This is a genomic window from Bifidobacterium sp. ESL0790 (assembly GCF_029395435.1).
Lineage (GTDB): Bacteria > Actinomycetota > Actinomycetes > Actinomycetales > Bifidobacteriaceae > Bifidobacterium.
This window is the reverse complement of record NZ_CP113915.1, coordinates 288,357-519,042: the sequence shown is the minus strand read 5'-3', so window position 1 is coordinate 519,042 and position 230,686 is coordinate 288,357. Positions and strand designations below refer to the sequence as shown.

Here is a 230,686-nt window from a genome sequence, read left to right as displayed (position 1 = left end):
CAGCAGGCGGGAGAAGCCAAGCAGCATGCCGGTGCCGAACAACGAGGCGAGGATGGAGACGGCCGAGGCCACCATCCACCGGGCGCTGACCGCCGGAAGCATGGAGAGCCACGCGAGACCGGCGAAAACCACCGTGGAGGCCAAGGCGAGCCAGGCGGCACGGCGGCGGGTCAGTGCCAGCAGCACCTTTCGGCACGCGAAGCCGAGCGCGACGTAGGCCGTGGAGCCGAGCACCTGGTTGAGCGAGAACGGCAACGGGCGCGTGAGCACATGCCGGAGCGCGGCGTCGGCCACCAGCAGCGCCAGCGCGATTGGGATCAGGAACCGCTCGCCGCACACCCGCACGATGCACCACAAGAGCAGTGAGGCGGTGAACAGCGACCACAGGAACCACAGGCCATCGGTGGTGTTGAGGATGATCGCCACGACGTCCTGGCCCAGGGTGCCCTCGCGCCCGGGACGGCCCGCGTAGAAGGCCGGGACCACATTCTTGCCGAGCGTCTGGCCGAGCAGCAGCAGGGAGAACGCATAATACGGCACGAGCAGCTGCCAGGCGCGATGCTTGACCAGGCGCACAAAGCTGCCGCCGGGGCGGAAGAAGATGCCGCTGAGCACGAAGAACGCGGGCATGTGGAACAGGAAGATGACGCCGATCGTCGAGGCGAGCGCGGGGAACCATGTGGCGTTGAGATGGCCGAAGAACACCAGGAACATGGTGATGCCCTTGGCCGTGTCGACCCAGGCCACCCGCTGGCGAGGGCCGTGCGCGGGCGAGAGCGACGACGCTTCGGAGGTCGCGGCGGCTCCGGCCATCTGCGGCGCGGGTGAAGCGGCAACGGGTCCTTCAGTGTTGGCGGGCCGTTGGGTGTCGGAGGTCGGCAAGCGCGACTCCTAGAGGTCGAGGAAGGAATCAAGGCCGACGGTGAGGCCGGGGTGGGAGCCCGAGGCGATGTTGCGCACCGCGAGCAGCACGCCGGGCATGAAGGAGGCGCGGTCGAAGCTGTCGGCGCGAATGACCAGCTGCTCGCCGGTGTTGCCCAGCAGCACCTCCTCGTGGGCGTTCAGGCCCTGCAGGCGCACCGCGTGGACGTGCACGCCGTCGACGACCTGGCCACGCGAGGCGGCCTCGCCCTGGGTGCCGTCGGGCATCGGGGCGCTGCCGGCGTCGGCGCGGGCCTTGGCGATGGCCTGGGCGGTGTGGATGGCGGTGCCGGAGGGGGCGTCGACCTTGTCGGGATGATGCAGCTCGATGACCTCGGCGGAGGTGAAGTATTTGGCCGCCTGCGCCGCGAACTTGTCGGCGAGCACGGCGGAGATGGCGAAGTTCGGGGCGATGAAGACGGACTGGCCTGCCTTCGGGGCCTTGGCGAGCGCCGCCTTGACCTGCGCCATCTTCTCGTCGGTCCAGCCGGTGGTGCCCACCACCACGTTGACGCCTTGGGCGACGAGCTTGAGCACGTTGGCAAGCGAGGCCGTGGGCACGGTGAACTCGACGGCCACGTCTGTGTTGCCAGGGGTGACGGCGGCGATGTCGTCGTCCATGCCGATCTTCTTGGCCAGTTCCATGTCGTCGGCCGCCTCGACGGCCCCGACCACGCTCGCGCCCATGCGCCCCTGCGCGCCAATCACCGAAACACGAATCATCGCAACCTCACTCTCGATACCGTTGCCGGCACATGTTGCCGACATATCTGGTATATCCGATATCTCTAATCGGCATATACGTCCGTCTCAAGGATACGGCTGATATAGGAACAATAATGTACACACAAGCCACAGGCGACGAACAGCGGGTGACAGGCACGGCGAGCAGCGAGCACAGCTACATTTCGCGTTTACGCTTTACAATGCTCCCTGCGCTCTGGCACTCCGGCACTCCCCTGCGGACCTGCCTAGCTGGCGTGCCTGCGCGCGAGGAACCAGCCCAGCACCGCCAGCGGCACGGCGGCGAACGTGGTGGCGATCGGCAGCAACAGGCCGATATGCGGGTTCGAGACGTCGAGGACCATGCCGGCCAGCGAGGAACCGAACGAGGTGCCCACCGAACCGGCCGTGGTGACCCACGAGAGGCCTTCGGTCAGGGAGCCGGCGGGCACGATGTCTTTGACGATGAGGTTGCCCGTGGCGAACAGCGGCGAGACGAAGAGGCCCGAGATCACCGAGCAGATGCCGAGCAGGATCAGGTTGTCCATCACCACATGGCACATCACATAGCCGATGGTGAGCAGCACCAAATAGACGACCATGTGGCGCCAGTTGGAGCCCTTCGGTTTCTTGGAGCCGAAGATGAACGCGCCGACGCAGGAGCCGAGGGCGAACATCGCCAGCTGCAGGCCGAGGAACTGCTCACGGCCCATGGCCTTCATCATCGCGGTGACCGAGACGTCGAACTCGTTGAAGCTCATGTTGAAGACGACGAAGACGACCAGAAGCGGGATGACGCCGGCGTAGAGCAGCACGCTCTTGGGCTTGGCGGCGTGGGTGTGCAGCACCTTGAGGCTCACGCCGTCCTCCTGCAGCTGCGCGCCCTCGGTGCCGCCGCGGTTGGCCAGGGCCTCGCGCACGTCCTCGTCGGTGACGGGAGCCGCACCCACCATCACGTTCTCGACGATGGGAGGCTGGGTATCCTTGAGCGAGAAGAAGATGACGCCGCCCACGCCGCACGCCAGCGCCGGCACGAAAAGCTGGGAGACGGGGCTCACCGAGGTGGCGAGGAACGCGGCGAGGATCGGGCCCAGGATGAAGACCATCTCGTCGATGCCCGACTCGAGCGCGTAGGCGGTGTCGAGCAGGTCCTCGTCGCCGGGGCGGCGCAGCGCGTAGGCCCAGCGGGTGCGCACGAGGGCGCCGAAGGAGAACTGGGTGCAGCCCATCACGATGGCCAGGGCGAAGAGCACCGGAATCGGCACGCGGGCCCAGGCGGCGAAGGCGAAGACCAGCATCGCCACCACCGAGGCCACCAGCGCGGGCCAGCCCACCTTGCGCTGGCCGAAGCGGTCGAAGAGGCGGGCGTAGAGCGGGGTGACGGCGGCGACGGCGAGGATGTAGACCGCGCTCATCGTGCCGGCGATGGTCCAGTTGTTGTACATATGGTTGAGCGCGAGCACGATGCCCAGGCTCATCATTGAAATCGGCAGACGGGCCACCGCGCCCGACAGGCAGAACGACTTGACGCCGGGGATGGCGAAGAGGCGGGCGTAGGGCGAGACATGTTTCGCCTGCGACCCACCAACACGAACAGCACCCATGACTCTCCCCTCCTTTTGCCTTGGCGCGGCGCCCAATGCGGCCGCGAATCGTTTCGCAATGGTAAAGACTGCATGCAACGGTGATGGCGACGGCCGGCGGGACGATGCGGAAGGCCGCTTGGCCGTGCTCGACACGATAGTCGTCGCGCCCCACGTCACGATAACCGGATATTCACCTCACGCTTGCGTATATAACCAGTCTATTAGCCAGTCTATATGGCGAGCTTGGACCGTTACCAGCCGTGAGCATAATGCATGAATATCAATGCCATATACGGCATAGCGGCGCTGGCGGGAGAATTGGGCCGCGGTGGGCGCGACGACCGAAACCTCGGCGGAACGAGTAATGAAAAACCTCCCCAACCCTTGAAACGCAAGGGGTGTGGGGAGGCTTTGAAGCAAAGGCGACGGGCGCCTGGCAAAGCTTATTTCTTGGCTGAAAGAACCTTCGAGGGAATACCCGCATAAATATACATGTCGCTTCTGTCTTGCTTACTACGGCCATCACCAGGATGGTCCTTGGCGAGCCGCTCGGAGACACGCCTCATGCCTTGGTGGTCGTAGAAGGCCATGTCGCATCCCGAATCGGTGTGCAGGTAGAACATCGGGGCCTCGAAACGCTCGAAGGACTCCACCGCGCGCTCCCAGAGCTTGCCGCCGACGCCATGGCCGCGCGCCTGTGGGGCCACCAGGAAAAGCTCGACCTCCGCCGGGGCCTTCTCGCCGATATGGATCTGGCGCTCCATGGCCTGTTCGATGCGCCCGGTCATCTGGCTGCTGCTCAGCGCCTTGTGGCCGAGCGGCGTGGAGTTGAGGCGCTCGTCAATCTTCGCCAGCTGCTGCGGGACGCTGGAGAAGAGGCGGGGCTGGCCGGCGACGCGCGAGAGGATGACGCCCATGAACTTGCCGTTCTTGCGCGCCACCTCGCCCTGGGTTGCGGTGAGCAGGAAGTTGAGCACGAAATGGTAGGAACGCAGTTGGGAGAGTTTGCGGTCACCCTTGAGCTCGTCGAGATGACTCCACGTCTGGTCGAACGCCCGCACGATATCGTCGACGTCACTGAAGATTATTGGTGAATAGATAACGTCCATCTCAATGCCACCCGCGCTGTTCCGTCGCATCCGTCTACCTTTCGCAGCCTGCCGTCTGAAAGCCGGCGGGCCCCTCGCCTCGCCGAACTTTTGCATTACATTATACTTACGCAAATATTGTCGCGTTGTCTAATAACGCATTTGAAATACAAAGTGCCAATGTAATAAACGGCCCGGATTGTTCCACTCACGGCGGAAAGGCGGGTGGGCGTAATCGTTAGTATTCGGGCGAACACGCCGCAATCGGCGCATGACGTCAGTCGTTATCAGAACAGGTGGGAACGCCCAGGCGCAGCTCGGAGAGAATCGATTGCTCATCCTTGGGCCGCGCGTGAATCTCGCGGTCGCGCTCATCCCTCTCACTGACGTAATAGAGCGTGGCGTCGATGGATTCCAGGGGCGCGCCGGTGATCTTCGCGAGCAGCAGGCGGTACATGTCGAGCTGGGCGAGCTTCTGGTCGATCTCGTCGGGCTTTTTGGGGCGGCGGCCCGTTTTCCAATCCACGACGGTGAAGCGCTTGGAGGCGTCACTCTCGTCAAGGCCGCCATAGAAGACGGCGTCGAGCTTGCCATTGACGATGCCGCCGTCGAGCTCCGGCAACGAGACGACGATCTGCTGCTCGGCCGAATACGGGCGGCGCCCAGCCCAGCGGCCGTCGGCCAAACGGCGCTGCCAGACGAGGATCTTGCGATCTTCGGCGGTCTCGACCTCGGCTTTATGCTGCTCCCGTTCGACGAGGTCGGCGAGCAACGAGACTCGGGTCTCGGGCTGCGGGCCGGCGGCGAGCGCGTCGGCGGCATCGCCTTGGATCGACTGCACTTCGTCGGGCTGCTGCCCCGCGCCGAGGCCAGCCTGGCTTTCGTCGCCATCGAAGGCGTTGACGAACCGCTCGGCCCAGGCGTGGAAGCGCGTGCCGGCCTGCGCCGCGGGCGAGGCGACGTGCGGAATCGGGCGCACCAAGCCGCGCCAATACTGCTGCGACTCACGCTCGCTCATCCTTCCGGCGCCGGCCTGCAGCGAGGTGACGTTCTGGCGGCGGCCCTGAAGCACCTGGCGGCCACGACGGCGGACCTGCTCGTCGAGGGCCTTAGTTTCATTGCGCTCAGACTTGCCCGGACCAGCCAATTCGCCTGCGGACCACTCGATGGCACCAGATTCGTTTCTGGGCACTAGATCCTCATCGGCCAGCAGCATTCTGGTCCGCTCGGCCAGGGATTGGCGCGATGGCAGGCCCTCGGGGCTTTCACCGACGACTTCACCTTGACCATGCTTCAGGCTTTGGGAGGCCAAACGAACCTGCTGCGCCGACCAATCCAAACGGGCACCCAAATCCTGGCTCAACGAGGCGGGCCAGGCCATCGGCTCGCCCTCGTCCTGCTCGCGCACGGGCTCGGCCCATGCCTCGTCGACGATCATGCGCTTGTATTCACCCGCCCGCTCGCCGACGAATATGCCGTCGGGGCGTGGGGCCTCGAGCTCATCAAGGCTTTGGGGCTTTTCGGAGGCAAGGTCGGCGTCGGTATCCACGTCGCCATCGGTTTGCGTATTGGCGGTATCGATATTGGAGTCAACGGCTCTCTCAGCATCGCCAGCCGCACCGGCCAGCACCTTGTCGTCATGGTTGGCGAGCGCGTCACACACCTCGCTCCAGAAATTCGACGGCGCCTTCTGCCCCTTGGCCTCGGGGTCGGGAATCCTGCTCACGGAAGCGTTGCGGCAGTAAGTGAGCAGCACGTCCTCGCGGGCGCGTGTCAAGGCCACGTAGGCCAGGCGGCGCTCGTCAGCGTGCAGCCTGCGCCCATATTCCTCGCTTTGCGAAAGATAATCGGGCTCGTCGCCGAATTCGCCACCATTCTCCGCCATAGCGACGGCGTCGGCGAACGGACGCATGATATCGCCATCGGCCTCGTCAACCAGTGATTCGGCGGTGTCAAAGGCGTCAAAGGCGTCAAACTGATTCAAGGGATCACCATCAACCTGCGCATCGTGCGGGAACCGGGGCAATATGGCGGCGTCGGCGCGCACGGGAACGGGCACGCTCGAGGGGTCGTCGAGCCAGGTCCTCGCCGTCTCCTTATATTGCGGCGCATGCCACGAGCCGTTGGCGAACCCGCCGATATGGTCCTCGTCGGCCGTCACCTTGAGCCCCTCGCCCTGGTTGGAGGGGAAGCTGCCGCTCTGCATGTCGACGATGGCCACCGCGTCCCATTCCAGACCCTTGGCCTGGTGGATGGTCATGAGCACCACATCCGCCGGCTCGTTGGGCACCGAGGCGCCGCTGTCGTCGATGGAATCGAGGGAATCCACCCAGCTGACGAAGCCGCGCAGGGTGGGCGCGGAGCCTTCGGCGATCTCGTGGATATAGGTGTCGCACAGGTCGACCAGCGAGTCCATCGGCGAGCGCGCCAGCGAGGGCGAGAGCGGCTGGCCGTCACCGCTCATGGCCTGGGCCACCACGGTGTCGACGTCCAGGCCGAGCGCCCGCACGGCCGTCTGCACGATCTCGGAAAGCGGGCGGTTCATGGTCGCGCCAACCTGGCGGAGCACGGCTCCGGCCGCACGGATCGCCTTGAGCCCGGGCTCGGTGAACCCACGCGCGACCCCGGGCCTGGCAAGCATGCCATCCAGGTCCTCGTCGCAGAGCAGATCGGCCAGGAAGACCATGTTGGGCACCTTGTCGCGATGCTCGCGCACCAGCGCGGCTCGGTCCTCGGGCTTGGCGTCGGCGGGCACCACCCCGGCCTCGGCTAGGGCGCGGAACCGGTAATCGTCGTTGCGCCGCTGCACGAGTCTCGCCAGGGCGTTGAGATCAGGGCTTTTGAGCGCGAAACGCGGCGTGGCCAAAAGCCTCATCAGCGCGTTGGAATCGGTGTGGTCGGCGGCCACGTGCAGCAGGGCGAGCACGTCGCGCACCTCGGGGCGCTCGAGCAGGGCCGAATAGCCGACGGCCAGGGTGGAGAGCCCGGCCTTCTCGAGCCCTTCGACGTACTCGTTCATCCTGGTCTTGCCACGGAAAAGGACGGCCACATGCGGCCGCACATCCTTCACGTCCGGATCCTTGGGGGTGTGGCGGGCGATGGCGGCCTTGGCGAAACGGGCCACGGCGTCCACCTCCTGGCCGAAGGTGTCGAGGCCAAGGACGCCGAGCGTGCCGTCTTTCGCGTCGGGCAAGGTCTCGAGCGGGGGCACCTGAACCTCGCGCATCAGCGAGCTGGACGCACGCTCCTCGCGGCGGCGCAGCGGCTCGGTGAGGTCGTTGGCGGCCTCGAGCACGACGCGGGCGTTGCGGCGGGTGACGCTCAGCGCGTAGGGCCGCGCGGTCTCCCCCATGCCGAAGTCGCGTTCGAACATGCGGAAGGCGCCCGGGCTCGCCCCACGCCAGGCATAGATGGACTGGAAGGGGTCGCCCACGGCGTTGACGGCCGAGCGGCGGGGGCCCTGCGGTTGGGCGGCGACGCTGGCATTGGCAGCGCCGTCACCAGATTCGCCGGGATGGAAGAGCGCGGTGAGCAGCGCGGCCTGCGTGGTGGACGTGTCCTGGTATTCGTCGAGCAGAACATGCGTATAGCGACGACGGAACCGCTCGCCGATGGAGGGGAACCGCGTCACCAAAGCGTAGGCGGCGACGGTGAAATCGTTGAATTCGGCCATGTTGAGCTCACGCTTGCGCTGGTCGTAGTAGTCGACCAAAGTCAACAGGATGTCACGTTGTCGGGCCACGTCGCGCAAGGCGGCGCAATGGTAGATGGCAAGGTCGCGATAGGCGGATTTGGCCTCGGCCATACGATCCCGGTATTGCTCGTCCGTCTCGCGCTTCTTGCGCCTCATGCCCTTGGCGGTAGGTACCTTGGGCTTGTCGTCGGGAACCGCAGCGTCGCCGATGATCGCATCGACGCGATCGATGAACGCCTGGTCCCATTGACGCACGCGCTCCACGCCCTGCGCGACACTCACGCATCCCTCGCCCATCATCGACCCGCCGATGGCGCTGGAGAGCGCGAGCACCTGGTCGACCACCGTGGAGAACCCGCCGAACCCCTGGCCTCGCAGCAGGTCCATATGCTCGTCGATGACGCTGATGGCCAACTGGCGCGCGCCCGCCTGGCTCAACGGCTGGGTGTTCTGGTCGAAGCCGACCAAGAGGCCGTATTGGCGCACGATGGACTGGAAGAAGGCGTCGTAGGTGGAGACCTCGGGCTTGAGGAACGGGTTGGCGCCGGCGCGGCCGGGGCGTTCGGCGACGGCTGTGGAGACGCGGGAGAGCAGCTCGGAGGCGGCCTTGCGGGTGAAGGTGAGGCCCAGGATCTTCTCGGGGGGCACACCACGGCCGATGAGCGTGATGATGCGACGGGTCATCGTGTAGGTCTTGCCCGACCCCGCGCCGGCGACCACCAGCACATCGTCGTCGTTGGCGGCGTTGACGACGGCCGCCTGCTCGGGGCTGTCGGTGGGCTGGGGCCGCGGCTTGGAGTCGGCTTGACGAGCGGGGTTCATATCGCGGTTCTGCGAGGCCATCATTGCCCCTTCCTTACTTCGTAGACGGTGTCGACCTCGCCGGCGCACGCGGGGCACACCTGCCTCATGCGGCAATAGGCGAGGTGGTCGGCCTGCGGACGCGCGACGATCGATTCGGAGCGCGAGGCCGCCGCCGTGTAGAAGATGCGCGAGATCATGGTCAGCGCCCACACCGCCTGGGTGCCGCGCAGGCCCACAAACTGGCTCCATGCGCGCTCCCCCACGCCTTGCGGCGCTTGGGTTGGCAGGTCGGGGATATCGAGCAGCCTGGAGGGGTTGGGGTAATAGCTGCGGGGCGTGAACGCAGTGTCGTTGAGATGGCCGCCTTGGAAAAGCGGCGGCTGGAAGGTGCTCTCGTCGCCGCTGCTTTGCGCGGGAGCCGTCGCCTCGTCCACGTCGAACAGGGCGCTTTGGGCGATGTCGGGCATGGTCTCCAACGCCTGGACGCCACGCAATCCGGCGCGTTCCTGGGTGCCGCGCACGCTTTCGGGTTGGTCTTCGGCATTATCACCATGTTGGCGTTCGACCTCGGGGAAGGCGACGCCGAGCTGGTAACAGACCAATTGCAGGTCGTTGAAGACCTGCCTGGGCCCGTGCTTGTGGCCGGTCTTCCAATCGATGAGCCGCAGGTGCTCCTCGCCGTCGGCGGTCTCGCGCCATTCCGCGCGGTCGATGCGGCCGGTCAGGCGGATGCGCATGTCGTCGCGCATGCCCTCGGGCCAGCCGCCGTTGAGCACGCCCATGATGGCGGCGAGCTCGTCGCGGCCGATGGCGTCCACGCCGTCGATGGCGTTGTAGGCCTCGAGGATGTCGTCAAGGCCAAAGCTGGAGACGAAGGCGCTTTCGCATTGCGCTTGCCGGAGCTTGCCCACGCTGAAGTTCTTGGTGTTTTTGCCCGGGTAGTCCTCATCGTTGGAACGCACGAAATACGTGGCGATGTTATGGAGCGTCTGGCTGGTGGCATCGTCCTTTTTCTCGGCCTGGTAGCGCTGGGCGGGGTCGATGTTGTCGGCCGGGTCGCCCGCCAGTTCGTGGTAGATGTCCATCATACGCGAGCGGATGGCCTCGATTCGCTGCTCCTCCTCGGCACCCTGCATGAAGTCGAGCGCGTCCAGGCCCTCCTCGCTGGCGCGGCAGGCCACCTCGTGGATGACGGAGCCGAAACTGGTCGCGGCGCTGGAGGGGCGCGGGCCGGCGAACTCGCTTTCGAGCATCCAGCAGACCGGGCAGGCCCAGATGCGGTCGACCTGCGAGGGCGAGAGCGTGACCGTCGGGGCCTCCGGTGTCGGCTTCTCGGCTTGGGAAGCGATGTGGGAGCTGCTCTGCGAACTTGTGTGGGAACGGCTGCGGGGCACGGCGGCCATATAGGGCCATTGGTCGGGATCGGCGGCGACCAGGCCGGAATCGTCGAGCAACGCCAACGAGGTGGCGGCGTCGCGCACGCTCGCCTGGTCGACATGGGGCGAAACGGAGGAATCGTGGGCTTCCACCGACATGCCATCTGCCACCTGCGAGCCGCGCATGAGCTCCACGCGGGCGGCGGTGACGATGCCGCGGGGGTCGGCGTCGAGGCCGGAGAAACGGTTCGCGTCGGCGAGCACCGTGTACCGCCGCGTCTCGAGGTTGGCGTCGCGGTCGCGGTCAAAAAGCTCGGGCATATAGATATAGAGAAAATCGGACGGCACGGCGTCGTCGCTCAGCACGGCGCTGACGGTGACCTGCGAGCCGGCGCGGGTCAAGGCCACCAGGAAGCTCTTCTGCTCGGCGCCCAACACGCGGGCGAGCTCCGGGTCGCGGCCGGTGACCGTGCGCTCCCAGTCGTCGTCGAGGCCGCCGGAGAGGGTCATATCGGCCAAGTCCTCACCGCCGAAGAGCGTGTTGCGGGGCGCGAGGTTGGGCCAGACGCCCTGCTGCATGCGCACGATGGCGACCATGGGCCAGTGCCGTCCCGCAGCGCCCGCGGGGGTAGTGAGCGTGACGGCCTGGTCAATAGGAGCGACCTTGGCCAGCGAATCGGCCTCGATGCGCATCGCGCGCACGCTGGCGATAAAGTCCGTGACGCTTTGCTTGGCGCCCGAGCCCTCGGCATAGGCGAAGAGCCGCATCATCACGTCGAGCCGGTCGTTGGCGGCCCGGCCCTCGGCGGTGTTGGCGAGCGCCTTGACCTGCCAGTCGCGCGCCACATCGCAGGCGTCCCAGGCCAGTCCGAGCACGTATTGCGGCTCGTCGACGGGCAGGGAGCCGAGCTTGGCCGCCACCTTGCCGACCAAGTCCCAGACGTGGGCGAAGGCCTTGACCGATGGGTTGCCGCCGCCCACCTTGCCAATCATCGCCAGAATCCGCGCGGCCGGGTTGGTGGAGCTTTCGGCGTCATTGGTAGCAGTAGCTGCGACAGCATCGATATCAGTACTAGTATCACCGTCAGCGTGCTTGATATCAGACTTCGCCTTTTCATTGCCATCCGGCGCGGAATCGCCAAAGGCGAGCATCACATACATCGCCTCAACGCCGAATCGCATGTCACGCCCATCCCCCGAAGCCGGGTCGATGAGGCTGTCGTCCACCACCACATCCGAGGCGACTTCGGCCTTGCCGATGAACCTATCGCGCAAATCCTGCCATTGCTCGCGCAATTTGGGAAGCGAGGCGGTGACGTCGATTTCGGTAGTCTCGGAATCATCAAATGAATCGGAGCCATTGGCGTCATCAGGCCGCCCGCCTTGTGTCTCGTCCATGACGCGCGAAAGCGAGGCGATGGCCTTCATGATCGAATCGATCGGATCGAGCCTGGCCGGAGTCTCGCCGCCGCGCCGCGACCGGGCCGTGACCAACGGGCTCTCCATCAGCTCGCGCACACGGGCACGCACGAAACGCGACAGCTCCGCAAGGCCCATGCGCTGACCATCAAGTCCCTGCCAACGCAACCGTGCGAGCTCCACCAGCGCGAAAAGCCCCTGCACGCTCGGATCGTCCTTCAGCGGCTTGGTGACGGCCGAATAGCGCACCGGCACACCGTCAGCGCGCAGCCGCTCACCGAAGGCGCGCACCACGTCGTTGTCGTGGGCGATGACGGCCATGCTGTTCCACGGTGTCCCCTGCGTCAAGTGCGAGCGCTTGAGCCGCCAGACCATGTCGTCCAGCTCCTCGCGCTCGGTGCGGTAGAGGGCCGCGTGCACGCTGCCATCACTCGTAGCAACGTCGTCGAGCCGCGTGATGGGCAGTGCGCCGTCGAACACGGGGAGCTTGCCGGCACGTTGGGCCAGCGACACATCGGTGTCACGCTCGCTGGCGATCGACAGGGAGACGCGCGAGGCGACCAAATCGAGATACGACGGATGGGAGCCGTCGGCTTGCGGTGACTTGTCACCCTCTCCATCGTCCTTATTATCGCGATGATCACGAATCGCCCTGGCCTCAAGCGTGGTCGCGACGGCGTTGATGGGCGTCTGTTGCGCCCTGGAGAAGAGGTATTCCGGGTAGGAGCCACGGAAGGTCTGCACGGCCTCGTCGGGATTGCCGACCAAGACCAGCCCCACCCCGCGCACGGCCAGCGCCTCCAGGAAGGCGAGCCCCGCGAGCGTGAGATCCTGGAAATCATCGACCACCAAGAGCTGCGGCAGCGCCTCAGCGTCCACGTTCCCCACGGCTTGCGCGCCTTCGACCAGAAGCCTGGAGGAGTCAAGGCGGAACTCGTCGGGATAACTGCGCGCGACCATGGCCGCGTACTCACTGCGCAGCGCGAAGGCCAGCCTCCACTGGATGCCCAGACGCTCGGTGCGGGCGGTGTGGTGCTCGACCTCGCCGAGGGCTGCCAAGGCCTCCGATTCACGGCTGGGGTCGAGGCCCAGCTCGTCCATGCGCGCGAGCATGTCGCGCAGCTGCATCACGAACGTGTCGTCGACGCCACGGGCGAAGAGCACATCGCTGCCGCCGGCACCCTGCGAGGTCGTTTTGGGCGCGTCGGCCTCGGCCTGCCCGATGCTTTCGACCCCGTGTTCGCCCTTCTCACCGTAGACGGTCTGCGCCCAGTCGGATGAGGCGAAATAGCGGCGCAGCAGCTCGCAGGTCTCACACAGCTCGCCGGCCTGCGCATGCCCGACATGCACGCCCACCACGGCCCGCAGCAACGCATCCTGCTCGGCGCCGTTCAAAAGTTTCGGAAGAGGTTGGTCCTGGGCCTGCCGGTCCGCGCCGACCACGCGGAAGGCGATGGCCGAAAGCGTGGTGACCGGACGCGCGCTCGAGCTCGCCCCACGCGCCTGAATCACACGGTCGGAGAGCTTGTCGGCCGCCTGACGCCCAGAGACCACCATCGAGACCTTGGCATCACCGAAACGCTCGATGCCCCTGAGCATGGCCTGCAGGGCGAACTCGGTCTTACCGCTATCGGGAGGGCCGGCCACGAGGATGGCGCGAGGCCCTTGCGTCGGGGCCCCCTCGCCCTGCGCGGCACCCGCAGAATCCACGGAATCCACCCCGGCGAACGATGACGAGCACGCCTCAAGCAGCCGCCCCACGGCGTCCATCGCCGCGCAGCCCTCGAAACCTCGTGCCTCATCCGTGTTTGTGGTCATTGTTCCAGTCTATGGTCCGCCGTGACCTTACGAAATACGTGACGGCCCATCCCCGCCACAACGCCATAATCATCAATCCCACAAGACCGCGAACAATATGGAAGGTAATAAGGCAGAAAAACAGCAGACAATATAACAGCCGACAATATATAGGTATAAAAAACACCGGACCACCCAGGGATCAGGGCGGGCCGGTGAATGTGAGAAGAAAGAAATGTATAACCTAAAGTGTGACGGGCCGGACGTGGTTTGGTCGCGTCCGGCCCAGTGGAATTCACACACCGCCGGCCGCCAGGCGAACCCGGCGGTCAACGGTGGGGCTGAAGGCAGCTATAGGCTCACGCCTGCTGCTCGGCAAGCTGCTCCTGCATGTACTTGCCCTTCGCGCCGGTCTCCGGAAGGAGGACGAGCGGGACGAAGCTCAGCAGGAAGAGGATGCTCTCGATGGTGAGGTTGAGGCCCCAGTTGTCGCCCGCGACCTTGCCGACGATCAGCGGCAGGAAGTAGGAGAGCAACAGGCCAACGGTGCCGATCACGCCACCGGCGCTGCCGGCGTACTTCGTGCCGATCTCCTTGATGGCCGGGGTCATCGCCTGGATGATCGGGCCGGAGAGGGCGGTGAAGAAGCCGTTGAGCACGAGCATGATCCACATGCCGGCGCCCATGGGCACGAACCAGTTGGCGATCATGATCACGCCGCCGATGACGGTGCTGATCAGCAGGAAGGCCTTGTTCTTGCCCACCTTGGTGACGTAAGCCGGGCCCACGATGCAGGCGAAGAAGCTGCCGACGGTGATCACGGCCGCGAGGCTGCCGGCCAGCTGGGGGCTCGCGCCCTTGCTGATCTGCAGAGCGCTCGGCAGGATGGTGGCATAGCCGGTGGTGGAGGCCAGGGTGAGGCCGTAGGCCAGGGCGATGAACCAGACGTTCTTGCTCTTCATGGCGGTGCCGAGGTAGGTCATCACGGGCTCGGGCTCAGGCAGCTCGGCGCCTTCCGGCGCGTCCTTGGCCAGCAGGAGCCAGAGCACGAAGGCGACGGCCATGGCGATGGCGCCGACCATGTAGGAGATGAACAGGCTGCCCATCAGCGTCGCGCCGGCCTGCGCCACCACGATGGCCACGCAGGAGACGGCGTAGAAGACGCCCATGGCGAAGCCGGTCTGCTCGCCGAACCAGGTGCCGAGGATCTTGGCGAGGTTGGCGTTGAGGCAGGCGATGCCGAAGCCGATCAGGAACATGGTGATCAGCTGCATGGGCATGGAGCCCAGGGTGAAGCAACGCAGGAACGCGCCGATCACGGAGACGATGGCACCGATGCTCACGATCTTTTTGACACCGTAGCGGTCGGCCAGGGTGCCGGAGGGGATCGAGAGGAACACGGCGGTGAGCATCGGCATGAGCATCATGCTGGAGAGGCCGGCCGCATCGGAGTGCAGCATCTTCATGACGTCAGGGCCCCAGGCGGAGACCTGGTACTGCAGGAAGTTCGCCACGAAGCAGATCAGGCAGACGACGAACAGCACGGCCCAGCGTTTTGCGGGAAGTTTGTTTTCTTTCATTGGTTGTCCTTTTTTGGTTTCTTGGACTGCTTAGAGGATCGACTCTTCGTACATCGGCGTGAAGGCCTTGATGTTGTCGTCGTTGATGTTCTGGCGAACTTCCCACTTCTTGTCGTTCATCACCATGTAGTTGCGGTTCGCGTCGTCGAAGGCGGGCCACTCCGGCATGCCGTAGAGCTCCGGGCGCGGCTTGCCGTACTTGGCGAAGCTGTACCAGACGTTGTTCATCTCGTCGCTCAGGTGCTCAGGCGGGTTCGGGCCGGTGAACTCAAGGCCGTCGGAGGTGTCGAGGTTGCGCATGACGAACGGGACCTCGATGGCGTGGCAGGAGCCCATGCCCTCCTTGGTGGACTTGTAGGTGAACAGGTAGGTGTAGGTCGGACGGTACTGGCTCTGCTCCAGGGCCATCAGGTCGGTGCCCACGCGGAAGCCGGTCTGGTTCATGAACTCGACGTAGTCGTTGTCGAGCTCGTCCTGGCCGTGGACCTGGGCGAAGACCTTCTCCCACTTCTCCACAGGGGTCTTCGAATCGAAGTGGAACGGGAACTGGCCGTGCCAGAAGGGCTTGAGGTCCTCGAAGTAGAACTTGAAGTAGTTCATCTCGTTCTCGCAGCAGCCGGTCATGATGTCGATGTCCTTGGCGGCGCCATCGGCCCAGGCCTTCATCGGGTCCTTCGGCAGCAGCGTGCCGTCGCAGACCGGCGAGTAGGTCAGCGAGACGACGTTGCGGTCGCGCTCGCACATGATGTCCATGCCGGCGATGAGCTCGTCGGAGCTCTTCTGCTGCAGCTCGTCGACGCTCTTGCAGCCCATGATCTCGGCGAACTCAAGCGCGAACGGCTTGGCCATCTCCGGGGTCTTGTAGAGCTGGATCGGGCCGGACTCGCAGATGGCGCGGTTGAACAGGCCCTTGGCGGCCGGGCAGATCGCGAGCAGCGCCGCGGAGGAGGAGCCCGCCGACTCACCGAAGAGGGTGATCGAATCGGGGTCGCCGCCGAACTGGGCGATGTTCTTCTTGATCCACTTCAGCGCGAGGATCTGGTCGAGCATCTCGAGGTAGCCGGCCTCCTGGTAGTCCTCGCCACCGGGCAGGGCGGAGAGGAGCATGGAGCCGAAGACGTTGATGCGGTAGTTGATGGAGACCAGCACGACGTCCTGCTTGGCGGCGAAGTTCTCGCCGAAGTAGAGCGGGTCGGCCGAGCCACCGGAGAAGTAGGCGCCACCGTGGACGTAGACCATCACCGGCTGGTTCTTCTTGGACTTGTCCTTCACCCAGACGTTGAGGTAGAGGCAGTCCTCGCTCTGCGGGTTCAGGCTCGAGGGCTCGTACTTGTCCTTGTCCTGCATGGCGGAGTAGCCCAGGCGACGGCAGGAGATCAGCTCATCGCTCGGCTCCAGCGGCTGCGGCGCCTTCCAGCGCAGCTCACCGATCGGCGGCTTGGCGTAGGGAATGCCGAGGTAGGTCTCGACGTTCTTCTCCGACATGAAACCATCGAGCACACCGGTGGTCGTTTTCACTCTCTGCAATGTCATCTCATTGCCTCCTTTATCTTCCGGCCGAAATACCAAATCGTTGAGATTCAGCGGTTTTCGGCCTTTATCTCTGAAAACGCCCTCAGGCTATACCCCCGTCCGACACCAAGGTCAAATGCTTTTGTGCGATACATGATTCATGTATAAAATAGACAATAAAGGCCGAAAAGTCCACAATTTTGCGATAATTGATTGAGAAAGCCTCGATGTAAACCCTTGTGCAAGACCAAGGATGACGAAAGGCAAGGCGACATGAAATTCACGTATCCACTCGGCGAAGGCAAATCCGTCAAAGAGACCGCACGCATCTACGACATCAGCGTCGACACACTGTATTACTACGAGCGGCAAGGCATCCTCGTGCCCAAACGCAACCCCTACAACTCCTACCGCGTCTACGGCTCCGAGGACTTCTTCAAACTCAACATCATCACCGAGCTGCGATCGCTGGGCTTCAGCATCGAGAAGATCGCGCGGTATTTGAAACACCAGGACTTCAAATCGACGTTGGAGTTGACGGACGAGGAACTCAAATCGATCGACCAGCAGATCGACGAGCTCTCGAAGCGCCGCGCCGAGATCCACGAGGAGCTTTCGATGTTCCTCTCCTCGCTTTCGGAGGCGCAGACCTCGCTGACCACCATCAAGCACTACGACGACCGGCCCTTCGAGCTGGTCTCCAACGATTTGGTCTACGACAAGGACCTGCCCTACACCTTCGCCAAATACAGCTCCATCAGCAAGCACGAGAAGCTCAAGGCGCTACGCAGCACCACGGCCTACGTGGTGGACGTCACGCTCATCGACGACGGCTGCTTCCCCTCCAAGAAGACGCTGCTCTACACCGGCGAGGACAACCCCAAGACCCCCTATATCCTGCCGGCGGGCATGTATGCCGGGCGTACCTTCAAGGGCTCATTCCCCAAATGCCCGAAGGTCTATGGGCAGATGGGCAAGAAGATCGCCGCGGAAGGCTATGAGATCTGCGGCGACCCCATCGAGTACTGCCTGATCGGCGACTACGAGTCGGCGGACCCGACCGAGCACGTCACGCGTATGGAGATTCCGGTGAGGAAGGCGGGGCAATAAATAGGCTTGCCTCCGTTTTTCGATTTAGAAAGCCCTTATATAAATAGAACATCAGATGGATGTACCCTGCTACCGCTGGTGTGAGATGGCCCAGCCCAGCAGAGCCAGCACCAGCGTGCACACCGTGGTGAGGCAGGGGACGGCGAGGCCGACGCGGAAGCCCGCGGCGTCGAGGACGACACCGGCGAGCGTGGAACCCAGGGAGCTGCCGACCTGACCGGCGGTGCTCACCCAGGAGAGCCCTTCGGTGAGCTGGCCGACCGGCACCATGCCCTGCACGATGAGGTTGCCGATGGCGTAGACCGGCGAGACGCAGAGCCCCGAGACCATCGAGAGCAGCGCGAAGAGCGCGAGATGGCCGATGCTCAGCCAGATGAGCAGATAGCCCAGCGCAAGCAGCGCGAGGAATGTGACCATATGCCGCCAATTCGAGCCCTTGGGGGCGTGGGCGCCGAAGACGAGGCCGCCGACGCACGAGCCGATGGCGAACATGGAGAGCTGCACACCGAGCAGGCTTTGGCGGCCGATGGCCTGCATCATGCTGGTCACGGAGACATCGAAGGCGCTGAAACTCAGGTTGTAGACCACGAAGATGATGAGCAGCGGCACCACGCCACGGCACAGAAGCACGGATTTCGGCTTGGCATGGCCCGCGCCGCGAATCTCGAGCAGATGCGAGGTGGAGCGGGCGGGGCGAGACTGGCTCACCGGGGTGCCTTCGGCGCTGTTGGCCCCGGCCACGTCGGCGTCGTCGGCGGCCGCCATCCGCACCTCGACCACGCTGACCACCGGCGGCTGTGTGCTTTTGAGCGAGAAGAACACCGACCCACCGAGCGCGCAGGCCACGGCCGGCACGAAAAGCTGCGAGACCGGATGCACCGAAGTCGCCAAAAAGGCGGCGAGGATGGGCCCGACGATGAACATGACCTCGTCGATGGCGGCCTCCATGGCGTAGGCCGTGTTGAGCAGGTCGGCGTCGTCCGGCCCGCGCAGGGCGTAAGCCCAACGGGTGCGCACCAGGGCGCCGAACGAGAATTGGGTGAGCCCGGTCAATATGGCGCAGACGAACAGCACCAGCACCGGCAGGCCCGCCATCGTGGCCACGGCGAACAGCAGCATGGCCACCACCTGCACCGCGAGCGCCGCGCCGCCGATGCGATGCTGGCCGAACCGGTCGAAGAGCTTGGCGTAAATGGGAGCCGCCACGGCCACGGCGAGGATATAGACCGCGCTCATCGACCCGGCGATGGTCCAATTGCCGTAGAGCGCGTTGAAGGCGAGCGTGATTCCGAGGCCCATCATGGCCATCGGCAGCCTCGCCACCGCCCCGGAAAGGCAGAACGCCTTGGCGCCCGGTATCGAGAACAGCTCCTTATATGGATTGGATTCGCGCCGCGGGCCCTTTCCACCACCTTGTGGCTTGCACGCGATCTCATGCGACATCTGGCTGGTCGAAATCGCCGCCGATTGCGCCGTGCTCATACACACCTCCCTCTATCCCTTTTACAAGCAGAAAGGGAATTATGCAAAACAGGTGCCGCTTGTCGCGTTTCCTGGGAGGGTAGGACAAGGGCACCTATATATTCAAGAGTTGCTCAGGAGATGTTCAAGGCTTCGTGTGGGAAGTCCCTACTTTTATCGCGCGGCGGACACGTTCGCGGCGTAGATATAGAGGTCGTCGAGCGCGGTGCCGATGGCGCGCTTGTCCTCGGGATGGTCGGCGCTGGTGCGGGAGGCCGCCCGCTCGAGGCCGTGCGCCACATAGTAGCTGACGTCGCTGGCGCTGTCGGTGTGCAGGAAGTAGCGCCTGACGCCGCGCTCGGCCAGATGGTGTATGGCCTCGCCCCACAAGTGGCCGCCGATGCCCGCTCCCCTCGCGTCGGAGGAGACCAGGAAAAGCTCCAGCTCGGCCTGCGCGCTCTCATCGATTCCCGAGGAACGCTCCAAGTCCACCTCCACGCGGCGCCAATACCTCGCGTAGCGCAGCCCGTTGGACCCGGTGTCGCTGGCCTTGAGCTGGCGGGCGGCGCACTCACGTTCCTTGTCGGCCTGGGGAAAGGCCACCGGGTCGCCGATCACGCGGGTGAGCAGCACGCCCATGAACCGCCCGTCGCGCTCGGCCACCTCGCAATGGGTGGACGGGGCGAGATAGTGCAACACATAATAACGCGACATGAGCAGCGAGACGGGGCTGTTGGCCGTGGGCACGTCGTCGCCCCACATATCGTCGAACTGCGCGACCATATCCTCGAGGTCGCTCCATCGCATGGAACGATATACGATTGCCGATGACTCACCCATTCCTGCCAAGCCTCCCTAGTTTCGCAGACCCTCCCATCTTAGAGGCAGCGGGACATAAGCGGTAATCCTTGAGTCCAAATGCATCATGGCTTTTAGGTTTGTCTGGATATGAGACGGGAAAGGGATCGGATAGTCGAAAGTGTGATGAAGTAGTCAAAAAATAATCCCGGTTTTCGGCCATCTCAAAACCTTTGACACGATATACTTTAGAAACCGACCTATTACTGCAAGGAGGCAATAATGAAGGCTGTCCAATATTACGGCAAGGAACACATCCAGATCGATGACATCCCCGAACCACAACTGAAGCCAGGCACCATCAAGGTGCGCCCGGCCTACACCGGCATCTGCGGCTCCGACCTACATATGTACTACAACGGGCCCGAGTCGGTGAGCGGCAACGTGCCCGGCCATCCCCACCCGATCTCGGGCGAGAGCATCCCGGTGGTGCTGGGCCACGAGTTCTCCGGCACCGTCGAGGAGATCGCCGACGACGTCGACACCGACCTCAAAGTCGGCGACCACGTCTGCATCGAGTCGATGATGGCCTGCGGCGAGTGTCCCTCGTGCAAGGCCGGGCACTACAACACCTGCGACAAGGTGGGCGGCATCGGCATCAACGGCCGCGGCGGCGGCATGAGCGAGCATGTGGTGGTCGAGGCGCGCTTCGTGCACGGCGTCGGCGACATCCCGCTGGACCAGGCGGCGCTGCTGGAGCCCTTCACCGTGGCCTACCACGCGGTGCGCCGCAGCGGGGCCAAGGCCGGCCAGACCGCGGTCGTCGGCGGCGCGGGCCCCGTCGGGCTCATGCTCGGCGCGGTGCTCAAGGCCAAGGGCCTGAAGGTCATCATGTCGGAGCTCTCCGAGGTGCGCAAGAAGACCGCCAAGGAGACCGGCGTGGCCGACATCGTGGTCGATCCGAGCAAGGAGGACCTGGCCGCGCGCGTCAAGGCCGAGACCGACGGGGCCGGCGCCGATGTCGGCTTCGACGCCTCGGGCGCGGGCGTGGTGGTCCACCAGCTGATCGCCGCGGTGCGCGAGAGCGCCAACGTGATGATCGTCGCCATCCACGTGCGTCCGCTCGAGCTCAATGTGGCCAAGGAACTGACCCGCACCGAGAAGAACATCATGACCTCGCTGGCCTACTGCAACGACCACCCGGATTCGATCAAGCTCGTGCAGGACAAGCACATCGACCTCTCCCCGTTCATCACCGACAAGATCAAGGCCGAGGACCTCGTGGAAAAAGGTTTGAAGCAGCTGCGTGACGACGGCGAGCACCACGTGAAGATCCTGGTCGAGCTCTAAGCACTCCGTCCGTCCGAAAGGACCGGACTCCCTGCAATTACCAACAACCGAACGGAGGACCGCGGCGTGCGTCACGGTCCTCCGTTTTTCCATGCCCTTACAAAATGTCTTACAAATCCTTGGAAATCAGGGGATGAACGAAATGGACACCGCCGTCCGTCTCGATGGTGAAGACAATCCCGAAAAGATGCATCATCTGTGTAAATATATGGATATGGGCGACATTGGTTAAGGGTAACAATTAGCATTATTGATGTTCTTCGTTTCCGCGACCCGGTGTCGCCCAAGTTTGGATAGGCAGTGGGGTCAAACGTTTGAAAAGGGGCAATGGCATGGATAGCGGGCAACACAACGCGCCAGCGATAGACGGTTGCGACCTCATCCGCACGCTCGGCTCCGGCTCGACGGCGGACGTCTACCTCTTCCACCAGCGCAACCCCGCGCGAGACGTGGCGGTGAAGGTCGGCAAATCCAAACAAGGCAAGGATTTCAACGCCACATTCGCCCGTGAGGCCGACATCATGGCCTCGCTCTCCACCCACCCTTACATCCTTTCGATCTACGGCTCAGGCCTAACCGCCGAGGGCCTGCCCTACCTGATGCTCGAATACGCGCCGAACGGCTCCTACAAGGAGATCATGCGCCAGGGCGGCATCGGCGTGCGGGCCATGCTCGACCTCGGGGTCAAGCTCGCCGGCGCGCTGCAGACCGCGCACACCCACGGCGTCATCCACCGCGACATCAAGCCGGCCAACATTCTGGTGACGGCCCACGGCCTGCCCGCGCTCTCCGATTTCGGCATCTCCACCAGCGTCTACGAGTCGCATTCGCGCACCGGATTCTCCGTGCCATGGGCCCCGCCCGAGGTGCTGACCGGCACCGGCGGGGGCGACGAGGCCAGTGACATCTATTCCCTGGCGGCCACGCTCTACGGGCTGCTGGTGGGCAAGTCGCCCTTCGAATACTGGTTCCATCCACGAACCCAGCACCAGCTGGCGCAGCATATCGTCGACGACGAGCTGCCCAAGCACTCCCTGGCCAATGTGCCGGACCAGGTGGAGAAGGCGCTGCGCAAGGGCATGGCCAAGGACCCGGGGGCCCGCTACGCCTCGGCGCTGCAATTCGCGCGCGCCCTGCAGGAGGCGCAGAAGGAGTGCTTCGGGGCCATGACCCCGCTGGTCGCCGAGAACGAGCGGCCATACCCCAGCGACCACAAACTGGCCGTCGGGGGCGAGGGCGACGAGGGGCGGGCGGCCAATCCGGCCATACCCAAGCCCAAACGCTCCAAGAAGCCGCTGATCATCGGCGCGGCGATCCTGGCGGTGGTGGTGGTCGTCGCGGCCATCTTCGCCTTCGTGGTGGTGCCGCATATGGACAGCGGCAGAAGCGACAAACGCACCAGCGTCGGCGACGACACCCCGACCAGCCAGCAGGGCAAGACCCACCAGCGCGACGACGTGGCAAGCACCGACAAGGACGAAGCGATTGCCGCCCCGGCCAATCTCAAAGGCACGTCGAACGGTAGCTCCATCACCTTCACCTGGACCAACCCCGACCCGCAGCCGGGCGACAGCTACGCCTGGGCCATCGTGGAGAACGGCACGTCGACGCCGGGCACACACACCAAGATCACCCACAACACCAGCCTGACCATCAGCGACCCGGACAAGTCGCAGACCTGCGTGCAAGTCAGCATCGTGCGAAGCGACGGAAGGATGTCGCCGACGCCGTCCATCGCATGCACCGTGAAATGATAAAAACCCATACCCTGCACTAAAGTGATAGCGGGAACGAGGAACAAGGGCGAGAATATGAGCAAGACTTCAAGCACACGTGCCAGAAGGCATCGTATCCGCCTGTCGTTCAAACGATTGAATTCGCAGACCAACCGCCGGTGGCTCACCCCGGTGCTCGTCCTGCTGCTCCTCCTGGGCGTCGTGGCCGGCGCCATCATCATCAACACCCTCACCCGCGCCCACGTGCACCTCGACGACGGCACGGTGTGGGTCACCTCCCTCAAGGACCGCAAGGCCGCCCGGTTCAACGTCAAGCTCAAGCAGGTCAACGGCGCGATCTCGCCGACCACCCCCTCCTTCGACGTCGCCCAGCACGACGACGACACCGTGCTGAGCGACGGCACCAAGGCCCAGGGCATCCAGGCCTCCACCCTCGGCATCCACGGCAAAAGCGACATGAAAAGCTCCACCGTCACGTTCATCGGCGGGCAGACCGCGGCCTTCCTCAACACCAAGACCGGCAATGTGTGGACCGGCCAGTCCAACAACCTCGACTCCATCTCGCCGACCACCGCCGCCCCGCAGATGCGGCTGGGAACCAACGGCAAGGTAGCCGTCACCCACGACGGCGCGGTTTACGGCTACCGGCCCGCCGACGGCATGGTGATCAAGATGGACGACGCGCACTCCGGGACCAAGGAGCTCAAATCGCTGACCGACGGCAAGCAGGTCAACGCCGAAAGCTTCACCGTGGTGGGCGACCGGCCGGTCATCGCCACCGGCGACTCCCTGATCTTCCAGGGTGGCCAGGTCAATCTGACGGCCAAGGGCAAGATCAGGCTGCAGGCGCCCGCCACCGACGGCGAGCAGGGCGACTGGGTGGCGGCCGCCTCGAGCGACGCCGTGTTCACCGTCGATTTCAAGCACGGCAACAAGGCCGCGAGCTACCCCAACGGCGGCAAGGCCGAGGCCGCGCAACCCGTCTCGTCCAACGGCTGCGTCTACGCCGCATGGTCGCAGGAGGCGCACAACTATATACGCGTATGCTCGCCAGACGGCGCGGCCGACACCGGGACGGGAGCGGCCAAGGCCACGTTCAAGACCCTCGAATCCGTCTCCCCCACCTCGCAGCTCGTCTTCCGCACCAACCACCGGCTCGTCGTCCTCAACGACGTGACCAACGGCAACGTGTGGAACCCCGACCAATCCACCAAGGTCATCAAGATCCAGTGGAGGCAGGTGGAGACCAAGAAGGCCACCAACCAGCAGCAGAACAGCGATTCGGCCAACAACCAGAAGGAGTTCAAGCCCACCTGCTCGGCCAAGTCCGGCAGCATCAAGGCCCAGGACGACGAGTTCGGCGCGCGCGTGGGCGGCCAGCAGATCCTCGACGTGCTGCGCAACGACGAGCAGACCGACTGCTCGGTGCTCCACATCTCCAAGGTGGGCCCGGTGCAGGGCTCGGGCGTCACCGTGGCCCCGGTCTACGCCGGCCGATACCTCCAGCTCGACGCCACCAACGCGAAGCCGGGCAAGACCTCCTTCACCTATGAGATCAACGACGGGCGCGGCCAGACCAGCGAGGCCACCGTCTCCCTGACCATCTCGGCGGGCATGGCCAACCAGCCGCCCGCGCAAAGCGACACGCCCCCCGAATACGAGGTGGAGCAGGGCGGCACGATCACCGTCAACGCCCTGGGCTCGTTCACCGACCCGGAGGGCGATCCACTCACCCTCACCTCGGCGGTGGCGCAGAACAACAGCCAGGTGGCCATATCGACGCGAGCCGACGGCCAATTGGTCTTCAACACCGGTTCCCTGACGGGTGGCCGCGTGGCCGTGGAGGTCACCGCCTCCGACGGACGCGCCACCGGCACCGGGCTCGTCTACTTCTCGGTGCGCCCGGACAACACGCTGCCCGCGCTGATCGACGCGGTGAGCAAGACCACTACACCCGACACGACCACCACGGTGGCGCTCAAACAATACGTGCATGGCACCAGCGCCCAGCCGCCGCTGCTCACCTCCGTCAACGCGCCGGCGGGCACCACGACCTCGGCCAATTCCGCCGACCTCTCCTTCACGTTCAGGGCCAGCAATCCCGGCACCTATTACGTGCCCTACACCATCACCCAGGGCAGCGTCGAGGCGCAGGGCCTGGCGCGCGTGGAGGTGCAGCCGGTCACCGACCAGTCGGCCAAGCCGATTGCGGCCAATGACGTGGCGCTTTTGGGCGCCGACCGCACGGCCATCGTGGAGCCGCTGACCAACGACACCGACCCGATGGGCGGCGTGCTCTCCGTCACCTCCGTCAACGTCGATCCGAAACTCGGCATCAAGACGGGCCTCGTGGCCCACAACCGCGTCTATCTCACCGCCCGCCAGATCCCCACCAAACCGGTGCAGCTGAGCTACACCGTGGCCAACGAGGCCGGCTCCACGCGCGGCACGATAGTCCTGCAGCCCCCTGCCCTGACCACTTCCAGCGCCGCGCCCAAGGCGGCCAACATCGACGCGAACGTGCGCACCGGCGGCGTGGTCTCCATCGACGCCATCGACCACGTCTCGCACGCCGACGGCACGACGGTGAAACTGCAGAACACGCTGCAATACAACAAGAAGACCTTCAAGGGCCTGGTCTTCGTCTCCGGCGACAACGTGCGTTACGAGGCCAGCGGCACCCCGGGCGTCTACCCGGTGACCTACACGGTCAAAGACAACATCGGCAACGCGGCCTCCGGCACCATCACCATCACCGTGCACGCCAAGGACGCGAGCAACAAGGCCGCCCCCACCCCACACGACGCCCAGGCGCAGGTGGCCGCCGGGCAGAAGGTGCGCATCCCCATCACCTTGACCGGCATCGACAACGACGGCGACGATGACACCCTGCTCGGCCTGGGCAACAAGGCACCGAAGTACGGGCGCATCGACGAGGTGGGCGCCAACTACATGATCTACGAGGCCTACGCCGACTCCTCCGGCACCGACACCTTCTCCTACGCCGTGGAGGATTGGACCGGCCAGCGCGCCCAGGCCCAGATCCGCGTGGGCGTCTTCAAGGGCACCTCCGACTCGGGCGTCTACGCGCGCGACGACCAGGTCACCCTGCGCCCGAACACCGCGGCGACCGTGCCCGTGGCCCAGAACGACATCTCCGGCGACAACACGGACCTCAAGATCTCCCCCGACCTGCAGATGCAGGGCATCACCGGGGCCAGCGTGGTCGACAACATGATCAGCCTCAAGACCCCGCCCCAGGCCGGAACGTCGTACATCATCTACACCGTGCACGACAAGGCCGGGCTCTCCGACACCGGCACCCTGACGATCACCACCGACCCCAACGCCCCCATCGAGCCGCCGACGGCCTATGACTACCGCGTGCCCTCGGCCGCCACGCTCGACAAGAAGTCGGTGGACGTCGACCTCTCGCAGTGGATCGCGAACCCCTCGGGCACCGCCGACGAGCTGCGCGTGGGCATCGACCCCTCGGCCCAAGACCACGCCCACGTCAAGGGCGGCGACAAATCGACCACGGTGACCATCGACCTGACCGACGAGGCGCGCAGCGTGCCCTACACCGTGACCAACGCGACCTACCACATCACCTCCACGGCCTTTGTGCAGGTGCCCGCCTACGGTGTATTCCCGCCGACCCTGCGCCCCAAGGCCCCCAAGATCAAGGTGAACGCCAAGCAGAGCGTGACCATCAACATCGCCGACTACGTGCGTGTGGGGCCCGGCAAGACCGCCTACGTCGACAAGGACTCCATCAGCGCCACCAAGAGCGCGAACTCCGACTATTACGTCAACGACCAGACGCTCAAGTTCACCGCGCCGCGCGACTACGCCGGCCCGGCCTCCATCACCTTCACCGCCACGGACGGCAAGCGGGACGACCATGCGGTGGGCAAGGTCAACAAGAACGGCGTCAAGCAGGCGAAGATCGTCAACTCCGCGGTGCTCACGCTGCCGATCACCGTCATCGGCCGCAACGTGCCGCCGCCCACCTTCTCGTCCTCCACCATCAGCGTGGCCGCCGGCGAGGACGCCAAGACCGTCGACCTGAAGGCTCTGACGCACGCGCCCAGCGGGCTGGACGACGACGAGACCGACTACACCTATTCCGGCGGCGAGACCGGCGGACAGGTGACCACCCATCTGACCGCCTCGGGCAAGCTGAGCATCCGGGCCGACGAGGACGCCACCGTCGGATCGATCACCAGCATCCCGATCACGATCAAATACTCCAACGGCACCGTGCAGGCCGGCCTGACCGCGCAGGTCACCCAATCCACGCGGCCGCTGGCGCAGATACCCAGCGTGCACCGGCAAATCAAGGCCGGCGACAGCGAGACCGTCAATATCCTCAATGGCGCGTTCAACCCGTTCCCGAACAAGCCCCTGACCGTCACCGACTGCCAGGCCGACGACACGGCCAAGCTCAAGGTGGACTGCGGCACGAACGGCTCGATCACCATCCACGCCGCCGAGAACATCGGCGCCTCCTCCAACACGGTGGTCGTGGGCGTGCAGGACGCCACCCACTCCAAGGAGCGCCAGGTCAGCGGCACCATTACCCTCTCGGTGATCGACAAGCCCGACGCGCCGCTGCTCTCGCCCATCGCGGGCCAGCCGGCCGACAGCATGGTCAGCCTCTCGTGGACGCCGGGCAGCGCCAACGGCAGCCCCATCACCGACTACCAGGTGGACTGGGGCTCGGGCAACAAGTCGTGCGGGGCGGTGACCACCTGCCAGATCACGGGCCTGACCAATGGCAAATCGTATTCCTTCACCGTGCGCGCCAAGAACGAGGCCGGATGGTCGAAGCCCTCGGTGGCCGTGGACGGCATGCCCGACAAGGTGCCCGACGCGCCCGGATCGATCAGCGTGACCGGCGGCTACCACAAGGTGGTGGTCAGCTGGGCCGACGCCACCTACACCGGCAGCAAGCCCGACGACTATCTGGTCACCCTGAGCAACGGGCAGAGCGCCCATACCAGCGGGCTGAGCCAGACCTTCGAGCTCGACAACGGGGCCATCAGCGACGGCTCGACCTTTAAGGCCACCGTGCAGGGCCACAACCGCGCCGGCAACGGCACGCCCGGCACCTCCTCCGACAGCGCCACGCCATGGGGAGACCCGGACGCCCCATCGCTGAGCCTGACCCAACCCGACGACTCCACCATGACGGTGAGCGCGAGCGCCGGCAACACCCGCAACGCCGGATGCTCCAGCATCTCGGTCACCGGCGACACCGAGGCAACGATCGATTGCGGAGGCGGTACCAGCACCATCGCCATCGGCGACCCCCAGTATGGCCAGAACATCACCGTGCATGCCCAGGTGAACGCCACCAAGGCGGGCGCCTCCCCCGCCGTCGCCACCGCCAGCAAGCAGGCGACCTATAACCTCGCCCCGCCCGACAACGTGCGCCTGCGCCGCGAGGGCGAATCGTGCGTGCTGCGTTGGTCCGGCCACGGCAAGCACAACGGCTTCCAAGTCGATGGCGCCGAGGTGGGCAATATCAACCAGCTGACCACCTCGGGGGCAGTGCCGTGGGGCACCTGCGGCACCCACAGCGTCGCCCAGACGCTCAACGGCATGCCCGGACCGGCGGCCTCCGACACCGATGGAACCGTCTACAACAAGAAGGCCGACATCAGCGGCGTGGACGTCTCGTGGGCCGACCACAGCCACCTCAACGTGCAAGGCACCGTCCAGACTTGGGACCACGGCACCGCCACGCTGCACATCAAGGCCGATGGCGTCGAGAAAAGCGTGCCATGGACGACCGGTGTCGTCGACCTGCCGGCCGGAATCTCCGACAACGCAAGCAATTACAAGTGGTGGATCGAGGTGCAAGGCGACCCAGGCATCGCCAACCACACCTCGCAGACCGATATCACCGGGCCCCACCCGATGACGCTGGACCTCGAGCCCAGCCCCTTGGAGCCCCCGACCACACTTTCGAGCAGGATGGCCGCGCGCAACGCCTCCGCCACCTCAAGCAACAGCAAACACACGAACCAACACCGCAGCGAACGGCCAATCACAAAGGAGAACCGATGACCGAGCAGAACCTAAATCCAGTCAGCGACGAGACGCAGCTTTCCGACGCCACGCACCTCTCGCGCTACGGCAGGCCCGACGACAGCACCGGCACGGACGGCACGGTCTACCCCTCGCTGCCCAATCGCGGGCGGACGGCGCGGCCACAGGGCGGGGCGGCCGATAACGGCAATCCGGCCAATCCCTCTAATCCGGCTTTCGTCAACCCGGCCACCCCAGTGGACGACGGCACGGCCGCGACGGACGTCACCGGCCCCGCCTCCCGCATCGACTTCGATGAATCCGTCGACGGGGAGACCCTGCTGAGCTCGTCGATGCCGAACATCACCCCGTCCACGGAATCACCCACGGGCTTCCCCGCATACGCCGACGCGACGGGCTCGGCATCCGGCGTCGTCTATCCCTCTCCCCTGACCAACTCGGCCGATGGGCAAGCGGCATCGGTCAACGAACCTGAAGATTACGCGGCTCAGGCCACCTCCGCTCCCGCTTATGAGTCCCAGGCCCAGCCGGTTCAGGCGACAGGCCAGACGGCAAGCCAGGCCGCTGCGCAAAGCTCATCCGCGAGCGCAACCAGCGAAAGCGCCTCCACGCCATCCTCCACCATCATGAGCGCGGCGAGCCCCGAGATCCTCGACTTCCAGCGCGATTTCAAGAAGCTGACCGACAACATCTCCGAGGTGGTGGTCGGCAAGCCGCTGCCGATCAAGCTGTGCGTCACGGCGCTGATGGTCGGCGGCCATGTGCTGCTCGAAGACAACCCGGGCACCGGCAAGACCCAGCTGGCGCGAGGCCTGGCCAACTCCATCAAGACCTCGTTCAAGCGCATCCAGTTCACTCCGGACCTGCTGCCGAGCGACGTGGCGGGCGTGACCTTCTACGACCAGAAGTCCGGCGAGTTCGAGTTCCGCCCGGGCCCCGTCTTCGCCTCCATCGTGCTGGCCGACGAGATCAACCGCGCCTCGCCCAAGACCCAGGCCGCGCTCCTGGAGGTGATGGAGGAGCAGAAGGTCACCGTGGACGGCAAGACCTACGACATGCCCCAGCCCTTCATCGTCATCGCCACGCAGAACCCGCTCGAGCAGCTGGGCACCTACAAGCTGCCCGAGGCGCAGATGGACCGATTCCTCATCAAGACCTCGCTCGGCGCGCCCAGCCGTGAGGTCTCCATCAACATCCTCAAGCAGATCGACGTCACCGACCGCGCCAACGCCATCTCCCCGGTGCTGACCGGCGACGACATCCTGCGCATGCGCAAGGTGGCCAGCGACGTGCACGTCGACGAGCATATCCTCGAATACATCGAGCGCCTCGTGGAGGCCACCAGGCTGAGCGAGAAGACCAAGGTGGGCTCCTCCATGCGTGGCGCCCTGGCGCTGACCCGTTGCGCCCGCATCTGGGCGGCCGCCGACGGACGTGGTTATGTGATCCCCGACGACGTGCGCGACCTCGCCGTGGCCGTCTTGGCCCACCGCATCAACCTGACCGCCGAAACCGATTTCAAGGGCGAGACGCCCGAGCAGATCATCGGCGAGATCCTCGAGACCGTGCCTGTGCCGACCATCGGGGCGTGAGGAACCGGAAGCATGCAGCAACAACGACAATCTTCCCTTGGCGCCATCGCCAGGGCTCCCCGCACCACGCCGAGGCCCGTGCGCAAGATGCGGCGCGCCTTGGCCAAAGCGCGCAAGGTGGCCCCCGGATGGCTGACCTCGTACGTCTCGCCCCTGGGCTGGTGCGTGTTGGCGCTGGGCGTGGCGAGTCTGGCGGCGTTCCCGGCGCTGGGCTGGCATGAGCTCATCGTCATCGCGGTCATCACGCTGGTGATGGAGGCGGCGGGCCTGATCATGTCGTTGGGCAACACCGCCTTCAAGGCCACCCTCAAGCTCTCCGAGCGCCGCATCACCGTGGGCGACACGGTGGATGTGGACGTGGAGGTCGCCAACCCCGGCAAGACCCCGACGGTGAGCGCCGAGGGCGAGCTGCCCATGGGCGAGGCCCACGAGAGCTTCCGCATCCCAGCCCTGGCCCCGGGCCACACCAAGAGCCAGCGGGTGCAGTTCCGCGCCGCCACGCGAGCCGTGCTGCCCGTCGGCCCGCTTTCGATCCGCAAGGGTGACCCCTTCGGCCTGATCCGCCATGAGCAATCGCTTTCCGAGGCCATCAACGTCTACATCCACCCGCGCACGGTGCGCCTGAACACCCTGAGCTCCGGGCTGGCCCGCGACCTCGAGGGCGGTCCCACCGAGCAGGTGGTCGACGACGACCTCGATTTCTACGGCCTGCGCGAGTACCGTCCCGGCGACGACATGCGCAACGTCCACTGGCTGAGCTCGGCCAAGACGGGCACGCTGATGATCCGCCAATACGACGCCACCAAGCGCACCGACACCTCGCTGACCTTGGCCAGCAACCCCGGCGACTATCTCGACGAGCAGGAGTTCGAGACGGCGGTGAGCGTGGCCGCCTCCATCGGCGCGCAATGCCTCATGGATTCGCGCCCGTTGGTCTCCCACGTCTCCACCCACGACTGCCAGGCCCACAACCCCACGCAATTCCTCGATTGGTGCAGCGGCATCACCCCCGACATGGACGAGAACCCGAACCTCGCGGCCAACACCCTCAAGACGAGCCCCGACGCCTCGTTCTATTTCTTCGTCATCGGCTCGCTGGGCGAGCTTGAGCGGCTGCGTCGCATCGCCGCGGCGGTGCCCAGCGAATCAGTGTGCGTCATCTTCAGCGTCGACCGCTCCCAGGCCAGCTCCATCCGCCAATACGACGGCTTCACGCTGGCCACCCTAGGCAAGCTCGATGAGCTGCCCCTAGTGATGGAGGCGCTGCGATGAGGCTTGGCACACCACTTTCCGACATCACCGGCACCCACGGCACGCTGGGCGCCACAGACACCGGCACCGGCACCTTCGTCCGCTCCGACGGCTCGTGGGCCTCCGCGACCCGCGCCCCCATCGTGCTCACCGGCGGCGACAACGGCCGCCGCCACGCCTTCGTCACCCCACACCGCTCCTGGAGCGCCTATCTCGTAAGCCTCGCGGCCATCCTCGTCATCATCTGCCTCGACTCGGCCAACCTCATCGACGCCTATGGCTCGGCCCTGATGTGGGCGGGCGTGGCAATCCCCGCGGCGCTGCTCGGCTGCCTGATAGCGCTTGCTGGCGCCGTGCCGGCCATGCGCCTGTGGTGGCAGCTGGTCTTTCTGGTCGTCGCGCAATTCATCATCGGTCCTATCGTCACCTTGAACGACACCACGATCGCCCATGTCGTCCCCACGCTCGACACCCTCACCCAAGGCGCGACCGACACCTTCGGATCGTTCAAATACGTCATCTCCGTGGCCGCCCCCATCGGCGGCGCGGACGGCGGACTTATGGCCCTATGGACGCTGAACCTCTTCACCGCCCTGCTCGCGGGCGTCCTCGCCGTCAACGAGGCGCACGATCTCTCGCTGGTGAGCATCGTGCCGCTTATGGCCAACCTGGTCGTCAGCGCCCTGCTGGGCACATCCTCCGGCACCGCCCGCGTCATCTGCCCAATCGCCGCGATGCTGGTCATGGTCATCTGGCTGGCCTGGCGCCGGCATTCCCTGAACCTCAACAGGATGGCGAGCGCCGCCGTCATCATCGTTGTGGCCGCGGCCCTGGCGTTCGGCGCGTGCCTGGTGGTGCCGCAGCACCGCCTCACCCTGCGCGACCGCTACAATCCCCCGCTCGACCCGCACCAATACACGAGCCCGTTGAGCAGCATGCGCGCCTATGTGAAGGACCATAAGAAAGACACGCTCATCACCGCGCGCGACCTGCCCGCCGGCACCCCCATCCGCCTGGCGGTGATGGACCGCTTCGACGGCAACGTGTGGAACCTCTCCGATTCCTCCGACGCCTCGGATTCCTCGGACTACCGCAAGGTCGGCAGCGCCATGGAGGCCAGCGACCAGGGCCGCCGCTTCAAGGCGACGCTCACGGTGCATGACGGCTTCTCGGAGCAATGGCTGCCGCTGGCCGGCGACGCCACGGGCATCACGTTCTCCTCCAAGCACGCGAAGGACGAAGACACCTTCTATTACAACCTCGGCACCCATTCGGCGATCATCCCCGACGGCACCCAGGCCGGCCAGACCTACACCGAGACCGGCGTCATCCCCGACGTGCCCTCCCAGCAGGAAATCGCCCAGGCGAGTGCCCAACAAGTCACGCAACCGGCGGCCAAGGACGTGCCCGACAGCGTCGGCAAGCTCGCCCCCTCGCTGGTCGGCAAGCAGTCCACCGACGGCAAGACCGCCGACGCGTTGGCCACGGCGCTCAAGACCAAAGGCTGGTTCTCCCACGGGCTTTCCGGCGACTACCCCTCGTTGCCCGGCCACGGCAACTACCGCATCGACCAGATGCTCGGCGGCTCGGCGATGGTGGGCGACAGCGAGCAGTACGCCTCCGCGATGGCGCTGATGGCCCGCGAGCTGGGGCTGCCCGCCCGCGTGGTGCTCGGCTTTTTGCCCAAGGACAAGGACGGCGGCATCTCCAAGGCCCGCACCCATCAGACCAAGAACGGCCCGGTCACCGACTACACGGGCAACGACATCGAGGCCTGGGTCGAGATCAACCTCAAGGGTTACGGCTGGGTCGCCTTCTACCCCACCCCCAAGGAGACGAAGGTCCCCAACAAGAACCAAGACCTCACCCCGCCCAAGCCCAAGACGCTGGTGCGTCAGCCTCCGGTGCCGCTGACCGACCCGCTGCGCGACCAGAACCAGGCCCGCGACCGCTCGTCCTTGAACGGCGACGAGGTCAACAACTCGAAGCTCGGCATGATCCTTTCCAAGGTCTTCCACGTGGTGGGCGTCGTGGCCGTCTATGGCAGCCCGCTGTGGATCATATTGGCTATATGCGGGCTCATATTGCTTATCAAGGCCATCCAACTGGCCCTGATGCGAAAGCGTGGCTCACCGGGAGAACGCATCGCCTCGGGCTGGCGGGCGCTTGACATGCTGGCCCTGCAGAGCGGCATCCGCACCTCCGGCACGCGCCGCGACCAGTCCCGGCAGATCGCCGAGGCGCTGCGAAGCGATGGGCAATCGATCGACGCGAAGCTCGGCGATGAGCTCGACAAGCTGTGCCGCGAGGCGGACTGGGCCTCGTTCTCCGGCGTCGCGCCAAAGGAAGGCGCCCCGGAGAGCTATTGGAACGAGGTCGACAAGTCCAGCAAACGCATCCTCTCCAGCCAGACCCGTTGGCGCAAGCTGCGCACGAGGCTGTCGCTGCGCGGTGTGGTCAGCAAGGCGACCCTCGCCGATCTGACGGCCAAAGTGACGGGCCTGCTCGCCTCCATCTGGCAGGCGATATTGCGCACGGCGAAGTCTATACTGGCTCATAAAGGCAAGAGGGAAACCGAGAGGAAAGGCCGCAGATGAAGGTTTCGCGCATCCATACCGCCATCGGCAGCGACATAGGCAACAAACGACGCAACAACCAAGACAACGGGTTGGCGGCACTTGGGGTCTATGTGGTGTGCGACGGCATGGGCGGCGGCGTCGGAGGCGAACGGGCCAGCGGGCTCGCCGTCAAGCATCTGGCCGCGCTGGCCAGCAAGCCCGCCCGCGACCGAGCCGACATCGAGGCCACATTGCAGGCGGCCCAGGACGACACCCTCGAGCTCGGCGATGAGCTGGGAGGCGTGGCCGGCACCACCGCCACCGGGCTCGTCTCGCCCCGCATTCCCAGCGACGACGCCGAAGCGGACGGCCGGCTCGACCCCGCACTTTGGTACGTCATCAACGTGGGCGACTCGCGCACCTACCATCTCGACCGGCGGCCCGACGGCATCAGCGTGGCCGATTCCATCTGCCAGGTGACCACCGACCATTCCCAGCGCCAGGAGGCCATCGACTCCGGGCTGATGCTGCCCGAAGTGGCCAACGCCACCATCCCCCGCAACATCATCACCCAGTGCGTCGGCTCCCCCGACGGCATCGACCCCGATTTCTTCGCCGTCGACCCGGTGGGCAGGTTCGTGGTCTGCTCCGACGGTCTGCACTCGCTGGTCGAGGAGCATGAGATCGGCGAGATATGCGAGGCCAACCCCGACCCGCAGGACACGGTGACCGCGCTCATCACGGCGGCGCTCGACGCGGGCGGCGACGACAACGTCACCGTCATCGTCGTGGACATCGACGCCGACGAGGCGCAGGCCGGGCAATCCGCCGAAACCGCCAATCCTGCTATGGGCTCCCCAAAGGAGCCGTGGCACGCCTCGAAGCTCGACCGTGGAGAGGACCTCGGTACCATCAGCGACATCACCCTCGACGGGCTGAGGACCTGAGGGCCCAGCGCTCCGGACGTTCCTGGTATTTCGGGCGTCAACAAACGTAAGTAATAACAACAGCAACAACCAAGAAGAAAGCAAGAGAAATGGTCGATTACGATACCGCCGCAGCTGTCGTGCAAGATCAGCAGGCAGACCCCATCATGCTGGCCAAGATAGCCTACGAAAACCCCGAGTTCGGAGCAAATGTGGCCGCCAACCCGCGTTGCTACCCAGGCCTCAAACGCTGGATCGCCGAGTTCGGTGACGAGCGGGCCCGCCAGACCCTGCAGGCCATGGGATTCGCGGCACCCGAGGGCGGCCCGAGCAGCCCTGTGGCGCAACGCTCGCAGGAGGGCGAGGCCGATGGCGGCTCACAGGCCCCGCACAGCACCACGGCCGATTCGATCGGCACCCTGCAGGAGGACTATTATGGCAGCGGCCAGCAGGGCTATGCGGGACAGCAAGGTCAACAAGGCCAGAACGGGGGCGCGCAACAACCGGCCACCAACCCTTATGGCTTCACCGCCGAGCAGGCCCTCGATCCGAACACCGACCAGATGACCATCGCCCGCATCGCTCAGTACGCGCCCGAACTGCGCGCGTGCCTGGCCCGCAACCCCAACACCTACCCCGAGCTGCTCAACTGGCTCGCCCAGCTCAACGACCCGTCCATCAACGCGGCCCTGGCCACACGGCGGTAGAGACAGACAATATCTCGCGCATACTAAACGGACGCGGATGGCATGGCGATTAGCCTGCGCCATCCGCGTCCGTTTGTGTTCCCGTGCTTCCATCATGCCTTTACGCGTTCGCGCATCCGCGCCGGTAGACCAGGAAACCCAAGTATATTTTAAGTCGTGGCTCTGCGAACAGTACTCGGTACAACGACGGCAAGGTATTCACGATGCCCCCCATGTGGTCGTCCACTTCCACAAAGCTGGAATGCAGGCCTCAAGCCTTCCCGCAACTAGTCAAATCCGTTAAGTGGGTGTTTTAAAGGTTAAGTGGGTGCCCATTTGACCGAAATAATAAGAAAAATACCTTATTTTGGGAGTTTTGAGCTCGGTCAGGCACCCACTTAACGCGTCAGGCACCCACTTAACATCCCTCACTCGCCTCAAGCAGACATTTCGGAAGCGGACACTGTTCACCGGGTTCATCGATATAGATACTCGTGCCCTTGGTCCTATGAATCCAACGATTCCATAAGCCCAAGGGCACGAGTATCGCCGGCCGAAAACCGACTTGATGAAAACCTATTCGGTGAGCTTGAAGAACTGGTCGCCGATGCGCAACGTCGAAGGCACCGACAGCTGCATAGGCTTGCCCTTGATCTGCTTCTCATGGTCGCCCTCGATGACGTAGGTGCCGTTGAGCGAACCGTAGTCCTCGATCCACAGCGTGCCGTCCTTGTCGAAACTGATTGCCGCGTGGTTGCGCGAGACGGTGCGCGTCGGGTCGGTGAGCTTGACCGAGACGGCCCCCTCGGGAACCGTCGCGGAGACGTGGCGCCCCAGCAGCGTGCTGCGGTCGAGCAGGATGTCTTGCCCGGTGGCGTCGTTGTGTAGGTGATAGCCCTTGTTGGGCGACTTGCCCATGAACGAGGAGGAGAGCACGGTACCGTCCCAATCCTCGATGTCGCCGGCCGCGTTGACCGCGGGGCCAGCGGACGCACCGCCTTCGTTGCCGTTATTGGCCTTGTTACTGGCCTTCGAGGAGACCTGCGACTCGGCCGTCACCGGCGCCGGCTTTTCGACAGGGGTGGCGGCAACGGCTTCTTGCACAATGCCGACGCCTGCCTGTGCGGCGGTCTGGCCAGCAGACGCGGAGGTTTGCACGATACCGGCATCTGCCAGCGTGGCTGCCTGGCCAGCAGTCGCAGAGGCTTGCCCGGCATTGCCGACGGCCTCTCCAGCGGTTGCGGAGGCGTTGGCCCCATCGTTCAATTCCGAAAGGACAGTGACATCATCGTCATACCAACCAGGCTCGGGTGGCGGCGGAAAAGGCGTATTGCTCATGAATCCATTCTATCGTCCCAACACAACATTTGCCGCAAACGGCAAACCTTATACCATTCACTCACCAACCCGCCCAAATAATACGTAAGCGCCCCGCCATGCACGTTGGCACAGCGGGGCGCTCCGTCACATTGGACTAGATGAAGACTAGAACCCTAGCCTTCTCGCGCGACCTCAGGCGTTGGTGTCGCCGTCGGGCAGCCCGCCGAGATCGGCCTGGCCTCCCTGGTCGTCGAGGAAATCGTCGGGGTTGAAGTCGTCGCCGAGCTTCAGGTCGCCAAAGTCGATGTTGGAGAAGTCCACATCGTCCAGGCCGCCCTCGCCAAGCTCGCCGTTCTCGTCATCACCCAGGCCGAAGTTCGGGTAGATGGTGTCGCGGATGGCCTTGTCGGGCTCCACCGTCGCGTTGCGATAGCGGGCCAGACCGGTGCCGGCGGGGATGAGCTTGCCGATGATGACGTTCTCCTTCAAGCCCTTGAGCTCGTCGGACTTCTGCTCCAAGGCGGCCTCCGTCAAGACACGGGTGGTCTCCTGGAACGAAGCGGCGGAGAGCCAGGAATCGGTGGCCAGCGAGGCCTTGGTGATGCCCAGGAGCTCCGGACGGCCCGCGGCGGGCTTGCCACCGGCCTTCACGGCCTCCATGTTGGCGTCCTTGAACTTCGTCTGGTCGACGAGCTCGCCGGGCAGCAGCTTGGTGTCGCCGGAATCGATCACCGTGATGCGGCGAAGCATCTGGTGGACGATGACCTCGAGGTGCTTGTCGTGGATATCCACGCCCTGCGAGCGGTACACGTCGTGCACGCCCTCGACGATGTTGACCTGTGCGGCACGCGGTCCGAGGATGCGCAGCACCTTCTTCGGGTCGACGGAGCCCTCGATGAGTTGGGTGCCGGTCTCGATGTGCTCGCCGTCCTTGACCATCAGCGGCGCGCGACGGGTCACCGGGTAGGTGATCGGCTCGACGTTCTGGTCGTCGGGGGTCAGCGTGACCTGGCGGCCGTGGTCGGTGTCCTCCACCTTGACGGTGCCCGGATACTCCGCGATCGGCGCCTCGCCCTTAGGCGTACGGGCCTCGAAAAGCTCGGTGACACGGGGAAGACCCTGGGTGATATCGGAAGCCGAAGCCACACCGCCGGAGTGGAAGGAACGGAGCGTCAGCTGCGTGCCAGGCTCGCCGATGGACTGGGCGGCGACCACACCGATAGCCTCGCCGACGTCGACCAGGCGATTGGTGGCCAGCGACCAGCCGTAGCACTTGGCGCACACGCCGCGCTTGGACTCGCAGGTCAGCACGGAGCGGGCCTTGACCTCCTCGACGCCGTGGGCGACCATGTCGCGCAGCACGTCCATCGAGAGGGCCTCGTCGCGCTTGTAGAGCACGGTCTTGCCGTCCTTCGGGTCGATGACGTCGGCCGCGAGCAGACGGGAGTAAGGACCACCGTCGGCGTCCTTGACGAGCACCAGGTTGCCGTCCTCGTCGTGGTCGGCGATCTTGATGGGCAGACCACGCTTGGTGCCGCAATCCTCCTCGCGGACGATGACCTCCTGGGCCACGTCGACGAGACGACGGGTGAGGTAGCCGGATTCCGCGGTACGAAGCGCGGTGTCGGCCAGGCCCTTGCGGGCGCCGTGCTGCGAGATGAAGTACTCCAGCACGGAGAGGCCCTCACGGTAGTTCGACTTGACCGGTCGGGGGATGATCTCGCCCTTCGGGTTGGCCACCAGGCCTCGCATGCCGGAAATCTGGCGAATCTGCATCCAGTTGCCTCGGGCGCCGGACTGCACCATGATGTTGACGTTGTTGTCGTCCTTGAAGTTGTCGCGCATGGCGTCCGCGACCTTGTCGGTGCATTCGGTCCAGAGGTTGATGAGCTCCTGGCGACGCTCCTCCTCGGTCAACAGACCCATCTCGTACTGGTCGTTGACCTTGTCGGCCTGGCCCTCGTAGTCGTGGATGATGTCGAGACGCTCGGGAGGCTCAACGATGTCGGAGAACGACATGGTGACGCCCGACCAAGGAGCGCGGGTGAAGCCGAGGTCCTTCAGGGCGTCCAGCGTGGCGGCCACCTGGGCGGTGGAGTAACGCGTGGCGATGTCGTCGACGATCGTGGAGAGCTTGCCCTTGGCGACCTGCTCGTTGATGTACGGGTAGTCGGTGGGCAGGGTCTTGTTGAACTGCAGGCGGCCGTAGGAGGTGGCGAAGAGCACGGAGCCGTCCTTGAACCGCTCCTCCTTGACCACGTCCGGGCTGCCGGGCTCGGGGTCGACGACCTTGAGTTCGGCGGGCTCCCAATCGGTGGGCAGCACGAAGTCCTTGGGCAGGCGCACCAGCACCTTGGCCTGCACGTCCACATCGTGGCGGTCGACGGCCATGCGCAGCTCCTCGATGGAGCCGAGCACGCGGCCCTGGCCCTTCGCGCCCTCGATGACGCTCGAGAGGTAGTAGAGGCCCAGGATCATATCCTGCGAAGGCATGGTGACGGTGTGGCCGTCAGCGGGCTTCAGGATGTTGTCGGATGCCATCATCAGGCTTCGGGCCTCGGCCTGCGCCTCGACGCTCAGCGGCAGGTGGACGGCCATCTGGTCGCCATCGAAGTCCGCGTTGAATGCGGCGCAAGCGAGCGGCGGCAGGTGGATGGCCTTGCCCTCGACCAGAATCGGCTCGAAGGCCTGGATGCCCAGCCTGTGCAGCGTAGGCGCACGGTTGAGGAGCACGGGGTGCTCGCTGATGACGTCCTCGAGCACGTCCCAGACGGACGCGTCCTGGCGATCGACGAGGCGCTTGGCGCTCTTCATGTTCTGCGCGTAGTTCTGCTCCACGAGCTTCTTGATGACGAAGGGTTTGAAGAGCTCCAGGGCCATCGGCTTGGGCAGGCCGCACTGGTGCATGCGGAGCGACGGGCCGACCACGATCACGGAACGGCCGGAATAATCCACACGCTTGCCCAAGAGGTTCTGGCGGAAACGGCCCTGCTTACCCTTGAGCATGTCGCTCAGGGACTTCAGCGGGCGGTTCGAGGCGCCGGTGACCGGGCGGCCACGACGGCCGTTGTCGAACAGCGAGTCGACGGCCTCCTGGAGCATGCGCTTCTCGTTGTTGAGCATGATCTCGGGGGCGCCGAGCTCGATGAGCCTCTTCAAACGGTTGTTGCGATTGATCACACGACGGTAGAGGTCGTTCAGATCGGAGGTGGCGAAACGGCCGCCGTCCAGCTGCACCATCGGGCGCAGGTCCGGAGGGATGACCGGGATGGCGTCGAGCACCATGGCCTCCGGCTTGTTGTCGGTCGTGAGGAAGGCGTTGACGACCTTCAGACGCTTGAGGGCGCGGGCCTTGCGCTGGCCAGAGCCGGTGTCGATCTCCTCGCGCAGCTGCTTGGCCGCGGCCTCGAGGTCGAAGTCCTGCAGGCGCTTCTTGATCGCCTCGGCGCCCATGCAGCCCTCGAAGTAATCGCCGTAGCGGTCGCACATCTCCTGCCACAGGTCGACGTCGCCCTCCATGTCGCCGGGCTCAAGGGTCTTGAACCGGTCGAACACGGCGGTCAGGCGCTGCACCTGGTCGTCGTAGCGCTGGCGGATGGCCGCCATCTCACGCTCGGCGGAGTTGCGCAGCTTGGTCTTGGCGCTGCCCTTGGCCTCGCCGCTGGCCTCGAGTTCGGCCAGGTCGGTCTCGACCTTCTTGGCGCGCTCCTCGATCTCGGAATCGCGGCGCTTCTGGATGCGCGCGATCTCGGTCTCGAATTCCTCGGTGAGGTCGGGCAGGTCCTGGTGACGCTGCTCGTCGTCCACCTTGGTGACCATGTAGGCCGCGAAGTAGATGACCTTCTCCAAATCCTTCGGCGCGATGTCGAGCAGGTAGCCCAAGCGGCTCGGCACACCCTTGAAGAACCAGATGTGGGTGACCGGGGCGGCCAGCTCGATGTGGCCCATGCGCTCACGGCGCACGCGGGACTTGGTGACCTCCACCCCGCAGCGCTCGCAGACGATGCCCTTGAAACGCACGCGCTTGTATTTGCCGCAGGCGCACTCCCAGTCGCGGGTGGGTCCGAAGATCTGCTCGCCGAAGAGGCCGTCCTTCTCGGGCTTCAGTGTTCTATAGTTGATGGTTTCCGGCTTCTTGACCTCGCCGTAGCTCCAGTTGTGGATATCCTCGGTGGTGGCCAGGCCGATCCTCAATTTGTCAAATGCGTTGACGTCCAGCACTCTTTTGTCCTGTCTTCCAATTGATGTCAATTACGAATATGGGGCTTTCGGGCTTCCGGCCGGCGGCTCGAAGGTGGTTCACAACCTGCCTTGGGACCGCCGGCGGCTATCGAAGCCGTGAAAGCGCTTGGCTCAGCGATACTCCGGCTGAGGCGCGGCCTGATCGTCCTTCGCGGCGGCGTCCGGGCGGGCGCCGATGTTGAAGCCGAGATCATGCGAGGATGAGGTGGGGTCGTCCTCGGCGTCGTTGAGGTCGATCGCCACACCATCGGCGTTCAGCACCTCGACGTTCAGGGAGAGCGACTGCATCTCCTTGAGCAACACCTTGAAGGACTCCGGGATGCCTGCCGGCGGCAGGTTCTCGCCCTTGACGATGGCACCGTAGGCGCGCACGCGGCCGTCGACGTCATCGGACTTGGTGGTCATCATCTCATGCAGCGTGTAGGCGGCGCCGTAGGCCTCGAGGGCCCACACCTCCATCTCGCCGAAGCGCTGGCCACCGAACTGTGCCTTGCCGCCCAGCGGCTGCTGGGTGATCATGGAGTACGGGCCGGTGGAACGCGCGTGGATCTTGTCGTCCACGAGGTGGTGCAGCTTGAGCATGTACATGTAGCCCACCGAGATCGGCTTCGGGAACGGCTCGCCGGTGCGGCCGTCGTAGAGCGTCGCCTTGCCGTCCTCGCCGACGAGCTTGTTGCCGTCGCGGTCGGGCAGGGTGCTGCGCAGCAGGCCCTGGATGACATCGGGGCGCACGCCGTCGAAGACGGGGGTGGCCACCGGGGTGCCCGGGTCGCCATGCTCGGCGCCCTGCGGCACGTACTTCTTCCATTCGGCCTCGAGATCCGGGTCGAGCTTGATGTCCCAGCCGGCGTGGGCGATCCAGCCCAAGTGCAGCTCGAGGACCTGGCCCAGGTTCATTCGGCTAGGCACACCCAGAGGGTTGAGCATGATGTCGATCGGGGTGCCATCGGGCAGGAACGGCATATCCTCTTCCGGAAGGATGCGGGAGATGCAGCCCTTGTTGCCGTGGCGGCCGGACATCTTGTCGCCCACCGTGATCTTGCGGTGCTGGGCGATGTAGACGCGGATCATCGAGTTGACGCCGTTGGGCAGCTCGTCGCCGTCGTCCTCGGCCTCGTCGCGGGTGATCTCCTTGATGGAGATGACCGTGCCGGTCTCGCCGTGGGGCACGCGCAGGGAGGTGTCGCGCACCTCACGGCTCTTCTCGCCGAAGATGGCGCGAAGCAGGCGCTCCTCGGGGGTCAGCTCGGTCTCGCCCTTCGGGGTGACCTTGCCGACCAGGATGTCGCCGGCCTCGACCTCGGCGCCGATGCGGATGATGCCGCGCTCGTCCAAGTTGGCCACCGCGTCCTCGCCGACGTTCGGCAGGTCGCGGGTGATCTCCTCGGCACCGAGCTTGGTGTCGCGGGCGTCGATTTCGTATTCCTCGATGTGGATGGAGGAATAGGTGTCGTCCTTCACCAGGCGCTGCGAGATGATGACGGCGTCCTCGTAGTTATAGCCGTTCCAAGGCATGAACGCGACCAGCACGTTCTTGCCCAGGGCCAGGTCGCCCTTCTGGGTGGCGGGGCCGTCGGCCAGCACGCTGCCGCGCTCGACGCGCTCGCCGTCCTTGATTAGCGGCCTCTGGTTGTAGTTGGTGGTCTGGTTGGAACGCTGGAACTTGGCGAGCTTGTAGCTCGACTGGGTGCCATCGTCATTGGCCACGCGGATGATATCGGCGGAGACGTAGCTGACCACGCCGGGCTTCTCGGCCAGGATGGTGTCGCCGGAATCGTAGGCTGTGCGCCATTCGGAGCCGGTGCCCACCAGCGGGCGCTCGCTCTGCACGAGCGGGACGGCCTGACGCTGCATGTTGGTGCCCATCAGTGCTCGGTGGCCCTCGTCGTGCTCGAGGAACGGAATCAGCGAGGCGCCGACGGAGACCATCTGGCGCGGGGAGACGTCCATGTAGTCCACCTGGCTGACCGGCACATCCTCGGCCTCGCCCGCGGCGGAACGGACCAGCGCGGTCTTGGAGACGAAGTCGCCATTGTCGTCAAGCTCCTGGTTGGCCTGGGCGATGACGTGGTCGGTGTCCTGGTCGGCGGTCATGTACTCGATGTCGTTGGTCACATGACCATCGACGACCTTGCGGTACGGGGTCTCGATGAAGCCGAACGGGTTGACGCGCCCGAAGGTCGCCAGCGAGCCGATGAGGCCGATGTTCGGGCCCTCAGGGGACTCAATCGGGCACATACGTCCGAAGTGGGACGGGTGGACGTCGCGGACCTCCATGGAGGCGCGGTCACGCGAGAGGCCGCCGGGGCCCAGCGCGGAGAGACGACGCTTGTTGGTCACGCCGGAAAGCGGGTTGTTCTGGTCCATGAACTGCGAGAGCTGGGAGGTTCCGAAGAACTCCTTGATCGTCGCGTTCACGGGGCGGATGTTGATCAGGGACTGCGGGGTGATGGCCTCGGCGTCCTGGGTGGTCATGCGCTCACGAACCACGCGCTCCATACGGCTCAGGCCGGTGCGCAGCTGGTTCTGGATGAGCTCGCCGACCTGGCGTATACGACGGTTGCCGAAGTGGTCGATATCGTCGACGTCCACGCGAAGGTCAACGTCCTTGCCGTCACGCTTGCCTGGGAAGGTCTTGTCGCCGGCGTGCAGGGCCACCAGGTACTTGATGGTGGCGATGATGTCCTCGCGGCTCAGGCTGCGGTCGGTCGGCTCGGCCTCGAGGCCCAGCTTGCGGTTAATCTTGTAGCGGCCCACGCGGGCGAGGTCGTAGCGGTGGGTGTTGAAGTAGAAGGACTCGAGCAGGTTCTTGCCGGCCTCGGGGGTCGGGGTGTCCGCCGGGCGGATCTTGCGGTAGAGGTCGGTGAGGGCCTCGTCCTGCGTCTCGATGGTCTCCTTGTTGAGCGCATCGATGACGAGCGGGTAATCCTTGAACGACTTGGCGATCTCCTGCTTGGTCATGCCGATGGCCATGAGGAAGACGATGGCGGACTGCTTGCGCTTGCGGTCCACGCGCACGCCCAGCACGTCACGCTTGTCGATCTCGAACTCGAGCCATGCGCCGCGCGACGGGATGATCTTCGCGCCGAAGATCTCCTTGTCGCTGGTGCGGTCGGGGGTGCGGTCGAAGTAGACGCCCGGGGAACGCACGAGCTGCGAGACGATGACGCGCTCGGTGCCGCCGATGATGAAGGTGCCGTGCGGGGTCTGCAGCGGGAAGTCGCCCATGAAGACGGTCTGGCTCTTGATCTCGCCGGTGTCGCCGTTCTCGAACTCGGCGTTGACGTAGAGCGGCGCGGAGTAGGTGTAGTCCTTCTCCTTGCACTCCTGCACCGTGTGGCGCGGCTCCTCGAAGTAGGGGTCGGAGAAGGTCAGGCTCATGGTCTGCGCGAAGTTCTCGATCGGGGAGATCTCGTTGAAGACCTCCTCCAGGCCGGAGGTGTGGGCCACCTCGTTGGTGCCCGCCTTGATGTCGGCCTCGGCCCGCTTCTTCCAGCGCTCGTTGCCGATGAGCCAATCAAAGCTGTCGGTCTGCACACCCAGAAGGTAGGGCACATCAATGGGTTCCCTGATGGAACCGAAATTCACACGGTCGCTCGCCTTATGCACCTTGATGTCGTGCTCGTCGGCGCGTGCGATGACTTGTGTGGTGTTCGTCTTGAGCTTGTTTTCAGCCAATGGACGTTCCTTATCGCTCGCTTATCTTTTCGATATCAATTCTTTAAGGAAACGCGCCGTGAAAAACCTATGCTTCGCGGGCGCTTCGTCGTTAGAGCATGCCCGCAATATGACACACCTTATGCAAATACAATATTTTACCATACCGCTGGACATTGCTTCGTGGGCGGCAAGCCCTTTGAATTGTCCAAATTCGGAGAACGGCGGCAAGGTATATGTAAGGAATAAACGAGGCCTACATATAAAGATCTATATATAGGTATCTCGTTCAAAACATCCGGCTAAAGCGACGCAGACGTCAATCGACGACGAACGGAAGCTTGCGGCTCTTGACCTGCGGATGGTCCTTGAGGCTCAGCTGCGCCTGGTAGGTGCCCGGGTCGACCTTGGGCAGGAGGTCGTCGCTGACGCATTTGCTTCCGGTCTGGTTGGCGTTCCACGCAATCTTCTGGGTGTCCTTGTCGCCCTGGGCCATCAGCAGCATGCGGCTGTCGGCTGGGCAGGTGTCGGAGCGCCAGATCGTGTCGTCGCCCGAGGTGATGGTGAGCACGCGCGAGGTGTTCGACCCGTCGATGAGGCACTGGCCGCGGCCCTCGTGCGCGATGGTCGCGCTGAACTCAAGCGAGCCGCCGACCTCGACGCTCTGGGCGCCCGATGTCAGGTCCAGCTTCACATCATCCGCGCCGCATTTCGGGGTTTTCTTCGCTTTTTTGGTTTCGGCTTGCTGGCGCGAGACCGTCTGCTCCTCGTAATGGCCGATGCTTTTGCTGACCATGCCGATGCCACGGCCGATGCTATACAGGCCAAAAATCACCAACGCGAGCACCAGCAGCAACACGATGCCCACCACGATGCGACGACGCATATAGATGCGCCGCTGTCGTTTGCTAAGCTTGCGCTTCGTGCCACGCTTGCGTTGCTGCTGAGAGGTCATACCTACCAGTGTAGACGAATGAAGTGAACGGTGGTCGAACCGTTAGGCGAACGACATATGCCTTTCACAGCCGCGCCGTCAGACAGCCCGCCTAGGGCTGTCCATATTATTCGTGACGGACTCATCCGTGCATGTTCAAAAGGACCAACTATTTCTAGCCGACTCACCTACCTTGGATGAATACGGTATTGCCTCGGATTCATCGGGGGTAGACGCAGGGAGCCATCAGTGCCTATTTCGATGAGACCGTCGTCGTCGAGGCTGGCGATGCAGGCGTCGAGTTGGATGTGGTCGGGCCAGGCTTTTCGACCTCCGGGCGAGACAAGGACGCGCCGGCAGATGAAGCCGCCTTTGCAGAGGACTTTGCGGGTGACGACGAACCTTTTCGCGGCCGGACCCAATCAGCGCGAGCAACGCCCATACAACCACGCCCACGACGATGCGGCAGCGAAGATAGTGATGCATCTCCTCATTAGATTTGGCTGTTCCTGACGCTTCTGCAGTTACTGAGAGGTCAAAATCCTCAGTATAAGCATCGAAGATAAATTTGACGCTTAAAAGGCTAAAAACTCATTCCACACTTTTCAATTCGTTCGAATGCGAATTTCTTTAACTTGAATTGTCTCAACCTCAGAACATTTCCAATCATCTGGATCAAAAAAGCAATAATTCATGTGAGAAGGATACATGGTACTTTCGAAACAAACTCCATCGATCTGTTGCGTTTGCGTATCATTCAAAGATTTGACAAACTCAGCAATATATTGCGTTGGGAGATAGTCGAGTTCAGCATTCGGATTAGAACTGACAGGTTTCGCAACCTCCTGAGCGAAATCATGCAATAAAGGTTTGTTAACAGCAAGCAATCTTAAAGCATGCAGATTAGTAAAATCCGGAACAATCTGATCAATTTTGGAGAGATTAAGCACCCTTCTCTTCTTTTCGCACCTAAATGTTCCCACACTCACATAATCGGGAACCGTAGCTCTGACCTCATAAGGCACCGTCTCCCTATCATGGCAGAGATACAATTCTCTTATCCCCGACGGATTAACTCTTCCTGCAGCTGCCAACAAATTTTTAGGAGGAGCTCCCATCTCTTCTTTTTTGAAACCGGTTTTGCTGTTGGTAATCCTGCCACGGTAAAAGAGATCATTCGAATCAGCATCGGGAATATCCTCTACAAGACCTAGCAACAACTCCTGTATCGAATTTAGATGTATGAACGGGATATGGAAACGATTTTTGTATTTGATATGTTCTGCGAAGGAGCTCCAGCTGCCATTTTCTACAAACGGTTTCTCTGCTGAACGCCTTAGCCTAAATTTTCGCGTAGAAAAACCTTTCGAAACCATTCCGTTTTCGAATAACGAAGCGAACAAAGAAAGAAGAAGCCGGGACGGAGTTTCCACCTTTTCGCTGACAATATTCCAATCCTTTTGCAAAATCATTGACATGGGTTCTCCAGCCTTTGAACCCGACTCATAAAGACTAATCACATTGTAAAGTGCGTTTTGCAGTTCATCATGTTTCCCAAGCTCGTACAACCGAACATTCGATGAACCACAGTATGGACAATTCCCCAACGGACTCTTCGCGTCATAGGCACTTTCAACAATATCTTTCAAGCCTTTTTCGAAACAGTTGCTGCAACAAAATTTCGTTTTATCATTCATGATTTCGCTCTCCCGATTAGCTCAGGTAATTGCTCATCAGTTCCAGATGGTGCATAATGGAAAGTCGCTTGACCATAGCCAGCCCTGGAAACAGCTCATTGTCAAAGAAATAACGGAACCTGCGTGCTGCAAATGTTGTCATTGCTCTATCATCATTTATCAATTTAGCTACTGCCTGGTTGAACTTAGTACCGGGATCACGAATGGTGTCATTGCTGTCGGAAACATAATGATGAATCCACAAAATATCGTCCCGATCAAAATAAACCCAATGAATGGCCACAGCGTAAGCAGCAAAACCTGTTGTAGGACGTTGAGAGCCAATTACCGAATAATCACCGAAGCCATCATCGTCAAACCTTGAATAGAATAGATGATCTCTTGAAAATATCTCATCCGGATGTTCCGCATAATCAGCATTTCTCGAAAGTTTATGGAAATGATCAACCAAAGCGGCACTCGAAAAATTCTTGAGCCCTTTTAAAATGTCTTTTGAAGCAAGCACATCCTGTTTGACCGCGTTGCCGCCCTCATAAACGACTTCGGAAAAATCAATACCATCTAACCCCTGTATCTGCGGTTCCGCCCCGCCACCAAGGGCATACCGGCCTTCTCTGGCTACCACAATATAGGGATTTGCAAACGCATATCTTTGGGCGATATCCCAATCCTCATAAGCCTCTTCAGTGAGAAGAATTACGGGGACGACAGCCCTATTGCCCCTAAGACCAACTGAGCTAAGCAACGCTGTGGTGGAAATGCCCTCAACAGGATTAATGACCACACCAATACGAAGGTGATGCTGACGAAACGCCTGAATAACACTTCTTAGCAGATGAATTGAGACCTTTGAATTACTAACCGGTTCGATAATTGGCAGTACGTTGTTACTGATTCTGTCCTCTTCTGCCAGATTTCGCAGAGCATAAAGCTCCGACTGTCTGCCATAAAGGTAGGGATAGTAGCACCCGCTCACGTTTATCTCCTTCGATAGTCACTCCTCAGTAATGCATTCAATCTCTTCTCATCATAACGCCAATCGGAAAAATAAACCAAGGATTGCAACTCATCTTGGACGTTTCCAGATATTTGGAAATTCGCCAACTTACGCTGTTTCAAGGTTCTCATAACGAATTCCTGTTGTTTCAAAACCGGCAAAATAGAAAACCATTCCATGCAAGTACTGAAATACTGTACAGGTGTGACCTGAGGTAATTTTCCGAAAGCCTCAAGCAAAACCTTCTCATATTCCGGTTTACGCAACATATAAAACAATGATTTCGAATCAAGAAAATCAGTACAACGCTGTGCCCGACGAACATGTTTCGCGCTAATCGCATTGCGCCGCGTGACTGCATACACCCCGATAAAACTTCCATATCCGGTGAACGTGTCAAGAAGATTCAGCACCTCCTGAAACCTTGCTTCAGGAACTACCACATAGACATAGGAAAAGACCGTTAGATAATGCTGTAATTGCTGCTCCAGCCTATCGAAAGTGTCCAAATCGGACTTGATCTCGTACGCTCTTCCACAACCATTAATCATCACGAAATCCGCGATGGAATCCCCCACAGGAAGCTGACGAAAAGCAACTGTCGTACGAGGACTGTGTTTTTTCAAAAGCTTACGAAACAATACATCTTGATAAACGAACTCATTACGTTGATTACGATAAAGGTAGCGATAAATCTTAGTAAATATCTGACCATAAGTCATAGAATCAAACCCACTGACACTTTTATCCGCCGCAGTTTGAAACGTCTTACTGAAGCCAGAATCCAACAAATCTTGAAGAACATGAGTGCTGAACACATGATTAAGTGCTCGAACAGCATCTGCCATGGTTCCTCCTCTGTTCATGATGTTTACTCGATGAAACTATATTGTTTTTCTATGCTTAATTCATTCTAGCTATTCTAATTGATTCACCCCCCCAGAAACCGCGAACAAATCACCTGCCCAGTTTCATTGTGGCAAACTCAATGAACCATTTGGACTGATTTCTATGAGGCCGTCGTCGTCGAGGCTGGCGATGCAGGCGTCGAGTTGGATGTGGTCGGGCCAGAGCTGTTCGACCTCCTCGCGAGACAACGAGGCGCCGGCGGATGAAGCCGCCTTTGCAGAGGACTTTACGGATGCCTTTTCGGATGACGGCGAACCTTTTCCAGTGGCCGGTTCCGAATCGGCGAGAGCGCGCAAAGCGTTGAGGACGATGCCGCGCACCTGGCGGTTCGTACCTTTGAAGCTCTGGCGCGGGCGAGTGCGCTTCTCCCCCATCCCCGGGCAGCCGGCGGCGTAGAAGCGGTTGTGGCCGACCCATGGGTCCTCGTCGATCTTCGGGTTCTTTGCGGTGCAGACCAGCGCGCCCAGCTCAATCAGCGCCTCGTTCCAGATGACGCTTTCCTCGGCGTCCTTCGGCAACACGGCGTTCGCCAGCTTGCGTTCCTCAGGCCTGGCCGAGCCACCCAGCGACTCCTCGCCCTTGAACGTGCGCCAGAGCACGCGGCGGACATTGGTGTCGATGACCGCGATGCGCTCGCCGAACGCGAAGCTTATCACGGCGCTGGCGGTGTAGTCGCCGATGCCGGGCAGCGCAACCAATTCGTCATACGTTTTTGGAAGCTCGTTGTCATATTGCTCAGCGACCACTTTCGCACATTCCTGAAGCCGCAACGCGCGACGGGGATAGCCAAGCCTGCCCCACGCGGTGATGACTTCGGCCGTGCTTGCCTTGGCGAGGCTTGCGGCGTCGGGCCAGACATCCATCCAGTTGGTCCAATACTGAACGACGCGGCTCATCTGCGTCTGCTGGCTCATCACCTCGGAAATGAGGATGCCCCACGGTGTCGTGCGGCCGAATCGCCACGGCAGGTCGCGCGCGTTCTCGTCCCACCACGAGAACAACTCGCTTTTCATCGCCTCGAGTTCGTCGGCGCTAAAGCCCTCGACCACCTCGCGCGCGCCTTGTGCAGCTTGCGTCATATCCATATCCTTCTGAACCATCCGAACCATTGTGCCCTAAAGCCGCTACAGCGGCACGGAAGGCGTAATCCGCATGGTTCAATCGTCAGTGCTGCGGAAATAATGCGCTTCGGTCTCACTCACAGCACGGAACGAAATAATCAAGGATTTCACGTATCGATGCTGTGAACACGTAGCGCTGAACGTCTTTATCGCCATATTTCCGCCTCCCTGCTGAGTTCCGCGCAATACCGAAATATAAGAATGGCGAAATTCCAACGTTTTCCATATTCTTATTTGCTATTACACAGCACGGAAACCCTAAAACAACGCAATGTGACCTCCATACTAGGCAATGACGGATTGAACGTATTTTATTACGCGCAAACGCAATTGAGAACAATCGAAACCCAACACAATCGGCCGTGTCGGTTCGCGGGGATAGTTTTGAACCATGACAGACGCAGCGAAAACCAGCAACGACCAGCAGAACTCCGGTAGCTCCAGCAATCCCGGCAACGCCGGCAACCCCGAGAACAAAGTCACCGACATGTACGAATACGGCTACCGCAAATCCAACTACGGGCCGGACGAGCTCGTCACGGACGCTCACGGCAACCCGATCAGCGTAGTCGACGCGATGATGAGCGCCAAGGACGCCAGCGAGGCCAAGACGGTGACGCCGCACCTGTGCTACTACTCCCCGCGCATCCCCGGCAACACCGGTTCCGCCATCCGCCTGTGCGCCGTGACCGGGACGATTCTGCATTTGATCGAACCGCTCGGCTTCAACCTGAAAGACACCAAGCTGCGCCGCGCCGGCCTCGATTATCACGACATGGCCCACGTCGTGCTGCACCCCGATTTCGACGACCTCGTGAAATCCATGCCCAACTCGCGTATCATCGCCTTCACCGCGCACGCCACCAAGCTTTACACCGACGTGCAATATCGCCCGGACGACATCCTGCTTTTCGGCCCGGAGCCGGGCAACATCCCCGACCCGATAGACATCATGGCCGGCCCGCACGTCGCTGAGCAAGTGCGCCTGCCGATGCGGCCGAGCCTGCGTTCGTTGAACCTCACCAACTGCGCCTCCATCGCCATCTACGAGGCTTGGCGTCAGTTGGGCTTCGCCGGCGGGGAATAATTCCATTTTGCGCCATAAACAAGCCACTAACAGATGACCAGCGACTCATTTATGGCGAAATTTTAATTTTGTGCCATAAACAAGCCATTGACAACCCTTCAGTGTCCGAAATATGGCGCAACTCCAATCTTGCGACATAAATGGGCCGTTAATGGGGGGGTGCGGCCTAATTATGTCGCAACCACAATTTCGCGCCATAAACAAGCCACCCACCAACGCTCAGCGGCCCGTTTATGGCGCAAATCAGTTTTGAGCTACCTGTCAGTTCTTGAAACTGTGGATTGGGGCGGGGATGCGGCCGCCGCGGGTGACGAAGGCCTCGCACGAGGTCTGGTTGACCGGGATGATCGGCGCATAGCCCATCAGGCCACCGAAATTCGCCACCTCGCCGACACCTTTGCCGTAGACCGGGATGACGCGCACGGCGGTGGTCTTCTGGTTGACCATGCCGATGGCGGCCTCGTCGGCGATCATGCCGGAAATCGTCGCGGCCGAGGTCTCGCCGGGAATGGCGATCATGTCGAGGCCGACCGAGCAGACGCAGGTCATCGCCTCGAGCTTCTCGATTTTGAGGCAGCCGGATTTGGCCGCCTCGATCATGTTCTTATCCTCCGAAACGGGGATGAACGCGCCAGAGAGCCCGCCGACGTAGGAGGAGGCCATGATGCCGCCCTTCTTCACCTGGTCGTTCAACATCGCGAGCGCCGCGGTGGTGCCGGGAGCGCCGACCTGTTCCAACCCGATCTTCTCCAGCACTTCGCCGACCGAATCGCCTACGGCCGCCGTGGGTGCCAGCGACAGGTCGATGATGCCGAAGGGCACGCCGAGCCGCTTCGAGGCCTCCTGCGCGACCAGCTGGCCGACGCGGGTAATCTTGAAGGCGGTGCGTTTGATGGTCTCGCACAGGAATTCGAAATCCTTGCCTTTCGCGGCATCGAGCGCGCGGGAGACCACGCCGGGCCCGGAGACGCCAACGTTGACGACCACGTCGCCTTCGGTGACGCCGTGGAAGCCGCCGGCCATGAAGGGGTTGTCGTCGGGTGCGTTGCAGAACGCCACGAATTTCACGCAGCCGTAGCTGTCGTTGTCGCGCGTGGCGTAGGCGGTGTCTTTGACCATGCGGCCGAGCAGCTCGACGGCGTCCATGTCGATGCCGGTTTTGGTGGAGCCGACGTTGACCGACGAACAGACGATGTCGGTCTCGGAAAGCGCCTTCGGCAGCGATTCGATAAGCATGCGTTCGGCCGGGGTCATGGATTTGGAGACCAGAGCCGTGTAGCCGCCGATGAGGTCGACTCCGACTTCCTTGGCAGCGCGATCCAAGGCATGGGCGATTTTGACGAAATCGGACGGCGACTTGCAGGAGCTCGCCCCGACCAGCGAGATGGGAGTGACGGTGATGCGCTTGTTGACGATCGGGATGCCGAAATCGCGCTCGATGCCCCGGCCGGTTTTCACCAGGTCACGGGCCTTCTCGGTAATCTTGCGGTAGACGTTCTCGCAGACCACGTCGACGTCGGCGGCGGCGCAATCGAGCAGGGAGATGCCCATGGTGATGGTGCGCACGTCGAGCTTCTCCTGCTCGATCATCTCGTTGGTCTCGCGGACCTCAGTTATGTTCAACACGATGGCTTCCCCTCCCCCTCAGACCCGGTGCATCTTCGTGAAGATCTCCTCGCGCTGGCAGCGGATGCGCACGCCGATCTCGTCGCCAAGGGATTCCAGGCCGTCGACCATGTCGGAGAATTGCTCGTCGAGGTCGTCGCAATCCACGATCATCATCATGTTGAAGAAGCCGTCGATGATGGTCTGCGAGATGTCGAGCACGTTGACCTGGTGCTGCGAAAGGTAGGTGCAGACACGCGCGATGATGCCGACCGTGTCTTGCCCGACGACTGTGATAACCGCTTTGTCCATGAGAGTCCCTCCGATAGGTGGCCGGACGTCGCGGCCGTTGGCGGAAGGCCGGTTCACGCCGACCTCTGTTCCCAAATCCTTAGTATATGGCAGTTTGGTCGGTCCATGCCATCACGTCCAGATAGGGGAAGAACGCAGGGCGAAAGTATGGAGCATGACGGATGAATATACGGATGGATATTTGAATATATATAAATGTAAATGGTATATAAATCAGCACAATTGAATACGAAAACGACCTTGGACGCGCGGAAACCAACACACATCCAAGGCCGAAACGCCACGAAATATCAACGATACTGCCGCTCGTGCTCCTTGATGCCCGCGAGATAGTGCGGGGCGGCGGGGTCGGTTTGCGTCAAGGTCTGCGTCGAACCGTCGGTGGCCAGTTGCCCCTCGAACATGCTTTCGTATTGCTCCATGGTCAGCTGCTGGCGTGCGTCCAGCGCACTCTGGTGACGCCGCGGATCGAGACGATCACGATAACCCGGCTGCAAGCGACCGAAGTAGAGCTCCCCCACCGAGCCGGAGCCATAGCTGAACAGGCCGATGCGGTCGCCCTCGCGCAGGGTGTCGTCGTTCTCGAGCAGCGAGAGCAGGGCCAGGTAGATCGAGCCTGTGTAGATGTTGCCGACCTGTTTGCCGTAGACGATGCTGGATTCGAAGCGCTGCGTGAGCCGCTCGTAATCAGGCCCGTCGATTCGGCTTTCGAGCGAACGCAACCCCTTGCGCCCCATCTTGGAGAAGGGGATGTGGAAAAGCAGCGCCTGAAGGTCCTCGGGGCGGGCCATTCCCTTACCCTGCGCCTCGTCCCAGAGCTCGTCGAACATGCCGACGTAGACCTGTTCGGAGAACTTGCCGCGCGCGAACGCCTCGGTGGAATAGTTCGGACGCCAGAAGTCACCGGTGCTGCGGCTCAGGTAAAGGGATTCGGGCTCGATGACGAGAATGGACGGGTCGCGGCTGATGAGCATGGCGACCGAGCCGGCCCCTTGGGTCACCTCACCGGCGGTGCGCAGGCCGTAGCGGGCGATGTCGGAGGCGATGACCAGCGCCTTGCGGCCCGGATGACTGCGCACGTAATCGCACGCCAGCTGCACCCCGGCGGTGGCGCCGTAGCAGGCCTCCTTGATCTCAATGGCACGCAGATGCTCGTCGAGGCCAAGCAGATTCTCCACGAAGAGCGCCGAGGCCTTGGACTGGTCGATGCCGCTTTCGGTGGCGACGATCAGCAGGCCGATATTGGCTTTGTCTTCCGCATTGAGCATGGGTTCGGCGGCGTTGGCGGCCATGGCCACGATGTCCTGGTCGAGCGCGGCGACGGCCATCTTGCTCTGGCCGATGCCGATGAGGTATTTGTTGGGGTCCTCGCCGCGGGCGTGCGCCAAATCGACCAGATCAAGATAGTGGTTCGGAGTATAGCAGTCGATCCTGTCGATGCCGACCACCGGAGCGTCCGACGAAACCGCCGTCATTCCAACGTTTCCGGCACTGCTGTCGTTCTGAATGCCAACCTGACCCATATCCATACATCCCATCTTGTTATTGGCGCGGCCGAAACCACGCCCATACCTGTTATGCTACGAAAACCCGGCCTCCGAAAGCGGATTCAGAGCCTCGTGACGATGTCGACGGCCAGGCGTGCGGCGGTGTCGGCGTACTCGGAGATGTCGAACTCCTTGAACTCCTCGTAATCCGTGTCGGCGTTATCCGAAAGAGCGCGGATGACGAGCGCGGGGACGTCGTTGCGGCCGGCGACATGCGCCACCGCGGCGCCTTCCATCTCCACCGCGTCGGCGTGCGTGGTCTCGGCGACCTCCGCCACCTTCTGCGGCGAGTCGACGAAATAGTTGCCCGAGGCGATGGTGCCGACGATGTGCTTGATGCCCATGTCGTCGAGCGCCTGGCCCGCCACGTCGAGCAGGTGACGGTCGCTGTGGAACTCCTCGGCCTCCGGCTTCCACTGCGCGATCAGGCGCATGTCGCTGTCGAGGTAGCGCAGGGTGCCGCCGAGCACCACGTCGTTGATGTGCAGGCTCTTGTTGAGCGAGCCGGCGATGCCGGAGAAGATCACGGCGTCGGGCTGGTAGCCGTCGATCAGGCACTGGGTGGTCGCCGCGGCGTTGACCAGGCCCATGCCGCCGACCGTCGCGGCCACGCGGATGCGCTCGCCCGACTTGGTGGCCAGCGTGCCCACGTTGATGTCGAGGCTGGCGGTCTTGTTGTGCTCCACGTCGTCGAGTGATTTGGCGATGAGGGCGACTTCCTCATCCATGGCGCCGATGATGGCGATGGTCTTCATAATGCTCCTTGGTTAGCGTATGTCTGTTGTATGTGTTTTGTATATACGTTGTTTATTGATTGAATACGTTGAATTATCTGGGTTATCCATAGTACGTGGACAGCCCCACCGCAACAATCACTTCCAGCGACGGGCGCTCACCGCCTGCGCCAACTCGCGCAGCAGCTTCTCCGTCTCCGGCCACGAGATGCACTTGTCGGTGATGGACTTGCCGTATTCCAACTGGGCGAGCGGCGCGGCGGGCTGGTTGCCGCCCTTGATGAAGCTCTCCATCATCAAACCGACGATATCCTGCTCGCCGTCGGCCAGGCGCGAGGCGAGATCGCGGACGACCTGGGCCTGGCGCACCTCGTCCTTGCCAGAATTGCCGTGCGAGCAGTCGATGACGAGCCCGTGCGCGGCAGCCGATTCGGCGGGCATTTCGCCACGCACCGCGTCCATCGCCACCTGCACGGATTCCGTGTCGTAGTTCGGGCCGTGCGAGGAACCACGCAGCACCACGTGGCAATCCGGATTGCCCAGCGTCTCCACGGCGCTGGCGCGGGCGAGATGGTCGATGCCGAAGAACGTGTGCTGTTGGCCAGCCGTATAGCAGCCGTCGATGGCGGCCTTGACGGAACCATCCGTGGCGTTCTTGAAGCCGACGGGCATCGAAAGCCCACTGGCCAGCTGGCGGTGAATCTGCGACTCGGTGTTGCGCGCGCCGATCGCGCCCCAGCTCACCGCGTCCGAGATATATTGCGGGCTGGTCGGCTCGAGGAACTCGGTGGCCGCGGCGAGGCCCGCGTCGAGCACGCCCAGCAGCGTCTTGCGCGCGAGCAGCAGTCCCTTGTTGATGTTGTGGCTGCCGTCGATGTCGGGGTCGTTGATCAGGCCCTTCCAACCGACGGTGGTGCGGGGCTTTTCGAAATAGACGCGCATGACGATGAGCAGCTGGTCGTCCAGCTCGTCCTTCAGCGCGGCGAGGCGATGCGCGTAATCGAGCGCGGCCTTGGGGTCGTGCACCGAGCAGGGACCGACGATGACCAGCAGGCGGTCGTCCTGGCCGTAGAGGCAGGCGCGAATCTCGTCACGCGAACGCTCCACCAAATCCTGGTTATGCTCGCTCAGCGGCATGTCCGTGAGCACATCGGCGGGCGTGGGCAGCGGCGCGAGCTCGAAGACGCGACGGTTGACGATGCGGCTGACGCCCACCTGGTCCTCCCAGCGCGGCACATCCGTGGTTTTCAGCGGGTTCTCACCGTTCTTGATGGCCTTCTCGAAGGCGGCGCGGTCCTTGGCCTCGTTGACGCTTTGGTCACTTTGGCTATCTTTGTTGCCTTCGATATCGCCATTCGGCTTGTTTTCCGCGTTCCCCATGCCAAGTCCCCCTCCATAGTCATAGCCCGCTCGCCGGCCTGTTGCCAGCATACCGATCATAGCGCCGACGAGGCATAACCGGCCGCGCCTACAGCCGTCCCGTCACTACGGAGAAAAGCACCAAAATGTGCCCACAATGGTGCTTTTCTTCGTAGTTTGGGCGGGGTTTTACTCGCCGTCGAGCTTGCGACGGGTGGCGATAGCGTCCGACAGGGTGTGCAGCAGCTCGTTGGTGCGGTCCCACGGGATGCATGAATCGGTGATCGAACGGCCGTAGACCAGCTGATCGAGCGGGGCCGGCGACTGGTGGCCGCCCTTGATGAAGCTCTCCATCATCACCCCGAAGATGCCGGGCTCGCCCTTGGCCAGACGGCCTGCGATGTTCTCGATGACCTCGGCCTCACGCACCTCGTCCTTGCCGCAGTTGCCGTGCGCGGCGTCGATGACCAGGCCGTGCTCGCTCGGGCCGGTGACCTTCGACTGCTTCAAGGTCTCGAGCGCCTCGGCGACGGACTTGGCGTCGTAGTTCGGGCCGTCGTTGGAGCCACGGAGCACCAGATGGCAGTCCGGATTGCCCTTGGTTTCGGCGGAAATCACGCGGCCGTCGAGGTTGATGGACAGGAAATGATGCTCGTTGGCCACCGCGTAGCAGGAATCCGCCGCGACCTTCACGGAGCCGTCGGTGGAGTTCTTGAAACCGATGGGCATCGACATGCCGCTGGCCAGCTCGCGGTGGACCTGGCTTTCGGTGTTGCGCGCGCCGATCGCGCCCCAGCTCACCAGGTCGCACAAGTACTGCGGGGTGATGGGGTCGAGCCACTCGGTGGCGGTGGGCAGGCCGAGCGAAAGCACGTCGGTCAGGGTCTTGCGGGCCAGGAACATGCCCTTGCGGATGTTGAACTCGCCGTCGAGGTCAGGGTCGTTGATCAGGCCCTTCCAACCGATGGTGGTGCGGGGCTTCTCGAAATAGACGCGCATGACCACGAGCAGCTGGTCCTTGAGCTCCTCGCTGACCTTCGCCAGACGGCCGGCGTAATCGAGCGCGGCCTTCGGGTCGTGGATCGAGCAAGGGCCGACGATGACCAGAAGCCTGTCGTCGCGGCCGTGCAGGATGTTGCGGATCTCCTGGCGTGAACGCAACACCAGGTCGCTCATCGGCTTGGTGATCGGCAGCTCCTTCAGAAAGACTCGGGGCGCGGGAATCGGGTCAAGCTGGCGGATGTTGACATCCACGGTCTCGGGGTAGACGGCCTCGTCATCAAATCGTTGGGCATCCTCTGAGCTTCCAGGTCCACGCATCACAACCATCATTCCCTCCTCTTCCTTAAGTCGGCACTGCCGTAGCGCCGTAGTTGGCAATAGGCTGTTCATTATAATCGATTTATCTCGGCGACAAGCGCAGTGGGTCGATTCCCGTTGCACCGCAGCTAAACACCCATCCTGCGTTTAACGAGTCAATCCTGCTGGAAAACGTACATATTGAGGTATGAAAACGTACGTTTTCCAGCAGGATTGACTTGTTAGCAGCAGTAAGGACACTCAAATCTGCGTTGGCTCGCTGTAAAGCGAGCCAACGGGCACTTGCAAGAAAAGTCCACAGGACTTTTCTCTTATGCAAGTGCCCCTAATTAATCAATGTCTACAATCTGATTCAACAAGCCAACTCATGTGGCCGAGGCCTCGCACCGGCAGCGGCCGGTGCGAGGCGCGTGTTGGCCAGAAACAGCCCACAGGGCTGTTTCTCTCAGGCCAACGCGCCCATTGGGTCCCAAGCAGGCAACATGGTGGCGGGCTCGGTGAGTGCGGCCTGGTATTCGGCGGGGAGCATGGACTTGGGGACGGCCACCTCGTAGACGTATTCAGTGAACCAGTCGTCGCTCATGGTGAAGTAGCCCTTGTCGGCCACCTTGCAGCCCCACGAGTTCTCCACGCGCCAGCGGTTCGTGGTCTCGCCGTCGTCGGCCACATCCACCCCGACGAACGCCATCGCATGGTTCATCGCGGAGTCGCCGTAGCGCACGCGCTGCTCCTTATCCATGTCGAAATCGACGTCATAGACCTTGCCGTACTCGAAGAGATCGGTGGCCCAGGCCCCGCCGTCGCGGTCCATCATCGGATGACAGTCCGCCCCGAACCACACCGGGATGCCCTGCTCGGAGAGGATGCGGCGCACGCAGTCCTTCATGAACTGGTTGGGCACGTTGAGGTATTCGGTCGGGTCTCCCCCGGCCACGTTGCCCAAGTGCTCGATGCCGATCTTCTTGCCCTTGGCATGCTCGGCGCGCGGGTCGTCGACCAGGCAGACATAGTCCTCGAGCCCGGCCCCGCCGACGTACTTCTTCCAGAACTCGACCGGCGTGATCTCGCCGTCACGATGGAATTCGCCGTCCTTGTCGGTCCACTCCCAATCGAAGCTCTTCGGCGGCTCACCCAGGTGGATGGTCAGCATGCGATGCCCGGCCTCGACGCCCTGCGCCACGATCTCGTCGATCTTGGCCGGCTCGGCATACATGTGCGCCACGGCGGTGTGCAGCATGCGGCGAAGCTGGGTGTTCATCTCGCCGGTCGATTTCGAAGATACGGTCTCAGGATAGAAGTCCTTGGGCACCGCGCCGTACTTCTTGTAGACGTTCATGGCCATGGTCCACTGGCCGCCATCGCCCATCACGTCGGCGAGCAGATGGAGCATGAGCTGCGAATCGGCGGGCTCCCCGGCGCGCACGAGGGCGGCGACGTCACGCAGGAAGTAGTTGATGCGCTCGAGCTTGTCGAAGTACATCGCGTAGTTCTGCGAGAACTCGAACTGGTCGAGGTTCAGGCTCTTCTTGGCCACGAAGCGCGCCACGTTCAGCGAGCTGAACAGCCAGCAGCGGCCGGAACGGTTCTGGTTGGTCACCTCGCCGTTGTCGACGGTCACAGAGAACCGGCGCTGCAGGGTGCGGGCGCGGTCGTAGTTGTGGGCCACCGGGTTGATGCCGGAGGTCGTCACGGCGTTCATCGCCATGCGGTTGGCACCCGAGGCGTCGAATCCCTCACGTAGCTGGTCGAGTCTTTCGCCGTTCAACGGTGTGATCTCAGTCATCAGAAAACTCCTTCAATAACTCTGATTACTTTTCATGGTCGGCGACACGGCCCAAGGCCTCATGCCCCGACGCAACGCGCGACGGCAGCACGCCGCCGACCCAACGGCAGGCCATCAGACCCGCCACAACAGAACATCCGCCTTATAGCCCAAAAGAGCATAAGACGGATGTCACGTCAATATATCCTTATGATTCCCAATCAGCGGGCGCCGCCGGCGGGCTCGCCGCCACGGTCGAAATCATAGTCCTCGTAGTCGCTGGCCATACGCCTCTTCTGGCGGACGCCATCAATCTCTTCCTCAGCAGGTTCGACGGCAGACGCCACAGGCTTGGCGGGAGCGGCGGCCGGCTCCTGAGCCTCGGCCTTCGCCGGAGCGGGAGTCTTGTCCTCGGGCTTGGCCGCCGAAGAGACGGCGCGCGCCTGGGCGGAGGCATTGGCCTGAGCCTGCGACTGCTGCGCAGAAGTCGGAGCCTCCTTGGCGGCGGGCTTCACGTCATTGGACGCGACGCGGGCGGGCGCGGGCTTGAACTTGGCGTCATGCGCGTCGTTGGCGGAATCGCCTTGCGCGGCGGCCTGGTCGAGGTCGTCGGCCACGGCGTTCATCACGGGCACATCCACGCCGTCCTTCTTCTTGTCGTCGGCGAAGCCGAATCCGGAGAAGGCGTTGGAGAAGAGCGAACGAAGCTCGGTGACGCGCTGGGTGATGGTCGCCTCACGCTCCTGCAAGTCGGTGATGCGCTTCTCGAGGCCATCGATCTCGCTCTTGGCGGCCTGGCGACGCTCCTCGATGCGGGCGGCGGCGTCACGGGTGGCCTTCTCCATGGCCTCCTCGGCCTGCTTGTCGGCCTCCTGGCGCTTGGCGAGCGCGTACGAATCGGCCTCCTCGCGCACATCCTTGGCCTTGGAGACCAGCGAGTCCGCCTCTTTCTTCGCCGAAGTGCGGCTCTGCTCGAGGGTCTTGAGCAAATCGTTGACCTTGGCGGTGGCCTCGTCCTGCTGCTTGCTGATGTCCTGGCGAATCTGCTCCACCTCGGCGTTGAGCTCGCTCATCGTCTTGGTGCGCTTGACCTCCACCTCATCGGTGATGGCCTGGGCCTTCGACTCGGCGGCGTCGGTGATCTCGGTGGCCTTGCGCTGCGCCTCGGTGGTCATGCGGGAGACCTGCTCACGCACGTTGGCGAGCTTCTTGTTGGCCTCGGAAAGCGCCGTCTCGATCTGGTCGCTGGCGTCGCTCTTCATCTTGGTGATCTCTTCGTTGGCGGCCTTGCGCTGGTCGGCGACCTGCTGGGTGGCCTTCGCCTTCATCTCGGAGATCTCGCGGTCCTGCTTGGCCTTCTCGCTGGCGAGGCGCTTGTTGTGCTCCTCGCGGTTGTTGCTCAGCTCGATCTCGACGGTGTCGCGCTGCTCGGTGACCGTCTTGGCGGTCTCCTCGCGCAGACGCGTGGCGTCCTGCTTGGCGGAGGTGGTGATGGACTCGGACTCCGTCTGAGCCTTGGCGAGGATGGTGGCGGCCTTGGCGTTGGCCTCGTCACGGATGTGCTGGGCGTCGAGCTTGGCGTTGTTGAGCAGGGTCTCCACCTTGGAGGAGGCGGAGGCGCGGGTGCTGGAGGCGTCCTGCTTGGCGCGGTTGATCAGCTCCTTGCTGGTCTGCTCGGCGCTGGCGAGCATCTGCTGGGCGTTGGCGCCCAACGACGCGAACGAATTGCCCGAACCCGCCTTCGCGGCCTTCTTTTTCTCTTCCTGCAGCTGCGCCTGCAACTGAAGGATGGCATCGTCGCTCGAGCTGACCTGCGCACGCATGCGGTCGAGCGTCTCCTGCATCTCGGTGAACGACTCGTCCACCTTTTCCTTGTTGTATCCGCGCAGCTCCGTCGGGAAGCGGTCCACCATGGTTGTTCCTTTCGCCCTGCGACCAAAGCCGCAAATTTCAAAACCTTTAAATTACTTTAGTATATTGCCTGTCACAACCGTGGAGAAAACGCCCAATCCACACAGAGACGACGCGAAACGTGCCGTATGGGCGCGTCAACGCACAATGCACTACAAAATCGGCGCGTAACGAGTGTATACAAACGGCCCCTGATCACACGTGACCAGGCCAAGCCCACCACACTCAGCAGACCTCTCGCGAGACTCAGGCGATGAGGATGTCCGAGGACGACGGATCGAGATAGTACCTGGCCGTCTCGCGCACCACCAGACGGCAGGCCTCAACCTGCTGGTCGAAGGAGAGCCCGTGGCGCGGGTGCGGCTCGCTGGTGATGACCGGGAAGCTGACGAAGCCGGAGAGCACGCGCTCCTGGCATGCCGACCAGTGCATGAGGTTGTAGAAGACGGAATTGCTCAGGAACGTGCCGGCGTCGGAGCTCAGCGCCGAGGGGATGCCGTGCGAGCCGAAGTCGTCGAGGATGGCGCGCAGGGGCAGGCGTGTCCAGAACCCGGCCGGACCCTGCGGGTCGACGGGCTTGCGCTGCGGCTCCTCCGCCACCTCCGCGCAGGAGCCGGGGATGTCGCCCTGGGCCTCACGGCGCGAGGTGTCGATGACGTTGGTGGCGCAACGCTCCAGCAAGATGCCGCGCGCCGCGGCCTTGAGCCCTGTGGCGATGACGATGTCGGGGTGCGTGGCATCGAGCGTCTCCTTGAGTTTCGGCCAAGCCTCCTCGAAGCTCACCGGCAGGTCAACGGTGTTGACGCTCAGGTCCACATCCTCGAGCACGTCGTCCGGCTCGTCGCCCAGCCCCTGTTCGGCGAAGGCCTTGGGCACCTCTTGCGAAGGGTTGCGCTCCACGTCCGGATAGGAGGCGAAACCGGAGATCACGACACGTAGTTGTTTCATAGCTCCAGTCTAGCGCCGTTTAGTCCTCGCGGACGATAAGCGCCAAAAAGCGCCCCTCGTGTTCCTTCTTCGCCAGCGACGCGCGCCGGTGCGAATACCAGAGCGGATTCTCGAGCGTGCACATCGGGTGGCGGAGCTGGGCCAGCCGGTCGGCCAGATCGCTTTCGCCCTCGCCGTCGTTGGCGCATAGGTCGGCGAGCTCGGCGTCATGGTCGAGATATTGCGTGGCTGCGGCCACACGCGGGGCGGAGTCAATGACGTTGTCGCGCGGTATGCCGGCCTTCTCCAGCTCCTGGCGGGCGGCCTTGGCGATGTCGATGCCGGGGCCGCCGAAACGGGTGAGGGTGAAGGTGCCCGGGAACCGGGCGTCGAAGGCGTCGGCGATCTCGTCACCCACCTCGTAGCAATCCCCGCAGATGCACGGGCCCAGAGTGGCGACGATGCGCTCCGGGCGCGCGCCTTTGGCCAACATCAGCTCGACGGTGGAGCCGATGACACCGCGCTCCAGGCCCCTTCGGCCGCAGTGGCAGGCTCCGATGACGCCGGCGGTGGCGTCGGCCAGCAGCACGGGCAGGCAATCGGCGGCGAACATGCCGAGTGCCATACCGGTTTGCGTGGTCACCTGGCCGTCGGCTTCCAGCTTGGGGAAATGGCCGGGTTCGGCGGGAACGGAATCGTGGAGGTCTTCGCTCGTGCCGAGTTGGCCGCCATCTGTTCCCGCATCGTCCGCAACCTGTTTGATTACCGTCGAGTCCTCACGAACGACGACGCCTTCATCGGAGATAATCTCCTTGGTCTCCTCGACCTTTTCGGTCACGACGGGAGTTTGCAGCGCCTCGCTTTGCGTCTGGTCCATGACCGTGCCAGACAGATCCGAGCCATAGGAAGCATTGCGTCGCAAGCACTCATCCACATCAATCGCACGGCCTGAATGCACCTGGCCGACCAGCGAAAGCGGCGCGTCAATGGCCTTGGCCAACGCCTCGCGATTCGCGCGGACGTGGACGGGATTGTCGCCGGACTTGCCGCCAAAGTTGCAATCGGCCCAATCGCCTTCGCTCACGCCACCGAGCCTCGTGGTGTAGACCACCTTGACACCCGGCGCCAGGTCGATGGGGATGGTCACCGGAATCGGGTTGCCCTGAGCGTCGTTCGGGGCGATGGCGTTGCTGTCGAGAATCGCGTCGTCGTAGGCGTCGCGACGCTGGTCGTTGCTCTTGGATTCGTTCATACGCGCCATCCTACGCGAACGCCATGCCCGCGCCCGCGGTCTCGCGAAAGCCACGCTCGTAGCCAAACCACCGCGATATCACTCCGCCTTGAGCGTGCGGTTCCTGGCGTGCGAGCGCATCATCGAACCCACGGGAATCGGCTCGGGGCAAGGCATCGAGAAGACGTGCGCCGGGTTGTTGATGGCCTCCACCGGGTTGCCATCGGCGTCCTGGAACCCGCCGCCGGGCACCGTATAATCCACGGGTTTGCGCCCCGGAATGAGGAACTCGACCAGCTGCCCGGCCTCGATCTTGTTGCGGCTCATCAGCGTGATCCGCTTGGTCTCGGCGTCGTAGCCTTGCACCTCGCCGACGACGAGCCAGTCGCGGAAATAGCCGCCACGGTCGGTGTTCTGACCGGCTTTGTGCTCGGGATAATAGAAGCCGGTGCAGTAATCGCGGTGCGAGACCTTGTATGGCTCGTCCTTCAACCATTGCGGCAAGGCGACGTGCTCCGGCCTCGCGGCTTCGTCGGCCATGTTCGCCTCCTCACCCACCAACGCGCCCGCGTGTGGGGCGAGCATGGTGCGCGCCGCCGCCTTCGAGCCGGAAAGGCTGGAGGAATGGAAACCGATGCTGTCGTCGGAGACCACGGCCGCGTTCGTCACCGCGCGGTTGCGGATGACCTGGTCACGGAATGGCTTAAGCACGCGTCCGTCTTCGTCCTCGAAACCACGCTGCACCATATATTCATCGACCGCGCACTTGTAGGCGTTGGCCATCGCGGCAACGTAATAAGCGCTTTTGGCGCGGCCCTCGATCTTGAGACTGGTGGCGCCGGCGTCGATCACATCGTCAAGGTGGTCAAGCATGCACATGTCCTGCGAGTTGAAGAGGAATGTGCCCTCGTCGTTCTCCTCGACCGGGAAGAACTGGCCGGGGCGCTTCTCCTCGACGACGTGGTATTTCCAGCGGCAGGGCTGCGAGCATTCGCCGTGGTTGGCGTCGCGCCCGTTCATGTAGTTGGAGATGAGGCAGCGGCCGGAAAACGCCATGCACATCGACCCATGCACGAAGCACTCGATGTCCATGTCCTCGGGGATGTTGGCGCGGATGTCGCGCAGTGCCTGCAGGCTGAGCTCGCGGGCCAGCACCACACGTTTCGCGCCCAGTTCGTAGAGCGCGTTGGCGGCGAGGTAGTTGGTGACGCCGGCCTGGGTGGAGACGTGCAGCTCGAGTTTCGGGGCGATGCGGTGGGCGGCCACCATCACGCCGATGTCGGTGACGATCAGCGCGTCGATGCCCGTCTCGGCCAGCTTGCCGATGTAGTCCTTCATGTCCTCGACCTCGTCGTTGTGGGGCAGGACGTTGCAGGTCACATAGACGCGGGCACCGCGCTTGTGGGCGTATTGCGCGCCGGCCGCCAGGTCCTCGTATGAGAGGTTCTTCGGGGCCGAGCGCATGCCGAATTCCTTGCCGCCGCAGTAGACGGCGTCCGCGCCGAAATCGATGGCCGTCTCCAAGCTGCGCAGGTTGCCGGCCGGGGCGAGCACCTCGGGCTTGCGCCGCCGCGTCATGGTTAATTTCTCATCATCATTGTCAAGCACCACTCCAGTCTAAGACCGACGAAGCCCTGCCCACGCCACAATCACAATGGAAATACGACTGAATTGGGCGGAAACCGTTCCGAATCAAGATGCAAAACGCGCGTGGAAAAGGATGAACCGTTCCACGCGCGTCTATTAATTTGGCTGCTCAACCAAAACACGACTAAAAGCTCAGGCGTTGAGCTTGGCAAGCTCCTCGGCGGTGAGCTCGAGATCACCGGCCTTGAGGCTGTCGAGAATCGTCTCCGGGCGGTGGGCGCCGGGGATAACGAAGACGTGCTTGCCCAAGCTCAGCTCCCAGGCAAGCACGACCTGCTGGTGGCTCACCCCATGGGAGCGGCCGACCTCGCGGAACGGGTCGTACTTGGTCTCGTCCTTGGCCTTGCGGTAGCCGCCGAGCGGGCTCCAGCAGACGAACGCCAAGCCCAGCTTCTCGCAATAATCAAGCGTATCCTGTGTGGAACGGTAGGTCGGCGAGAACTGGTTCTGCACCGCGATGAGCTTATCGCCCAGAATGCCGCGGGCGATGTCAATCTGCTCGACCGAAGTGTTGGAAATGCCGGCCTCCTTGACCACACCTTCATCCAAAAGTTGCTTGATGGCCTCGATGGACTCGTTATAAGGAACGGACGGGTCGGGGCGGTGGAAATACAGCAAGTCGATGGTGTCGACGCCGAGCGCGAGCGCCGACTGCTTGCCGGCCTCGATCAGGTGCTCGGGCTGGCCGTTGACGCCCCAGGTCGGGGTCTTGCCGTCGTCGGCGAAGTTGCGGAAATGGCCGACCTTGGTGGCGATGGTCACTTCGTCCTTTGGACCATCCCAGCTCTCCATGGCGCGACGGACCAGCTTCTCGCCGGTTTGCTCCTCGCCGCCGGAGCAGTAATAGGACCACGCGGTGTCGATGTGGCGGCATCCGGCGTCGAGCGCGGCGTGGATGGTCTCGATGCCCTTGGCCTCGCCCAGATTGTTCTCGATGGTCAGCGGCATCTCGCCCAAGCCGATGGCGGTGGTGTCGAAGGGACCCAGATCACGATGCAATACCATGTTGCTCCTTTGACGTTTCGGTTTCATCAGATACCACAAGAGTAAAAGGAAGAGAGGATTTCGCGCCCGCGGCCGTGCGGATAAAGTGAAACCTTCACGCACCCGACAGAGGCCACTTACCCTTGCTGCATTCCTGCCCTGGGGGATTTGGGTGACATAACGCCACGTGAAGGCTTAACCAGTATACCCCACCCCACGATATAGGCGGGTTGCCGGCGGGCGGCACGGCGGCTGGGCGCGGCGACGGGTAGCATGAAAGCGGCAAGACCTGGTTCACGGCGGGATTGGCGCCCGGAACCCAAGGAACAATCAGTCGAATCTGGAAAGTGGCAATGGCAGACAAGGAACGCACAATGACCAGCAACACGAACCTGCCCGACCTGGTCGTGGTCGGCGCGGGACTCTTCGGACTCACCGTGGCGCAGCAGGCGGCGGAGAACGGGTACACCGTCGAGATCATCGACATCCGGCCGCATATCGGCGGCAACGCTTACTCCTATATGGACAAGGAAACCGGCGCGGAAATCCACCAGTACGGCGCGCACCTCTTCCATACCTCCAACAAACGCGTGTGGGACTACGTCAACCGCTTCACCGAATTCACCGACTACCAGCACCGCGTCTACGCCACGCATGACGGCGAGGTCTACCCCATGCCGATCAACCTGGGGACCATCAACCAGTTCTTCCACGCTCATTACACCCCGGCTCAAGCGCAGGAACTGATCAAGGAGCAGGCAGGTGAACTGGCCGGCACCGACCCAAGCAATTTGAACGACAAAGGCATTCAGCTCATCGGCCGGCCGCTGTACGAGGCGTTCATCAAGAACTACACGGGCAAGCAGTGGCAGACCGACCCGGCCGAGCTGCCGGCCTCGATCATCAAGCGGCTTCCGGTGCGTTTCACCTACGACAACCACTATTTCAAGGACACGTGGGAGGGCCTGCCCAAGGACGGCTACACCGCGTGGATGCAGCGCATGATCGACGACCCGAAGATTCACGTCACGCTCAGCACCGACTTCTTCGACGAAAATCAGCCTCTGAACAAGAAAGCGCTGCTCGGCCGCGTGCCGATCGTCTACACAGGCCCGGTTGACAAGTACTTCGACTATTCGCTGGGCGACCTCAAGTGGCGCACCGTCGATTTCAAGGAGCAGCGCTACGACGAGGGCGACCACTTCGGCTGCCCGGTGATGAACTTCGTGGATGCTGACGTGCCTTACACCCGCGCCATCGAGTTCAAGAACTTCAACCCCGAACGTCGCGAGCAGCAGAACCCAGACAAGACCGTGGTCTGGGAGGAATACAGCCGCTCGGCCGGACGCGACGACGAGCCCTACTACCCCATCAACACCGTCGCCGACCAGAAGCTCTACCAGCAGTACAAGAATCTGGCGGCGCAAGAGCCGCAGGTCGTTTTCGGCGGACGCCTCGGCACCTATGCCTACTACGACATGCATCAGGTCATCAACAGCGCCCTCATCGCCTACGAAAAGCAGGTCGGTCCGCTGCTGAGCAAGTAGCAGTCAACTTGGCCACAACGCTGTAGCCAAGTCAGAAAAGCAACTGGCCTCCCTTATTTCGGGGAGGCCAATGAGATTCGGGATGGGACTCACCCCATCACCCGAATTTCAGAATATCAATTACATCTGTATAAAGCAATCGCGGGCCCTAGCCTTTAAAAGCTGTGGGCCCGCGATTCTAAAATCGCTCAGTTCGTCAACGTAGAGGCGACTCAGGCGTGCCAGACGTCCTTGCCGTTGTCCTTGGCGGACTTCACGTCGGCGTCGAGCTGGGCCTCATCGGCCTCGACCTCGCCGGCGATGAACTTCTCCACCAGCTGGCGGGCCTCGGTGTCCTCGTGCTGCACGGCCGGGGACTTCATGAAGTAGGAGCTGGGCGCGAGAATCGGGCCGGAGAGGTGACGGTCGAGCGCGATCTTGGCGGCGCGCACGGCGTCGATGACGATGCCGGCGGAGTTCGGCGAATCCCACACCTCGAGGCGGTACTCGAGGTTCAGCGGCACGTCACCGAAGGTGGTGCCTTCCAAACGCACGAACGCGAGCTTGCGGTCGTCGAGCCACGCCACGTAGTCGGACGGGCCGATGTGGACGTTGCGGTCTTCCATCTCGTGCGGCACGATCGAGGTGACGGCGCGGGTCTTGGAGACCTTCTTGGACTCGAGGCGCGAGCGCTGCAGCATGTTCATGAAGTCCATGTTGCCGCCGACGTTGAGCTGGTAGGTGCGGTCGAGGCGCACGCCGCGGTCCTCGAAGAGGCGGGCCATCACGCGGTGGGTGATGGTGGCGCCGACCTGGCTCTTGATGTCGTCGCCGATGATCGGCACGCCGGCGTCGCGGAACTTCTGCGCCCACTCCGGGTCGGAGGCGATGAAGACGGGCAGGCAGTTGACGAAGGCGCAACCGGCATCCATCGCGGCCTGGGCGTAGGCCTTGTCCGCCTCTTCCGAGCCAACGGGCATGTAGCTGACCAGAACGTCGACCTTCTTGTCCTTCAGGACCTGGGCCACGTCGACGGGCTCTGCGTCGGACTCGGTGATCATCTGACGGTAGTACTCCCCCAGGCCGTCATAGGTCGGGCCGCGCAGCACCTCGACGCCCATGTTCGGTACGTCGCAGAACTTGTAGGTGTTGTTCTGGGAGGCGCCGATGGCCTCGGAGATGTCCTTGCCGACCTTGAGCGCGTCGACGTCGAACGCCGTGACGAACTCGATGTCGCGAACGCGATAGCCACCAAAGTTGTTATGCATCAGGCCAGGGATCTTCTCATCGTCCTTGGCGTCCTTGTAGTACTCCACCCCTTGAATCAATGACGAGGCACAATTGCCAATGCCCGCGACTGCCACGCGAATGCTCATATCTACTCCTTTATTCAACGTGCGAATTCCACTCCACCACTGTAGCCCCCAATAACGAAAAGGGCACTCCCAAAACCCGTTTGCGTGCCAATCGCGAGTAGGTGGTGATATTTTCCGCTACGAACGAATCATCCGAGCGCGAAACCGGGGTTTCGCAAACGCTCACAATCCCTCTAAATAAGGCCCAAGAACTCGTCAAAAGGCATTGATATGACATGTTTCGTCCTAGGGATTTCTCAGGGGCAACGGTTACGGTTGTTGCCATGGCCTCTAGGAAAAGCAAGGGTTCGGCACGCTCTGTGAGCTCCGTCTCACACGGCCCACGCCGTTCCGCCAGACACACCGCGACCTCCCACAAACGTGGCGGCCGGGGCAATCCTCCCATGCCCCCGAACACCCGCGGGCCGCGCAGGAAGGCGCTGAAGCCCAAGAAGCGCCACCGCGTGCTCAAGTGGATCATCGGCATCTTTTTGACCTGCCTTGTGGCGGGCATCGCCGCGTTCGCGTACCTTTATATAACCACCGATGTGCCGCAGCCCGAGAAGATCGCCATGGCCGAGAAGACGACGGTCTATTACGCCGACGGCACCACCGAGATGGGGCATTTCGCCACGCAGAACCGCGAGATCATCAGCTGCGACGTGCTGCCGAAATATGTGGGCCAGTCCATCGTCGCCTCCGAGAACCAGACGTTCTATAAGGACAAGGGCGTGGACCTCAAGGGCATCGCCCGCGCGTTCCTCAACAACGTGACCGGCGGAGCGCGGCAGGGCGGCTCGACCATCACCCAGCAGTACGCCGAGCGCTACTACATGGGCGACACCCACACCTACTCCGGCAAGCTGCGCGAAGCGATCCTGGCCGTCAAAATCACGCAGACGCAGAGCAAGGACCAGGTGCTCTGCAACTACATGAACACCATTTATCTCGGACGTGGGGCCTACGGCATCCAGGCGGCCTCGAAGGCCTACTACAACAAGGACGCCAAGGATCTCACCATGCCCGAGGCGGCGATGTTGGCGGGCATCATCCCGGCGCCGTCGACCTGGGACCCGGCGGTGAGCCCCAAACGCGCCGACCAGCGCTTCACCCGCGTGATCAGCAGGATGAGGGACCAGGGCTTCATCAGCGGGGCCGACGCCAAGGCCGCGCAACCTCCGCAGACCATATCGCCGCAAGCCCAGGAGAACTCGTACGCCGGGCCGAACGGATACCTGCTGGAGATGGTGCGCGCCGAGCTCACGCGAGACCAGACGTTCAGCAGGGACGACCTCGACACCGGCGGCTACAAGATCATCACGACCATCGACAAGAACAAGCAGGACCTGATGTTCAAGGTGGCGAGCCCCTCGCAGGATGGCGCGGGCATCGTGCCCGACGGCGTGCAGATCGGCGGGATGAGCGTCAATCCGAAGGACGGGTCCATCCAATCCGTCTACGCCGGCGACGACTACCTCACCAAGCAGCTCAACAACGCCACGCAGGCCACCTACGAGCCGGGCTCGACCATGAAGCCCTTCGCGCTGCTGGCCACCGTGCAGGCGGGCGTGAGCCTCAACACGACGTTCAACGGCAATTCGCCGCGCACCTACACCAACATCACGCAGCCGGTGCAGAACTTCGGCAACCAGAGTTTCGGCAACACGAACCTCTACAATGCCACAGCCAATTCGGTCAACACCGTCTACATGGACCTGCAGCAGCATTTGGGAGCCAAGAAGGTGGCGCTGACCGCGCAGGCGGCGGGCATGGACCCGAAGCTCGTCACCGGCGACAACCCCTTCACGGTGCTGGGCAACGACGGCGTGCACGTCGAAGACATCGCCCAGGCCTATTCCACCATCGCCAACCAGGGCAACAAGCCGACGCTGCACATCGTCTCCGCGGTCAAGGACCCGAAGGGCACGGACATGTACCGCGCGCCCACCGACACCTCTCGTGTTTTCAACGCCAACGACACCGCGCTGGTGACCAAGGCGATGACCGGCACCGTGCAGTATGGCACCGCCACCGAGGCGCTGAGGATCGGCAAGACCGTGGCCGGCAAGTCCGGCACCGCCAACGACGGGACAGCTGGCAGCTTCGCCGGCTTCTCACCCAGCGAGGTGACCGTCTTCGCGATGTGGGATCCGGACGCGAACGGCGCGCCGCAGGAGGTGCCGGCGATTGGACGCTATGGCACAGGCAGCAACTACCCGGTGCACCTCTTCACCCAATACATGAAGCAGTCGCTGGCCGACACGCCCAACGAGGCGTTCCCCACGGCCAAAGACAACGGCAAGGTCGGCGGGCCCGATGGCACGTGGGGCACCGGCGGTGGCTCCAGCAGCACCGGCGGATCACATTCCTACAACTACACGCGCCAGGACTATGAATCCACCAACGAGTCGAACGGCGGCTCCAGCAGCAACTCGAGCGGCGGCGCGGGCACCGGTGGCGGAACGACCACTCCCAGCACGCCCGAAGCTCCTTCCAGCGGTGGCGGCGGCGAGTCGTCAGGTGGCGGGTCGAGCAGCGGCGGAGGCGGCGGCACGCAGCAGTAGGCGGGTTGTCCTGGGGAGGCTGTCGGTAAAGCGTTAAGCCGGGCAAAAGGCCCAGCGTAACAAACCGATAAGCCGTACAAAGGCCTAACAGGTAAGCAAGCCGACACAAGCACACAAACAAAGTGGTGGGCACCAACCTTTCAAGGGTTGGTGCCCACCACTTTATGTATCTGAATTATCTTTGGATTATCGACAGGACGAATCCTTTCCGCCACCAGCCAATCAAGGCCTCAACGACGGAAAGGGAATCCCCTCCTGAAAGCTCAGCGCTCCGAACGGTTGATGGCCGAGATAATCGCCTTGAGCGAGCTGGTGGTGATCGACGAGTCGATGCCCACGCCCCAGATGATGCGCGCGTTGGCCTCGCCGCCGATCTGGCACTCGATGTAGGAGGCGGCCATGGCGTCGGTGCCCGCGGTCATCGCATGCTCGGCGTAGTCCATCACGCTCACCACGAGGCCCATCGAGGCCAGCGCGTTGAGGAAGGCGTCGAGCGGGCCGTTGCCGGCACCGGAGACCTCGCGCTCGATCGGGTCTGCACCAGGCTCGGCGCCACGGTCGAGCAGCTTGGCCTTGAGCACGGTGTCGGAACCGTCGGCGCCCGAAGAGACGGAGACGTTGAGCAGCCTCAGGCGGCCCCACGAATCCAGGCTCTCGTCGCCCTCGTCGCCCACGGCCTCGCTGGCCGCGAACGCGCCGTTCTCCTCCACCGGGAGGTACTCGTCCTTGAAGAGGCGCCAGATCTCGTCGTCGGTGACCTCCTTGTCGGTCTTGTCGGCGTAGCTCTGCACGACCTTCTCGAACTCGATCTGCAGGCGCTTCGGGAGGTCGAGGTTGTGGTTGGTCTTCAAGAGGTAGGCCATGCCGCCCTTGCCGGACTGCGAGTTGACGCGGATGATGGCCTTGTAGCTGCGTCCGATGTCCTTCGGGTCGATGGGCAGGTAAGGCACGAGCCACACGAAGTCGTCGAGATTGGCCCCGGCACGCTCGGCCGCGGCCTGACGGGCCTCGAGTCCCTTCTTGATGGCGTCCTGATGCGAGCCGGAGAAGGCGGTGAACACGAAGTTGCCGGCGTAGGGATGGCGCTCGGAGATGGCGATCTGGTTGCAGTACTCGACGGTCTTGCGAATCTCGGGGACGTTGGAGTAATCGATCTGCGGGTCGACGCCCTGGGTCAGGAGGTTCAGGCCGAGGGTGACGAGGTCTACGTTGCCGGTGCGTTCGCCGTTGCCGAGCAGGCAGCCCTCGACGCGGTCGGCGCCGGCCAGCACGGCCAGCTCGGTAGCGGCCACGCCCATGCCCTCGTCGTTGTGCGGATGCAGCGAGAGGACGATCGAATCGCGGTCCTTCAGGTTGTTGGAGACGTACTCGACCTCGTCGGCGAAGACGTTCGGCGTGGTCATCTCGACGGTGGCCGGCAGGTTGATGATCATCTTGTGGTCGGGCGTCGGCTTGATGACGTCGATGACCGCGTTGCACACCTCGACGGCGTAATCCGGCTCGGTGCCCGTGAAGGACTCCGGGGAATACTCGTAGTAGAGGTCGGTGTCGCCGGCGTCGCCTTCAAGGTCCTTACAAAGCTCGGCCGCATCCGTCGCCAGTTTCTTGATGCCCGCTTTGTCTTTGCGGAAGACGACCTCGCGCTGCAGCACGGAGACCGAATTGTAGAAGTGCACGATGGCGCGCTTGGCGCCGCGCAGGCACTCGTAGGTCTTGCGAATCAGGTGCTCGCGGGCCTGGGTCAGCACGACGATGGTGACGTCGTCGGGGATGAGCTCGCGCTCGATCAACATGCGCACGAAATCATAATCGGTGTCGGAGGCGGACGGGAAGCCGACCTCGACCTCCTTGAAGCCCATGGCCATCAACAGGTTCCAGAAGCGCAGCTTGCGCTCGGAATCCATGGGGTTGACCAGCGCCTGGTTGCCGTCACGCAGGTCGACCGAGCACCAGCGCGGGGCGCGACGCAGCCGCTTGCTTGGCCAGGTGCGCTCGGGGTAATCGAACGGAATCTGCTTGTCATAGGCGACGTACTTGTTGTAGGGCATCTTGCTTGGCTTTTGCGGATCGCCGATGAAACGAGCGGGAGGCAGCAGCAGGTCGTTGTTACCCCCATTGGATTGTGCGGCGACCGCCGCGAGATCAAATACCGAAGATTGATCCTGACCCATCACTCCTCCTTTTCCTGTTCCATTCGCCGCGGTTTACGGCGTAATTTCAATGCTTATCCGCGCCTTTGGCGGAATCGTCGAAGAAGCGCGGATAACCTTCAATCATAACCAGTGAAGGGTGAAAGGGACGAGAGGAGTCCGCGATTCGACTACGTGTTTGCGAAAAAATACGACGTACGCGAAATCGGTGATGCTTGCGTGGCGAGGCCCGTACTAACTCGACTTTTGAAAATGGAGGGTTGGAATTCCCATGGTTCCTTTCGGAAAACCACAAGTTAGTGTATGCGAGCCAGCCTTATTCGACTACTGAAACAGCGAGACGCCGCAGCGCGAGCGGCAGTAGGCGTTGCCGAGCCAGGTGTGGCGGGATGTGGGCCACACGGAACCGAGGCGCGGGGCGTTCTGGCTCATCCAGATGCTGGGGAATCGACCGTCGGCCGAGCGCGAGCCGAGCAGGTTGAAGCCGTTCTTGCGCACCAGCCAGTCAGGGTGCTGCGTGGCGATGGCCAGGCCCTCCTCAAGGGTCAGGGGCATGCGCTCGTCGGATTCGATGAGCTTGCGGGCCACGTCGGGCTCGCGGTTGACGTAGGCGGTGCCGGTGTGGGGACAGATCACCAGGTAGAACGGGCCTTCCGGCGGCTCGAAACCATCCTGCGGCAGGAAGCTGGCGACGTCACGCGGGGGCATGGTGGTGAAGCCGGCCATGCGGTTGATGCTGGTTCGGGCGATCAGCGACTCGGGGCTCACCAGCTCGTGGGTGGGCACCAGGAGGATGTCGGTGCCCAGATCGCTGTCCTCAAGCGCGTCGATCAGCGGCCGGGCGAGGGCGCGGAACACCGCCTCGCTCATATCGGCCACGTCGGGATAGCCCAACGCGACGATGCGGTCCAATTGCCTTTGCGCTTCTTTAGATGCCTGCGACATGCCTCCAGTATCGCACGCGGTCATGTCACCTCACGCGGATGCGGGTGCGGGCGGCTGGGGAATCACTAGAAGAACGACAGGAGGGAAGCCTGAGGAGGATTCTTGTATTCGCTCCGTTTGGTTTTGTTGACAGGCTTTCGACCATTGGTTTGCCATCGGTTTTGTCGCTAGGTTTCAATCGTCGGTTTCGCCATTGATATTGCCATCAGTTTGCGCCATCCCCGATGGCTGTGAATCAATGACCGTGAATCGAAGTTCGGCATACGAAAAGACGCCCGACGATATGAATCATCGGACGTCCCTGAAAACGAGATTGGCATCAGCGTCGTTATCGGAATTACCGCCAACGCCGTTACCGAATCGACCCGGAGCTGTAACCTAACCGGCCCAGCGTGATTACCAAACCAATTATCTCTACAGTTTGTCGGCGAAATGCTTGCGGGCCACGATCTCGGCCAGCTCGACGGCGTTGAGCGCGGCACCCTTGCGCAGGTTGTCGTTGGTGATGAAGAAGGCGAGGCCCTTCTTGCCGTCGACGGCCTGGTCCTGACGGATGCGGCCCACATAGCTCGGGTCGCGGCCGGCGGCGAGCTGCGGGGTGGGGATGTCGGCGAGCTCGACGCCCGGCGCGTCTTTCAAGGCCTCGCGGGCCATGTCGGGGGTGACGTCGCGCTCGAACTCGGCGTTGACGCTCATCCCATGGGCGGTGAAGACGCCGACGCGCACACAGGTGCAGGAGGCCTGCAGATCGGGCAGGTGGAGAATCTTGCGGCTCTCGTTGCGCAGCTTCTGCTCCTCGTCGGTCTCCTCGCTGCCGTCGTCCACCACGTCGCCGATGAAGGGGACGACGTTGAAGGCGATGGTGCGCACCACCTTGGTGGGCTTGGGGAAATCGATGGCGGAACCGTCGAAGACGAGCTTGTCGGCGCCTTGGTCGACGGCGGCCTTGGCCTCGTTCATCAGCTGCTCGACTCCGGCGCGACCGGCCCCGGAGACCGCCTGGTAGGAGCTGACGATCAGGCGCTTCAGGCCGAATTTGTCGGAAAGGGCCTTGAGCACGGGGATGCAGGCCATGGTGGTGCAGTTGGGGTTGGCCACGATGCGGCGCGGGATGACGTCGAGGTCGTCGGGGTTGGCCTCGGAGACCACCAGCGGCACGTCATCGTGCATGCGCCATTGCGAGGAATTATCGACCACATAGGCGCCCGCCTCGGCGAATTTCGGCGCCCAGACCTTGGAGGTGCCACCGCCGGCGGAGAAGATGGCGATGTCGATGCCGTTGAGATCGGCCTTGGCGACGTCCTCGACGACGATGTCGTGGCCGCGCCAGTTGAGCACGGTGCCGGCGGAATGGGCCGAGGCCATGAACCGCAGGTCCGCTATCGGGAAGTCACGCTCGTCGAGCACACGGCGCATGACCATGCCGACCTGACCGGTCGCCCCCAGCACCGCGACATTGACTCCGCGCTCGTTGATCCGAACCATTTTCGTCCCCTTTGCGTTTTGCTTTTTGAGCGTTTTCACACCAACCGGCGACCACCGCCCCACCGCAATCTCACGTCGCGACGGCGAAGCCGCGGCACGGGAGGCGATCGCTCTTGTTATATGACTATAACGACACAAGCGGCCAGCGTGCCGACGATGTCCGAAGAGCGCGCATCGACGCGGGGATAAGGGCTATCTTCGCCTTTGGCCGTTACTCGAACGGGCTCATTAAGACTTCGGCTGGTTCAGTGAAATCAACGATTGCAGCGAATCCAACAGCCTCAGCGACCGGTGCCGCCGTAGACGACGGCCTCCACCTGGCTGGCGTCGAGGCCATAGGCGGTGTGCAGGGCGCGCACAGCGTCGTCGAGCTGGTCAAGCGGCACGAGCGCGGCGATGCGGATCTCGGAGGTCGAGATCATGAGCACGTTGATGCCCTTCTCGCTCAACGCCTCGAAGAACTTGGCCGCGAGCCCGGAATGGGTCTTCATGCCCACGCCGACCACGGCGACCTTGCCGACCTCGGAGTTGATGTCGTAGCTGGCATAGCCGAGCTCCTGCTGCTTGGCGGTGAGCACGGAATCGACCTTCTTGACCGTGTTTTCGGGCACGGTGAAGGAGATTTCGGCGGTGCCGGTGGAGGCACCGGCCTGCACGATCATGTCGACGTTGACGCCCGCGAGCGCCAGCTGGGTGAAGACCTTGGCGGCCATGCCCGGCTCGTTCTTCACGCCGCGCACGGTGCACAGCGCCTCGGTGCGGTCGTGCGCCACCCCGGAGATGACCGGGGCCTCGGGGCCGAGGTCGGGGAACAGGTCGCCCATGGACTCGTTCGCTTTGCCGCCTTTGCCGCCATTCTTGTTCGTGGCCTTCGTAGCTTCTGTGTGGCTCATCGCTCCACCTCGTTGGTTGTTGTGATTTACATGCTGTCTGATTTGTAGTTCTGTTCGTGCCTTATCCGCTGAACCGAGCGGATTGCCCGCGTCTTAACCGAGGTTGGGCAGGGTGCGCGCGTCAACCCCGTCGGGCACCACCAACGTGCCCATGCGGTGCGAGAACGAGCTGCGCACATGCAACGGCATCTTGAAGCGCTGGGCGTATTCGACGCAGCGCAGGGCGAGCACCTTCGAGCCGCAGGAGGCCATCTCGAGGATCGCCTCATAACTGATGATGGGGATGCGCCGGGCCGTGGGCACGATGCGCGGGTCGGCGGTGAAGATGCCGTCGACGTCGGTGTAGATCTCGCAGATATCGGCTCCCAGCGCCACCGCGAGCGCCACCGCCGAGGTGTCGGAGCCGCCGCGGCCGAGGGTGGTGTAGTCGCCGTCGACGTTGATGCCTTGAAACCCTGCGACGATCGCCACGCTGCCCTGCGAGAGGGCGTGGCTGACGCGCTTGGGCTTGACGGAGCGGATGTGCGCGGCGCCGAATTGGGCGTCGGTCATGAAACCGGCCTGGGAGCCGGTGAAGGAATAAGCATGCTCGCCTTCGGCGTGGATGGCCATGGCCAGAAGGCTCATCGAGATGCGCTCACCGGCGGTCATGAGCATGTCCATCTCGCGGGCGGGAGGGTTGGAGTCGATGCTCTGGGCCTGGTCGATGAGGTCGTCGGTGGTGTCGCCCATCGCCGAGACCACCACGGCCACGTCGTTGCCGGCGCGCTTGGTCTCCACGATGCGCCTGGCCACGCGTTTGAGCGATTCCGCGTCGGCGACGGAGGAACCGCCATACTTCTGCACGATAAGAGCCACAACCATTCCCATCTTCTCGGGTCATTAACCGTTCAACATCGCCCGCGCCCGTGGTCACGCTCGTGCATGCGTTTGAGAGGCCGGCACGACAAAAGGCCGACGCCTGACACACGCCACCGCACACATTTCGCCGCGCACATGCACGTGGGCCTAGCACAGCCGAACGCACTGGGGACGAACGAGGTTGTTCGTAGGAATCTCATTATAGGAACGATGGCGTACGGGCCGCCCCGATCCTTCACCATACGGGCAAAACCGTTGTCTGATAAGGCTTGAGGAACCTCCGCTCCTAAAACGCTGCTTGCGAAACCACGCTTTGCGGAACGGAGATTGGTGGATTCCGGCCTTACGCCTCGCGACGGCCGGCGAGCGCGCGGCCCAGCGTGATCTCGTCGGCGTATTCCAGGTCGCTTCCCACCGGCAGGCCGCTGGCCAGGCGGGTGACCTTGAGGCCCAGCGGGGAGAGCAGACGGCTCAGGTAGGTCACGGTGGCCTCGCCCTCGATGTTGGGGTCGAGCGCCAGGATGATCTCCTTGACCTCGTCGGTTTTGAGCCTGTCGAGCAGCTTGGGGATGGCAAGATCGCCCGGACCGATGTTGGCCATGGGGTTGATCGCCCCGCCGAGCACATGGTAGACACCGTGGAACTCGCGCGTGCGCTCGATGCTCATCACGTCCTTGGGCTCCTCCACCACGCAGATCGTGGTGTGGTCTCGACGCGGGTCGGCGCACACCGGGCACGGGCTCGTCTCGCAGACGTTGCCACAGATGTCGCAGAAACGCACCTTCTCCTTGACCTCACGGATGGCGTCGGCGAGTTCCTGCGCCTCCTCGTCGTTGGCGGAAAGCAGGTAGAAGGCGATGCGCTGCGCCCCTTTGGGCCCGATGCCCGGCAGATGCGCGAACGCGTCGATGAGACGCTGGATCGCGCCGTCATAGGCCAATGCCATGAATCCTCCTAGTGTTGCTCGTTGTCATGCCTGCTGGCCGGTTTGATGTTCTTGGGATTGTGCGGGTCGTCGGCGGCGAACTGCTCGACCTTCTTCACCTCGAAGAGTTTCTTGAGCTCGTCGAGCCCGAGAGCGGTGGCTTGGCCCAGCGATTCGTCGTTGAGCGAGTACTCGTCCTCCTCGGCCGCGACCTCCGGGCGGTTGGCGCCGCTTTCGACGTCAGGCCTCTTGAAACGCTCCCTCAAATCGGAGTTGTCGTTCGCGGCGTCTGGCGAAGGCTTGCCTTGACCAGCTCCGCCCATATTCGAAGACGCGTTGCCAGCCGCTGCGGCGGATTGCGGGGATATCGCCTGGCCAGGTGCCGCCGGTTGCGGACCAGTACCTTGCGAGGAACCGGAATCGGTCATCCCACTAGCATTTCCAGCCGTTTGTTTGGCATTCGTACCTGTATCAGAAGCAGCAGAGCCGATGCTATTGGCCGAGTCATTAGCCATGTCGCTATTCCCTGCGGCGTTGTCGACACCATCAGCACTCGGCGATGTGGAGATCGCCCACGGGTCGATCCCATCGCTGGTATCAGGAACGGCGACATACTTCTTATGGTGGGTATCGGATTCGGCCGCAGCGTCCAGCGCCTGTTCGGTCTTCGTCTCCCCACTTGCCTCGCCAGACTCATCCTCAACGTTGCCCAGCGGATGCAGCCAAGGATCGTAATCATCGTCATCCTCAGGCCGCGACCCGCCGGCGTTCGTCACCGCGTCGGAGTCAGTTTCCGTTTCGGCGTCAGCCTTGCCATCAGTTCTGACGTTCGCGCCAGTACCGGCAGCCGAATCATCATCCGCCTGTTTGGCCGTCGAAACGTTCGCGGCGGCCGCGCGCGGCTGTGCTTCTACCGGCTTCGGCTGGCCCGCTCGGTGGGACGAATCGTCGCTTTCGTCGGCGCCTTTCTCATCTTTGGCTTGGGTCTTGGGTTCGGAGGCCCCGTGCTGCGTGGAGCCGATGGATGCGCCGTCCACGAGGCCGGCCTTCGAAAGGGCTATCTTACGCTTGACCTGGGCGAGCTCGTCCGGCTTCATCCGCTTGGTCGACACGACTTTCTCACCGTTGGCCGCCACGCCGGTCGGCGCGATCATCGTCTGCTGGCCGAAGACGGAACGGACCGTGTCGAGCACCACGTTGGCGGCCTTCTCACCGTTGTGCGCGGCGTCGGAGGCCAGTGCCAGCGCGAAGGCGTGCTGGCTCAGCGCGCAGTCGAAGGTCATGGCCAGGCGTGACTTCCCGGCCGCGTTGGTCATGAACGCGATCTGCGGCACCTTGTCACGCGTGACATATTCCTTGACGCCTTCCGGCAACGCCGAGAGCACGACATCCCACTTCTCGTCGGGAGTGGCGTTCGGATCGACATGCGGTGCCGCCGATGCGGGAGCAGGAGCGCCCGCTCCCTTGGGCGACGCGGCGGCAGAAGCGTTTTGCGCACTGGACTGACCAGCAGTCTGCGAGGACGGACCGTTGCCTTGCGGTGTTGCGGGCGCGTTGGTCGGTCGGGAACCTGGCTGACGCGCGGCGGCCGAAGCTTGGGTATTCGCAGCGCCGGCGAAACCGCTTTGCGTATTCTGCGGATTCTGGCCATGCTGCCCATTGAGACGATCGGCACCTGCCATCGCAGCATTCCCATTGGCAGCGGGACCGTTGGCCCCGGCACCCATCCCACCATTGCCTCGCGGCGCGGCGTTGCGGTTCGAACCAATGAAGCCCCCGCCTTGGGCAGCAGGGCCGGAAGGATTGGCTCGTCCACCGTTCGGAGCCTGACCGGGCCGCCCTGCGTTCGCGCCGTTCTGCGCGGTAGGCTGCGTCAATCCGAAGCCGTTCTCACGGCCGGAGAGCAGGCGCGCGGCCAGAAGTTCCAGCCGCATGCGCGGCGATGTGGCGCCGGTCATGCCTCCAAGGGCGGTGTTGATGATCTCGGCCATCGCGGTCAGCGTGGAAAGCCCCAGCGCCGAAGCCTGACGATGAAGGTCACCCATGTCCTGCGCGGCGGAATCGTCGTTAAGCACACCCTCGGCCTTCTCGCCACCCAAGGTGAGCACGAGCAAGTCACGGACGCGAGAAAGCAAGTCCTCCACGAACCGCCGTGGCTCGAAGCCGCCGACCACCACTTTCTGGACCACACCGTAAAGCTTCTCACCGTCGGCGTCGATCACCGCGTCAATGGCCTCGCCGATGAGGGCGTCGGGGGTGAAGCCCAGCAGGGCCACCGCCGAATCGTATGAAATCTCGCCGTCGACCGCGCCGACCATCAGCTGGTCGAGCACGGAAAGCGTGTCGCGCACCGAGCCGCCGCCGGCACGCATGGCCAGCTTGAGCACCCCAGGTTCCGGGTCGATCTCCTCCTGGTCGCAGATCTGCTCGAGATAGGGGCCCATGACCTCCGGGGAGACCAGACGGAAGGGATAGTGGTGGGTGCGCGAGCGAATCGTGGAGATGACCTTGTCGGGCTCAGTCGTCGCGAAAATGAACATGACATGCTCGGGCGGCTCCTCCACAATCTTCAGCAAGGCGTTGAACCCCTGCTGGGTGACCATGTGGGCCTCGTCGAGGATGAAGATCTTGTAGCGGTCGCGGGCCGGGGCGAAGGCGGCGCGCTCACGCAGCTCACGGGCGTCCTCCACGCCGTTATGGCTGGCGGCGTCGATCTCCACCACGTCGATCGACCCGGGGCCGCCGGTCTCCAAGTCCTTGCAGCTGTCGCACACACCGCAGGGATGGGAGGTGGGGCCCTTGGCGCAGTTGATGCACCGGGCGAGGATGCGCGCGGAGCTGGTCTTGCCGCATCCACGCGGGCCGGAGAACAGGTAGGCATGCGTCAGCTTGCCCTCGTCCAAGGCCCTGGAGAGGGGGACGGTGACCTGGTTCTGGCCGATGATTCCATCAAAAGTGTCTGGCCGATATCGCCGATACAATGCAAGTGCCATACCCTCTAACCTACCTTCACCCGACTATCTTCACGCCTGCCCAATGAACAAGCGCATCTCCCATATACATCATGCTCCATCACACACGCCTCACGTGCCGCAAGGGACGGGGCCGGCGCGGGCCTCGCGCACGACTTGCGGGGCCACGGGCACGGATGTGGCGTACGAGACCTTCACGTTCACATCGTCGTCCTTCACCGTGCAGGAGATGAGCACGCCTCCGTTGGCGCTGGCGGCCAAGCCCGCGCGAATGCACGGATCACCCTCGCCCTTCCATTCCGAGATCGCCCCGGCGATTGCCGCCTGGTCGGCGACGCTGCGCGCGTGGGCGATGCAGATGAGCAAGCGGCCACCCATGGCTATCACCACGAGCAGGATGGCGGTGACGGCCACCAACATCACGCCGGTGACGGTCCCCGAGCCCTCGTCGTCGCCCCGCCAGAACGCACGTCGGCGCAGCATCCGCGCCAGCTTCTTGCGACGCGGCGGCTTCACGGCGGCCGAAACCACACCCGACGAATCGGTATTTGGTGAATCAGCGTCCATCACACTCCTCCTTTCCCGGCAACCTGTATTGCCGATGGTCATGTATCCCCAGCTTCCCCACGACATGCTCGGATTCCCACTTGCTATGGTTGCCCAGCGCAATCGGCGGCCCATTGCATCAGGTACTCAGAAAGGCCTCCAACGGCTGCTCCTCGATACCACCAACCAGCCCAACTTCTGCGTCAGCTCAGCGCTATTGCAACAGACCAGTCGCCTTGCCCTCGACCGCATGGGGCAGCACGTGCAGCGGATCGGGCATAACCGGGCAGCTGACCACCACATCGACCTTGGTGACGCCACGGCTGATCGAAACCTGCGCCCCATGGTCGGCGGCCTCAAGAGCCGCCGTACGCGCACGGCCGTCATCCTTGGTGGTGACGGCCACACGAGCTCCCACCGAGGCCGCGTCCTGGCAGTTCATCTCCACGGTCACCGCCCTCGCCAGCAACAGCAGCAGCGCGGCGATGACCACCACCGCCGGCAGCACCGTGGCGAACTCGGCGGTCACCACGCCACGGTCCACGCCCCTGACGGCGTCACGCGCCTTGCGGAACAGCCGACGCCCACCATCAACCAAGCGTTGCATCCCTCACCTCCTGAGACTCCTCGATAATCCGAAACTCCGATATGGAGGCATCCACTCATTCATCGGTCGAATGGATGCCGATACTGCACATGCGTCCGAAGCCCGTCGTTTCGCATCGCCCACTAGCTGGCGAGACCTCACGCGGCGACCTTCAGGGCCTTCTTGATGATGTTGAGCAGGAGCGTCTTGACTTCCCCCGATTTGAGCAGCGCGATCAGCACGGCCGCGAAGGCTGTGGCGGCCACCAGCACGACGGCGTATTCCGCCGTGACCGCGCCTTCGTCGTCACGCTCCAACCACGCGCGCACCTTCGCGTCGGCCATGCACATCTTGGTCATCGCTCGCTGCGGAATCGTCGCCAGGCCGCGGTCCGCACCGCTCTCAAGCGTCATCAATCCGTTTCCGGTTGCCATATTCATATTCATGTCTCCTCCTTTGTTGGTTGCCGCAACCACGTTGATTGCGATATGACCATTCTGGAGGAAAACGCAAGTCGAGCGAAGGAATTTCAGGTACTGTGGTCGAACGGTTTGGGTTATCCACATTTTCGGCGTGTCGCGCACAAGTTATCCACAGTGACCAAAGTTATACACATTGCAAATCGCGGATATATTCAGAAACGATGCCCGTATAGCAAAGCCCCCACCATCGCCATGGCGGAGGCAAGACACCATACCCATACAGGACTGAAGGCACGCTTAAACTCAAACGTGCCGGACGACATCGTCTGCGATTCACGACATGAAGGAGCCTATCGACGGGAGGACACCGATAAGCACAAACGCCGGCAGAAAGCACAGCGCGGTCGGCATCAGCAGACGCACCGAAAGCTTCGACGATCCACGTTCGATGAGCGCCCGCTCCCTGGCATCAAGCTGCTCGATGGTGCTTTCCAAGCGGGATATGGGTGAGATTCCGTATAGCCACGAGTCCTCAAGGGCGCCCTCGAAGATCTTGAGCATCTCGGCCGAAGTGCGTTTGTCCGAACCGTTATTCGGCAGTTCCGCGGCCTTATGCCGCGCGCTCGCGTCGCCGGCTTTTTCACCATCACCTTGCCCAGCTGCCGCGGAGGCCAGCAGCCATGCGTCCTGCCACTGCAATCCGCTCGAAAGCGCCTTGGCCGCGCAAGTCAGCCCATCGCCCAATTCGCCATGGATCAGCGAACCGACCAAATCCAAGGCATGCGGAATGGAGGCGCCCTGACGGATGGCGACGACCATCATCTCAAGCACCAGGTTGAGCGATACGGCCACATCGTCATGATGTGCCAGCGCGACAAGCCTGGCATCGGCGCTCTGGCCCACCCGCCGGCAGATCAGATAGCAGCAGGCTCCCGCCCAACAACCCGCCAGGCACGCCATCGCAATCCACATCCTCCGGTCCTTTCCCACAGTTCCATTCATCGCAATATCGTTCCGGTCACGTCATCGCTCCGGTCACATCATTCGTTCGCAGCTAATCGTTCAATTCAAAATGAATTCCGGCGGCATACGAATCACCCCGACGGCACGGGCACCGTGAAGGCCTTGGCCACGTCCTCCATCTCGCGCATCATCGCCCGCATCCACATCAGCCCGATGCCGTAGACGCATGAGCCAAGCAGAAAGCAGATACGCCCCACGCCCGTGCCGACCAGGAACGCCAGTGAATTCGCGCCCATGAACTCGCCGAGCACCAAGGTGGCGAACGGCAGGGCGGAGAGCAGCTTGACGGTCGACTTCGGCATGGCGAAGGCGTTGCCACGCAGCGTGCGCATCATCCGGTTGCGTTTGTACGAGGCGCTCACGGCGTCCAGGCAACGCAGCGCGCCGTATCCCAGTTCATGGCTCACCTTGCACGCCAAGTCCAGCTCGGCGGCGGCCTGGTCGGCCTGGTCCACCGTCTCGTCGCCATCCAAACTACGGACCAACAGGGTACGCAGCTGGCCTCGGCTGGGCAGCGCCGCTCCAGTGACCATCACGCCATCGCCCGAGGCCTCGCGGAACGCCTGCTCAAGCGACGAGCCGGTGCGAATGCGCGCCTTCGCGTTCTCCATAACCGAAAGGATGCCCTGATGCTCCTCATCCTCCATCTCATCGACGTCGCCGTTCGCCGCTTCGAAGGAAGACAGCCGCGAATCGACGTGACGACGGCGGACAAACAAAAGCAACGCCACCAAGGCCAGCGCGACCAACAGCAAGCGCCAACCCTCCACCAATCCACCCATCGGTTTCCTCCTTCATCCATCTCAAACACCATCCCGAACCCGATAGCTCGGACGCCGAACTCCTTGACCCCAAACGGTGAGGCACCATGCGCCAAGCACCAATCACGCCACTCCCCCGCGCCGCATCATCTCGGGCCAACGCCGACCACAGCTAGGTCCATTGCCGAACAAACTGCCCCCACATCGGCCCGGGCACCGCGCCCTCCCTGCCGTTCCATGTGGCTATGGGCACACCCACGAACTCGTCGTGGGCGACCACCAGCCTGCCAATCTGGACGATATGGCGCTTGCCCTCAATCCGCTCCAAGTGCAGCACGACGTCGAAGGCGTTGGCGGCCAGCATCATCAGCGCCTGCCGGTCGAGCCCGGCCAAAAGCCCCAGCGCCACAAGCCTCGATGGCACACGAGCCACGTTGTCGGCGTGCAGGGTGACCATGCCGCCGTGATGGCCGGAATTGAAGGCCCTCAGCAAATCAGCGATCTCCTCGCCACGGCACTCGCCCAGCACGATGCGGTCGGGCCGCATGCGCAACGTCGCCTTCACCAGCTCGGGCAAGCCAACTGCGCCGGCCCCTTCCACATTGGCCTCGCGAGCCACCAGCGAGACGTAATCGCCACGTTTCAGATCTCCGAGCTCGCGCACCTCCTCGACGCTGACGATGCGCTCATTCGGATCACATTGATCCAAAAGCGCCTTCATCAACGTGGTCTTGCCCGATCCGGTGCCCCCGGTGATCAGTATGGTGGCACGTTTGCGCACCAGCCCGCACAGCACCGAGAACCACGACGTCGGGAACAGCCCTTCGGCTCCCAAACCGCTCAGCCTGGGGACGAAACGACTGGGGAAACGAATCGAGATCGCCGCGCCCTCAGGCACCAACGGCGCGATGACCGCGTGCACACGAATACCCTCGGAGCTTGAGGCATCGGCGATGGGGCACGCCTCGTCGAGCCTCCTGCCCAGCTGCGAGCACAATTGCGAGGCGTACTGGCGCACCACCTGCGGCGAGCGGAAGGGGATGGCCGGATGGTATTCGCGCATCCCCTCTCCCCGATCGACCCACACCCTGCCCTCACATGTCACCGCGATGTCGGTCAGCTTCGAGTCGCTGACCAGCGGTTGCAACGGACCGAACATCATGGCCGCCCACCTCCTTTGCGTCCCTTGCTAAGACACGCGCACAGCTTCTTGAGCACGGGACGCTCGGCCCTGCCGACGCCACGCACCCCCATTCCTTCCAGGATGTCGCTGGCGCGATGGGCGTCGGGCGCGAGCGGGCCGAGCACCTCGCGACCCAGGAACGAGGCCGCCTCGCCCACGTTGACCACGCCCCGGCCGTGTGAGGTGCCGCGTGGCTGGACGCCCAAAACGGCCAGCACGCCGGATCCGTCGTCGCGCTCCTTGGCCGACGAATAATGCGAGAGCAGCGACTTGGCGCGTATTAACCCCAACACCGAAAGCTCGGTGACGATCACCTTGTCCATGCCCTGCGAGCCCGGCAGCTGGGTGAGCAGGTGGCCTCGCCCCGCGTCGAGGATGACGATGTCATTGACCTCGGCGAGCCCGGTCAACGCGGCCGACGTCTCCCACCATTCCGGCCTTGTGCCGTTCCACGGGTCGCTCGCCAGCACGGGTATGCCCCGCCAACGCGGCAATCTGGCGGAAATCGCATGGCCGTCCACCCGCCCCAGCGGCGCGTTCAACGTGCTGAACCGCAACCCCTTGTCGTTCTCCAGCCCGAGCAGGACGTCGAGGCCACCGCCGTCGAAATCGCCATCGACCAGCGCGCAATCCCAACCTTCATCGACGCATTGCAAGGCAACGAGCGATGATATGACGCTTACGCCCACGCCGCCGCTGGCACCCACGAAAGCCACGGTGTTGCCCGCGAAACCGGTGACGCCCTCATCCTCATGCGGGGCGGTAAACCCGGTTTCCGGCTGCGGCGCCACCACTCGCGAACCCGTGGCGACCAGCTCACGCGGCGCGAATCCGGGACGGGAGACCTTCACCATCTGCGTGGCCGGCCCGTCACGTCCCACGTGCCGCCTCTGCCCCACCTCAAGGCCTATCGGGTTGCGTGACATGGCCGAAGGAGGCCTGGCCACAGGCATGGTTGCCCCACGCCGCACCACCGCGGTCCCGGCGGCGGGCACAGGCACCACGCACGCCTGCCTGCCACCACGCGGCATATAGGTCTGTTGGGGCACGGCGCGCTGGTCCGCGCTCCCATACCAGCGCTGGCTGGGGTTGGCCGAACCGGCGAATCCGCTCCCACTTTCGTTCATGAAATCGCTCATGCGTCCATTGAAGCGCCCGGAACATCCTCAAGTAAAGCTCAACGGGCCTATGTGGTCGAACGGTTGGGGTTATCCACATTTGAGGCGTGTCGCGGTCTTTGGACGCAATTTATCCCCAAGGTTGTCCCCATTTCGGGTTATCCACAGTCTCGTTTCCATGCGCGATTTATCCACAGCATCTGAAAACCTCCGGAATTATCCACAATTCCGTGTTTCTATTCAAATTTATCCACACTGACCGCCACGAAGCACACAACTAAAAATATCGAAGAAACGGGAAACGAAAACCAAAACGCAAGCAACCCGCATCGAAGCACCAAATAACAAGGAACAAGCAAGCAGCAAAAAGGCAAACAAAAAAGGCCTTGCGAACCAAGCTGATATCTCAGCCGGCTCACAAGGCCTTGTTGAATCAGACGCACCGTTCAGCGATTTTCCGGCGCCCAACGCCTAGGCATTGAGTCGCAAAATCGCGGCGCATCCCGTTAGATCACTCGTCGAACGGATCGAAATCGCGGCGGATGCGGCGGCGCGGACGCTCGCTGCGCTCCTCGCGGTCCTCGCGATACTCGTCATAATGGTCGTCGGTGGCGTAGCGCGGGTTGCGGTCGTTGCGACGGCCGCCACGGTAGCCGCCGGAACGGTGGGAATCACGGCGTCCGGAACGGCGGTCATCGTAGCGGTCTCCACGATCGCCACGGTCATCACGGTCCTCACGGCGACGACGCGGACGATCCTCAAAATCACGATCATCGCGATCACGACGCTCGGAGCGACGGTCGTCGTAACGTCCACCACGGTCCTCGCGGTCATCACGATCCTCACGACGACGACGCGGACGATCCTCAAAATCACGATCGCCACGGTCATCACGGTCACGGCGATCGTCACGGCGGTCATCATGACGATGGCCACGATAGCCGCGATCATCACGACGTCCGTGCCCACCACGGCGATCATCGCGATCACCATGGCCACGGCCACCACGAGCGCCGGATTCCTGGTCCTCGAAGCCGGGGATGGCCAGCGAGATCTTGCCACGGTCGTCGACGCCCTGCACGATCACCTCAACGGTGTCGCCTTCCTTGAGCACGTCCTCGACCGCGTCGATACGCTCGCCGTTGGTGAGGTTGCGGATCTGGGAGATGTGCAGCAGGCCGTCGGTGCCGGGAGTCAGGTTGACGAACGCGCCGAAGCTCGTGGTCTTCACGACCTTGCCGTTGAACGTCTCGCCGGCCTCGGGGATGTGCGGGTTGGCGATCGCGTCGATGGTGGCCTTGGCCTTCTCGGCGCCGTCGCCGCCCTCGGAGGCGATGTAGACGGTGCCGTCGTCCTCGACGCTCACGTCGGCGCCGGTGTCTTCCTGAATCTGGTTGATCATCTTGCCCTTGGGCCCGATGACCTCGCCGATCTTGTCGACCGGGACGTGGGTGGTGAGGATACGCGGAGCGTACGGGCTCATCTCGGCCGGGGCGTCGATGCACTCGTTGATGACCTCGAGGATCGTGGTGCGCGCTTCCTTGGCCTGCTGGAGCGCGGCGGCGAGCACGTCGGCGGGAATGCCGTCGAGCTTGGTGTCAAGCTGGAGCGCGGTGATGAACTCGGAGGTGCCGGCGACCTTGAAGTCCATGTCGCCGAAGGCGTCCTCGACGCCCAGGATGTCGGTCAGGGTCTTGTAGATGTGCTTGCCATCCACGTCACCGGAGACCAGGCCCATCGCGATGCCCGCGACGGGGGCCTTCAGCGGTACACCGGCGGCGAGCAGCGAAAGCGTGGAGGCGCACACGGAGCCCATCGAGGTGGAGCCGTTGGAGCCAAGGGCCTCGGAGACCTGGCGGATGGCGTAGGGGAAATCGTCCTTGCTGGGCAGCACGGGCACGAGGGCCTTGCGGGCCAGCGCGCCATGGCCGACCTCGCGGCGCTTGGGCGAGCCCATGCGGCCGGTCTCGCCAGTGGAGAACGGCGGCATCTCGTAATCATGCATGTAGCGGCGGGTGTTGGGCCCGGAGATGGCGTCGATGGTCTGCTCCATCTTGAGCATGTTGAGGGTGGTGACGCCCAGGATCTGGGTCTCGCCACGCTGGAAGAGCGCGGAACCGTGCACGCGCGGCACCACGTCGACCTCGGCGGAGAGCGTGCGGATATCACGCAGGCCGCGGCCGTCGATGCGGAAGTCCTCGGTCAGGATGCGCTTGCGGACGATCTGGCGCTGCAGCTCCTTGAAGGCGTTGCCGAGCTCCTTGTCCTTCTCCATCTCATCCATGTCGGTGAATTCGTCGGCGAGCTTGGCGCGGACGTCTTCCTTGATCTCGTGGATGCGCTCCTGGCGCGGCAGCTTGGCCGCGATGGAAAGGGCCTCATTGAGGTCGGCGTGCGCGATCTCGTCGATGCGGCTGAAGATCTCGTCGGTGTACTCCGGGAAGAGCTTGAACTCCTTGTCGTTGGCCTTGCCGGCCTTCTCCTTGAGCTCGCTCTGCGCCTCGCACAGCGTCTTGATGAACGGCTTGGCGGCCTCGAGGCCACCGGCCACGACCTCCTCGTCCGGCTTGATCTGGCCCTCGTCGTAGATAAGGTTCCAGGCGTTCTTGCCGGCGCCGGCCTCGATCATGGCGATGGCCACGTCGCCGTTCTCGACCACACGGCCGGCCACGACGATCTCGAAGACCGCGCGCTCACGCTCGCTCCAACGCGGGAAGGCGACCCACTGGCCGTCCACCAGCGCCAGGCGCACACCGGAGACCGGGCCCTCGAAGGGTAGGCCGGAGATCATGGTGGAGGCCGAGGCGGCGTTCAGGGCGATCATGTCGTAGGCGTCGTCGGGGTTGCAGGCGAGCACCGTCTCCACAACCTGCACCTCGTTGCGCAGGGTGTGGGGGAAGAGCGGGCGCAGCGGCCGGTCGATGATGCGGCAGGCCAGGATCGCGTCGTTCGAGGGACGGCCTTCGCGGCGGAAGAACGAGCCGGGGATCTTGCCCGCGGCGAACATCTTCTCCTCCACGTCGACGGTCAGCGGGAAGAAGTCGTAGTTCTCCTTCGGGCTGCTGCCGGCGGTCGTGGTGGAAAGCACCATCGAATCGTCGTCCAGGTAGGCGGCCACAGCGCCGTCGGCCTGCTGGGCCAGGCGGCCCGTCTCGAAGCGCAATGTGCGCTTGCCAAATGTTCCATTGTCTATTACGGCCTCAACGGCCTTGATTTCGGGACCCTCCAAGGGTTCCTCCTTTGTTTGTTCCTATTTTCTATCTACCACTTCAAAATGCTCTATTGGCCGCGGGCCTCACTGCTCTTCTTTGCGGCAAACCTGGCCGCATCGCATCCCGCATGTCATTCTTCACTTTTCAGCTTCGTTTTTCATTATCGGCCTTCACCTTAAGGCCGTCCTGCGTTTCTTCACTCGCGAACACCGTTGGCGGTCATTCACCGCCGTTTTGCTTACTTCACTCAACATCCAGCACACGGTTCTCTACCTATTAAAACGCCCGAGCATAGATGCCCGGGCATTATAAGAGCTATCGGCGCAGACCAAGACGCTCGATGAGGGAACGGTAACGGTTGATGTCGACCTTCTTGAGGTAATCAAGCAGACGACGACGGTCACCGACCATCAGAAGCAGGCCACGACGGGAGTGGTGGTCATGCTGGTGGGTCTTGAGGTGCTCGGTCAGATCGGAGATACGCTTGCTCAGCAGCGCAACCTGGACTTCGGGAGAACCCGTATCGCCTTCGTGCGTCGCGTACTTCGTGATGATCTCGTGCTTCTGTTCAGCCGTAAGTGCCACGGCATCCTCCTTGTAGTTGCTGCGCGGTGCCACCGGCTCGATGCCGGAGCGCTCTCTATCCGCGGGCGAATTCACGCCAAGTTTTAAGTATACGGACTGGTGTGGATGAACGCGGCCCCACCGTTGGAGAACCCACCTTTCAGTGGAAAAAGCACCAAAAACGCCCCTAAAAAGTGCTTTCCCCACTGAAGGTGCCGTTTACTGAGGAGAAAAGCATCATTTTGAGTGTATTTTGGTGCTTTTCTCACTGAGCACCGCGCCATACGCACTGGGTGCTACGTTGCACATTGGGCAGCAGCGTCACACCGCGTATAGCAGCCCGCTGAACAGCACGATCAGCAGAGCGATGGCCTCGATGACGAAGAAGAGGATGAACGAGGCCCAGCTGTGGGTGAGCACGTTGAGCGGCGAATCCTTGCTGACGCCGATGAGCAGGCCGACGAAGACGATCGCGTAGACCGCCACGGCGAACAGCGCGGCGATGATGCCGAGGTTGGCCGCGTTGGCGAGCACCGACGAGGGGCCGTAGACCACGTAGGTGGAATACCAGAACTTGAAGCGCAGCAGCGAGACCCCGCCGATCAACTGTTCGGCGGAGAGCGTGACCAGGAAGAGGATGCGCCAGAACCAGCCGTGCTCCTCGACCATCGACAGGCCGATGCACGCCAGGGCCACCACGGTCACCGTCCACGAGACCAGCGCGATGCCCTGCGGCGCGAAGTGGCTCAGCATCCTGACCACACGGGCCGTATGGTCCATCGCCATCGTGCGGCCAAACCAGTAGGGCACGATGATCGCGGCGAGTAGGATGACGATGAAGACGGCCCAACGCACCGGATGCGAGCGCCTGCGCTGGATGTCGGCCAGGGAGAGCTCGGTTTCGGGAATCGAGGCCTCGGGATGCTTGGAGACGTTGACCGTCTCGACCTTGCCCTCGACGATCTCGACGGCCTTGTTGTCGTTGTCTTCGATGTCGCCGATATCACCGGCACCGTCTTGGGTGCTTTCGCGGGCTCCGGTTGAGACGCCGGCCTGGCTCGCCTTGTTGTTGGCGCCTTGAGTGTCTTTGGTCTTTTCGGTATCTTCGCTATGGTCGTTTCCCGACGATCTGCTCGCCATAGAACATCCGCCTCGCTCGTGCCATTTGAAATTCAGGACCACGGTGAAACCACCGCGGAGAGCGGATGACGGGAATCGAACCCGCGTAATCAGTTTGGAAGACTGAGGCTCTACCATTGAGCTACATCCGCGCATCATCCTCGCGCCATTCACCAATCACCATCGGCGACTCGCGAACCACGCGAAAAACGACAAACGCCAGTATACACGAGCCGTGGAATCAGCGGGAAGCGAGCGTGAGCCGACCGGCCACAACGCCGGTTCTGCGTTCTGCCGCCGCCAAACCAGTGAGAAAAGCGCCAAAATGCCCCAGAAAAAGATGCTTTTCTCCTTAGGCAAGACATCTTTCAGTGGGAAAAGCACTTTTATGACCACTTTTTAGTGCTTTTCTCACTGGTTTCGCGCGACCTTCATACGCTACCACAGCAGAATGGACACCCATCTTGACGATGGGTGCCCATTTCAGCGGTTAGTTGCAGCTAGGCTGCAACCAGCAACGTTGCCGCGCGATTACTTACGATGCGCGCGGTAGAAACGAATGAGGCTCTGCGTGGACGCATCCTGCTGCGCCAATGCCTCGTCGTCCTGCGAAATCGCCGGGGTGATCTGGCGGGCGAGCTGCTTGCCGAGTTCGACGCCCCACTGGTCGAAGGAGTCGATGCCCCAGACGGTGCCCTCGGTGAAGGTGATGTGCTCGTAAAGCGCAATGAGCTCACCGAGCGAGAACGGGGTGAGCGCATCGCCGAAGATCGAAGTGGTCGGACGGTTGCCGGAGAAGACACGGGCCGGGACGATAGCTTCAGGTGTGCCCTCGGCGCGAACCTCGTCGGCGGTCTTGCCGAACGCGAGCGCCTTGGTCTGCGCCAGGTAGTTGCCGAGGAAGAGCTCGTGCACGTCCTGGTCGCCGTCCTTGGCCGGATTCGGGGTGTTCGCGAAGGCGATGAAGTCGGCGGGAATCATCTGCGTGCCCTGGTGGATCAGCTGGTAGAACGCGTGCTGGCCATTGGTGCCGGGCTCGCCCCAGAAGACCTCGCCGGTCTCGGTGACCACCGGGCTGCCGTCCCAACGCACGGACTTGCCGTTGGACTCCATGGTGAGCTGCTGCAGGTAAGCCGGGAAGCGGTGCAGGTACTGGTCGTAGGGCAGCACGGCGTGTGTGGCGGCCTTGAAGAAGTTGCGGTACCAGACGTTGAGCATGCCCATCAGCACCACGACGTTCTTCTCGAACGGGGTGTTGGCGAAATACTCGTCGATCTCGTGGAAGCCGGCGAGGAACTCCTCGAAGCGCTTGGGGCCGCAGACGATGGCGATGGAGGTGCCGACCGCAGAATCGACGGAATAGCGGCCGCCAACCCAGTTCCAGAAGCCGAAGGCGTTCTGCGGATCGATGCCGAATTCCTCGACGCCCTTGAGGTTGGTGGAGACGGCGATGAAGTGCTTCTTGATGGCCTCGGCGCGCTTGGCGTCACTGCCGTCGATGGCGCCGGACGCCTTGAGACCGTTCAAGAGCCAGGTGCGTGCCTCACGCGCGTTGGTCAGGGTCTCAAGGGTGGTGAAGGTCTTGGAGACGACGATGAACATCGTGGCCTCGGGGTCGAGATCCTTGGTCTTCTCGGAGATGTCGTTCGGGTCGATGTTGGAGACGTAACGGGCGGAGATGCCGGCGTCCGCGTAGGGCTTCAGGGCCTCGTAGACCATGACCGGGCCCAAGTCGGAGCCACCGATGCCGATGTTGACGACGGTCTTGATCTTCTTGCCGGTCACGCCACGCCATTCGCCGCTGCGAACCTTGTCGGCGAACGCGTAGATCTTGTCGAGCGTAGTGTGCACGTCCTTGACCACGTCCTGGCCGTCGACGATGAGCTTGCCCTCGTCACTGGCCGGGCGACGCAGCGCGGTGTGCAGCACGGCGCGATCCTCGGTGGAGTTGATGTGCACGCCGGAATACATCTGCTTGATGCGCTCGTCGAGCTTCACGGCCTTGGCGAGGTTCGCGAACAGCTTCAGCGTTTCGGGCTGGATGAGGTCTTTAGAGAGGTCGAAGTGCAGGTCGCCGGCCTCGAAGCTCAGCTCCTCGACGCGGTCGGGCTCCTCGGCGAACCACTTCTTGAGGTCGATGCCCTCGCTCTTCAGCTCGTCGAAATGCTGTTGCAGCGCCGCCCATTCGGGGGTTTTGGTGGCGTCGATAGGAGGATTGATGGCCATGGTTAAGGTCCTTTCATCACTTGCCGCGGCGGTGGTCTCGCGGCCTCGTCATATCTTCTCACATGTTGCGAAGGCGCGCTCCCAGCCGCTTGCTACGCCTCTCAATTTACTCACAAAAGCAGACACAACAGCACAAAAAACGTCGCGTCCGTCAACTTTGACATAACGCGATATTCCAAGTCGGCAAAGCGAAAGCCGAACGATTCTAAAACCTGCAGCCCACCATCAAAAAACAGGCACACTCATACTCAATATATTGCGGCACACAAGTTCAGCGCGCAACGACGGCTTCGGCTTCCCTTGCCTCAGTATCAGCCTTCGCGGCGGCCGCTTCCTCGGCCTTGACAATGGCGTCCATCTTGGTCTCGGCCTCGGCCTCGCTCATCCCCGTGGCCTCTTTGAGCGCGTCGATACGATCACGCAGCACAATGGCGCGATCCAATGCCTTCTGCTCTTCTGGAGTCAAATCGCGAACCGTGATGGTCGGCCCCCACTTACCATCATCGATACCTTCCTCAGCCTCGTACGTCCACCTGTCAAGTGTTTCCCGAGTGATGCCAAGACTCTCGCAGAGTTCCTTGTCTTCCATTTCCGCACGTTCCTTATCGTCCATTTCCATATCGCCCTCCTTTCAATAGACCCAGCTCTTTCAGTATAGCTTTCGTCGGTGGTGTATTCGCATGGAAAATCTCCCAACAGCCATGAGAATTTCCCCGGAAAACCAATTCCACAAAACGTCCTTTGCCGTCAACTCCGATAGCGGACCATCGCCCCGAGCCGTCATCCCTCCGCTTGAATTTCATCAACGCACGCCAAGCCGCCCGGACGTCCTCATCATTGAGCTGAGGATGCCGACGATGGATACGCGGATGGACTATCGGTTCTTCGTTCATATATTCATTGAACAGGAAATCGCCCAATTACCGAGGCAAAACAGGGCACTGTGGTCGAACGGTTGGGGTTATCCACATTTGAGGCGTGTCGCGCGTATTACGCGAAAGTTATCCACAGTCCCGAAGCACAATTGCCTAATCACCCCTCCCTTTTACCGCATACCCCTATAATGAGGCACCATGAGCCTCGCTTTCACGGATTCCCTCGCCACGTCGACCAAGTCGGCCAAGTCGGCCAAGTTAGCCAACGGCAGCACCGACGTCTCCACCGACGTGGCTAAAGGCACCGGCTCAACCAGGCTTTCGAGCTCTGACTCGCCAACCCCCGCAACCACGCAAGCTCCTTCGCACCAGCGCCGCCCCTGGTACATCCTCCTGCCGCTGATCGTCAACCTGATCGCCTACATCGTCATGTTCCCCGGCGTCGACTCCCCCGACGCCGTCGACCAGCGCAAGCAATACGCCACCTGGACCTTCAACAAGCAGCACTCCATCCTCGACACGTTCTTCCTCGGCTTCGTCGCCCGCAACCAGCTCTGGCTGAGCAACCTGTTGCAAATGCTCATCTTCTCCGGCTGCATCATCGTCGCCCTGGCCGTTCTGGCCCGCCGCGTGAGCCGCCGCGCCCTGCTGGTCGCCACCCTGCTCTTCAGCTTCTACCCGCTTTTCCCGGCCTATTCAATCTCCTGCACCAAAGACGTGCTGTGCGCCGGATTCACGCTGCTGCTGTGCGTGGAGGTCTTCGAGGCGATCGATACGAAAGGCAAGATTCTGCGCCGCCCGTGGTTCCTCGCCGGCCTGGCCGTCACGCTTTTTCTGACCAACGAGTTCCGCAAGAACAATTTCATCTTCGTCTTCGCGATCATCATCTACCTGCTCATCCATTTCCGCCGCTACTGGAGGCAGCTGGTCGCCTCGCTGGTCGCCTTCGCGGCCCTGAGCGCGGCCTGGGGCACCTACTGCGACTATGGTTTGAAGGCCAAGCCTTCCCCCACTACCGAGATGCTGGGCGTGCCGCTCATGCAGGTGAGCTACATCTATTATCAGGATCTCCACGGCTCCCCGCAGCACCTGAGCCCGCAGGCCAACGCCTATTTCACCTCCATCCGCCCCGAAAGCGAATGGGCCCGCAACTACGATATCGAGCGCCTGTTCGTAATGACCAACAAGGTGCCCTCGCTCACCGGCAAGGACCTGCGCCCGTTCCTCAAGAACTGGAGCGACCTGTGCTTCTCCAACCTCGGTACCTGCGTGGCGGGGTACGCGAAATTCGAGGGCTCGCTGGTCAACCCGCTCCAGGTGACCGACGACCAATACAGCATCCTTGCCGCCATGCTGCACACCGACAAGGGCCACGCCGTGTATTCCAAACTGGCGCCCATACCTCACGTGATCTTCAATCTGGCCATATTGGATTGGGTCATGATCGCGCTTGCCGTTTTCGCGTGGCGACGCGGCATGCACGAGCTGCTGCCGTTGTTCCTCATACCGCTGGGCATCGGCGTCTCGCTGATGCTTTCGGCGCTGGCGGTGCAGATACGCCTGATGCTCGGCTCGATCATCCTGATTCCGTTCCTCGCGGCGCTGGTTTTCGGGCGCGAGAAGAGGGATGGGACAGCAAAGATAGCAAAGGCGGACTGAGCGGGGGCTGGAAGCAGGCTAAAAGATAGGAATTCCAAACAAATGAATCGTTGAAGAACGTTACCGTATCCGTAAATCCTTAACCCTTAACCCTTACAGGATGTCGTCGCGGCCCTCGCGGTCGAGATAAGTCACCATATCCTTGACTTCCTGGCTGCGGGCGCGCGGGGCGATGAGCAGGGCGTCGGGGGTGTCGGCCACCACCATGTCGTTGACGCCAAGCAGCGCGATGGTACGTTCGGAAAGCGGCATCACCACGTCACCGGCGCTGTCGATGCTCACCACGCGGTCGGTGTCACCCAGGATCTTGATGTTGCGCTCCCCGGTACTCGGCAGCAGCGCCGCCACGGAATTGAAGTCGCCGATATCGTCCCAGCCAAAATCGCCAGGAACCATCGCGACTCCGCCGGCCACGCTCAGGGGTTCGGCCACCGCGTAGTCGAAGGCGACTTTCTCAATGCCCGGCCAGTATTTGGCCATGGCCTCATCGACCGCGTCGAGATTGATGTCTGAGCCAGATTCGGCATCGGCGCTGGTGTCGCTGTCACCATCACCATGACCGTCACCGTTCGTGTCCTTATAATCCAAGGGCAACGCGGCCAACCCTTCGGCCCCACCTTGCTTGCCATTACCGCCATTCTCAGCATCCTTGGCTTCGGCCTCGTCCTCGGCCGCGTAGGCGTCGGCGATATGCAAGATGGCGTCGAACAGCTGGGGCTTGTATTCGCGCAGATGGTCGAGCAACACGTCGGCCCGCATGATGAACATGCCTGCGTTCCAGCGATACTCGCCGGTGGAAAGGTAGGCCTGCGCGGTGGCGGAATCCGGCTTCTCCACGAAACGCTCCACCAGGCGCGCGCTCGGCGCCCCGGCCACCTCGCCGGCCAGCGAACGGCCTTGGTGAATGTAGCCAAACGCGGTGGATGGGCGGGAGGCCGCGATGCCGATGGTCGTCACGTAGCCGGCGCGCGCCACGGCCACGGCCTGACGCACGGACTCGGCAAACGTTTCCTTGCCGCGGATCACATGGTCGGCGGCGAAGGAACCGACCACGATGTGGTCGCCGTGGCGACGCGCGAGGATGGCGGTGGCCAAGGCGATGGCGGCGGTGGAGTCGCGCGGCACCGGCTCGGCGAAGATGTTGGATTCGGCGAGATCGGGCAGCTGGGCCTCCACCTCGGCGACGTGCCGCCAGCCCGTGCTCACCACGATGTGGTCGGGGCCGGTCAGTCGGGCGAGGCGGGCGAACGTGGACTGGATGAGCGTGCTGCCGCTGCCCATCAGATCGAAGAGGAACTTGGGCCTGGCTCCGCGGCTCAGCGGCCACAGGCGCGAACCCGTGCCGCCCGCGGGGATGATGGCGTAGAAGTCCTCGAAATCCCCATGTTCCGCGTGTTCCGCCCCGGCGCGCCTGGCTTCACCCATTGTCTCGTTCATGCACTCATTGTCCCTCGGGCCGTTGTCATTGGTATTCGGGAAGTCACACTCACGCTTTTACTTGGATACGAATCCTAATCTGTTGCAATCCCGCCATTCTCTCATTTCCATTTGCGTTTAAGTGTGAGCTCCTTTTCTTAAGACACGTCCGAACGCGGCGTTCGTAGACAAAATCCACGTCAACCAGTATCATTATTGTTTTGTGCGCGGGTGGCGTATGCCGCTCGGGCCTTGCCGCTTTAGCTCAGTTGGTAGAGCGTCTCACTCGTAATGAGAAGGTCGACAGTTCGATTCTGTCAAGCGGCTCCCGTTTTATCTTTCTTTGTTTTCGACACATTGATATATCTTGATTCCCTCAAATAAAAACGTTGACGTCACGCTCATGCCATGACGCCAACATTGATGAATCACCGGTTTAAAAATACCGAAATATAGTGGATATCCCGTCTGTCCCGTCTCGTCAAAACGACGGAGACCTCAGGGCAAGGACCTACTCGTCCGCCCAAATCTTCTTCGCGCGGTTGAACGCCGACCAAGCTTTCGGCCAGCCGACGTAAAAGGCGAGATGCGTGATTTCGGCGGCGATCTCGTCCTTGGTGATGCCGTTGGCCTTGCCGATGTTGAAATGCGCGTCCATCTGTTCGGTGGCGCCCATCGCGATGATGGCTGCGATGGTGATCATCGAGCGGTCGTGCGCAGAAAGCTCGTCCTCGCGGCTCCACACCTCGCCGAAAAGCACGTCGTCGTTCAGATGCGCGAACTGCGGCGCGAACTCTCCAAGCTGCTCGTGCCCCGCCGTCTGTTTCTTGGCCATGACTGGTTCCTTTCGCAAATTACCCATTACGATATCGTCGTCGCCATCAAGCCTAGAAACTTCAAGCACTCGAAGTCAACACGGCGCCCCGACTCACCGCCACCAAGTCAGGAACCAGTGAGAAAAGCACCAAAAAGCCCCGGGAAAGGTGCTTTTCACCGCAGGGCAATCATCAATCAGGAAGAAAAGCATTATTCTAGAGCGCTTTTAGTGCTTTTCTTCCTGATTGCCGTGACCACTGGGTTCGCGCTTACTCGCTCTCGGCGGCGATGAGTTTGCGCTCGGTGGTGGCGTTCGGAAGGAAGAAGGAGGCGACGAGACCGATGACGGCGAAGATGACCATGAGGATGAAGCCCCAGTTGTAGCCGATGGCCTGAGCTGTGGCCTTGCCGGCGGAGGCCTGCGAAGTCGCGGCCAGGGAGATGACGAGCATCGCGAGCGCCGTGCCCAGCGAGCCGCCGACCTGTCGGACCGTGGACGAAGCGGCGTTGGCGTGCGCGGTGAGGCGGGCGGAGCTCAGGTTGATGCCGGCGGTGAACGTGGTCATCATCGTGAAGGAGATGCCGCCCATGCGCAGCGCATAGCACAGGCCGATCACGAAGAGGCTTGTTTTCGCGCTGAACCAGAGCATCGGAACGGAGCCGATCAGGAGCATCAGGAAGCCGAAGAGCGAGAGTTTCTTGATACCGAGCTTGTCGTAGAGCGTGCCGGAAATCGGGTTGCAGATCACCATAACAAGCGCGCCCGGCATCATCACCAGACCGCTGGTGAGCGCTGATTCGGCGCGCGTGGTCTGCAGATAAAGCGGCAGCACCAGTTCGATGCCGACCATGGCGATGTTGCTGATGGTGCTCAGCAGCGTGCAGAGGTTGAAGCGGGCGTTGCCGAAGACATGGATGTCGAGCAGGGGGTTGGAGAGCTTGAGCTGGCGGACACAGAAGAGCGCCATGATGACCACGCCAACAATGAACAGTACCGCGAGCATCACCGTGATACGACCGGTGTTGCCGACTTCGGAAAGCGCATAAAGGATGAGGCCGAAGCCGAAAATGGACTCTGCGAAGGAGATGACGTCAGTCGTGCTGTGGTGCGGCGAGGTGAGGTTGCGCACCAGCGGCACGGCGAGAATCGCAGTGATGGCGCTCGCAATGGCGAGAATGATGAAGAGCATCTTCCAGCTGGAAACCTTGAGAATAAGGCCGGAAATGGTGGGGCCGACCGCCGGCCCGAAGCCGATGACCAGGCCGGTGATGCCCATGGCCATACCTCGCTTTTCTGGCGGGAACATCATCAGGATAACGTTCTGGATGAACGGCATCAACCCGCCGGCGGCGATGGCCTCGATGATGCGGCCCGCGAGCAGCACCCAGAAGTTTGGCGCGAAAATGCAGACGATTGAACCGATAAAGAAGACAGCCATCAGCGTGACGAACGTGGTGCGTAGATTAAAGGACTCGAACACCCACGCGGACATCGGGATCATCAAACCGACCACCAACAGATAGGCAGTGGTGAGCCATTGTGCAGTCGCCTGGCTCATGGAAAACGCATCCATAATCGTCGGCAGCGCATTGTTCAGGAATGTCTCGGCCATCAGCGCTGTGAACGAACCAAGCAACAGCACCGCCATCATCAGCCCGCGCTGACGTGGGGTAATCGACGAGGTGAAGCCGCCGCTTTCCTGCCCCGACTCAAGCTTCAAGTCTTGAGCGTTCCGCTGCCCGTCTTTCCGTATTTCCGATTCTTGATCTGCCATTGGTAACCTTTCCTAATTTATAGCAAGCTACAGTTTTGATAAAAATAAAACTAACTGGGTGAACGAAATCACGATTATTCAGAGAAGTTCGTGACGATGCGTTTGAGCGCGGCAACCAGTTTCTTCTGCTCGGCAACTCCAAAGCCATCAGTGATCCTCGCGTTAATCCGCTCCATCGCGGCGTGGATGTCCTCGATATGCGCGTCCATCAAACGCAGCCCCTCGGCGGTGAGCTCAAGCAGAATCTGCCGGCGATCGCTTTCCAGCTGCGAAGTCTCGATAAGCCCCGCGCTTTCCAACCGTTTGACGATGCCACGAATCGTAGGATGGCTCAGCACGAACCGATCTGCGATCTCGCGCTGAGTGACGGCGTGCCCGTGCGCATCGTGCAGATACACCATCAACGTAATCTGCGGACCGGTGAGGCTGTATCCCTCGAACATCGAAGCAACACGGTTGTTGAGTTCCTTCTCGATCAAGGTATTCGCCACCTTGATCAGCGGCCCCAGACTATCGGCCCCAGTCGCATCGAACTTCGCATCACTCTTATCCATAGCTTGCTACACTAATTCCCGCTCACGACTTATCTTTTGAGTCATCCATCACTACGACTTATCTCTATATGACGATTAACATTGCAACACTTTTTGACAAGTTGTATCTTGTAAGATACAGTTAAGTATGGAAATACTTAAATCAGCTACTTTCGACGATTGGTTGGCCCATCTGCGAGATAAGCCTGCACAACGAAAAATCCTTGCCTGGCTAACACGACTTGGGCTCTCAGATAAATTGATTGGAGACTGCAAATCAATCAAAGATGGCATCTATGAGCAACGCTTTAATACCGGACCCGGATACCGAGTTTATTTTGCCCGCAACGGTAATCAGCTCGTTTTACTTCTGGTAGGCGGGGACAAAAGCTCTCAAACCAGAGACATCGACAAGGCAAAGACCATGTGGAAAGAATGGAAACAGCAATGAAAAAGCCGGCACCTACAAATGAAACCTTTAGCGAATTCAATGTATCCGATTACTTGAACACGAAAGAAGATGCGGAAAACTATCTGAAAGAAGTCATTGCCGAGGCGGACGGCATCGAGGATGAAGATGAAGCTACGTCAATGATTGTGGCCGCTTTGGGCGAAGTTGCGAAAGCTCAAAAAAAGATGACTTCCATTGCCGATCGAGCCAATGTAGGAAGGTCAAGCCTGTACAAATCTTTGAAAAAAGGTGCCAATCCTTCATTCCGTACGGTTTACAGCGCACTGCGGGAATTGTTTGGTGGCGCAAGCCCGTTACTTCCTCGGCAAGTTGCCTGATAAAACCAATAAATAACACGATTCCCTAGAAGGCAGATTCGCGTTATTTTCGTTAAGCGATACCGCCCAACCCTTCGTTTTGACTTAAAGTGCTTGAAGTCAATAGAGTGAGGGGCATGAACACTCAGGCTTGGCATTCCATCGGCGAGGCGTCGCTTTACTGCGGTCTGCCCGAGAGCACGCTGCGCTATTACGAAGACGTCGGCATCATCGCGCCCATCGCCCGCGACCCGGAAAGCGGACATCGCACCTACTCCGACGACGATTTGCAGGCGTTGCTGATCATCTCGTGCCTTTCGGCGACCGGCATGCCGCTGGCCAAGATGAAGGAGTACATGGCCAACCGCAAGCGTGGCCGCGAGGGCGCGTCCACCGAGATCGAGCTGCTGCGCGACCAGAAGCGTCGGCTGGTCGAGGAGCGCCGGTTCCTCAAGGCCCGCGAGGAATACGTCAACCTCAAAATCAAGTATTGGGGCGCGGTGGCGGCCGGCGACGAGGCCGAGGCCGGGCGACTCGGGGCGCTGGCCGAGGAGAAGGTCAACCAGCTGAGTCATTGGAAAGACAACCACGACAATGACAACGACGAATCAAAAACCGCTATAAAACTGGCCAAATCAAACTGACCAAACCTCATCCAACCGACAATATCAACTCGCCACAAACCACAGAAAGAAGCCCATCATGGAACGCATCAACCTAGGAGATTCGGGCGTCAAAATCTCGCCGATGTTCATCGGAGGCATGTCATTCGGCAAGCCCGACCCGGAACAACACGTCTGGACCATCGACCAGGAGGGCACGCAGGCCGTCATCGCCCGCGCGCTCGAGCTTGGCGTCAACGCCATCGACACCGCCAACTGCTACGCACGTGGCACCAGCGAGGAGTACATCGGCCAGGCGCTGAAGAACCTCAACGTTCCGCGCGACCAGGTCGTGCTCGCCAGTAAGGTCTATTTCAACGAGGGCCATTCTTCAGCGAAAGCCATCAAGCGCGAAATCGAAGGCAGCCTCAAACGCCTGCAGACCGACTATCTCGACCTTTATATCCTGCACCGTTTCGACTACGGCACTCCCATGGAGGAGACGATGCAGGCGCTCGACGAGCTGGTGCGCGAAGGCAAGGTGCGGGCGCTCGGCGCCAGCGAGATGTACGGCTACCAGTACCACAACCTGCAAATCGTGGCCGACCGCAACGGCTGGACGCGGCTGTCGAGCCTGCAGTGCCATTACAACCTCATCTACCGCGAGGACGAGCGCGAGCTGATTCCCGTCGCCCGCCAATATGGCGCCGTGCCCACGCCTTACAGCCCGCTGGCTTCCGGCCATCTCGCGCGCAAGACCTGGAATTCGGAAACGCTTCGCGGCAGGACCGACAAGGTGGAGCACAGCAAGTACGACCGCGACCGCGCCATCGACCAGCCCATCGTCGACCGCGTCGCCGAGCTGGCCGAAAAGCGCAGGGTGAGCATGGCGCAGATCGCGCTGGCCTGGCACTGGACGCACAGGCCAAGCGCGCCGATTGTGGGCTGCAGCTCCCCCAAGCGCGTCGACCAGGCCGTCGCCGCCCTCGACGTCAAGCTCAGCCCCGAGGAAGTGGACTATCTCGAGGCACCCTACATCGCCCACGAGCTGGTCGGCCCGTTGGCCCGCCCGGGCGACAAGCCGCTCGCCGGCACCACCGTGCCGCCCGAGACCAAGTAAAGGCAACCGACTTTGAGCCACCCACATTGGCCCACGCCGGAAACGATCGGCCAATGGACCCGTAAAGGCTTGGGTTCTATGCGCCGGTTCGTGCTGAAAACAAGCCATCAACGGTTCGTCAACGGCCTATTCTGGGTGCCCAACCTGATTCTTGATTCGAACAGGACACCAGGAAATCGCCAGCGGCCTATTCTGACACCCACGCCACCTTATTACCCAAAACAAGGCCGGATCGTTGCTCTCTCAAGTAGCGATCCGGCCCGTTTGCGTTGATACTCCGCCTTTCAAACGGCTGATCAGTTCCCAGGATCGCCCGGAACTCCCTGGAACTGGTTGGAGCCGCCTCCCCCATCATCGTCATCACCCTCGTCCATCTTGGGCGGCACGCAGGCGTGAAGGCTGCCGCGGAGTTTGCTGTCTTCGCACTCGCGTATGGATTCGATGAGCTGGCCATGATGGTTGTCATGGACGCAAAGCGGCTCACCATCATGCGGACTCGAGAAATCATCATCAAGGCAATCGCCGTAATGCTTTTGCAGCGCTTTCATGAGTTTTGGCGAGTCCTCCGCGACCGCCCTACAGCTCATCTCATCGCCACCCCCACCTGCCGCGCCGCCATCCAGCGAAATCGTCAGAAACATGTCGGAGTCACCATTGAGGTTGAGGCGAAAACTGGTGCTGGCGGGGGTGAGCTCGATATTCTGTTGGGAAGTATCGATGGTATACGACTGAATCACCGGTTTGCCGTGCCCGTCCACAGCCTTGCCGGAGAACGCCCCGGGCTCCACGTCCGTCCGCACGCAATCGGTATACATGGCCACCGCGGTCTTGGACCTCGCCAGCATCGGGGTCTCCGCCTCCCTGCGCAAATCGTCCAGGCCGAACATGATAGGTACGCTCAAAAACAGCAGAATTGGCACGAGAACTATCGCCACCACAATCAGCACGACGATGAGGATGACCGTCCTGGTCCTGTGTTTTTTCGGCTTGCGCGGCGGCTGATAGGGGTAGCCCGGTTGCGCCGGTGGCATGACCTGTTGGGGGTAAGCGGGCTGCGGCAAGTAATCCTGTTGCGGATAGCCCGACTCCGGACCGAAATCCTGCTGGGGCGGGTTGAGGTAACGATAGTCGTCCATACCTTTACATGATAACGATAAACGTCAATCACTTTGACGAATTCACGCGAATCGTAAGAATACTTACAATCCTTTGACTATGCGCACTCAGCAATCCGCACGAACGGACATGACCAAAACGAACACGGCCAACGAACGGGACGCGACATCTCCGCGCTTCGGATGTTTTAAAATGACATCGGAGGAACCATGACCGAACTCGATGACGGAAACAACGCTTATTACAAACGGCGCCTGGATCAATTTGGCATTCAGTACCGGACGATTCGCCACGCCCCGGTGACCACCATGGAGCACAGCTCCGAATTCGACTGCATGATCGTGAAAAACCTGCTGATCCGGAACAAGAGGGACTACAGCTACATTCTCGTCATGGCGGCCCCGCAACAACGCGTCGATTTCAAACGACTCGCGCAGATACTCGATACGAGCCGAAGCAGCCTGAATTTCGCGACGGACGACGAACTGGCCAAAGAACTGGGCACCACCAGCGGGTTGGTGTCACCGTTGGCGGTGCCCGAAAAGCATATCGAAAACCTACGTTTTCTGATCGATGCGGACTTCTGCGACCAACCCCGCCTCGGCTTCCACGCCGGCAAAAGCACCGAGACGTTGGTCGTCTCCTATTCGGACTTGGAGCGATTCAGCAGAATGGCCGGCTACACGCTGACACCAATCCAGATGTGAAACATCGAAATCAGAGCCTAATAATTCCGCCTCGAACCTCGCCCTGACAAGTGCGCGCAAAGGGACTCGAACCCTCACGACAAAGTCACAGGAACCTAAATCCTGCGCGTCTACCAATTCCGCCATGCGCGCGTAACCTCACCAAATTTACCAGACGTCCCGCACAACCCTGACGTGTGGCAGCGTCGGGTTCGCAGGTATCCACGCCGCGCCACGCAGACGCTCCGACACCTCACACCGCAAGCGCCAAAGCGTTCATCCGCCGACCAAATGACGACATACCATTCCCCGATGGCGACGCTCGTCCTATGATTGGCAGCGTAGAGAACACGCGAGGCGGGCCATGCGCGACGGCGCCGCCAAGCACCGAGAAAGCGGGAGAGACAAGCCCATGTCAGCACTCATCCAACCGGCGACGCTGCTGCTCATCATCCTGCTCGGCTACCTCTTCAAACGCACCGGCATCCTCGGGCCGAAGGATTACCGCGTGGTGCAGGTGCTCGAATTCGATATCGTGCTGCCCGGCGCGATCATCTATTCGTTCGCCACGAATCCGCACGAGCTCAACCTTCTGCTGCTCTCCGGCTTCTCACTGCTGGCCGCACTCACACCGCCGCTGCTCATCTTCGTCGCCAGCCGCCACCGCCCCGTCGCCGACCGCGCCTTCCTCATGCTCAACGGCGGTGGATTCAACGTGGGCTGCTTCTGCTTCCCCATGGTGCAAGCGTTCCTGGGCCCGGCCGCACTCATCCCCGCGGCGATGTTCGACATCGGCAACGACATCATGGTGGCCGCCGGCACGAACGTGATGACCCAGACCCTGCTGCACATCGCGCCGGGCAAGACGCTGGCCGAGCAGAACGCGGGCGACGAGCCGACGCTGCCGCGCATCAAGGCCACGGACCGCGACGCCAAACGACTGCAGCGCCGCGCACTCCTTCGCAACGTGATCAAGGGATTCGTCACCTCGCCGGCCTTCGACACCTACATCCTCATGGTGCTGCTCATGCTCGTCAACTTCCGCTTCCCACACTGGATCGCGCAGGTCTCGCAGCCGTTCTCGGCGGCCAACGCCTTCTGCTCGATGGTCATGGTCGGCATGCTCACCGACCTGCCCGGCTCGAAAAGCGACCTCAGGTTCGTCGGTGAGGTGATGGCCTGGCGTATTCCATGCGGCATCATCGCTGCGCTGGCCGCCTGGTTCCTGCTGCCGTTCGGCCCGCTGGTGCGCGAGACGGCCGTGATGTGCTGCCTGGCGCCGACCGCCATCTTCTCGACGATGTTCACCGACAAGGTGCTCGGCAACGCGAAGCTCGCCGGCTTCATCCTCTGCATCACCGCCGTGGTGGGCACCCTGATGATGGCCGCCGCCCACTTCATCATCCACATGTGAGCCGCGGTGCGATCGTCAGCTCACTCGGCAGCCTAACCCATCTCAGCACCAATCAGTGGGAAAAGCGCCAAAACAGCACGGAAAAGGTGCTTTTCATCGCAGTAAGCTCCATCCCAGTGGGAAAAGCACCAAATTCGGCCCGTTTTGATGCTTTTTCCACTGGTTGGCTGCTGCAGAGTCAGGCATTCGGCGACGGGGACTGCGGTTGGGGTGGCACATGTGGGGACGTCGTTCACGGGGAAGATGGGTTTATAGGTAAAGTGCGCTCACACTTTAAGGCGGATAGACGGCGAGAATTGGCGGAATTCTGCCAATCTGACTCGGCTATCTGCCCTAAAGTGTGAGCGCACATTCATTACTTCCTCAGCCGATAAGCTCCTTGATGGCCGGAGCGAGGGCCACAAAGGCCTTGTGGCGGTGGGAGATGGCGTTCTTCTCATCGGCGCTCATCTCGGCACTGGTGAGTTTCTCGCCGTCGTCATTGAGGCGGCCGGGCTGGTCGTTGGGCACGAAAATGGAATCATAGCCGAAACCGTTCTCGCCGCGCGGCTCGCGGACAATCACGCCGCGCATCTCGCCCAGCTCAACGGTTTCCCGGGCCTTCGGCGTGGAGCCATCGGGGCGCTCCTCGCCACAATGCTTCGGCACCACCAAGGCGGCCGCGCAGTTGAAGTGGGCGTTGCGTTTGCCGTCGGGAATGTCCTCGATCTGCGCGAGAAGCAGCGCGTTGTTGGCTTTGTCGTGGCCGTGGGCACCGGCCCAGCGCGCCGACAGGATTCCGGGAGCCGCGCCGAGCACGTCGACGATGAGTCCGCTGTCGTCGGCGAGCGCCGGCAGACCGGTACGTTTGGCCACGTCCCGCGCCTTGATCAGCGCGTTCTCCTCGAAGGTGACGCCGTCCTCCACGGGATCGGGCAGGTTCATCGACCCGGCCGACACCAGCTCGACGTGACGGGCGGCCTCACCCAGTTCCGCCTCGATGATATTGCGGATCTCAGGCAATTTGCCCTCATTATGTGTCGCGACGACGATTTTCATGTTTCCATCCCTTCGTTGGTTGCATTTGCGACGGCAATCAGCCTTTTACCGTCCCATTCGCAATCCAATAAGTGCTTGACCTCACATTTGTGACGCTACGCAACCGTTTACCGTCACGTTTGCAACCTATCCGCACAGTCATATTGCGTTTGCGACGGCAATCAGCTGGTTTGCGTCACCAATGCGACCAAACCCAATGTCAGTCCGACGCGAGCGCCTCGTTCTGCGCGCGCTGGAGCTCCTTGTTGCCCTTCTCGGCCAGCTCGAGCAGCACGTTGAGCTCGTCGCGGGTGAAGGGACGGTGCTCGGCGGTGCCCTGGATCTCGATGAACTTGCCGGAGCCGGTCATCGCGACGTTCATGTCGGTCATGGCCTGGCTGTCCTCGATATAGGGCAGGTCGAGCATCGGGGTGCCGTTGATGATGCCTACGGAAACCGCGGAAATCTGGTCCTTGATGGCCTTCTCGGCGGAACGGATGTGCTTGTGCTTCTCGGCCCAGTGCAACGCGTCGACCAGCGCGACGTATGCGCCGGTCACCGACGCGGTGCGGGTGCCACCGTCGGCCTGCAGCACGTCGCAGTCCAGCTGCACCTGGTTCTCGCCGAGAGCCTTCATGTCGATGACACCGCGCAGGCAGCGGCCGACCAAACGGCTGATCTCCTGCGTGCGCCCGCCGACCTTGCCACGCACCGATTCGCGCGGCGTGCGCTCGGAGGTGGCGCGTGGCAGCATCGCGTATTCGGCGGTGACCCAGCCGAGCCCGGAATCCTTGCGCCAGCGCGGCACACCGGGCGCGAAAGTGGCGGTGCACATCACGCGGGTGTTGCCGCACTCGATGAGCACGGAGCCTTCGGGGGCGTCGGTGAAATTACGGGTGATCTTGACGGGTCGCAGCTCGTCGACAGCACGTCCGTCGGGGCGCACCACGGTGTTTTCGTTGAGTAAATCCTTGATTTGAGCCATACCGCCAACCTACCATCAGCCGGTCACGTCGGCTCCGCGCTTCAGCGCAGGAAATCGGCTATTTGCAACACATATCGATGTCACGGCCAGCGGCAAATGCCTTTGATACCGACGAACACGCATCGCTAACCCACATCCTCGTCTCCTCAGAGCGCGCCAACCCGCAAAACGCTGGCAAACAGGCAGACAGATCAGAAGCTCAACGCCCAAGCAGAGCCTCAGCCGCGCGCCGCTCCGATGAGCGGCTTCTTCGGCAGCGCCCGGTCGATCAGGAAGAGAACGAGTCCGAGCACCGCGAAGATGATGATGTATTCGACGATGTTGATGCCCAGCTGTCCCCAGGTGATCTTGGTCAAATCGATAAACCCATAGGGATAGGGATTGCCGTGCGCCTCAGGCCCCGAGTGCGGCCAAAGGTGGGCTCGGATGAGCACGAACGCCAGATAGAACGGGAAATAGAGCAGCCACGAGAAGATGTAGTGCCACTTGAAGCGGCGGTGGGCGTCGAAGAGCACGAAATCGATGACGGCCATGATCGGCACGGCCTTGTGCAGGATGACGTTGGTCATCACGCCGAAGACGTATTTCGCGGTGGCCGGGTTGGCGGGCGGCAGCACGAAGAAGGCAACGAGGCCGGTGATGAGGATGTACAACGTGAGGATGCCCTTGAGCCATGCCGGAGGCTGCTTGCCGTCGATGAGGCTCGCCGCGCCGGCCCAGAGCATCACCAGCCCGAGCAGGAAATTGGTCTCGTAGGTGAAGTAGACCCAGTAGCTCGGCGTGGTCCAGGCCACGCTCGTCCACGCCAGGCACAGGAAGGCGATGACGAGGCGATAGATCCCGACAAAATATTTCATGCTGTCAGTCTAAAGGCCATGCGCGAAAAGCCGGGGCGCGAACGGCGTAAACGCCACGGAAATGTCTACTTATAGTCATTTCAACTACAAATCAGGATTTGACGGTAGGCTTGAGGTAACGAGAACGCGACGACCGCAATGGCGTCGCACGCGGCGTCCGCAACGCAACGACAATCCACGACGCCGCTTTCAGGGAGGCATACGATGATTGACTATTCACCAGCCCTTATGACCGATATGTATGAGTACACGATGCTCGACGCGGCGCTCAAGGACGGCACCGCGAACCGCAAGTGCGTCTTCGAGGTCTTCACCCGCCATCTGCCCGTCGGCCGCCGATATGGCGTGCTCGCCGGCACCGGGCGCATCCTCGACGCGCTCGAACGCTTCCACTTAAGCGACGAGGACCTGAAGTTCCTTTCCGACCGCAAGATCGTGAGCCCCGAGACCATCAAATGGCTCGAGAACTTCAAGTTCACCGGCTCGATCAAGGGCTACCGCGAAGGCGAGATGTTCTTCCCGAACTCCCCGATCCTCGAGGTGGAGGGCACCTTCGGCGAGTGTACACTGCTGGAGACGCTGCTGCTCTCGATCCTCAACTATGATTCCGCCGTCGCTTCGGCCGCCTCGCGCATGGCCAGCGCCGCCGGGAACCGCCCCTGCATGGACATGGGCGGACGCCGCGCCAACGAGTGGGCCGCCGTCGCCGCCGCCCGCGCAGCCGTGGTCGGCGGGTTCCAGGGCACCTCGAACCTGCTCGCGGCCCAGCTCTACGGTCTCAAGGCCATCGGCACCTCGGCCCACTGCTTCACCCTCGTGCACGATTCCGAGCGCGACGCCTTCGCCTCGCAGGTCAATGCGATGAGCGCGAACACGACGCTTCTGGTCGACACCTACGACATCGAGGAGGCCATCAAGACCGCCGTCGAGGTGGCCGGCCCGAAGCTCGGCTGCGTGCGTATCGACTCCGGCGACCTCGCCGCCCTAGCCCAGCGCGTGCGCAACCAGCTCGATTCGCTGGGTGCCAAAGACACCAAGATCACGGTGACCAACGACCTTGACGAGTATGCGTTGGCCGCCCTGCAGTCCGCCCCGGTCGATTCCTACGGCGTGGGCACGATGCTGGTCACCGGCTCCGGCGCGCCCACCTGCGCGATGGTCTACAAGCTCACCGAGCGCGAGGGCAACAAGGGCGAGATGGTGCCAGTCGCCAAGAAGTCCGAGGACAAGGCCACCGTGCCGGGCCGCAAGCTGGCCTTCCGCTCCTACGAATACAACCTGGCCGACTGCGAGCACGTCATCTCCGGCTCCGAGGAGCAGCTGGCCAAGTTCCAGCCCGAGGACGGTTGGAAGGATTTGATGGTCAGCTATATGGACCACGGCGAGGCCAACAGCCAGTACCAGGGCCACGACGCCATCACCGCCGCGCACGATTACCGCGCCAAGGCGTTGGCTGAGCTGCCGATCACCGCGCAGTCGCTGATGAAGGGCGACCCGTCCATCCCCACGCAAATCGACGTGCTGTGAAGCGCGTTGGTTGCGAACCTATTAGATCCCTATAAGGTTTAATAGGTCAATAGGTCTCGCGACCAGAAATCATATGGCCACTACAGATATATAAGCATGTGGCTGGTGGGAATCGAGATCAAACGCCGATTCCCACCAGCCACAAGTTTATGAGATAGCTATAAAACTACAAAGCCAATCAGAACGACGGCTCGTTCATCATCTCCTCGTGGATGCGCTTGCAATCCGGGCACACCGGGTACTTTTTCCCATCGTGCTTGGGCACCCAGACCTTACCGCACAGCGCGACCACCGGCCTGCCGGTCATCTGCGATTCCAGCTTCTTGCGCTTCGAGACGTAATGCGCGAAACGGTCCGCGTCACCGCCATCGTCACGCTTGGCCTCCTCCTTGGTCTCGGGGCGCTCGAGCATCGCCGTGCCCGCCCCGGAGTCCGGGCTTTGCGCGGGGTTCTCGAAACCGGCCTGGTCGCGCCAACCCAAAGTCTCGCCGGCCTCGCCACGTTGGGTCATATCGTCTTGTTCGCCATGCTCTTGCCTCATCATGATCTCCTTGCCATACACATCCGTAGTCACCAATGATTCTAACAATCCACGTGGCCCGAACGTTTCCGTGAAGCTGAATCGCAAAACTGAACGAACGGCGGCCACGAATCCACCGGCACGCCAGACGCCGCCGAACGCCGCTCTCCCCTACGAAAATCAGTGTCAGGCGCTAACCTTGAGGCATGACTATTGCAGTATGTCCAGGTTCCTATGACCCCGTCACCGCGGGCCATCTGGACGTGATCGAACGCAGCGCGCGCATCTTCACCGAGGTGCATGTGGTGGTGGCGGTCAACGCCGCGAAAACGCCGATGTTTTCGGAGGAGACCCGAGTCGATGTCATCCGCAGGGCGCTCGTCAAGGACGGGTGCTCCAACGTGAAGGTCGCCTCCACCGACGGGCTCATCACGGACTACTGCACCAAGGTCGGCGCGACGGTCATCGTCAAGGGGCTGCGTCAGAACGGCGATTACGAGGCCGAGCTCGGCATGGCGCTCGTCAACCGCAGGCTTTCCGGCGTCGAGACGCTCTTCCTGCCCGCCGATCCCGTTCTGGAACACGTCTCCAGCACCGTCGTCAAGGATGTGGCGCGCCATGGCGGCGACGTCACCGGAATGGTGCCGGATTGCGTGGTCTCCATGCTCGATGAAGCGCTCAAGAAAGAAAAGAGTCACCATGACTGACATGACCGATCAGACGAACCTCACCGACGAGGAAGAGAACGACGACGACAGCACCAACTCGACCATCATCCCCGTCGACGCGCTTTCCGCCGCACCCCACGGCGAAAGCGGCGACAAAGGCAAGGACAACAGCGATGGCGGCGACGCACAACCGCAGGACGCCGACGACGAGACCGGGCCGATGAAGGCCGCCAGCAAGACACAAAGCGCCAAGGATGCCAAGGCCAGCAAGGATTCCGGCGCTCCCGCCCAAGACGTCCCCACCCCCAAGGTCCATTTCACGAGCGACAACCTGCCGGATCTGCAGGAGCACAAGCATCCGCTGGGCCCGAACGACGCCGATGACGAGGCCTCGGACGACGAGATGGATGATTACGCGACCAGCAAAAGCCGCGACGAGTTCACCACGGTCTATGACATCATCGACCAGTTGAGCGAAACGCTGGAGGACGCCAAATCGAGCATCTTCGCGCCGAACACGGTGCGTCTCGACCGCGATGAGCTCACCGAGCAACTTGACCAACTCAAGACGATGCTGCCGGTCCAGCTGGAACGCGCCTCGTCGTTGATGAGGGAGTCGGAACGCAGGCTTGAGAACGCGCAGGCCGAGGCCGACGCCATCACCGCCGACGCCAAGAACCAGGCCACACAGATCGTGCAGAACGCGCAGGAACAGGCCGAATTCCTGGCCGACCACGAGCGCGTCACCGACCTGGCCCGCCAGAAGGCCGCCGATATCATCGAGGATGCGCAGACGAAGGCCACCAAGCTCACGCAGGGCGCGAACGCCTACTGCGCGGACGTGATGAAAGCCCTCAAAGACCAGCTTTCCACCTACAGCCAAGATGTCGACAACGGCATCAAGGTCATCGACGAGCGCCAGCGCGCGGCGGCCAAGAAACTCGTCGAGAACCAGCAGGAGACCCTGCAACCAAGCACCAACGATTCGGAGCAATAGGCAATAATGACAAGACCAGAAGATTCGCAATGGGCCATCCCGGTGAGCCAGGTTTCCTCCCGGCCCGGCCTGAGCAAGGCCATCGACCAAGATTTCCCAGCGCCCAGCGGCGTGGGTGATGAGGTCGTGGGCGTGCGCGAGGGCGAGCCTGTGCGCGTGCGCGGATCATTCGATTCCATAGCCGACGGCCTCGTGTTCATGGGGCGCTTCACCGCGCCGATGCACGCTGAGTGCACCCGCTGCCTCACGCCGATCAACAAGGACTGGGAGCTCGACGTCACCGCGTTCTTCCCCTACGATCCCGCGCTGGCGAACGTCTCCATGCCCGAGAACGACAAGGGACACGGAAAGGGCGGCAAAGGCGGCAAGAACAATAACGACGTGGATCTCGCCGACGCCGAAGACGAGTCGGAGGACGCCTACCCCCTGAGCCACGACGGCGGTTTCGCCGACATCGAGGCCCTGCTGCGCGACACACTCGTGGAGAACCTGCCGCTGCAACCGCTGTGCAAGCCGGATTGCAAGGGCCTGTGCCCACAGTGTGGCGTCAACCTGAACGACAATCCCGGCCACCATCACGACGTGGTCGACAACCGTTTCGCCTCGCTGGCCGGGCTCAAAGCCCAACTCGAAAAGGAAGAGGAAGCGGGCAAGTAGAGCTTGTACCGAGATTGCGTTAGACTTGTCAACGCTTAAGCTCAATCTGTTCGAACGAAATAGAGGAATACCATGGCACTGCCAAAGTACAAGACTTCGCGAGCCAACACGCATTCGCGCCGCTCCAACTGGAAGGCCAGCGCGGCCAAGACCGTCGCCTGCCCCAATTGTGGCGCGCCGACCCTGCCTCACATGGCTTGCCCGAGCTGCGGCTCGTTCCGTGGCCGCGTCTATCGCGAGGCCATTGACTCAAACCTGAGCAAGTGAAACGCTAGGTAACAGAAGCCCTGCCATCGACGGGTGGCGGGGCTTTTTCATCTTTGCTTGCGATTCGGCTTGTTTTCTTGCTTAGATTCGTAATCAACCTAGCCAATAACCTTAAATAATCTCATTCGCATTATCCGTTACACGCCACGCAGATGTGTTACAGGAACCAATCCGTTTTGACTTCGTTTGTCAAAGTCCAATACCTCGGCAAACATCCACAAACGGCTTGGTGCCCGCAATATGTTCGTCGGGGCCATATCCATATAAAAGGACCATCGTGACCGATTCACAACATAACGAAGCTATCGAATCCGCGACCCACAATTCCGGTTCCCGGCCGACTTCGATTCCACAAGCCAAAACCGCTCAAATCACCAAGTCCAACTCTCCGCAGCAGGAGCTACTCGACCGGCTCGGCACCACGCTTTCGCCGGACCTGCTGGTGCAGGCGCTCACCCATCGCTCGTTCTCGCACGAGCACGAGGGCGCCCCGAACTACGAGCGCCTTGAGTTCCTCGGGGACGCCGTGCTCGAACTCGTCTCCACGGAGACCCTGTACCGCGACCACCCCGACATGAGCGAGGGACAGCTGGCGAAGATGCGGGCGATGGCCGTCTCGGAGAAGGCGCTTTCGCAGATCGCGCGCGAGAAGTTGCAGGTCGGGCCTTATATCTTGCTCGGCCACGGCGAGGCTGACTCCGGCGGGGCCAACAAGAGCTCGATCCTCTGCGACATCGTCGAATCGCTGATCGGCGCGACGTTCGTGGAGCACGGCATCGACAAGGCGCGCAAGGTGGTGCACCACTTGGTCGATGATGAGCTCAAGAAAGTGGCGACCGAAGGCCCGGCGCTCGATTGGAAGACCTCACTGACCGTCAAGGCGCACGGCATGGGGCTTGAGGATCCACGCTACCGCATGTCGGTGGGTGGCCCGGAATACGCGCAGGTCTTCACCGCCCGCGCCGTCGTGGGCGAGAATGACGAGGTGCTTGGCGTCGGCACGGGTTCCAGCAAGCGCAAGGCCCAGCTCGCCGCAGCCCGCGAGGCTTGGCACGAGCTTGACAGCAATCCGGGCAAGCACCAGGCCAAAAAGCATCATCACAAGGCATAAGAGCCTGGGCGGATTGCGACATTAAGTGGGTGCTTCAGAGGTTAAGTGGGTGCCTGATTCGCCAGAATATGGGTAAAAAGGCCTGTTTTTCAGGTTTTCAAATCGGACAGGCACCCACTTAACCCTCAAGGCACCCACTTAACAGCTTTTGGAGAAATATCGCGGCGACTGGTTCCGCCAGCTATGCGCCCGGATATTGGGCTGGTGGCCAATCCGGCGGCCATCCTTCCACTGGCCCAGCCTCACTTTTGGCGGCGGCACGCCGCTTTATACGCTTGACGATCATCATCACGCAGCCGACCACCGCGGCCAAAACGCCCACAATCGCAAATATGCAAACCGCAAGCAGCCCATATCCGGCAGCCTTGTCAAGCCAAGAATCGTACTCATGCTCATGAAGATGAAGATGGACCATCACATATTCGTCCTCATCGGCGGGACCGTCAGAAAATGGCCCTTGGTGCCGCACCTGCTGCCTATGCTCAGTTGAGTCAATGGCGTTGCCCGATGACTCATCCCATGTGCCCTCCAACCTCATGTCCTTGGTGACCGGCCGGTTAAAAGCCTCGGGCTTCCTATAGCCATCGTCCTCCCCTTCATGCACCCGCCATTGCCCGAATCCAATGCCATCGCAGGTCATCGGAACGTCGGGAAGGTTCGCCGCATCGCCGTCGCGCACCTGCTGGTCGGGAACATCAAGACTGCATCGGCTGACGTCGAAGGTGACGTTGTGCATCTGTTTCGGCGGCACTCCCTGGATATGTCGCACAACGGTGCCTGCGAAACCGCCACTGGGGCCGTCATCCCACGTCAGGGATATGTGGTCGGCGTCCCCCGCCGATTGCCATGTCACCACACCGGTCGTCGGGTCGTATTGGCCGGATTCCGGATACATCTTCGGTTTGATATACCTGCCATCAAGGCCTTTCGCCGTCTGCAGCGTCAACTGGTCGGGGGCAGCGTCGTCAAGCAACGTGTACTGATAACCCAAGCCCGGGATATCCCTCGCCTTGGCGGGCAAGGTGGCGTCGCGCACCGAGTTGCCCCCGAGATGCGCCTCATAAAGCACGCGCATCTTCGCCAGCACCGAGATATCACTGATATGGTTGTCTTCCGCATCGAGTTCTGCGATATGGTCACAATCCGCCAGCGGGGAGATATCCGATATCCGGTTGTTGGAAATGTCAAGCGTGCCCTCCAGTTTGGTGAGGCCTGCGAGCGGTGAAATGTCGGAAATCTCGTTGTTACGCAGGTCGAGCTTGCTCAACTGCGTAAGACCGCGCAACGCCTCCACGCTTTGAATCTGGTTGTAATCGATCGACAGCAACGTCAGCGACTGCATCCCCGCGAGCGGGCCGATGTCGGAGATATGGTTGCATCCGATCCACAGCTCACGCATGTTGGTCATGCCACGCAACGGCGAGATATCCTCTATCGCGCTGCCTTCCAAGTCGAGCTTCCGCATATCGGTGAGCGTCTCAAGCGCCGAGATATCACTGATCCGCGAGGAGCCACGGGAGTATCGCTCGACTGCGTAGAGCTCACGTAGATGCGGCATGCCACGCACGGCGTCAATCGAGTTCAAAGTGTTTCCGCTGACGTTGAGCCACGTGAGATTCGCCATTCCGGCCAGGGGCGTGATATCGGCAATCTCATCCTCGCTGATATCAAGTTCTTGCAGATTGACCAAGCCGGCAAGCGGGGCGATGCTTTTGAACTTGCCTTGGTTGAGATGAAGGGTGGTGAGCCCGGTGAGCCCTTTCAGCGGGGTGAGATCGGTGTCCTTGCGGCCACGGCTATGCTGATCATAGGATTCACTCTGGTTGTTTAGGGAAAGTAGACGCAACGAGGTGAGTTTGGAAAGCGGCGAAAAATCAAAGACTTCGTTCTCATTGCAATATAGCGTCTCCAGTTTGGTGAGCTTGGTCAATTCCTTGAGACTTTGGAGGGCATTGCGGTCGATATTGAGATAGGTGAGGTTCGTCAATCTCCCGATGCCCTCGAGACGCTCGATTCTGCCGTGCAAGTCGCCGAACGCGTTGAGTTTCTTGGTGTCGCTGATCATTTTCTGGGTCAGGGCATCGCCCGTATCAGCGTGCACGGCCTCTGCGACGTCCGCGGCGAGCGCCTTGTCGGGAAAACAACGGGCGATGGAGCTCTTGCCGACCACACATTCGTCGAACGCGGCCGCCGAGGCGAGGCTTGGGGCCAGCACGATCGACAACGCCATCAGCGCAGCCAATGTCACTGTCGCGGCTTTCACCGCGCGCCACCACATCTGGCGGGCACCACCACCGTCGACCATCGTTCCTCCATCCTTGGATACATTCCCGGATGCCGGCGGTCGCAGGGCCATCCGCTCGGCCAGTCTCTCGCTCGCTTGCTCGCTTATCGCAAGGCCGCCAGACACGACCACCATCAGTCATCCGTATGCGCGTATGCGTCAACCGTAACCGCGAAACCCTCGTGTATCACGGATTATGAAAACCATTGACACAAAAAAGGAACAATCACGGCATCTTGGTATTCCAAACGCGATTCGGATTCATGCAAGCCATACCAAACCCATGCCCCCCCCCTATGCCAAACCTATTTCGAATCCCTCGCGAACCGTGTATGCAATGGCGTATGCGATAACCGAATATCGCCGACACGCCGCCAATATCTGAGCAACAAGCGCTGCCGACGCCAACAAGGCGTTATGATGTCTATCACATCGGCACAACGCCCGGGACCGCCACAAACAGCCCGACGCACGCCAAACGTCACCGCCATGTGTGCGTACACCAATACGCCGCTGGTCACCGACAATCCTTACAAACCCGAGCAGAGATAAGAGGAACGATGGTGTCACCAACGCCTTTACAAGCATTCAGCGGGGTGCAGAAGTCACCCGCAAACGCAACCAAGCAGACCCTCGTCGAGGGCGAGAAGATGACCGGCGCGCAGGCGCTGATCCGCTCGCTTGAGGACCTGGGGGTCCAGGATGTATTCGGCATTCCGGGCGGCGCGATCCTGCCGGTCTATCACCAGATTCACGACGACACCAAGTTCCGCTTCGTGCTGATGCGCCATGAGCAGGGCGCGGGGCACGCGGCCGAGGGATACGCCGTGGCGACCGGGCGCGTGGGCGTGTGCATCGTCACCTCGGGGCCCGGGGCCACCAACATGGTCACTCCCATCGCCGACGCGAACATGGATTCGGTGCCGCTGGTGGTCATCTCGGGGCAGGTCGGCGTGGATTCCATCGGCACCGACGCCTTCCAAGAGGCCGACACCGTGGGCATCACCTACCCGGTCGTCAAGCATTCGTACCTGGTCACCGACGCCCAGGACATCCCGCGCGTCATCGAGGAGGCGCACTATATCGCGCGCAGCGGCAGGCCCGGCCCCGTCGTCGTCGACATCACGAAGACCGCGCAGGTGGGCACCATGTATTATTCATGGCCGCAACGCATGATTCTGCCAGGCTACAACCCCACGACCAAGCCCCACGGCCATATGCTGCACGAGGCGGTCAAGCTCTTCGAGCAGTCCTACCGACCGGTGCTCTATGTGGGCGGCGGCGCGATGCGCTCCAACGCCGGGGCTCAGGTCAAGGAGCTCGCCGACCTCACCGACGCGCCCATCGTCACCACGCTTCCCGCCCGTGGCATCGTGCCCGATTCAGATCCGAAGGTGCTCGGCATGCTCGGCATGCACGGCACGATCCCAGCCACCGCGGCCGCGCAGAAATGCGACCTGCTGGTCGCCATCGGCGCGCGCTTCGACGACCGCGTCACCGGCGACATGGCCACCTTCGCCCCCTCGGCCCGCGTCATCCATATCGACATCGACCCGGCCGAAATCGGCAAGCGACGCGAGACCGACGTCCCAATCGTCGGCGATGTGGCGCAGGTGCTCGACGCCTTGAACGCCGAGATCAAGCGCGGCCAGGCCATCCACGGCAAGCCGAACCTGGAGTCCTGGTGGAGGCTCATCAACTCGTGGCGCGAGCGCTATCCGCTCCCCTACGACGACAAGACCCCCGATGGCACGCTCTCCCCGCAGTGGGTCGTCAAGGAGCTTTCGCGGCAGGCCGCTCCCTCGACCATCTGGGTCGCCGGCGTGGGCCAGCACCAGATGTGGGCCTCGCAGATCGTGGACTTCGAGAACCCCCATTCCTGGATCTCCTCGGGAGGCCTCGGCACGATGGGCTTCGGCCTGCCCGCGGCCATCGGCGCCAGCGTCGGTTCCGCGCGCGATTTCGGCGGCAAGAAGCCGGTCTGGCTCATCGACGGCGACGGCAGCTTCCAGATGACCTCCGAGGAGCTGGCGGCGGCGTTCATCGACAACGCGCCGGTGAAGATCGCCATCCTCAACAACTCCGTCTACGGCATGGTGCGCCAGTGGCAGACGCTGTTCTACGACAAGCATTATTCGCAGACCACTCTGCTCGACGGCGAGAACACGCCCGACATCATGGACGTGCCCGATTTCGTCAAGCTCGCCGAGGCCTATGGCTGCGTCGGCATCCGCGCCACGACCGAGGACGAGGCCCGCGCGGCGATCAAGCGCGCCAACGAGATCAACGACCGGCCGGTGCTCATCGATTTCCGCGTCTACAAGGACGCCATGGTCTGGCCGATGGTGGCGGCGGGCAAGCCCAACGACACCGTGACCTACAAGCCCGGCGTGCAGCCACTGATGAAGAAGGCGGCTCCCAGGGACCCCGATGACGACACCGACGGGGCCGGTGACGCCGATGGCACTGCTGGCAATGGCAGCGGCACCGGAAACGCCGGCGGGCAAACCAGCACGGCTCCGGCCGCCACGAAATCGGAAAAGTAAGGGCAAGGCGAAAGGAACATCATGGCAAACTATCCTGCAACACAACCCAGCAGCACCCTGCACACCCTGTCCGTGCTCGTGGAGAACCGCCCCGGCGTGCTGGCGCGCATCGCGGGCCTTTTCGCCCGCCGCGCCTTCAACATCAACTCGCTTTCGGTCTCCCCCACCGAGCGCCCCGACATCTCGCGCGTCACCGTCACGGCCGACGTCGAGGAGGTACCGCTCGAGCAGATCATCAAGCAGCTCAACAAACTGCTCCACGTCCTGAAAATCGTCGACCTCGACAAGGCGACCACCGTCGAGCGTGAGCTGGTGCTCATCAAGGTCTCGGCCAACGAGACCAACCGCTCCGACGTGCTCGAGATCGTGCGCCTCTTCCGTGTGCGCGTGGTGGACGTGCACCCCGAGTCGCTGACCATCGAGGCCACGGGCGCCGAAGGCAAGATCGACGCGTTGCTCGGGCTGCTTGAGCCCTTCGGCATCATCGAGCTGGTGCGTTCCGGCGCCGTCGCCGTGACGCGCGGCCCCCACGCTTTGAGCGAGAAGGTCGTCGGCAGCGAGATCACCGGAAGATGACGCAGCAACTTATCGATAATTGAACTAAGGCGAGTATGGCAATAAGTCCATACTCGCCTTTTTGGTTGTTCGCTTATTTCATTAAACCAATTTGACATTATGCTAGCATTTTGCTAGCATTTTTTATTAACGATAAAAGCAAGGAGGCCAAAGTGAAGACGCTAACTATTCATAATATTCCAACAGATCAATTGGAGATACTGAAATCTGAGGCAGAAGCTCATCACCTGTCTCTTGAAGCACAAGCAAAAGCAATCATAGAAAAAGCGGTGGCATTGAAAACCCACCCTAAAACTTCTGCAGAATTATTTGCCGACTGTCGCGCTCTACTGGGAGATAGTGGACTTGAAACCGATGAGGAATTAGTTCCACCACGGGAAAAGGACGATTTACGTCCAGTCAATTTCGATTGACGATCAAATCAGTATCGTCCCGTTGTCATATACCTTCCAAGCAGAAAAATTCCAATAAAGGAGAACTCATGGCTACACTCACTGTCAGAAAAGTCGCTGACGAAACCGTCAACAAATTGAAGACCATCGCAAAAGAGAACAACCGCTCAACAGAAGCTGAAGTGCGCTCCATTGTGGAAGATTTCACAGCAGGTCTGTTGGTGCGTAAAGAAGTCGAAGAGACCAACTTTTACGAGGACCTGCGAAATTACATGAAGCAAGAAGGCATTAAAGGAATTGACGATTTCCAGTTGCCTTCTCGTGACCAGACCGCCGAGCCTATGACATTCGAGTAATCATGATTATCCTAGACACGAATGTCGTAAGCGAAATGTTCAAGGAAGAGCCTGATAGTCATGTGGCCCAATGGTTCAAAGACCAGCAGCAGAATTCCTTGCGGCTTTGTTCAATAACCGTCGGAGAATTGCTATATGGACTTCGCCTTATGCCTGAGGGACACAAAAAACATGATTTGTCAGATTTGATTACTCGGACGTTGCTGAAATATAACGGCCGAATACTCTCTCTCGATGCAACTTCCGCCGATAGGTATGCGGCAATAGCTTCAAGGCGTAAACAAGCCGGACATAACGTCGGCATATTCGACACTCAAATCGCCGGTATTGCAGAGGCGAACCATTGTTCCATCGCTACCAGAAACACCAAAGACTTCGAGGATTCAGGCATAGACATCATTAATCCTTGGGAATACGAAGGATAGTAAATCGCTCTATTCAACCTGCTCGGAGAGGGCCATCCATTCGGTTTCGAGAGATTCGGACTCGTCGGAGTTGGCGGAGAGCTGCTCGTTGAGTTTGCCTAGGCCCACGTAGTCGGAGGGATCATGCTCGGCCATTTGCTGCTCGATATCCGCCTTTTCGTCCTCGAGCTTGGAGAGCTTGCGTTCGATGGCCGAAAGCCTGCGGGTAGCGTCGTGGAATCCCTTGCCCGTCAGTTTGGGCTTGCCGGAATCGGATTCGTCGGCCCCATTGGTTTCGTTCGCATCGCCAGCGTCCGCACCAAGTTTGGCAACTGAATCCCCAGCGTATGAAGAAGCGTTCCTATCCGCGCCCTTGCCGGCGGTTTTGCCACCGCGATTGCCACCATCGATGGCATCGAGGGGCTCACCATTCTCAATCTTGCGCACCATCTCGAGGTAATCATCCACGCCGCCGGGCAGATGGCGCACCTTGCCGCCGATCAGGGCGAACTGCTCGTCGGTGACGCGCTCCAGCAGGTAGCGGTCGTGGGAGACGACGATCAGCGTGCCCGGCCATGAATCCAGCAGGTCCTCCATCACGGCGAGCATGTCAGTGTCCAGATCGTTGCCCGGCTCGTCGAGGATGAGTACGTTGGGCTCGTCAAGCAGAATCAGGAGCAACTGCATACGGCGCTTCTGGCCGCCGGAAAGGTCGGCGATCGGCGTCATCAGCTGCGCGGCGGAGAACCCGAGCCGTTCCATCAGTTGGCCGGTCGAGATCTCCTTACCGTCGACCTCGTAGGTCGGCTTGTAGCGGCTGAGCACTTCCTTGATCTTGTACTTGCCAAGCTTCTCGAGCTCGTCGAGCCGCTGCGAAAGCACCGCGAACTTCACGGTCTTGCCGATCTTCACATGGCCGGCGGTCGGGGTGAGCGTGCCGTCAATAATCCTGAGCAGCGTCGACTTGCCCGCGCCATTCGCGCCGACGATGCCGAACCGGTCGCCCGGGCCGATGAGCCATGTCACATCGTCAAGAATCTTCCTGCCGCTGACCGTCACCTTTTGCGCGGCCGTGGTCACGGAAGAAACGGAGGGATCATCATCCTCATTCTGAGGATCGTCATTCAAGACATCATCGCTACCGTTCACGCCAGAATCAATACCGTTTGCGCCGTCACTGGCATCGGAACCGGCTTCATCCCGTCCAGCTTTACCAGCCTGAGAAGCTGATCTTGCGCCATCGTCCGCCAACGCGCTGTCGGCGTCCACCAAACGATCGTCGGCCATGTCATCCACAGCAAGCTCCACGGAGCCCATGACCTTCGGCTCCTCATAGAGCGCCGGCACCACATCGACGCGCGAGGCCGAATCATTGCCGCTTTCGCTGTCCGCAGCATCCGGCGCGGCCCCTTGCGGGTGCTCGAAAATCTGCGTCACATCGTTCAGGTCGACCACTTGCTTGCCCAACCGGGAAGTCGCCATCGCGCGCAGCTGCAAAGTGTTGCGCATCGGTGGCACGTCGGCAATCAGCGCGTTGGCCTGTTTCACGTGAAACTTCTGCTTGGTGGCGCGGGCGCGGGCCCCACGGGTGAGCCACGCCAGCTCCTTGCGAGCCAGGTTGCGACGACGCTCCTCACGGATGTCGGCCTGACGGTCGCGCTCGACGCGCTGGAGCATGTAGGCGCTATAGCCGCCCTCGAAGGGGTCGATCACCCCGTCGTGTACCTCCCACATCGATTCGCAGACCTCGTCGAGGAACCAGCGGTCGTGGGTGACCAGCAGCAGCGCGCCCTGTCCCTTGGCCCAACGATTTTTCAGGTGCTCGGCCAGCCAATGGATGGTGACAATATCCAAATGGTTCGTGGGCTCGTCAAGCGCCAGGATATCCCAATCCTTGAGCAGCAAACGGGTCAGATCGGCTCGACGCCGCTGCCCGCCGGAAAGCGAACCGATCTTGGCGTCAAGGCTCAGGCCACCAAGCAGCGCCTCCACGATCTCGCGCGAACGGGTGTCGGAGGCCCATTCGTAATCCTCACGCCCCTCGAGCGCGGCCTGGCGCACCGTGGCGTTGTCGTCAAGCGGATCGCGCTGGTCAAGCATGCCGAACGTCAATCCGTTGCGCATCGTCACGCGTCCGGAATCAGGCTGCTGGCTGCCCGCGAACAAATGCAACAGCGTCGATTTGCCATCGCCGTTCTTGCCGACGATGCCGATGCGGTCGCCTTCGAAAATCCCCTGCGTCACATCGGTGAAAATGGTTTTGGTGGCGAAATCAAGCGAAACGTGTTCAAGTCCCAAGTCATAAGTCGGCATAATGCAATCGACTCTACAGCCCGCCGTGGGCATGTTCCCGCCCCGCGAACGACACCGTCGCAGCCACACAACAACTCGCATGACCAGCCAACCGTCACCGGGCGTCGACCCCGGTTGCATATGCGACGCAAACCAACCAATACGCGTCACAAACGCAACCGGACAACCCACCAACATTGCACATGCGACGCTATCCACCCCCATTTGCGTCACAAACGCAACCAAACCCGCCATCACATTGCGTTTACGACGCAAACCAACCCGTATACGTCACAAACGCAACCGGACAACCCACCAACACTGCACATGCGACGCTAACCACTCCATTTGTGTCACAAACGCAACTGGACGCACCACCACATTGCACATGCGACGCAAACCAACCCGTATGCGTCACAAACGCAAACCGGACAACCCACCAACACTGCACATGCGACGCTATCGGCCCCATTTGCGTCACAAACGCAACCAAACCCGCCACCACATTGCGTTTACGACGCAAATCAACCCGTTTGCGTCACAAATGCAAGACCGCAAAGAAAAACACCATTCCGAGCTGGAAATGGTGCTTTTCTCCGCGAGTTTGCGTTGGGAGGGTGAGAGTCAGCTTGCCTGGGACTCGAGGAGGGCGCGGGCGGAGGTCTCGCAACGCACGGCGAACCCGGAGAACACCTGCTCGGCCAACGGCTGCAGCTCGACGTCGTAGCGCTGGAAATCATCACGGATCTTCGCCAACTCGCCCTTCTTCATCCCCTCGACCATCGAGGGCTCGGCGAGCCATTCGTCGAGCAGCGTGGGCGTGACCTCCAGATGGAACTGCAGACCGAGCGCGGACTTGTAGCGGAAGGCCTGGTTCCGCGTGTATTTCGATGAGGCCAGAAGCTGCCCGCCCTCGGGCACCGAGACCACGTCGTTGTGCCAGTTGAGCACGTTCATCTGCGAGCTCCACATATGGAAATAATCATCCTTGGCCACCCGCTTGATCGGCGCGAAACCAATCTCCGAGCACTTGCCGCTTTCGAGCTTGGCACCCAGCGCGGTGGCGATGATCTGGTGGCCCAGGCAGATCCCCAGCACCGGCTTGTTGGCCTTCACGGCCTTGCGCACGAGCTTCGCCTCGGTCTTCAAGCCCGGGTACTTCTTGAAATCCTGCGCGCCCATCGGCCCGCCCATCACCACCAGACCGGCGATCTCGTCGCTTTTCGGCAGTTCCGGATCCGCCTTGCGCGCGATGGACACGGTCTGCGTCGGCATGCCGAGGTCATCGAGGCTATCGAGGATTCTTCCGGGTTTCTCACAGGAGACGTGTTGCACAATAAGCACTTTGGGCGTTGTCATACCCCCATTGTGACATTCCGTCACCCCAAATGCGAGCCGGAGACTGTCATACGTCAGCCAGGCGCGATTTGTCGGCGAAAGCCAATACTCTTGGAGACTATGGAGAACGCTGAAAAACCGCAGAATTCCAACAGCCACGAGTCCCAAACCGTGCCAAGCACCGTCGCCGGCAAGCCGATGGCCGAGGCCTCGAGCGCCCTGAAGCTTTATAACACCGCCACGCACGAGATTTCGACATTCACGCCCATTGTGCCTGGAAAAGTCGGGATCTACGTGTGCGGGGCCACCGTGCAGAGCTCGCCGCATATCGGCCACATCCGCGCGGCCGTCGCCTTCGACATCGTGCGTCGTTGGTTCAACCGGCTCGGTTTCGACGTCACCTTCATCCGCAACGTGACGGATATCGACGACAAGATCCTCGACAAGGCGGCCGCGGCGGGCCAGCAGTGGTGGGCGCGCGCCTACCACTACGAGCGTGAGTTCACCCAGGCCTACGACGCGCTTGGCGTGCTGCCGCCGACCTACGAGCCCCGCGCCACCGGCCATATCGGCGAGATGGTCGAGCTCATCCAGCGCATCATCGACAACGGCCATGCCTACGTCATCAAGGACGCCAACGGCGAACCCACCGGCAACGTGTTCTTCGACGTGGCGAGCTGGCCGCATTATGGCGAGCTGACCCACCAGAAGCAGGGCGCGGGCGCCGGCGAGGATTCCGCCGCCGCGATCGCCGACAAGATGGGCCCGAGCGTCGACCAGGCGGGCGACGACAAATACAATCCCGCCGACCCGGCGGACTATTCCCCCGACAAGCGCGACCCCCGCGATTTCGCGCTGTGGAAGGCCTCGAAGCCCAGCGACCCGGAGACGGCGCGCTGGAAGACCCCGTTCGGCGTCGGGCGCCCGGGCTGGCATATCGAATGCTCGGCGATGAGCCACCGCTACCTTGGCGACATGTTCGACATCCACGGCGGCGGGCTCGACCTGCGTTTCCCCCACCACGAGAACGAGATGGCCCAGACGCGCGCCGCGGGCTGGAAGTCCGCCAACACCTGGATGCATTCGGCGTGGGTGACGGCAAAGGGCGAGAAGATGTCGAAGTCGCTCGGCAACGGGCTTTCCGTGCCGAGCGTGCTCGCCCACAATTCGGCTTGGGTGGTGCGTTACGCCCTGGGCGGCGTGCAATACCGCTCGATGCTCGAGTGGAGCGACCAGACATTGGCCGAGGCCGAGGCCGCGCACACCCGCATCACCAATTTCATCGAGCGCGCCAGCCAGTTCCTGGGCGACGACAATGTGCCGAGCCGGGCCGAGGTGGAGGCCTTGGGAGCCGACCAGCTGCCGAAGGCTTTCGTCGACGCCATGAACGACGACATCAACGTCTCGGGCGCCACGGCGGCCATCTTCACCGCGATCCGCCAGGGCAATTCGCTGATCGCCGAGCTTGAGGCCGAGCAGACCTACAATTCCGGCTTCAGCGCCGAAGACCTTCAGGCGGCCATCGGCGAATATCGCGAGACGCTGGCCTGCGTGCAGGAGAAGTTCCCCGATATTCCGCAGGAGACGCTGCTGCAGGACGCCAAGGCGCGGTTCGCGTTGACGCACGGCAATCTGCCCACGGAGTTCATCGACATCCTCCCCCGGCGCGTCGGCCTTCGCAACACCCTGCTTGCGGTGCGCGCGATGCTCGACACCCTGGGTCTCGACCCGCTGGCCGAGCCGTGGAGCAACGACGGCGCCAACGCGGCGAACGGCAATGGCGGCGACACCGACGCGAAGGCCGAGCACGACCTGCTCGACGCGATGGTGCAACACCAGCTCGAGGCCAGGGCCGAGGCCCGCAAGGCCAAGGACTTCGCCACCGCCGACAAGATCCGCGATGATTTGGGCTCGTTGGGCATCATCATCGAGGACAAGCCTTCCGGCTCGACGTGGAAGCTCAAGAAATAAGGGCTTCGGGAACAAGCTGGTCTAAACATTTCGAGGGCGCGGGATATCAACATCTCGCGCCTTCTTTTATACCCGTCCGCATTCTTTATCTGCCCGTCGCCTGAGCCCGCGCTTCAAACTTTGACGGCAGAAAGCGGCCTACATCCGCAGGATGTTGTCGCGTCCGTAATAGATCACGCCGGCGCGCGGGTATTCGCCCGTGAGCTCGGGCACGGTAACGAAACGATAGCCCTTGGAACCGAGGTCTCTGAGGATGCGCGGCACTGCGTCCACGGTGTGTTGGTAGACGTCGTGCATGAGGACGATCGAGCCGGGCTGCACCTCGGACTCCACCTTCGACTTGACCGACGACACGGTCGCGCCGTTCGCCCAATCGAAGGAATCGACGCCGTAAACCACCACGGAGGAACCGAGATGCTGGCCGATATAGGTGCGGCTCGCCTCGTCGACGGCCCCGTGCGGCGGACGCACCTGGTTGGGCACGTGACCGGTCGCGTCGAGAATCGCCTTGTTGGTCGCGTCGAGCTGCTGGGCCTCGTCGTTCTGTTTCATGATCTTCGGCAGGTCCTCGTGGCTCCATGTGTGGCTGCCGATGGGGGTGTCGAGGCGGTGCGCCGAGCTGGCGATGGACGACTTGTCGGGCATGGCGTTGCCGCCCATGATGAAAAACGTGGCATGGGCGCCGCGCGAGCGCAGCAGGGACGAGAGCTCGGGGGTGGTCTTCGGGTTGGGCCCGTCGTCGAAGGTCAGCGCCACGCAACGCTGGTGGCCGCAATCGATGCCCTCTTTCTTGTTGCGCGAGGCGACCACGGCGTCGGCGGCCTTGTAAAGCGCGTCCTGGTCCTTCACATATTGCGAATACCGGATCGCCATGTCGTTGACATCACCACGCACCCGCGCGATCTCGCTGGCCAGTTTGCCCCTGAGCCCCTCATCGGCCACCAATCCCTTGGATTCGTCGTACAACCCGTTGACCCCGGCAACGACGGCCACCACCTGCGTCCGCATCAGCGCGGTCTCGTTGAGGTCGTCGTCGAAAAGCACCATCCGGAACGGCTTGAACTCGTCATCGAGTTTCGAAATCGTCCCCTGCGCCTCGCGGGTATCGACCTTGAAATTGCCACCTTCCTGACGCAACTGGGTGGGCAGGCGGTCTGACGAGCAGTTGGCCTGCGCCCGCTGATGAGTCGACGGGGAGCCGATCAGACCTTCGGAATTCATCTCGTCGAGCATACGTTCGGCGTCCGAAATGGTGCTTGTGGGCAAGGCATCCATGTATTTGGGGAAAGAGGCATCGGCACGGCTGATCAGATCGGCGTCGGCCTTCAGCTCCGCTTCGAAATGGTCCTCCTCGATTCGGAAGGAATTGCCCCATTCGATGCATTGCGAGACGGCCTGGCGATAATACCTATAGGCCGGTCGGTAGGCGATGGCGAACCCAAGCACCAGCGCGACCACAACCACCACGGCCACCATCACGGCGTTGCGATGCCGATGCTGAGCGCTTTTCATATTTGCCCGACCTTGCGTGAACGCGACCTTCGCCGCCCCGTTGCTAAACAACAACTGAACGACAGCATACTAGATGTGGGGAATTACACAAACGACCACGACCACAGGCCAGACACCATGCGGCGAACGCGGCGTTTCTCCCTACGAACCGCTAGGATTGAGGCATTATGGCAGCATTCAGTTCTTTGACAGACAGGCTCTCCAACGCGTTCAAGCATCTGAAGAGCAAAGGCAAGCTCACCGAGGCGGATATCGACGGCACCATCCGCGAGATTCGCCGCGCCCTGCTCGACGCCGATGTGGCGCTCGACGTGGTGCGCTCCTTCACCTCGCGCATCCGCGAGCGCGCCTTGGGCGAGGAGGTCTCACAGGCGCTGAACCCGGCCCAGCAAGTGGTGAAGATCGTCAACGAGGAGCTCACCAACATCCTCGGCGCGGGCGTCGATAGGCCGCTGAACTTCGCCAAGAACCCGCCGACCGTCATCATGCTGGCGGGCCTGCAAGGCGCCGGCAAGACCACGCTGGCTGGCAAGCTCGGCTATTGGCTCAAGGACGCCGGCCACACCCCGCTGCTGGTCGCGGCGGATTTGCAGCGTCCGAACGCCGTCACCCAGCTGCAGGTGGTCGGCGAGCGCGCGGACGTGCCGGTCTACGCCCCTGAGAAGGGCGTGCAGTCCGAGGGCGGCGAGGCCGTGGCGGCACCCGGCCAGACGAGCGGCGACCCGGTGCAGGTGGCCCGCGACTCCATCGAGTACGCGAAGAACAAGCTTTACGACACGGTCATCATCGATACCGCAGGCCGCTTGGGCGTCGACGAGGATCTGATGCAGCAGGCCCGTGACATCCGCGACGCCGTGCATCCCGATGAGATCCTCTTCGTCATCGACGCGATGATCGGTCAGGACGCGGTGCAGACCGCCAAGGCGTTCGATGAGGGCGTGGACTTCACCGGCGTGGTGCTCTCCAAGCTCGATGGCGACGCACGAGGCGGCGCGGCGCTTTCGGTGGCGAGCGTGACCGGCAAGCCGATTCTCTTCGCCTCCAACGGCGAGGGCCTGAAGGACTTCGAGGTCTTCCACCCCGACCGCATGGCCTCCCGCATCCTCGACATGGGCGACATCCTCACCTTGATCGAGCAGGCGCAGAAGGAGTTCGACGAGCAGGAGGCGATGGAGTCCGCCAAGAAGATGGCGACGGGCACCTACGGCCTCGACGACTTCATGTCTCAGCTGGAGCAGGTGCGCAAACTCGGATCCATGAAGAGCCTGCTGCGCATGATTCCCGGCATGGCCAGCCACAGCAAGGAGCTGGAGCAGCTCGACGAGCACGAGATCGACCGCACCGAAGCCATCATCAACTCGATGACCCCGGCCGAGCGCCGCGACCCCTCCATCATCGACGGCTCCCGCCGCGCGCGCATCGCCTACGGCTCGGGCAACACCGTCTCCGCCGTCAACGGGCTGCTGCAACGCTTCGAGCAGGCGGCGAAGATGATGAAGCGCATGACCAACAAGGGCATGGGCGGCATGCCCGGCTTCGGCGGCCCATCGATGGGCGGCGGCTCGGGCCGCAAGGGCAAGAAAGGCAAGAAGAAGGGCAAGTCCAGGTCGGGCAACCCGATGAAGCGTGAGGCCGAGGAGAAGGCGTTGCGCGACAAGCTTTCGGGCAAGTCCAAGAAGTCCGGCGGCTCCGCCTTCGCCAAGAAACCGCAGAACCCCGCGCTTCCGGCCGGTTTGCAGGAGGCCATGGGCGCCGCGGGCGAAAACGGCATGCCCGACCTCCCGCCGAATCTGGGCGGTGGGCTCTCCGGCCTCTTCGGCTGACGGGTCTTCCGCAACTACATCTCCGTTTCTTCACCGGCACCTTCCATGAGGCGTTTCAGTGAAGAAACGGCACTTGATTAAACCAGAAACTGTTTCATAACAGGAAAATTGAGTCCCGGCGAAGAAACAGCACCTCATCAAACGTAACAGTCCGTTTCACAGCAATGTCCCAACACCCCTGTTAAGAAACGGCACCTTACTCGACACAATATTCCGTTTCATAACAGGAGTCATGAGTTCCAGCGAAGAAACGACGCCTGCCTGATCATAAGAGTCCGTTTCATAACAGGGATGTTGAGTCCAGTAACGAAACAGCACTTTACAACGCGTAAGGGTCCGTTTCGTCACAACCTTTCACTGTTTCGGCAACACTGCTTCAAGCCACTTCAGCCGCTCACGTTACCATGGGTCTCATTCGACGTATTCCGATGAATGGCGGTTCCTCATGACCTTGGCTTTGACCATCGCACTCATCGTCTTGCTCTGCCTCGTCACGTTGTGGTGGGCGTTGCGGTTCCTGCCCGCCGGCGCCGACGGCCACGGCCCACTGCCCTATCTCATCGCGTTCGTGCGCTTCCTTTGGATCCCCTCGCTGATTATCCTGCTTGTGGCGCTTGCCTCGCGTCATTGGGCAATCGCCGTAGCTGCAGCGATATTGGCCGGACTTATCGGCTTGTTCGCCTCGCCGTGGTACCGGAAATGGTGTAATAATAAGGGGACCAAACACGACGAACGACCTAGCACCACGACAGCCGACACCACAACGGTCGAGGCGACAGACATCACCGTCATGACACTCAACTGCCGTTACGGGCACGCGAGCGCCGACGCCATAGTCGAGGCCGTGCGGGCGCACAACGTCTCGGTCTTGGCGCTCCAGGAACTTACCACAGGCCTGGTCGAAAGACTTGAGGCGGCGGGCTTGGCGACGCTGCTCCCCAACCGCCAGCTTGGCGTCAGCCGCAAAGGCGACAACGGCGGATTCAATGGCGTCTGGTCACGTGAAGCCTTCGCCGCCCAAACGAGCTCGGCCATCGACATCCAGGCGGCGGACGTGCCGGGCGTCGTCGTGCGAGACATCGCCTTTTACAGCGCACACCCCAAGTCCCCGATGCGTGGATGCCGCGAATGGTCGCATGGCATCAGAAAACTGGGCGAGCTCGCCAACCAAAACGGCCTCGCTGCCGAACCAGTATCTTCCATGACATCCAACACCAAAACCGAGCGCGATCGTGACGCCAGCATGTCGATGCAGGAGCGAACGGGGACTGCAACCATCGAACCGAACGTCCCGACCGCAGCCGTAGCCAAAGCAATGCCATCATCCGTTCCCACCCGCGCGACCGTCATCATGGGCGACCTGAACTCGAACGCCGACCATCCCAGTTTCCGCAGCCTGCTCAAATCCGGCCTGAACGACGCCGGACTGGCCGTATCGCACGAATCGGCCTCGAGCTTCCCCACATGGCTTCGCTGGCCTCGCCTCGAGCTCGACCACGTGCTCACGACCCCGGCAATCACGGCCACACAGGCCCGGATCCTAGCTATCCCGGGCAGTGATCACTTTGCTTTGCTCGCCAATCTGAAAGTTCGCTAACTCCACAACAGCGTTTCCCGTCCCGCTTCCCATCCTGAAATAGTCACTTAGTCGCCCAACCAAAAAGGACGGAGCTTCCAGACAAGAGCGACGCTACCTGCCTGAATAAACGGTCAACGACGAAATATGCTTTTGGAAAAATCACTAATCTGTCATACACTGTAATACGGAAAATAAATAAATACCAACAGCATATAAAGCTAAGGGATCAAAACCAGTAGTCGCCGGCACGACGGTCGACGGCAGGAAGCGTGGAACAGAAGTATGGGTAGGAGACGGCGCAAAGCCACTCTCGCAATTCTCTTATGTCTTACCCTCGCCGCCACCATCGTTCCCCAAGCCGCCACTGCCAGCCAATCCACACCAGAAACGGCCGTCTCAGCGGACGCAGGCACCGATCAAGACAGCACCGCAACGGATCATCATGAAAGCAACCCCGCACCCGGGAACGGCGCGACGGCACAAGGCGACGGCACGGGCACAGGACCAGCGATCTGGGAGAAAAGCCAAGCACCCGCCCCGGCTCTCCCCTCCACACAAGGCACCTGCACCCCACAGGCTTCGACCCCTTGGGGCACAAGCAACTGGTCGGTCACCAGCGACCCGAACGGCGAATGCACCCTGCACCTGAGCGCCGGCACGTCCCCCGACATCCGGCCCAATGCCACGACCGCGAACATCCCTTGGACCACCGACCCGACATATCGCGACAACATCACCCAGATCAGCATCGAGGGTGCACTGGCCATCGACGCCACCGCGCCGCAACTCGGTAATAACGGCCTGTTCTCCAGCATGGGTGCCCTTAAATCACTGAGCATGGCCGCCGGCTCGAGCCTAACCCTCCAGCGGGCCGCCCCAAGTGGCATGTTCTCCGGGGACGGCCAGCTCACCACAGTGGACACAGCCAACTGGAACACCGGCAACGCCACCGACATGAGCAGCATGTTCGACACCGCCACCAACTACACCAACGCCAGCAGCCTCACCACAGTGGACACAGCCAACTGGAACACCCACAGCGTCACCAACATGAACAGGATGTTCTACGGTGCCAACAAACTCACCACACTCGCCACAGCCAACTGGAACACCGGCAACGTCACCGACATGAGCTACATGTTCAACAACACCGGCAATCTCGCCACACTCGAAATCTCCGACTGGGACACGCATAGCGTCACCAATATGACCGGCATGTTCAACGGCGCCAGCGGCCTCACCACACTCAACCTCACCCACCACGACACCCACTGGAACACCAGTAGCGTCACCAATATGAGCAACATGTTCAACGGCGCCTACAGACTCACCACACTCAACCTCTCCGGCTGGCCCACCAGCAACGTCACCAACATGAGCAACATGTTCGCCAACACCAGCAACCTCGCCACACTCCAAATCTCCGGCTGGGACACCCACAGCGTAACCGACATGAGCAAAATGTTCTACGGCGCCGGCAGCCTCACCACAGTGGACACAGCCGGTTGGGACACTGGCAACGTCACCGACATGAGCAACATGTTCTACTATGCCAGCCATCTCACCACGCTCAACACCACCAACTGGGACACCCACAACGTCACCAACATGAAAAGCATGTTCTACGAAGCCAACAGACTCACCGAGCTCGAAACAGCCGGATGGAACACCGGCAACGTCACCGACATGAGCAACATGTTCTACTATGCCAGCAGCCTCGCCACACCCGAAATCTCCAACTGGGACACACACAGCGTCACCGACATGAGCAACATGTTCGACGGCGCCTATGGCCTCACCACACTCAACCTCACCCACCACGGCACCCACTGGGACACCAGCCACGTCATCAACATGTATAGAATGTTCCACAGCGCCGGCAACCTCACCACACTCAACCTCTCCGGCTGGGACACCCACAGCGTCACCAACATGGGCGGCATGTTCAGCAACACCAACAAACTCGCCACACTCAACACCACCGGCTGGGACACCGGCCACGTCACCGACATGAGCTGGATGTTCTACCAGGCCAGCGGCTTCACCACGCTCGACCTCTCCGGCTGGGACACCCACAGCGTCACCGACATGAGCGCCATGTTCTACTATGCCCAAAAACTCACGACGCTCAACACCACCGGTTGGAACACCAGCAACGTCACCGACATGAGCAGTATGTTCTGCGACACGGGCAAGCTCGCCACACTCGACCTCTCCGGCTGGGACACCCACAAGGCGAACAGCCCTGCAACTATGATGTCCATGCTGCCGACGCATCTGAACAATCTCACCATCGGCAACAACACCAAACTGGCAGATAGCGCTTTTAACGGGGTTACCACCGGAACCTGGGTAAGGAAGAACACGCCGATTACCGCGCCCTCGCAGACGGCTTCCTCGGAAACCACAATCGGGACAGGCGCAGCGCTCGCGGCCGACACCAGACAGGAAGGCGGCGCCGCGGGCATATACATCATGCAAGTGCCCAACACGCTCAAACTCGACGCCAACGGAGGCGAGGGCTCGGTCGACGACGTCACCGGGTTCACCGACGAGAAGACCACCGCGCCCCAGTTCACAGGGCTCACCCGCGACGGCTACGCGCCTGACGCTTGGAACACCAAGAACGACGGCACCGGCCAGAGCTTCCAACCCGGAGACACGTTCTACATGCCCGCCGGCGACACCACCCTCTATGTGCGTTGGACGCTCCTGCCCGTCGCCAAGTTCACGCACCCCACCTACATCGCGGGCCAGGCAGTGGGTGGCACCGTCACCGCAGGCCCAGGCGGATCGCCTTCCCCCGCGGGCACCAAGATCACCGTCACCTGGCCCGACAGACGCACCAGCACCACGACCAGCGACGCCGACGGCAACTGGACCCTGCCCGCTTCCGAGTCGAAGGGCCACGGCGACGGCGAAGTCAGCGCGATCGCTACGACTCACTCCGGCTACGACGGCCCCGCGGACACCACCAAACTCAGCCTGCCGCTGACCGCGCTCCCACTGACCGGCGGCACCCACGCCTCCATGCTCCGCCTTGGCGCCCTCATAGCCTTCGCCACCCTCACAGCCCTGCTCACCGCCATCCCCTTGCGCCGTTTCACTGCCCACCACAACCGTTGAGACGCAGGCCCTTTACACCTGCAAAATTGATTCCGGGGTCATAGACGGCAAATAGGAGATTCTAAAAGCATTCCCGCGGCACCTCTATTCCCGTGCTCAAAGGAGCCTTGTCGCCGTCGACCTCCAGCACGCTGTCCTGATATAGAGGCCGCATATACAGCTTGCCATCCTTCCATGAGACCGCATACGAGTCCGTAATGCCTTTGCCCTCGCTCAGCGCGGAATCCGATTTCCACCGTGCCTTGACGGGATTGGTGGTTGTGGAATAAGGCCGCTGTATATCCAGATTGTCGAATTCGTCCGCCCATCCAGATCTCGTCACCACCGCATGGCAGCCACGCGGACTCGCCGTCGCGAACCGGCCGCCCTCACCCAGAAGCAAAGTCAGGAACACAGGCTCCACAGCCAAGATCACCACCAACACCGCCTCGCCGAACGACGCCAACGACGACCAGTCCCAGCGCCTCGCCTCCGGGCTGTCATCAGCATCCGGATAGACGACCAGCAACGCGCTGGCGAGCAACGACACCACCGCCACCGCGAACAACGCGAAAACCACCTGTTCGGGCATGGCCACCCAACCCAGAATCACGACTTCATAATCGGCGGTCATGCTTACCACCAACTTGCAAAACGCAAGCACGCACGCCGCCACCGCGATCCACCGCAATATCGAGCGCAAACGCTTTCTCTTATGCATTTTCGCTGCCATTCGCGGATTGGCCGGTTTCGCCGCACCATTGCTTGTCTGCGTCGAATATCCAGCAGACACGGCAACCTGACCGGCCTGCACCATCTCGGCATCATTCACGCCAACACGACCAGAAGCGCCGCTCGGCACCAAACCATCCCCGCTCATCGTCTTCCCCATTTTCTCGTCCTCCTCGCTGCCTGAATCATCCCGGCAATGTCACCGACCGGTCTCACGAACTCAGCAATACCGGAATGCCAATGAAAAACAGGATGATAAGCATATAGAGGAGCGCCAACGCGATGTTATTGCCCCAATCCCCGGCACGTGGCCACATAGGCACCTGCTCAAGATGCAACGCGGGGGTCGAGAAACACAGCAAACCCGAAAGAGCCACAAGCGCCAAGGTCAAGATCAGAAGCGGCACGCAGATCGGCACGCCCCAACCGTCGGTGTCCGCCCAAAACTGCGGGGAGGCAACATTGAGCTGGCAGGAGACGATCGTCGCCACCAGACTCAGCACCCACATCCAAGGCATAATGAACCTGATCCACTGAAGCGCCGTCGGCCTGCCACTGAGGTTCGGCGAGCCGTCGCGTCGCCATATCTCCTCTTGGGTGTCGCCGCGCTGAAGATAGCCCATATCCGCGCCCGGCGTCTGATTTCCCATGGTCATTGCGATGAACCTCCTTTCATTGACCGACACGAAGCCAACCAACCATTCCAACCGACCCAACTACTCAATTCAGCCTCACACAAGACAAAGCCGTCACTTTACGTCGCGTCGCAGGTGATGGCCGGCGGGCGATAATCCTTGTTGTTCTCGAAAGTCGAAGTCTCGGTCAGCATCGAGTCATCAGGCGACTTGATATGGCTTTCCCCGTCGCGCCAGACGATTCGAAACGTGTCCCGCGCCTTGAAACCCGACCAACGGATATGGGTGTCGCGCAGAAGCACCGACCCCGGCTCACCCACATATGCGCGATAGCCATAGGTGCTGCCATGCATGATGTCCTCATCGGCGACTCCCGTATAGGCGACCACCACACGGCAGCCCGGCCCGTCGGCGGAATCGAGAATCTGATAGCGGGGAACCCGAACCGCGAAGAGCGACCCGAGCAACCACACCGCGCCCATCGCCCACACCAATATCCACGCGATCACTCGGCCCCAGTGGGGCAATCGAGAGAACGGTTTTGCGTTCTTTTGCGGCGCCACGCTGGCCACAACGAAGGCGACAACCACCAAAACAACCGCCACGCCGCACAGGTTGAAGGCGATGATCCCCAAATTCAGGCAGGCATGCGCCAACAGAAGAACCGGGAAGAAATGACCAAACGCGAACAGGCAAAGAGCGACGAGCACGCAAGCTGTGGCGACGAGCTCAAGAGCTTCCTTCAAGCTCCGTGGCTTCCAGCCGCGAAGGGCCACACCGTCACCTGGACGATTCTCGGTATGCGCGGCGCCGTCGGGCCCATACGCGCCTTGCGGGGCTGGCTGACCCGCCGACGGATAGCCAGCACCCGTCGCTTGGCGGCCATAGCGCTCATCCATCGGGCGACTCCCCTCACTGCCCATCGTCGGGCCTCGCCAGCCGAGCATGAGGCACGTCACCCGGCAACGACCAAATCGACATTGTTTGATAAATTCCACTGTGCGTCATCAAATGTAAAGATTCGTGGCATCGGCGAAGCCCACACCCGATATCCACGTTTTCATCGTTCCTTCACTTGGCGTTCCGCACCGGTCTATGCCGACCTGCGCCCATCTCGCGGCACTTCAGTAATTAGACAGACCCGGCCCCATCCATCAACAATTCCGAGCGCCAACACACCCGCCCAAAACACTCCGCCAGGCCTGTCCTGTCACCACGCGCGACCACCTTTCACAGGCCGCAAAACCGTTCGCTCTCCATGAAGAAAATAGACAAAACAAGCCCTGATATTGACAAGCTCTCGCGATGTCCATATTGTGTCCTGTTGGTTGCCATGTAGACGGCTTGAAACGATACTAAAAGTACGGATTCAATGTCGAATGCAAAGAAGGAAATTATGAACGAAACACAAAATGCAGACATTCAATTCACCATTCCTCTCACCCACACTCAGCTCACCCTCGTGAAACGGGCCGCGGCCCTCGAGGAGATGCCCGTCAAGGACTGGGCGACGCAGAAATTGCTCGACGCCGCCAGCGAAGGGGTGGAGCAGGAGGTCACCTTGCAGGAGGTCAACGAGGAGTTCGACAAGATCCTCGCGAGCTTCGAGACGTCCTCCGCCTGCGCCTAGTGCGGGTTGCTCGCCTAGAGCTTCAATAAAGACTTTTCAAAAGGGTCACGGGTTCGCGCCCGTGGCCCTTTTCGCTGCCACGACCGGAATTCACCAAGCCTCGGTCCGGGCACGGCCAAACGCTCGCGATCTAAAACCCATCAACCATATTTCGCCCTAAGCGGAGTCATTTTAATTGACGCTTGCATAACCCTTTGTCTAATTATCAAGACAAAAATATTCTAAATCGTTTGATGCCCAATAACTTTTACATCGTAGCGAGTTTAGTGCAACGATAGTTTTATACTGGAATAACGAACGAAAAACAAAGATGCACATCCAAGTTTTCGTGTCCCAGTGAAAGAGCACAGGCGATGAAACAGATCCTTATCCTCGGCGCGGGCTATGCCGGGCTGCGGGCGGCCAAGGTGTTGGCGCACGCCAATCTAGACGCGCGCATCACCCTGGTCAACAAGTACCCGTACCACTATCACGCCGCTTTGCTGCATCAAGTCGCCTGCGGCACCAAGGACGCCAAGGAGATCTCCTTCGCCCTGCAGGAGGTCGTCAGCCCGAGGGTGCATCTGATCATCGACGAGGTGGTGCGGGTCGACCAGGAGGCCCAGACCGTCCATTTCGCCAACGTTCCGCCGAGACATTACGACTACCTGGTCAACGCGCTGGGCTTCGAGGCCGAGACCTTCGGCATCCCCGGCGTCAAGGAGAACGCGCTGACCTGCGTCGACATCCAAACCGCTCGCCAGGCCCGAAAGCATATCGAGCGGGCCCTGGGCAACTATCGTTTCAGCGGCAACCCCGACGACCTGAGTTTCGTGGTGTGCGGGGCGGGCTTCACCGGCGTCGTCTTCATCGCCGAACTCTTGGGCCAGCTGCCCGCGCTCTCCAAGCGCTTCGACTTCCCGGCCAAGAAGGTGCATGTCGACTGCATCAACCCCGAGCCGGTCATCCTGCCGGACTTCGACGCCCAGCTGGTGCGTTGGGTGGTCAAATACCTCGAGAACCAAGGCGTCGCCTTCCACAACAACAACCGCGTCGTCGAGATGGCCCCGGGGCTTGTGGTCACCGACAAGGCCTCGTTCCGCGGCAGCACGCTCGTCTGGACCGGCGGGGTGTCGGGCAGCCACGTCATCAAGGATTCGGGCTACGACCAGAAGCGCAACAGGGTGGTCGTCGAGGACGACACATCCGTCTACCAGCATCCCGAGGAGTTCGTGATCGGCGACGTCTCCGCGATCCCCAACCCGGAGACCGGCCACCTCTACCCGGCCAGCGCGCAGATCGCCATCGCCGAGGGCGAGGTCGCCGCCAAGAACATCATCGCCCGCATCAACGGCACCGAGCCCGTCAACCTTGATTTCAAGCCGTTCGGTACGCTGTTCCCGCTCGGCCCGCACCATGGGGTGGCCCTGCTCGGCGACGACAACAACCACCGGCTCAAGGGCCAGAAGGTCATGCTTATCAAGCACCACATCGACGCGCAGTTCGAGCACGCGATATTCGAGGATCGGTAAAAGCGCGGGCACAGACGCCATGCTGACGGAGGTCGCGCGGGACCCGCAAATCAAAGATCACGCAGACAAAGTCGCGCGTTTGGAGCGCTTTTCTTGAGGCCGTTCACTCCCTTCAAACGCCATACCAGCCCTATCCAGCCGACGCGCTATAGTTGAAAAGTTATTCATGGGTGCGGGGCCCTCTCAAACCCGTAGGCCATGAGGAACGCGCAGACCGACGTTCGTGTGCCCCACACACGGGTGGAGGCCGGCAACTCAAGTAACAAGGAGAGCCACAATGGCTACCAAGATTCGTTTGAAGCGCATGGGTAAGAAGTTCTACGCCTTTTACCGTGTGGTCGTGATGGACTCGCGCAAGAAGCGCGACGGCAAGTCGATCGAAGAGGTCGGCCTGTACGATCCGAACCAGCAGCCTTCAATGATCAAGATCGATTCCGAGCGCGTGCAGTACTGGCTGGGCGTCGGCGCACAGCCGAGCGACCCGGTCCGCAAGCTCCTCGAGATCACCGGCGACTGGCAGAAGTTCAAGGGTCTGCCTGGCGCCGAAGGCACGCTCAAGACCGCCGAAGACGGTCCTGACGCCGCCGCCCGCGTCGAGGCCGTTGAGGCCGACGCCCAGAAGCGCAAGGCCAAGCAGTCCGAAGCCAAGGCCAAGGCCGAGGCCGAGAAGGCCGCTGAGGCCGCCGCCGCTGACGAGGCCAAGGCTGACGAGGCCGGCGCCGAGGAAGCGAAGGCCGAAGATGCCGAGACCGCCGAAACCGAGAAAGCTGAGTAATCATGCTCGCGCAAGCTGTGGAACATCTCATCTCCAACATCGTCGATTTCCCCGATGACGTTTCGGTGAAATCTCACGAGAACGCCCGTGGCGAACTGCTGCGGGTGCGCGTCAACCCCGAGGACATCGGGCGTGTGATTGGCCGCTCCGGCCGCACCGCCAACGCGATCCGCACCGTGGTGCAGGCCCTGGCCGACCACAAGGTCCGCGTCGACATCATGGATGTCCGCAAGTGAACGGTGAGGTTGGCTCACAGCAGCGTTCAGACCCTCAGCAGCTCGAACTGTTGAGGGTCTGCCGTATCGGACGCGCGCAGGGGCTCAAGGGCGAGGTCACCATACGCACGTTCACCGACGAGCCCGAGCGTCGTTTCGCTCCGGGTTCGGTTCTCTATTCCAAAGACGGTTCCGCCACATACACCGTGACGCATTCACGCACGTTCAAGGACCGCTGGATTCTCCATCTGCAGGGCGTCGGGAGCCGCGAGGCCGCCGAGGCGCTCAATGGCACCGAGCTTTACGCCGAGGCCGACGACCGCGACGAGATGGCGGAGGAAGACGCCTGGTACCCCAAGGACCTGATTGGCCTCAGGGCGCGCCTGGTCGAGCAGCCGACGCGTGGGGCCAGCGAGGCGATGGCCGGGAAAGCCGTCGGCAAGGTCGTGGACGTGATCGACAGCGGGGCCCAGTCACTGCTGAAGATTCGCCTGGCCACGCCCGTCATCGAACGCAAGGACGGGTCGTACGCGCCTGCGGACGATGCGGCATCGTCGGCGTTCGGGTCCGCCACGGCGAGCGATACCGGCAATAAAAAAGACCCCAAACAAGGCGAGGGCGCGAACGTCATCAAGACGGCGCTGGTGCCTTTCGTCGACGAGCTGGTGCCCGACATCGATCTGGACGGCCGCTACCTCACACTCGACCCTCCCGGAGGCCTGATTCCCGGGGTATAAAGTATCCTCATCCGAGCGCTCCACAAGACCGACGAACGCTCGGATTCAAGGTATTCACGCTTATAAAAAAGACCATTCCAAAACAGCACTTTTTGAGGACGTCGAAAAGTGCACGACCACCACTTACGATAGAACCATGAGAATCGACATCATCTCCGTTTTCCCCGAATATTTCCAAGCGCTCAACGTCGGCCTCTTCGGCAAAGCCATCGAGCACGGGCTGCTCGACATGCGCGCCCACGACCTGCGCGACTGGACCCACGACGTGCACCATTCCGTCGACGACACGCCCGTGGGCGGCGGGGCCGGCATGGTGATGAAGCCCGAGGTCTGGGCCGAATGCCTCGACGATCTGCTTGGGCTTCAACCGCAGGAAATCGATGAGGTCGAGGGCGTCGAGACAGACGCGAGCGATGATGATTCGAATATGCGGAGGCACTCGCTGGCACCAAAGCCAGAACCAGAATCGGAAACTCAGGGTGCCAATGAAACCGACAACCCACTTGACGCTGGTTCTGAGCCTTCGCCGAAACCTGTATTGATTTTCCCCAACCCTTCCGCGCCGCTGTTCACCCAGCGTGACGCCACTGAACTCTCACAAGCGGACCATCTGCTCTTCGGATGCGGCCGCTACGAGGGCTATGACGCCCGCGTGCCGCGCTATTACCGCGCCCAGGGCGTGGATGTGCGCGAATACTCGATCGGCGACTACGTGCTCAACGGCGGCGAGGTGGCCGTCTCGGTGATACTCGAGGCCATCACGCGCCTTATCCCCGGCTTCATGGGCAACCCCGACTCCATCGTGGAGGAATCCTATACGGGCGCGAACGCGCTGCTGGAGCACCACCAATACACCAAACCGGCGGTGTGGCGCGGCATGGCGGTGCCCGAGGTGCTCACCAGCGGCGACCACGGCAAGGTCGACCGGTTCCGCCGCGACGAGGCGCTGGCCCACACCAGCCGCCTGCGCCCCGACCTCATCGCCAAGCTCGATTGCAAGGCGCTCGACAAGACCGACCGCAAGACCCTGATGTCGTTGGGCTGGGAGGTCTCCGGCCCCCATCCGCGCTGAGTGGCCGAGTAGCACACGTCACTCTCATCGAGCCACTCACACCCAGCGAATCCTAACTATCACGGCCAAATCCACCCGAAAACGTTATTTATAAATAACGTAAGCCCCCAATTCAACCCAGAATGTTATTTATAAATAACATAAATGCTGATTTAGGGGTATTATGTTATTTATAAATAACATAATCTTCTGAAGCCAAGCGTCGAGAGGTAACCGATATGACCGTTTCCAAGGCACAGCACTACGTGGCGCGCCCCGACCTGCTCAAGAAGCTTGAGGAGTTCCGCAACACCCCGGCCATCAAGGTCCTCATCGGGGTCAGGCGATGTGGGAAATCCACGGTGCTGCAGATGTTTTCGGATTCCCTGCGAGCCAAGGGCGTGCCGGAAAGCAACCTCTTCTATCGTCGTTTCGACAGCTTCGACACCCCGATTGATTACGACGCGGCGGCGCTCTACGACGACCTCAAAAAGGCGATGGACAATGCGAGCGGCGACTACCCGATGACGGTGATGCTCGATGAGATCCAGGACATCGACGGGTGGGAGAAAATCGTGCGTCGACTGCACACGCGCGACAACACCGACGTGTATATCACCGGCTCGAACGCCAACCTGCTCTCCAGCGATCTTGCCACCTACCTGACGGGAAGGTATGTGGAGATTCCCGTTTATCCGCTTTCCTTCAAGGAATATTGCGCGTTCTCGAAAGCCGACGAACCAAACCTGAAAACGGCTTCGACCTCCTTGGATTCCATGGATTCCACAGACTCCAATGACTCGGTTGCCCGAAGCACCACAACCGAACGTCTGTTCAACGAATTCCTGCGCTTCGGCGGCATGCCCGGCCTCTTCGCCCTGAAAACGAGAACCACCACGACCGTCGGCACCGAGCTGCAATCCATCTACGACTCAATTGTGTTCAAGGACGTCGCGCAACACAACAACATACGCAACCTGGGAGTGCTCGAGAAGGTCAGCCGATTCCTCTTCGCCACCTCCGGTTCACTCTTCTCCACCAGAAAAGTTGTCAATACCCTCAAAAGCGCGGGCGAGAGCATCAGCACCACCTCACTTAACAGCTACGTGGAAGGCCTGGAGAAGGCTTTTCTCGTCTACCGTGCCGAGCAGACGGACATCCAGGGCAAGGCCATGCTGCGTCCGTTGAGCAAGTTCTACCCCGTGGATGTCGGGTTCAGAAACCTGACCGCTGATTTTTCGAGCCGCGACTTGGGCGCGCGGCTGGAATGCGTGGTGTATATGGAATTGCGGCGGCGGGGCTATAGCGTTTCGATAGGCACTGGCGACAACACGGAAATCGATTTCATCGCCACCAAGAACGATATGGCCGCGTCCAAAAAAATGTATATCCAGGTGACCGCCAGCATGCTTGAGGAGACGACCAGCCAACGCGAGCTCGCACCGCTGCTTAAGCTCACCGACGCGTTCCCAAGAATCGTGATCACGCTGGATTCCTATTCCGCCGGCACCACACCCGAGGGCATCACCATCGTGAATGCGCTGGATTGGCTTTTGCGGTAGGCGCGCGACACGAACGCGCTAAAGAACAGGGGCGAATAACAATCCGCAAATAACATAAACGAGGCTCCGAACGGTTGGATCAACCTGTCGGAGCCTCGTTTATTTGCAGTAGATTCGGGCCGTGTTTCGTATCGTCCAAGCGGCCCGGGCACGCATGTATCTCCGCCTAAGCGGGCGTGCCCTCAGCGGCCGTTCAGCGGCCGAAGACCTTCACACGGTCGGTGGCGGCCATGCGCTCGAGCGTGCCGGTGGGGTGCTCGATGTCGAAATCGCCGAAGGGCATCTGGGCGCTGAGCCTCCAGTTCGGGGAGAGCTTGAACTCCTTGCGCACCGCGTCGTCGATCAGCGGGTTGTAGTGCTGCAGCGAGGCGCCCAGCCCACGCTCGGAAAGCGCGGCCCACATGGCCATCTGCAGCATGCCCAGCGACTGCTCGGCGTAGATCGGGAAGGTGTCGGCGTAAAGCGGGAACTGCTGGGAAAGCTGCTGGGTGCCGGCCATGTCGTCGAAGAAGAGGATGGTGCCGTGCGCGGCGGCGAAGGTGTCGATCTTGGCGGAGGTCTTGGCGAACGCCTCCTCGCTGGCGGCCACCTTGTGCAGGGCGTCCTTGACGATGCCGTTCCACAGCTTCTTGTGCTCGTCGCCGAAGATGACGGCCACGCGCTGGGACTGGATGTTGAAGGCGCTCGGCACGGCGACAGTGACGCGGTTGATCAGATCGACGAGCTCGTCGTCGGAAATCTGGGAGGTGCCCTGCAGCACGTATTGGGAATGGCGCGCTTCCAGCGTGGTAATCAGGTCGGTCATGTGTTCTCCTTATGGGATTTGTCAGTAAAAGTCACGTCTGTGCGGATTCCGCGGTTGGCCGCGGCCTCGTTCTCGTCCGAAGAGGCGTAAAGCATCGGCGGAAATCCTGCGCACAGGCAAGGCTATTGATTCTAACTTGCCGTGAGCTGAAGGGAACAGCGGAATTCACTCAAAGGTGCTGTGAAATACCGCACAGTGATGGCCCTCATATTATTTATGCAAATTGACTCATATCGTCGAAATATGGGCATATGAGCGTTTTCGACGCATCACTTGCGGCGAACACGGCGCAACCAGACATTTAGACCACTAACCCGGCAGGCTCACGCCACCGCGAACTTATTCGTGGTCGATGTAGTAGACCGCGGTCTCGCCATAATCGCGCTGGTCGGCCACGCGCCAGCCCTCGGGCAATGCCAGCGGTTCGGAACGGGTGGAGCGCTCGAAGACCATCACGGTGCGCTCGTCCATCGCCGGCGATTGGGCCAGACTGGCTATCAGCTCATTGCATTCCTCGGTCGAGAGCGCGTAAGGAGGATCAGCGAAGACGACATCGAAGGCCGGGCCCTGATAGCCCGGGGCGATTCTCTCGGCGCGCTTGCGCATCACCCGCGCCCTCATCGTCGCCGAATCCCAGCCGCGCTGGCGTTTCAACGATTCCAAGGCCTTGGCGATCAACGCGGAAGCCTGGCCGGCCGACTCCACGGCCACCAGCTCGTTGGCGCCGCGTGAAAGCGCCTCGATGCCCAAGGCTCCGGTGCCCGCGAACAGGTCGAGCACGCGGGTGTCATCGAGCACGCCCCACGAATCGAGCTTGGAGAAGATGGCCTCTTTGGTCCGGTCGGTGGTCGGCCGGGTGCCCGGCTTCGCCTTGGCCAGCTCGAAGCCCTTGAATCGCCCTGAAATCACACGCATACGCGACACTTTAGCCCGCGAGGCTGATAGGCGGAGTCGACGCACAAATCAATCCAGTGCCGCAACAAACATTGGCATGTGGTTACTGCGGCTATTGCGGCTCAGTTGCTGAGAATCTGCGACTCACCACCGCGCGTGAAATCGAGGACGGCCCCGGCGAGCTCCACCTGCCCCTTGAGCGTGGGGTCGTCCTCGAGCAACGCCTCGGCGCGCTTGCGGGCATCGGCGATCATCTTCTCGTCCTTGACCACACGAAGCAGCTTGAGCCCCGACTTGCCGCCGGATTGCGCGTCGCCCAGCACGTCGCCCGCGCCACGCAGCTCGAGGTCGGCCTTGGCGATTTCGGCGCCGTCGAGCGTGCCCGCGATGACCTGCAGACGTTGTTCGGCGATGCTGCCCGACTCGGCCCGCGAGACCAAGAACGCCCAGGAATCCGTGCCGCCACGGCCCACACGACCACGCAGCTGGTGCAACTGCGAGAGTCCGTATCGGTCGGCGTCGAAAATCGTGATGCAGCTGGCCTGGCGAACGTCAACACCAACCTCGATAACGGTGGTGGCCGCGAGCACAGGCGTCTTGCCGGATTCGAAATCGGCCATCACATGGCGTTTGGTCTCGTCGTCGTCACGACCGGTCAGCGTGGCGAATCGAATGCCTTGGAACTGCGGCAGGGCCGAAAGCCGGTGGGCGATCTCGTCGACCGCGTGCAGCGGCGGCTTGGGTTCGGCTTGCGTGCCGTCGTCGTCCGCCATGGCCAGACCCGTCACCTCAACGAAATCATCCTCGGTCTCTCCATCACGGCGTTTGCGAGCTTGCGCCTTGCCGTCAGCCTCGGCATCCTCGTCCTGGTCGATGCGCGGGCAGACGATGTAGGCGCGCTCCCCCGCGTCGATGCGCCGCCTGATATGCACGAACATCTGGCTCATCATGGTGCCGTCGGCCTCGGGCACGATGAACGTGCGGATCGGCTTGCGCCCGCCGGGCAGCTCGGTGAGCCAGGAGATGTCGAGGTCGCCGAACCACGTCATCGCGGCGCTGCGCGGAATCGGCGTGGCCGTCATCACCAGCAGATGCGGCGTTTTCTCGCCCTTCTCGCGCAGGATCTCGCGTTGCTCGACGCCGAAGCGGTGCTGCTCGTCGATGACCACGAGGGCCAGGTTTGGTGCTTGGAAGGTCTTGGAGAAAGCGGCGTGGGTGGCGATGATGATGCCCGGCGTGCCACTGGCGGCCTGGGCGAGCGCGCGGCGACGGGCCGCGAGTTTCATGCCTCCGGTCAGGAGCGTCACCGGTACAGGGGTGTTGTTCGCCGTATCGTCATCTTTGGGATCGGCGTTATTATCGTCGGTTTTAGCGGCCTTACCGCCTTCGCCTTTGCCGACTTTGCTATCCTCGCCGTCATCTGAGCCGGCTCCCAGCTTCGCCATCATGCCGGAGATCGTCTGGTAATGCTGCTCGGCAAGCACCTGCGTAGGCGCCACCAGCACGGCCTGATAGCCGGCCCCGACGGCCTGGAGCATGGCCGCGAGCGCCACCACGGTCTTGCCGGAGCCCACCTCGCCCTGCAGCAGTCGTTGCATGGGGTAGGCACGCCCCATGTCCTTGCAGATGTCGCCGATGACGTCGCGCTGGCCGTCCGTCAGCTCAAACGACAGCGAGTCGATGAACCGGTCGCGCAGCGGGGAATCGCGGCACACCAGGGCGTCGGCCTCGCGCGAGGTCTCGCGGGCCTGGAGCACCGAAATCTGCGAGACGAACGCCTCTTCGTAGCGCAGCGTCTCGATGGCGTGGCGGAACTCCTTGGTCGATTGCGGCTCATGGATCGCGGCGAACGCGTCGGCGCGGTGCAGCAGCCCCTTGGCCTCGATGACGTCTTGCGGCAGGATGTCGGGAATCACCGCACGCAGTGCGAGCGTGGGATCAGTGTCGCCGGAGGCGGCCTGACCGCTCGTGCGCAAGGCCTCGAGCATGGCATCGATGGATTCATGGATGTGCTCGCTGGAGATGCGCGAGCTGGCATGGTAGACCGGGCGCGGCCTGCACACGTGCTGCAGGGCCTCGTAGGCGGTGTCGGCGTCATATCTCAGGGCGTTGGCGGCGGGTTGGGCCAGCTGGGAATGCGAAGCTGGAGCACCAACGGTGGTTGACACGCTAGCCGACGAAGACGGTTGCGCGGTGGTTTGGTTGGAAATATCTCCTAACGAACCTTCGCCAGCACTTGCGGAACCCGGCGCTGAAGCCGCCGCCGGATCGCCGAACACGCCCGCCCCTTCAGGCAACACCGTTAGCACCTCGGGATGGGTGAACTGCAACTGCCCGTTGAACTCGCTGGGCGCGCCGGCGAGCACCACGTCCGCGCCCTGCCGCAGCCTGCCGCTCATCCAGTCCATATACGGCTTCTTGTGCGAGAAAAAGACCAGCCGACACGTGGACCCGCCGACCTGGCGCGAGGCCGCGAAGGCCGAATCGTCGACGACGGCCTCCAGGCGGTACCCACGTCGGCCGCCCATCGGCACCACCCGCAGGTAGCGGACCACCGCCGCGAACGCCATCGGCACGCCCGGCCTCGCCTCGCGGATGGCCCGCAACGGCACGGGTTCGGTGACGTGGAAAGGATAATAGGTCAACGCGTCGCCCACGCTCACCACGCCGAGCGATTTGAGCGCGCTCACCCGCCGCTTATTGGGTATCAGCGAGGAGACGGGTGTGGTCAGGGAAACGGATGCGCTCATAGGGCTCATTCTAGTGGAGGGACGGCAGGGAAAGTCGGCGAAGGGTCGGTCAAAGGGCCGCAAGACGGCCTCGATAAAACACAAGTCGGTAGATAGGTTTTTGAGATTGGCTTAAAATGGCCATTCCTGAAAACCTATCTACCGACTTGTGCGGCGACTCTCCCTAAATCGTCATCGCTTCGACGCGTCCTCCGTCTTGGTCTGCTTGGTCAGGCCGAACGAGATGAGGAACGCGATGACCGCGAGCGCCAGCGCGAAGGTGAAGCCCCAGCGCGACCCGGTGACGAAGGCCATGGCCTTGCCGCCCGAGTGCGAGGCCGCCTGGCCCGCGCCGAGCAGGATTGTGGCGACGGCGGTGATGACCGCGCCGACGACCTGCTGCATGGTGTTGAGGATGGTGGAGCCGTCGGTCGAAAGATGCTGCGGCAGCGAGGCGAGGGCCGAGGACTGGGCCGGGCTCATGGCCATCGGAATGCCGATCATCAGGATGACATGCGCGAAGATGACGAACGCCACGGAAGTCGACGGGCCTGCCAGCATCAGCAGGACGACGCCGATCATGGAGAGCACCAATCCACCGCGCACGAGCCACTTGGGTCCGACGATGTCGAAGAGACGGCCGGCGAACATGGAGACCACCGCGTTGACCACGCCGCCGGGCAGCATCACCAGGCCGGTGAGCGCCACCTTCACGCCGAGGCCGTTCTGCAGCTCCTGGGGCATGAGGTACATGGTGGCCAGCGTAATGCCGAAGTTCATCATGACGATCAGGGCGCCGACGGTGAACTGCTGGATGCCCAGCGCGTGCAGGTCGATGACCGGGTTATCCATATGCAGCTGGCGGTAGCTGTAGCAGGCGATGGCCAGGACGCCGACGACGAGGATCGCGATGACCGGCAGCGAGAAGCCGAAGTCGCTGATGAGGCTCACGCCGAGCACGAAGCCGCCGAAACCGAGGATGGAGGTGATGCACGAAAGCGCGTCGATATGCGGCTTGGTGAGCTTATAGGCGTTGACCATCCAGATCGAGGCGCACACAAGAGCGACCAACGCGATGACGGCGAAGAAGAAGAAAATCGCGCGCCACGAGAACGCTCCGATGAGCGCGCCGGCGAGGGTCGGGCCGATGGCCGGGGCGAACATCACCACGAGGCCGGCGGTACCCATGGCCGCGCCAATCTTGTTGAGTGGGAAGACCTCGAGAATGACCGAGAACATCATCGGCAGCACCAGGCCGGTCGAGATGCCCTGAATCATGCGGCCAGCGAGCAGCACGGCGAAGGAGGTGCCCGGCGCGAAGCCGGAGACCAGCGAGCCGACGAAGAACATCGCCAGCGCGAAGATGAGCAGCGGCTTCGAGGGAATCCACTTCAGCAGCAGGCTGGTGAACGGCAGCACGATGCCGATGACGAGCATGTAGCCCACCACCATCCACTGCGCGGTGCCGGAGCCGATGTGGAAGCTCGTCATCAGGTCGGGTAGCGCGATGTTCATCGCGGTCTCGCTGAGCATGCCCAGGAACGCGCCGAGGTAAAGCCCCAGCATCGTCAGGTTCGGATGCTTGACGTCCACGCGCGCCTTCATCGCGGGCTGCGCGGCCGAGCTCTTGCGTTCCTCGGCTTTCGCGCTCTCATCAGGTGTCGTATTCCCGTTTTCGGGCGCAGTCGATTGTGACATGGCAGATCCCATGTTGTTTCTCTCCATTTCATTCCCACGTCTTATCGCCGTTCACGGTCGCGTGGGACATTCGTGCATCGCGCCTTCGAGCGCGCTTCCTTTTGCAAGGGTGGCGCTTGCCGCGCCCACTTCATATTGGCGGGAACCCCTTATTTCCCGAAGCGAACACTTATTATTAGCAGTTCGCTGGACAAATCCGCTTGTGGAAACGAACAACGGCAACCGTTCGAATTCAGACACCACTTTATCTTCGTCCACGCGCCGACGTCCAGGCATGAAAAAACCTCCGACGTCTGACGACGTGCGGAGGTTTGGAAATTGCTACTCGCGATTCACGCGACCACGCGCTGAACCTTGCCAGCCTTGATGCACTTGGCGCACACACGAACGCGAACGTTCTGGCCGTCGATAGTGGTGCGAACCTGCTGGAGGTTCGGGCGGAAGGTGCGCTTATTGCGGATATGTGAATGCGAAACGCTGTAACCGGTCTGCGGTCCCTTGCCGCACACTGCGCAACGAGCTGCCATAATGGACTCCCTATACTGTTTTGACTTGCAAGTCTTGATGCCCTTGAGCTGCGCCGAAGCGCGCCCAGAACACACAACTTCTCAATTATACAACTTCGCCCGACATTATGAAAACGCGCGGACTCTTCGAGTTCGACGCACACCCAAACCGGGGCATTTAAAAAGAGACCCCAGAAATTGCAAGGCTCCGTTTTTAAATACCCCCGTTTGGGTGTGCGGGAATCCCGCTATTCGCGACGCTCGTTGGCCACCTGCACCATGTGCACCACACCGCCGGCGATGGCGCACAGGATCCCGCCGACGGGCCAGGCCAGCCAGAAGGGAAAGCCGAAGAAGCCCGGGCCCATGCTCGTGGGCGTGCCGAGGAACAGCATCAGGAAACCGATCAGGGTGGCCACCATCATGATGACGCCGCTGACGGCCCCGGTGAAGCGGCGGTAGAACATGGTCTCGCCACGATTGGGATCCAGCCCGTCGGGACCACCAGGGCCATTGGAGCCATTGGGGCCGACCCCATTGACGCCATCAGTCCCGTCGCCGAAGGAAGCCTTGCGATAAAGGCCGCCAACCCGCTCACGTTCCTCGTTGCGGCGGTTGTATCGGTCGATTTTCAGCGCCGAACGCCGCATGTCTCCATAGACGAAAAGCGCCACACCGAGCGCGAAAAGTATCAGCATGCCCGAGACCGACCAGCCGCCGTCGTCGCTCGCGCCCACGTATTCGCCAAAGAGGTTCAGGCAGAGGCCCGCGCCGATGGCCACGAAACCGGCGACGACGCAAATGGTGAACACGGTCGAGACGTGGTGGCGCTGCTGCAGGGTGTAGAAATCCTCCACGTATGGGTGCAGCCCGCGGAACTCCTTGCGCCCCTGATGGGCCCACATGAGCAGAGGCAGACCGATGACGAAGCCGATGAGGATCGGGATGAGGGTGAGCATGTCGTTGAGGCTGGAGGATTTGGCGGAGAATTGCGTGCCGACCGCGACGCCGGCAATCATGAAGAAGACGCCGAGGGCGAGACGCCAGGCGTACGCGCGGGCCTGGGCGTCGTAACCGGTGACGTCCTTCGCGCCGGCAGATGCGGCGGAAGAGGAGGCGGAGGTGGCTTGGGGCGCAGCGGTTGCGCTAGTTGCGGTTACCGGGTTTGTGGTCGCTCCGGCGGCAGCACCGGCGGAACCGGCAGGTGCGGAATCAGCCGTCGTGGGGCCGACAGAGGCGCTGGCTCGTCCGGAGTCGGCAGCGGTTGTATCCCCGTTCATGACGGCTGGGGACTCCTTTGTTTTATATGTGTTCGCGGAACCGGCGTTCGTCGTGTCCGTGACAGATGGAGTGGCACCAGAAATCGCCTTCGACCTGTCGCCGCCAGAGCGCCCAGCGCCATCCCGCGCATCATCCCGAACGTCACTGGCGTGGAAGCCGGCGGGGCCACCATGGACGCCGTTCACCGACGAAACAGAACCATGAATAGGAGAAGAAGCCGAGAAAGAAGTCTCGCCGAAAGACGTCATAGAGGAAGAGGTCATGGCCGTGCCATCGACCGGGGCCTTGCTTCCTGAGGCCGCGACGCCACCTCCAGTGGCCACAGCACCTTTCACGCCCGTGCCTGCGCCACTGCCCACACCCGTGCCACTGCCCGCACTCGTACTGTTGCTCGCACCCGTGCCGCCGCTCGCGTCCACGCTCCCGGCCACCGCCTTGCCGGGCTGTCGCACATCGCCCAACACGAGATCGTCGAGCGTGCATCCGAAGAGGTCGCAGACCATCAGCAGCTTGTCCATCTCCGGATAGGCCTTCTCCGACTCCCATTTGGAGATTGCCTGGCGCGTGACGCCGAGCAGCATCGCCAGCTGCTCCTGGGTCATGTTGCGCTGCGAGCGCAGGTATTGGAGATTGTCCCGAAAACTCATCAGGATTCCTTTCTCGTCTCGACTTTCGAACGATGCCCCCAGTATGCGGCCGAACCTCGGTTTCACGCTACCAGCTTGCGGTTGCATCGGCGAAAAGCAACCGAAAACCCACGTCAACTTCTGGTTGCATCGTTGATATTTCAGCGGTTCCGCCACTTTCTACGCAAGACCCACGCCACTAAAATCCAAGTCCGCCGTGTACGCAAATCCCACTATCTATGGAGGTCTGTTTTCACAGGCACACCGCACACACCTACCTATAGGCCTGCAAAACGTACCACATGGATTCCAACGCCCGCCCGTTTTATCCAAATGCCTGATCGCCTTACCCAAGCACCCGCTTGCTCAATTCCGGACTCCGCGCAACAAAGGAATCCATGCAACCAGGAGCCAAAGCGAAAAGGAGCCGTCACAGGTGCCTCACACCGCCCCCTCCCTCGCCACCAACGCCGAGTCGCGACACATCCGCTTTCACACGTCGCGTAGTGAGCGTATTGTTAAGCGTTACGCATAAAATAGGCCGATGAATTACGCTATTAGCATTAATTTGCAGTATATATCGTTCGACACCTTGACAAAGTTTCTGGCCAAAACCGCAAAACCGCTTATTAACAACTGAAATTGCCGAGTTTCTGTCATACATTTCTCATTTTTCCTCAAAAAATAATAATTACGTATACAATACGTGAATTTTTGACCACGATTCGACTAAACATATCGACTACTATTTATAATTAATTAGTCATACTATAAGGTGAGTATCTAATAATTAATTAGCTACACCACTATTATATTTTGATTCCGTGTTTTCTTTACGCAATATTTGGCGCACAAGAATAAATAAAACCTTTATCCTTTAAAATCAATATAGGTTTGCTACGTGAAGTACTCGTTTTATTAAGGGAGAACATCCAATGTCAAGACCTCGACAGGATTCGGATCAATTGCCAGCGACAGTACGCATGGAGAATGCGTTCTGGCAGCTGTTGGGCGAACGCGACTACGCGAAGGTGACGGTCACTGACATCGTGGAATTGGCAGGTGTCAACCGCAACTCTTTCTACTACCATTACTGCAAGCTCGACAACCTCGCGGAGTCGGCCATCAAGCACACCGTGGAGAGCATCAACAACGCGCTGCCGGAGTTCACCACCAACCCCTCGCGGGCCTGGAACGGCATCGTCATGCAGCTCATCGGCGTGCCCGCCAACCGCGCCCACATCGACCGCCTAGCGCTCACCGTGGGCAAGCACACCTCCCCCCATCTCATCTACACGACGCATGACGCCATACGCGCGGGATTCGTGCAATGGCAGCATTTGGACGCCAACATGTCGATCACCCAGGACGTGCTTCTGGAGTTCTCGATTGGCGGCCTGCTCTCGGTTCTGGGCATGTGGCCACGCCTCTCCAAGGAGACCACGCTCGACCAGTGGAGCAATCTCGACGCCGCCGTGGTGGCGCGCACGCTTTACCTCGCCGTCTCCAGCGACAGCATGCCCAGCTTCTGGGTGCAGATGTTCCGCAACACCCTCGAGCGCGGCGACAACTCGCTGCTCAAGGGCATCGCCGCGGCCGAGACCAAGGACTTCGATTTCAAGAAACAGGTCGACCAGCTGCTCACCGAACTGCAGACCATGCAGCACGACCACCCAGAAGGCTTCGGCGCTCAGTCGCAGCAGCATGGAGCCAACGGGGAGAAGTCCTCGCTGCCCTTCAATCCGATCGGCTCGAGCGACATCACGCGATAGTCATACGTCCATCGTTTGCCCTGTTTACATTACAGGTGCCGTTTGCCGTCTATTTACTGTCATACGGCCGCATCAGGGAACGCGCGGACCAAACATCCGACGCCAATCGCCCCATATTCTTACATTTCGATAATTTAATTCGGCGCAAGGCCATAACTCGGCGCGAAACCAAAGCCCGAACGGTATGAAAAACGTCGCCAAACGCCTATGCTGGGTGCACGAAGTAGACTCGGAACCATGGAAATCGTCTGGAACTGGCTCAAGGCCAACCAGGGGCGCATCGCCCTACTGGTCATCGTGCTCGTCTGCGCGATCGTGGCCGCCAAGCTCGTCTCGCGCGGCCTGAGGCGTCTGCTCGACCATTCGAACATCCCCAACGCCTCCATCTTCATCAACCTCACGCTCGTGGCCATCTGGACCATCGCCGCGGCCATGGTGCTCCAGCCGGTCTTCGGCATCAACCCCACCACCATCGTCACCGCCCTCGGCATCGGCGGCGTGGCGATCTCGCTGGGCCTCAAAGACACGATCTCCAACATCGTCTCGGGCTTCGGCCTCATGCTCGGCCACGTCATCCACCCCGGAGACCAGGTGGTCGTCTCGGGCGTCACCGGCACCGTGGAGGACATCACCTGGCGGCAGACCATGGTGCGCGAGCGCAACGGCAACCAGCTCATCATCCCCAACTCGGTGCTCAACACCTCGGCCCTGGAGCGCATCACCCCGGCCGGCGAGGCCTGCGTGAGCGTCGCGTTCACCGTCAAGCCCGGCAGCGACCTCAACACGGTGACCAAACGCGTGCTGGAGCAGGTAGGGCGCGCCACCACGGGGCTGACGACGCACAAGAACCAGGCGCACGTCAATTTCACCGGCTTCTCGGCCACCGGCATCGAGGGCGAGGTGATGCTTTTCGCCAAGCCCGGCATCAACCCCGACCAGATCCGCGACAAGGCCGTGCGCGTGCTGGCCAAGGAGGATTTCATCGCCTGAGGATGACGGCGAGCGGCGGGCGGCGCGGGAATTGCCGTCTCACCTCTGAATCCTCTACAGGCGAGACGGAATTGGCAATCTGGTTGAGTTTTGCCTCATCAACGATGAAACAGACCTCTTCACTATTGTCCGAATCAGTTGAGTGGGTGCCTTTGAAGTTAAGTGGGTGCCGCTTTTGCCGAATCCTCAGGAAAATAGCTAATCATTGAGGTTTTTACCTTGAATTGGCACCTAGTTAACGCACAAGCCACCCACTTAACGCTCCATTGCCTTCCGATGCCCACCCAGACACAGCAAAAACCGTGGAAAAAGCACCTTTGCAGGTATATTTTGGTGCTTTCCCACGGCTTTCAGCAACGCTCGGATTCGCTGGCGAGCAGCTAGCGAACGGATAGCGCCAGTATCATCTCCAAGGCGCACAGCACGATGAAGATGCAGATGCCGACGTTGCCGACGGCGGTCTTGGCGCGCAGGCCCTTCGGCAGCTCCTCGGGAGCCTTGTAGAAGACGAGTTTCTTGCGGTTGACGATGGCCACGATCACACCGGTGATGATCATCACCCACTGGAAGACCGAATAGAGCAGCAACGGAGCGAGATCGCCGAAGTGGCCCGTGGTGATCAGCTTCGCGATGGCCTGCGAGGAACCGCTGGCGATGGCCTTGTAGGCGTCCGAACTGGTGGCCATAAGCGCCATCTGCGGCAGGAAACCGCCACAGAAGTTGTAGGTCATGTGCATCGCGATCGTATAGCGCAACTTGCCCGTGCGCACGTAGACATACCCCTCCAGCAGACCGAAGAAGAACACATAGAAGAACTGGAAGAGGTTGCCGTGGAAGAGCGCGAAAGCCCCCGCGGAGACCACGATGGCCGTCACCTCGCCATATTGCTGGATGTGGTCGATGATGAGCCGGCGGAAGAGCCACTCCTCGAAGATCGGACCGATGATGACGGTGGTCAGCAGGATGGTGAGCGGATCCATGCTGCCAATCATCTCGCTGATGCTGCTGCGCGCCTGGCCATGCGAGAGCATGCTGGAGAGGAGGGTGCCGATCTGGCTGCCGAGGTAGGAGAGCGGGAAGGTGATGGCCATGACGGTCAGGAACATGCTAAAGCTCATGTTGCTCGTCTTGCGCTTGACCACCGGCAATCTGCGGAATATGAGCAGCGACAACGGTATCGCGACCAGGTAGAGCGGGCCATTACCGACGAGGAACGATGCCCACATCGGCAGCTTCGCGCCATTGGTCACCACACGCACCAGGAAGGTGAGCCCGAAGGCGAGAAGGTTCCAGACCACCATCACCATGGCCAACGCCAGGCCGACCGTGGAGAACCGCTTGCGCACCATGCCGAGCCAGCTCGAGAGCTGGGGCCACCAAGGCTGGGTCTGGTAGATGTAGCGCAGCCGGCGGCCAGAGAGACCGGAAGTGACCGGTTGGGCGTAAGCGTAGCTGGGCGTGGCCAATGTCACCCCTAGCTGCTGTGGCGTATATGCCTGGTAGACGGGCTGTTGCGGCTGGGCTGGCTGTTGGTAGCCATATTGGGGGTATGCGGGCTGCTGGGGGCCATATTGTGGCGTATACGGCTGCTGCGGCGCGACGTACTGTTGCGGAGCCGGCTGCTGATACATCGGCTGCTGATATCCATATGGCTGAGCGACCGGCTGCTGGGGCGCATACTGCTGAGCCTGTTGAGTTTGCTGGGCACCATACTGCGGGTACGCGGCCGGAGCCTGCTGAGGATTCGCCTGAGGAGATAGCTGCTGGGGCGCTGCCTGCACGGGAGCATACTGCTGCGAGCCATATTGCATGTATGCGGCTTGCTGAACGGGTTGCTGAACCGCCGGCTGCTGATAGACAGGCTGCTGCGAGGCTGGTTGCTGCGGCATGGTCTGCGGCCGAGCTACGGGCTGCTGCGACACCGTCTGCTGAGCGTACGGAGATTGCTGGCTATATTGCTGCGAGCCAGACTGCTGCGGGGGTTGTTGCTGGGGCACCGTCTGTTGCGGCACCGTCTGCTGCTGACCGGGCTGCTGCGCCATCACCCGCTGCGCCGCCGGCTGCTGATAACCGGATTGCGGGGCAGCGGGCGTCTGATAGCCAGGCTGCTGGAATGCGCCCTGCTGCGCTCCCTGCTGATAGCCGTTTTGAGGGTTGGCGGGCTGCTGGAAGCTGGTTTGGTTCGGGTTATATTGGGCCTCCTGCTCGTGCCGCGCGAACGGCCGGAAGACGGTCTGCTGCTGACCCAGCTGCCCCGAAATGGACGACATCGGAGCGTTTGCCAAAGTCGTTTCGTAAGGCGACGACGTCTCCTTGCCAAACGCCGAGCCGGTATTCTTGCGCTGCTTGGACGCATGCTCTTGCGCAGGCTTCTGGGCCTGTGCGGATGATGGCGATTGCGCGGGGCTCTGCGTCGAGCCGACCGCAGGATTCGAAGCGGCAAACGCTGAAGTACCAGTCTCGGGCTTTATGCCGGCCTGGGTCTGGGTTGCTCCATCCTCAGCAGGATTAGCCTCATGCTTGATATCATGCTGGGCCGAAGATTCGACCTTTGAACGCGTATCAGAGGAACCCCAAGCCGGCTGGCCTTGCGTCTGGGTCATAGAGGACGTCGGCGAACTAGAGGACGTCGAAGACACAGACGACACAGGGGAAGCAGACGATACGGGTGATACAGACGACGCAGGTGACGTCGAGGATTGCACGGACTTCGGCGAGACCACAGGCTCGCGGGATTCGTACATTCGATTCGGCAGAACCGGAATCTCGGGAATCTGCAGTCCGAAGAGCTCTTTTCCCCCAACGACATGCGACAGTGACGAACCACCCGAACCCGATGAATCAGTGGACCCTGACGAATCCGACAAACCTAGCGAATCAACCGACCCCAGCGAATCAGCCGACGCCAGCGAATCAGCCGAACCCGACGCGCCAGCCTCACCAGCCGCATCAGCCGTATGCGCAACATGCTTGGCCACGTGCTCACCCAAGGCCTGCCGCCTCGCGTCCCCAGCGTCCATCTGCGACGAACGTCCGTCGTTGCGCATCTGGCCATCGGGCCCCGAAAGGTCTCGCGCCTCGTCGTCGCGTTTCGCCGCCTGGTTCTCCTCGTTCATTTTGAGCACTTGACCTTTCATGTCGGTTGCATCAGGCTAATCCCAACAACTTCCCGACGATCGCGGCACCAACATCTCAGGGGTCTCCGCGCCATCGGGACTACCACACAAATCTAGCGAGCCACACCATCGATGAGCTTGCCTATCAGATCAGCATACCCGATTCCGCTGGCCTCCCAAGCCTTGGGATACATGGAAATCGGCGTGAAACCAGGCATGGTGTTGATCTCGTTGACCATGATCTCGCCCTTCGGCGTCACGAACGTGTCGACGCGCGAGAGCCCGGTTCCATCGACGGCCTTGAACGCCTTCACCGCGATCCGCCGCAACGCCTCAAGGGTCTCCTGGGGCAGATGCGCGGGAGCCTCGACATGCGAGGCCTCGGCGTCGGTGTATTTGCTGTCGAAATCATAGAATTGGTCGCCGCCCTCGGCGCGGTGGTCGAGCACGATCTCGCCGGGCTGGGCGGACTGCGGCTCCTCGTCGGCGGACGGACCAAGTACCGCGCACTCGATCTCGCGGCCCTCGACGCCCTGCTCCACCAGCACCTTCCAATCGTGGCGCGACGCCTCGTAAAGCGCGGCGGCGAGCTCATCCACGTCGCCCTTGCGCTCCAGCTTGGTGACCCCGAAGCTCGAGCCCGCGCGCGACGGCTTGGCGAAGAGCGGATAGGTGAGCTTCTTGCGCTTGATCTCGTCCATCACGGCCTTGGCGTCCTCGACGAACTTGTCGACCTCGTTGAAATCACGCGTGTCGACGGTGACGTCGGGGGTGACGGGAATGCCCTCGGCGCGCAGTAGCACCTTGGTGAAGACCTTGTCCATGCAGGCGGCCGAGGCGAAGACGCCGCAGCCCACGTAGGGCACGCCCATCATCTCGAGCAGCCCTTGCACCGTGCCGTCCTCGCCGAACGGGCCATGCAGCACAGGGAAGACCACATCGATGAAGCCGAGCGAGGTCAGGGAACCGTCGGCCTCACGCACGAAGAAACCATTGTTGCCACGGGCCATGTCGAGCACGACCGGCTTCGCGTCCTCACCGGCGTCGACGGTGGGCATAGCACCATTGGCGACGTTGAAATCACGCGGATCGGTGCCGCCCATCACCCATTCGCCCGCCTTAGTGATGCCAATCGGCACGGGCTCGAAACGCTCCGTATCCATCGCGGAAAGCACACCGTTGGCGGAAAGGCAGGAAATCGAATGCTCATCGGCTTTCCCGCCATACAACACCGCCACACGTTTTCTGCGCATCATTCCTCACTCCGCTCTATATAAAAATCGATTTAGAACCTAATGAGAAAGCCTACACGGGCAATCGGGACACGCCCGGCGATTGTCCCGCTCATTCACAAAGCCAATGCACAACCCGACAGGCGCGTGACGTGTGTCTGGCACAAGGGCCAAGCCGGGTCTTCCCTACTCCTCAGCCTTACTCCTCGGTAATCTGTCCGCCGAGGAATTCGGCGAGCATCTGCTCGCAGGTCAGGCCGTGTTTGAGCACGTCGTTCATCGCCCCGGCCAGCGGCGTGGGCACACCGTATTGGCGGCCCATGCGCACCACGGCGTCGGTGGTCGACACACCCTCGGCCACGCCGTTGCTCACGCGCGTCGCCTCGTCCACGCTCATGCCGCGTCCGAGGTTCGCGCCGAAGGTGTAGTTGCGGCTCAGGGGCGAGCCGCACGTGGCGATCAGGTCGCCGACCCCCGCCAGCCCGGAGAACGTCTTGGCCTTCGCTCCCGCGGCCTCGCCCAAGGCCTGCAGCTCCACCAGCCCTCTGGTCTCGATCATGGCGGCCGTGTTCTCGCCGTAGCCGGCGCCCCGGGCCATGCCGACGGCGAGCGCCACCACGTTCTTGAGCGACCCGCACATCTCCACGCCGATGACGTCGGTGGTGACGAATGCCTTGAAATACTTGGTCGTGCAGGCCCTGGCCACCAGGCGGGCGTTGTCGATGTCGGAGCACGCCACCACCGTGGCGCTTGGCTGGCGGTCGGCCACTTCGCGGCTCAGGTTCGGCCCGGAAATCGCGGCGAAACGCTCCTGTGGCAGGGCCAGCGCCTCGCGCACCACCTCGTCCATGCGCCTGCCGGTCGACCGTTCGATGCCCTTCATCAGAGAGACGACCACGGCGTCCTTGGGAATAAGCGACTCGAAGGGCCCCAGCGCCTCGCCGGCGTGCTGGGCGGCGATGGCCACCACCACGATCCGCGCGTCCTTCACGGCCTCGGCGCGGTCGCCGCTGGCCGTCATGGCGTCAGGCAAACGCTTGACGCTGGGCAGCCTGACCGCGTTGCGATGGTCGTCGCGGATGCCCGCCACGATCTCGGGCTCGCGCGCCCACATGGTCACCTGGTTGCCGGCGTCCGCGAGCACCTGGCCGAACGCCGTGCCCCACGCTCCTGCTCCAAGCACTGTAATATTCATTGGTTCCGCTCCCTCGCATTCGTATCCCTTAACGGTAGCGCTTGGGGTCCCGACGCCAAAATCGCGGCCCTTCCAGGTAGTCGGCAGAACCTTTTAGGCATACCTACCATTCCGCGCCCACCTGGTACCATCCGTTGCATTCACGACCGTCCGAATCGTATCCGAACATCATAGCCCACCACGGAATTGGCACTAGCTGCTCTGCATCACCGCGCAACCCGAATCGTAGACGTCATGGCGATATCACTCACAATCATCCAAAATCACTGGCATCTAGGACCTAATCGCAATCCCAATTTCGCAGCCTGTCACCTACAAGCGATTCCACGGCAACGAAATCAGCCTTTCGTGATCTCCTGACTACGCGGCTTGCGGCTCATCGTCGCATAGTCCCAATATCCCTCGGCCGGCGGCTCCTCACCACGGATCTCGGCCATCACGACCTCCATCCTGTCGCGGATGCGCGCGGCCAGCGCGTCGGCCAGCGCCTTCGGCGGCTCCACGCCCCACTCGTCCTGGGTCTCGAGCAGATCGGCGTAATCCAGCCGCTCGTCGAAGCACATCACCACGTTCTTGCGCGGGTACGGCAGCCAGTGGTTGATGCTCGCCGCGCCCCACGTGATCGAAGGATAAAGCGGCACCTGGTAGCCAAGCCGGCGCGACGACTCGAGGGCGATGACGCCCACGCCGTTCTTGAGGCTCATCGGCCACTTGAGCGGGTCGCGCGAGAGCGTCCCCTCCGGCCAGACAGTCAGCGGGCGGCCGGAAGTGATGATGTCGATGGATTCCTTCTCGATCTCCACGGCCTTGCCCTTGCGGCGCGGCACCGGCTGCATGCCCACCAGCTGGAACCACTTGCCAATCAGCGGCCAGTGCGCCATCTCGGCCTTGGCCATATAGCGCGGGCGGCGGCCCATGTGGAAGAGCGCGTCCATCGGCACGAAGACGTCGTACATCGTCACGTGCGTGGCGGCGGTGATGAACGGCCCGGTCTCGGGCACACGTTCCAAGCCCCAGGCGCGCACCTTGCTGTGCTGGCGCAGCACCATGGAGACGGCGTCGAGCAGGCGCTTGGTGGCCTTCGGGTTCTGGGCCTCGATCTCGGCGGTGTTGGGCTTGCGCGGGCCGGTCGGGTAATAATACGTCGGATCGACGAGGTGGTGGCGCTCTCCGAGCAGCCTCACCTGCTCGTCACTCAGCGGCTTGACGGCCGAACGCGGCGATGGTTTTCCCTTGGAAGTCATGCCTCCATTGTGCCGCAAGCCCGCAACGTCGTGGATTATCGCCCCGCGTGGCATACTCGAAAACCGAGCAATCGGCACCCCAAAAGCATCAAATCGAGTTAAGTGGGTGCTTTGGGCGTTAAGTGGGTGCCTCCTCGTCTGGAAATACTTAAAAAGCAGCCATTCCCATGGGTATTTCAGCAAAATAGGCACCCACTTAACATCTAAAGCACCCACTTAACTACCCCAACGACTCGATCCACTTCGACACACCCATTTATTTATACCGACCGTCGGTATGTATACTTGTCAGCAGGAAATGAGATTTGATTTCGCCCCAAAGGAGGCCGCAGATGGCACGCAACGCACACCCGGAAATCACGGAGCGCCGCATCCTCGACGCCGCGCAGAAGCTGTTCCTCACGAAAGGTTACGAGAAGACCTCCATCCAAGACATCCTGAACGAGCTCGGCGACCTCTCGAAAGGCGCCATCTACCACCATTTTGATTCCAAAAAGGCCATCTTGGACGCCATTGGCAAGCGAGATGACACCAAGACCATGGCGCGCTTCGACGAAATCGACAAGCGCGACGACCTGAGCGGCCTGCAAAAGATCTACGAATACATGTGGACCAGCGACGAGGACATGGGGCATATGAAAATCACCGGCCTATTCACCCCCAACCTCACCGATCCACAGATTTTGCGCGACAGCATCCTCTTCTGGGCGCGACAACTACCCTCGCAATGGCGTCGGTTCATCGACGAGGGCATCGACGACGGCTCAATCGTCACCAACCACCCGCAGCAGGTCGCCGAACTGCTGGCGATGCTCACCAACCTGTGGCTCATCCCATCCATCTACCCGGCCACCCCCTCGCAGCTGCGCGAGCGCATCGAGTGCATCGGCATCATGCTCGACGCCCTCGGTCTGCGCCTCTTCGATGCCGCGCTCATCGCCAATGTCACCGAAGCCGTCACCGCTATGATTACGGCGAGCGGAACGGAGACGGCAGACAAGACCGGACCGAGAAAAGGCAAAGCAAAACCGAAAGAATCGAGCGCAAGTGGCAGCGAAAAAATCGATGCTTAGGAACTCGTTCTTTGCACCGTCAGAAAGCCAACAGCACAAGGCGCGGCACGTTCGGCTCGTCGTGCACTTCCTCAAGAAAGGGCCGGCCCACCTGAACTCGCACGAGATCACGCCTGTTCTCACGGGTGCCCTGCGTAATTCGCCAGTCTCACTTGAGCCGGCACGCGACACCCAGCTAAACAGGCTGTCCTAACACGCCAAGTAACACTAACCCGATAGAGCTTCACCCCTGTATTGAGTACCGCATTGTTCATCCATTTACATACCGCCGGTCGGTATTATAAAGAAAGCGTGACACCATGAGAAACCACCACTTAGCATCCTCGCCAAAGCGTTCCCCTCTGCTGAAACCGAACTTCGTCCTGCTTGTCGCAGGCCAGGGGCTCTCGCTTTTCGGCAATATGACGTTGCGCTTCGCGATGTCGATGTGGGTGCTTGACGAGACCGGTTCGGCGACGATCTTCGCCACGCTGCTCGCCGTCTCCGTCGTGCCGACCATCATCTGCTCACCGTTCGGCGGCATCATGGCCGACCGCGTCAACCGCCGCACGGTCATGGTCGGGCTCGACACGCTCTCAGGATTGGTAACTTTGGCGGCGACCTTCTATTTCGCGGCCGCATCAGCGTTCAACATCGTGGCGGTCGGAGCGCTGATGGTCACACTCGCGGTATTCGACTCATTCGAAACACCGACCGTGCAGGCCGCGCTGCCTCAAATCGTGGGGACGGCCGACGAAACCCTGCTGCGCCGCGGTATGGCAGTGGTCAATCAAATGCAGCAACTGGCCTCGCTGCTGCCCTCGTTCCTTGGCGGCATCCTCTATGCGGCAGTTGGCATTCGACCGACGCTGGTCATCACCATCGCGTGCTTCTCCACCGCCGCCATCGCCGAATGTTTCCTGAAACTCAGCAACCCAAGGAATATACAAGACCAGCAAATCAGTGCCCTCGAAGCCAACAAAGAGCAATGTCGGAACCTCGAGCATCTCGATTCATCAACGCCAGAACTTCCAGCGAATCCGCCACTCCCCACGCCGCTCGACGACGCCAAGGCCGCCTGGCGATTCCTCACCCACGATCGCCCCAGCGTCCTCAAACTCATGGCCACGGCGACCCTGCTGAACTTCTTCACCATCGGCTACTCCGGGGTCGGCTTCCCCTATATGGTGCGCAACAACCTCGGGTTCAACGCCGCCGTCTACGGGACTTGCGACGGGCTGGTCGGCGTGGCCGGACTGTTGGGCGCCATCGTCGCGGGAGCGTTCGCCGCCCATCTTTCCATCAAGCGGTTCCCCGTCACCTGCCTCGCCTTGGCGGCGACCATCATCCCCTGTGGCATCGCTTTCATATTGCCGATTTCGAACGGCGCAAGACTCGCCATCATCGTTGGCACGATGTGCTGCAGCACCATCGCCGCCGCCTTCACCAACCTCACCAGCATCCCCGCCATCCAGCTGGCCACACCGCCGGAACTGACCGGGAAGGTGCTCGCCCTGCTCTCCAGCTTCGTCACGGCGGGCCAGCCCCTAGGCCAACTGGCGTATGGACTCGCCTACGACCGCCTGGCGCCCCAATGGCCCGCACGGCTGAGCGCCGCCGGCATCGCCATCATGGTCGTCCTCTCGGCACGGGTCTTCATTCACTTCGTCGAGAAATAAATTACGCACGCACCAACCCACGGTTCCCAAAAGAAACCGCATGAATCGCAAGGGTTCGCTTGTCGATTCTTGAGTTAGTGCGTGCGTAGAAATTTAGTCGATGTCGGCGCCGAGGGCGGTGAGCTTGCCGCGGAAGTCGGCGTAGCCGCGGTCGATGAGGCTGATGCCCTGCACGTTCGACGGGCCCTTGGCCGCGAGCGCCGCGATGAGGTGGCTGAAGCCGCCGCGCAGATCCGGCACGTCGATGTCTTGGCCAGTCAGCGGGGTGGGCCCGAAGATGACGGCGGAATGCTTGTAGTTGCGCTGCTGGAAGCGGCACGGCAGGCTGCCCAGGCACTCGCGATAGAGCTGGATGGTCGCGCCCATCTGCACCAGCGGCTTGGTGAAGCCGAAGCGGTTCTCGTAGACGGTCTCGTGCACGATCGAGAGGCCGTTGGCTTGGGTGAGCGCCACGACGAGCGGCTGCTGCCAGTCGGTCATGAAGCCGGGGTGCACGTCGGTCTCGATGGCGACGGGTTTGAGATCCCCGCCCGGGTGCCAGAAACGGATGCCCTCGTCCGTGACGTCGAACTCGCCGCCGATCTTGCGGAAGACGTTCAGGAAAGTCATCATCTCGGGCTGCGTGGCACCCTTGACGAAAATGTCACCATGCGTGGCGAGCGCGGCCGAGGCCCATGATGCGGCCTCAATGCGGTCGGTCAGCGAGGTGTGGGTGAAGCCCTTGAGCTCCTTGACGCCCTCGATGCGGAAGGTGCGGTCGACGTCGACGGAGATGATCGCGCCCATCTTCTGCAGCACGGCCACGAGGTCCATGATCTCGGGCTCGGTGGCCGCGCCAGAGAGCTCGGTCTTACCCTCGGCCTGAACGGCGGCGAGCAGGGTCTGCTCGGTGGCGCCGACGGACGGATACGGCAGGTGGATCTTCGCGCCATGCAGGCCGTCGGGCGCGGTGATGTGGATGCCGTCGCTGTGCTCCTTGTCGACGTTGGCGCCCAACTTGCGCAGCGTGTCGAGGTGGAAGTCGATAGGCCGGCCGCCGATGTTGCAGCCGCCGAGCGCGGGAATGAAGGCCTCGCCCAAACGGTGCAGCAGCGGGCCGGAGAAGAGAATCGGGATGCGCGACGAGCCGGAAAGCGTGTCGACATCGGCCACGTCGGCCAGGCGCACGTTGGTGGCGTCGATCTTGAGCTCACCGGTCTTGCCATTGAAGTCAACGCTTGCGCCGTGCAGCCGCAGCAGGTCGGAGACCACGTGAACGTCGCGGATCTCCGGCACGTTGCGCAACACGGAGACGCCCGGTGCCAGCAGCGCCGCCACCATCGCCTTGCTTACGAAATTCTTCGCTCCACGCACCTTGATCGTGCCGTGCAGGGGCTTGCCACCCTCGACATGCAATACGTCTTGCGTTCCTTCGGCCATAAGATTTCCTCTTTCATCGTCTTCACCATGCTACCAAGCGCGTCAATATATTCCATATCCGGCTGCCGGCGGCGGGTCGATACCAAACAGTGTGCCATAGAGGTTGTGGTGGGTCGGTGAAGCAACGCCGAAATGCGCCGCAAGCAAATAACGCGACACTTTCACCGAAATGCCCATCACGAAAAGCGATACCGCAATAGCCTGATATTCGGCGCGATACAGTGATATCCGACCCACGTGAAACCTTGCGTTTAAGCCATTTTCCAGACATTCATCCGTCCGAAGATTTTTCACCAATCACCCTTGTTGTTGGTGATATCAGGAAACGCCGAGAATGTAGGATAAACGTAAGACCCGGAACCACTTAGGCCTTAGATATCCAATCTTTCGATTTCCTCGGCTATTCGGACACCCGAACCTCCGCGCAACCAAACTCCGGCAACGGCCTCAGTCCATGCCAAGGTCGAAGGCGGCGGCGTCCTCCTGCGCGGAATACTGGCGGAAGGCCATGAGGGTCTGCGTGGTGGCCACGCCCTCGACGGCGGCGATTTTGCCGGGGATGACCTCGGCGAGCTGGTCGAACTCGGCGGTGTGCACCAGGGCGACCAGGTCGACGTCGCCGGCCACGGAGTAGACGCGCGTGACGCCCTTGATCTCGACGATCTTCTGCGCGACCTGAGAGACCTTGTCGGACTCGGTATTGATCAAAACCACTGCGTCAGCCATAACAGCTCCTTCACCATTTTCTAAGCACATTGTCGGTTCTGCTCCATTATAGGTTATTCGCCCGCGATGCGGCGGCCCCATCCCACTATCGGCGCGGTCTGTGCACGAATCGTTTCGGCCAGGGAGATGTGGGATTGGTGGGATAATATATCCATCAGTGATTGGCCCGGTTTCAGACCGCAATACGCAGTCCGGATAAGACAGGAAACAACAGACCAAACCCCTGCGAACATCCTCGAATATTGTCAGCCCCCAACGAAAGGACATCCCATGAAAGGCATCGTATACAAGGATTTCGGCGCTCCGAAAGACTCACTCGCCGTTGAGGAGACCGCACGTCCCACTCCGGCCGACAACCAGATTCTGGTGCGGGTGAAGGCCTCATCGCTCAACCTCGCCGACTACATGCGCTTCATCGAGCCGGTGATGGGCAAGGAGATGAGCCCGATGATGCGCAACATGGACGAGAACGTCATCCACGCGCTGGGCAAGGTGCTGGGCGTCGATGTCGCCGGCGTGGTCGAAGAGGTCGGCAGCGACGTCACCGATGTGAAGCCTGGGGACGAGGTCTTCGGCGCCACCCCGATGCTCATCGGCGCGTGGGCGGAATACGCGGTCATCAACGACGGCGACCTCTACCTGAAGCCGGAAAACCTGACCTTCGAGGAGGCGGCCACGTTGCCCGCCGCGGCGCAGGTCGCGCTGAGCGAAGTGCGTCTTGGGGACGTGAAGCCGGGGCAAAGCGTGCTCATCAACGGCGCCACCGGTGGTGTAGGCCTTTTCACTTTGCAGGTCGCGAAGGCGTTCGGCGCCAAGGTGACCGCGGTGTGCAGCACCCACAACATCGAACTGGTGAAGAAGTTCGGCGCGGACAAGGTCATCGATTACACCAAGGAAGACTTCACCAAGTCAAGCGACCGCTACGATTGCATCCTCGCCGTGAATGGTTACGCGACGCTCGAGCAGTACCGCGACCTGCTCGCCGACGGTGGCGTCTACATTCCGGTCGGCGGCATGCAGCAGTCGGGCGAGGCCAGGCAGCGCGGCAAGGAGTGTTTCGAAGGCACCGGCAAATCGCTGCGCAGCATTGGGTTCGCGCAGATGAAGAAGGAATATCCCTATATCAAGGAACTCGCCGAAAGCAAGGCCATCACGCCGGTGATCGACAAGACCTTCGCCATCACCGATATCGCCGAGGCCATCGAATTCGCCGTGCGCAACCACCCGCAGGGCAAGATCGCGCTCAGCATGAACTTCTGAGTACGATTCAGCTGCACTGAGAAACATTCGGGCCTCCATCCTGTCGATTCAACAGGAAGGAGGCCCGACATATTGTCCGAACTCAAAAATCAGCTATGCCTTTATCGGTCCTGTCCTGCAATTAGAGACCGCCCCATTCGGGACGGACTCAATTCCTAGTTCGCGATTCCGCTCACGCAGGGCCGAGGCATAGCCCACTGGGCTATGCCTTTATCGGTCCTGCCCAGCTCGAATCGTCCACTTCAGGCGCGGAGCTGACCGGCTCCTCGGGGGCGTGCTTGGCCGGCAGCGTCTTGGGCTTGAACGGGAAGCGCTGGGCGCGCATCTTCTCGTAGGCGGCGATGTCGTCCTCGTGCTGCAGCGTCAGGTCGATGTCGTCGTAGCCGTTCATCAGGCGCCAACGCGTGTAATCGTTGACCTCGAAAGGCAGCGTCACGTCGCCGCAGGTCACCGTGCGCTCCTTCAAGTCGACGGTCATCGAACGGCCGGGCTCCTCCTCAAGCAGCTTCCAGAGCAGCTCGACGCTCTCCTGCGGCATGATCGCGGCCAGCACGCCGTTCTTGGCGGTGTTGCCATAGAAGATGTCGGCGAAGCGCGGGCTGATGACCACTTTGAAACCATAATCCTTGAGCGCCCACACGGCGTGCTCACGCGAGGAGCCGATGCCGAAATCGGGCCCGGCCACGAGAATCTGCCCCTTGGCATACTCGGGCTTGTTGAGCACGAAATCAGGGTCGCGGCGCCACGCGTAGAACAGCGCGTCCTCGAAACCGGTCTTGGTCACGCGCTTCAAAAAGACGGCCGGGATGATCTGGTCGGTATCGACGTTCGATCGGCGAAGCGGCACGCCCACGCCGGTCACCACAGTAAGTTTCTCCATAACAATTTCCTTCTTAAACACGTACATTCACTGGCTTCACTGGAGTCCCTGCACATTTTCCATCACCGAATCGCTTTCGGCAATGGAAAACGTGCAGAGATGCATCACAGATCGGCGGGACTCGAGATCGTGCCGCGGATGGCTGTAGCGGCGGCGACCAGCGGCGAGGCCAGATGGGTGCGGCCTCCTTTGCCCTGGCGGCCTTCGAAGTTGCGGTTCGAGGTCGAGATCGAGCGCTCGCCCGGCACCAGCTTGTCCGGGTTCATCCCCAGGCACATCGAGCAGCCGGCGTTGCGCCATTCCGCCCCGAAGTCCGCGAAGACCTTGTCGAGCCCCTCTTTTTCGGCCTGCAGGCGGGCGCGCGACGACGCGGGCACCACCAGCACGCGGTGGATGGACTTGGCCTTGTGATGGCCCTTCATCACCGACGCTGCGGCGCGCAGGTCCTCGATGCGGCCGTTGGTGCAGGAGCCGATGAACACGGTGTCCACCGGAATCGATTTGATCGGCGTGCCGGGCTTCAAGCCCATGTAATCGAGCGCGGATTCGACCGACTGGCGGTCCTCGGCGTCGGCGATGGCGGCCGGGTCGGGCACGTCGGCGGTGATCGGCGAGCCCTGCCCGGGGTTGGTGCCCCAGGTGACGTAGGGCGCGAGGTCGGCCGCGTTGATGGTGACCTCCTTGTCGAAGGTCGCGTCGTCGTCGGTCTTAAGCGTCTTCCAATAGGCCACGGCCTGGTCCCACATCTCGCCGGTCGGCGCGTGAGGGCGGCCCTTCAAGTACTCGAAGGTGGTCTCGTCGGGCGCGATCATGCCCGCACGGGCACCGGCCTCGATCGACATGTTGCAGATGGTCATGCGCGCGTCCATCGAAAGCGAGCGGATGGCCTCGCCACGGTATTCGATGACGTGGCCCTGCCCGCCGCCGATGCCGATCTTGGCGATGATCGCGAGAATGATGTCCTTGGCCGTGACGCCCTTGGGCAGTTTGCCCTCGACGTTGACCGCCATGGTCTTGAACGGCTTGAGCGAGAGGGTCTGCGTGGCCATCACGTGCTCGACCTCGCTCGTGCCGATGCCGAAGGCCAGCGCCCCGAACGCGCCGTGCGTGGAGGTGTGGGAATCGCCGCAGACGATGGTCATGCCCGGCTGGGTGAGCCCCAGGTTGGGCGCGAAGGCGTGGACGATGCCCTGGTCGGCGTCGCCCAGCGGATGCAACCGCACGCCGAACTCCTTGCAGTTCTTCTCCAAGGTGTTGAGCTGGATGGCGGAGACCTTGTCGGGGTTGGGCTGGTCGATGTTGAAGGTCGGGGTGTTGTGGTCCTCGGTGGCGATCAGCAGGTCGGTGTGGCGCGGTTTGCGCCCGGCCAGTCGCAGGCCCTCGAACGCCTGCGGGCTGGTGACCTCGTGCATGAGCATGAGATCGATGTAGATGAGGTCGGGGGCGCCGTTCTCCCCCTGCCGTACGAGGTGATCGGCCCATACTTTTTCGGCCAATGTGCTTGCCATACACTCTCCTACGAAAGAACCCCGGGCCGTCTCCCGGGAGATGACGCCACGCGGATTTCGTGGCCTTACATAATTCCGAGTATCGGTGTTGTTCAACAATGTGGACACAAATGGTTCGAAATATGAGACGATGCGGCATTTACGTCCATCAAAACGGCTTAGGAACTGGGTTTTATCGGCGTTTCGCTATGTGAGACGAACCAAGCATCTGTATAATAATTGCGTATGAACTCAGCATCGAAGGATTCCAGGCCGGCACGGCAACCCCATGCCGCGCAAAAGCAACGCAGCACCCCCATCACCGGCGACATCGCGCCTGATGAGGAGATTCATTCCGGCGTCGGCGTCCTCGATAAGACCGTCAAGATTCTCGAGGCCCTGGAAAGCGGGCCTTCCACGCTCGGCCAGCTCGTGGCCGCCACGGGGCTCGCGCGTCCGACCGCGCACCGCCTGGCCATCGCCTTGGAGCGTCATCGTTTCGTCTTGCGCGACCAGCATGGCCGCTTCGTGCTTGGCTCCAGATTCGCCGAACTCGCGGCTGCGGCTGGAGAAGACCGCTTGTTGACCGCCGCCGGCCCAATCCTGCAGACCTTGCTCGACCGCACCGGCGAATCCGCCCAGATCTATCGCAGGCAGGGCGAGCAGCGCGTCTGCATCGCCGCCGTGGAGCGGGCCAGCGGGCTGCACGACTCCATCCCCGTGGGCGCCATGCTCTCCATGCACGCGGGCAGCGCCGCGCAGATCCTCGTGGCCTGGGAAGACCCGGAACGCCTGCACCAAGGCCTGCGCCACTCGAAATTCACGACTTCGACATTGGCCTCCGTGCGCCGTCGCGGCTGGGCCGATTCGGTCAACGAGCGCGAGGAGGGCGTCTGCTCGGTCTCCGCACCGATTCGCAACGCCTCCGGCCAAGTCATCGCGGCCATCTCCATCTCCGGCCCCTCCGGGCGCATGGGCCCCACCCCGGGCCGTCGTTACGCGCCGTTCGTGATGGCCGGCGGCAAATACCTCACCAACGCGCTGCTCAAGGCCAGCGCCGGACGGTAGATGTCACGGAGCCCAAGGTTCGGCTGTCGTCGCCTTGGGCTCCAACTGTAACTGAATCCCCGCAGTTTCAGGTTAAGTGGGTGCCTGCACGGTTAAGTGGGTGCCTCTCATCAGAAAACATTCAAAAATAGCCCATTTTTATAGGCATTTCAGCGAAACCGGCACCCACTTAACCGCCAAAGTACCCACTTATCGGTCGGAAGTGTCCCACGAAAAGATTGGGCTGCGAAATAACCTATTGATTCTCGCGCGGAACGAAGATGAAGCAAATGGCACAATGCCCCGTGTCATGGAAATATATTTTCGGAATCCTGACCGGCTTTAATTTTTACCATAATCACTAAGTAGAAAATACCATAATCCTAAAGTAGCGAATACCATAATCACTAAGTAGGCGTTGCCATAATCATGAAATGGGATTGGGTCAACACCATTCAGGCATGTAAAGGCACCACGCCCGGAAAGCGCGGAATGTCAACGAAGCCAGGCCTTTATAGCCGCTATGGCCATGGCCACTATTTCTTAAGGTGCATCTTGCGCAGCAGCTGGGCGATGAGCTTGGGGCGGCGCAGCAGGTTCGTGCCCTCCTCGGCGGCGTCGGGGGCGCCGTTGAGCGCGTAGGTGTAGGCCTTGTGGGAGCCGGGCTTGCCCACCAGCTCGCCGTATTCCAGAAGCTGGGTGCGGGGGTTGTAGGGGTGCCTGATGTCGAACTCCACGAGCCTGGTGGCGCGCTGGGCCGGGGCCGGACCGTAGGAGCCGAAACCGCAGGTGGGCGTGGCGAGGAGCGTCAGGCCGTCGTGCGTGCCGACGAAGCGGTTGCGGTGGTCATGGGCGGCGAGCAGCGCGAAATAGCCGTCAGAGGCCTTGAGGATGCCGAATTCGCCGGTGTCGGTGTCGGGGCAGCTCACGCCCTCCCCCAGGAAGCTGCCGGGCAGGGTCTTGGATTCGTCGATCACGTAATTGTGGCCGGCGAACGTGCGATAGCCCTCGACGGCGTGGGCCGCGGTGGCCGGCACCTCCTTGAGCAGATCATAGTATTGCGGCACCGGGATGTGCTGGAAGACCATGGATTTCGCGCCGATGGTCTTCGGCATCGTCTTGAGGAACTCGAGCGCGGCGGGCGTGGGGGCGCCGTAGCCGCCGAGCTTGCCGTAATCGCCGGAATTGCAGATGACCAGGCCGAGCACCGTGTGGCTGCGCTCCACGTCGCAGACCGTCAGCGCGAAGGTGCCAGGCTCGCAATCGTAGATGGGCTGGTCGGGCAGGCCGCTGCCGGGCTGCTTGCGCGGGGCGTTGGAGTGGGCGACGGCGGGTTCGGGGTTGAGGCAGCCGGGGAACTCGCGGTAGATCGCGTCGAGCTCAGCGTTGCTCAGGCCGCACTGGAAGTCGTGGTTGCCGTAGGTCACTGCCCACGGGATGTTGCGCTCGTTGAGCGGGGCGACGAACTGGCCGATGGACTGGCGCACCAGATCACGGGTGTGCTCCAGACGCTCGTCGCGGCGGCTGGTGGCCTGCGAGCCAATGGACCACTTCTGCGGGGTCCAGGTGCGCTTGCGGAAGGTCTGGTCGTAGGCCTTGTCATAGCCGGCGATCTGGTTGCCGGTGAAGATGACGAGGTCGGGGCGCACGGCGTCGAGCGAGGCGGCGAGGAGCTTGATGGTGTCGCCGTTGATCTTCGGGCCGTCCTGGATGTCGGCGGCGACGAGCACACGGAACTTGCCGGAATCATGGAATTGCAGACGGCCCAGACGCGCGGAGACGGAGACCGGGCGCGTGTCCCAGGATTGCGCCGGCTGGATGCGTGGACGCGAGGAGTTCTTGCTTACGCGTGAATGATCAGTCATTGCCTAGCCTCTCGCCAATAGCTTGCGTTGTTCCACTCTGAAACAAGAAAACCCCGCAACCCGAAGGCTGCGAGGCTCTGCATCTTTGCTGGGGTACCTGGACTCGAACCAAGAACAACTGAACCAGAATCAGCCGTGTTGCCAATTACACCATACCCCAATTGGCTTGGTGCCGTAGCCGGTAAACCACTATAGCACTTCGTACCTCCAACCGGATTTGAACCGGTGTTGGCGCCGTGAGAGGGCGTAGTCCTAGACCGCTAGACGATGGAGGCTTACTCACTTGCTGCCCGCGAGGGCAACAAGGTAGTAGTCTATAGGAGCGAGGGGCCAAACGCAACTCGGCGTGTTGCCCTCCGCGAAATCCGGCGACAGCCATGTCAGCCTGCTGCCGGCCACCTTGATATCAATTGCGCCACAAACAAGCCATCCGCAGACTCACAGCGGCCCAAATATGGTGGAATCACAAGTTTGCGCCATAAACAAGCCACTGACACCAGCCAAGCAGCCCAAATATGGCGACACTAACAATTTGCGACATAAATAAGCCACCCACGACTCCTCAGTGGCCCAAATATGGCGGAATCACAAGTTTGCGCCATAAACAAGCCACTGACACCAGCCAAGCAGCCCAATTATGGCGCAAATTATAGGTTTCGCTAGGAATAAGCCACACACAAAATGTCAATGGCCTATTCTCGGTGTCATCGTAAGCACGTCACAGGTGCTCGCGCAGACCCTTGAGACGGGCGAGGGTCAGCGGCTTGCCGACGATCTCCATGGACTCGAAGAGCGGCGGAGAGACGCGGCGGCCGGACATGGCCACGCGCACCGGGCCGAACGCCAGACGCGGCTTGAAACCGCCGTCCTCGACCAACGCCTTGTTGAGCGTCTCGTGGAGGTTGTCGGTCTTCCAATCGGCCTCGGCGACGTCGCTGAGCGCGGTGATGGCCTTGTCGAGCACCTCGGGCGCGGAGTCCTTGAGCGTCTTGCGGGCGTCGTCGGCGGGCTCGATGTACTCGTCCTCGCTCAGCAGGCTTCCGGCCATGCCAGCGACCTCGCCAAGCAGGCGTACACGCGGCTGGACCAGCGGTGCGGCGGCGGTGAGAATCGTGCGTTCGCGGTCGGTGAGCTCGTCCCACGAATCGGCGGAAACGACGCCGTCGTGGTGCAGATACGGCACGGAGCGGTTGAGGAAGTCCTGCGGCTCGAGCATGCGGATGTGCTCGGCGTTGATGGAGATGGCCTTGTCGATGTCGAAGTGGGCCGGGTTGGCCTTCACGTCGCGAATGTCGAATTTCTCGACCATCTCGTCCATGCTGAACACGTCGCGGTCGGGTGCAATCGACCAGCCGAGCAGCGCCAGATAGTTCAAAAGACCTTCGGGAATGAAGCCGTTCTCGCGGTGCAGGAAGAGGTTGGACTCCGGATCACGCTTGGAGAGCTTCTTCTTGCCCTTGCCCATGACGTAGGGCATGTGGCCGAAGAGCGGCATTTCCTTGGCAATGCCGAGCTTCATCAGGTAACGGTAGAGCACGACCTGGCGGGGCGTGGAACTCAGCAGATCCTCGCCGCGCAGCACGACGTTGATGCGCATGAGCGCGTCGTCGACCGGGTTGGTGAGCGTGTAAAGCGGGTCGCCGTTCGGTCGCACGATGACGTAATCAGGAACCGAACCAGCTTTGAACTCGATGTGGCCGCGAATAAGGTCGTCGAAGGCGATATCCTCGTCGGGCATCTTGATGCGCAGCGCGGGCTTGCGGCCCTCGGCCTTGAACGCGGCCTTCTGTTCGTCGGTCAGGTTGCGGTCGTAGCCGTCGTAACCGAACGCCTTCGGGCGGCCTGCGGCGACGTTACGCGCCTCGATCTCCTCGGAGGTGGAGTAGGACTCATAGGCATAGCCGGCCTCAAGTAATTTCGCCGCGACGTCGCGATAAATATCGCCGCGCTCGGACTGACGGTACGGGCCGTCGGGGCCGCCGACGTTGATGCCCTCGTCCCAGTCGAGGTGAAGCCAGTTCAGGGCGTCGAGAATCTGGTTGTAGCTCTCCTCGGTGTCTCGCACGTTGTCGGTGTCTTCGATACGGAAGACGAAGGTGCCGTGCGTGTGCCGCGCCTCGGCCCAGTTGAACAGGGCGGTGCGCACCATGCCGACGTGCGGGGTTCCGGTGGGCGACGGGCAGAAGCGAACACGGACGTCTTTGGGCAGTTCAGATCTTGAATCAGTTGCGTTTTCAGTCATAAGACTATTGTGCCGCGCGAACCCGACGTGGGGTCGGCCAAATGGCAACGTTGCAGGGCGACGAGACAATACCCCTCCCGTTCCGGCATTGCCCAAGACAACATATCAACAGAGGACACATCGTCCCACATGATTGCCACTCAGCGCGACTTCCAGCCAAGGTGACATGGACCACGAGGATGAACGACGACAAAGCGGGCCACCCACCGTATCCGATGGATGGCCCGCTTCGGGGGGAAAGGAGGAATGGAAGCCAAACCTACGAGGGCCTGGCCGCCACTCCTTCGTCTTGATATCGATCGCGGATCACGAAGCCGCGAAGGCCTCGAGACCTGCGATGTCTCTTACTTCACCGACTTGATCGAGAGCACAAAGACGACCGAGAGGGCCGCCATCACGATGGCGATCGGGAAGATGTAGGTGTAGGTTCCAGTGGCGCTGACGATGGCCGAGGTGAGGGCCATGCCGGCGGACTGGCCGGCGGTGGTCGCCGCGTTGATGAAGCCGAGGTCCTTGCCCGCGTTCTCCTTGCTGGGCAGCACGTCGACGTTGAGCGCTTGGTCGATGGCCATGAAGATGCCTTGGCCGAGCGAGACGAAGAGCGCCGCGACATACATGCCCTGCACGCTGCGCATGACCATCGGGGCGATGAAACCGATGATGGCCAGGCCGGCGGAGAGCACGACCATGGGCTTGCGGCGGTGGATCTTGTCGGAGATCGGGCCGACGAACATGGCGACGATCGAGGCGATCATCTGCAGGATGGCGAGGGTGGAGACCACCTTGGCCGCGGTGACCTTGGGCAGGCCGATGTAATCCTGGCAGATGTAGAGCCAGTAGCCGGCGAGCATCTGGATGGCGAGGAGCAGCAGGGTCCTGCAGCAGAACGCCTTCCAGAAATCAGGGGCGTGCAGCGGAGGCGTGAAGGAGTAGACGAGGTGGTGCCAGACGCTCTCGCCCTTGTCGGCGATGGGCTCGTCCTTGTTGCTCTTGTCGCGCGGGATGATGACGAGGAAGAGCATGGCGGAGACGAACATCAGGATGGCCGAGATGGTGAAGCCAAGCTTGACGCTAGTGACGAACTTCGCGCCGACCCAGGCGCCGATGGCCAGGCCGAAGGTGTTGCCGAAGCCGATGGCCGAGGATATGGTGCCACGGTATTTCTCGGGCACTCGATCAGAGACCGTCGAGTAGATTGGCGAGTTCATCATGTTGAAGCTCAGTTTCGAGAGCCACAAGGTGATGGTCAGGCCCACCAGCACGCCGATATAGCCCATCAGCAGGTAGAAGGCCAGGGTGAACCAGGCGCCCCAGAAGAGCCAGGGAGCGCGCTTGCCGAACTTCGACTTGGTCAAGTCGGAGAGGGCACCGACGATGATGTTGGCCACCAGGGCGATAATCGAGCCGACGGCCGTCATGGTGCCCAGGGCCGCCGTCGGATTGGCGGTGCCGAGGTCCTTGATCTTCTGCGGGAGGAGGATCTGGCTGACCATGGCGAAACCGATCGACATGATGATCCAGAAGGCCAGATAGCCCGCAAGCCACCGTGGCAGGTTGAAGTTCTTGACTTCCTCGGATTCCTCCTTCTGGAGGTCCTCGGAGGTCGCGCCGGTTGCGGGCGCCTCGTTGTTGCTCATTTCTTTTTTCTTCTTTCTCTTATAGGGAACAGTTTGCGGTTCGCACGGGGCTCAGATCGAGATCAGGTCCTTGACGCCGAAGCCGAGCTCCACGCGGTAATCCTTCTGCGAGGGGTTGCGGTACTTGACGATGGCCTGGTGATCCTGGCCGTTGTAGAACCAGCCCGCGCCCGCCTGCTTGAACTTCTCGGAATCGAGGAAGCGGGGCAGCGTCTCGCCGTCGATGGTGACGTCGAGCGGGGCGACGGTGCTGCACAGCACCGAGAGCTTCATGTTCTTCACCTGCGTCTCGTAATCGCCGGAGCGCTTGAAATCGACGGTGACGCCCTTGCGGGTCTTGGCAATCGAGATCTTGGTCTCCAGATACTTGCCGGACTCGTAGTCGCGGGAGACGCCGTCGTCCTCGTAGAGGGTGAAGGTGGCGTCGGCGTCGGGCTCGATCAGCAGGTCGAGGTGGTCGATGACGTCGTTGTGCAGGTTCATCAGGCCCGGGCAGCGCGGAATCACGGAGCCGTCACGCAGGAACATCGGGATCGAGCCCATGTCCACCGGAATGGTGATGGTGGTGCCGCCGTCGATCCACACGTTGCGCTTGAGGTCATACCAGCGGGTGCCCGCCGGCAGATAGACGTCGAGGCTGGTCGCGCCCTTGTCGAGCACGTTGGCGACCAGAAGCGAGGGGCCGAGCATGAATTCGAAGCTCTCGTCCCAGGCCTTCGGGTCGTCTTGGAACTCGTAGACCAACGCGCGCATGATTGGGGCGCCGGTGGTGGCGGCCTCGTGCAGCAGCGAGTAGAAGTAGGGCACCAGGCTGTAGCGCAGCTGGATGGCGGCGGCGATGTACTTGGTGTAGGCCGGGTAGCTCCAGGGCTCGGTCACCGTGTTGTCGGTGTTGCACGAGTGGATCGAGAAACGCGGCTGGAAGATGCCGTTCTGCACCCAGCGCACCAGCAGTTCCGGCTCGGGGGCCGGGCCGTCGAACCCGCCGATGTCGCAGCCCTGGTTGGCCACGCCCGAAAGGCCCATGCCGAGGATGGTGGGCACGTTGTATTTGAGGTTGGTCCAGTTGGTGCCGTTGTCGCCGGCCCACGTCTGGGCATAACGCTGGATGCCCGCGAAACCGGCGCGGTTGATGACGTAGGGGCGCACCTTCGGGTCCTTCTTGGCGAAGGCCATGTGGGCGGTCTTGGCCATCAGCGTGCTCATCAAGGGCTTCATCTCGCCGATGGTCCGCTTCTGACCCTCGGCGTCGACGATCGCGTCGTTGTCGTTAATCTCGTACTCGTTGTTGTCGTTCCAGATGGAATCGATGCCGAGGTCGAGCAGCGCGCGGGTCATGTTCTTGGCCCACAGCTCACGGCCCTTGGGGTTGGTGAAGTCGGGGAAATGCGCCGGGCCGCCCCAGTAGCGGTCGACCTGGGAGGCCGAATCGTCGGAGGTGCGCACGAAGGCGTTGGCGTCGTCGAACTCCTCGGTGCAGTCGTTCTCGAAGAGCATGCCGGGCTTGACGTTGGGGGCCAGCAGCGCGCCCTTGCCCTTGAGGTCCGTGACGAAGGCCTGCGGGTCGGGGAAGCGCTTGTGGTTCCAGTTGAAGACGCAGCGCTTGCCGTCGGGCTTGGAGGTGTAGCCCGAGGAGAGGAAGAAGCCGTCGCAGGGCACGCCCTCGCGCTTGCAGGTGTCGACGAAGTCCTCGATGGCCTTGTCGCAATCCTCGTCAAGCTCGGAGTAGAACATGGTCGAACCCATGTAGCCCAGGGAGGCCAGCGGCATCATCGCGGTCTTGCCGGTCAGGTCGGTGTAGTGCTCGATGACGTCCTTGACGGTGGGGCCGCCGATGAAGAAGACGTCGACGTCGCCCTCCTCGGCCTTGAAGTAGCTGTAGCGCAGCCAGTAGTTGGAGTGCTCGGAGTCCATGTCGAAGGTGGAGTCGGCCGAGCAGTTGTAGAAGAGGCCGCTGGCCAGGTTGCGCTTCGAATCGAAATCGATGTAGAAGGGGATCATCTTGTAGAGCGGATCGGACTTGGAGGCGTCCCAGCCCAGGGAATCCGTGTTGTGCATGCGCATGCGGCGGCGGATCTTGTTGAGCTCGCCGGATTTCTCGCCAAAGCCGTAGAAGTGGTCGTTGTCGCCCATCTTCGAATAGTGGTAGGTGTGGCCGAACTTGTCGCGCACGAAGGAGCGGCCGGGCAGGTCGGCGTGCACCTCGTTGCCGTCCTCGTCGACGACGCGGAAGGCGAACGGGTCGGGCTCGATGATGAGCTTGTATTTGCCGGTGCTCACCGATTTGGCGCCATCGTCCTCGTCCTTCACGTCGATGGCGATGGGGGTGACGCGCTGACGTTCGTCGGCCATCAGCTCGTCGGTGGCGTCGCTCCACGCGGTCTTGACCAGCGCGTAATTGAGTTCGGGGGCGAAATCCTCGTCGAAGGTGGAACGGATGCGGATGATGTTCTCATCGATGAGATAGACGCGGAATTTCGCGCCATTGGTGTCGACATCCAGATAGTCACCGCAATTGGTGAGTCCGGACAGCTTTGTGCTTGTCTTCGTCAAGTCAACTCCTTTGTTTGAGATAAGCCTATTGTGCACCTCTTGTATACGTCGCGTTGTATTTTTCCATCGTTTGCCATGACTTTCTATCGCTTCGACAAGCAAATTCCTTGTGTACAACAAAATGGGATTCTTGCCTTGGCTGTACTTTTCAATCGCCATTTACCAAGCCACACAACGCCTGCCGAGCCTCGACGCAAATTCTTAAGGATAACGAAAACAGATAGAGAGGAACCATTGGCACTCACCTGAGCCGGCAAGCCACGGTTGCCATGTTTGAATCCAAAAACGGACTATGCCATACTGAATATGCGGCGCAGGCCATCGAAGACCACGCACGCGGCCGGCACGATGATCCGGCGGCACGAGAGACAAGACGAGAACAGCAGGTTGATATAGCAATGGAACAGACCGGCACGGACGCCACCGCCACCGCCTCAGGCAAAACGCTCAAAAACGGCTACGACCGCACGCTTGTGGCCTGCTTCAACGGCTACATCGCGCAAGCCGTCGTCAACAACTTCATGCCGCTGCTCTTCGTCACCTTCGCCTCGACGCTCGGCATCGACATGCTGCGCATCTCCAACCTCATCACCATCAACTTCGCCACGCAGCTCGTCGTCGACATCCTGGCCGGCAAATACGTGGACCGCATCGGCTACAAGCGCTGCATCATCGCCGCGCACGTCTTCGCCGCCATCGGCCTGCTCGTCCTCGGCCTGGTGCCCACGCACGTGGCCGACCCCTACCCCGCCATCCTGTTGGCGCTCGTCTTCTACGCGCTGGGCGGCGGGCTCATCGAGGTGATGGTCTCGCCGATCGTGGAGGCCTGCCCCACCAAGCACAAGGCCAAGGCTATGAGTCTGCTGCACTCCTTCTATTGCTGGGGGCAGCTGGGCACGGTCATCATCTCCACGCTTTTCCTCTGGGTCTTCGGCATGCATTCCTGGCCGATCCTGGCCTGCCTGTGGTCCATCGTGCCGATCATCGGCATCGTCCTGTTCGCCACCGCGCCCATGCCCTCCATCGTGCCCGAAGGCGTGGCGACGATGAAGCTCAAGGACCTCTTGGCCAAACCGATGTTCTACATCTTCTTCATGATGATGCTCTGCGCCGGGGCCTCCGAGCAGGGCATGAGCCAGTGGGCGAGCGCCTTCGCCGAATCGGGGCTGGGCGTCAAGAAGATCATCGGCGACCTGGCCGGGCCCGCCGCTTTCGCGCTGATGATGGCGCTGAGCCGCACGATCTACGGTCTTTTCGGCGACCGCATCAATTTAATCGTCTTCATCATCTCCAGCTCCATACTGTGCATCGCGGCCTACCTGCTCGCCGCGCTCTCCCCCTCGCCGGTGCTCGCGCTCATCGGCTGCGGACTCACCGGGTTCTCGGTGGGCATCATGTGGCCCGGCACGTTCTCCTTGGCGGCCTCCGAGATGCCGGGAGGCGGCACGCTCATGTTCGCCATTTTCGCGGTGGCGGGCGATCTCGGCTGCGCCGGCGGGCCGACGTTGGTCGGTATGGTGTCGGCGGCCAACGGCGACAACTTGAAGGCCGGACTGCTGCTCGGCACCGTGTTCGCCATCATCCTGCTGGTCTGCGTCATGGTGGTGAAGCGGGAGAAGGCAAAGAAGACGACGCGAGATCTCATTTAATTGAGTCGAACTGGAGCAAAGACGAGTATCGGAGCTTAGCCTCGCCACAGCTGCCAACCAAAATGGTTGTCTGGGACGGATTGGGCGTTAAGTGGGTGCCTCGGAGGTTAAGTGGGTGTCTGTTTTGCGGAAACATCGGTTGAAATGTCTTATTTTTGCTGTTTCCGCTCCCGGTAGGCACCCACTTAATCCCTAAAACACCTACTTAACGGCTTCTCTGAGGAAAATAGGGGATATAGAAGCTCAAACATGGTTCCAGAACTCTTGGAGATCCTTACGGCAGCGCGACGCTACGCACCACATGACGCCCCGCCTCGAGTCCACCCACGGCCAGAGAGCCCATCGGGCAACGCACGCCCGCGATATTCATAGGCTGCGTGACCGGCACAGTCGAGCTGGGATGGCCGTCGACCAGCACCATATCCACTGCGCCTTGGGCCTGCGGTGCAAGCACGACCTCGGCGATGCAATTCGCGGGCACATCAATAGTGATCTGCATACACCCGCTCGAAGTTAATTCAGGAGAATCGGTGTGGCCATCGGCCAACGAGACCGCACCACTGCCCACACGCTCGCAACGCACGCCGATGACGCCCGTACGGACTGGGACTTTTACCTCAGCCTCCCGCACATCGCCGAGCTGGGGCATGACCATGAACTGGCTGTAGCCCGGCTCCAGCGGACGGATGCCCAGCATCCCTTCCGGCAGTAGATACGCCGGCGACGCGGCCCACGGATGCGAATAGGTGAGGTTGGGTTTGAGGCTCGGATCCCAAGCCTCCATGGTGCCACCGCCCTGCCAGCGCACCATGTTGCCCCAGGTCCGCAAGCCCGCCGGAGCGGCGATGAGCGCGTCGGCGTCCGCCCCGAAACCGTTGCGGTAGAGGCCTTCGAGATAGACGGCCGCCACGTAGACGCTGCACGCCATGCCACGGGAGCGCAGGTAGTCGGCCACGCTCGAGATCCGGTCGTCGGGGACGTCCGCGAACGCCAAGGCGAAGGCGGAGGCGTGCAGCGAGTGGTGCGTGATGCGCACGGTGTCCATCAGGCTTGCATCATCGTCACCCGGCTCCCCTTCGCCGGTCATATCATCATCGTCGCGAGCGACCGCAAACGAATCATTTCGCTCGGTGTCCCGGCGCCCTGGCACATCCACCAAGCCATCGCAGTACACGGCACATTCCTCGTCATAGAGCCACGTGTTGATGCCGTCACGGATGCGTTGAGCATGTTGCGAGAACAGGTCGGCGTCCTCGTTCTGTTCCAGAATCCGCGCCAAATCGGCCATATCGCTGTATGTTTGAGCCGCCAAGGCGTTGATGACCGTGTTCACGCGGCCGAAGACAAAACCGTCGCGCTCGCTCTGCGGCCAATCGACCAGGTCGCCGTCGGTGTGGCTGGATTCGCCCGGATCCTTGACGATAAGCCCGTATTCCTCGTTCCAGAACCGTTCGGGCAGCAAGGTTTTGAGGCGTTCGTATTGGTTGGCGACCTGCGAATCATCGCCGGTATGCATCCACCAATCGTGCACCGCGAGGATGAGGTACATCGGCCATTCGGTGGGCCAGGTGCGGTTGGCGATCAGGTAGTCGATCGTGTAGCGACCCAGCGATGGGGCGTCGTCGAGCGCGAGGTGGCATTGCTGTTGAATCCATGCGTCGGCCTCGTAGGGAGCGCGCTCGCGGGTCCAAGAATCGGCGTAGATATTGCCGTTGCACGCCTCAATCGTCCGCGCGCACAGCGACCAGACCTCGTTGAGCGTCGGATCCGAGGACGAGAACATGGCGGCATCGGTCGTTTTCGGGTAGACGAGCGCGGAGGACGTGACGTCGAGTTGGCCGGAAGCGAGCAATTCCGCAACGTTCAGATCATCGACGGATGTTGTCGACGCATCCATCGCCGAGGTTTCAGGCACGGCGTGAATCTCCACATAACGGAACACCCTCATGCCCCATGTTTCCAAGGCCTGCGCACCATCGGAACCATTGTCGTCACGAGCTTCGCCATCTTCACCATCACCATGGCGCTGACCACCCGCCATCGCGCCACCAAGATGCCAGCAATCCTCATAGACGTTGCCAGTGTTGAGATGGAACCTCACCGTCCCGTCGTCGTTCTTCACCTCGCCGTACCGTATCGTCAGCCTCGTTGGATTGGCGAGGCAGGGCCGCACACGCAACCCTCCGATCTGGGTGCCGCCGAAGTCGAGCATCACACCGCCGTCCGGCAGTTTTGAAACCAATCGGGCAGGATTGTGTCGCAACAGCATCTTGTCAGTGGGAGTTGGCTCAAGGCGCGTGAACGCTGGTCGTTCAACGGCCGACGGCCATGCGGAATCGTCAAATCCGGGTTGCGTGAATCCAAAGGGATAATAGGCGGATTCTATATTCTCAGCCGGGGCCTCAAAATATTGAGTCCCAATCGACGCGCTATCGGGATACACGAGATTGCCCGGCATCGCCTTCCAATCGCGTGACGTGGCGTAATGGCGGACCTCGCCGTCCACGAAGGCGACATCGAGCTGGGCCGCGAAACGCTGGGCATCAAGCGCATAGGCCAACGCGCCCAAGGCATTGGCGCCCGGATGAAGTAGCGCGGTGACATCGTAGCCATCCACACGCGCCTCGTCACCAATCGGGAACACCGGGCCACAGCCCACAAACGAGCCATTGACCCACAGGCGATAGACGAACTGCCGGGCCGGACGCGTGGAGTCGCCGGTGGCATAGAGCGTGGCCCACGCCACGGGCTTCGAGGGCAACACAAACTCGGAGCGCATAAAGGCCCAGCCACGCGAGTTTCCAGCGTCTTGAGGAACGGAAGCGGCATCGGCCCAAATCGGCGTCGCGCGCCACTGCTCGGAGGGCCAGGTGCCGAAGGTCGCGGGGGCGTTCCAGCCCTCATCCACAATCTTTTCATTCTCGTCGCACGAACCAGCGTCCCGATGGTCCGATACCCGAACGTCTGACGCGGCTCCCCGGTCATCGGTGGTCTCAATATCGCGCCTCCACAAACGCACGGCGACCCAGTACCGTCTCGACGGCTCGGCGGGCACGCCGCTCAACACCACGCCTTCGAATCCATCGCCTCGGATCTCGCCGCTGTCCCACACGTCACCAAGCCCTGCGGCCGCCTTCTCGCGGCTGCTGGCCACGACGACCCGGTAGGCCACCACGTCTCCGCCCGATTCCACGCCATCATCGCGCCAGCGCAGCACCGGCGGCTCGTCGGCCCGCAAATCCACCGGGTTCACCCTGTCATTGATCAGCAGCTCAATCATTGCGCCAACGCCACCTCGCGTCCAATCCGTCAATCATCAAATCCAAAATCACAAAACCATAAACCGACGGAATCCCAGCCACGCCAAAGGCCAAGGCCCACCGCCCAAGGCCAACCGCTCACTGCTGGTAGTCGCTCATGGCCGAGAACAGCCCGGACATGCCGCTGCCACCGCCCCGGCCGCCCCGGTGCTTCTCGCTGTCGCCGGTATAAAGCTCGACCAATTTCTCGTCGCCGCTCTGCCTGGCCAGCGCCTCGAACAACACGTCGGCCTGCCAACGCGCCGAGGCCCAGATGATGTACCAGATGATGCCGGTGAACATCAGCCCGGTGAGGATCGGATAGCTCGCCATCCCCCAGAAATAGCCGATGACGGCCACGGCGTCCACCACGATCATGTAGAGCCTGCGCACCGAAAGCAGCACGCCGTTCTTGACGACCGCATACCATTTCGCGTACGGATATTCCACGATGAGAATCAGCGAGACCAGCAGCGCCTGGATGAGGAAGAGGATGCACACCGAGAGAATCGGCACCATCATCGCCCCGAGGTTGATCTGCATCATGATCTGCATCGAATACGAGAACGAGAAGATGAAGAATCCGTAAATCGCGCCCTGCAGGATGGCTCGCGGGAACAGGCGCACGTAGGCCCTGAAATAGGGGCGTATGCAGGCGGCGGTCTGGTCGCTGCCGACGTAGGGCCCGGCGATCCAGTCGGGGAGCTTGTAGCCGTGGTCGACCATCTGCACCTTGCGCTTGCCGGCGCGGCCGAACAAGGTCGGCTGGTCGCGGAAGAGAGCGAAGGCGGCGGCGATGCCCGGCGAGCTCAGCGCCAGAGCCAGGGTGAGCGACGGGTAATAGCTGATGTCGTGCACCACAAGCCACATGACGATCAGCGGGCTGATGCCGATGAAAATGCACCATCCCGCCATGAGCAGGACGTAGACATTGTTGCCGACCACGCCAAACGCCTGGCCGATGCTGTGCCGCTTTCCATCCCCGGATGCCGCCATGAGCATACCTTCCCGTCCGCTCGTCACCACGATGCCACGAACACGCCAAAATCCCAAGACTCCACCAAGTCTATCGTCGTGGTGGCGAAAACATGTCGAACACGCAAGAATCCGATGCGCACCGGCGGCAACACCTCGCCGCGCCGGGCGCGCATCGGATTCTCGCTTTCCAGTTATATTGCCAGGCCATCCCCCGCTGGGAGAAAAGCCATCCTCACCTTCATCAGCCCTTCATACCGGAGGTCGCGATGCCTTGGATGAACTGCTTCTGGCCGATGAGGAAGACGATGATGATAGGCAGCACCGAGATGACGGAGCCGGTCATGATCATCGCGTAATCCGCGTTGTACTGCGAGATGAAGAGCTTCAGACCAAGCTGGATGGTGTAGAGGTTCTGGCTGCGCAAGTAGATCAACGGACCCATGTAGTCGTTCCACGTGTTGGTGAACGTGATGATGGCCAACGCCGCGATGGAGGGGCCGGAGAGCGGGAGGACGATCTTCCAGTAGATGCCGAACTCGCTCAGCCCGTCGATTCTCGCCGCTTCCGACAAGTCCTCGGGTATCGTGTCGTAGAACTGTTTCATCATGAACACGCCGAACGCGCCGAACGCCTGCAAGAGGATGATCGACCAACGGGTGTCGGAGAGGCCGACGGCGGAGATCATCTTGAACTGCGGGATCATGTAGGCCTGCCACGGCACGGCCATGGTGGCGATGTAGATGAGGAAGAGGGTGCTGCGGCCGCGGAACGGAATCTTCGAGAAGCCGTAGGCGGCGAAGGAGCCGGTGAACACCTGCAGGGCGGTGACGATGACCGCGAAGAAGATGGTGTTCAGGATCCACACCTTCATATCGGACTTGGTCCAGATATTGATGTAGTTCTGCCATTGCCAGGAGGACGGGAACCACTTGATCGGGACCGCGTAGACCTCGTTGTTGGGCTTGACCGACGAGAGGAACATCCAGACGAAGGGCAGCAGGGTGAACGCCGCCACGGCGAGCATCGCGACATAGCCGATGACGATACCCACGACCTTCAGCGGGGAACGCCTCTGCTTGTTGAACGGGATGTCGTCGGTGACTTCAGCGACCTGAGGAGAGACTGCTTGTGCGGACATCGTATTAGTCCTCCTTCGAGTTGTTGTACCAGAACTGGATCAAGGTCACGACCATGCAGATGAACAGCAACACCAGCGAGACCGCCGATGCGTAGCCGTAATCGCCACGGTCGAACGCCACGCTGTAGACGTACTGCGCGAGCACCATGGTGGTCGTGCCAGGACCGCCGTTGGTCATGATCAAGGTGAGGTCAAGGATCTTGAACGAGCCGATGGTCAGCGTGACCATCACGAAGAAGAGCGTCGGGCGCATCATCGGCACGGTGACGTGCCAGAATCGCTGCCACCCGTTCGTGCCGTCAAGTTCGGCGGCCTCGTATAGTTCCGTAGGTATGGTCTGCAAGCCAGCCAGAAGCAGAATCATGTAGTAGCCGACCTCGCGCCAGGTACCCACGATGATGACGGCAGGCATGGCCCATGAGGTGGAGCCGAGCCACCCGGGGGTGTTGCCGGCGCCCACGAACAGCTTCAGGAACTGGTTGATCGGGCCGGACTTAGGGTCGAAGAGCATGGCCCAGACCTGCGCCGCAGCCACCATGGAGGTGACGTAGGGCAGGAAGGCGACCGTGCGGAAGAACGAGCGGCCACGGAGCTTGGAGTTCAGCAGCACCGCCAGACCGAAGGCGATCGCCAGGGTCAGCGGGATGTGGACGAGCGAATAGTAGAACGTGTGCCACACGGACTGCCAGAAGATCTTATCTCCCCACAGACGTGTCCAGTTCTTCAGGCCGTTGAACACCGGCAGGCCGAACGCCGACCATTTGGTGAACGCGATATAGAACAGCGAAAGCACCGGGAACAGCGTCAGCAGGATGAAGCCGATGAAGTTCGGTGCGATGAAGATCAGGCCATTGCGAAGGTTGCGGTGCGAAATCGCCCTGCTATCGATCCTTCCTCTCGCGCCCCCTCTCGGTGGTTTGGCGGGGGCCACCACGGCATGCTTCTTCGCTATGGCAGAGCCCGCAGCATTTGCATCTGACATCGCTGCTTCCTCCTTTTCCTCGCGGGAGCAACGCTCAATGGCTTCTTTGCCAAGCTCCCGGGTTTCTCTCTAAAAAGACTACATATAAAAAGACCGCATATATACGTATGTGTCGGTACATGGAACCGGCAGCCCAAGCCGACCGTTCGCGAACGAACCAGCCTGGGCCGCCGATCCAGTCACCCATCCGCCAGATTTCAGAGCCTGACGGACACCGAGGGTGACTTATGACTCAATCATTGGTCGAGAACACCTTGGTTCTTGATGTTGTCCTCGGCCTCCTTAATGCCGGCCGCGGGCTTCTGCGAACCGGTCATGATGGAGGAGTGGGTCTTGTCGAGGATGTCCTCGATGGTGTCGGTGGCGGAGCTCACCGGCTGCTCGAGCTTCATGTCGAACTTGCCCCAGGCGTCCTTCGACATCTGGTCGGTGGCCATGCCCTCGGCGGAGAAGAAGTCGTTGGTGATCTTGCTGTTGATGTAGGCGGGGGTGGTGGTCAGCTTGGCGAGCGTATCGGCGCCGCCCTGGCCCACGGCCCATTCGACGAACTTCTTGGCGGCGGCGGCCTTCTGGCCACTGATCTTGGAGGAGACGGCGAGGCCGGTCGGGCTGCCGAAGGTGATCGGCGTGCTCGGCAGCTTCTTGCTCGGGTTCTGCGGAACCGGAGCCATGCCCCAATCGAACTTCTGGGCGTCACCGGTCTTCTGCTGGCTCAGGAACGCCGCGGCGTACCAGGTGCCCATCGGCATCATGGCGGCCTTCTGTGTGCCGAACTGGGCCTGGTACTGCACCTTGTTGGTGAAGGAGGTGTTCCAGTTGATCGTCAGGCCCTCGTCCTGCCACTTCAGCGCGCGCTGATAATAAGGAAGCGTGTAGCTGAAGTTGTCCTTGAGGTAGGTCTTTTCGGCGGGCTGGCCGTTCTGCGCCAGGGCGAAGGAGATGACCACGGAGCGCCAGTTGTGCTGGTACATCGGGTAGACGGAATTGGCGTCATAGCCGGCGGCCGGGAGCTTCTTCTTCAGCTCCTCGGCGGTCTTGGTGTAGTCGTTCCAGGTCCAGGTGCCGTCGGGCTCCTTGACGCCGGTCTTCTTGAACATGTCCTTGTTGTAGAACATGACCCAGTGGTCGGCACGGTAGGGCAGGCCATAATACTTGCCATCCTGGGCCTTGTACATCGACACGTCGATGTTCTTGTCGTTGGTGTACTGCTTGGCGACGTCGCTCAGGTCGGCCAGGCCCTTCGACTGGGCGTAGGTGGTGTACTTCTGCATGTTCTTGAGCGGGAAGACATCGGGCTGCGCGTTCGCCGAGATGTCGGCGGTCAGCTGCTTGTCGTAGTCATCGGCGCTGTACTCCTTGAGCTTCACCGTGACGTTGGGGTATGCCTTGTGGAAGGCGTCCGCCAGCTTCTGGAATTCCGGGGTCATCTTCAGAGACCAACCGGCCATGGTGATTTCGGTTTTCGCGTTCTTGTCGAACTGATCGCTGCCGGCGTTGCTATTGCCACCGCCACCGCAACCCGACAGAAGCATGGCGAGCGCGGAAGCGACCGCGATGACGCCTGCTGGACGAGAGAGTTTCATGTTCAATCCTTTCCCTTAAGGCTTCCTTGCCTTTCCCATAAAGACATTGGACCTGCCGCGAACTTTGCGACAAATCTGGTGTCCTTATCTTCGAGCCTACACATTCAGATATGGAGAAAATGTTTGTTGCCATTATTTGCCTAGCGGATTTGTTTTATTTGTCACACGAAATCCCCGCCATGACCTCGCTATCGGACGGCAAGCCCGAACCGGCCTCCAGACGTACTGATTTAACCGCTGGGTGGACGTGCGCCGGGACTGCTAGGCTCGTGTACGGGATGTCGATAAAGCAATAAAGATGTGACACCTGGAAGTGACACCTGGCCGATCTGGTGCTATGGCGGCACGAGCGCGACCGTTTCGCGGCCGACGCACGCGACCACGCGACAGTGCCGGCCAGACAAAAAGGAGTACCCGCCCATGACAACACCGGCAACGCACCAGAACGAACCCCGCAACGAATGGTGGACGGTGACCAGCGGCGACCTGCGGCTCCGCCGGTCGCACCTCGAGACCCCGGCCACACAGTCCGACCCGGGCGAGGCGGTGCCCGTCGTCATCGACCCGAGCAGGCAATACCAGCTTTGGGAGGGCGCCGGCGCGGCGATCACCGATTCCAGCGCCTCGCTGCTCATGCACAGCATGGACGCCGGGCAGCGCCACGCAATCCTCGAGGAGATGTTCAGCCCGGAGCAGGGCGGATTCTCATCGGTGCGCATCTCCATCGGCTCCTGCGATTTCTCGAGCCAGAAATACTACAGCTACGACGACCTGCCCGAGGGCGTCGACACCGACGGAGGCCTGCAATACTTCTCGATCGGCGAGGGCGAGCCCGGTGCGGCGGACGCCACCAAGGACCTCAAGAACGTCATTCCCGTGCTGCAGGAGATCATGGCGATCAACCCGGCGGTCAAGGTGATGGCCTCGCCATGGAGCCCGCCGGCCTGGATGAAGACGAACCGCAAGTTCGAGGGCGACGGCAGGCTGCGCCTCGGCGAATACTGCGGCAACGGCTATCGCCGGCAAGACACCATCGACTTCGTCTACGCCAAATACATCGTGAAGTTCATCGCCGCCTACGCCAGCTATGGCATTCCGATCACCTCGGTGACCATGCAGAACGAACCCAGCAACTCGCCGAAGTGGCCCATGGCCATCTGGACGCCCGAGGAGCTGGCGAAATGGGGCAGCGAATACCTGCGGCCCTGCCTCGATGCCACGTTCCCGGACGTGGAGATCTACTTCGGCGACGACGGGCTGCGCTTCTTCCAGCGGCCGGTGAGCGACTACATGACGTTGGCCCAGGCCCAGGCGTTCGCGGGCGTGGCGTTCCACACCTACTCCGGGCTGCCGAAATCGGTGTTCAACGGCACGCGGCAGTTCCCCGGCTGGAAGGCCGCGATGAGCGAGCGCCGCTGCATGCTCGACGAGACGGTGGACGAGGCCAGCCACGTGATGTTCGGCGAGATCGGCACCGGCCTGGTGCGCAACAACGTCGGCCTCATCAATCTGTGGAACATCGCGCTGGACGAACAGGGCTTCCCGAGCTACGCCAAGACGAGCGGCCGCCGCGGTGTCATCACCATCGATTCCAAGACCGGCAAGGTCAAGCGCAACCTCGAGTACTTCATGCTGCGCAACTTCGGCCAGGACGTGCGCCCCGGGTCGCGCCGCGTGGCCTCCACCAGCCACACCCCCGACGGGCGGCACGGCGGGCTCGGCTCCGTCGCGTTCATCGAGCCGGACGGACGCGGTTACGCCGGATTCCTCTACAACCCGACCGACACCGACATCGCCGCCGCGGTGACCGTCGCCGGAGAGGGCGCGGCATGGCGCCACGTCACCGTCCCCGCCTACGGCACCGTGACCTTCCATTTGTCCGATTCGCCAATCAACACCAGCTCGGTGCCCGCAGACGACGATTTCAAGATCACCTACACCCCGCACCCCGCCGATGACCACGACGAGCGCATTTTCTAGCTGGTAGCTAACGCGAAGCGCCGTTTTCCCATCACAAGGAAAACGGCGCTTCATTGTATTCTGGTTAAGCTATTTATATTTTGGTCATTGACTCAATATATAAAGTATTTATACTTTATATATATAAACATTATCTGTCAAGTTACTGGCGTGTTTACAAGGAAATCATGTTAAATATTTATTATGTATTTGATTGATAAAGTATTTATACTTTATCAATCAAATAATAGTTTGTCAAATTACAGCGTGTGGGCTAGTATTAAAGAATGGTTGCGCAATACATTTTCTATAAAAAGAAAAGCCGTAAGGAAATATCCGATGCGGTGAGGGAAGAAAGCGCCGTTTTCAATAATGTCTTAAGCGTATCCGCAATCAGAACAATCTACAATAACCTTCAAAAGCGGGGATTTCTTCTGCAAAAGGTATCTTTTGCGAACTTTAGGGATTATCTGGTCTCCCCTGAAGCAAATCGGTTCAAGGAATTACGAATATCCAAGAAAGACAAAGAAACAAATATCATCAGATTGATTCCTAAAAACGAACCGGTTTCTCCGTACGCCATAGCACTCTCGCTTTCCGGACGCACGTATATCTCCCACTATTCGGCTCTGTATCTCAATGATCTGACTTTGAATGTCCCTAAACCTATCTATGTCAAAAAGAAGAGAACGAAAGCCAAAACGTTAGAGCGGAACACGGAATTATCACAGGATCAAATAGATAAGGCCTTTTCAACACCGGCAAGAATGACCAACAACATATACACATTCGAATATGATGGCAGACCATATGAAGTCTACTTGCTGGATCAATCCGCAACCGTAGATAGAGGTATTACCGAAATGCAAGTGCCGAACGCCCCTTCAGGAATTTCCGTAAGCGGCGTGGAAAAGACACTTATCGAATGCACCGTGAAACCGGACTATTCAGGCGGCGCGCAAGAGGTACTGGAAGCTTTTGCAAGAGCCAAGGGCGAGCTAAAAGTACTCAGGATGATGCAATTGCTCGACAACGGCCAATACCTGTTCCCGTATGGAAAGAACATACTTTTTTACATGGATAGAGCAGGCTATTCGGAACAGCAGAAAAATCTTGTTGCTGAAAGACTCGACCCAGACAAACAAAAATTCAACATGTATCTGCAAAAAAATATGCGCGACAAGCTGTTCGACTCCGACATTGGGGTCTATTATCCGAAAGGACTAGGTGCCATATGACGACTGAGGAATTGACCAATCAGGAAATCATCGCGAAGGCCTTGTCCGCCTTGTTCTCGATAGACGAGTTTGCCGGCAGAATCGCCTTGCACGGCGGGCAGGCGCTGATTGCGCACAATATCAGCCATCGTGCGTCTCAGGACATCGATCTTTACGTTGAAGAAAATTCGATTACTGAACAGGAAAGAGCACTCATAGAAGAGGCGCTGAAGGAACAATTCAATGATTCCAGTATGGAGGTCAGAAACACCAAACTGGACCATCTACCCAGTAAAACGGAACCGAAACGACTCGCAAGAATCGTCGTCAGAGTCGCCGATAAGACCAACTCAACCAACAAGAACCGGCGAGCACCCGTCCGTCATTTCGGAGACACAAGAAGTCTCAAGATAGAAATTTCCCTCAACAATAGAATGTTTTGCTTAGACAAAATCAACTCCGACGGCGTTGAAATAGCGGTCTCGTCTCTGGTCAGAATCATTTACGAAAAAATGCTGTCATTGTGCCAGAACGCGCCAAGTTATCTGAAAACGAATTCTCGCGAATCCGACACCGGAAAAGGGCTAAGGGCCAAGGACCTGTTCGACATGTCTTCGATTCTTCGTTCAAGGCCAGAAACAGGAACCGAAATAATCCAAGCCAATCAAATCATCTTCTTGAAAACAATGATGCAAGATATTGATGTGACTAAGGATGATTTTCTAACGTTAAGGCAAGATCTCGATGATTACAGCGACCGATACATCGAAGAATACGACAATATGAGCAGAGACCAGGTCCCGCTTGACGAGCGCATCGACTTTGCAGATGCAAAAGATAGTGTTATGGATGCGCTCAATGCGATATTGGGAGTAATTTAGCCACTACTAGTTAAAGCGAAGTGCCACCTTCCTATCCAGGGGAAGGCGGCACTTCGTCATATTCGCTCTAAAAAAGCTCGCTTAGTCAGAGCGATGGAGCGGGATATGTGTTGTTCTGGCGTAGGCTTGGCCGAACGGCCTTGAGTGTCCAGAACAACACATATCCCGCTCCATCGCGGCAGTAACTAAGAAAAATCACTCACCACTCGTGCATGGTGCCGTCGAGGAGACGGTCGACGGGCAGCGGGGCGGGCTGGTACGGGTACTTCGCGGCGAGCTTCTCGTCGAAGTCGACGCCGAGGCCCGGCTTGTTGCCCGGGTGCAGGTAGCCGTCCTTGAACGTGTAGGAGGTATGGAACACCTCGAGGGTCTCGTCGCTGTGCTTCATGTACTCCTGAATGCCGAAGTTCGGAATCGCGAGGTCAAGGTGCAGGTTCGCGGCCATGCCGACCGGTGAGACGTCGGTGGGGCCATGGAATCCGGACTTGACGCCGAAGAGCTCGGCGAAGGCCATGAGCTTCTTCATGTGGGTCAGTCCACCGGTGTGGGTGACGGCCGAACGCACGTAGTCGATGAGCTGCTCCTCGATCAGGGTGATGTAGTCGGTCCAGGAGTTGATGATCTCACCGATGGCGATCGGGGTGGTGGTGTGTTCGCGCACCAAGCGCAGGAACTGCTGGTTGTCCTCAGCAGGCGTGGTGTCTTCCATCCAGAAGAGGTCGTAAGGCTCGAGCGCCTTGCCGAAGCGGGCGGCCTCGATCGGGCGCAGACGATGGTGGGAGTCGTGCAACAGAATCAGGTCCTTGCCATACTTGTTGCGCACTTCCTCGAACACACCGGGGATGGTGTTGAGATAGGTGCGGGCATCCCAGACCTCCTCGACCGGAACGCTGGTGCGGCGAGCGGGCTCGTAATCGTAACGCATGCCCTTCTCGCCCTTGCCAGCCTGGGCGTTGGCCGAAGCCGCAACGCCGTAGGTCGAGGGGATGCCGGGCAGCGCGTACTGGATACGCGTGGCCTTGAAGCCCATGTCACGGTACATGTCAATCGAGTCGAACAGGCTCGGCAGGTCGGTGCCGGAGGCGTGCGCGTAGGTCAGGATGCCCTTGCGGGAGGCACCGCCAAGCAGGTCGTAGACCGGGACGCCGAGCTTCTTGCCCTTGATGTCCCACAGTGCCACATCGACGGCGGAGATGGCGGCCATCGTCACCGGTCCGCGCTTCCAATAGGCACCCTTGTAGAGGTACTGCCACATATCTTCGATGTTGTCCTCGTTCTTGCCGATGAGGGCAGGGGCGATGGTCTTCAGGTATTCGGCGGCGACCAGCTCACGTCCGTTGAGTGTCGCATCGCCCAGACCGACGATGCCGTCCGTAGTCGTGAGCTTGAGGACGACGAAATTGCGCCCCGGGCTCGTGACGAAAACCTCGGCCTTTTCGATAGCCATATCGATTCCTTTCTATTGCAAAACCTATATTCCGCAAGCCTTCACACCTGTGCCAACAACCAGCGTCGGCGCTTGGCCCTGTGGTGGTGCGCCACGAACCCGACAACCAGGCGCGCGACCCACCCGACATTCACATGTTCAATTGTTCACGACGCATGGCGCGCGGCCATGTCACCGACCTCGCCGATCTGGCGAATCACCTCGTCGACGAACGCCGACGAATCGGCCAGACCTTGATCGACATAAGCGACCACGCGTTTGACCGCGTCACGATCGGCACCCGCGCCACCCACCGCGCAGGCCTTGGCCAACGGCACGACCTCATCCTTGTTGACGTCGGCGAGCTTGCCCTCGAAACGCTGCAGAAAGAGAATCCAGGCGGCGATGGCGCGCGCGGCCGGCACGGCCACGACCCCGTCCTTCAAGGCCCGAAGCGCCGCCGGGACGATACGCACCGGCAGCTTCTGCGATCCGTCGGAGGCGATCTGCAGGAGCAGATGGTGGATGTTGGGGTTGGCGAAGCGCTCGAGCAGCTGGGCGCGGTATTCGTCGGTCGGAACGCTCACGTAGCGGCCGGCCAAGTCCCACCACTCGTTGATCCACGCACGCAGCGTGGGGTCGCCGACGGCCTCGGCCACGGATTCATAGCCGAACAGCGAACCGCAATAGGCCAGGGTGGAGTGCGAGCCGTTGAGCATCCACAGCTTGCGCTGTTCATACGGGGTGACGTCATCGGTTATCACCGCACCCGCGGCGTCCCATGCCGGGCGTCCGGAGGGGAATTCGCCGGCGACGACCCACTCGTGGAAGGGCTCGGTGCGCACCGGGGCGTTGTCGTGCCAGCCCTTGGCCTGCTCGACGATGTCGATATCGTCCTGGGTGGTGGCCGGCGTGATGCGGTCGACCATGGAGGTGGCCCAAGCCACGTTGTCGCGCGTCCAGGCCAGAAGCGAGGGATCGACCTCCGCGATCGCCTGCTCGACGACCTTGCGGAAGGCCCTGCCATTGCCCGCGAGGTTGTCGCACGGCAGAATCGTAATCGGCCCGGCCTGGGCGCCGCGGCGGGCCAGCAGTCCGGCCACCACGCGCACCGGCGTCGTGTCGAGCTCGGGGGTCTTCGGATCGTCCTTGAGCTTGCCCAGATCGGCGACGACCGCGGGATTGGCCACGTCCAGATCGCCGTTGTGGTCGCGCACATAGCCCGCCTCGGTGACGGTGGAGGTGACGATGGAGACGGCGGGATTGGCGAACAGCGAGCGCAGCGCGTCCATATCGACGCCGGGGTGCACGGATGAGACCGAGGAGATGACCTCGAACTCGTCGCCTTGGGCCCCGGAGGTGATCAGCGTATAGACGTCGTCTTGCGGGTCGAGAGCGCGCTTCATGCGGGGACCGTGGCCGCTGAAGCCCGCGATTCCCCACGAATCGCCGTCGGGAGCATGCTGGGTGTACCACGCCTGGTGGGCACGGGTGAAATTGCCCAGCCCGAGGTGGATGATCCTCTCGGGCGCCTTCGGGCGACCTTGCGCCCCACGGCTCAGCATCGGTACGGTTTCGTTGCCTTCTGATGACATCATGCTCTCCTTACCGCTTCGCTACTCGGCGACGCCATCGAGTTTGAAGACCCGCTTGGGCTGGTCGGTGACCTCGAAACGCATGATCTCCAGGCCCTCGTCCATCGAGATCGTGTGGTTGCACACCAATCCCGAAACGTAGTTCGCGGTGATCCTGCGGTTCATGTCGTGGCGCGAGGGGATGGAACAGATCGCGCGGGTGTCGTCGATGAAGCCCGAAAGCTTGGTGAACCCGGCGTAGGAGACGCTGTCGTGGAAATAGCGCAGGATCGAGTCGGGCGCGTCGATGAACCACCATGGGGCGCCGATGTAGAACGAGGGATAGAAGCCGGCCAGGGGCGCGAGCTCACGGGAGTAGACTGTCTCGTCCATCGTGAAGGCGACCAGGTGGAAGTCGGGGTTGTTGCCGTATTCGTTGAGGATGGGCCGCAGCGCGTCGACGAACTCGGCGGGCTCGGGAATGTCGGCACCGGCGTCGGCACCGTAGCGGGCGTAGGTCATGGCGTCGTAGTTGCGGGCGACCGCCGGATGCAGGGTCATCACCAAGCCGTCCTCCTGGGCGAGCCGGGCCTGGTCGTTGAGCAGGTGGCGGCGCAGGCGCGCGGCGTCGGCCTGGTCGATTCGCCCGGCGAACGCCTCGGCGAAGAGCCTCTGGACCTCGTCGTCGGAGAGCCTGGCGGACTGCACGTCGGCGTGGGAGTGGTCGCTCAGCACCGCGCCGTGGGCCTTGAAATAGCGTCGACGCCGCCGCATGGCCTCGGTGAAGCCGTCGTAGGTGGAGGCGTCCACACCGGCGCTGCGCCCAAGGCTCTCCACCAGTTGCGGCCAGTCGGCGCGGCCGGGCTCAAGGTATTTGTCGGGGCGGAACGCGGGGGCCACGCGAGGATGGAAAGCCGAATCGGCGTTGACCTCATCGTGCAGGCGAAGGTCGCTGATCGGGTCATCAGTGGTGGAGACGAAATCCATGTTGAACCGGTTGGCCAACGAGCGCGTGCTGAATTCCGGGGCCTTGAGCATCTCATCGAGCTCGTCGTAGATCTCGCCGGCGGTGTCGGGCCCGAACGGCTTGTTGATGCCGAAGACGCGCACCAGCGAATCCTCGAACCAATAACGCATCGGGGTGCCCGTGAAGGCGAACCAATGGCGGCCGAGCGTCAGGAACGCCTCGCGCGCCTGGGTTTGTGTGAAGTGCGCCTGGTTGACGCCCAGATCGTCGAGGCTGACGCCCTGGGCGTGCAGGATGCGGGTGACGTAGTGGTCCGGGGTGATGAACAGCTCGGTCGGATTGGCGAAATGCTTGTCGGAGGCGAACCATTCCACAGGGATGTGGCCGTGGGGGGAAATGATGGGGGCGTCGGCAATCGAGGCATACAGCTCCCGTGCCACGTTCAGGGGTTTGCCCTCGACCGGCAGGAGTCGATCCTCGTCCAATCCGGGTTTCGACTGTCCACTCATATTAAGCACCATCCTCATGTATACAATAGGCCGACACAGCGTCGTGCCCTTGCCCTGGTCCTGAACAATTGTTTCCCACTCTATGCGTACCACCATAAGCTGGTTTATAGTTGCCATAATTTGCCAAGAAGCCCAAGAGCGCACTTATACTGAAGTTCTGCATACACTGGTGTGAAAGCGAAGGAGCGTGACGAATGGCACAGAACAATCGCCGGAAAAGCGTCACCATCAGAGACGTGGCCAAGGCGGCGGGCGTGGCGACCTCCACCGTCTCCCGCGCCTTCGCGCGCCCCGGGCGGGTGAGCGCCGAGACCGCGCAGCGCATCTACGAGATCGCCGACAGCATCGGCTACCGCACCACCTCAATCTCCTCGCGGCCCGACTCCGACCACCTGCACGGCATGCTCGGCATCGTGGTGGCCGACCTGAGCAACCCCGTCTTCTCCGAATACACACGCAGCGCCCAGCACGAATGCCTCTCGAACGGCTTCGGCCTGCTCGTGCTCGATTCCGAGGAGAACATGGTCATCGAGCGCACCTCGATCAACATGGCCATGCCCAACATCGACGGCATCGTGCTCGCCTCCTCCAGGCTTTCGGACACGGGTATACGCAAGCTCGCGCAGACCAAGCCGCTGGTCACGCTCAACCGCTCCATCCGAGGCATACAATCGGTGATCGCCGAGGTGAAAACCGGCCTGTCGCAGGCGGTGCAACACCTGGTCTCCCTGGGACACCACAGCTTCACCTACCTGAGCGGGCCCGAGTCATCGTGGCAGGACGGCGTACGCTGGCGCACCCTCTCGTCCATCTGCTCGCGCCAGCATCTCAAACTGCGCCGCGTGCCTTCCAACGCCCCTACCTTCAGCGGCGGATTCTGCGCCGGAGACCCGTTTTTGGCCAACCCGAGCGAGGCCGTGATCGCCTACAACGACATCATGGCAATCGGCTTCATCGCGGCCATGCACGCCCGTGGAGTGGCGGTGCCCGAGCAGGTCTCGGTGGTGGGCATCGACGATGTGCAGTTCAGCTCGCTGGTCTCCCCCGCGCTTTCCACGATCCGCCTGCCGCGCAAGGAGCTGGGCTCCACCTGCGTCGACGAGCTCGTGGAGCAGATCCGTCACACCAAGCCCACCAATACCAAGGCTCCGATCGTGCTCAAGTCCTCGTATATCGTGCGCGCGAGCACCGGGCGAGCCAACCCCGCCGCCATGGCCAGAATCCGGGGCTGAACGACCTCGGGAAGGGTCTGGCAAAGCCGATCTAAGGAAGCTCCATGCCTTGCCAAATTATCATGTTCCGAAATGCCTTCACACTAATTTTTTGGATTGCGGAAAAGCCGGTAAACCTTTCATAAAAAATGTTAATTTCTCATCGAAATAGAATATTTATCATTATATATGTTTTTACGATACGTTTTGTTGCCATAACTTGCCTTGAAACCTGAAATCTCGTTAGCGTGCCCATAATCGACATGGAAAGCGCCGGGAAGACGATGCCGGCACCACTCCCGCGGACGTATGCACTGGATATAGTGGAGGCGAATGTCGACAACCAACGGATGGCGGACGAACGCCGGATGTGGCCATGCCGACCGCGAAGGAGCACCCATGCAGACACAGCCTTTCAACGAATCCGTGGCGCGAAACCCGCTGCGCACCAAGGCGGATTGCGAGCGCGCGCTGGTCGACATCCTGCGCCCGGCCATGCGGCTGGTGATGGAAGGCGGGCGGTACGGCAGGTTCCGTATGTCCGACAGCGGCGCGGTCTACAGCCAGGACCGCACCTCCATCGAGGGGTTCTGCCGGCTGCTATGGGGCCTCGGACCGCTCTTCTACAACCGCGACAACATCCGCCGCTTCCCGGATTGGTGGCAGGCGACCTGCGCGGGGCTCGTGCACGGCACCACGCCCGGCGACCCGGATTATTGGGGCAGCGAACTCGACGACTACGACCAGCTGTTCGTGGAGATGGGCGCGGTGACCGCGTTCCTCTTCGAGACGCGCAGGGATTTCTGGAACCACCTGAGCGCCACGCAACAGCGGAACATGCTCGACTGGCTCGACCAGATCAACCATCACGAGATACCTCAGACCAACTGGCTGTGGTTCCGGCAGATGGTCAACACCTGGTTTGCGCACACCGGCCACACCGACCACGAGGCGCTCGTGCAGGCTGATTTCGACGTTACCTCGTCGCATTATCTCGGGCACGGATGGTCGTACGACGGCTATAAGGACCAGATCGACAACTACATCCCCTTCGCCTACCAGTTCTTCACGCTGCTGACCATCGGACTGGCGGAGCACGACGACGAACGGGCTGCGAAAGACGCCAATAATAAAGGCGACAAAGGCAGCGAAACCACCAACGCCAACGGCACCGCGAACGCCGAGGCCAAGCGCTATGAGCTGTTACGTCAACGGGCGAGCGCCTTCGTGCCGAGCTATGCGAACTGGTTCGCCAGCGACGGGGCCTGCCTGCCGTTCGGCCGCAGCCTCGACTACCGCTTCGCCCAAGCCGCGTTCTGGGCCGCTGCCGCCTACGCCGGCATCCCAATGCCGGAAGGCTGGAACCTCAGTGACGTGAAGCACCTGCTGCTGGGCAACCTGCGCTGGTGGTTCAGCCAGAACATCTTCCAATCAGACGGCCTCATCCCCATCGGCTACGCCTACCCCAACATGAACATGGCCGAGGGCTACAACGGTCCGGCCTCCGCCTACTGGGCGCTCAAAGGCTTCATCTTTTTGTGCATCCCGGAAACCGACGAGTTCTGGACCTGCCACGAAAGCGAGGCACTCAAGTTCGAACCGCTGAAACTTCAGCCTGAACCGCGCATGCTGGTGGCCCACAGCGCCACGGGCCGCGAGGTGCAGGCGTTCACCGCCGGCCAGCACGCGCCCGAGCACAACCACACCGACGCGAAATACGAGAAATACGTCTATTCCACGACCTTCGGCTTCTCCACGCCCAAAGCCGCCACGGTGCTCAAGCAGATGGCCTGCGACAGCACACTGGCCGTCTCAGAATCGCAATACCACTGGCGCACGGCGTTTGGCTACGAGGACTATGCGATCCACGACGACTACGTGTATTCACTCTGGCAGCCATGGAACGATGTCGAGATTCGCAACTTCATCGTGCCGCTGATGCCCTGGCATATCCGCGTCCACGCCATCGGCACTGGGCGGGCGCTACATCTGGCCGAGGGCGGGTTCTCGATGCCCGACGGCGGCGATGAGTTTGATGGGCCCGATACTGGTGTCGCACGCAATGGTGTGCATGGCGACAGGCATGCGGCGGATGGGTCGTTCTCCGATGGATGGAACGATGACGCTGTTGGGGCTGTCGCTGGTTCGTCGGCTTCGGCAGACGGCAAGGATTCCGGCCACACGACGCCGGACTCATATACTTTCGGCGAGCCATTCACCTCCGTGTTCTACCGCACGGACCGCGGCCTGACCGGTCTCGTCGGCGCCCAGGGATTCCAGGTGGAGCTCGCCGCGCCGGAGCCCAACACCAACCTGCTCTACCCCAAAACGCGCTTCCCGATGCAGACAAGGACCATCGAGCCCGGCAGCCACGTGTTCGTCTCCGCCTACCTCGGCGACCGCGAGCTCGAAAGCCTCGAACCCGACGGCACCATCGCCGTGCCTGAAGCGCAATTGGAAGGCGACGAGCTCCACCTCGAATATCGCGGCACCACCCAGACCGTGCACCTTGGAGAACTCAAGCCGCGTCCGACGCAACAACACTAGGGAGAACAAGCGCCGAGGCCGAAACATATTCGCCGGGAGCACAGCTCATATGATTGTGGACACCATCTTTTACAATGTCTATTGTTCGCGCGGTTGGTGGCAGCAGCTGCGCCAGAGACGATATCCATAGTTTGCTTGGGCGACGGCGGATTCACCGATGGTTTTGACCGACCAGACGGCGGGAATCGAAGACCGCGACCCGTGGCACAAAAGCCGGGCAAACACATCGGTTCGATTCGTCGCGCGGACTCCTCACCTTTCCGCATGCGCCGTTTCGGGCCTTATCGACAGGCAAGGTGATTCATGGTGGGCAACATCGGCGAACGGCTTTCGGGCTTCGTGCGCGGCCGTATATACAAGAACGATATGCATGGCACGCGCCTTCGGATCCGCGGCCGCCACATCGCTCAGGACTTCGCAAGCGACAATCAGCACACGCAAATGGCATCGGGAAAATCCGATACGACCAAACTGTTCCAACGTGCCAAGCATCACGACGGCACACGGCGCAAAGTCGCCGGCACGTTCGTGGCCCTCGCCCTGGGGCTGACCATGGGCGGTTGCGGCGCCACGGGCGATACCACCGCCAGCAATGAGGCGAACGGCGACCCGACGCTGACCTTCATGCTCGACTGGACACCCAACACCAACCACGTGGGTCTCTATGTGGCGCAGAAACTCGGCTATTTCAAGGACGCCGGCGTCAATGTGAAGATCCTGCCGACCGCCCAGGCCGGGGCGGAGACCAGCGTGGAGAACGGCGTGGCCAATATCGGCTTCTCGAAGCTCACCGACCTGGCCAACGCCGACGCGCGCGGCGCGCACCTCAAGCTCGTCTTCGACCTGACGCAGAAGCCCATCGCCCGCTGGTGCGCCCTGAAAAGCCGCACCGACATCCAGACCCCCAAGGATCTGGCGGGCAAGACCTTCGTCACCTTCGGCTCGGCCGAGCAGAGCGCCTCGGTGCGCCAGATGATCCGCGACGCGGGTGGCTCGGGTGGTTTCAAAACCGCGACCGCCGGCACCAACACCTTCCGCACGCTGACCAGTGGCAAGGGTGATTTCGCCGGTTTCTACGCCAACTGGGAGGAAGTGGAGTCGCAGCTCAACGGTCCGGCGCTCAACTGCTTTGCCGCCGACCAGTGGGGCGTGCCCGGCAACCCCGACCAACTCGGCTTCGCGGTGAAGGACTCGTGGGTGGCAAAACCGCAAAACGCCGCCAATCTCAAGAAGTTCATCAAGGCCGCCAAGCGTGGATACGACTACGCCCTGACCAACCCCGACAAAGCCGCCGACATCCTGGTCGACCAAACCAAATCCTCACATCTCGACCCCAAGCTCGCGCGGGCCTCGATGGAGAAAATCGTCAAGGAGAACTATTGGACCGACGGCGACCCGAAGTCGCTGCCCGGCACCGTCAACGTCGCCGAGGGCCAGAAATACCTGGACTTCCAGTACGACGCAGGCACCTACAAGGATTCGCACAACAAGAAGCTCGCCAAGGCACCACAGGCCAGCGAGCTGTCGACCAACAAGTATGTGGAGTAAACGCGGCTGAGGGACGATGGCCGACGCGCGCGACGCGGGAATATCGCGTTCGTCGGCAATTCTTCAGCGCGACGCGCGTAGCGGCAAAGCAAACCAGGCGAGACATGAGTCAACAGCAAGGCACGGCCAGAAAAGGCGGTGGGGAAACAATGACATCCGAAAACAAGCGAAAGCCGGGGCAGTCGGCCCGACGCTGGTGGGGCAAGGCGCTGCCGCCGGCCATCACCATCGGGTTGGTGCTGCTCGTCTGGCAGCTCGCGGCGAACGCCCACCTCGTCTCGGCGACCACGCTGGCCTCCCCCGCCGAAATCGTCTCGTCGATGGCCGCCACCTGGCCCGACCTCATGGCCGAGGCGTCGGTGACCACCGGCGAGGCGCTTTCGGGCTTCGCGATCTCCATTGTGGTGGGCGTGGCGATCGGCATGGGCCTCTACTTGTCGAAAACCGTCAACCGGGCGCTTTACCCGCTGCTGGTGGCCGCGCAGACCATCCCGATCATCACCATCGCGCCGCTGTTCATGATCTGGTTCGGCTTCAACGCCATCGGCAAGATCATCCTGGTGGCCGTCTTCAGCGTCTTCTCCATCGCCGTGGAGACCTCGCGCGGGCTGGCCGCGGTGCCGCGTTTCTATGAGGATGTGGCGTTGACCTGCGGGGCGACCAGGATGTGGACACTGTTTCACGTGAAACTTCGCGTGGCGGCCCGGCAGGTCTTCTCGGGCATCCACATCAGCGCGGCCTACGTCTTCGGCACGGCCGTCACGGCGGAATACCTCGGCGCCACCAACGGCATCGGCGTGTGGCTGCAGGGGGCGTTCAACTCCTTCCAGACGCCGATGATCTTCTCCGCGGCCATCGTGGTAGTGGCGGAGACCGGAATCCTGCTCGCGGTGGTATCGCTGGTCGAGCGGCTTTTGCTCGGGCCAGCGCAGGAGGACGACGCCACTTTTTTGGACGAGAGCGAGCTGTAAAACACGGCGCCACGCCTGAAGTCACAAGGCTGGCACCCATCCCGATTATCCGAAGTCAACGACAACAACGCCGCTGATGCCATAGCCCCCGATCATACTTCAAACGTCACGATAGATAAAATCGTTTTAAGTAATAGTGATTGGCGATTTTCCAAGGCTGGAAGACTGCAACATATCGTTGATTCATCATTCGACGCCATTTTACGCGAGCTTGCCATAACATCAATCCGAGCAAAAATAATCATTCTTGATAGAACCGAAGCCCACTCAAATCACCCCAACGAATGTGATGGTTATTTGAATTATCACATTATAAAACACATAATATGGCACCTCGCGCGTCATCTTTCAGCACATCGGACTATGATGGGACTACGGTTAAGCCATTCCGCCGTCGTCAAACGATGCGATAGCGGAGACCCAGGAAACATTCCGAAGGCAATACCCTCGACGAAAGGAAGCCGATGAGCGACACCAATCCGAGCTTCGGCCCATACAACAACGCGCCGGCATCGCAAGGTGGCCAGAACAACACCCCGAGCACCAACCCCACAGGCGGGTACGGCAACGCGCGGCCGAATGGCGCCAACGCATATCCCGCATACAACGGACAGGCAAAGCAGCCCACACAGCCGGCGCAACCCGCGCAGAACGGCACCCCCGGCAACGCCAACAACAATTGGCAGCGCCCGGCGACTCCCGCCTATCAGCAGGCCCCGCAAAGCCAGGGCCAGCAGCAGCGGCCGCAAGGCTACACCCCCGCTCCGGCCTCGGCGCCCACGCAGCCGATGGGTGGCCAGCGCCCCTATCAGGCCCCGAACGCGAACCCGACCATGGGAGCTGCGGCGCCGTCTCGCGACCTTCCTTATTATGGCTGCTCGTTCATCGAGGCCATCAAGCGCTTCTTCACCAAGTACGTCGTCTTCTCGGGCCGCGCCTCCCGCAGCGAGTATTGGTGGGCGCAGCTCTTCCTCTTCCTCGCCGCAATCGTCTTCATCATCCTTGACGCGATCATCTTCGGCAAGGGCAACTATCTCCTCGGACTGTGGAATCTCGCGGTGCTGATCCCCTCGCTCGCCGTCATGATCCGCAGGCTGCACGACTCCAATAAGTCCGGCTGGTGGGCACTGCTCCCCTACGGCCTGGTTGTCGTCGGCCTGATCGTCATGGTCGCCTCCATGGGTATAGGCGCGGTGGCAGGCGGTGGTGACGTCGACACCATGGCCGGCGGCGCCGCCATTGGCCTCATCATCTACGGCCTGTGCGCCCTGGGCTACTTCATCGCCTGGCTTGTCCTGATGATCTCCGGACCGAACCCGGCCGGCGCGCGCTTCGACAGCAACCGCGTGGTGGTTCCCGCCAATGTCGCTTCGCCCTCCTCCTCGATTCCAATGCCCACGGGCGCGGCGCAACCGCAAAACAGGAACGTGCCCAACGCTGCCGCCGCCAACAGCCATCCTTACGGGCAGAACGGCGCAGCTCCTGCGCAGACCACTACCGGCTACAACCAGCCCAAGCCGGCCGCGCAGCCGCAGTACACGAATCCCAGCGCGACGCAGGCCCAGCAGCCCTATAAGAGCCCGCAGGTCCCGCCGGCCCAGAAGCCCGCTTCGGCGGCTCCTCAGCCGAGCGCCACTCCTCAAACCGGCGCAGCCCCGCAGAGCTATCAGCCTTACACCCAGCCTGGCACGCCGACCCAAAACGGCGGCCAGCCTGGCACCGGCAACAATGGCTACGGCCAGCCGCGTCAATAAACGGCACCGGCGATAATCGCCGTTCGTAATATCAAAAGGGTTCCACCTCATGGATTATTGAGGTGGAACCCTTTTGATATCGCCGAGGAAAGCGCGCGAATCGTTGCCTTCGTGGTCTTACGGCCAGCTAGCCAAGATTGGCTCAACACTTCTCATTCACGCGCAAATGAGTTGAGCAAGGACGCACCCACACGCAAGCTGACGCGCCTCCGACAAAACCCGACGGTGACGCCTTGTGGCCTACAGATCGATGTGGGGTTTGTTCGGATCCTCGGGGATGTCCTTGAACTTCTCGGCCAGCTTGGCGCGATTCTGCTTCTCGTCCGCATCCTTGGCGGCCTTCTTGGCGGCGACCGGGTCGAAGACGACGTCATCGTGGTGCTTCCGCCACTCCTGCTGGGCCAACGGGGCGATGGCCCGGGCCAGCGATTCCGCGCTGGAACTTCCAGATTTCGCCGCGTCGGCATACGTGCCCAACAAGGACTCGAACTGCTCGCGGTCAAAGAACATGCGCGGAATCGACATCCGCTCGCACAGCTCGTTGAGATAGAGCATCACCGGCGTGACACGGCTGGCGGCGGCGCGCTGGTCCACGTCAGCTGAACCATCACCCGCGATGATGCCAAAAAGCCCGTCGACCGCCGCGATGACCACGGCCAGACGCCGCGCCACACTCTGCGCGTCGCTGCTGTTGGCCGAACCTTCACCGTTACCAAGATTGGAGGCGCCGGATTTGGCGGCGGCCTCGATATCGTCAAGCGCGGCGGCCACAGCCGATGCCGTCGCCTCACTCCAATCGACCTGCAAATCATCAACCGCATTCATCACCAGCGAGGTGTCGCCGGAATGCGAATATGGGTGCAACCGCTCGTAGGCGTCGTTGACGTTGAGCAGCGCGTCCACAATCTCCTGCGGCCGGCCGGGGATATCGATGGCGCCCTCATAGACGAACTCGGCGTCGGGCAACGTGACGTCCTGGCCGGTGAGCAGCTGGGCCGCGGACTGGGTGACGCGCACCTGCAGGTCCTCGGCGTATTTGGCGTCGTTGCCGAGCTCCTGGGCGGTGGTCAGCGGCCATAGCGCGATGAGCTCGCCGCCCACCTTCGCGGCCTCAAGCACCTCGGGCATCGCCGTGAGCCCCGCCAACTCGTCATCTTCGATATGAAACGCCATATCCGCTCCTTCGCCATATCCGCCATCCCGACGGCCTCACAAAACCGTTTCCATTCTAGTCATATGGACCGCCTTAGGCGACACCCGCAGACGATGTCCAACGCCATCCGAACGTATTGACGCGGAACCGGCGGACCAATCTCAAACCGTCGTCATTGCACGCCGGCCGCGGGGTCGACGTAGGCGATCTTCAGCGCCTTGCCTGTCTCGCAATCGAAGGTGATCGAGGTGATCGAGGCGAGCGCCGTGTGGCGCAGCAACATGTTGTGCTCCGGGTGGCCGGTCTCGAGCTTGTGGCGGAAGCTGTAGATCGGCGACTCGTGGCTGACCACGATGAGCTGCTCGCCCGGATGCTCGAAGAGCGCCTCCTCGGCGAACGCACCAACCCTTGCGGCGATGTGCCGGTAGCTCTCCCCCCAGCTCGGCCGCCACAGATTGAGCAGCAGCCTGATGTTGCGCGGCCTCCACAGGGCGCCCTGGCCGTAGCCGACCCTGGTGCCACGGAAATTGTTGCCCGCCTCGATGAGCCGGCCGTCGGTGCGCAGGCTCAAGGCTTCTTCTCCACGTTCCTGCCGTACCTGGTTGAGCTCCTTGAGAATCTCACCGGCCGTCTCGCGGGTGCGCTCCAAAGGCGAGGAGATGACCGCCGTGGCGCGGCTCATGTCTGGATCGGCGGCGATGTGGCGGGCAGTGGCCTGGGCCATCCTCACCCCCAGCTCGGAGAGGTGGAAACCAGGCAGGCGCTCGTAGAGCAGGTGGTCCGGGTTCTCGACCTTGCCATGGCGGACGAAATGCAATGTGGTTGACGGCATGTGGCCCTTTCCTCCAAGCCGTTTGACCAGTCGCGGGTGGCCGGCGAGGATCTTCAAAACACGTTCGCGAAAATTTTACTGTACCTTACAGCTTAATCAGACATCACGCCGCGTGTTGCTCCACGGCGAACGTTAGAGTGTCATACTTGTGAGTGAGGGACACATATCGATTCACTTCAGTCTTTATCGGTGATTCGACCTGCCCGGCATGATGTTCTCGATGCCGCGGCGTCCACGCCTGATCCGTTCTGGAATCCGCACGCGGCCACGTCTTGCGAAAGACGAAAGCCGGCACCATCGATCATGCGTTGAGACGCCCGTAAACGCGGCGCCGGCAGGAAACCCGCCCACCCCAAAAGGATTGCCGAAGCCCGTCATGGGCTCACGCGCGACCCGCACCCTCTCCAGCCAAGACGCTCAGCGCCCAACCGCGCCATGCCGTCCCACGCCCGATATCCGATATTCGGTATCCGGCGCCCTACGATTCGCGTCCAACAACGCCGAACACCTCGGCGCAACAACATACAAAACACACTCAACACCCTCGCGCAAAACGCAAAATTGATGAAAGGAACCCCACGAACGTGACCAGCCAGCCCATCGCCGCCGTCAAGGACGTCGCGCGCCGCCTCTTCGGAGGCTACGCCGAACTCCTACGGATGCCCCACACCGCCCGTTTCGCCATCGGCGCGGTCATCGCCTGCATGCCCTTCCCCATGGTCGGCATGACCATCACCATCTCGGTGCAGCATTATTACGGCAACTACACGCTCGCCGGGGCGCTGAGCGCGGTGCAGGCCATCGCGCTAGCCGTGATGAGCCCGGTGTTGGGCAAGCTGGTCGACAAATTCGGCCAACGCCAGGTCTCCATCCCCACGATCATCGTCTGGGTGATCGCGGCCACGGCGCTCGTCTCGTGCATCACCGCGAAGGTGCCCGCCTGGATCCTCTTCGTCATCGTGCCGTTCATGTCGGCCATCCCGCCGTGGGGCGCCATGGCCCGCAGCCGCTGGACCAATCTGCTCAAAGGCGACGGCCGCCGCACCGACCGGGCGCTCTCGCTCTCCGGCGTCTTCGACGAGGCGATGTGGGTGGTCGGCAATCCGCTCTCGTCCACTCTGGCCGTCATCTCCGGCGTGCTCGCGTTCTCGGTGACCGGCATGTGCGTGGTCATCGGCGCGCTCATGTTTTTGACCGAACTCTCCACCGAGCCGCCCTCGCAGACCGACCTGGCGCGCAAGGCCGGCGTGAGTCGCAAGGAATACCGAGCCCTCGAGACCCAGAAAGCCGCCAAAATGCGCGGCCAGGAGGAGGCGGCCGAACGCAAGGCCGGGCTCTTCAAATCCGGCCAGTCCATCTGGGGCCCGGGCCTGATCGCGATGTGCGTCACCTGGTTCGGCCTCGGCGCCTTCCAATCAGCCGCGTCGATCTCCATCATCTCGTTCGCCACCGAGCAGAACATGAAGCAATACACCGGCTTCGTCTTCGGCTGCTTCTCGCTCTCCTCGATGATCGGCGCGATCTTCTACGGCGCGAAGAACTGGATGATCCCGCTGTGGAAGCGCTTCTACTTCTGCCTGATCGTGGTAGACCTGGGCATCGCGACCTTCCTGTTCGCCCACAACATCTGGACCATCATGCTCATCTACCTGGTCATCGGCGTCTGCCAGGCGCCCACGTGGATCAACGGCAACCAGCTCATGCTCCATCTCGTGCCGCCCACCCGCTTCACCGAGGGCATGGCGTGGACCAGCGCGATGAACTCCATCGGCGGCTCGGCGGGCTCGGCCATCGCGGGCATCTTCATCGACCGCATGGGTTCGCACGGCGGGTTCATGGTGGTCACCGTGCTCGCGCTCACCTCGCTGGCGCTGGCCTTCACCGGCTTCAAGCAGATCAAGCGGAGCACGGAGACGCCGATCCTCGCGCAGGTCGACGTGTGAGATTGTGATTTTTGGGTTGGCCTGTCGGTTTGCCAGCTGAATCAATCAGCGCTTACGACCAATACATACGACAATCGTGCCGCCCCGGGAAACCGAGACGGCACGATTTGCCATCAATAATTTTCGCATAAACGTATAGCCGCATACGAAACGAACGAATTTATTGCCACCCCTTGGGGGTGTGGGCGATGGACCACTCGCCGATCTTCTGCGCGAACGTCTTGCGCGGGGCAACGGCGGGCTTGGCAGAAGAACCGATTTCGCTGGTCGAGTCTTGCGAGGGCTTGTCAGACTTCGTGGAATGGTCGTCGAGCAGCCACTTTCGGATGATGAAGTTCCAGATGGCCACCACCACCGTGGCCACGATCTTGCCGATGTTGGTGCGCAGGACGTACATGCCATGCTGCGCGACCGCCGCGTTGGCCGCCATGCCGAACGTGCTCAGCCAGATGATCCACTCGTTGATGAACAGGCCGACCACGGCGGCGGCCAGGAAGATGAAGCCCTCCATCCAGCGGGCCATGTCGGCGCGGCGCTTGAAGACGTATTTCATGCTCGCCCAGTAGTTGAAGGCCAGCGAGACCAGGAACGAGATGGTGCTGGCCACCACGTTGTTGACGTGGAAGGCCGCGACCAGGATGTTCAACAGGCCAAAATCAATGACCGCGGCGATGACGCCGACGATGCCAAACTTCACGAGTTGTTCGATAAGCTTTTTCACAGTTGCCCATTTAACTCCAAGAGCCTGCCAAATACGTGGAGATTGACGCAATAACCACTGATTCATCGCAAGAAACGCCCGGACTGGTTGACGCTTTCGGCGGGTTTCGTGGTCTCGGCTACCGTCTCACCTCCAACGACGAATATCGGACAAAAGAATGGCGGTACATAACCGTTTTCTGCCATCACGTACTTTCGACGGCATATATCGGGCGTATTTCCGCGATATTCTGTCCGTTTTCTGCCGTCGAGAGTTTGCGGGGCGAAAATGAACCCGGCACCGGTCCATTCAACCGACGAGAGCTAAAATGGATGACAGCTAGCCAAACCGATGAAAGGAACATCATGCCAGTCATCCATACCCATGTCTCCGTCTCCACCACCCCCGAACAGCGCGAAGCTCTCAAGACCGCCTACGGCCGTGCCATCACCGCCGTCCCCGGCAAGACCGAAAGCTGGCTGATGTGCCCGTTCGAGGACAACATGCCCATCTATTTCGGCGGCAAAGACGACAAGCCCGCCGCCTACGTCGAAGTCAACGTGATGGGCAGCGACGTCGACCGCTCGGTCTGGGAGACCATGACCAACCAGATCATGGGAGCGCTCAACGACCAGCTCGGCATCCCCGCCGACCGCACCTACATCCGCTACACCGCGACCGGCGACTGGGGCTGGAACGGCAGCAACTTCTAACCTCCCCAAACCGGGCCACACATAAACGAATTCCGCCATATTCAAGCCACTGGGCAACACCCAGAGGCCTACATATGGCGGATTTTCTATGTTGCGACATATTCGGGCCGCTTAGCGCACGGCAGCGGCTTGAATATGGCGGAACTGAATGGTTGGTTAGGGGGCTGGAATGGGTGGCGCTGGCGCTCAGACGATCTTGGGCATCGGGGTGGTGAGCGAGGTGGTGAGGTTGACCTGCACCACGCCGGCGCCCAGATGCGGCTCGACCTTCTTCAGCGTCACGGTGCGCTGGTCGGCGGGAGCGGAATCGTCGTCGGTCATGGTGGCGGGAGATTTCATCGCAACGACGGCCAAATCGTCGATACTGGCGCCGACGCCGTTGCACAGTTCGGTGGCGGCAGCGAGCGATTCGGCGAAACCGACCTTGAAAAGCACTCGATCGGCGGGCACACCGTAGGCGTTCGAGGCGATCCACTTCACGTCATCGACCAGGCCCATGCCCTTGTGGCTCGCATGGTTGTCGGCGACCTCGGGGTCTTCGGCGTCGGCGGCGGCACTGGGGCCCCCGGCCACGCCGGTCAGACCGCCGAGCGCATCCACGAATCCATCAAGCTGCGGGGCCAGCGCCTCGCCGCCGTCGCGGAAGAGGTTGCCGATGATGGGCTTGCGGAAGTTGAGTTCCCGCGCCGTGACCTTCAGCGAATCGATCTGGTCGTCCTCGCCATCCCACAGGTTGATGAGCGGGAAGGTGGGAATGCCCAGTTTCTCCAGGCGATTGACATGGAACGGGTAGCGCCAGGAGAGCTTCGGATCGTCGCGCCACGTCGAAGCACGGGTGACGACCACGGCGGCCGCCGGCCATTCCGCTCCATACTCGCGGCAGGCGATGTCGAGCCATTTCTGAGCCCCGGCGTCGGCGCCGTAGCCGGCCTCGACCACCACCACGTCGTGCAGCGCGCAGGCCATCTCGACCGAGACGAGGCTCGGAATGCCCAGCGACACGTTGGCGAACGGGCCGCAGTGCACATAGACGGGCGAGCCGTTGACGGTCTCGGTCTTGGCCGGCTTCACCGCGTCGCCCAGGATGCCGGTAATGCGCCACAGGTCGATGAACTCGCCGAAGGTGACGGGCTTGCCGTCCTTCGTGCCCGCGACCATGCGCGAGACGCGCTCGGAGATCTCGCCCATGGAGTGCGAGAGCACCACGATCTGCATCAGCTCGCAGGTGGGGGTGAGCACGACGCGCTCGGGAAGATTGCCCTTGTTGCGGTCCACGGCGATCTGGCGCAGCGAACGCGACGGCACCTCGGAGACGCGGGGCACGAGCACCGTGTCGATGAGCCCGTCGTCCACGGCCTTCTCGGCGAAGGAGACCAGCAGGTTCTGCGCGCATTCGATGGCCGCCATCTCGCCGCACAGGCCCCAATCGATGAGCTCGGGGTGCGAAAGCGAGGACTTGCCACCGCCGGACGCGCCGCCCTTGGATCCGGCCGCGGTGATGCCCATGCTCGGCTGGCGCAGCACCGCCGTGGCGTCGATGCCACGGGCGCGCAGGGCGTCGATCAGCGCGATGGTGGTGGTGGTCTTGCCCTCGCCACGCGAGGCCTTGAGCGGGGTGTCGGCGGTCACCAGAATCACCTTGCCATGCTTGCGCGGGGTCTTGCCATGCTCCCCGAGGTAGTCGAGATAGCCGAACGCGTCGATCTTCTCGACGAGGCCATATTGGGTGGTGAACTGATCGATAAGAGCCATGCTTTACCTGCCTTCGGCGACTTGCTGGAAACCGCGATGATATTTCATCGTGATATGTAACGCGATAGTTGGAGTCTATCATCAACGGACGCGAGGGAAGGCAACGATTCCACGGCCTCTCGCGCGCCAACCCGGTTCCTTCACGCCATGGCGCCATGAGGGTCATGAGGGCCATGAGAGCTATGGGGGCTATGGGAAAGAAGACAGGGATAAAAAAATCCCTTCACCCGCCAATTACCGCATAGACGGGAAGGGATGAATCTACATTCCGCAAAGACCTCAGACTCAGGCGATGAATCGCCCCAAACCGGGTCAAGCCCTCGCGAAAGCCAGGAAGTCCGAGAGCTCCGTGAAGAAACGCTGGATGTTCTTGCGGTTCTTGGAGCCTTGGAAAAGCGTCGACATCTTGGCGTTGACGCTCACGCCCACGATCGAGCCGGCGCCATCGGGCGTGACGGCGGCCATCATGTTCTCGCCCCATGTGTAAAGACTCACGTGGGTGGAGAACATGCAGGTCATCGGCGGATTGCCTTCGGCCTTGAGGTTGAACGCCTTGGATTGGGCGAGCATCTGGAGCATCAGCGGATAGAGCTGCTGCGGGGGCACATCGTAGTGGCACTGCTGCATGCCTGCTTGTTCGAACGGTTTCATATATATCCTTTAACTCCACGGCGCACGCCGCCTGAACTATCCAGACGAAGATGAACCCGATTGACCATTTAATTACTGATAATGTCCCAATATACTCGGTGTGTCCACTTAAGTAAAAAGGCCGCTTTTGCCATACAAAAAGCCATAAACGAGACGACGCCCCGCGCTTCCCACGTAAGTCGCGCGGGAGGCGCGAGGCGAGGCCTGTGCGGACGTCAAAACTCAGGCGAGCGCTGGTTTCAATCAGTTGTCGGAACGATTGAAGCCGTTGGACATCCGATTGCTCGTGGTGTAGAGCACGGAGTCGAGCAGCTCGTCGGTCTCGCGCTTGATCTGGTCGGCCATCGACTGGTTGGCGGCGGCGAGCACCTCGCGGACCTCGGCGTTGCGGGTGGCGGCGATGACGTCGTCGGGTTCCATCGGCTCCACATCGCCATCGGGGTTGCCCGCCTCGAGCTCGGCGGCGGCCATGGACTCGGCGCTGGCCTCCTTGTCGCCGCCCAGGCGCGCGATCTGCTCGTCGGTGGCGATGACCATGCGGTGCGCCATGCCGCCGGTCTTCTCCTGGTAGCGCTCCACGGCGTTGGAGGTCTCGTCGAACGCGGCGTCGCACAGGGCGGCGATGATGCGGTTGGCCCAGTAGAAGTTCTCGGAGGTCACACGGGTGCTGGTGCCCTCGAGGTAGGCCGGCGTGGTGTCGACGTTCGGGTAGAACGGCACGATGGTGTTGAAGGGGTTGGAGCCGTAGGAGATCCACTGGATGGCGCGGTCGGACTGCGGGCGGTACGGGCGGATCTGCATCACGGCGAGCTGGCTCTGGCGGTTGATGCCGATGGAGCGGTACTTGTTGCGCGTGTGCTCGTCGCCCATGTGGCCGTAGGGGTCGAACGGGGTGCCCTGGTAGTGCGAGCTCAGCACGTACTTGACGTCCTCGATGGTGATCTTGCGCTCCGGCTGGCGGGCCCACGGGATGTCGTCGGACTCCGGGGTGTGGTCGGCCTCGGGGCCGTCCCAGACCTCGTCGTAGGGGTTCAGGGTGCGCTGCATGTACCAGGCGCGGGGCGTGTTGTAGACGTGGTCGGAATCGGAGTGCGAGCCGAAGGCGTCACGCGGATTGAAGGGCGTGGTGGCCTCGACGGCGAGGTCGAGATGGTTCGCCTCGATGAACTGGTTGAGGTCCGCTGAGCACATGTGCTCCTCCTGGTCGCCCATCGCGTCCTCAAGGTCGAACTCGTCGATGCCGAGCTGGTTGGGCATGGTGACGTAGGCGCCGTCGGGCACGCGCTTGGCGATCCAGTGATGGCCGCCGACGGTCTCGAACCACCAGATCTCGTCGACGTCGGAGAACGCCACGCCGTTCATCTCGTAGGTGCCGTACTGCTCAAGCAGCGCGCCCAGGCGCTCCACACCTTCGCGGGCGGTCTTGATATAGGGCAGAACGAGCGTGAGGAAATCCTCCTCGCCAATGCCGCCGGCGACCTCGGGCTCATAGCCCTCCTCGCCTTTAACACCCTTGGCCTTCACCCGCTCCACGAAGGGGTCGGCGCCAAGCACGCGCTCGTTGGTGGTCAGGGTCTCGGTGGCGCTCATCGCCACGTTGGCCTCGTTGACCCCGGCCTCGCCCCAGACACCATCGGCGGTGTCGGCGTTGGGCAGGGAGGTGTATTGCAGGGGGTTGCCGGGCAGGTCCACCTCGACGTGGCTCAGCACGCTGCGGTAGTGGCGCGGCTGCTCATCGGGCTTGACCACGACGAAACGCTTGGGGTTGTATTCCCCGTTCGGCGAATCCTCGTTGCGGGCGATGAGGGTGGAACCGTCGTAGCTCGCGTCCTTGCCGACCAGAATGGTGGTGCATGCCATAAATTCGTTCCTTTCGTAAGGCGTTGGCCGAGTATGTCATATTCGGCCAAAATATTGTATGTACATATTGAAGATTATCGCTGATTGATTATCGCTGATAGGGACCAGGGACTAAAGGGACCCTGGCCGATGGTGAGCTGACGGCGCAGGCCAGAATAATCGTCAAACGAGATTCCATGCTCCGGGCACGCCGATGAGCAATCAAGCAACGTTCGATGACGCCGGGGCCATCAGAGCTATCGGAACCGTTCGGCGAGCAATGCCAACCCTTCAAAACACTCGGGATTCAGGTGTTTTGCAAGCGTTCCCCGCTATTTACGAGATGGTTCCCACCTCTGGCCCGAACATGTGCCTCTCAGAGACTACTTGGCCGGATCGCCCACCAAGGTGATCTCGGCCTCGTCGACCTTGCCCCCGTAATCGCGGATGCCATGCTGCAGCTCGTTGAGCCAGAAGCCCTGGTTGAGGCCGGGCAGCGGGTTGGCGGTGGCCCAGACGTGCAGCTGGTAGCCGTGCGGCTTGTCGGGCGGGGTGGGCCCGTTGTAGCGCATGGTGACCATCGGGTTGGTGTCGCCGACGAACTTGCTGGCGGCGCTGGTGCGGCCCTGCGCGGCTTCGGGAATCATGGCGGGCAGCGTGCGCGAGAAGTCCGGCGGAATCTGCAGGGCGTGCGAGTCGTTGAAGTCGAACATGATCGCGTCGACCGGCACGTTGGCCGCCGACCAATGAATCCACTCGAATCCGCAGACGGGGATGGAGTCGGGGTCGACCAGCTGCCAGTGCAGGTAGCGCATGCCTTCGGAAAGCTCGTCGACGTAGAAGGGGAAGGAGATCACCGGCGTGCCGTCCGTCTTGTTCTGCGCGGGGGCGGCGCCCGTGAAATCATCGGGAATGGTCGTGAAATCAGCGGAAATCTTCATGCTTCAAGTATCGCGCGAAGAGCTGACGTATAGGTGTGTTTTCTATTTAGTCGAGGCACAAAATGCATTTCACGAATCACGATACCTTTCATGTATATCGAAAAGCGTTTCAGCATAAACACATGGCAAGCCGTGCCGAAACCACGTGCATCAGAATCCGGACAAAACGAATTGCCCGACATATGGAATCCCCACACAAAATAAGAAAAGTATGACATATTTGCAACACATTCGAGTGTTTTGTCAAACAAAATGCTAAACTGTTGACCTGTAATTAGGCAAAATCAGAAAAATTTTCGAGCGTTTTGGTCAAATTTTTTACAGAAGGATAGGCGGGAAGTTCGATGGGTCTCAAGCACACGCTCGCGGCGTTTTCCGCGACCGTTGTCGCCTCCGCCGCGCTCATCGCTCCAGCCACAGCGGGTGCATTACAAAAACAAGCATCGATCACCCCCCCCCGCGATTGGTGACGAAATCACAAACTTCCGCCAATCCCGACTCACCTGACTTATCGCAATCCTCATCTTCCCAGAACACGTCACGTCCCAGCGTGGCAAAACAAAGTTCTTCCATTCTTAGTCAAATCGAACAACAATCCCAATCCGCCACCAAACTCGGAAACCCAGCAGCGCCCTCAGCCCAACCTGACCCCGAACCCACCGTCGGGCCGCAATACGAATTCACATGCACCCCGGACAGCGGCACATGGCACGGGGACGGCAGCGATTTCATCGATTACGAACTAGCATCCGACTGCCACTACACCGTCCTCAACGGCAATCTTAACCATTATTACGGCTACAGACGGCTTCCATGGAACCAATACGTCCTTAATTCGGTATTCATCACCCATATCACTTTCCGACGCATCACCATGGGACCTAACTGTATCAACATGACCCAATGGTTTTTCGGTATGGTCATCCCGGGAATGTCAGTGCCAGGCATTCCGCAGGTGGAGGTAATAGACGGGCTGGAAAACATTGATACACGATATGTCCAAAACATGCACCAGATTTTTTACGGAGGCGGGAACCTACAGACAATCACTGACCTAAGTCACTGGAATATCAGTAACGTCACCGATCTCAGCGAAGCCTTTAAAGGATTTTACCAGCCATTGAAACTCGACTTGTCCGGCTGGGATTTTCCACCAAGTGCCGATACTTCAGGCATGTTCGAGCCGCAGGATTCTGGGCTGTCACTCGCTTTCATACGGCTGAAAGCAGGCGCACACATACCCGCCGACGCATTCACCGGCATATCCCACGCACAACATTCAATACCTGGCTTCCAGACTTGGAAACAGAAGGACGGCAACAAATCATGGTCGGGAATACCACACGATGTCGGCCTGGGCGCTACTTCCACCACCGAGGCGACATGGTACGGGTGGCCGCACGCCGAAATCAAATTCACGCAAGGTTACTACGGCACCGGCATCAGTGGCACACCACCTGCAAATTTAACAGCTGATAACGCATGGTTCGACAGCCATATCCCCGCAACCATACCAGGCCAAGGCACACTGCTCCGCAACGGCTACCGGTTCGCGGGATGGCAGGCCGTTTTTGGAGGAAAACATTATGACAAAGGTGACACCATCTATTTCCCCGATCCCGATATCACGGCTTACGGAGAACAACTGAATACGTTCAATGCGCAGTGGAAGTCGGCGGTGCCGGTGATTGCGGGTGCGGCGCCCCACGCCGACGGGGTCCACGTCAAAGTCACCGACCCGGCCGGCTACCTGGCCGGCGACACCATGACCGTCAGCGACGGGACTACCACCGCCGACGCCACGCGCGACACTGTAACCGGCGAATGGGATGTCCTGCTCCCCCTGCCCACGGGCGACACTACCGGACAGGGAACGTCCACCACCTACACGGCCACGTTCCACCAGTCCGAAGGCGGCACCGCCGACTCCGCTCCTACCACTGTCACCCTCGACCAGGTCGCGCCCGCGCTCGAGAACATCCGGGCCAACACGCCCGCCCACCAGATCACCGGCGTGGCCTGGTCCAGCGGGAACACCACCGCGCAGCCCGGCCGCGTCAAGGAGGGCGGCGACACCATCACCGCCACCTGGCCCGGACTCGGCACGACCACCACCACGACCACCAGCGGCGCCGCCGGCCACGAGGGCGAGTTCACCCTGCCCATCCCCAACGGCGTCACCATGCCCGGCGACGCGGTCCTCACCGTCAGCGACACGGCGGGCGAGCACGGCCTCAACGGCGCGAGCAACAAGTCCGCCGAGTACACCGCCAGACTCACCCCGCCCATCACCGTCCTGCCATTCACCGGCGGCGGGACACCGGCCACATGGGCGGCCACCATCGCCATATCCGCCATCCTCGCCCTCGCCACCGGAACCATCCTCACCAAGCGCGCCTACGCCCACACCCGTCCGCGCCACTGACCACCCACGCGGCGCCGCCACCCCACCACATCCGGCGGCACCGCAACCACCACCCTCACCACCACAGCAACCACCACCACAGTCCGACCAGCAACAAAAGGGCCCGTAACATCTCGCAATCCACCGACGGAAACAGGAAGGCGCCACCAACTTCTCCCGCACCACCCTAACGAAGTCGCGGCAACAAGCGTTTTCGCCTATCTCTTGGTGCTTTGCAAATATCTGCCGACCCGCACGTTACGAAAATCCTTCATCGATACGTGCAGCACACTTCTGCACAACTACGATCCAACCATTATTCGATGGGATCTTCTAGGAATTCCCCCAAACGGATTGCGGCTCTTCAATCTGTACCTTTGAAGCCGTAATGTTCTCGAATCTTGCCCACGATGACGATGCTCAAGCCGCCGCTCACACCAGCAGCGAGCAGAAGAGCGCCTCGAAGAGGAGGGTCTGGTTGCCGTTGCCGTTGAGGCGGCGGCGGGCCGTGGCGATGGACTCCAGACGCTGCACCGCGCCCTGACGGGTCAGACGAGCGGACAGGTTGGTGATGGCGTCGCGGTTCTCCAGGTTGACCAGGCCGACCACATCCTCGGCGTTGTTTTGCAGCACGGCCACATCGCGGTAGATGCTGGCGATGGTGTTGAGCCCGCGGTCGAGCACATCGCGGCTGCGTCTGGTGGCGCGGCGCTTGATGTCGGCCTTCTTGCCAATCTGGTTGAACGCGCCACGCAGCTTCGGCGGGATGCGGTCCTTCGGGCCAAGCCCGTTGATCCGGCGGAAGTCCTCCTCCTGCCGTTGCGCCTGCTGCTCCACGTCGGCCTGAGCCTGGGCCTTCGCGCTGTCGATGAGGTTGCCTGCGAGCAGCACCGCGTCGGACGCTTTGGCCATGTTGAGCACGCCGACCACCAACGCGTCACGGTCGCTCATCACCTGCTTCTGCGTTGCGTAGAGCTTGGCCACGCCGATATGCCCTTCGGAAAGCCTCGCCGCGCGCGCCGCGATCTTGGGTTCGACGCCGGTATCGACCTCCAGGAACTTGGCCACGGCCTGTGTGGATGGAACGGCGAGATTGACGACCCGCGTGCGCGAGCGGATGGTCGGCAGGACGTCCTGCGCGCTCGGGGCGCAGAGCAGCCAGATGGTGTGGGGGCTGGGCTCCTCGATCTCCTTGAGGAGCACGTTGGTGGTGCGCTCCATCATCCTGTCGACGTCCTCGATGATGATGACGCGCCACGGGGCGACGCTCGGCGTCTGCTCCGACGTCTCGATGAGGTCGCGCACCTGGTCGATGCCGATAGTCACCTTGTCGGTGGTGAGCACCGTGACGTCGGGGTGGGAGCCGGAGAGTATCTGCTGGCTGATCTTGGTGGGTTCGTCTCCCAGGCCATGGTCGGGGCTCTCCAACGCCGCCGCGAACGCACGGGCCACATTGGACCGGCCAGATCCGGGAGGGCCACAAATCAGCCATGACTGCGCGATGGCTTTGGGGTCGCCGGAAGCCACGGCGCGCAATTGCCCCACGACCTGGTCCTGGCCCACTATCGAGTCCCACACACTCATCGTTACCTCACTTGTTTCGCGTCTCCACCTTATTGCCCGTCGTTGATATGCGAGCGAAAGGCGGCTTCCCTCGCACTCGTTACTTAGCCAGCAACGCCTCGGCATCGAGCCGAATCCGCTCCCAGACCTCATCCACCGGTCGCGCGGCGTCGATGACCCTGAACCGCCCGGGCTCCCGCTCAGCCAAATCAAGAAACGCCTGACGCGTACGTTCTTGGAACCCACCACCGGCCGATTCCATGCGGTCCTCGCTGTGTTCCAGCCGTCCGTGTGAGGCCTTCGGATCCATGTCGAGCAGATAGGTGCGCTCGGGCAGCAGATCGTTCGTCGCCCAGAGGCTGAGCTGGCGCACCTCGCCTTGCGCCAGCTCGCGCCCTCCGGCCTGATAGGCCAGCGAGGAATCAATATAGCGATCGGAAATCACGACGGCGCCACGCTCGAGCGCCGGACGGATCACCTCGGCGACATGCTGGGCACGATCGGCGGCGAAAAGCAGCGCCTCGGTGCGTGGCGCGATATCGGCGGCATCATCGCCAGAAACCCCATGCAGCAAGAGCTGCCGCAGCGCGACGCCAAGCCCGGTGCCACCAGGCTCACGAGTGACTACCACCTCGCGCCCAAGCCCCTCGGCATAGCTCCTCAGACGCTCGACCTGCGTGGTCTTCCCCACGCCGTCGACGCCCTCAAACGAAACAAACATCCCACTCATCATTCCCAAACCTTCAATACTCCAAAATCGTGATTGCGCATAACCATATTCCCATCACAAATCGAAATGGTGCTCCCCGAACGTCCTGTCCCACGAACCGACAACAAACGCATATCGTCGGGCCAAATCATTCTGAATTTTCTTCAATGTTTTCGACGGCAGCTTTCCTCTATTATGCGACAACAGCACACCACCATCTTCGGTGAGCACGAATTTCGCCATATCCCTGTTTCGCCCCTGCGAGACATGCACATGCACCCCATGCCCGCCATCATGGTCATTGAACGAGATCTCATAGCCTTTGATAAAGAATTTCTCAGTCATCGCCGTACTCCCGATCGTCTTTACGGGAGCCTTGCACCAAGTCATAGTTCGACTTGTAGTAGTTGAGCAAAAAAGGCATAAAGTCATCAGGAAAATTCGACGACAGCAGATTACCTCGATTGTCGAAAACCGCCTTGCGCCCGTAATCGACCTCGGTGATCGTCACCGTGTCGTCGGTGTAGCCGAGCCGCACGCCGTCCATCTCAAAAAGATTGTCGCATTCCATCTTGCACCTCCTCCCCTCCTGCGATACCGCCAATTGTAGCGGAAACGCAGAAGGGCGCGAGGCCCCGCCGACACGACGAAACCGGCCCGGGACCTTGGCATTCCCAATCTTTCGTCTGCCGCCTTCCACGGTTGTTCGATTCGCCATATTCGCCCCTTTCGTCTCGGTGGAATCGCCATTGGTTCCATTGAAGCGCAAAACGCAAAATCACCGAAGCGAAACAGGGCACTGTGGATAAACGGTTGGGGTTATCCACAGCCTCCGGGCGTGTCGCGTCGGCAAGGCAAGGATTCAAACCGGCTATCGAGTTCTCTTGTGGAAACCCCTCAGCGGCAGGTCCATCAGCCCTTGAGCACGACCTCCTCGGACGTCACCTGGAACGCCGTCGTCCGCTTCGCGATTCGGGGGAACGAGCCAAACGAATCGAACCGCAGGCTCACGCCATCCTGCGTGAAATCGAGCCCGCACATGCTGTAACGGATGCTCTTGTCGTAGGGGTCGATCCACTGTCCAATCGCGGCGTAGGAAATCGGGACGCAATCGTGTCTGACCTTGAAATCCGAGAACACGGGCTGCAGTTTCTTGGGCGACTTCTTATAGACCATCTTTGGCTCGCCATCACGCCGACGTTTCACCTGACCCTCGATGAATCCCGAAAGCCCGTAGGCCTGAGCCAGCGCCTTGGCGTCGTAATAAAGGTATCGTCCGTTTGGCCTGAGCGAGCACAACCGGTTAACCATATAAGCGAGGAACCAGACCACCATGAAGGCTATGAAAAAAGGCACGTTCTCCCTGGTGAACGCCCCACGGCGCACCTTGACATAGCCCAGAACATATGCGGGCACGGAGACCATGGCGGTCGCGATCGCGTCAATCACGCCGAAACGCAGGATGTCGAGATAGACCTTACGATGGCCTGCTTGGGTAAAACGTTCGATGGTACCTGACGCAATAATCGGGCGTCCGTCCGTCGTCATCATGTTCGGGTCCTTTCGCCGCTCGTCAGGCGAGCCGGAAACGCACCTGTTCCCGCGTGGCCATCAATCCAACGTCAACGCGTTGCCAAAGGACTGATAGGTCGCCTTCGAGGCGGCCGGGAAACTGCCCTGCCCGGCATAATGCATCGTGGCGCCATCCGCGCTGAACTCGATGGTCACCCAGCGGCACACGGCCTGTTCCTTGTTCTTGTTGTGCCTTTTCTTACCGTTCGCCTGGGTATTCCTTGTGGGGATGGTGGCCAACGTGGTGTACGACATCGGGACCGAGGATTTCTCGATGCGGAACATGCCGAACGAAAGTTTGCTCCTCTGCTTGCCCGACATCGCCACGTCGCCATTGGGCATGGCGGTGAGCTTCAGATTCGGTTTGTCGCGCAGGATGTTCTCGAAACCGTAGGCCCCGGCGATGTCATATGGCCTGAAATAGAGGTAGCGCTTGTTGGGAAACATCACATATACCTGGTCGGCCATGCAAAACCCGAAAATGACTATGATGGCGATCGCGAACCATGGCAGGGACGAGGGCGTCATCGGTGTACACCTGCCGCGGTAGCAGAATTCGCCATTATGCAGGATCTGGAAGGCGATGAGCGCGAAAAGGGCCACCCCGACCAACACGAATTCCAACAGCGCCTTGATCACTTTTCGGCGACCTTTCGGCGTGAACTCGTCCAAGCCCGGCTTGACGACCGGGAAACCACCCTGTTCCATCACTTCACCTTTCCCTGCTCTCGCCATGGTTATTGCACAATGAACTTGAAACTGACCAATGGCACTAAAAACGATACCAATTCGCGGATTTCATCGTCTCCTGAGACCGATTATCGAGACAATAGCGACACATACGGCAGGCCTATGAAACACAAAAGGCGACCGCTTCGCTTGCGGTCGCCTTGGTGAACGGGTTACTTAGTGTTTGCTATTTGCGCGTCGAGGCCTTGCGAACGGCCGATTTGGTCGACTTCTTCGCGCTGGACTTGCGCTTGGTGGCCGTCTTGCGGGTCGTGGACTTCTTCGCACTCGTCTTGCGACGGCCACGACGCTTGGAGGGGCCGGCTGCACGCTTTTCGGCAAGCAACTGGAAGGCGGTGGCCGGTTCGATGGATTCCGGGGTGTACTGCTTCGGGAGCGTGCGGTTGGTCTCGCCGTCGGTGATGTAGGCGCCGTAGAAACCATCCTTGATGGTCACATTCTTGCCGTTCTCCGGGTCAGGCCCCAACTCGCGCAGCGGCGGCTTGGCAGCTCCCCTGCCACGACCCCGGCCATACTTCGGCTGGGCGAAGAGCTCCTTGGCCTTCGCGACATCGACGGTGAACAGCTCGTCCTCGCTGCCCAGCGAACGCGTCTCGGACTTGCCGTCCGCGCTCTTCTTGGTCAGGTAAGGGCCATAGCGCCCGTTGCTGGCGGTGACCACCGATTCCCCGGTCTCGCCGGTCTTAGCGTCGGTCTCCTCGTATCTTCCGACCTCGCGTGGCAGGCTCAGGAGCTTCAACGCTTCGTCGAGCGTGACCGTGTCGGGGCTCATCGTCTTGAAAAGCGACTCCATCTTCGGCTTGGGCGCCGTGGACTTGGCGGACTTGCGTGCACGGGTCTTGGTGGATTTGCCGTCTTTCGCGGTCTCGGCGTCTTTCTCCGCTTTGGCGGCCTCTTGCGCTTCGGGCGAGATCAACGCGACATAAGGCCCGAACCTGCCGGTGCGCACCTCCACGGTGCCGCCGGTCTTCGGATCCTTGCCGAGCACACGCGGCCCGCCGGCGTTGGTCTTAATGAGCTCGTGGCCCGCCTCGACGGTCAGCTCGTCGGGGGCCATGGTCTCGGGAATCGAGGCGCGCTTGGGGTTGCCTTCGGCGTCCAGGTTCTTGGTGTCCTCAAGATAGGGGCCATACCGGCCGACGCGCACATGCAGGCCGTCGCCGATCTCGATGGTGTTGATTGCGCGGGCGTCGATGTCGCCGAGCTGCGCGACCTGCTGCTGCAGGCCCTCATGCGCCTCGTCCTGCGATTTCGCCGCGTCGTCGCCAGAGCCGAAGTAGAAGCGGGTGAGCCACTCCTTGCTGGTTTCCTGGCCGTGCGCGATCTTGTCGAGCCCGTTCTCCATGTCGGCGGTGAACTGGTAGTCGACATACTTCGGGAAGTTCGTCTCGAGCAGCTTGGTGACCGCGAAGGCGAGCCACGACGGAATCAGCGCGCGCCCACGCTCGTAGACGTAGCCGCGGTCGATAATCGTGGAGATGATGCTGGCGTAGGTCGAAGGCCTGCCGATTTCCTTGGCCTCAAGCGTCTTGACCAACGATGCTTCGGTATATCGGGCCGGGGGCTGGGTCTCGTGACCGTCGGCGGCGACCGAAGTGGCCGAAAGCACGTCACCGGTTTTCATCGGCGGCAGCGCCACATCGTTCTGGCGCTTGTCGGACTGGGTTTTCGCGCCCTTCGCCCCACGAGCCGCCGAAGCAGACGAGGAAGACGACGACTTGCGTGGCCAACCCGAGGCCTTCAAGAACCCGGGGAACTCGATGACGGTGCCAGAAGCCTGGAACATGGCCTCTCCATCGCTCGGCGTCGGGGCGGAAAGCCGCACGGTGGCGGTGAATCCCGTGGCGTCGGCCATCTGTGAGGCCAGCGTGCGCTGCCAGATCAGGGTGTAAAGCTTCAGTTGATCCGGCGGCACCTTGGTGGCCAGTTCGGAAGGATCATGGAAACGCGAGCCGGCTGGGCGGATGCACTCGTGAGCTTCCTGCGCGCCGGCGGTCTTGGTGGCGTACTGCTTGGGTTTGTCGGAGAGGTATTCCTTGCCGAAATTCTTCGTGACGGACTCGCGCGCAGCGGCGATGGCCTCGTGCGAAAGCGTGACCGAATCGGTACGCATATAAGTGATGAAGCCGTTCTCGTAGAGGCCCTGCGCGGCCCTCATCGTCTGGCGCGAGCTCATCGAAAGCCGGTTGCCGGCAGCCTGCTGCATGGTCGAGGTGGTGAACGGAGGCACCGGGCGGCGATGGTATGGCTTGGATTCCATCGAGACCACGGTGAACGACGCGGATTTAAGCGCCTCGGCGAGCGCAGAGGCATGCGTCTCATCGAGCTGGCGCACCTTGTCTTTGGTGGCGGAGGCCGTGAGCTCGCCGGTCGAGGTGAAGTCCTTGGAACCAGCCAGGCGCGAACCGCCGAGCGAAACCATGCGCGACTCGAACTCGACGTCGGCGCCCTGCGCGTCAGGCGCGGAAAGATTGGCGATGACGTCCCAATACGGCGAGCGCACGAAGGCCATGCGCTCACGTTCGCGCTCGACGATCAGACGAGTGGCCACGGACTGCACACGTCCCGCGGAAAGACCCGGCCCCACCTTGCGCCACAGCACCGGCGAAAGCTCGTAACCATACAAGCGGTCCAGCACACGCCGCGTCTCCTGCGCGTCGACCATGTTGGCGTCCACATCGCGCGTCTTGCCCAGTGACGCCTTGATCGCCTCGGGGGTGATCTCATGGAAGACCATGCGCTTGACGGGCACCTTCGGCTTGAGCGTCTGCACCAGATGCCACGCGATCGCCTCGCCCTCGCGATCCTCATCAGTCGCCAGATAGAGCTCGTCGGCGTCTTTCAGGGCCTTCTTGAGCTCGGCGACGGTTTTCTTCTTCTCGGGGCCGACGACGTAATAGGGCTCGAAGCCATCGTCGACGTCCACGCCGAAGCGGCCGAACTTCTCCTTCTTGGAGGCCGGCACCTGGCTGGGCTGCGCCAGGTCGCGGATATGGCCGACGGAGGCCTTGACCGTGTAGCCTTTGCCAAGGTATCCACCGATTTTCTTCGCCTTGGTCGGAGACTCCACGATGACAAGTTTGCTACCAGTCGCCATAACCGCTCCTTCACGTTCCATAAGGGTTATATCTAGTCATATTACTCATGACTCTTGGCGCAACGTTAGCACAGCGCGTGGCGGAGGCAATAGATAAGGTATGGCGCGCGGGCGGCGCAAGCCATTCGGCAAGCCCGGCATCGCAACGACGCCAGGCCATCCATCTCGTCGATTCACGCGTCACTTCTGCGGCGGTGCGGGAGGCGCGCCGACCAAGCCGAGCCTGGTCAGTGGTGAGGCGGTGAGCTGACGCAGAGCGAGCACGAGACCGAAAAGCAGGCACGACAGGCCGAGCACCACGGCGGTGAACGACGCATAGGCGGCGCCATACGTCCATTTCGCGCCCATATCGAGGCCCGGGTAGAGCTGCCAGAAGAGGTAGCCGGCGTAGCAGGTGGAGCAGATGCCGAACGTCACCATGATGCTGGCGACGATCTGGATGCTGGCGGACGAGACTCGGTTGCCCGGGTCGTCCATGCCGGATTTCCTGGTGAACGCCAACGCCAGCAGCGTCAGTCCCGCGGCGAGCAGCAACGACATCACCACGTCCGAAGGGCGATGCCAGCGCACGACGACCAGCGACAGCGCCACCGCCACCGCATACGTGGCCTCGATGACGGCGACCAACGCGCGCCACACGCGAGGCACCGCGATCAGCAGCGCCAACCCCGCGCCGACCGCCAGCAGGGTGTGGCCGGAGGGGGCCGTGTTGGCGTGGGTCGATTCCGTGTTGATGAGGAACGGACGCGGGAGGAGGCGCTTCAGCCACGTCACGGCATAGCAGACCACGCCGAGGACAAGGATCTGGCCGAAAAGCCACCAACGCTTGCGCACGGCGGCGACGACCAAGGCCACCACAGCCATGGCCAGGCTCAAGACGAGGATGACGACGTTCGTCTGCAGGATGTGCGACAGCGTCAGGAACCAGCCGGGCACAGCGCCTTTGAGCCCGACCCAGGAGATCTCATCGTAATTCTGACCACTCACCGTGTGCACGCCAAACCAATAGACGCCGGCGGCACCGGCGAAGCACAGGAGCGCGAGCACTATGGCAAGCACGGAGCTGGAGACGCGCGGGCGGATGGTCAGCGGATCGATTTTCGCCAGGCCTTTGGCGACTCCGTCATCGTCGGCGGATGAGCCGTTGCCCTCACCTTTCGTCTCGGAGAACAGGTCCTCGATCTGTGAGCCGGAGTCACCGAATCCGTTGGACGCCGCGGCGGAGAAAACGGAGGAAGTCGACGACGGGGACGAGGCCACGGCGCCATTGAAGATGTCACGCGCCTGGTCGGGAGAGCTCACCGGAATATGGGGAATAACGGGAGACGACGAGGAACTCTTGGCACCAGCGGCATCAGCGGAGATCGGCGTCCATTGGGCGCTCTCACCGGCTCCGCCGACCGGCTGTCCAAGAGTCGGCGCAACCGTGGGCTCGGCGACGTTCGGCTGCCCGGCCGCGGCGTTGGCACCATCCGCAACGCCCTGGCTCTTGGGGGCGGGAGGCATTGGCGGGTTGCCATTCGAGGCCCCGCCATCCACGGTAGCTTGCGGCACGGGCGCAGCGGTCTCTGGCGCGTTGGGAGCCGGGGCTTCGCCGCCTTGCCGGGAACCGGTGGCGTCGAAGTTGGAGGCCATCTGGCCGTTGCCTTGCTGTTCGGATTCGTCGCTCATAGCTACGACTTTAGGAGACAGACCCAGACAGCCGCGCCCCAGCCGCCACCTCAGGGCAAAACGTCCACAAACGCGCCACCGACACCGAACAC

At 61.7% G+C, this 230,686-nt stretch carries 166 protein-coding genes, 5 tRNA genes, 1 other RNA gene and 1 pseudogene (1 of these 173 running past the window's edge); 60 read left to right on the top strand and 113 right to left on the bottom strand.

Features of this window, described 5'->3' with window-relative positions; translation table 11 throughout:
- The 8 genes from OZY47_RS01810 to OZY47_RS01775 form a co-directional block, all read right to left on the bottom strand.
- Positions 1–882: the 5' portion of an acyltransferase family protein gene (locus tag OZY47_RS01810; RefSeq protein WP_277178245.1), read on the bottom strand. 267 nt of this gene lie to the left of the window's left edge; the window shows 882 of its 1,149 coding nt (coding positions 1–882); its start codon is at positions 880–882; the stop codon falls past the left edge of the window.
- Between the two features lie 9 nt (positions 883–891).
- Positions 892–1,644, bottom strand: coding sequence for a 4-hydroxy-tetrahydrodipicolinate reductase (dapB, locus tag OZY47_RS01805; protein WP_277179052.1), 753 nt, complete (start codon positions 1,642–1,644; stop codon positions 892–894).
- Positions 1,645–1,892: 248 nt separating this feature from the next.
- Complete coding sequence (locus OZY47_RS01800) at positions 1,893–3,248, bottom strand: MFS transporter (protein WP_277178244.1); 1,356 nt, start codon at positions 3,246–3,248, stop codon at positions 1,893–1,895.
- Positions 3,249–3,673: 425 nt separating this feature from the next.
- Positions 3,674–4,369 carry a GNAT family N-acetyltransferase gene (locus OZY47_RS01795; RefSeq protein WP_277178243.1) on the bottom strand — a complete coding sequence of 232 codons (696 nt, stop codon included), beginning with the start codon at positions 4,367–4,369 and terminating at the stop codon, positions 3,674–3,676.
- Positions 4,370–4,595: 226 nt separating this feature from the next.
- Positions 4,596–8,834 carry a UvrD-helicase domain-containing protein gene (locus tag OZY47_RS01790; protein ID WP_277179050.1) on the bottom strand — a complete coding sequence of 1,413 codons (4,239 nt, stop codon included), beginning with the start codon at positions 8,832–8,834 and terminating at the stop codon, positions 4,596–4,598.
- Positions 8,835–8,854: 20 nt separating this feature from the next.
- Complete coding sequence (locus OZY47_RS01785) at positions 8,855–13,210, bottom strand: PD-(D/E)XK nuclease family protein (protein ID WP_348519396.1); 4,356 nt, start codon at positions 13,208–13,210, stop codon at positions 8,855–8,857.
- Between the two features lie 557 nt (positions 13,211–13,767).
- On the bottom strand, positions 13,768–14,988 hold the full coding sequence (locus OZY47_RS01780) for an MFS transporter (RefSeq protein ID WP_277178241.1): 1,221 nt from the start codon (positions 14,986–14,988) through the stop codon (positions 13,768–13,770).
- 30 nt (positions 14,989–15,018) lie between these two features.
- Positions 15,019–16,521, bottom strand: coding sequence for a carboxylesterase family protein (locus OZY47_RS01775; protein WP_277178240.1), 1,503 nt, complete (start codon positions 16,519–16,521; stop codon positions 15,019–15,021).
- A 252-nt stretch (positions 16,522–16,773) separates the two neighbouring features.
- On the opposite strand from OZY47_RS01775, the gene OZY47_RS01770 reads away from it, so the two are divergent.
- The gene (locus tag OZY47_RS01770; RefSeq protein ID WP_277178239.1) at positions 16,774–17,610 is read left to right on the top strand and encodes a MerR family transcriptional regulator; all 837 of its coding nucleotides are present in this window, start codon (positions 16,774–16,776) and stop codon (positions 17,608–17,610) included.
- A 69-nt stretch (positions 17,611–17,679) separates the two neighbouring features.
- On the opposite strand, the gene OZY47_RS01765 is transcribed toward OZY47_RS01770, so the two are convergent.
- Positions 17,680–19,092 carry an MFS transporter gene (locus OZY47_RS01765; RefSeq protein ID WP_277178238.1) on the bottom strand — a complete coding sequence of 471 codons (1,413 nt, stop codon included), beginning with the start codon at positions 19,090–19,092 and terminating at the stop codon, positions 17,680–17,682.
- A 153-nt stretch (positions 19,093–19,245) separates the two neighbouring features.
- A complete protein-coding gene (locus OZY47_RS01760; protein WP_277178237.1) occupies positions 19,246–19,878 on the bottom strand; it encodes a GNAT family N-acetyltransferase in 633 nt (210 codons plus the stop codon).
- A gap of 273 nt (positions 19,879–20,151) precedes the next feature.
- On the opposite strand from OZY47_RS01760, the gene OZY47_RS01755 reads away from it, so the two are divergent.
- From OZY47_RS01755 to OZY47_RS01720, 8 genes are all read left to right on the top strand, one after another.
- Positions 20,152–21,219 (top strand): 2,3-butanediol dehydrogenase, encoded by a 1,068-nt coding sequence (locus OZY47_RS01755; RefSeq protein ID WP_277178236.1) that lies wholly within the window; start codon positions 20,152–20,154, stop codon positions 21,217–21,219.
- 332 nt (positions 21,220–21,551) lie between these two features.
- Entirely contained in the window at positions 21,552–22,973 is a 1,422-nt protein-coding gene (locus OZY47_RS01750) for a serine/threonine-protein kinase (protein WP_277178235.1), read from the top strand.
- A gap of 57 nt (positions 22,974–23,030) precedes the next feature.
- Positions 23,031–29,030, top strand: coding sequence for an Ig-like domain-containing protein (locus tag OZY47_RS01745; RefSeq protein WP_277178234.1), 6,000 nt, complete (start codon positions 23,031–23,033; stop codon positions 29,028–29,030).
- On the top strand, positions 29,027–30,604 hold the full coding sequence (locus OZY47_RS01740) for an AAA family ATPase (protein ID WP_277178233.1): 1,578 nt from the start codon (positions 29,027–29,029) through the stop codon (positions 30,602–30,604). The genes OZY47_RS01745 and OZY47_RS01740 overlap by 4 nt, the downstream gene beginning before the upstream one ends.
- Before the next feature lie 87 nt (positions 30,605–30,691).
- The gene (locus OZY47_RS01735) at positions 30,692–31,876 is read left to right on the top strand and encodes a DUF58 domain-containing protein (RefSeq protein ID WP_277179048.1); all 1,185 of its coding nucleotides are present in this window, start codon (positions 30,692–30,694) and stop codon (positions 31,874–31,876) included.
- A complete protein-coding gene (locus OZY47_RS01730) occupies positions 31,873–34,452 on the top strand; it encodes a transglutaminase domain-containing protein (RefSeq protein WP_277178232.1) in 2,580 nt (859 codons plus the stop codon). The genes OZY47_RS01735 and OZY47_RS01730 overlap by 4 nt, the downstream gene beginning before the upstream one ends.
- Complete coding sequence (locus OZY47_RS01725) at positions 34,449–35,360, top strand: serine/threonine-protein phosphatase (protein WP_277178231.1); 912 nt, start codon at positions 34,449–34,451, stop codon at positions 35,358–35,360. Before OZY47_RS01730 ends, OZY47_RS01725 begins: the two co-directional genes overlap by 4 nt.
- An 89-nt stretch (positions 35,361–35,449) precedes the next feature.
- Positions 35,450–36,046 carry a hypothetical protein gene (locus OZY47_RS01720; protein WP_277178230.1) on the top strand — a complete coding sequence of 199 codons (597 nt, stop codon included), beginning with the start codon at positions 35,450–35,452 and terminating at the stop codon, positions 36,044–36,046.
- Between the two features lie 555 nt (positions 36,047–36,601).
- On the opposite strand, the gene OZY47_RS01715 is transcribed toward OZY47_RS01720, so the two are convergent.
- The 8 genes from OZY47_RS01715 to OZY47_RS01680 all read right to left on the bottom strand — a co-directional run bounded on the left by OZY47_RS01715 (position 36,602) and on the right by OZY47_RS01680 (position 50,794).
- On the bottom strand, positions 36,602–37,132 hold the full coding sequence (locus tag OZY47_RS01715) for an FHA domain-containing protein (protein WP_277179046.1): 531 nt from the start codon (positions 37,130–37,132) through the stop codon (positions 36,602–36,604).
- Between the two features lie 405 nt (positions 37,133–37,537).
- Positions 37,538–41,566, bottom strand: coding sequence for a DNA-directed RNA polymerase subunit beta' (locus OZY47_RS01710; protein WP_277178229.1), 4,029 nt, complete (start codon positions 41,564–41,566; stop codon positions 37,538–37,540).
- 132 nt (positions 41,567–41,698) lie between these two features.
- The gene (gene rpoB, locus OZY47_RS01705; RefSeq protein WP_277178228.1) at positions 41,699–45,265 is read right to left on the bottom strand and encodes a DNA-directed RNA polymerase subunit beta; all 3,567 of its coding nucleotides are present in this window, start codon (positions 45,263–45,265) and stop codon (positions 41,699–41,701) included.
- 298 nt (positions 45,266–45,563) lie between these two features.
- Positions 45,564–46,199 (bottom strand): hypothetical protein, encoded by a 636-nt coding sequence (locus tag OZY47_RS01700; protein WP_277178227.1) that lies wholly within the window; start codon positions 46,197–46,199, stop codon positions 45,564–45,566.
- Positions 46,200–46,783: 584 nt separating this feature from the next.
- Positions 46,784–47,875: an RES family NAD+ phosphorylase gene (locus tag OZY47_RS01695; RefSeq protein ID WP_277178226.1), complete on the bottom strand. Its 1,092-nt coding sequence runs from the start codon at positions 47,873–47,875 to the stop codon at positions 46,784–46,786.
- Between the two features lie 16 nt (positions 47,876–47,891).
- Positions 47,892–48,851: a sce7725 family protein gene (locus OZY47_RS01690; protein ID WP_277178225.1), complete on the bottom strand. Its 960-nt coding sequence runs from the start codon at positions 48,849–48,851 to the stop codon at positions 47,892–47,894.
- A gap of 2 nt (positions 48,852–48,853) precedes the next feature.
- Positions 48,854–49,720 carry a sce7726 family protein gene (locus OZY47_RS01685; RefSeq protein WP_277178224.1) on the bottom strand — a complete coding sequence of 289 codons (867 nt, stop codon included), beginning with the start codon at positions 49,718–49,720 and terminating at the stop codon, positions 48,854–48,856.
- Between the two features lie 123 nt (positions 49,721–49,843).
- On the bottom strand, positions 49,844–50,794 hold the full coding sequence (locus tag OZY47_RS01680) for an A/G-specific adenine glycosylase (protein WP_277179045.1): 951 nt from the start codon (positions 50,792–50,794) through the stop codon (positions 49,844–49,846).
- A 595-nt stretch (positions 50,795–51,389) separates the two neighbouring features.
- On the opposite strand from OZY47_RS01680, the gene OZY47_RS01675 reads away from it, so the two are divergent.
- Positions 51,390–51,989, top strand: coding sequence for a tRNA (cytidine(34)-2'-O)-methyltransferase (locus tag OZY47_RS01675; protein ID WP_277179043.1), 600 nt, complete (start codon positions 51,390–51,392; stop codon positions 51,987–51,989).
- Positions 51,990–52,250: 261 nt separating this feature from the next.
- Here OZY47_RS01675 and OZY47_RS01670 read toward each other — a convergent pair whose 3' ends face one another.
- The 13 genes from OZY47_RS01670 to ffs form a co-directional block, all read right to left on the bottom strand.
- Positions 52,251–53,615 (bottom strand): PFL family protein, encoded by a 1,365-nt coding sequence (locus OZY47_RS01670; protein WP_277178223.1) that lies wholly within the window; start codon positions 53,613–53,615, stop codon positions 52,251–52,253.
- 18 nt (positions 53,616–53,633) lie between these two features.
- The gene (locus OZY47_RS01665) at positions 53,634–53,906 is read right to left on the bottom strand and encodes an ACT domain-containing protein (protein WP_277178222.1); all 273 of its coding nucleotides are present in this window, start codon (positions 53,904–53,906) and stop codon (positions 53,634–53,636) included.
- 290 nt (positions 53,907–54,196) lie between these two features.
- Complete coding sequence (locus OZY47_RS01660; protein WP_277178221.1) at positions 54,197–55,381, bottom strand: hydroxymethylglutaryl-CoA synthase; 1,185 nt, start codon at positions 55,379–55,381, stop codon at positions 54,197–54,199.
- A 134-nt stretch (positions 55,382–55,515) separates the two neighbouring features.
- On the bottom strand, positions 55,516–56,208 hold the full coding sequence (mtnN, locus tag OZY47_RS01655) for a 5'-methylthioadenosine/S-adenosylhomocysteine nucleosidase (RefSeq protein ID WP_277178220.1): 693 nt from the start codon (positions 56,206–56,208) through the stop codon (positions 55,516–55,518).
- A gap of 117 nt (positions 56,209–56,325) precedes the next feature.
- Positions 56,326–57,567: a 3-deoxy-7-phosphoheptulonate synthase gene (locus tag OZY47_RS01650; RefSeq protein WP_277178219.1), complete on the bottom strand. Its 1,242-nt coding sequence runs from the start codon at positions 57,565–57,567 to the stop codon at positions 56,326–56,328.
- Positions 57,568–57,735: 168 nt separating this feature from the next.
- The gene (locus tag OZY47_RS01645; protein WP_277179041.1) at positions 57,736–58,875 is read right to left on the bottom strand and encodes a 3-deoxy-7-phosphoheptulonate synthase; all 1,140 of its coding nucleotides are present in this window, start codon (positions 58,873–58,875) and stop codon (positions 57,736–57,738) included.
- 436 nt (positions 58,876–59,311) lie between these two features.
- On the bottom strand, positions 59,312–60,649 hold the full coding sequence (locus OZY47_RS01640; protein ID WP_277178218.1) for a C1 family peptidase: 1,338 nt from the start codon (positions 60,647–60,649) through the stop codon (positions 59,312–59,314).
- A 200-nt stretch (positions 60,650–60,849) separates the two neighbouring features.
- Complete coding sequence (locus tag OZY47_RS01635; protein ID WP_277178217.1) at positions 60,850–62,541, bottom strand: cell division protein; 1,692 nt, start codon at positions 62,539–62,541, stop codon at positions 60,850–60,852.
- Positions 62,542–62,785: 244 nt separating this feature from the next.
- Positions 62,786–63,487, bottom strand: a complete 702-nt coding sequence (locus OZY47_RS01630; RefSeq protein WP_277178216.1) for a pyroglutamyl-peptidase I — start codon at positions 63,485–63,487, stop codon at positions 62,786–62,788.
- Positions 63,488–63,506: 19 nt separating this feature from the next.
- Entirely contained in the window at positions 63,507–64,718 is a 1,212-nt protein-coding gene (locus OZY47_RS01625; RefSeq protein ID WP_277178215.1) for a polyphenol oxidase family protein, read from the bottom strand.
- 78 nt (positions 64,719–64,796) lie between these two features.
- Positions 64,797–66,275, bottom strand: coding sequence for a U32 family peptidase (locus tag OZY47_RS01620; RefSeq protein ID WP_277179039.1), 1,479 nt, complete (start codon positions 66,273–66,275; stop codon positions 64,797–64,799).
- A 201-nt stretch (positions 66,276–66,476) separates the two neighbouring features.
- Positions 66,477–67,349: an aldo/keto reductase gene (locus tag OZY47_RS01615; RefSeq protein ID WP_277178214.1), complete on the bottom strand. Its 873-nt coding sequence runs from the start codon at positions 67,347–67,349 to the stop codon at positions 66,477–66,479.
- Positions 67,350–67,431: 82 nt separating this feature from the next.
- Positions 67,432–67,528, bottom strand: an RNA gene (ffs, locus tag OZY47_RS01610) — signal recognition particle sRNA small type.
- Positions 67,529–67,702: 174 nt separating this feature from the next.
- Here ffs and glf point away from each other — a divergent pair.
- On the top strand, positions 67,703–68,875 hold the full coding sequence (glf, locus tag OZY47_RS01605) for a UDP-galactopyranose mutase (RefSeq protein WP_277178213.1): 1,173 nt from the start codon (positions 67,703–67,705) through the stop codon (positions 68,873–68,875).
- Between the two features lie 212 nt (positions 68,876–69,087).
- Here the strand turns inward: glf and OZY47_RS01600 are convergent, their stop codons facing one another.
- Positions 69,088–70,230, bottom strand: coding sequence for an inositol-3-phosphate synthase (locus tag OZY47_RS01600; RefSeq protein WP_277178212.1), 1,143 nt, complete (start codon positions 70,228–70,230; stop codon positions 69,088–69,090).
- Between the two features lie 383 nt (positions 70,231–70,613).
- Here OZY47_RS01600 and OZY47_RS01595 point away from each other — a divergent pair, with 383 nt between their 5' ends.
- The gene (locus OZY47_RS01595; protein WP_348519392.1) at positions 70,614–72,773 is read left to right on the top strand and encodes a transglycosylase domain-containing protein; all 2,160 of its coding nucleotides are present in this window, start codon (positions 70,614–70,616) and stop codon (positions 72,771–72,773) included.
- A gap of 263 nt (positions 72,774–73,036) precedes the next feature.
- On the opposite strand, the gene leuA is transcribed toward OZY47_RS01595, so the two are convergent.
- The 20 genes from leuA to OZY47_RS01495 all read right to left on the bottom strand — a co-directional run bounded on the left by leuA (position 73,037) and on the right by OZY47_RS01495 (position 96,383).
- Positions 73,037–74,944 carry a 2-isopropylmalate synthase gene (leuA, locus tag OZY47_RS01590; protein ID WP_277178210.1) on the bottom strand — a complete coding sequence of 636 codons (1,908 nt, stop codon included), beginning with the start codon at positions 74,942–74,944 and terminating at the stop codon, positions 73,037–73,039.
- A gap of 303 nt (positions 74,945–75,247) precedes the next feature.
- Positions 75,248–75,868 (bottom strand): DUF5701 family protein, encoded by a 621-nt coding sequence (locus OZY47_RS01585; protein ID WP_277178209.1) that lies wholly within the window; start codon positions 75,866–75,868, stop codon positions 75,248–75,250.
- A gap of 414 nt (positions 75,869–76,282) precedes the next feature.
- Complete coding sequence (locus OZY47_RS01580; protein ID WP_277178208.1) at positions 76,283–77,353, bottom strand: aspartate-semialdehyde dehydrogenase; 1,071 nt, start codon at positions 77,351–77,353, stop codon at positions 76,283–76,285.
- Between the two features lie 281 nt (positions 77,354–77,634).
- Positions 77,635–78,177: an ACT domain-containing protein gene (locus OZY47_RS01575; protein WP_277179037.1), complete on the bottom strand. Its 543-nt coding sequence runs from the start codon at positions 78,175–78,177 to the stop codon at positions 77,635–77,637.
- 162 nt (positions 78,178–78,339) lie between these two features.
- Positions 78,340–79,104 (bottom strand): aspartate kinase, encoded by a 765-nt coding sequence (locus tag OZY47_RS01570; RefSeq protein ID WP_277179035.1) that lies wholly within the window; start codon positions 79,102–79,104, stop codon positions 78,340–78,342.
- Positions 79,105–79,450: 346 nt separating this feature from the next.
- Positions 79,451–80,053, bottom strand: a complete 603-nt coding sequence (gene recR / locus OZY47_RS01565) for a recombination mediator RecR (protein WP_277178207.1) — start codon at positions 80,051–80,053, stop codon at positions 79,451–79,453.
- A gap of 8 nt (positions 80,054–80,061) precedes the next feature.
- A complete protein-coding gene (locus tag OZY47_RS01560; RefSeq protein WP_277178206.1) occupies positions 80,062–83,025 on the bottom strand; it encodes a DNA polymerase III subunit gamma and tau in 2,964 nt (987 codons plus the stop codon).
- A 90-nt stretch (positions 83,026–83,115) separates the two neighbouring features.
- Positions 83,116–83,571 carry an Rv3654c family TadE-like protein gene (locus OZY47_RS01555; RefSeq protein ID WP_277178205.1) on the bottom strand — a complete coding sequence of 152 codons (456 nt, stop codon included), beginning with the start codon at positions 83,569–83,571 and terminating at the stop codon, positions 83,116–83,118.
- Between the two features lie 193 nt (positions 83,572–83,764).
- Complete coding sequence (locus OZY47_RS01550) at positions 83,765–84,157, bottom strand: TadE family type IV pilus minor pilin (RefSeq protein ID WP_277178204.1); 393 nt, start codon at positions 84,155–84,157, stop codon at positions 83,765–83,767.
- 137 nt (positions 84,158–84,294) lie between these two features.
- Positions 84,295–84,582, bottom strand: coding sequence for a DUF4244 domain-containing protein (locus OZY47_RS01545; RefSeq protein WP_277178203.1), 288 nt, complete (start codon positions 84,580–84,582; stop codon positions 84,295–84,297).
- Between the two features lie 309 nt (positions 84,583–84,891).
- Positions 84,892–85,530: a hypothetical protein gene (locus OZY47_RS01540; RefSeq protein WP_277178202.1), complete on the bottom strand. Its 639-nt coding sequence runs from the start codon at positions 85,528–85,530 to the stop codon at positions 84,892–84,894.
- Positions 85,531–85,652: 122 nt separating this feature from the next.
- On the bottom strand, positions 85,653–86,363 hold the full coding sequence (locus OZY47_RS01535; protein WP_277178201.1) for a hypothetical protein: 711 nt from the start codon (positions 86,361–86,363) through the stop codon (positions 85,653–85,655).
- 151 nt (positions 86,364–86,514) lie between these two features.
- The gene (locus OZY47_RS01530) at positions 86,515–87,504 is read right to left on the bottom strand and encodes an ATPase, T2SS/T4P/T4SS family (protein ID WP_277178200.1); all 990 of its coding nucleotides are present in this window, start codon (positions 87,502–87,504) and stop codon (positions 86,515–86,517) included.
- The gene (locus tag OZY47_RS01525; protein ID WP_277178199.1) at positions 87,501–88,664 is read right to left on the bottom strand and encodes a hypothetical protein; all 1,164 of its coding nucleotides are present in this window, start codon (positions 88,662–88,664) and stop codon (positions 87,501–87,503) included. Before OZY47_RS01525 ends, OZY47_RS01530 begins: the two co-directional genes overlap by 4 nt.
- A gap of 490 nt (positions 88,665–89,154) precedes the next feature.
- Complete coding sequence (locus OZY47_RS01520) at positions 89,155–91,872, bottom strand: polyribonucleotide nucleotidyltransferase (protein WP_277178198.1); 2,718 nt, start codon at positions 91,870–91,872, stop codon at positions 89,155–89,157.
- Between the two features lie 298 nt (positions 91,873–92,170).
- Positions 92,171–92,440, bottom strand: a complete 270-nt coding sequence (gene rpsO, locus OZY47_RS01515) for a 30S ribosomal protein S15 (RefSeq protein ID WP_277178197.1) — start codon at positions 92,438–92,440, stop codon at positions 92,171–92,173.
- A gap of 300 nt (positions 92,441–92,740) precedes the next feature.
- Positions 92,741–93,421: a hypothetical protein gene (locus tag OZY47_RS01510; protein WP_277179033.1), complete on the bottom strand. Its 681-nt coding sequence runs from the start codon at positions 93,419–93,421 to the stop codon at positions 92,741–92,743.
- Between the two features lie 198 nt (positions 93,422–93,619).
- Positions 93,620–93,690: transfer RNA gene (locus OZY47_RS01505), tRNA-Gly, on the bottom strand.
- Positions 93,691–94,069: 379 nt separating this feature from the next.
- Positions 94,070–95,764 (bottom strand): glucose-6-phosphate isomerase, encoded by a 1,695-nt coding sequence (pgi, locus tag OZY47_RS01500; protein ID WP_277178196.1) that lies wholly within the window; start codon positions 95,762–95,764, stop codon positions 94,070–94,072.
- Between the two features lie 271 nt (positions 95,765–96,035).
- Complete coding sequence (locus tag OZY47_RS01495; RefSeq protein ID WP_277178195.1) at positions 96,036–96,383, bottom strand: hypothetical protein; 348 nt, start codon at positions 96,381–96,383, stop codon at positions 96,036–96,038.
- Between the two features lie 454 nt (positions 96,384–96,837).
- Here OZY47_RS01495 and OZY47_RS01490 point away from each other — a divergent pair, with 454 nt between their 5' ends.
- The gene (locus OZY47_RS01490; RefSeq protein ID WP_277178194.1) at positions 96,838–98,298 is read left to right on the top strand and encodes a DUF6020 family protein; all 1,461 of its coding nucleotides are present in this window, start codon (positions 96,838–96,840) and stop codon (positions 98,296–98,298) included.
- Positions 98,299–98,391: 93 nt separating this feature from the next.
- Here the strand turns inward: OZY47_RS01490 and OZY47_RS01485 are convergent, their stop codons facing one another.
- Entirely contained in the window at positions 98,392–99,723 is a 1,332-nt protein-coding gene (locus tag OZY47_RS01485; RefSeq protein WP_277179031.1) for a mannose-1-phosphate guanylyltransferase, read from the bottom strand.
- A gap of 245 nt (positions 99,724–99,968) precedes the next feature.
- Here OZY47_RS01485 and OZY47_RS01480 point away from each other — a divergent pair.
- Positions 99,969–100,041: transfer RNA gene (locus OZY47_RS01480), tRNA-Thr, on the top strand.
- Positions 100,042–100,225: 184 nt separating this feature from the next.
- Here OZY47_RS01480 and OZY47_RS01475 read toward each other — a convergent pair.
- From OZY47_RS01475 to OZY47_RS01465, 3 genes are all read right to left on the bottom strand, one after another.
- On the bottom strand, positions 100,226–100,549 hold the full coding sequence (locus OZY47_RS01475; RefSeq protein WP_277178193.1) for a carboxymuconolactone decarboxylase family protein: 324 nt from the start codon (positions 100,547–100,549) through the stop codon (positions 100,226–100,228).
- A 250-nt stretch (positions 100,550–100,799) separates the two neighbouring features.
- A complete protein-coding gene (locus tag OZY47_RS01470; protein WP_277178192.1) occupies positions 100,800–102,305 on the bottom strand; it encodes an MDR family MFS transporter in 1,506 nt (501 codons plus the stop codon).
- A 74-nt stretch (positions 102,306–102,379) separates the two neighbouring features.
- Complete coding sequence (locus OZY47_RS01465) at positions 102,380–102,859, bottom strand: MarR family transcriptional regulator (RefSeq protein WP_277178191.1); 480 nt, start codon at positions 102,857–102,859, stop codon at positions 102,380–102,382.
- 127 nt (positions 102,860–102,986) lie between these two features.
- On the opposite strand from OZY47_RS01465, the gene OZY47_RS01460 reads away from it, so the two are divergent.
- The 4 genes from OZY47_RS01460 (at position 102,987) to OZY47_RS01445 (ending at position 105,328) form a co-directional block, all read left to right on the top strand.
- On the top strand, positions 102,987–103,289 hold the full coding sequence (locus OZY47_RS01460; protein ID WP_277178190.1) for a type II toxin-antitoxin system RelE/ParE family toxin: 303 nt from the start codon (positions 102,987–102,989) through the stop codon (positions 103,287–103,289).
- Positions 103,274–103,627 (top strand): addiction module antidote protein, encoded by a 354-nt coding sequence (locus OZY47_RS01455; RefSeq protein WP_277178189.1) that lies wholly within the window; start codon positions 103,274–103,276, stop codon positions 103,625–103,627. Before OZY47_RS01460 ends, OZY47_RS01455 begins: the two co-directional genes overlap by 16 nt.
- A 116-nt stretch (positions 103,628–103,743) precedes the next feature.
- Entirely contained in the window at positions 103,744–104,250 is a 507-nt protein-coding gene (locus tag OZY47_RS01450; protein WP_277178188.1) for a MerR family transcriptional regulator, read from the top strand.
- Positions 104,251–104,308: 58 nt separating this feature from the next.
- Positions 104,309–105,328 (top strand): aldo/keto reductase, encoded by a 1,020-nt coding sequence (locus OZY47_RS01445; RefSeq protein WP_277178187.1) that lies wholly within the window; start codon positions 104,309–104,311, stop codon positions 105,326–105,328.
- 296 nt (positions 105,329–105,624) lie between these two features.
- Here OZY47_RS01445 and OZY47_RS01440 read toward each other — a convergent pair whose 3' ends face one another.
- Positions 105,625–106,464, bottom strand: coding sequence for a hypothetical protein (locus OZY47_RS01440; protein WP_277178186.1), 840 nt, complete (start codon positions 106,462–106,464; stop codon positions 105,625–105,627).
- 189 nt (positions 106,465–106,653) lie between these two features.
- On the opposite strand from OZY47_RS01440, the gene OZY47_RS01435 reads away from it, so the two are divergent.
- Positions 106,654–107,151, top strand: coding sequence for a YbaK/EbsC family protein (locus OZY47_RS01435; protein ID WP_277178185.1), 498 nt, complete (start codon positions 106,654–106,656; stop codon positions 107,149–107,151).
- A 51-nt stretch (positions 107,152–107,202) separates the two neighbouring features.
- On the opposite strand, the gene OZY47_RS01430 is transcribed toward OZY47_RS01435, so the two are convergent.
- Positions 107,203–107,283: transfer RNA gene (locus tag OZY47_RS01430), tRNA-Leu, on the bottom strand.
- 259 nt (positions 107,284–107,542) lie between these two features.
- Here OZY47_RS01430 and OZY47_RS01425 point away from each other — a divergent pair.
- Entirely contained in the window at positions 107,543–108,544 is a 1,002-nt protein-coding gene (locus OZY47_RS01425; protein WP_277178184.1) for an AEC family transporter, read from the top strand.
- A 363-nt stretch (positions 108,545–108,907) separates the two neighbouring features.
- Here OZY47_RS01425 and rdgB read toward each other — a convergent pair whose 3' ends face one another.
- The 3 genes from rdgB to OZY47_RS01410 all read right to left on the bottom strand — a co-directional run bounded on the left by rdgB (position 108,908) and on the right by OZY47_RS01410 (position 111,403).
- Positions 108,908–109,582 carry an RdgB/HAM1 family non-canonical purine NTP pyrophosphatase gene (rdgB, locus tag OZY47_RS01420; protein WP_277178183.1) on the bottom strand — a complete coding sequence of 225 codons (675 nt, stop codon included), beginning with the start codon at positions 109,580–109,582 and terminating at the stop codon, positions 108,908–108,910.
- A gap of 199 nt (positions 109,583–109,781) precedes the next feature.
- A complete protein-coding gene (gene rph, locus OZY47_RS01415; protein WP_277178182.1) occupies positions 109,782–110,546 on the bottom strand; it encodes a ribonuclease PH in 765 nt (254 codons plus the stop codon).
- Between the two features lie 218 nt (positions 110,547–110,764).
- The gene (locus OZY47_RS01410; RefSeq protein WP_277178181.1) at positions 110,765–111,403 is read right to left on the bottom strand and encodes a Pr6Pr family membrane protein; all 639 of its coding nucleotides are present in this window, start codon (positions 111,401–111,403) and stop codon (positions 110,765–110,767) included.
- A gap of 204 nt (positions 111,404–111,607) precedes the next feature.
- On the opposite strand from OZY47_RS01410, the gene OZY47_RS01405 reads away from it, so the two are divergent.
- Positions 111,608–112,930, top strand: a complete 1,323-nt coding sequence (locus OZY47_RS01405) for a nicotinate phosphoribosyltransferase (RefSeq protein WP_277178180.1) — start codon at positions 111,608–111,610, stop codon at positions 112,928–112,930.
- Between the two features lie 178 nt (positions 112,931–113,108).
- Here the strand turns inward: OZY47_RS01405 and OZY47_RS01400 are convergent, their stop codons facing one another.
- Positions 113,109–113,441, bottom strand: a complete 333-nt coding sequence (locus OZY47_RS01400; RefSeq protein ID WP_277179029.1) for a DUF3039 domain-containing protein — start codon at positions 113,439–113,441, stop codon at positions 113,109–113,111.
- A 215-nt stretch (positions 113,442–113,656) separates the two neighbouring features.
- Here OZY47_RS01400 and coaD point away from each other — a divergent pair, with 215 nt between their 5' ends.
- The 5 genes from coaD (at position 113,657) to rnc (ending at position 117,150) form a co-directional block, all read left to right on the top strand.
- Entirely contained in the window at positions 113,657–114,157 is a 501-nt protein-coding gene (gene coaD, locus OZY47_RS01395) for a pantetheine-phosphate adenylyltransferase (RefSeq protein ID WP_277178179.1), read from the top strand.
- On the top strand, positions 114,150–115,115 hold the full coding sequence (locus OZY47_RS01390) for a cell division protein (protein WP_277178178.1): 966 nt from the start codon (positions 114,150–114,152) through the stop codon (positions 115,113–115,115). Before coaD ends, OZY47_RS01390 begins: the two co-directional genes overlap by 8 nt.
- 6 nt (positions 115,116–115,121) lie before the next feature.
- Positions 115,122–115,772: a DUF177 domain-containing protein gene (locus OZY47_RS01385; RefSeq protein ID WP_277178177.1), complete on the top strand. Its 651-nt coding sequence runs from the start codon at positions 115,122–115,124 to the stop codon at positions 115,770–115,772.
- A gap of 72 nt (positions 115,773–115,844) precedes the next feature.
- Positions 115,845–116,039 (top strand): 50S ribosomal protein L32, encoded by a 195-nt coding sequence (gene rpmF, locus OZY47_RS01380; protein WP_277168753.1) that lies wholly within the window; start codon positions 115,845–115,847, stop codon positions 116,037–116,039.
- A gap of 370 nt (positions 116,040–116,409) precedes the next feature.
- Complete coding sequence (rnc, locus tag OZY47_RS01375; RefSeq protein ID WP_277179027.1) at positions 116,410–117,150, top strand: ribonuclease III; 741 nt, start codon at positions 116,410–116,412, stop codon at positions 117,148–117,150.
- A 181-nt stretch (positions 117,151–117,331) separates the two neighbouring features.
- On the opposite strand, the gene OZY47_RS01370 is transcribed toward rnc, so the two are convergent.
- On the bottom strand, positions 117,332–119,566 hold the full coding sequence (locus OZY47_RS01370; protein WP_277178176.1) for a leucine-rich repeat domain-containing protein: 2,235 nt from the start codon (positions 119,564–119,566) through the stop codon (positions 117,332–117,334).
- A 428-nt stretch (positions 119,567–119,994) separates the two neighbouring features.
- Here OZY47_RS01370 and OZY47_RS01365 point away from each other — a divergent pair, with 428 nt between their 5' ends.
- The 5 genes from OZY47_RS01365 to OZY47_RS01345 all read left to right on the top strand — a co-directional run bounded on the left by OZY47_RS01365 (position 119,995) and on the right by OZY47_RS01345 (position 123,729).
- Complete coding sequence (locus OZY47_RS01365) at positions 119,995–121,980, top strand: acetolactate synthase large subunit (protein ID WP_277178175.1); 1,986 nt, start codon at positions 119,995–119,997, stop codon at positions 121,978–121,980.
- Positions 121,981–122,001: 21 nt separating this feature from the next.
- The gene (ilvN, locus tag OZY47_RS01360) at positions 122,002–122,556 is read left to right on the top strand and encodes an acetolactate synthase small subunit (RefSeq protein WP_277178174.1); all 555 of its coding nucleotides are present in this window, start codon (positions 122,002–122,004) and stop codon (positions 122,554–122,556) included.
- 152 nt (positions 122,557–122,708) lie between these two features.
- Positions 122,709–122,969 carry a hypothetical protein gene (locus OZY47_RS01355; RefSeq protein ID WP_277178173.1) on the top strand — a complete coding sequence of 87 codons (261 nt, stop codon included), beginning with the start codon at positions 122,709–122,711 and terminating at the stop codon, positions 122,967–122,969.
- A gap of 68 nt (positions 122,970–123,037) precedes the next feature.
- Complete coding sequence (locus OZY47_RS01350; protein WP_277178172.1) at positions 123,038–123,304, top strand: DNA-binding protein; 267 nt, start codon at positions 123,038–123,040, stop codon at positions 123,302–123,304.
- A gap of 35 nt (positions 123,305–123,339) precedes the next feature.
- A complete protein-coding gene (locus OZY47_RS01345) occupies positions 123,340–123,729 on the top strand; it encodes a type II toxin-antitoxin system VapC family toxin (protein WP_277178171.1) in 390 nt (129 codons plus the stop codon).
- Positions 123,730–123,738: 9 nt separating this feature from the next.
- On the opposite strand, the gene OZY47_RS01340 is transcribed toward OZY47_RS01345, so the two are convergent.
- Together OZY47_RS01340 and OZY47_RS01335 are read right to left on the bottom strand one after the other, a co-directional pair.
- A complete protein-coding gene (locus OZY47_RS01340; RefSeq protein WP_277178170.1) occupies positions 123,739–126,021 on the bottom strand; it encodes an ATP-binding cassette domain-containing protein in 2,283 nt (760 codons plus the stop codon).
- Between the two features lie 603 nt (positions 126,022–126,624).
- Complete coding sequence (locus OZY47_RS01335; protein ID WP_277178169.1) at positions 126,625–127,359, bottom strand: type 1 glutamine amidotransferase; 735 nt, start codon at positions 127,357–127,359, stop codon at positions 126,625–126,627.
- A gap of 99 nt (positions 127,360–127,458) precedes the next feature.
- Here OZY47_RS01335 and cysS point away from each other — a divergent pair, with 99 nt between their 5' ends.
- Positions 127,459–129,309, top strand: a complete 1,851-nt coding sequence (gene cysS, locus OZY47_RS01330) for a cysteine--tRNA ligase (protein ID WP_277178168.1) — start codon at positions 127,459–127,461, stop codon at positions 129,307–129,309.
- Between the two features lie 138 nt (positions 129,310–129,447).
- Here the strand turns inward: cysS and OZY47_RS01325 are convergent, their stop codons facing one another.
- Positions 129,448–130,821 (bottom strand): polysaccharide deacetylase family protein, encoded by a 1,374-nt coding sequence (locus OZY47_RS01325; RefSeq protein WP_277178167.1) that lies wholly within the window; start codon positions 130,819–130,821, stop codon positions 129,448–129,450.
- A 167-nt stretch (positions 130,822–130,988) separates the two neighbouring features.
- Here OZY47_RS01325 and ffh point away from each other — a divergent pair, with 167 nt between their 5' ends.
- From ffh to OZY47_RS01310, 3 genes are all read left to right on the top strand, one after another.
- Positions 130,989–132,644, top strand: coding sequence for a signal recognition particle protein (ffh, locus tag OZY47_RS01320; protein WP_277178166.1), 1,656 nt, complete (start codon positions 130,989–130,991; stop codon positions 132,642–132,644).
- A 445-nt stretch (positions 132,645–133,089) separates the two neighbouring features.
- The gene (locus OZY47_RS01315; protein ID WP_277178165.1) at positions 133,090–134,241 is read left to right on the top strand and encodes an endonuclease/exonuclease/phosphatase family protein; all 1,152 of its coding nucleotides are present in this window, start codon (positions 133,090–133,092) and stop codon (positions 134,239–134,241) included.
- A gap of 264 nt (positions 134,242–134,505) precedes the next feature.
- Positions 134,506–137,349, top strand: coding sequence for a BspA family leucine-rich repeat surface protein (locus OZY47_RS01310; protein WP_277178164.1), 2,844 nt, complete (start codon positions 134,506–134,508; stop codon positions 137,347–137,349).
- Between the two features lie 61 nt (positions 137,350–137,410).
- Here the strand turns inward: OZY47_RS01310 and OZY47_RS01305 are convergent, their stop codons facing one another.
- From OZY47_RS01305 to OZY47_RS01295, 3 genes are all read right to left on the bottom strand, one after another.
- Positions 137,411–138,220, bottom strand: coding sequence for a hypothetical protein (locus tag OZY47_RS01305; protein ID WP_277178163.1), 810 nt, complete (start codon positions 138,218–138,220; stop codon positions 137,411–137,413).
- Between the two features lie 52 nt (positions 138,221–138,272).
- On the bottom strand, positions 138,273–138,716 hold the full coding sequence (locus OZY47_RS01300) for a hypothetical protein (protein WP_277178162.1): 444 nt from the start codon (positions 138,714–138,716) through the stop codon (positions 138,273–138,275).
- A 98-nt stretch (positions 138,717–138,814) separates the two neighbouring features.
- On the bottom strand, positions 138,815–139,594 hold the full coding sequence (locus OZY47_RS01295) for a hypothetical protein (RefSeq protein WP_277178161.1): 780 nt from the start codon (positions 139,592–139,594) through the stop codon (positions 138,815–138,817).
- A 497-nt stretch (positions 139,595–140,091) separates the two neighbouring features.
- On the opposite strand from OZY47_RS01295, the gene OZY47_RS01290 reads away from it, so the two are divergent.
- The 7 genes from OZY47_RS01290 (at position 140,092) to OZY47_RS01260 (ending at position 146,176) form a co-directional block, all read left to right on the top strand.
- Complete coding sequence (locus OZY47_RS01290; protein WP_277178160.1) at positions 140,092–140,325, top strand: hypothetical protein; 234 nt, start codon at positions 140,092–140,094, stop codon at positions 140,323–140,325.
- A 353-nt stretch (positions 140,326–140,678) separates the two neighbouring features.
- Complete coding sequence (locus OZY47_RS01285; RefSeq protein WP_277178159.1) at positions 140,679–141,836, top strand: NAD(P)/FAD-dependent oxidoreductase; 1,158 nt, start codon at positions 140,679–140,681, stop codon at positions 141,834–141,836.
- A gap of 277 nt (positions 141,837–142,113) precedes the next feature.
- Positions 142,114–142,611 (top strand): 30S ribosomal protein S16, encoded by a 498-nt coding sequence (gene rpsP, locus OZY47_RS01280; RefSeq protein WP_277178158.1) that lies wholly within the window; start codon positions 142,114–142,116, stop codon positions 142,609–142,611.
- Between the two features lie 2 nt (positions 142,612–142,613).
- Positions 142,614–142,847 carry an RNA-binding protein gene (locus tag OZY47_RS01275; protein WP_277178157.1) on the top strand — a complete coding sequence of 78 codons (234 nt, stop codon included), beginning with the start codon at positions 142,614–142,616 and terminating at the stop codon, positions 142,845–142,847.
- Positions 142,844–143,563, top strand: coding sequence for a ribosome maturation factor RimM (gene rimM, locus OZY47_RS01270; protein WP_277178156.1), 720 nt, complete (start codon positions 142,844–142,846; stop codon positions 143,561–143,563). The genes OZY47_RS01275 and rimM overlap by 4 nt, the downstream gene beginning before the upstream one ends.
- A gap of 136 nt (positions 143,564–143,699) precedes the next feature.
- A complete protein-coding gene (gene trmD / locus OZY47_RS01265) occupies positions 143,700–144,635 on the top strand; it encodes a tRNA (guanosine(37)-N1)-methyltransferase TrmD (protein WP_277178155.1) in 936 nt (311 codons plus the stop codon).
- Between the two features lie 218 nt (positions 144,636–144,853).
- Entirely contained in the window at positions 144,854–146,176 is a 1,323-nt protein-coding gene (locus tag OZY47_RS01260) for an ATP-binding protein (RefSeq protein WP_277178154.1), read from the top strand.
- Positions 146,177–146,369: 193 nt separating this feature from the next.
- Here the strand turns inward: OZY47_RS01260 and OZY47_RS01255 are convergent, their stop codons facing one another.
- The 6 genes and pseudogenes from OZY47_RS01255 to OZY47_RS01230 form a co-directional block, all read right to left on the bottom strand.
- A complete protein-coding gene (locus OZY47_RS01255; protein ID WP_277178153.1) occupies positions 146,370–146,981 on the bottom strand; it encodes a nitroreductase family protein in 612 nt (203 codons plus the stop codon).
- Between the two features lie 339 nt (positions 146,982–147,320).
- Entirely contained in the window at positions 147,321–147,896 is a 576-nt protein-coding gene (gene rsmD, locus OZY47_RS01250; protein WP_277178152.1) for a 16S rRNA (guanine(966)-N(2))-methyltransferase RsmD, read from the bottom strand.
- 101 nt (positions 147,897–147,997) lie between these two features.
- Positions 147,998–150,625 carry an ATP-dependent DNA helicase RecG gene (locus tag OZY47_RS01245; protein ID WP_277178151.1) on the bottom strand — a complete coding sequence of 876 codons (2,628 nt, stop codon included), beginning with the start codon at positions 150,623–150,625 and terminating at the stop codon, positions 147,998–148,000.
- A gap of 171 nt (positions 150,626–150,796) precedes the next feature.
- Complete coding sequence (locus OZY47_RS01240) at positions 150,797–152,302, bottom strand: MFS transporter (protein ID WP_277178150.1); 1,506 nt, start codon at positions 152,300–152,302, stop codon at positions 150,797–150,799.
- A gap of 332 nt (positions 152,303–152,634) precedes the next feature.
- Positions 152,635–152,829, bottom strand: coding sequence for a 50S ribosomal protein L28 (gene rpmB, locus OZY47_RS01235; RefSeq protein WP_277178149.1), 195 nt, complete (start codon positions 152,827–152,829; stop codon positions 152,635–152,637).
- Between the two features lie 1,709 nt (positions 152,830–154,538).
- Positions 154,539–154,736, bottom strand: a pseudogene (locus OZY47_RS01230) (helix-turn-helix transcriptional regulator); the annotation flags it as partial.
- Between the two features lie 914 nt (positions 154,737–155,650).
- Here OZY47_RS01230 and OZY47_RS01225 point away from each other — a divergent pair.
- Positions 155,651–156,487 (top strand): TetR/AcrR family transcriptional regulator, encoded by an 837-nt coding sequence (locus tag OZY47_RS01225; protein WP_277178148.1) that lies wholly within the window; start codon positions 155,651–155,653, stop codon positions 156,485–156,487.
- 237 nt (positions 156,488–156,724) lie between these two features.
- Positions 156,725–157,477 carry a mechanosensitive ion channel domain-containing protein gene (locus OZY47_RS01220; protein ID WP_277178147.1) on the top strand — a complete coding sequence of 251 codons (753 nt, stop codon included), beginning with the start codon at positions 156,725–156,727 and terminating at the stop codon, positions 157,475–157,477.
- A gap of 380 nt (positions 157,478–157,857) precedes the next feature.
- Here OZY47_RS01220 and OZY47_RS01215 read toward each other — a convergent pair whose 3' ends face one another.
- The 4 genes from OZY47_RS01215 to OZY47_RS01200 all read right to left on the bottom strand — a co-directional run bounded on the left by OZY47_RS01215 (position 157,858) and on the right by OZY47_RS01200 (position 164,264).
- Positions 157,858–160,614, bottom strand: coding sequence for a CPBP family glutamic-type intramembrane protease (locus OZY47_RS01215; RefSeq protein WP_277178146.1), 2,757 nt, complete (start codon positions 160,612–160,614; stop codon positions 157,858–157,860).
- 92 nt (positions 160,615–160,706) lie between these two features.
- Entirely contained in the window at positions 160,707–161,846 is a 1,140-nt protein-coding gene (locus tag OZY47_RS01210; RefSeq protein WP_277179025.1) for a D-alanine--D-alanine ligase family protein, read from the bottom strand.
- 178 nt (positions 161,847–162,024) lie between these two features.
- Positions 162,025–163,020, bottom strand: a complete 996-nt coding sequence (locus OZY47_RS01205) for an NAD(P)H-dependent glycerol-3-phosphate dehydrogenase (protein ID WP_277178144.1) — start codon at positions 163,018–163,020, stop codon at positions 162,025–162,027.
- A gap of 338 nt (positions 163,021–163,358) precedes the next feature.
- A complete protein-coding gene (locus tag OZY47_RS01200) occupies positions 163,359–164,264 on the bottom strand; it encodes a lysophospholipid acyltransferase family protein (RefSeq protein WP_277178143.1) in 906 nt (301 codons plus the stop codon).
- Positions 164,265–164,596: 332 nt separating this feature from the next.
- On the opposite strand from OZY47_RS01200, the gene OZY47_RS01195 reads away from it, so the two are divergent.
- A complete protein-coding gene (locus OZY47_RS01195; protein WP_277178141.1) occupies positions 164,597–165,337 on the top strand; it encodes a TetR/AcrR family transcriptional regulator in 741 nt (246 codons plus the stop codon).
- A gap of 299 nt (positions 165,338–165,636) precedes the next feature.
- Positions 165,637–166,995 carry an MFS transporter gene (locus tag OZY47_RS01190; protein ID WP_277178139.1) on the top strand — a complete coding sequence of 453 codons (1,359 nt, stop codon included), beginning with the start codon at positions 165,637–165,639 and terminating at the stop codon, positions 166,993–166,995.
- A 93-nt stretch (positions 166,996–167,088) separates the two neighbouring features.
- On the opposite strand, the gene murA is transcribed toward OZY47_RS01190, so the two are convergent.
- The 3 genes from murA to OZY47_RS01175 form a co-directional block, all read right to left on the bottom strand.
- Positions 167,089–168,414 (bottom strand): UDP-N-acetylglucosamine 1-carboxyvinyltransferase, encoded by a 1,326-nt coding sequence (gene murA / locus OZY47_RS01185; RefSeq protein WP_277178138.1) that lies wholly within the window; start codon positions 168,412–168,414, stop codon positions 167,089–167,091.
- Between the two features lie 42 nt (positions 168,415–168,456).
- Positions 168,457–168,711, bottom strand: a complete 255-nt coding sequence (locus tag OZY47_RS01180) for a hypothetical protein (RefSeq protein WP_277178137.1) — start codon at positions 168,709–168,711, stop codon at positions 168,457–168,459.
- 150 nt (positions 168,712–168,861) lie between these two features.
- Positions 168,862–169,140 (bottom strand): Lrp/AsnC ligand binding domain-containing protein, encoded by a 279-nt coding sequence (locus tag OZY47_RS01175; RefSeq protein ID WP_277178136.1) that lies wholly within the window; start codon positions 169,138–169,140, stop codon positions 168,862–168,864.
- A gap of 270 nt (positions 169,141–169,410) precedes the next feature.
- On the opposite strand from OZY47_RS01175, the gene OZY47_RS01170 reads away from it, so the two are divergent.
- The gene (locus tag OZY47_RS01170) at positions 169,411–170,400 is read left to right on the top strand and encodes an NAD(P)-dependent alcohol dehydrogenase (protein ID WP_277178135.1); all 990 of its coding nucleotides are present in this window, start codon (positions 169,411–169,413) and stop codon (positions 170,398–170,400) included.
- Positions 170,401–170,602: 202 nt separating this feature from the next.
- Here the strand turns inward: OZY47_RS01170 and leuD are convergent, their stop codons facing one another.
- Entirely contained in the window at positions 170,603–171,280 is a 678-nt protein-coding gene (gene leuD / locus OZY47_RS01165; protein ID WP_277178133.1) for a 3-isopropylmalate dehydratase small subunit, read from the bottom strand.
- Between the two features lie 104 nt (positions 171,281–171,384).
- The gene (leuC, locus tag OZY47_RS01160) at positions 171,385–172,788 is read right to left on the bottom strand and encodes a 3-isopropylmalate dehydratase large subunit (RefSeq protein ID WP_277178131.1); all 1,404 of its coding nucleotides are present in this window, start codon (positions 172,786–172,788) and stop codon (positions 171,385–171,387) included.
- 297 nt (positions 172,789–173,085) lie between these two features.
- Here leuC and OZY47_RS01155 point away from each other — a divergent pair, with 297 nt between their 5' ends.
- Positions 173,086–173,835, top strand: a complete 750-nt coding sequence (locus OZY47_RS01155) for an IclR family transcriptional regulator (RefSeq protein ID WP_277179023.1) — start codon at positions 173,086–173,088, stop codon at positions 173,833–173,835.
- 515 nt (positions 173,836–174,350) lie between these two features.
- Here the strand turns inward: OZY47_RS01155 and OZY47_RS01150 are convergent.
- The 6 genes from OZY47_RS01150 to OZY47_RS01125 all read right to left on the bottom strand — a co-directional run bounded on the left by OZY47_RS01150 (position 174,351) and on the right by OZY47_RS01125 (position 182,111).
- A complete protein-coding gene (locus OZY47_RS01150; protein WP_277178129.1) occupies positions 174,351–175,679 on the bottom strand; it encodes a metallophosphoesterase in 1,329 nt (442 codons plus the stop codon).
- An 88-nt stretch (positions 175,680–175,767) separates the two neighbouring features.
- Positions 175,768–175,839: transfer RNA gene (locus OZY47_RS01145), tRNA-Gln, on the bottom strand.
- A gap of 42 nt (positions 175,840–175,881) precedes the next feature.
- Positions 175,882–175,954 (bottom strand) — tRNA-Glu (locus OZY47_RS01140).
- Between the two features lie 443 nt (positions 175,955–176,397).
- A complete protein-coding gene (gltX, locus tag OZY47_RS01135) occupies positions 176,398–177,921 on the bottom strand; it encodes a glutamate--tRNA ligase (RefSeq protein ID WP_277178127.1) in 1,524 nt (507 codons plus the stop codon).
- 344 nt (positions 177,922–178,265) lie between these two features.
- Entirely contained in the window at positions 178,266–179,558 is a 1,293-nt protein-coding gene (locus OZY47_RS01130) for an MFS transporter (protein ID WP_277178126.1), read from the bottom strand.
- Between the two features lie 51 nt (positions 179,559–179,609).
- Positions 179,610–182,111, bottom strand: a complete 2,502-nt coding sequence (locus OZY47_RS01125; protein ID WP_277178125.1) for a TIM-barrel domain-containing protein — start codon at positions 182,109–182,111, stop codon at positions 179,610–179,612.
- Positions 182,112–182,509: 398 nt separating this feature from the next.
- Between OZY47_RS01125 and OZY47_RS01120 the strand changes: the two genes are divergently transcribed.
- Complete coding sequence (locus OZY47_RS01120) at positions 182,510–183,760, top strand: MFS transporter (RefSeq protein ID WP_277178123.1); 1,251 nt, start codon at positions 182,510–182,512, stop codon at positions 183,758–183,760.
- Between the two features lie 274 nt (positions 183,761–184,034).
- Here the strand turns inward: OZY47_RS01120 and OZY47_RS01115 are convergent, their stop codons facing one another.
- The 5 genes from OZY47_RS01115 to OZY47_RS01095 all read right to left on the bottom strand — a co-directional run bounded on the left by OZY47_RS01115 (position 184,035) and on the right by OZY47_RS01095 (position 191,740).
- A complete protein-coding gene (locus OZY47_RS01115) occupies positions 184,035–187,040 on the bottom strand; it encodes a family 78 glycoside hydrolase catalytic domain (protein WP_277178122.1) in 3,006 nt (1,001 codons plus the stop codon).
- A 118-nt stretch (positions 187,041–187,158) separates the two neighbouring features.
- Entirely contained in the window at positions 187,159–188,055 is an 897-nt protein-coding gene (locus OZY47_RS01110; RefSeq protein WP_277178121.1) for a hypothetical protein, read from the bottom strand.
- Positions 188,056–188,278: 223 nt separating this feature from the next.
- Positions 188,279–189,175 (bottom strand): carbohydrate ABC transporter permease, encoded by an 897-nt coding sequence (locus OZY47_RS01105; protein WP_277178120.1) that lies wholly within the window; start codon positions 189,173–189,175, stop codon positions 188,279–188,281.
- Positions 189,176–189,179: 4 nt separating this feature from the next.
- A complete protein-coding gene (locus OZY47_RS01100) occupies positions 189,180–190,157 on the bottom strand; it encodes a sugar ABC transporter permease (protein ID WP_277178119.1) in 978 nt (325 codons plus the stop codon).
- Between the two features lie 236 nt (positions 190,158–190,393).
- Complete coding sequence (locus tag OZY47_RS01095) at positions 190,394–191,740, bottom strand: extracellular solute-binding protein (protein WP_277178118.1); 1,347 nt, start codon at positions 191,738–191,740, stop codon at positions 190,394–190,396.
- Positions 191,741–192,160: 420 nt separating this feature from the next.
- On the opposite strand from OZY47_RS01095, the gene OZY47_RS01090 reads away from it, so the two are divergent.
- The 3 genes from OZY47_RS01090 (at position 192,161) to OZY47_RS01080 (ending at position 195,797) form a co-directional block, all read left to right on the top strand.
- The gene (locus tag OZY47_RS01090) at positions 192,161–193,720 is read left to right on the top strand and encodes a glycosyl hydrolase family 30 (protein WP_277178117.1); all 1,560 of its coding nucleotides are present in this window, start codon (positions 192,161–192,163) and stop codon (positions 193,718–193,720) included.
- A 266-nt stretch (positions 193,721–193,986) separates the two neighbouring features.
- Positions 193,987–194,937, top strand: coding sequence for a hypothetical protein (locus tag OZY47_RS01085; RefSeq protein WP_277178116.1), 951 nt, complete (start codon positions 193,987–193,989; stop codon positions 194,935–194,937).
- Complete coding sequence (locus OZY47_RS01080; RefSeq protein ID WP_277178115.1) at positions 194,934–195,797, top strand: nucleotidyl transferase AbiEii/AbiGii toxin family protein; 864 nt, start codon at positions 194,934–194,936, stop codon at positions 195,795–195,797. Before OZY47_RS01085 ends, OZY47_RS01080 begins: the two co-directional genes overlap by 4 nt.
- Positions 195,798–195,996: 199 nt before the next feature.
- Here the strand turns inward: OZY47_RS01080 and manD are convergent, their stop codons facing one another.
- The 3 genes from manD to uxaC form a co-directional block, all read right to left on the bottom strand.
- Positions 195,997–197,244 carry a D-mannonate dehydratase ManD gene (gene manD, locus OZY47_RS01075; RefSeq protein ID WP_277153940.1) on the bottom strand — a complete coding sequence of 416 codons (1,248 nt, stop codon included), beginning with the start codon at positions 197,242–197,244 and terminating at the stop codon, positions 195,997–195,999.
- Between the two features lie 146 nt (positions 197,245–197,390).
- Entirely contained in the window at positions 197,391–198,821 is a 1,431-nt protein-coding gene (locus OZY47_RS01070) for a mannitol dehydrogenase family protein (RefSeq protein ID WP_277178114.1), read from the bottom strand.
- 18 nt (positions 198,822–198,839) lie between these two features.
- Positions 198,840–200,273 carry a glucuronate isomerase gene (gene uxaC / locus OZY47_RS01065; RefSeq protein ID WP_277178113.1) on the bottom strand — a complete coding sequence of 478 codons (1,434 nt, stop codon included), beginning with the start codon at positions 200,271–200,273 and terminating at the stop codon, positions 198,840–198,842.
- 194 nt (positions 200,274–200,467) lie between these two features.
- Between uxaC and OZY47_RS01060 the strand changes: the two genes are divergently transcribed.
- The 5 genes from OZY47_RS01060 to OZY47_RS01040 all read left to right on the top strand — a co-directional run bounded on the left by OZY47_RS01060 (position 200,468) and on the right by OZY47_RS01040 (position 208,304).
- A complete protein-coding gene (locus tag OZY47_RS01060; protein ID WP_277178112.1) occupies positions 200,468–201,505 on the top strand; it encodes a LacI family DNA-binding transcriptional regulator in 1,038 nt (345 codons plus the stop codon).
- Positions 201,506–201,883: 378 nt separating this feature from the next.
- Positions 201,884–204,031 carry a DUF2264 domain-containing protein gene (locus OZY47_RS01055; protein WP_277178111.1) on the top strand — a complete coding sequence of 716 codons (2,148 nt, stop codon included), beginning with the start codon at positions 201,884–201,886 and terminating at the stop codon, positions 204,029–204,031.
- Between the two features lie 303 nt (positions 204,032–204,334).
- Entirely contained in the window at positions 204,335–205,579 is a 1,245-nt protein-coding gene (locus OZY47_RS01050; RefSeq protein ID WP_277178110.1) for an ABC transporter substrate-binding protein, read from the top strand.
- 149 nt (positions 205,580–205,728) lie between these two features.
- Positions 205,729–206,550 (top strand): ABC transporter permease, encoded by an 822-nt coding sequence (locus OZY47_RS01045; RefSeq protein ID WP_277178109.1) that lies wholly within the window; start codon positions 205,729–205,731, stop codon positions 206,548–206,550.
- Between the two features lie 464 nt (positions 206,551–207,014).
- Positions 207,015–208,304, top strand: a complete 1,290-nt coding sequence (locus OZY47_RS01040; protein WP_277178108.1) for a DUF805 domain-containing protein — start codon at positions 207,015–207,017, stop codon at positions 208,302–208,304.
- 240 nt (positions 208,305–208,544) lie between these two features.
- On the opposite strand, the gene OZY47_RS01035 is transcribed toward OZY47_RS01040, so the two are convergent.
- On the bottom strand, positions 208,545–209,477 hold the full coding sequence (locus OZY47_RS01035) for a hypothetical protein (RefSeq protein ID WP_277178107.1): 933 nt from the start codon (positions 209,475–209,477) through the stop codon (positions 208,545–208,547).
- 152 nt (positions 209,478–209,629) lie between these two features.
- On the bottom strand, positions 209,630–210,289 hold the full coding sequence (locus tag OZY47_RS01030) for a histidine phosphatase family protein (protein WP_277178106.1): 660 nt from the start codon (positions 210,287–210,289) through the stop codon (positions 209,630–209,632).
- A gap of 584 nt (positions 210,290–210,873) precedes the next feature.
- Here OZY47_RS01030 and OZY47_RS01025 point away from each other — a divergent pair.
- Positions 210,874–212,232, top strand: a complete 1,359-nt coding sequence (locus tag OZY47_RS01025; RefSeq protein ID WP_277178105.1) for an MFS transporter — start codon at positions 210,874–210,876, stop codon at positions 212,230–212,232.
- Positions 212,233–212,392: 160 nt separating this feature from the next.
- On the opposite strand, the gene OZY47_RS01020 is transcribed toward OZY47_RS01025, so the two are convergent.
- Complete coding sequence (locus OZY47_RS01020; RefSeq protein WP_277178104.1) at positions 212,393–212,953, bottom strand: GtrA family protein; 561 nt, start codon at positions 212,951–212,953, stop codon at positions 212,393–212,395.
- Between the two features lie 344 nt (positions 212,954–213,297).
- Here OZY47_RS01020 and OZY47_RS01015 point away from each other — a divergent pair, with 344 nt between their 5' ends.
- A complete protein-coding gene (locus OZY47_RS01015) occupies positions 213,298–213,645 on the top strand; it encodes a phenylpyruvate tautomerase MIF-related protein (protein ID WP_277178103.1) in 348 nt (115 codons plus the stop codon).
- A 186-nt stretch (positions 213,646–213,831) separates the two neighbouring features.
- Here OZY47_RS01015 and OZY47_RS01010 read toward each other — a convergent pair whose 3' ends face one another.
- From OZY47_RS01010 to OZY47_RS00995, 4 genes are all read right to left on the bottom strand, one after another.
- Positions 213,832–215,397 (bottom strand): formate--tetrahydrofolate ligase, encoded by a 1,566-nt coding sequence (locus OZY47_RS01010; protein ID WP_277178102.1) that lies wholly within the window; start codon positions 215,395–215,397, stop codon positions 213,832–213,834.
- 312 nt (positions 215,398–215,709) lie between these two features.
- A complete protein-coding gene (locus OZY47_RS01005) occupies positions 215,710–216,048 on the bottom strand; it encodes a hypothetical protein (protein WP_277178101.1) in 339 nt (112 codons plus the stop codon).
- Between the two features lie 243 nt (positions 216,049–216,291).
- A complete protein-coding gene (locus tag OZY47_RS01000) occupies positions 216,292–217,908 on the bottom strand; it encodes a C69 family dipeptidase (protein WP_277178100.1) in 1,617 nt (538 codons plus the stop codon).
- Between the two features lie 362 nt (positions 217,909–218,270).
- Entirely contained in the window at positions 218,271–218,828 is a 558-nt protein-coding gene (locus OZY47_RS00995; RefSeq protein ID WP_277178099.1) for a YbhB/YbcL family Raf kinase inhibitor-like protein, read from the bottom strand.
- Between the two features lie 874 nt (positions 218,829–219,702).
- Between OZY47_RS00995 and OZY47_RS00990 the strand changes: the two genes are divergently transcribed.
- Positions 219,703–221,253: a BspA family leucine-rich repeat surface protein gene (locus tag OZY47_RS00990; protein ID WP_348519391.1), complete on the top strand. Its 1,551-nt coding sequence runs from the start codon at positions 219,703–219,705 to the stop codon at positions 221,251–221,253.
- 411 nt (positions 221,254–221,664) lie between these two features.
- Here the strand turns inward: OZY47_RS00990 and OZY47_RS00985 are convergent, their stop codons facing one another.
- The 8 genes from OZY47_RS00985 to OZY47_RS00950 form a co-directional block, all read right to left on the bottom strand.
- Positions 221,665–222,816 (bottom strand): DNA polymerase III subunit delta', encoded by a 1,152-nt coding sequence (locus tag OZY47_RS00985; RefSeq protein WP_277178097.1) that lies wholly within the window; start codon positions 222,814–222,816, stop codon positions 221,665–221,667.
- A 79-nt stretch (positions 222,817–222,895) separates the two neighbouring features.
- Positions 222,896–223,525: a dTMP kinase gene (gene tmk, locus OZY47_RS00980; protein ID WP_277179021.1), complete on the bottom strand. Its 630-nt coding sequence runs from the start codon at positions 223,523–223,525 to the stop codon at positions 222,896–222,898.
- A gap of 54 nt (positions 223,526–223,579) precedes the next feature.
- Positions 223,580–223,849: a DUF4160 domain-containing protein gene (locus OZY47_RS00975; RefSeq protein ID WP_277178096.1), complete on the bottom strand. Its 270-nt coding sequence runs from the start codon at positions 223,847–223,849 to the stop codon at positions 223,580–223,582.
- A complete protein-coding gene (locus OZY47_RS00970) occupies positions 223,842–224,222 on the bottom strand; it encodes a hypothetical protein (protein WP_277178095.1) in 381 nt (126 codons plus the stop codon). Before OZY47_RS00970 ends, OZY47_RS00975 begins: the two co-directional genes overlap by 8 nt.
- Positions 224,223–224,416: 194 nt before the next feature.
- On the bottom strand, positions 224,417–225,055 hold the full coding sequence (locus tag OZY47_RS00965; protein ID WP_277178094.1) for a hypothetical protein: 639 nt from the start codon (positions 225,053–225,055) through the stop codon (positions 224,417–224,419).
- 60 nt (positions 225,056–225,115) lie between these two features.
- Positions 225,116–225,784 (bottom strand): hypothetical protein, encoded by a 669-nt coding sequence (locus OZY47_RS00960; protein WP_277178093.1) that lies wholly within the window; start codon positions 225,782–225,784, stop codon positions 225,116–225,118.
- Between the two features lie 208 nt (positions 225,785–225,992).
- Positions 225,993–228,923, bottom strand: coding sequence for a type I DNA topoisomerase (gene topA, locus OZY47_RS00955; RefSeq protein WP_277178092.1), 2,931 nt, complete (start codon positions 228,921–228,923; stop codon positions 225,993–225,995).
- Positions 228,924–229,103: 180 nt separating this feature from the next.
- Positions 229,104–230,594, bottom strand: coding sequence for a phosphatase PAP2 family protein (locus tag OZY47_RS00950; protein WP_277178091.1), 1,491 nt, complete (start codon positions 230,592–230,594; stop codon positions 229,104–229,106).
- Positions 230,595–230,686: the final 92 nt, after the last annotated feature.

What these genes read in the sequence shown, in the direction of transcription:
- OZY47_RS01460 (WP_277178190.1), top strand. Translation starts at nt 102,987, where the DNA reads ATGGAAATACTTAAATCAGCTACTTTCGACGATTGGTTGGCCCATCTG.
- OZY47_RS01245 (WP_277178151.1), bottom strand. Translation starts at nt 150,625, where the DNA reads ATGAGCGCATCCGTTTCCCTGACCACACCCGTCTCCTCGCTGATACCC.
- OZY47_RS01040 (WP_277178108.1), top strand. Translation starts at nt 207,015, where the DNA reads ATGAGCGACACCAATCCGAGCTTCGGCCCATACAACAACGCGCCGGCA.
- OZY47_RS01005 (WP_277178101.1), bottom strand. Translation starts at nt 216,048, where the DNA reads ATGAAACCGTTCGAACAAGCAGGCATGCAGCAGTGCCACTACGATGTG.
- OZY47_RS01575 (WP_277179037.1), bottom strand. Translation starts at nt 78,177, where the DNA reads ATGGGCGACCTGTTCCCCGACCTCGGCCCCGAGGCCCCGGTCATCTCC.
- OZY47_RS01665 (WP_277178222.1), bottom strand. Translation starts at nt 53,906, where the DNA reads ATGGACAAAGCGGTTATCACAGTCGTCGGGCAAGACACGGTCGGCATC.
- OZY47_RS01295 (WP_277178161.1), bottom strand. Translation starts at nt 139,594, where the DNA reads ATGGATGAGCGCTATGGCCGCCAAGCGACGGGTGCTGGCTATCCGTCG.
- OZY47_RS00985 (WP_277178097.1), bottom strand. Translation starts at nt 222,816, where the DNA reads ATGAGTGTGTGGGACTCGATAGTGGGCCAGGACCAGGTCGTGGGGCAA.
- tmk (WP_277179021.1), bottom strand. Translation starts at nt 223,525, where the DNA reads ATGAGTGGGATGTTTGTTTCGTTTGAGGGCGTCGACGGCGTGGGGAAG.
- OZY47_RS01465 (WP_277178191.1), bottom strand. Translation starts at nt 102,859, where the DNA reads ATGGATAAGAGTGATGCGAAGTTCGATGCGACTGGGGCCGATAGTCTG.
- OZY47_RS01365 (WP_277178175.1), top strand. Translation starts at nt 119,995, where the DNA reads ATGGTGTCACCAACGCCTTTACAAGCATTCAGCGGGGTGCAGAAGTCA.
- OZY47_RS01675 (WP_277179043.1), top strand. Translation starts at nt 51,390, where the DNA reads ATGTACGAATACGGCTACCGCAAATCCAACTACGGGCCGGACGAGCTC.
- OZY47_RS01560 (WP_277178206.1), bottom strand. Translation starts at nt 83,025, where the DNA reads ATGGCACTTGCATTGTATCGGCGATATCGGCCAGACACTTTTGATGGA.
- OZY47_RS01385 (WP_277178177.1), top strand. Translation starts at nt 115,122, where the DNA reads ATGACAAGACCAGAAGATTCGCAATGGGCCATCCCGGTGAGCCAGGTT.
- OZY47_RS01635 (WP_277178217.1), bottom strand. Translation starts at nt 62,541, where the DNA reads ATGGTGGACCGCTTCCCGACGGAGCTGCGCGGATACAACAAGGAAAAG.
- OZY47_RS01070 (WP_277178114.1), bottom strand. Translation starts at nt 198,821, where the DNA reads ATGATGTCATCAGAAGGCAACGAAACCGTACCGATGCTGAGCCGTGGG.
- OZY47_RS01215 (WP_277178146.1), bottom strand. Translation starts at nt 160,614, where the DNA reads ATGAAAGGTCAAGTGCTCAAAATGAACGAGGAGAACCAGGCGGCGAAA.
- OZY47_RS01305 (WP_277178163.1), bottom strand. Translation starts at nt 138,220, where the DNA reads ATGGGGAAGACGATGAGCGGGGATGGTTTGGTGCCGAGCGGCGCTTCT.
- OZY47_RS01050 (WP_277178110.1), top strand. Translation starts at nt 204,335, where the DNA reads ATGGTGGGCAACATCGGCGAACGGCTTTCGGGCTTCGTGCGCGGCCGT.
- OZY47_RS01645 (WP_277179041.1), bottom strand. Translation starts at nt 58,875, where the DNA reads ATGGTTGTGATGCGTGGACCTGGAAGCTCAGAGGATGCCCAACGATTT.
- OZY47_RS01090 (WP_277178117.1), top strand. Translation starts at nt 192,161, where the DNA reads ATGACAACACCGGCAACGCACCAGAACGAACCCCGCAACGAATGGTGG.
- leuC (WP_277178131.1), bottom strand. Translation starts at nt 172,788, where the DNA reads ATGGCAAGCACATTGGCCGAAAAAGTATGGGCCGATCACCTCGTACGG.
- ilvN (WP_277178174.1), top strand. Translation starts at nt 122,002, where the DNA reads ATGGCAAACTATCCTGCAACACAACCCAGCAGCACCCTGCACACCCTG.
- OZY47_RS01740 (WP_277178233.1), top strand. Translation starts at nt 29,027, where the DNA reads ATGACCGAGCAGAACCTAAATCCAGTCAGCGACGAGACGCAGCTTTCC.
- OZY47_RS01285 (WP_277178159.1), top strand. Translation starts at nt 140,679, where the DNA reads ATGAAACAGATCCTTATCCTCGGCGCGGGCTATGCCGGGCTGCGGGCG.
- OZY47_RS01275 (WP_277178157.1), top strand. Translation starts at nt 142,614, where the DNA reads ATGCTCGCGCAAGCTGTGGAACATCTCATCTCCAACATCGTCGATTTC.
- OZY47_RS01650 (WP_277178219.1), bottom strand. Translation starts at nt 57,567, where the DNA reads ATGGGGAACGCGGAAAACAAGCCGAATGGCGATATCGAAGGCAACAAA.
- OZY47_RS01595 (WP_348519392.1), top strand. Translation starts at nt 70,614, where the DNA reads ATGCCCCCGAACACCCGCGGGCCGCGCAGGAAGGCGCTGAAGCCCAAG.
- OZY47_RS01015 (WP_277178103.1), top strand. Translation starts at nt 213,298, where the DNA reads ATGCCAGTCATCCATACCCATGTCTCCGTCTCCACCACCCCCGAACAG.
- OZY47_RS01490 (WP_277178194.1), top strand. Translation starts at nt 96,838, where the DNA reads ATGAGCCTCGCTTTCACGGATTCCCTCGCCACGTCGACCAAGTCGGCC.
- rsmD (WP_277178152.1), bottom strand. Translation starts at nt 147,896, where the DNA reads ATGCGTGTGATTTCAGGGCGATTCAAGGGCTTCGAGCTGGCCAAGGCG.
- recR (WP_277178207.1), bottom strand. Translation starts at nt 80,053, where the DNA reads ATGGCATTGGCCTATGACGGCGCGATCCAGCGTCTCATCGACGCGTTC.
- OZY47_RS00960 (WP_277178093.1), bottom strand. Translation starts at nt 225,784, where the DNA reads ATGGAACAGGGTGGTTTCCCGGTCGTCAAGCCGGGCTTGGACGAGTTC.
- OZY47_RS01170 (WP_277178135.1), top strand. Translation starts at nt 169,411, where the DNA reads ATGAAAGGCATCGTATACAAGGATTTCGGCGCTCCGAAAGACTCACTC.
- OZY47_RS01340 (WP_277178170.1), bottom strand. Translation starts at nt 126,021, where the DNA reads ATGCCGACTTATGACTTGGGACTTGAACACGTTTCGCTTGATTTCGCC.
- OZY47_RS00970 (WP_277178095.1), bottom strand. Translation starts at nt 224,222, where the DNA reads ATGGCGAATCGAACAACCGTGGAAGGCGGCAGACGAAAGATTGGGAAT.
- OZY47_RS01080 (WP_277178115.1), top strand. Translation starts at nt 194,934, where the DNA reads ATGACGACTGAGGAATTGACCAATCAGGAAATCATCGCGAAGGCCTTG.
- OZY47_RS01085 (WP_277178116.1), top strand. Translation starts at nt 193,987, where the DNA reads ATGGTTGCGCAATACATTTTCTATAAAAAGAAAAGCCGTAAGGAAATA.
- OZY47_RS01000 (WP_277178100.1), bottom strand. Translation starts at nt 217,908, where the DNA reads ATGGCATGCACCACCATTCTGGTCGGCAAGGACGCGAGCTACGACGGT.
- mtnN (WP_277178220.1), bottom strand. Translation starts at nt 56,208, where the DNA reads ATGAAGACCATCGCCATCATCGGCGCCATGGATGAGGAAGTCGCCCTC.
- OZY47_RS01410 (WP_277178181.1), bottom strand. Translation starts at nt 111,403, where the DNA reads ATGAAATATTTTGTCGGGATCTATCGCCTCGTCATCGCCTTCCTGTGC.
- OZY47_RS01580 (WP_277178208.1), bottom strand. Translation starts at nt 77,353, where the DNA reads ATGGTTCGGATCAACGAGCGCGGAGTCAATGTCGCGGTGCTGGGGGCG.
- OZY47_RS01455 (WP_277178189.1), top strand. Translation starts at nt 103,274, where the DNA reads ATGGAAACAGCAATGAAAAAGCCGGCACCTACAAATGAAACCTTTAGC.
- OZY47_RS00975 (WP_277178096.1), bottom strand. Translation starts at nt 223,849, where the DNA reads ATGACTGAGAAATTCTTTATCAAAGGCTATGAGATCTCGTTCAATGAC.
- OZY47_RS01350 (WP_277178172.1), top strand. Translation starts at nt 123,038, where the DNA reads ATGGCTACACTCACTGTCAGAAAAGTCGCTGACGAAACCGTCAACAAA.
- rpsP (WP_277178158.1), top strand. Translation starts at nt 142,114, where the DNA reads ATGGCTACCAAGATTCGTTTGAAGCGCATGGGTAAGAAGTTCTACGCC.
- OZY47_RS01190 (WP_277178139.1), top strand. Translation starts at nt 165,637, where the DNA reads ATGAGAAACCACCACTTAGCATCCTCGCCAAAGCGTTCCCCTCTGCTG.
- OZY47_RS01525 (WP_277178199.1), bottom strand. Translation starts at nt 88,664, where the DNA reads ATGAGCGATTTCATGAACGAAAGTGGGAGCGGATTCGCCGGTTCGGCC.
- OZY47_RS01790 (WP_277179050.1), bottom strand. Translation starts at nt 8,834, where the DNA reads ATGAACCCCGCTCGTCAAGCCGACTCCAAGCCGCGGCCCCAGCCCACC.
- leuD (WP_277178133.1), bottom strand. Translation starts at nt 171,280, where the DNA reads ATGGAGAAACTTACTGTGGTGACCGGCGTGGGCGTGCCGCTTCGCCGA.
- OZY47_RS01795 (WP_277178243.1), bottom strand. Translation starts at nt 4,369, where the DNA reads ATGCGACGGAACAGCGCGGGTGGCATTGAGATGGACGTTATCTATTCA.
- rpmF (WP_277168753.1), top strand. Translation starts at nt 115,845, where the DNA reads ATGGCACTGCCAAAGTACAAGACTTCGCGAGCCAACACGCATTCGCGC.
- ffh (WP_277178166.1), top strand. Translation starts at nt 130,989, where the DNA reads ATGGCAGCATTCAGTTCTTTGACAGACAGGCTCTCCAACGCGTTCAAG.
- OZY47_RS01800 (WP_277178244.1), bottom strand. Translation starts at nt 3,248, where the DNA reads ATGGGTGCTGTTCGTGTTGGTGGGTCGCAGGCGAAACATGTCTCGCCC.
- OZY47_RS01720 (WP_277178230.1), top strand. Translation starts at nt 35,450, where the DNA reads ATGGTCGATTACGATACCGCCGCAGCTGTCGTGCAAGATCAGCAGGCA.
- OZY47_RS01225 (WP_277178148.1), top strand. Translation starts at nt 155,651, where the DNA reads ATGTCAAGACCTCGACAGGATTCGGATCAATTGCCAGCGACAGTACGC.
- rph (WP_277178182.1), bottom strand. Translation starts at nt 110,546, where the DNA reads ATGGCTCAAATCAAGGATTTACTCAACGAAAACACCGTGGTGCGCCCC.
- OZY47_RS00950 (WP_277178091.1), bottom strand. Translation starts at nt 230,594, where the DNA reads ATGAGCGACGAATCCGAACAGCAAGGCAACGGCCAGATGGCCTCCAAC.
- OZY47_RS01035 (WP_277178107.1), bottom strand. Translation starts at nt 209,477, where the DNA reads ATGGCGTTTCATATCGAAGATGACGAGTTGGCGGGGCTCACGGCGATG.
- OZY47_RS00990 (WP_348519391.1), top strand. Translation starts at nt 219,703, where the DNA reads ATGGGACCTAACTGTATCAACATGACCCAATGGTTTTTCGGTATGGTC.
- OZY47_RS00965 (WP_277178094.1), bottom strand. Translation starts at nt 225,055, where the DNA reads ATGATGACGACGGACGGACGCCCGATTATTGCGTCAGGTACCATCGAA.
- OZY47_RS01450 (WP_277178188.1), top strand. Translation starts at nt 103,744, where the DNA reads ATGAACACTCAGGCTTGGCATTCCATCGGCGAGGCGTCGCTTTACTGC.
- OZY47_RS01585 (WP_277178209.1), bottom strand. Translation starts at nt 75,868, where the DNA reads ATGTCGCAGGCATCTAAAGAAGCGCAAAGGCAATTGGACCGCATCGTC.
- OZY47_RS01470 (WP_277178192.1), bottom strand. Translation starts at nt 102,305, where the DNA reads ATGGCAGATCAAGAATCGGAAATACGGAAAGACGGGCAGCGGAACGCT.
- OZY47_RS00995 (WP_277178099.1), bottom strand. Translation starts at nt 218,828, where the DNA reads ATGAAGATTTCCGCTGATTTCACGACCATTCCCGATGATTTCACGGGC.
- OZY47_RS01725 (WP_277178231.1), top strand. Translation starts at nt 34,449, where the DNA reads ATGAAGGTTTCGCGCATCCATACCGCCATCGGCAGCGACATAGGCAAC.
- OZY47_RS01620 (WP_277179039.1), bottom strand. Translation starts at nt 66,275, where the DNA reads ATGACGCGGCGGCGCAAGCCCGAGGTGCTCGCCCCGGCCGGCAACCTG.
- murA (WP_277178138.1), bottom strand. Translation starts at nt 168,414, where the DNA reads ATGGCCGAAGGAACGCAAGACGTATTGCATGTCGAGGGTGGCAAGCCC.
- OZY47_RS01530 (WP_277178200.1), bottom strand. Translation starts at nt 87,504, where the DNA reads ATGATGTTCGGTCCGTTGCAACCGCTGGTCAGCGACTCGAAGCTGACC.
- OZY47_RS01195 (WP_277178141.1), top strand. Translation starts at nt 164,597, where the DNA reads ATGGCACGCAACGCACACCCGGAAATCACGGAGCGCCGCATCCTCGAC.
- OZY47_RS01660 (WP_277178221.1), bottom strand. Translation starts at nt 55,381, where the DNA reads ATGACGGCGGTTTCGTCGGACGCTCCGGTGGTCGGCATCGACAGGATC.
- OZY47_RS01260 (WP_277178154.1), top strand. Translation starts at nt 144,854, where the DNA reads ATGACCGTTTCCAAGGCACAGCACTACGTGGCGCGCCCCGACCTGCTC.
- OZY47_RS01010 (WP_277178102.1), bottom strand. Translation starts at nt 215,397, where the DNA reads ATGGCTCTTATCGATCAGTTCACCACCCAATATGGCCTCGTCGAGAAG.
- OZY47_RS01625 (WP_277178215.1), bottom strand. Translation starts at nt 64,718, where the DNA reads ATGAACGAATCCAAGAGCAACGACCAGCGTCGCGACGCCTACGACGAC.
- OZY47_RS01325 (WP_277178167.1), bottom strand. Translation starts at nt 130,821, where the DNA reads ATGAAAAGCGCTCAGCATCGGCATCGCAACGCCGTGATGGTGGCCGTG.
- uxaC (WP_277178113.1), bottom strand. Translation starts at nt 200,273, where the DNA reads ATGAGTGGACAGTCGAAACCCGGATTGGACGAGGATCGACTCCTGCCG.
- manD (WP_277153940.1), bottom strand. Translation starts at nt 197,244, where the DNA reads ATGGCTATCGAAAAGGCCGAGGTTTTCGTCACGAGCCCGGGGCGCAAT.
- OZY47_RS01220 (WP_277178147.1), top strand. Translation starts at nt 156,725, where the DNA reads ATGGAAATCGTCTGGAACTGGCTCAAGGCCAACCAGGGGCGCATCGCC.
- OZY47_RS01400 (WP_277179029.1), bottom strand. Translation starts at nt 113,441, where the DNA reads ATGACCCAACGTGGCGAGGCCGGCGAGACTTTGGGTTGGCGCGACCAG.
- OZY47_RS01290 (WP_277178160.1), top strand. Translation starts at nt 140,092, where the DNA reads ATGAACGAAACACAAAATGCAGACATTCAATTCACCATTCCTCTCACC.
- OZY47_RS01615 (WP_277178214.1), bottom strand. Translation starts at nt 67,349, where the DNA reads ATGGTATTGCATCGTGATCTGGGTCCCTTCGACACCACCGCCATCGGC.
- OZY47_RS01100 (WP_277178119.1), bottom strand. Translation starts at nt 190,157, where the DNA reads ATGTCAGATGCAAATGCTGCGGGCTCTGCCATAGCGAAGAAGCATGCC.
- OZY47_RS01335 (WP_277178169.1), bottom strand. Translation starts at nt 127,359, where the DNA reads ATGACAACGCCCAAAGTGCTTATTGTGCAACACGTCTCCTGTGAGAAA.
- glf (WP_277178213.1), top strand. Translation starts at nt 67,703, where the DNA reads ATGACCAGCAACACGAACCTGCCCGACCTGGTCGTGGTCGGCGCGGGA.
- OZY47_RS01060 (WP_277178112.1), top strand. Translation starts at nt 200,468, where the DNA reads ATGGCACAGAACAATCGCCGGAAAAGCGTCACCATCAGAGACGTGGCC.
- OZY47_RS01545 (WP_277178203.1), bottom strand. Translation starts at nt 84,582, where the DNA reads ATGAATATGAATATGGCAACCGGAAACGGATTGATGACGCTTGAGAGC.
- OZY47_RS01445 (WP_277178187.1), top strand. Translation starts at nt 104,309, where the DNA reads ATGGAACGCATCAACCTAGGAGATTCGGGCGTCAAAATCTCGCCGATG.
- OZY47_RS01110 (WP_277178121.1), bottom strand. Translation starts at nt 188,055, where the DNA reads ATGGCGGCATCCGGGGATGGAAAGCGGCACAGCATCGGCCAGGCGTTT.
- OZY47_RS01120 (WP_277178123.1), top strand. Translation starts at nt 182,510, where the DNA reads ATGGAACAGACCGGCACGGACGCCACCGCCACCGCCTCAGGCAAAACG.
- OZY47_RS01680 (WP_277179045.1), bottom strand. Translation starts at nt 50,794, where the DNA reads ATGAAAAGCGAGTTGTTCTCGTGGTGGGACGAGAACGCGCGCGACCTG.
- OZY47_RS01735 (WP_277179048.1), top strand. Translation starts at nt 30,692, where the DNA reads ATGCGGCGCGCCTTGGCCAAAGCGCGCAAGGTGGCCCCCGGATGGCTG.
- OZY47_RS01345 (WP_277178171.1), top strand. Translation starts at nt 123,340, where the DNA reads ATGTTCAAGGAAGAGCCTGATAGTCATGTGGCCCAATGGTTCAAAGAC.
- OZY47_RS01315 (WP_277178165.1), top strand. Translation starts at nt 133,090, where the DNA reads ATGACCTTGGCTTTGACCATCGCACTCATCGTCTTGCTCTGCCTCGTC.
- OZY47_RS01200 (WP_277178143.1), bottom strand. Translation starts at nt 164,264, where the DNA reads ATGACTTCCAAGGGAAAACCATCGCCGCGTTCGGCCGTCAAGCCGCTG.
- OZY47_RS01390 (WP_277178178.1), top strand. Translation starts at nt 114,150, where the DNA reads ATGACTGACATGACCGATCAGACGAACCTCACCGACGAGGAAGAGAAC.
- OZY47_RS01695 (WP_277178226.1), bottom strand. Translation starts at nt 47,875, where the DNA reads ATGAATGATAAAACGAAATTTTGTTGCAGCAACTGTTTCGAAAAAGGC.
- OZY47_RS01495 (WP_277178195.1), bottom strand. Translation starts at nt 96,383, where the DNA reads ATGGAAATGGACGATAAGGAACGTGCGGAAATGGAAGACAAGGAACTC.
- OZY47_RS01770 (WP_277178239.1), top strand. Translation starts at nt 16,774, where the DNA reads ATGAAATTCACGTATCCACTCGGCGAAGGCAAATCCGTCAAAGAGACC.
- OZY47_RS01640 (WP_277178218.1), bottom strand. Translation starts at nt 60,649, where the DNA reads ATGACTGAGATCACACCGTTGAACGGCGAAAGACTCGACCAGCTACGT.
- OZY47_RS01780 (WP_277178241.1), bottom strand. Translation starts at nt 14,988, where the DNA reads ATGAAAGAAAACAAACTTCCCGCAAAACGCTGGGCCGTGCTGTTCGTC.
- rpmB (WP_277178149.1), bottom strand. Translation starts at nt 152,829, where the DNA reads ATGGCAGCTCGTTGCGCAGTGTGCGGCAAGGGACCGCAGACCGGTTAC.
- OZY47_RS01405 (WP_277178180.1), top strand. Translation starts at nt 111,608, where the DNA reads ATGATTGACTATTCACCAGCCCTTATGACCGATATGTATGAGTACACG.
- OZY47_RS01550 (WP_277178204.1), bottom strand. Translation starts at nt 84,157, where the DNA reads ATGCAACGCTTGGTTGATGGTGGGCGTCGGCTGTTCCGCAAGGCGCGT.
- OZY47_RS01440 (WP_277178186.1), bottom strand. Translation starts at nt 106,464, where the DNA reads ATGGACGACTATCGTTACCTCAACCCGCCCCAGCAGGATTTCGGTCCG.
- OZY47_RS01175 (WP_277178136.1), bottom strand. Translation starts at nt 169,140, where the DNA reads ATGGCTGACGCAGTGGTTTTGATCAATACCGAGTCCGACAAGGTCTCT.
- OZY47_RS01300 (WP_277178162.1), bottom strand. Translation starts at nt 138,716, where the DNA reads ATGACCATGGGAAATCAGACGCCGGGCGCGGATATGGGCTATCTTCAG.
- OZY47_RS01785 (WP_348519396.1), bottom strand. Translation starts at nt 13,210, where the DNA reads ATGCTCAGGGGCATCGAGCGTTTCGGTGATGCCAAGGTCTCGATGGTG.
- OZY47_RS01130 (WP_277178126.1), bottom strand. Translation starts at nt 179,558, where the DNA reads ATGAGCAACAACGAGGCGCCCGCAACCGGCGCGACCTCCGAGGACCTC.
- OZY47_RS01775 (WP_277178240.1), bottom strand. Translation starts at nt 16,521, where the DNA reads ATGACATTGCAGAGAGTGAAAACGACCACCGGTGTGCTCGATGGTTTC.
- trmD (WP_277178155.1), top strand. Translation starts at nt 143,700, where the DNA reads ATGAGAATCGACATCATCTCCGTTTTCCCCGAATATTTCCAAGCGCTC.
- OZY47_RS01210 (WP_277179025.1), bottom strand. Translation starts at nt 161,846, where the DNA reads ATGCGCAGAAAACGTGTGGCGGTGTTGTATGGCGGGAAAGCCGATGAG.
- OZY47_RS01435 (WP_277178185.1), top strand. Translation starts at nt 106,654, where the DNA reads ATGACCGAACTCGATGACGGAAACAACGCTTATTACAAACGGCGCCTG.
- OZY47_RS01205 (WP_277178144.1), bottom strand. Translation starts at nt 163,020, where the DNA reads ATGAATATTACAGTGCTTGGAGCAGGAGCGTGGGGCACGGCGTTCGGC.
- topA (WP_277178092.1), bottom strand. Translation starts at nt 228,923, where the DNA reads ATGGCGACTGGTAGCAAACTTGTCATCGTGGAGTCTCCGACCAAGGCG.
- leuA (WP_277178210.1), bottom strand. Translation starts at nt 74,944, where the DNA reads ATGGGTCAGGATCAATCTTCGGTATTTGATCTCGCGGCGGTCGCCGCA.
- OZY47_RS01630 (WP_277178216.1), bottom strand. Translation starts at nt 63,487, where the DNA reads ATGAAACAACTACGTGTCGTGATCTCCGGTTTCGCCTCCTATCCGGAC.
- OZY47_RS01045 (WP_277178109.1), top strand. Translation starts at nt 205,729, where the DNA reads ATGACATCCGAAAACAAGCGAAAGCCGGGGCAGTCGGCCCGACGCTGG.
- OZY47_RS01745 (WP_277178234.1), top strand. Translation starts at nt 23,031, where the DNA reads ATGAGCAAGACTTCAAGCACACGTGCCAGAAGGCATCGTATCCGCCTG.
- coaD (WP_277178179.1), top strand. Translation starts at nt 113,657, where the DNA reads ATGACTATTGCAGTATGTCCAGGTTCCTATGACCCCGTCACCGCGGGC.
- OZY47_RS01115 (WP_277178122.1), bottom strand. Translation starts at nt 187,040, where the DNA reads ATGATTGAGCTGCTGATCAATGACAGGGTGAACCCGGTGGATTTGCGG.
- OZY47_RS01485 (WP_277179031.1), bottom strand. Translation starts at nt 99,723, where the DNA reads ATGGGTGAAGCCAGGCGCGCCGGGGCGGAACACGCGGAACATGGGGAT.
- OZY47_RS01310 (WP_277178164.1), top strand. Translation starts at nt 134,506, where the DNA reads ATGGGTAGGAGACGGCGCAAAGCCACTCTCGCAATTCTCTTATGTCTT.
- OZY47_RS01755 (WP_277178236.1), top strand. Translation starts at nt 20,152, where the DNA reads ATGAAGGCTGTCCAATATTACGGCAAGGAACACATCCAGATCGATGAC.
- OZY47_RS01765 (WP_277178238.1), bottom strand. Translation starts at nt 19,092, where the DNA reads ATGAGCACGGCGCAATCGGCGGCGATTTCGACCAGCCAGATGTCGCAT.
- OZY47_RS01685 (WP_277178224.1), bottom strand. Translation starts at nt 49,720, where the DNA reads ATGGCAGATGCTGTTCGAGCACTTAATCATGTGTTCAGCACTCATGTT.
- OZY47_RS01150 (WP_277178129.1), bottom strand. Translation starts at nt 175,679, where the DNA reads ATGACTGATCATTCACGCGTAAGCAAGAACTCCTCGCGTCCACGCATC.
- OZY47_RS01535 (WP_277178201.1), bottom strand. Translation starts at nt 86,363, where the DNA reads ATGGGTGGATTGGTGGAGGGTTGGCGCTTGCTGTTGGTCGCGCTGGCC.
- OZY47_RS01555 (WP_277178205.1), bottom strand. Translation starts at nt 83,571, where the DNA reads ATGGACGCTGATTCACCAAATACCGATTCGTCGGGTGTGGTTTCGGCC.
- rdgB (WP_277178183.1), bottom strand. Translation starts at nt 109,582, where the DNA reads ATGAAAATCGTCGTCGCGACACATAATGAGGGCAAATTGCCTGAGATC.
- OZY47_RS01105 (WP_277178120.1), bottom strand. Translation starts at nt 189,175, where the DNA reads ATGTCCGCACAAGCAGTCTCTCCTCAGGTCGCTGAAGTCACCGACGAC.
- OZY47_RS01600 (WP_277178212.1), bottom strand. Translation starts at nt 70,230, where the DNA reads ATGAGCATTCGCGTGGCAGTCGCGGGCATTGGCAATTGTGCCTCGTCA.
- OZY47_RS01730 (WP_277178232.1), top strand. Translation starts at nt 31,873, where the DNA reads ATGAGGCTTGGCACACCACTTTCCGACATCACCGGCACCCACGGCACG.
- OZY47_RS01750 (WP_277178235.1), top strand. Translation starts at nt 21,552, where the DNA reads ATGGATAGCGGGCAACACAACGCGCCAGCGATAGACGGTTGCGACCTC.
- OZY47_RS01760 (WP_277178237.1), bottom strand. Translation starts at nt 19,878, where the DNA reads ATGCGATGGAGCGACCTCGAGGATATGGTCGCGCAGTTCGACGATATG.
- OZY47_RS01540 (WP_277178202.1), bottom strand. Translation starts at nt 85,530, where the DNA reads ATGTGGATTGCGATGGCGTGCCTGGCGGGTTGTTGGGCGGGAGCCTGC.
- pgi (WP_277178196.1), bottom strand. Translation starts at nt 95,764, where the DNA reads ATGGCCATCAATCCTCCTATCGACGCCACCAAAACCCCCGAATGGGCG.
- OZY47_RS01475 (WP_277178193.1), bottom strand. Translation starts at nt 100,549, where the DNA reads ATGGCCAAGAAACAGACGGCGGGGCACGAGCAGCTTGGAGAGTTCGCG.
- OZY47_RS01425 (WP_277178184.1), top strand. Translation starts at nt 107,543, where the DNA reads ATGTCAGCACTCATCCAACCGGCGACGCTGCTGCTCATCATCCTGCTC.
- OZY47_RS01700 (WP_277178227.1), bottom strand. Translation starts at nt 46,199, where the DNA reads ATGACCTCTCAGCAGCAACGCAAGCGTGGCACGAAGCGCAAGCTTAGC.
- dapB (WP_277179052.1), bottom strand. Translation starts at nt 1,644, where the DNA reads ATGATTCGTGTTTCGGTGATTGGCGCGCAGGGGCGCATGGGCGCGAGC.
- OZY47_RS01255 (WP_277178153.1), bottom strand. Translation starts at nt 146,981, where the DNA reads ATGACCGACCTGATTACCACGCTGGAAGCGCGCCATTCCCAATACGTG.
- OZY47_RS01095 (WP_277178118.1), bottom strand. Translation starts at nt 191,740, where the DNA reads ATGAAACTCTCTCGTCCAGCAGGCGTCATCGCGGTCGCTTCCGCGCTC.
- OZY47_RS01030 (WP_277178106.1), bottom strand. Translation starts at nt 210,289, where the DNA reads ATGCCGTCAACCACATTGCATTTCGTCCGCCATGGCAAGGTCGAGAAC.
- OZY47_RS01240 (WP_277178150.1), bottom strand. Translation starts at nt 152,302, where the DNA reads ATGTCACAATCGACTGCGCCCGAAAACGGGAATACGACACCTGATGAG.
- OZY47_RS01055 (WP_277178111.1), top strand. Translation starts at nt 201,884, where the DNA reads ATGCAGACACAGCCTTTCAACGAATCCGTGGCGCGAAACCCGCTGCGC.
- cysS (WP_277178168.1), top strand. Translation starts at nt 127,459, where the DNA reads ATGGAGAACGCTGAAAAACCGCAGAATTCCAACAGCCACGAGTCCCAA.
- gltX (WP_277178127.1), bottom strand. Translation starts at nt 177,921, where the DNA reads ATGACTGAAAACGCAACTGATTCAAGATCTGAACTGCCCAAAGACGTC.